The sequence below is a fragment of the Mesorhizobium sp. WSM3864 genome (genome assembly GCF_002294955.1).
GTDB lineage: Bacteria > Pseudomonadota > Alphaproteobacteria > Rhizobiales > Rhizobiaceae > Mesorhizobium.
The window spans coordinates 222,149-446,005 of the sequence record NZ_NSGD01000004.1 but is presented as its reverse complement, the minus strand read 5'-3'; the positions used below and the strand labels follow the sequence as shown (position 1 = coordinate 446,005).

The 223,857-nt window shown below is 64.0% G+C and carries 218 protein-coding genes, 2 tRNA genes, 2 pseudogenes and 2 riboswitches (1 of these 224 running past the window's edge); of the genes and pseudogenes, 106 read left to right on the top strand and 116 right to left on the bottom strand.

Annotated features, from left to right (window positions below):
- Positions 1-139: 139 nt before the first annotated feature.
- Together CK215_RS12540 and CK215_RS12535 are read right to left on the bottom strand one after the other, a co-directional pair.
- Positions 140-1,087: an aldo/keto reductase gene (locus tag CK215_RS12540; RefSeq protein WP_066990266.1), complete on the bottom strand. Its 948-nt coding sequence runs from the start codon at positions 1,085-1,087 to the stop codon at positions 140-142.
- A gap of 118 nt (positions 1,088-1,205) precedes the next feature.
- Entirely contained in the window at positions 1,206-1,736 is a 531-nt protein-coding gene (locus tag CK215_RS12535) for a gamma-glutamylcyclotransferase (protein ID WP_066990269.1), read from the bottom strand.
- A gap of 125 nt (positions 1,737-1,861) precedes the next feature.
- On the opposite strand from CK215_RS12535, the gene CK215_RS12530 reads away from it, so the two are divergent.
- Together CK215_RS12530 and CK215_RS12525 are read left to right on the top strand one after the other, a co-directional pair.
- Positions 1,862-2,860 (top strand): DUF2125 domain-containing protein, encoded by a 999-nt coding sequence (locus CK215_RS12530; protein WP_095831082.1) that lies wholly within the window; start codon positions 1,862-1,864, stop codon positions 2,858-2,860.
- Positions 2,861-2,867: 7 nt separating this feature from the next.
- Positions 2,868-3,815, top strand: a complete 948-nt coding sequence (locus tag CK215_RS12525; RefSeq protein ID WP_095831081.1) for a sugar kinase — start codon at positions 2,868-2,870, stop codon at positions 3,813-3,815.
- Here the strand turns inward: CK215_RS12525 and CK215_RS12520 are convergent.
- A complete protein-coding gene (locus CK215_RS12520; protein ID WP_170950285.1) occupies positions 3,812-4,750 on the bottom strand; it encodes a prephenate/arogenate dehydrogenase family protein in 939 nt (312 codons plus the stop codon). The two genes, CK215_RS12525 and CK215_RS12520, sit on opposite strands and share 4 nt — an antisense overlap.
- A gap of 6 nt (positions 4,751-4,756) precedes the next feature.
- The gene (gene hisC / locus CK215_RS12515; RefSeq protein ID WP_095779341.1) at positions 4,757-5,860 is read right to left on the bottom strand and encodes a histidinol-phosphate transaminase; all 1,104 of its coding nucleotides are present in this window, start codon (positions 5,858-5,860) and stop codon (positions 4,757-4,759) included.
- 135 nt (positions 5,861-5,995) lie between these two features.
- Positions 5,996-6,073, top strand: a riboswitch (SAM riboswitch).
- 90 nt (positions 6,074-6,163) lie between these two features.
- Here hisC and CK215_RS12510 point away from each other — a divergent pair.
- The 5 genes from CK215_RS12510 (at position 6,164) to CK215_RS12490 (ending at position 11,055) form a co-directional block, all read left to right on the top strand.
- Positions 6,164-7,333 carry a homoserine O-acetyltransferase gene (locus CK215_RS12510; RefSeq protein WP_095782441.1) on the top strand — a complete coding sequence of 390 codons (1,170 nt, stop codon included), beginning with the start codon at positions 6,164-6,166 and terminating at the stop codon, positions 7,331-7,333.
- Positions 7,334-7,421: 88 nt separating this feature from the next.
- Entirely contained in the window at positions 7,422-8,036 is a 615-nt protein-coding gene (gene metW, locus CK215_RS12505) for a methionine biosynthesis protein MetW (RefSeq protein ID WP_095831079.1), read from the top strand.
- The gene (locus tag CK215_RS12500) at positions 7,985-8,803 is read left to right on the top strand and encodes a Stf0 family sulfotransferase (protein WP_156752576.1); all 819 of its coding nucleotides are present in this window, start codon (positions 7,985-7,987) and stop codon (positions 8,801-8,803) included. Before metW ends, CK215_RS12500 begins: the two co-directional genes overlap by 52 nt.
- Positions 8,804-8,918: 115 nt before the next feature.
- Positions 8,919-9,908: a glycosyltransferase gene (locus CK215_RS12495; RefSeq protein WP_095831078.1), complete on the top strand. Its 990-nt coding sequence runs from the start codon at positions 8,919-8,921 to the stop codon at positions 9,906-9,908.
- Positions 9,909-10,119: 211 nt separating this feature from the next.
- Entirely contained in the window at positions 10,120-11,055 is a 936-nt protein-coding gene (locus CK215_RS12490; RefSeq protein WP_095831077.1) for a glycosyltransferase family A protein, read from the top strand.
- A gap of 43 nt (positions 11,056-11,098) precedes the next feature.
- Here CK215_RS12490 and CK215_RS12485 read toward each other — a convergent pair whose 3' ends face one another.
- The 3 genes from CK215_RS12485 to CK215_RS12475 form a co-directional block, all read right to left on the bottom strand.
- Positions 11,099-11,896: a DUF1194 domain-containing protein gene (locus CK215_RS12485; RefSeq protein ID WP_245418675.1), complete on the bottom strand. Its 798-nt coding sequence runs from the start codon at positions 11,894-11,896 to the stop codon at positions 11,099-11,101.
- Positions 11,897-11,947: 51 nt separating this feature from the next.
- Positions 11,948-13,759: an ABC transporter ATP-binding protein/permease gene (locus tag CK215_RS12480; RefSeq protein WP_095831076.1), complete on the bottom strand. Its 1,812-nt coding sequence runs from the start codon at positions 13,757-13,759 to the stop codon at positions 11,948-11,950.
- A gap of 118 nt (positions 13,760-13,877) precedes the next feature.
- Positions 13,878-14,648 carry a methyltransferase domain-containing protein gene (locus CK215_RS12475; protein WP_095779335.1) on the bottom strand — a complete coding sequence of 257 codons (771 nt, stop codon included), beginning with the start codon at positions 14,646-14,648 and terminating at the stop codon, positions 13,878-13,880.
- Positions 14,649-14,747: 99 nt separating this feature from the next.
- Between CK215_RS12475 and gloB the strand changes: the two genes are divergently transcribed.
- Together gloB and CK215_RS12465 are read left to right on the top strand one after the other, a co-directional pair.
- The gene (gene gloB, locus CK215_RS12470; protein ID WP_095831132.1) at positions 14,748-15,515 is read left to right on the top strand and encodes a hydroxyacylglutathione hydrolase; all 768 of its coding nucleotides are present in this window, start codon (positions 14,748-14,750) and stop codon (positions 15,513-15,515) included.
- A gap of 10 nt (positions 15,516-15,525) precedes the next feature.
- A complete protein-coding gene (locus CK215_RS12465) occupies positions 15,526-15,957 on the top strand; it encodes a cupin domain-containing protein (protein ID WP_066990307.1) in 432 nt (143 codons plus the stop codon).
- Here CK215_RS12465 and CK215_RS12460 read toward each other — a convergent pair.
- Entirely contained in the window at positions 15,954-16,625 is a 672-nt protein-coding gene (locus CK215_RS12460) for a lysoplasmalogenase (protein ID WP_066990310.1), read from the bottom strand. The two genes, CK215_RS12465 and CK215_RS12460, sit on opposite strands and share 4 nt — an antisense overlap.
- 137 nt (positions 16,626-16,762) lie before the next feature.
- Positions 16,763-17,554 (bottom strand): DUF3108 domain-containing protein, encoded by a 792-nt coding sequence (locus tag CK215_RS12455; RefSeq protein WP_095782781.1) that lies wholly within the window; start codon positions 17,552-17,554, stop codon positions 16,763-16,765.
- A 254-nt stretch (positions 17,555-17,808) separates the two neighbouring features.
- Between CK215_RS12455 and rpmB the strand changes: the two genes are divergently transcribed.
- From rpmB to CK215_RS12440, 3 genes are all read left to right on the top strand, one after another.
- Positions 17,809-18,105, top strand: a complete 297-nt coding sequence (gene rpmB, locus CK215_RS12450; protein ID WP_066990317.1) for a 50S ribosomal protein L28 — start codon at positions 17,809-17,811, stop codon at positions 18,103-18,105.
- Positions 18,106-18,214: 109 nt separating this feature from the next.
- Positions 18,215-18,982, top strand: a complete 768-nt coding sequence (locus CK215_RS12445; RefSeq protein ID WP_245418669.1) for a queuosine precursor transporter — start codon at positions 18,215-18,217, stop codon at positions 18,980-18,982.
- Positions 18,979-20,757 (top strand): polysaccharide biosynthesis protein GtrA, encoded by a 1,779-nt coding sequence (locus tag CK215_RS12440; protein WP_095831075.1) that lies wholly within the window; start codon positions 18,979-18,981, stop codon positions 20,755-20,757. The genes CK215_RS12445 and CK215_RS12440 overlap by 4 nt, the downstream gene beginning before the upstream one ends.
- Positions 20,758-20,822: 65 nt before the next feature.
- Here the strand turns inward: CK215_RS12440 and CK215_RS12435 are convergent, their stop codons facing one another.
- The 4 genes from CK215_RS12435 to CK215_RS12420 form a co-directional block, all read right to left on the bottom strand.
- A complete protein-coding gene (locus tag CK215_RS12435; RefSeq protein WP_095831074.1) occupies positions 20,823-21,845 on the bottom strand; it encodes an esterase-like activity of phytase family protein in 1,023 nt (340 codons plus the stop codon).
- Positions 21,842-23,740, bottom strand: coding sequence for a cobaltochelatase subunit CobT (cobT, locus tag CK215_RS12430; RefSeq protein ID WP_095831073.1), 1,899 nt, complete (start codon positions 23,738-23,740; stop codon positions 21,842-21,844). Before cobT ends, CK215_RS12435 begins: the two co-directional genes overlap by 4 nt.
- 53 nt (positions 23,741-23,793) lie before the next feature.
- Entirely contained in the window at positions 23,794-24,780 is a 987-nt protein-coding gene (cobS, locus tag CK215_RS12425) for a cobaltochelatase subunit CobS (protein ID WP_066990333.1), read from the bottom strand.
- A gap of 122 nt (positions 24,781-24,902) precedes the next feature.
- On the bottom strand, positions 24,903-25,517 hold the full coding sequence (locus CK215_RS12420; RefSeq protein WP_066990335.1) for a J domain-containing protein: 615 nt from the start codon (positions 25,515-25,517) through the stop codon (positions 24,903-24,905).
- Between the two features lie 145 nt (positions 25,518-25,662).
- Between CK215_RS12420 and CK215_RS12415 the strand changes: the two genes are divergently transcribed.
- On the top strand, positions 25,663-25,965 hold the full coding sequence (locus tag CK215_RS12415; protein WP_095782453.1) for a BolA family transcriptional regulator: 303 nt from the start codon (positions 25,663-25,665) through the stop codon (positions 25,963-25,965).
- Positions 25,966-25,986: 21 nt separating this feature from the next.
- On the opposite strand, the gene CK215_RS12410 is transcribed toward CK215_RS12415, so the two are convergent.
- Positions 25,987-27,540, bottom strand: a complete 1,554-nt coding sequence (locus CK215_RS12410) for an acetolactate synthase large subunit (protein WP_095831072.1) — start codon at positions 27,538-27,540, stop codon at positions 25,987-25,989.
- Positions 27,541-28,559: 1,019 nt separating this feature from the next.
- On the opposite strand from CK215_RS12410, the gene CK215_RS12405 reads away from it, so the two are divergent.
- The 3 genes from CK215_RS12405 to CK215_RS12395 are packed head-to-tail and all read left to right on the top strand — an operon-like array spanning position 28,560 to position 33,412.
- On the top strand, positions 28,560-30,509 hold the full coding sequence (locus CK215_RS12405) for a PrkA family serine protein kinase (protein ID WP_066990342.1): 1,950 nt from the start codon (positions 28,560-28,562) through the stop codon (positions 30,507-30,509).
- 20 nt (positions 30,510-30,529) lie between these two features.
- Positions 30,530-31,840: a YeaH/YhbH family protein gene (locus tag CK215_RS12400; RefSeq protein WP_095831071.1), complete on the top strand. Its 1,311-nt coding sequence runs from the start codon at positions 30,530-30,532 to the stop codon at positions 31,838-31,840.
- Between the two features lie 27 nt (positions 31,841-31,867).
- Positions 31,868-33,412: a SpoVR family protein gene (locus CK215_RS12395; RefSeq protein WP_095824001.1), complete on the top strand. Its 1,545-nt coding sequence runs from the start codon at positions 31,868-31,870 to the stop codon at positions 33,410-33,412.
- Between the two features lie 52 nt (positions 33,413-33,464).
- Here CK215_RS12395 and CK215_RS12390 read toward each other — a convergent pair whose 3' ends face one another.
- From CK215_RS12390 to CK215_RS12380, 3 genes are read right to left on the bottom strand one after another with little or no spacing between them, the layout of a single operon-like run.
- Positions 33,465-34,355: a transporter associated domain-containing protein gene (locus CK215_RS12390; RefSeq protein ID WP_066990350.1), complete on the bottom strand. Its 891-nt coding sequence runs from the start codon at positions 34,353-34,355 to the stop codon at positions 33,465-33,467.
- A complete protein-coding gene (gene aroB / locus CK215_RS12385) occupies positions 34,352-35,473 on the bottom strand; it encodes a 3-dehydroquinate synthase (RefSeq protein ID WP_067319186.1) in 1,122 nt (373 codons plus the stop codon). Before aroB ends, CK215_RS12390 begins: the two co-directional genes overlap by 4 nt.
- Entirely contained in the window at positions 35,470-36,084 is a 615-nt protein-coding gene (locus CK215_RS12380) for a shikimate kinase (protein ID WP_095828424.1), read from the bottom strand. The genes aroB and CK215_RS12380 overlap by 4 nt, the downstream gene beginning before the upstream one ends.
- A gap of 206 nt (positions 36,085-36,290) precedes the next feature.
- Here CK215_RS12380 and CK215_RS12375 point away from each other — a divergent pair, with 206 nt between their 5' ends.
- From CK215_RS12375 to CK215_RS12355, 5 genes are all read left to right on the top strand, one after another.
- Positions 36,291-36,443 (top strand): histidine kinase, encoded by a 153-nt coding sequence (locus CK215_RS12375; protein ID WP_066990358.1) that lies wholly within the window; start codon positions 36,291-36,293, stop codon positions 36,441-36,443.
- Between the two features lie 9 nt (positions 36,444-36,452).
- On the top strand, positions 36,453-37,367 hold the full coding sequence (locus CK215_RS12370; RefSeq protein ID WP_095831070.1) for a site-specific tyrosine recombinase XerD: 915 nt from the start codon (positions 36,453-36,455) through the stop codon (positions 37,365-37,367).
- Positions 37,368-37,466: 99 nt separating this feature from the next.
- The gene (locus CK215_RS12365) at positions 37,467-38,417 is read left to right on the top strand and encodes an acetyl-CoA carboxylase carboxyltransferase subunit alpha (protein ID WP_066990365.1); all 951 of its coding nucleotides are present in this window, start codon (positions 37,467-37,469) and stop codon (positions 38,415-38,417) included.
- Positions 38,418-38,717: 300 nt separating this feature from the next.
- Positions 38,718-40,037, top strand: a complete 1,320-nt coding sequence (locus CK215_RS12360) for a murein L,D-transpeptidase family protein (RefSeq protein WP_095831069.1) — start codon at positions 38,718-38,720, stop codon at positions 40,035-40,037.
- Between the two features lie 12 nt (positions 40,038-40,049).
- Entirely contained in the window at positions 40,050-40,289 is a 240-nt protein-coding gene (locus CK215_RS12355) for a sulfurtransferase TusA family protein (protein ID WP_170950284.1), read from the top strand.
- Between the two features lie 19 nt (positions 40,290-40,308).
- Here CK215_RS12355 and CK215_RS12350 read toward each other — a convergent pair whose 3' ends face one another.
- Together CK215_RS12350 and CK215_RS12345 are read right to left on the bottom strand one after the other, a co-directional pair.
- Entirely contained in the window at positions 40,309-41,421 is a 1,113-nt protein-coding gene (locus CK215_RS12350; protein ID WP_095831067.1) for a GTP-binding protein, read from the bottom strand.
- Positions 41,418-42,590 (bottom strand): D-alanyl-D-alanine carboxypeptidase family protein, encoded by a 1,173-nt coding sequence (locus CK215_RS12345; protein WP_095779385.1) that lies wholly within the window; start codon positions 42,588-42,590, stop codon positions 41,418-41,420. The genes CK215_RS12350 and CK215_RS12345 overlap by 4 nt, the downstream gene beginning before the upstream one ends.
- A 215-nt stretch (positions 42,591-42,805) precedes the next feature.
- On the opposite strand from CK215_RS12345, the gene CK215_RS12340 reads away from it, so the two are divergent.
- Both CK215_RS12340 and CK215_RS12335 read left to right on the top strand, forming a co-directional pair.
- Positions 42,806-43,969 (top strand): M20 aminoacylase family protein, encoded by a 1,164-nt coding sequence (locus CK215_RS12340; RefSeq protein ID WP_095779321.1) that lies wholly within the window; start codon positions 42,806-42,808, stop codon positions 43,967-43,969.
- Positions 43,970-44,068: 99 nt separating this feature from the next.
- A tRNA-Arg gene (locus tag CK215_RS12335) sits at positions 44,069-44,145 on the top strand.
- A 135-nt stretch (positions 44,146-44,280) separates the two neighbouring features.
- On the opposite strand, the gene ugpC is transcribed toward CK215_RS12335, so the two are convergent.
- The 9 genes from ugpC to CK215_RS12290 all read right to left on the bottom strand — a co-directional run bounded on the left by ugpC (position 44,281) and on the right by CK215_RS12290 (position 53,360).
- On the bottom strand, positions 44,281-45,339 hold the full coding sequence (gene ugpC, locus CK215_RS12330) for a sn-glycerol-3-phosphate ABC transporter ATP-binding protein UgpC (protein WP_095831066.1): 1,059 nt from the start codon (positions 45,337-45,339) through the stop codon (positions 44,281-44,283).
- Positions 45,340-45,375: 36 nt separating this feature from the next.
- Complete coding sequence (locus CK215_RS12325) at positions 45,376-46,197, bottom strand: carbohydrate ABC transporter permease (RefSeq protein WP_082953638.1); 822 nt, start codon at positions 46,195-46,197, stop codon at positions 45,376-45,378.
- Positions 46,198-47,136: a sugar ABC transporter permease gene (locus tag CK215_RS12320; RefSeq protein ID WP_066990391.1), complete on the bottom strand. Its 939-nt coding sequence runs from the start codon at positions 47,134-47,136 to the stop codon at positions 46,198-46,200.
- Positions 47,136-48,473, bottom strand: coding sequence for a sugar ABC transporter substrate-binding protein (locus CK215_RS12315; protein WP_095782783.1), 1,338 nt, complete (start codon positions 48,471-48,473; stop codon positions 47,136-47,138). Before CK215_RS12315 ends, CK215_RS12320 begins: the two co-directional genes overlap by 1 nt.
- Before the next feature lie 61 nt (positions 48,474-48,534).
- Positions 48,535-49,194, bottom strand: coding sequence for a GntR family transcriptional regulator (locus CK215_RS12310; protein WP_095831065.1), 660 nt, complete (start codon positions 49,192-49,194; stop codon positions 48,535-48,537).
- A gap of 22 nt (positions 49,195-49,216) precedes the next feature.
- Positions 49,217-50,101 carry a dihydrodipicolinate synthase family protein gene (locus tag CK215_RS12305; protein ID WP_095831131.1) on the bottom strand — a complete coding sequence of 295 codons (885 nt, stop codon included), beginning with the start codon at positions 50,099-50,101 and terminating at the stop codon, positions 49,217-49,219.
- A 100-nt stretch (positions 50,102-50,201) separates the two neighbouring features.
- Entirely contained in the window at positions 50,202-51,590 is a 1,389-nt protein-coding gene (gene chrA, locus CK215_RS12300; RefSeq protein WP_095831064.1) for a chromate efflux transporter, read from the bottom strand.
- Complete coding sequence (locus CK215_RS12295) at positions 51,587-52,405, bottom strand: chromate resistance protein ChrB domain-containing protein (protein ID WP_095831063.1); 819 nt, start codon at positions 52,403-52,405, stop codon at positions 51,587-51,589. Before CK215_RS12295 ends, chrA begins: the two co-directional genes overlap by 4 nt.
- Positions 52,406-52,571: 166 nt before the next feature.
- A complete protein-coding gene (locus tag CK215_RS12290) occupies positions 52,572-53,360 on the bottom strand; it encodes a 3-hydroxybutyrate dehydrogenase (RefSeq protein ID WP_095831062.1) in 789 nt (262 codons plus the stop codon).
- A gap of 218 nt (positions 53,361-53,578) precedes the next feature.
- Between CK215_RS12290 and CK215_RS12285 the strand changes: the two genes are divergently transcribed.
- On the top strand, positions 53,579-54,361 hold the full coding sequence (locus CK215_RS12285; protein ID WP_095831061.1) for an acetoacetate decarboxylase: 783 nt from the start codon (positions 53,579-53,581) through the stop codon (positions 54,359-54,361).
- Positions 54,354-55,514, top strand: a complete 1,161-nt coding sequence (locus CK215_RS12280) for a patatin-like phospholipase family protein (protein WP_095831060.1) — start codon at positions 54,354-54,356, stop codon at positions 55,512-55,514. The genes CK215_RS12285 and CK215_RS12280 overlap by 8 nt, the downstream gene beginning before the upstream one ends.
- A 165-nt stretch (positions 55,515-55,679) precedes the next feature.
- Here CK215_RS12280 and CK215_RS12275 read toward each other — a convergent pair whose 3' ends face one another.
- Entirely contained in the window at positions 55,680-56,213 is a 534-nt protein-coding gene (locus tag CK215_RS12275) for a TetR/AcrR family transcriptional regulator (RefSeq protein ID WP_095782469.1), read from the bottom strand.
- A 147-nt stretch (positions 56,214-56,360) separates the two neighbouring features.
- On the opposite strand from CK215_RS12275, the gene CK215_RS12270 reads away from it, so the two are divergent.
- Complete coding sequence (locus CK215_RS12270; RefSeq protein ID WP_095828415.1) at positions 56,361-57,662, top strand: efflux RND transporter periplasmic adaptor subunit; 1,302 nt, start codon at positions 56,361-56,363, stop codon at positions 57,660-57,662.
- Positions 57,659-60,742, top strand: coding sequence for an efflux RND transporter permease subunit (locus CK215_RS12265; RefSeq protein WP_066990424.1), 3,084 nt, complete (start codon positions 57,659-57,661; stop codon positions 60,740-60,742). Before CK215_RS12270 ends, CK215_RS12265 begins: the two co-directional genes overlap by 4 nt.
- A 199-nt stretch (positions 60,743-60,941) precedes the next feature.
- Here CK215_RS12265 and CK215_RS12260 read toward each other — a convergent pair whose 3' ends face one another.
- Positions 60,942-61,394, bottom strand: coding sequence for a L,D-transpeptidase (locus CK215_RS12260; RefSeq protein ID WP_066990426.1), 453 nt, complete (start codon positions 61,392-61,394; stop codon positions 60,942-60,944).
- A gap of 396 nt (positions 61,395-61,790) precedes the next feature.
- Between CK215_RS12260 and CK215_RS12255 the strand changes: the two genes are divergently transcribed.
- Both CK215_RS12255 and CK215_RS12250 read left to right on the top strand, forming a co-directional pair.
- Positions 61,791-62,012, top strand: coding sequence for a hypothetical protein (locus tag CK215_RS12255; protein WP_066990429.1), 222 nt, complete (start codon positions 61,791-61,793; stop codon positions 62,010-62,012).
- Positions 62,013-62,045: 33 nt separating this feature from the next.
- On the top strand, positions 62,046-62,210 hold the full coding sequence (locus tag CK215_RS12250; RefSeq protein ID WP_095810084.1) for a hypothetical protein: 165 nt from the start codon (positions 62,046-62,048) through the stop codon (positions 62,208-62,210).
- An 81-nt stretch (positions 62,211-62,291) separates the two neighbouring features.
- Here CK215_RS12250 and CK215_RS12245 read toward each other — a convergent pair whose 3' ends face one another.
- Entirely contained in the window at positions 62,292-62,993 is a 702-nt protein-coding gene (locus CK215_RS12245; protein WP_066990432.1) for a response regulator transcription factor, read from the bottom strand.
- Between the two features lie 93 nt (positions 62,994-63,086).
- Here CK215_RS12245 and CK215_RS12240 point away from each other — a divergent pair, with 93 nt between their 5' ends.
- Together CK215_RS12240 and CK215_RS12235 are read left to right on the top strand one after the other, a co-directional pair.
- A complete protein-coding gene (locus CK215_RS12240; RefSeq protein ID WP_245418668.1) occupies positions 63,087-63,815 on the top strand; it encodes a response regulator transcription factor in 729 nt (242 codons plus the stop codon).
- Positions 63,816-63,963: 148 nt separating this feature from the next.
- Complete coding sequence (locus tag CK215_RS12235) at positions 63,964-66,063, top strand: sensor histidine kinase (protein WP_170950282.1); 2,100 nt, start codon at positions 63,964-63,966, stop codon at positions 66,061-66,063.
- Positions 66,064-66,175: 112 nt separating this feature from the next.
- Here CK215_RS12235 and CK215_RS12230 read toward each other — a convergent pair whose 3' ends face one another.
- The gene (locus CK215_RS12230) at positions 66,176-66,586 is read right to left on the bottom strand and encodes a hypothetical protein (RefSeq protein ID WP_095831058.1); all 411 of its coding nucleotides are present in this window, start codon (positions 66,584-66,586) and stop codon (positions 66,176-66,178) included.
- A 420-nt stretch (positions 66,587-67,006) separates the two neighbouring features.
- Here CK215_RS12230 and CK215_RS12225 point away from each other — a divergent pair, with 420 nt between their 5' ends.
- Complete coding sequence (locus CK215_RS12225) at positions 67,007-68,209, top strand: aromatic ring-hydroxylating dioxygenase subunit alpha (protein WP_095831057.1); 1,203 nt, start codon at positions 67,007-67,009, stop codon at positions 68,207-68,209.
- 178 nt (positions 68,210-68,387) lie between these two features.
- Here CK215_RS12225 and CK215_RS12220 read toward each other — a convergent pair whose 3' ends face one another.
- Entirely contained in the window at positions 68,388-69,806 is a 1,419-nt protein-coding gene (locus CK215_RS12220; RefSeq protein WP_095831056.1) for an aminotransferase, read from the bottom strand.
- Positions 69,807-70,097: 291 nt separating this feature from the next.
- Between CK215_RS12220 and CK215_RS32400 the strand changes: the two are divergent.
- From CK215_RS32400 to CK215_RS12205, 3 genes and pseudogenes are all read left to right on the top strand, one after another.
- Positions 70,098-71,014 (top strand): annotated as a pseudogene (locus tag CK215_RS32400) (ABC transporter permease).
- Positions 71,011-71,832 carry an ABC transporter permease gene (locus CK215_RS12210; protein WP_095831055.1) on the top strand — a complete coding sequence of 274 codons (822 nt, stop codon included), beginning with the start codon at positions 71,011-71,013 and terminating at the stop codon, positions 71,830-71,832. The pseudogene CK215_RS32400 and the gene CK215_RS12210 overlap by 4 nt, the downstream one beginning before the upstream one ends.
- Positions 71,833-71,869: 37 nt before the next feature.
- The gene (locus CK215_RS12205; RefSeq protein ID WP_095831130.1) at positions 71,870-72,943 is read left to right on the top strand and encodes an ABC transporter ATP-binding protein; all 1,074 of its coding nucleotides are present in this window, start codon (positions 71,870-71,872) and stop codon (positions 72,941-72,943) included.
- Here the strand turns inward: CK215_RS12205 and CK215_RS12200 are convergent.
- From CK215_RS12200 to CK215_RS12185, 4 genes are all read right to left on the bottom strand, one after another.
- Positions 72,907-74,217, bottom strand: coding sequence for a flavin monoamine oxidase family protein (locus CK215_RS12200; RefSeq protein WP_095831054.1), 1,311 nt, complete (start codon positions 74,215-74,217; stop codon positions 72,907-72,909). The two genes, CK215_RS12205 and CK215_RS12200, sit on opposite strands and share 37 nt — an antisense overlap.
- Entirely contained in the window at positions 74,214-75,296 is a 1,083-nt protein-coding gene (locus CK215_RS12195) for an ABC transporter substrate-binding protein (protein ID WP_067001264.1), read from the bottom strand. Before CK215_RS12195 ends, CK215_RS12200 begins: the two co-directional genes overlap by 4 nt.
- 65 nt (positions 75,297-75,361) lie before the next feature.
- Positions 75,362-76,048: a transcriptional regulator BetI gene (gene betI / locus CK215_RS12190; protein ID WP_095831053.1), complete on the bottom strand. Its 687-nt coding sequence runs from the start codon at positions 76,046-76,048 to the stop codon at positions 75,362-75,364.
- Between the two features lie 6 nt (positions 76,049-76,054).
- The gene (locus CK215_RS12185) at positions 76,055-76,849 is read right to left on the bottom strand and encodes a class I SAM-dependent methyltransferase (RefSeq protein WP_095831052.1); all 795 of its coding nucleotides are present in this window, start codon (positions 76,847-76,849) and stop codon (positions 76,055-76,057) included.
- A gap of 211 nt (positions 76,850-77,060) precedes the next feature.
- On the opposite strand from CK215_RS12185, the gene CK215_RS12180 reads away from it, so the two are divergent.
- From CK215_RS12180 to CK215_RS12165, 4 genes are read left to right on the top strand one after another with little or no spacing between them, the layout of a single operon-like run.
- Positions 77,061-78,680, top strand: a complete 1,620-nt coding sequence (locus CK215_RS12180; protein WP_095831051.1) for an NAD(P)/FAD-dependent oxidoreductase — start codon at positions 77,061-77,063, stop codon at positions 78,678-78,680.
- On the top strand, positions 78,667-80,241 hold the full coding sequence (locus CK215_RS12175) for an NAD(P)/FAD-dependent oxidoreductase (RefSeq protein WP_095831050.1): 1,575 nt from the start codon (positions 78,667-78,669) through the stop codon (positions 80,239-80,241). Before CK215_RS12180 ends, CK215_RS12175 begins: the two co-directional genes overlap by 14 nt.
- 43 nt (positions 80,242-80,284) lie before the next feature.
- Entirely contained in the window at positions 80,285-81,514 is a 1,230-nt protein-coding gene (locus CK215_RS12170) for an aminomethyltransferase family protein (RefSeq protein ID WP_095831129.1), read from the top strand.
- A gap of 1 nt (position 81,515) precedes the next feature.
- Positions 81,516-81,773: a hypothetical protein gene (locus tag CK215_RS12165; RefSeq protein ID WP_095831049.1), complete on the top strand. Its 258-nt coding sequence runs from the start codon at positions 81,516-81,518 to the stop codon at positions 81,771-81,773.
- A 97-nt stretch (positions 81,774-81,870) separates the two neighbouring features.
- Here the strand turns inward: CK215_RS12165 and CK215_RS12160 are convergent, their stop codons facing one another.
- From CK215_RS12160 to CK215_RS12145, 4 genes are all read right to left on the bottom strand, one after another.
- On the bottom strand, positions 81,871-82,929 hold the full coding sequence (locus tag CK215_RS12160; RefSeq protein WP_067001270.1) for a dipeptidase: 1,059 nt from the start codon (positions 82,927-82,929) through the stop codon (positions 81,871-81,873).
- A 307-nt stretch (positions 82,930-83,236) separates the two neighbouring features.
- Positions 83,237-83,533, bottom strand: coding sequence for a GNAT family N-acetyltransferase (locus CK215_RS12155; RefSeq protein ID WP_095778179.1), 297 nt, complete (start codon positions 83,531-83,533; stop codon positions 83,237-83,239).
- Positions 83,526-84,164, bottom strand: coding sequence for an alpha/beta hydrolase (locus tag CK215_RS12150; RefSeq protein WP_095831048.1), 639 nt, complete (start codon positions 84,162-84,164; stop codon positions 83,526-83,528). The genes CK215_RS12155 and CK215_RS12150 overlap by 8 nt, the downstream gene beginning before the upstream one ends.
- 4 nt (positions 84,165-84,168) lie before the next feature.
- Positions 84,169-85,101 carry a VOC family protein gene (locus tag CK215_RS12145; RefSeq protein ID WP_095831047.1) on the bottom strand — a complete coding sequence of 311 codons (933 nt, stop codon included), beginning with the start codon at positions 85,099-85,101 and terminating at the stop codon, positions 84,169-84,171.
- A gap of 230 nt (positions 85,102-85,331) precedes the next feature.
- Here CK215_RS12145 and CK215_RS12140 point away from each other — a divergent pair, with 230 nt between their 5' ends.
- Positions 85,332-86,894 (top strand): alkaline phosphatase family protein, encoded by a 1,563-nt coding sequence (locus CK215_RS12140; RefSeq protein WP_245418666.1) that lies wholly within the window; start codon positions 85,332-85,334, stop codon positions 86,892-86,894.
- Between the two features lie 44 nt (positions 86,895-86,938).
- Here CK215_RS12140 and CK215_RS12135 read toward each other — a convergent pair whose 3' ends face one another.
- The gene (locus tag CK215_RS12135) at positions 86,939-88,327 is read right to left on the bottom strand and encodes a PRC-barrel domain-containing protein (RefSeq protein ID WP_095831045.1); all 1,389 of its coding nucleotides are present in this window, start codon (positions 88,325-88,327) and stop codon (positions 86,939-86,941) included.
- 240 nt (positions 88,328-88,567) lie between these two features.
- Here CK215_RS12135 and CK215_RS12130 point away from each other — a divergent pair, with 240 nt between their 5' ends.
- Positions 88,568-89,488, top strand: a complete 921-nt coding sequence (locus tag CK215_RS12130; protein WP_095831044.1) for a diacylglycerol kinase family protein — start codon at positions 88,568-88,570, stop codon at positions 89,486-89,488.
- Positions 89,489-89,508: 20 nt separating this feature from the next.
- Here CK215_RS12130 and CK215_RS12125 read toward each other — a convergent pair whose 3' ends face one another.
- From CK215_RS12125 to CK215_RS12110, 4 genes are all read right to left on the bottom strand, one after another.
- Positions 89,509-89,724, bottom strand: coding sequence for a hypothetical protein (locus CK215_RS12125; protein WP_095831043.1), 216 nt, complete (start codon positions 89,722-89,724; stop codon positions 89,509-89,511).
- Positions 89,725-89,853: 129 nt separating this feature from the next.
- Positions 89,854-90,318, bottom strand: coding sequence for a phage holin family protein (locus CK215_RS12120; protein WP_095831042.1), 465 nt, complete (start codon positions 90,316-90,318; stop codon positions 89,854-89,856).
- A gap of 10 nt (positions 90,319-90,328) precedes the next feature.
- The gene (locus CK215_RS12115; protein ID WP_095778215.1) at positions 90,329-90,655 is read right to left on the bottom strand and encodes a DUF883 family protein; all 327 of its coding nucleotides are present in this window, start codon (positions 90,653-90,655) and stop codon (positions 90,329-90,331) included.
- A gap of 71 nt (positions 90,656-90,726) precedes the next feature.
- Complete coding sequence (locus CK215_RS12110; RefSeq protein WP_095831041.1) at positions 90,727-91,488, bottom strand: Crp/Fnr family transcriptional regulator; 762 nt, start codon at positions 91,486-91,488, stop codon at positions 90,727-90,729.
- 198 nt (positions 91,489-91,686) lie between these two features.
- Here CK215_RS12110 and CK215_RS12105 point away from each other — a divergent pair, with 198 nt between their 5' ends.
- Positions 91,687-92,031: a response regulator gene (locus CK215_RS12105; protein ID WP_348628594.1), complete on the top strand. Its 345-nt coding sequence runs from the start codon at positions 91,687-91,689 to the stop codon at positions 92,029-92,031.
- A gap of 32 nt (positions 92,032-92,063) precedes the next feature.
- Here CK215_RS12105 and CK215_RS12100 read toward each other — a convergent pair whose 3' ends face one another.
- Together CK215_RS12100 and CK215_RS12095 are read right to left on the bottom strand one after the other, a co-directional pair.
- Positions 92,064-92,615 carry an RNA polymerase sigma factor gene (locus CK215_RS12100; protein ID WP_040973662.1) on the bottom strand — a complete coding sequence of 184 codons (552 nt, stop codon included), beginning with the start codon at positions 92,613-92,615 and terminating at the stop codon, positions 92,064-92,066.
- A gap of 3 nt (positions 92,616-92,618) precedes the next feature.
- Positions 92,619-92,822 (bottom strand): NepR family anti-sigma factor, encoded by a 204-nt coding sequence (locus CK215_RS12095; protein WP_067002232.1) that lies wholly within the window; start codon positions 92,820-92,822, stop codon positions 92,619-92,621.
- Positions 92,823-93,044: 222 nt separating this feature from the next.
- On the opposite strand from CK215_RS12095, the gene CK215_RS12090 reads away from it, so the two are divergent.
- The 6 genes from CK215_RS12090 (at position 93,045) to CK215_RS12070 (ending at position 96,549) form a co-directional block, all read left to right on the top strand.
- Positions 93,045-93,839, top strand: a complete 795-nt coding sequence (locus tag CK215_RS12090; RefSeq protein ID WP_067002122.1) for a response regulator — start codon at positions 93,045-93,047, stop codon at positions 93,837-93,839.
- 169 nt (positions 93,840-94,008) lie between these two features.
- Positions 94,009-94,173, top strand: a complete 165-nt coding sequence (locus CK215_RS12085) for a DUF1328 domain-containing protein (RefSeq protein WP_067002119.1) — start codon at positions 94,009-94,011, stop codon at positions 94,171-94,173.
- A 180-nt stretch (positions 94,174-94,353) separates the two neighbouring features.
- A complete protein-coding gene (locus tag CK215_RS12080) occupies positions 94,354-95,385 on the top strand; it encodes a sensor histidine kinase (protein WP_095831039.1) in 1,032 nt (343 codons plus the stop codon).
- 224 nt (positions 95,386-95,609) lie between these two features.
- The gene (locus CK215_RS31295) at positions 95,610-95,780 is read left to right on the top strand and encodes a hypothetical protein (RefSeq protein WP_170950281.1); all 171 of its coding nucleotides are present in this window, start codon (positions 95,610-95,612) and stop codon (positions 95,778-95,780) included.
- Positions 95,781-95,895: 115 nt separating this feature from the next.
- Entirely contained in the window at positions 95,896-96,198 is a 303-nt protein-coding gene (locus CK215_RS12075; RefSeq protein WP_095778170.1) for a hypothetical protein, read from the top strand.
- Positions 96,199-96,303: 105 nt separating this feature from the next.
- On the top strand, positions 96,304-96,549 hold the full coding sequence (locus CK215_RS12070) for a YMGG-like glycine zipper-containing protein (protein WP_067002111.1): 246 nt from the start codon (positions 96,304-96,306) through the stop codon (positions 96,547-96,549).
- A gap of 82 nt (positions 96,550-96,631) precedes the next feature.
- On the opposite strand, the gene CK215_RS12065 is transcribed toward CK215_RS12070, so the two are convergent.
- The 4 genes from CK215_RS12065 to xylF form a co-directional block, all read right to left on the bottom strand.
- Positions 96,632-98,257 (bottom strand): CHASE domain-containing protein, encoded by a 1,626-nt coding sequence (locus CK215_RS12065; RefSeq protein ID WP_095831038.1) that lies wholly within the window; start codon positions 98,255-98,257, stop codon positions 96,632-96,634.
- Between the two features lie 131 nt (positions 98,258-98,388).
- On the bottom strand, positions 98,389-99,189 hold the full coding sequence (locus CK215_RS12060; RefSeq protein WP_095831037.1) for an ATP-binding cassette domain-containing protein: 801 nt from the start codon (positions 99,187-99,189) through the stop codon (positions 98,389-98,391).
- Positions 99,190-99,202: 13 nt separating this feature from the next.
- Positions 99,203-100,567 (bottom strand): sugar ABC transporter permease, encoded by a 1,365-nt coding sequence (locus tag CK215_RS12055; protein ID WP_095831128.1) that lies wholly within the window; start codon positions 100,565-100,567, stop codon positions 99,203-99,205.
- Between the two features lie 236 nt (positions 100,568-100,803).
- On the bottom strand, positions 100,804-101,844 hold the full coding sequence (xylF, locus tag CK215_RS12050; protein WP_095831036.1) for a D-xylose ABC transporter substrate-binding protein: 1,041 nt from the start codon (positions 101,842-101,844) through the stop codon (positions 100,804-100,806).
- Between the two features lie 348 nt (positions 101,845-102,192).
- Between xylF and CK215_RS12045 the strand changes: the two genes are divergently transcribed.
- On the top strand, positions 102,193-103,428 hold the full coding sequence (locus CK215_RS12045) for an ROK family transcriptional regulator (protein ID WP_095831035.1): 1,236 nt from the start codon (positions 102,193-102,195) through the stop codon (positions 103,426-103,428).
- A gap of 316 nt (positions 103,429-103,744) precedes the next feature.
- Here CK215_RS12045 and phoB read toward each other — a convergent pair whose 3' ends face one another.
- The 7 genes from phoB to CK215_RS12010 form a co-directional block, all read right to left on the bottom strand.
- Positions 103,745-104,434 (bottom strand): phosphate regulon transcriptional regulator PhoB, encoded by a 690-nt coding sequence (gene phoB, locus CK215_RS12040; protein ID WP_010911896.1) that lies wholly within the window; start codon positions 104,432-104,434, stop codon positions 103,745-103,747.
- 19 nt (positions 104,435-104,453) lie between these two features.
- Complete coding sequence (phoU, locus tag CK215_RS12035) at positions 104,454-105,158, bottom strand: phosphate signaling complex protein PhoU (protein ID WP_095778163.1); 705 nt, start codon at positions 105,156-105,158, stop codon at positions 104,454-104,456.
- A gap of 20 nt (positions 105,159-105,178) precedes the next feature.
- Positions 105,179-105,982 carry a phosphate ABC transporter ATP-binding protein PstB gene (gene pstB, locus CK215_RS12030; RefSeq protein WP_067002093.1) on the bottom strand — a complete coding sequence of 268 codons (804 nt, stop codon included), beginning with the start codon at positions 105,980-105,982 and terminating at the stop codon, positions 105,179-105,181.
- Complete coding sequence (gene pstA / locus CK215_RS12025; protein ID WP_095831034.1) at positions 105,979-106,830, bottom strand: phosphate ABC transporter permease PstA; 852 nt, start codon at positions 106,828-106,830, stop codon at positions 105,979-105,981. The genes pstB and pstA overlap by 4 nt, the downstream gene beginning before the upstream one ends.
- Positions 106,831-106,833: 3 nt before the next feature.
- Positions 106,834-107,820, bottom strand: coding sequence for a phosphate ABC transporter permease subunit PstC (pstC, locus tag CK215_RS12020; protein WP_067002087.1), 987 nt, complete (start codon positions 107,818-107,820; stop codon positions 106,834-106,836).
- A 64-nt stretch (positions 107,821-107,884) separates the two neighbouring features.
- Positions 107,885-108,943 (bottom strand): phosphate ABC transporter substrate-binding protein PstS, encoded by a 1,059-nt coding sequence (gene pstS, locus CK215_RS12015; RefSeq protein ID WP_067002085.1) that lies wholly within the window; start codon positions 108,941-108,943, stop codon positions 107,885-107,887.
- Between the two features lie 518 nt (positions 108,944-109,461).
- On the bottom strand, positions 109,462-112,839 hold the full coding sequence (locus tag CK215_RS12010) for a response regulator (protein ID WP_245418665.1): 3,378 nt from the start codon (positions 112,837-112,839) through the stop codon (positions 109,462-109,464).
- A 640-nt stretch (positions 112,840-113,479) separates the two neighbouring features.
- Here CK215_RS12010 and CK215_RS12000 point away from each other — a divergent pair.
- Positions 113,480-113,701 (top strand): hypothetical protein, encoded by a 222-nt coding sequence (locus tag CK215_RS12000; RefSeq protein ID WP_067319298.1) that lies wholly within the window; start codon positions 113,480-113,482, stop codon positions 113,699-113,701.
- An 87-nt stretch (positions 113,702-113,788) separates the two neighbouring features.
- On the opposite strand, the gene CK215_RS11995 is transcribed toward CK215_RS12000, so the two are convergent.
- The 3 genes from CK215_RS11995 to CK215_RS11985 all read right to left on the bottom strand — a co-directional run bounded on the left by CK215_RS11995 (position 113,789) and on the right by CK215_RS11985 (position 115,915).
- A complete protein-coding gene (locus CK215_RS11995) occupies positions 113,789-114,178 on the bottom strand; it encodes a hypothetical protein (RefSeq protein ID WP_067002225.1) in 390 nt (129 codons plus the stop codon).
- Between the two features lie 255 nt (positions 114,179-114,433).
- Positions 114,434-115,312: a glutathione S-transferase family protein gene (locus CK215_RS11990; protein ID WP_095831033.1), complete on the bottom strand. Its 879-nt coding sequence runs from the start codon at positions 115,310-115,312 to the stop codon at positions 114,434-114,436.
- Positions 115,313-115,333: 21 nt separating this feature from the next.
- On the bottom strand, positions 115,334-115,915 hold the full coding sequence (locus CK215_RS11985; RefSeq protein WP_095831032.1) for a VOC family protein: 582 nt from the start codon (positions 115,913-115,915) through the stop codon (positions 115,334-115,336).
- Between the two features lie 314 nt (positions 115,916-116,229).
- Between CK215_RS11985 and CK215_RS30710 the strand changes: the two genes are divergently transcribed.
- Complete coding sequence (locus CK215_RS30710; protein ID WP_141245470.1) at positions 116,230-116,505, top strand: hypothetical protein; 276 nt, start codon at positions 116,230-116,232, stop codon at positions 116,503-116,505.
- 177 nt (positions 116,506-116,682) lie between these two features.
- Here CK215_RS30710 and CK215_RS11975 read toward each other — a convergent pair whose 3' ends face one another.
- The 3 genes from CK215_RS11975 to CK215_RS11965 all read right to left on the bottom strand — a co-directional run bounded on the left by CK215_RS11975 (position 116,683) and on the right by CK215_RS11965 (position 118,460).
- Positions 116,683-116,865 (bottom strand): hypothetical protein, encoded by a 183-nt coding sequence (locus CK215_RS11975; protein WP_067002221.1) that lies wholly within the window; start codon positions 116,863-116,865, stop codon positions 116,683-116,685.
- Between the two features lie 213 nt (positions 116,866-117,078).
- Positions 117,079-117,681: a hypothetical protein gene (locus CK215_RS11970; protein WP_095831030.1), complete on the bottom strand. Its 603-nt coding sequence runs from the start codon at positions 117,679-117,681 to the stop codon at positions 117,079-117,081.
- 20 nt (positions 117,682-117,701) lie between these two features.
- A complete protein-coding gene (locus tag CK215_RS11965; protein WP_095831029.1) occupies positions 117,702-118,460 on the bottom strand; it encodes a DUF4142 domain-containing protein in 759 nt (252 codons plus the stop codon).
- A gap of 418 nt (positions 118,461-118,878) precedes the next feature.
- Between CK215_RS11965 and CK215_RS11960 the strand changes: the two genes are divergently transcribed.
- Both CK215_RS11960 and CK215_RS11950 read left to right on the top strand, forming a co-directional pair.
- A complete protein-coding gene (locus tag CK215_RS11960; protein WP_067002068.1) occupies positions 118,879-119,331 on the top strand; it encodes a YidB family protein in 453 nt (150 codons plus the stop codon).
- A 611-nt stretch (positions 119,332-119,942) separates the two neighbouring features.
- Entirely contained in the window at positions 119,943-120,230 is a 288-nt protein-coding gene (locus CK215_RS11950; protein ID WP_245307357.1) for a hypothetical protein, read from the top strand.
- Positions 120,231-120,590: 360 nt separating this feature from the next.
- On the opposite strand, the gene CK215_RS11945 is transcribed toward CK215_RS11950, so the two are convergent.
- The 4 genes and pseudogenes from CK215_RS11945 to CK215_RS11930 all read right to left on the bottom strand — a co-directional run bounded on the left by CK215_RS11945 (position 120,591) and on the right by CK215_RS11930 (position 122,160).
- Positions 120,591-121,073: a pyridoxamine 5'-phosphate oxidase family protein gene (locus CK215_RS11945; protein ID WP_067002065.1), complete on the bottom strand. Its 483-nt coding sequence runs from the start codon at positions 121,071-121,073 to the stop codon at positions 120,591-120,593.
- 132 nt (positions 121,074-121,205) lie between these two features.
- A tRNA-Glu gene (locus tag CK215_RS11940) sits at positions 121,206-121,280 on the bottom strand.
- An 85-nt stretch (positions 121,281-121,365) separates the two neighbouring features.
- Positions 121,366-121,780, bottom strand: a pseudogene (locus tag CK215_RS11935) (VOC family protein).
- Positions 121,777-122,160, bottom strand: coding sequence for a fimbrial protein (locus tag CK215_RS11930; protein ID WP_095831027.1), 384 nt, complete (start codon positions 122,158-122,160; stop codon positions 121,777-121,779). The pseudogene CK215_RS11935 and the gene CK215_RS11930 overlap by 4 nt, the downstream one beginning before the upstream one ends.
- 114 nt (positions 122,161-122,274) lie before the next feature.
- Between CK215_RS11930 and CK215_RS11925 the strand changes: the two genes are divergently transcribed.
- From CK215_RS11925 to CK215_RS11915, 3 genes are all read left to right on the top strand, one after another.
- Positions 122,275-123,267: an RluA family pseudouridine synthase gene (locus CK215_RS11925; RefSeq protein WP_245418664.1), complete on the top strand. Its 993-nt coding sequence runs from the start codon at positions 122,275-122,277 to the stop codon at positions 123,265-123,267.
- Between the two features lie 209 nt (positions 123,268-123,476).
- Positions 123,477-124,388 carry an RNA polymerase sigma factor RpoH gene (gene rpoH, locus CK215_RS11920; protein WP_067002056.1) on the top strand — a complete coding sequence of 304 codons (912 nt, stop codon included), beginning with the start codon at positions 123,477-123,479 and terminating at the stop codon, positions 124,386-124,388.
- 244 nt (positions 124,389-124,632) lie between these two features.
- Positions 124,633-124,950, top strand: a complete 318-nt coding sequence (locus CK215_RS11915) for a hypothetical protein (protein ID WP_197504270.1) — start codon at positions 124,633-124,635, stop codon at positions 124,948-124,950.
- A gap of 300 nt (positions 124,951-125,250) precedes the next feature.
- Here CK215_RS11915 and CK215_RS11910 read toward each other — a convergent pair whose 3' ends face one another.
- From CK215_RS11910 to CK215_RS11900, 3 genes are all read right to left on the bottom strand, one after another.
- On the bottom strand, positions 125,251-125,910 hold the full coding sequence (locus tag CK215_RS11910; RefSeq protein ID WP_095782509.1) for a peroxiredoxin: 660 nt from the start codon (positions 125,908-125,910) through the stop codon (positions 125,251-125,253).
- A gap of 191 nt (positions 125,911-126,101) precedes the next feature.
- Positions 126,102-126,467 carry a cell division protein ZapA gene (locus tag CK215_RS11905; protein WP_067002048.1) on the bottom strand — a complete coding sequence of 122 codons (366 nt, stop codon included), beginning with the start codon at positions 126,465-126,467 and terminating at the stop codon, positions 126,102-126,104.
- A 4-nt stretch (positions 126,468-126,471) separates the two neighbouring features.
- On the bottom strand, positions 126,472-126,744 hold the full coding sequence (locus tag CK215_RS11900; RefSeq protein ID WP_040973690.1) for a DUF4164 domain-containing protein: 273 nt from the start codon (positions 126,742-126,744) through the stop codon (positions 126,472-126,474).
- A gap of 260 nt (positions 126,745-127,004) precedes the next feature.
- Here CK215_RS11900 and tkt point away from each other — a divergent pair, with 260 nt between their 5' ends.
- From tkt to CK215_RS11875, 5 genes are all read left to right on the top strand, one after another.
- The gene (tkt, locus tag CK215_RS11895; RefSeq protein ID WP_095831025.1) at positions 127,005-128,996 is read left to right on the top strand and encodes a transketolase; all 1,992 of its coding nucleotides are present in this window, start codon (positions 127,005-127,007) and stop codon (positions 128,994-128,996) included.
- Between the two features lie 207 nt (positions 128,997-129,203).
- Positions 129,204-130,214, top strand: coding sequence for a type I glyceraldehyde-3-phosphate dehydrogenase (gene gap / locus CK215_RS11890; protein WP_067002042.1), 1,011 nt, complete (start codon positions 129,204-129,206; stop codon positions 130,212-130,214).
- A 167-nt stretch (positions 130,215-130,381) separates the two neighbouring features.
- A complete protein-coding gene (locus CK215_RS11885) occupies positions 130,382-132,271 on the top strand; it encodes a potassium/proton antiporter (protein WP_095831024.1) in 1,890 nt (629 codons plus the stop codon).
- A gap of 102 nt (positions 132,272-132,373) precedes the next feature.
- Positions 132,374-133,570 carry a phosphoglycerate kinase gene (locus CK215_RS11880; RefSeq protein WP_095831023.1) on the top strand — a complete coding sequence of 399 codons (1,197 nt, stop codon included), beginning with the start codon at positions 132,374-132,376 and terminating at the stop codon, positions 133,568-133,570.
- Positions 133,571-133,695: 125 nt separating this feature from the next.
- Positions 133,696-134,721: a class I fructose-bisphosphate aldolase gene (locus CK215_RS11875; protein WP_095831022.1), complete on the top strand. Its 1,026-nt coding sequence runs from the start codon at positions 133,696-133,698 to the stop codon at positions 134,719-134,721.
- Positions 134,722-135,237: 516 nt separating this feature from the next.
- On the opposite strand, the gene CK215_RS11865 is transcribed toward CK215_RS11875, so the two are convergent.
- Positions 135,238-135,417, bottom strand: a complete 180-nt coding sequence (locus CK215_RS11865; RefSeq protein ID WP_067002035.1) for a hypothetical protein — start codon at positions 135,415-135,417, stop codon at positions 135,238-135,240.
- Between the two features lie 184 nt (positions 135,418-135,601).
- Between CK215_RS11865 and CK215_RS11860 the strand changes: the two genes are divergently transcribed.
- Entirely contained in the window at positions 135,602-135,766 is a 165-nt protein-coding gene (locus tag CK215_RS11860) for a hypothetical protein (protein WP_082953649.1), read from the top strand.
- 222 nt (positions 135,767-135,988) lie between these two features.
- Positions 135,989-136,708: a YafY family protein gene (locus CK215_RS11855; protein WP_059189944.1), complete on the top strand. Its 720-nt coding sequence runs from the start codon at positions 135,989-135,991 to the stop codon at positions 136,706-136,708.
- 65 nt (positions 136,709-136,773) lie between these two features.
- Here the strand turns inward: CK215_RS11855 and CK215_RS11850 are convergent, their stop codons facing one another.
- The 3 genes from CK215_RS11850 to CK215_RS11840 all read right to left on the bottom strand — a co-directional run bounded on the left by CK215_RS11850 (position 136,774) and on the right by CK215_RS11840 (position 139,177).
- Positions 136,774-137,475, bottom strand: a complete 702-nt coding sequence (locus CK215_RS11850) for a DUF1013 domain-containing protein (RefSeq protein WP_095778148.1) — start codon at positions 137,473-137,475, stop codon at positions 136,774-136,776.
- Positions 137,476-137,729: 254 nt separating this feature from the next.
- Positions 137,730-137,870 (bottom strand): DUF1127 domain-containing protein, encoded by a 141-nt coding sequence (locus tag CK215_RS11845; protein ID WP_095778147.1) that lies wholly within the window; start codon positions 137,868-137,870, stop codon positions 137,730-137,732.
- 296 nt (positions 137,871-138,166) lie between these two features.
- Positions 138,167-139,177 carry an NAD(P)H-quinone oxidoreductase gene (locus CK215_RS11840; protein WP_095778208.1) on the bottom strand — a complete coding sequence of 337 codons (1,011 nt, stop codon included), beginning with the start codon at positions 139,175-139,177 and terminating at the stop codon, positions 138,167-138,169.
- 109 nt (positions 139,178-139,286) lie between these two features.
- On the opposite strand from CK215_RS11840, the gene CK215_RS11835 reads away from it, so the two are divergent.
- The 3 genes from CK215_RS11835 (at position 139,287) to CK215_RS11825 (ending at position 141,138) form a co-directional block, all read left to right on the top strand.
- A complete protein-coding gene (locus CK215_RS11835; protein ID WP_067002029.1) occupies positions 139,287-139,481 on the top strand; it encodes a DUF1192 domain-containing protein in 195 nt (64 codons plus the stop codon).
- Between the two features lie 102 nt (positions 139,482-139,583).
- Positions 139,584-140,831 carry an MFS transporter gene (locus tag CK215_RS11830; protein WP_067002026.1) on the top strand — a complete coding sequence of 416 codons (1,248 nt, stop codon included), beginning with the start codon at positions 139,584-139,586 and terminating at the stop codon, positions 140,829-140,831.
- 31 nt (positions 140,832-140,862) lie between these two features.
- Positions 140,863-141,138 (top strand): metalloregulator ArsR/SmtB family transcription factor, encoded by a 276-nt coding sequence (locus tag CK215_RS11825; RefSeq protein ID WP_067002023.1) that lies wholly within the window; start codon positions 140,863-140,865, stop codon positions 141,136-141,138.
- 24 nt (positions 141,139-141,162) lie between these two features.
- On the opposite strand, the gene CK215_RS11820 is transcribed toward CK215_RS11825, so the two are convergent.
- The 4 genes from CK215_RS11820 to CK215_RS11805 all read right to left on the bottom strand — a co-directional run bounded on the left by CK215_RS11820 (position 141,163) and on the right by CK215_RS11805 (position 143,553).
- Positions 141,163-141,627 carry an SRPBCC family protein gene (locus CK215_RS11820; RefSeq protein WP_095831021.1) on the bottom strand — a complete coding sequence of 155 codons (465 nt, stop codon included), beginning with the start codon at positions 141,625-141,627 and terminating at the stop codon, positions 141,163-141,165.
- An 11-nt stretch (positions 141,628-141,638) separates the two neighbouring features.
- On the bottom strand, positions 141,639-141,974 hold the full coding sequence (locus CK215_RS11815; protein ID WP_095799820.1) for a metalloregulator ArsR/SmtB family transcription factor: 336 nt from the start codon (positions 141,972-141,974) through the stop codon (positions 141,639-141,641).
- 6 nt (positions 141,975-141,980) lie between these two features.
- Positions 141,981-142,637, bottom strand: a complete 657-nt coding sequence (locus tag CK215_RS11810) for a glutathione S-transferase family protein (protein ID WP_095831020.1) — start codon at positions 142,635-142,637, stop codon at positions 141,981-141,983.
- 91 nt (positions 142,638-142,728) lie between these two features.
- Entirely contained in the window at positions 142,729-143,553 is an 825-nt protein-coding gene (locus tag CK215_RS11805; RefSeq protein WP_095831126.1) for an alpha/beta hydrolase, read from the bottom strand.
- Between the two features lie 97 nt (positions 143,554-143,650).
- Between CK215_RS11805 and CK215_RS11800 the strand changes: the two genes are divergently transcribed.
- The gene (locus tag CK215_RS11800; protein ID WP_095831019.1) at positions 143,651-144,172 is read left to right on the top strand and encodes a helix-turn-helix domain-containing protein; all 522 of its coding nucleotides are present in this window, start codon (positions 143,651-143,653) and stop codon (positions 144,170-144,172) included.
- Between the two features lie 34 nt (positions 144,173-144,206).
- Here CK215_RS11800 and CK215_RS11795 read toward each other — a convergent pair whose 3' ends face one another.
- The 3 genes from CK215_RS11795 to CK215_RS11785 all read right to left on the bottom strand — a co-directional run bounded on the left by CK215_RS11795 (position 144,207) and on the right by CK215_RS11785 (position 145,912).
- Positions 144,207-144,608, bottom strand: coding sequence for a hypothetical protein (locus tag CK215_RS11795; protein WP_067319335.1), 402 nt, complete (start codon positions 144,606-144,608; stop codon positions 144,207-144,209).
- 260 nt (positions 144,609-144,868) lie between these two features.
- The gene (gene rpmF, locus CK215_RS11790) at positions 144,869-145,051 is read right to left on the bottom strand and encodes a 50S ribosomal protein L32 (protein WP_006203806.1); all 183 of its coding nucleotides are present in this window, start codon (positions 145,049-145,051) and stop codon (positions 144,869-144,871) included.
- Positions 145,052-145,204: 153 nt separating this feature from the next.
- On the bottom strand, positions 145,205-145,912 hold the full coding sequence (locus CK215_RS11785; protein WP_067002212.1) for a transglycosylase domain-containing protein: 708 nt from the start codon (positions 145,910-145,912) through the stop codon (positions 145,205-145,207).
- 129 nt (positions 145,913-146,041) lie between these two features.
- Here CK215_RS11785 and CK215_RS11780 point away from each other — a divergent pair, with 129 nt between their 5' ends.
- Entirely contained in the window at positions 146,042-146,959 is a 918-nt protein-coding gene (locus CK215_RS11780; protein ID WP_095831018.1) for a polyprenyl synthetase family protein, read from the top strand.
- Between the two features lie 37 nt (positions 146,960-146,996).
- On the opposite strand, the gene CK215_RS11775 is transcribed toward CK215_RS11780, so the two are convergent.
- Complete coding sequence (locus CK215_RS11775; protein ID WP_095782519.1) at positions 146,997-147,920, bottom strand: SMP-30/gluconolactonase/LRE family protein; 924 nt, start codon at positions 147,918-147,920, stop codon at positions 146,997-146,999.
- A 133-nt stretch (positions 147,921-148,053) separates the two neighbouring features.
- On the opposite strand from CK215_RS11775, the gene CK215_RS11770 reads away from it, so the two are divergent.
- From CK215_RS11770 to CK215_RS11760, 3 genes are read left to right on the top strand one after another with little or no spacing between them, the layout of a single operon-like run.
- The gene (locus CK215_RS11770) at positions 148,054-149,547 is read left to right on the top strand and encodes a sugar ABC transporter ATP-binding protein (RefSeq protein WP_095831017.1); all 1,494 of its coding nucleotides are present in this window, start codon (positions 148,054-148,056) and stop codon (positions 149,545-149,547) included.
- A 9-nt stretch (positions 149,548-149,556) separates the two neighbouring features.
- On the top strand, positions 149,557-150,639 hold the full coding sequence (locus CK215_RS11765; protein WP_095831016.1) for an ABC transporter permease: 1,083 nt from the start codon (positions 149,557-149,559) through the stop codon (positions 150,637-150,639).
- Positions 150,640-150,652: 13 nt separating this feature from the next.
- Complete coding sequence (locus CK215_RS11760; protein ID WP_095831015.1) at positions 150,653-151,750, top strand: substrate-binding domain-containing protein; 1,098 nt, start codon at positions 150,653-150,655, stop codon at positions 151,748-151,750.
- A 67-nt stretch (positions 151,751-151,817) separates the two neighbouring features.
- On the opposite strand, the gene CK215_RS11755 is transcribed toward CK215_RS11760, so the two are convergent.
- The 3 genes from CK215_RS11755 to CK215_RS11745 all read right to left on the bottom strand — a co-directional run bounded on the left by CK215_RS11755 (position 151,818) and on the right by CK215_RS11745 (position 154,929).
- Positions 151,818-152,837: a LacI family DNA-binding transcriptional regulator gene (locus CK215_RS11755; protein ID WP_170950280.1), complete on the bottom strand. Its 1,020-nt coding sequence runs from the start codon at positions 152,835-152,837 to the stop codon at positions 151,818-151,820.
- A 48-nt stretch (positions 152,838-152,885) separates the two neighbouring features.
- The gene (locus tag CK215_RS11750) at positions 152,886-153,920 is read right to left on the bottom strand and encodes an L-idonate 5-dehydrogenase (RefSeq protein ID WP_095831014.1); all 1,035 of its coding nucleotides are present in this window, start codon (positions 153,918-153,920) and stop codon (positions 152,886-152,888) included.
- Positions 153,921-153,981: 61 nt separating this feature from the next.
- Complete coding sequence (locus tag CK215_RS11745) at positions 153,982-154,929, bottom strand: 2-hydroxyacid dehydrogenase (protein ID WP_095831124.1); 948 nt, start codon at positions 154,927-154,929, stop codon at positions 153,982-153,984.
- Positions 154,930-155,007: 78 nt separating this feature from the next.
- Here CK215_RS11745 and CK215_RS11740 point away from each other — a divergent pair, with 78 nt between their 5' ends.
- From CK215_RS11740 to CK215_RS11720, 5 genes are all read left to right on the top strand, one after another.
- The gene (locus tag CK215_RS11740; RefSeq protein ID WP_095831013.1) at positions 155,008-155,763 is read left to right on the top strand and encodes an SDR family oxidoreductase; all 756 of its coding nucleotides are present in this window, start codon (positions 155,008-155,010) and stop codon (positions 155,761-155,763) included.
- Positions 155,732-156,268: a gluconokinase gene (locus tag CK215_RS11735; protein ID WP_095831012.1), complete on the top strand. Its 537-nt coding sequence runs from the start codon at positions 155,732-155,734 to the stop codon at positions 156,266-156,268. Before CK215_RS11740 ends, CK215_RS11735 begins: the two co-directional genes overlap by 32 nt.
- On the top strand, positions 156,265-157,152 hold the full coding sequence (locus CK215_RS11730) for an NAD(P)-dependent oxidoreductase (protein ID WP_095831011.1): 888 nt from the start codon (positions 156,265-156,267) through the stop codon (positions 157,150-157,152). The genes CK215_RS11735 and CK215_RS11730 overlap by 4 nt, the downstream gene beginning before the upstream one ends.
- Positions 157,149-157,490, top strand: a complete 342-nt coding sequence (locus CK215_RS11725; RefSeq protein ID WP_095828374.1) for a hypothetical protein — start codon at positions 157,149-157,151, stop codon at positions 157,488-157,490. The genes CK215_RS11730 and CK215_RS11725 overlap by 4 nt, the downstream gene beginning before the upstream one ends.
- Positions 157,491-157,614: 124 nt before the next feature.
- A complete protein-coding gene (locus CK215_RS11720; RefSeq protein ID WP_095831010.1) occupies positions 157,615-159,945 on the top strand; it encodes a response regulator in 2,331 nt (776 codons plus the stop codon).
- Position 159,946: 1 nt separating this feature from the next.
- Here the strand turns inward: CK215_RS11720 and CK215_RS11715 are convergent, their stop codons facing one another.
- The 3 genes from CK215_RS11715 to CK215_RS11705 form a co-directional block, all read right to left on the bottom strand.
- Positions 159,947-160,807: a lytic transglycosylase domain-containing protein gene (locus tag CK215_RS11715; protein ID WP_095831009.1), complete on the bottom strand. Its 861-nt coding sequence runs from the start codon at positions 160,805-160,807 to the stop codon at positions 159,947-159,949.
- A gap of 3 nt (positions 160,808-160,810) precedes the next feature.
- The gene (ispG, locus tag CK215_RS11710; RefSeq protein ID WP_095831123.1) at positions 160,811-162,061 is read right to left on the bottom strand and encodes a flavodoxin-dependent (E)-4-hydroxy-3-methylbut-2-enyl-diphosphate synthase; all 1,251 of its coding nucleotides are present in this window, start codon (positions 162,059-162,061) and stop codon (positions 160,811-160,813) included.
- A 253-nt stretch (positions 162,062-162,314) separates the two neighbouring features.
- The gene (locus tag CK215_RS11705) at positions 162,315-162,494 is read right to left on the bottom strand and encodes a YdcH family protein (protein ID WP_040998838.1); all 180 of its coding nucleotides are present in this window, start codon (positions 162,492-162,494) and stop codon (positions 162,315-162,317) included.
- 235 nt (positions 162,495-162,729) lie between these two features.
- On the opposite strand from CK215_RS11705, the gene CK215_RS11700 reads away from it, so the two are divergent.
- Complete coding sequence (locus tag CK215_RS11700) at positions 162,730-162,933, top strand: DUF465 domain-containing protein (protein WP_067001951.1); 204 nt, start codon at positions 162,730-162,732, stop codon at positions 162,931-162,933.
- Positions 162,934-162,957: 24 nt separating this feature from the next.
- Here CK215_RS11700 and CK215_RS11695 read toward each other — a convergent pair whose 3' ends face one another.
- Positions 162,958-163,758, bottom strand: coding sequence for an IclR family transcriptional regulator (locus tag CK215_RS11695; RefSeq protein ID WP_095778134.1), 801 nt, complete (start codon positions 163,756-163,758; stop codon positions 162,958-162,960).
- A gap of 163 nt (positions 163,759-163,921) precedes the next feature.
- Here CK215_RS11695 and CK215_RS11690 point away from each other — a divergent pair, with 163 nt between their 5' ends.
- The 8 genes from CK215_RS11690 (at position 163,922) to CK215_RS11655 (ending at position 170,374) form a co-directional block, all read left to right on the top strand.
- Positions 163,922-164,752 (top strand): transporter substrate-binding domain-containing protein, encoded by an 831-nt coding sequence (locus CK215_RS11690; protein WP_197504271.1) that lies wholly within the window; start codon positions 163,922-163,924, stop codon positions 164,750-164,752.
- A 123-nt stretch (positions 164,753-164,875) separates the two neighbouring features.
- The gene (locus tag CK215_RS11685) at positions 164,876-165,541 is read left to right on the top strand and encodes an amino acid ABC transporter permease (RefSeq protein WP_067319366.1); all 666 of its coding nucleotides are present in this window, start codon (positions 164,876-164,878) and stop codon (positions 165,539-165,541) included.
- Positions 165,541-166,191 carry an amino acid ABC transporter permease gene (locus CK215_RS11680; protein ID WP_095778133.1) on the top strand — a complete coding sequence of 217 codons (651 nt, stop codon included), beginning with the start codon at positions 165,541-165,543 and terminating at the stop codon, positions 166,189-166,191. Before CK215_RS11685 ends, CK215_RS11680 begins: the two co-directional genes overlap by 1 nt.
- Before the next feature lie 4 nt (positions 166,192-166,195).
- A complete protein-coding gene (locus CK215_RS11675; protein WP_095778132.1) occupies positions 166,196-166,990 on the top strand; it encodes an amino acid ABC transporter ATP-binding protein in 795 nt (264 codons plus the stop codon).
- A 37-nt stretch (positions 166,991-167,027) separates the two neighbouring features.
- Positions 167,028-167,489, top strand: a complete 462-nt coding sequence (locus CK215_RS11670; protein ID WP_095778203.1) for a RidA family protein — start codon at positions 167,028-167,030, stop codon at positions 167,487-167,489.
- A gap of 17 nt (positions 167,490-167,506) precedes the next feature.
- The gene (locus tag CK215_RS11665) at positions 167,507-168,712 is read left to right on the top strand and encodes an aminotransferase class V-fold PLP-dependent enzyme (RefSeq protein ID WP_095778131.1); all 1,206 of its coding nucleotides are present in this window, start codon (positions 167,507-167,509) and stop codon (positions 168,710-168,712) included.
- Positions 168,713-168,803: 91 nt separating this feature from the next.
- The gene (gene purE, locus CK215_RS11660) at positions 168,804-169,301 is read left to right on the top strand and encodes a 5-(carboxyamino)imidazole ribonucleotide mutase (protein ID WP_095778130.1); all 498 of its coding nucleotides are present in this window, start codon (positions 168,804-168,806) and stop codon (positions 169,299-169,301) included.
- A complete protein-coding gene (locus CK215_RS11655; RefSeq protein ID WP_095831008.1) occupies positions 169,298-170,374 on the top strand; it encodes a 5-(carboxyamino)imidazole ribonucleotide synthase in 1,077 nt (358 codons plus the stop codon). The genes purE and CK215_RS11655 overlap by 4 nt, the downstream gene beginning before the upstream one ends.
- A gap of 6 nt (positions 170,375-170,380) precedes the next feature.
- Here the strand turns inward: CK215_RS11655 and CK215_RS11650 are convergent, their stop codons facing one another.
- The gene (locus tag CK215_RS11650; RefSeq protein WP_095782536.1) at positions 170,381-170,797 is read right to left on the bottom strand and encodes a lysozyme inhibitor LprI family protein; all 417 of its coding nucleotides are present in this window, start codon (positions 170,795-170,797) and stop codon (positions 170,381-170,383) included.
- A 335-nt stretch (positions 170,798-171,132) separates the two neighbouring features.
- Here CK215_RS11650 and ykgO point away from each other — a divergent pair, with 335 nt between their 5' ends.
- The 3 genes from ykgO to CK215_RS11635 all read left to right on the top strand — a co-directional run bounded on the left by ykgO (position 171,133) and on the right by CK215_RS11635 (position 173,299).
- Complete coding sequence (gene ykgO, locus CK215_RS11645; protein ID WP_040974291.1) at positions 171,133-171,258, top strand: type B 50S ribosomal protein L36; 126 nt, start codon at positions 171,133-171,135, stop codon at positions 171,256-171,258.
- A gap of 111 nt (positions 171,259-171,369) precedes the next feature.
- Positions 171,370-171,987 (top strand): hypothetical protein, encoded by a 618-nt coding sequence (locus CK215_RS11640; protein WP_095831007.1) that lies wholly within the window; start codon positions 171,370-171,372, stop codon positions 171,985-171,987.
- A 253-nt stretch (positions 171,988-172,240) separates the two neighbouring features.
- Positions 172,241-173,299, top strand: a complete 1,059-nt coding sequence (locus CK215_RS11635; protein WP_095831006.1) for an alpha/beta hydrolase — start codon at positions 172,241-172,243, stop codon at positions 173,297-173,299.
- Between the two features lie 151 nt (positions 173,300-173,450).
- On the opposite strand, the gene pyk is transcribed toward CK215_RS11635, so the two are convergent.
- Both pyk and CK215_RS11625 read right to left on the bottom strand, forming a co-directional pair.
- A complete protein-coding gene (gene pyk, locus CK215_RS11630; protein ID WP_067001918.1) occupies positions 173,451-174,878 on the bottom strand; it encodes a pyruvate kinase in 1,428 nt (475 codons plus the stop codon).
- Complete coding sequence (locus CK215_RS11625; protein WP_170950279.1) at positions 174,875-175,393, bottom strand: DUF1036 domain-containing protein; 519 nt, start codon at positions 175,391-175,393, stop codon at positions 174,875-174,877. Before CK215_RS11625 ends, pyk begins: the two co-directional genes overlap by 4 nt.
- 214 nt (positions 175,394-175,607) lie before the next feature.
- Between CK215_RS11625 and CK215_RS11620 the strand changes: the two genes are divergently transcribed.
- The 3 genes from CK215_RS11620 to CK215_RS11610 all read left to right on the top strand — a co-directional run bounded on the left by CK215_RS11620 (position 175,608) and on the right by CK215_RS11610 (position 178,153).
- Positions 175,608-176,405, top strand: coding sequence for an N-formylglutamate amidohydrolase (locus tag CK215_RS11620; RefSeq protein ID WP_095778126.1), 798 nt, complete (start codon positions 175,608-175,610; stop codon positions 176,403-176,405).
- 29 nt (positions 176,406-176,434) lie between these two features.
- Positions 176,435-176,743, top strand: a complete 309-nt coding sequence (locus CK215_RS11615; RefSeq protein ID WP_067001913.1) for a DUF1244 domain-containing protein — start codon at positions 176,435-176,437, stop codon at positions 176,741-176,743.
- 228 nt (positions 176,744-176,971) lie between these two features.
- Positions 176,972-178,153: an MFS transporter gene (locus tag CK215_RS11610; RefSeq protein ID WP_067001910.1), complete on the top strand. Its 1,182-nt coding sequence runs from the start codon at positions 176,972-176,974 to the stop codon at positions 178,151-178,153.
- Here CK215_RS11610 and CK215_RS11605 read toward each other — a convergent pair.
- Positions 178,111-179,025 carry a LysR family transcriptional regulator gene (locus CK215_RS11605; protein ID WP_095831005.1) on the bottom strand — a complete coding sequence of 305 codons (915 nt, stop codon included), beginning with the start codon at positions 179,023-179,025 and terminating at the stop codon, positions 178,111-178,113. The genes CK215_RS11610 and CK215_RS11605 overlap by 43 nt on opposite strands.
- Before the next feature lie 96 nt (positions 179,026-179,121).
- Here CK215_RS11605 and CK215_RS11600 point away from each other — a divergent pair, with 96 nt between their 5' ends.
- The gene (locus tag CK215_RS11600) at positions 179,122-180,078 is read left to right on the top strand and encodes an SDR family oxidoreductase (RefSeq protein WP_095831004.1); all 957 of its coding nucleotides are present in this window, start codon (positions 179,122-179,124) and stop codon (positions 180,076-180,078) included.
- A 64-nt stretch (positions 180,079-180,142) separates the two neighbouring features.
- On the opposite strand, the gene CK215_RS11595 is transcribed toward CK215_RS11600, so the two are convergent.
- The 6 genes from CK215_RS11595 to CK215_RS11570 all read right to left on the bottom strand — a co-directional run bounded on the left by CK215_RS11595 (position 180,143) and on the right by CK215_RS11570 (position 189,150).
- Positions 180,143-180,301: a DUF3309 family protein gene (locus CK215_RS11595; protein WP_040991775.1), complete on the bottom strand. Its 159-nt coding sequence runs from the start codon at positions 180,299-180,301 to the stop codon at positions 180,143-180,145.
- A gap of 99 nt (positions 180,302-180,400) precedes the next feature.
- Positions 180,401-183,577, bottom strand: a complete 3,177-nt coding sequence (locus tag CK215_RS11590) for an efflux RND transporter permease subunit (RefSeq protein ID WP_095831003.1) — start codon at positions 183,575-183,577, stop codon at positions 180,401-180,403.
- A 74-nt stretch (positions 183,578-183,651) separates the two neighbouring features.
- Positions 183,652-184,824, bottom strand: a complete 1,173-nt coding sequence (locus CK215_RS11585) for an efflux RND transporter periplasmic adaptor subunit (protein ID WP_095831122.1) — start codon at positions 184,822-184,824, stop codon at positions 183,652-183,654.
- 368 nt (positions 184,825-185,192) lie between these two features.
- On the bottom strand, positions 185,193-186,614 hold the full coding sequence (locus CK215_RS11580) for a coniferyl aldehyde dehydrogenase (RefSeq protein ID WP_067001899.1): 1,422 nt from the start codon (positions 186,612-186,614) through the stop codon (positions 185,193-185,195).
- 118 nt (positions 186,615-186,732) lie between these two features.
- The gene (locus CK215_RS11575) at positions 186,733-187,863 is read right to left on the bottom strand and encodes a patatin-like phospholipase family protein (RefSeq protein ID WP_095778120.1); all 1,131 of its coding nucleotides are present in this window, start codon (positions 187,861-187,863) and stop codon (positions 186,733-186,735) included.
- 201 nt (positions 187,864-188,064) lie between these two features.
- The gene (locus CK215_RS11570) at positions 188,065-189,150 is read right to left on the bottom strand and encodes a citrate synthase/methylcitrate synthase (RefSeq protein WP_095831002.1); all 1,086 of its coding nucleotides are present in this window, start codon (positions 189,148-189,150) and stop codon (positions 188,065-188,067) included.
- Between the two features lie 93 nt (positions 189,151-189,243).
- On the opposite strand from CK215_RS11570, the gene CK215_RS11565 reads away from it, so the two are divergent.
- Positions 189,244-190,395, top strand: a complete 1,152-nt coding sequence (locus CK215_RS11565; RefSeq protein ID WP_095831001.1) for a citrate/2-methylcitrate synthase — start codon at positions 189,244-189,246, stop codon at positions 190,393-190,395.
- Between the two features lie 3 nt (positions 190,396-190,398).
- On the opposite strand, the gene phaR is transcribed toward CK215_RS11565, so the two are convergent.
- On the bottom strand, positions 190,399-190,992 hold the full coding sequence (phaR, locus tag CK215_RS11560) for a polyhydroxyalkanoate synthesis repressor PhaR (RefSeq protein WP_067001892.1): 594 nt from the start codon (positions 190,990-190,992) through the stop codon (positions 190,399-190,401).
- Positions 190,993-191,292: 300 nt separating this feature from the next.
- On the opposite strand from phaR, the gene CK215_RS11555 reads away from it, so the two are divergent.
- The 6 genes from CK215_RS11555 (at position 191,293) to CK215_RS11525 (ending at position 199,321) form a co-directional block, all read left to right on the top strand.
- Positions 191,293-192,480, top strand: a complete 1,188-nt coding sequence (locus CK215_RS11555) for an acetyl-CoA C-acetyltransferase (RefSeq protein WP_067001890.1) — start codon at positions 191,293-191,295, stop codon at positions 192,478-192,480.
- A 133-nt stretch (positions 192,481-192,613) separates the two neighbouring features.
- Positions 192,614-193,336 carry a beta-ketoacyl-ACP reductase gene (locus CK215_RS11550; protein ID WP_095831000.1) on the top strand — a complete coding sequence of 241 codons (723 nt, stop codon included), beginning with the start codon at positions 192,614-192,616 and terminating at the stop codon, positions 193,334-193,336.
- Between the two features lie 723 nt (positions 193,337-194,059).
- Complete coding sequence (locus CK215_RS11540) at positions 194,060-197,473, top strand: helicase-related protein (RefSeq protein ID WP_095830998.1); 3,414 nt, start codon at positions 194,060-194,062, stop codon at positions 197,471-197,473.
- Positions 197,474-197,488: 15 nt separating this feature from the next.
- Entirely contained in the window at positions 197,489-197,875 is a 387-nt protein-coding gene (locus CK215_RS11535) for an RNA-binding S4 domain-containing protein (RefSeq protein WP_095830997.1), read from the top strand.
- Between the two features lie 150 nt (positions 197,876-198,025).
- Positions 198,026-198,364 (top strand): ferredoxin FdxA, encoded by a 339-nt coding sequence (gene fdxA, locus CK215_RS11530; RefSeq protein WP_095830996.1) that lies wholly within the window; start codon positions 198,026-198,028, stop codon positions 198,362-198,364.
- Between the two features lie 375 nt (positions 198,365-198,739).
- Complete coding sequence (locus CK215_RS11525) at positions 198,740-199,321, top strand: CarD family transcriptional regulator (protein WP_040974338.1); 582 nt, start codon at positions 198,740-198,742, stop codon at positions 199,319-199,321.
- A 254-nt stretch (positions 199,322-199,575) separates the two neighbouring features.
- On the opposite strand, the gene CK215_RS11520 is transcribed toward CK215_RS11525, so the two are convergent.
- The 3 genes from CK215_RS11520 to CK215_RS11510 form a co-directional block, all read right to left on the bottom strand.
- A complete protein-coding gene (locus tag CK215_RS11520; protein ID WP_095778115.1) occupies positions 199,576-200,370 on the bottom strand; it encodes an amino acid ABC transporter ATP-binding protein in 795 nt (264 codons plus the stop codon).
- On the bottom strand, positions 200,367-201,047 hold the full coding sequence (locus tag CK215_RS11515) for an ABC transporter permease subunit (protein WP_067001871.1): 681 nt from the start codon (positions 201,045-201,047) through the stop codon (positions 200,367-200,369). The genes CK215_RS11520 and CK215_RS11515 overlap by 4 nt, the downstream gene beginning before the upstream one ends.
- Before the next feature lie 121 nt (positions 201,048-201,168).
- The gene (locus CK215_RS11510) at positions 201,169-201,942 is read right to left on the bottom strand and encodes an amino acid ABC transporter substrate-binding protein (RefSeq protein WP_095778113.1); all 774 of its coding nucleotides are present in this window, start codon (positions 201,940-201,942) and stop codon (positions 201,169-201,171) included.
- 307 nt (positions 201,943-202,249) lie between these two features.
- Between CK215_RS11510 and CK215_RS11505 the strand changes: the two genes are divergently transcribed.
- Both CK215_RS11505 and CK215_RS11500 read left to right on the top strand, forming a co-directional pair.
- On the top strand, positions 202,250-203,113 hold the full coding sequence (locus tag CK215_RS11505; protein WP_067001865.1) for an RNA polymerase factor sigma-32: 864 nt from the start codon (positions 202,250-202,252) through the stop codon (positions 203,111-203,113).
- Positions 203,114-203,354: 241 nt separating this feature from the next.
- Positions 203,355-205,232, top strand: a complete 1,878-nt coding sequence (locus tag CK215_RS11500) for a caspase family protein (RefSeq protein ID WP_245418663.1) — start codon at positions 203,355-203,357, stop codon at positions 205,230-205,232.
- Positions 205,233-205,310: 78 nt separating this feature from the next.
- Here CK215_RS11500 and CK215_RS11495 read toward each other — a convergent pair whose 3' ends face one another.
- From CK215_RS11495 to thiB, 4 genes are all read right to left on the bottom strand, one after another.
- On the bottom strand, positions 205,311-206,753 hold the full coding sequence (locus CK215_RS11495; protein ID WP_095778111.1) for a M48 family metalloprotease: 1,443 nt from the start codon (positions 206,751-206,753) through the stop codon (positions 205,311-205,313).
- Between the two features lie 207 nt (positions 206,754-206,960).
- Positions 206,961-207,722, bottom strand: a complete 762-nt coding sequence (gene thiQ / locus CK215_RS11490; RefSeq protein WP_067001857.1) for a thiamine ABC transporter ATP-binding protein — start codon at positions 207,720-207,722, stop codon at positions 206,961-206,963.
- Positions 207,719-209,341 carry a thiamine/thiamine pyrophosphate ABC transporter permease gene (gene thiP, locus CK215_RS11485; protein ID WP_095830994.1) on the bottom strand — a complete coding sequence of 541 codons (1,623 nt, stop codon included), beginning with the start codon at positions 209,339-209,341 and terminating at the stop codon, positions 207,719-207,721. The genes thiQ and thiP overlap by 4 nt, the downstream gene beginning before the upstream one ends.
- Before the next feature lie 216 nt (positions 209,342-209,557).
- Positions 209,558-210,565: a thiamine ABC transporter substrate binding subunit gene (thiB, locus tag CK215_RS11475; protein WP_095778108.1), complete on the bottom strand. Its 1,008-nt coding sequence runs from the start codon at positions 210,563-210,565 to the stop codon at positions 209,558-209,560.
- A 41-nt stretch (positions 210,566-210,606) separates the two neighbouring features.
- Positions 210,607-210,722, bottom strand: a riboswitch (TPP riboswitch).
- 140 nt (positions 210,723-210,862) lie between these two features.
- Between thiB and CK215_RS11470 the strand changes: the two genes are divergently transcribed.
- Positions 210,863-211,507: a thiamine diphosphokinase gene (locus tag CK215_RS11470; protein WP_095830993.1), complete on the top strand. Its 645-nt coding sequence runs from the start codon at positions 210,863-210,865 to the stop codon at positions 211,505-211,507.
- Position 211,508: 1 nt separating this feature from the next.
- The gene (locus CK215_RS11465; protein WP_095830992.1) at positions 211,509-213,323 is read left to right on the top strand and encodes an ABC-F family ATP-binding cassette domain-containing protein; all 1,815 of its coding nucleotides are present in this window, start codon (positions 211,509-211,511) and stop codon (positions 213,321-213,323) included.
- A gap of 16 nt (positions 213,324-213,339) precedes the next feature.
- Here the strand turns inward: CK215_RS11465 and CK215_RS11460 are convergent, their stop codons facing one another.
- Positions 213,340-214,278 (bottom strand): homocysteine S-methyltransferase family protein, encoded by a 939-nt coding sequence (locus tag CK215_RS11460; RefSeq protein WP_095830991.1) that lies wholly within the window; start codon positions 214,276-214,278, stop codon positions 213,340-213,342.
- Positions 214,279-214,432: 154 nt separating this feature from the next.
- On the opposite strand from CK215_RS11460, the gene CK215_RS11455 reads away from it, so the two are divergent.
- Complete coding sequence (locus CK215_RS11455) at positions 214,433-214,675, top strand: type II toxin-antitoxin system CcdA family antitoxin (RefSeq protein ID WP_067002201.1); 243 nt, start codon at positions 214,433-214,435, stop codon at positions 214,673-214,675.
- Complete coding sequence (locus tag CK215_RS11450; protein ID WP_067001839.1) at positions 214,675-214,977, top strand: CcdB family protein; 303 nt, start codon at positions 214,675-214,677, stop codon at positions 214,975-214,977. Before CK215_RS11455 ends, CK215_RS11450 begins: the two co-directional genes overlap by 1 nt.
- Before the next feature lie 11 nt (positions 214,978-214,988).
- Here the strand turns inward: CK215_RS11450 and CK215_RS11445 are convergent, their stop codons facing one another.
- Both CK215_RS11445 and CK215_RS11440 read right to left on the bottom strand, forming a co-directional pair.
- Positions 214,989-216,833, bottom strand: a complete 1,845-nt coding sequence (locus CK215_RS11445) for a hypothetical protein (protein ID WP_095830990.1) — start codon at positions 216,831-216,833, stop codon at positions 214,989-214,991.
- A gap of 71 nt (positions 216,834-216,904) precedes the next feature.
- The gene (locus CK215_RS11440) at positions 216,905-218,203 is read right to left on the bottom strand and encodes an adenylosuccinate synthase (RefSeq protein WP_095782560.1); all 1,299 of its coding nucleotides are present in this window, start codon (positions 218,201-218,203) and stop codon (positions 216,905-216,907) included.
- Positions 218,204-218,420: 217 nt separating this feature from the next.
- Between CK215_RS11440 and CK215_RS11435 the strand changes: the two genes are divergently transcribed.
- Positions 218,421-219,311: a DMT family transporter gene (locus CK215_RS11435; RefSeq protein WP_095830989.1), complete on the top strand. Its 891-nt coding sequence runs from the start codon at positions 218,421-218,423 to the stop codon at positions 219,309-219,311.
- Between the two features lie 41 nt (positions 219,312-219,352).
- Here CK215_RS11435 and serA read toward each other — a convergent pair whose 3' ends face one another.
- The 4 genes from serA to CK215_RS11415 form a co-directional block, all read right to left on the bottom strand.
- A complete protein-coding gene (serA, locus tag CK215_RS11430; protein ID WP_067001828.1) occupies positions 219,353-220,954 on the bottom strand; it encodes a phosphoglycerate dehydrogenase in 1,602 nt (533 codons plus the stop codon).
- Positions 220,955-221,021: 67 nt separating this feature from the next.
- Positions 221,022-222,197 (bottom strand): phosphoserine transaminase, encoded by a 1,176-nt coding sequence (locus CK215_RS11425; protein WP_095830988.1) that lies wholly within the window; start codon positions 222,195-222,197, stop codon positions 221,022-221,024.
- A 196-nt stretch (positions 222,198-222,393) separates the two neighbouring features.
- Entirely contained in the window at positions 222,394-223,254 is an 861-nt protein-coding gene (locus CK215_RS11420; protein ID WP_067319444.1) for an outer membrane protein, read from the bottom strand.
- A 207-nt stretch (positions 223,255-223,461) separates the two neighbouring features.
- Positions 223,462-223,857, bottom strand: the end of a protein-coding gene (locus tag CK215_RS11415; RefSeq protein WP_067001819.1) for an outer membrane protein. The gene runs 420 nt beyond the window's last position; only the last 396 of its 816 coding nucleotides appear in the window; its start codon lies beyond the right edge, outside the window — the gene reads right to left on this strand; its stop codon occupies positions 223,462-223,464.

Genomic DNA, 223,857 nt, shown 5'->3' with positions numbered 1-223,857 from the left:
GAACCTCAATTCCTGCCGCGATCGGGTAGGAATTATCGCGAGGCTATCTGCAAGGTCTTGAACGATCGTGCGTGGGACCTACTGCACTAACGCATGTTGGATCCGGGTCAGGCCGGCACCCCCTGAATAGCGACACGCCTTAAGCGCTGGCGCGATCGAGCGCTGCGATGTCGTCGGCGGAAAGCTTGAGCGATGCGGCGCGGATCAGGCTTTCCATCTGTGCGGGCGTTGTGGCGCTGGCAATCGGCGCGGTGATGCCCGGCCGCGCCATGATCCAGGCGAGCGCCACTTCGGCCTGCTTGGCCGAATGGCGCCCGGCCGCGGCATCGAGCGCGGAGAGAATGCGCATGCCGCGCTCGTTGAGATACTCGGCCACGTCTTCGCCACGCTCGCTCCGGCCAAGGTCGGCCTTGCTGCGGTATTTGCCGCTGAGAAACCCCTTGGCCAGGCTGAAATAGGTGATGACGCCGAGGCCTTCAGCCTTGCACAGGTCGAGCAGCGGGCCGTCCAGCGAAGAGCGATCGTACAAATTGTATTCGGGCTGCAGAACCTCGTAACGCGGCAGGCCCCGCAGGCTGGCGACATCCAGGGCCGCGCGCAATTGCCCCGCATCGAGATTGGAGCAGCCCGGGTAGCGGATCTTGCCCTTATCGAGCAGGCGCTGATAGGCGCCGAGCGTTTCCTCGTAAGGCGTCGCCGGGTCCGGCCAGTGCGACAGATAGAGGTCGATGACGTCGGTCTGCAGCCGCTTGAGCGATTGGTCGACCGCCTTTTCGATATAGGCTGCGGAGAGGTCCCGCCTGCCCTGTCCCATGTCGGAGCCGACCTTGGTGATGACGACGATGCTGTCCCGGTTGCCGCGGCTCTTCATCCAGTTGCCGATGATGGTTTCGGATTCGCCGCCTTTGTTGCCCGGCGCCCAGCGCGAATAGGCGTCCGCCGTGTCGACTGCGTTGAAGCCGGCCTCGGCAAAGCGGTCGAGCAGGTCGAACGAGGTCTTCTCGTCGGCGGTCCAGCCGAAGACGTTGCCTCCAAGGACCAGCGGCGCGATGGAAAGGTCGGTGCGACCGAGACGGCGTTTCTGCAAGACTGATCTCCGTGATGCTGGGAAGGGCCTGGATGCCCAGAGGATGGATTGCGGCTAAGCTAGGTCGTGCCTTGCCCAGGTCAAAGGCATGGTTTTGCTTTTTGATCGGGCCAGATCTTCACGAAGGCGCGACCTGCCGCCCCACCTCTTCCAGCCAGTGGTCGCGGATGCCGAGCGCCCTCAGATGCTCCACTGTGCTCAGGACATAGTCTTCGTTCCTGCCCGATTGGCCCACGGCGCCGCGCACGACTTTTGCCGCATGGTCGGCGTCGAGCCCGCCGGCATATTGCTCATGCGCGCGGTCGACGATGTAGGCGACCGCTTCGACCGTTCCGCCTTGTCCCGCCCCATCCAGCCGGACATCGAGAGTGCGTTCGAGATAGACGCTGGTCACCAGCTCGCGCTCGCGCAGATAGGAAAGCACTTCGTCACGCAAATCGCCGGGCACGCGGAAGGCGAGCCCGACGCAGGAGCCGCCGCGGTCGAGGCCGAGCACCAGGCCCGGCCGCTCACGCGTACCGCGATGGACGAAGGAATAGACGCAGAGCGACCGGCGGAAGCCGTAAAGACGGGCGCGCCGCGTCTCGACATGTGCGAAACCGGGCCGCCAGATCAGCGACCCGTAGCCAAAAACCCAAAAATCGCCCATATCGCCAAGCCTGATTGCATTCGAGTGACGACACCACACCGGTAAGGTGCTTCTTCTGTCCCCGCTTGTCGTGCGTAAGAACAACCACCCGCTCGCCGCATGAGGCGGTTAACGAGAGCCGCAGCATGACGTCAAGTGACGAGCGATCGCGCAAACCTCGCCGCCGGCTGTTCTGGCTTGCGGCGTTCATCTTGGTGCTGTTCGCGCTCTACAGCGGCGGATGGTTCTATCTCGCCGGCAAAGTCAAGACCGAGGCCGAGCGGGCCGTGGCCGAGCTTGGAGGCAAGGGCATCAAGGCCGACTGCGCCAATCTCACGGTCAGCGGTTATCCACTGGACTTCACGGTCGCCTGCGACAGCCTGGCCTATCAGGACGATGCCAGGAATGTAGCGGCCTCGACCGGCGATATGAACGTCGTCGCTCGCATCACCCAGCCTCTGTCGCCCGTGGCGAACCTGCGCGGGCCGTTGCGGACTGTGGCGCCGGGCATGCCGCCGCTTTGGCTCGACTGGGACAAGCTGCACGCCACGGTCAAGCTGTCATGGCCGCTTCCGCGCCGCATTTCGCTTCAGGCGGAAGGCTTGTCTGGACAGACCGATCCGGCCGACGACACCGATCCCGTGCAGCTGTTCAGCGCCGGCCAGGCGGCCGGCCAGCTGCAGCCGAACGGCCAGGACCTCGTCTATACCGGCAGCTTTGGCGACCTGAAGATCGACGCGGAAGCTGTCGGCGGACGCGTGCTGCCGGAACTCGACGGCGCCGGCGAAGCGACAGTGAAGAACGGCGTCGCGCTGATTAAGGCGCCGCCGAAAAGCCTGCGCGGCCAGTCGGTCGAGATTGCCAGCCTCGACGTGTCATCAGGCACGGCGCGCGTAACCGTATCCGGGCCGATTTCGATCGGCGCCGACGGCCTGATCGATGCAAATCTGTCGATCAAGCTGAAGGACCCAAAGGCCGTAGCGGCGATCCTCGCCGGCGCCATTCCCGAGCACAAGAGCGAGATCGAGCAGGGTTTTGCCGGCATTGCCATGCTCGGCAACCAACCGTCCATGCCGCTCAAGATCGTGAAGGGTAAAGCTTCGCTTGGCTTCATCCCGCTCGGCAAGATCAAGCCGGTCGATTGAGACTGCGATGGCCGGACCGATCAAACTGCTCAGCGTCGGCGCGTTCACCCTCGACACGATCCTGCGTGTCGAGATGCTGCCCGCGCATCAGGGCAAGTTCATCGCCAGCGACGGTGTCCAGATCGCCTCCGGCATGGCGACGAGTGCGGCCTGCGCCGCGCATCGCCTCGGCGCCGATGTGTTGCTTTGGGCGAGCGCGGGAGACGATGCGGTCGGCGACCGGCTGATCGCCGAGATCGAGGCGGAAGGCGTCGATTGCAGCCTGGTCCGCCGCGTCGCCGGCGCGCGCTCGGCGCTGGCCGCGATCCTGGTGGATGCCTATGGCGAGCGCATCATCGTGCCCTTCTATGACAGCAGGGCGCAAGCCGATCCCGACACGCTGCCGCTTGCCGAACTTTCCGCCTTCGACGCCGTGCTGGTGGACGTCCGCTGGCCGGGCGCCGCCGCACTTGCCTTGGCGGCCGCACGGGACGCCGGCCGTCCGGCGATCCTCGACGCCGACACCGCGCCGGTCGACGTGCTCGAGCGGCTTTTGCCGTTGGCCTCGCACATCGTCGCCTCGGAGCCGGCGGCGCGGATCGTCTGCGGCCATGCGCTCGATCCGGAAAGCGCATGCGCCGATCTCGCCTCGCGCACCGACGCCTTCGTCGCGGTGACGGGCGGCGCTGCCGGAACCTGGTGGCATGATCGGGGAACCGGTCGCGTCCGGCATGTCGAGGCGCCGAAGGTCAAGGCGGACGACACGCTCGCCGCCGGCGACGTCTTCCACGGCGCCTTCGCCGTCGGCCTTGCCGAAGCCATGCCGCCCGAGCAGGCGCTGCGCTTTGCCAGCGCCGCCGCCGCGCTTAAATGCCTGCGCTTCGGCGGCCGGCTCGGCGCTCCGGACAGAGCCGAGACAATGGCCATGATGGCGGCGCACTGGTCCCCATCGGGACAGATCGAGCAGAAGGCCTAGGGCTTGGTCCCCGGGTGCTCCACGGCCTGACGGCCGAAATCCGGCACATCGATATCCTGGCCGGCCTCAATGATCGAGCGGCGGATGGCGCGCGTGCGGGTGAACAGGTCGAACAGCTTTTCGCCGTCGCCCCAGCGGATCGCTCGCTGCAACGAGGCCAGATCCTCCGAGAAGCGCGCCAGCATTTCCAGGATCGCGTCCTTGTTGTGCAGGCACACGTCCCGCCACATGGTCGGGTCGGAAGCGGCCAGTCGGGTAAAGTCGCGAAAACCGGAAGCGGAGTATTTGATGACTTCCGTCTTGGTCACCGATTCCAGGTCGTCGGCGGTGCCGACGATGTTGTAGGCGATGATATGCGGCAGATGCGAGACGATGGCCAAGGTCATGTCGTGATGCTGCGGGTCCATCGTGTCGATGTTGGAGCCGCAGCGCCGCCAGAATTCGGAGAGCTTTTCCAGCGCCTCCGGATCCGTACTCGGCAGCGGCGTGAAGATGCACCAGCGGTTGTCGAAGAGATCGGCGAAGCCGGCATCCGGCCCGGACTTTTCCGTGCCCGCCAGCGGGTGCCCGGGGATGAAATGCACACCGACGGGCACATGCGGCTGCATTTGCGCGATCACCGAAGCTTTGGTTGAGCCGACATCGGTGAGGATCGCGCCTTTCTTCAGCGCCGGCGCGATCTCGGCCGCGACCTCGCCGGACGAGCCGACCGGAACCGAGACGATGACGAGATCCGCGTCGCGCACCGCGTCTTCGGCCTCGGTCGTGTAGGAATTGCCGAGACCCAGTTCCTCGGCGCGCTTGAGCGTCGATTGGCTGCGCGTCGCGATAGCGATGTGGCGCGCCAGGCCTTCGCGGCGGATGACGCGGGCGAGCGACGAACCGATCAGGCCGATGCCGACCAGCGCTATTCTTCCGAACATCGGTGCTGTCATGGTGCTTCAGCTTTTCAGAAATGTCTGGAGCGCCTCGACGACGCCGCGATTGGCCTCCTCGATGCCGATGCTCATGCGCAGCGCGTTGGAAAAGCCGTAGCCGGTGACGCGCCGCAGGATGTAGCCACGCGCACTGAGATAGTCGTCCGCGGCCGCTGCCGAATGCTTTTTGTTGTCGGGGAAGTGGATCAGCACGAAATTGCCGACGCTGGGCGTCACGCGCAGCCCGAGCCCGGTCAGTTCCTCGCTGACCCAGGCAAGCCACTTCTCGTTATGCGCCACGCTGCGTTCAATATGGGCGCGGTCGCGGATGGCCGCGATACCGGCCTCGATCGCGGTCGCATTGACGTTGAAGGGCCCGCGCACCCGGTTGATGGCATCGACGATATGCGCCGGTCCGTACATCCAGCCGATGCGTGCGCCGCCGAGGCCGAGCTTGGAGAAGGTGCGGGTCATGACCACGTTCTCCGAGCTCCCGGCCAGCTCGATGCCGGCTTCATAGTCGTTGCGCCGCACATATTCGGCATAGGCCGCGTCGAGCACCAGGAGCACGCTCTTGGGCAGTCCGGCATGCAGCCGGCGCACCTCCTGGAACGGCACATAAGTGCCGGTCGGATTGTTGGGGTTGGCGAGGAACACGATCCGCGTCGCCGGCGTCACCGCGGCGAGGATTGCGTCGATGTCGGCGCGCTCGTCCGTCTCCTTGACCGCCACCGGCTTGGCGCCGGCGGCTTGGATATAGATCTTGTAAACCATGAAGGCGTGTTCGGTGAACACGGCCTCGTCTCCTGGCGCGAGATAGGTCTGCGCCAGCAGCCCCAGGATCTCGTCGGAGCCATTGGAGCAGACGATGTTTGCCGGATTGAGGCCGTGCACATCGGCGATCGCCTCGCGCAGCCGGCGGGCGGAGCCGTCGGGATAAACGTCCAATTTGGCAGCCACCTCCCGGGCGGCCTCGATCGCCTTCGGCGAGGGCCCGAGCGGATTCTCATTGGACGACAGCTTGTAGACCTTCGTCACGCCGGCCGGCGCGGTACTTTTTCCCGGCACATAGGCCTCGATGTCCATGATGCCCGCGCGGGGCGTCGGACGTGGCTGATCCTGCTTCATGTCACAAATCCGTCGAGAGGCCCTGGTTCGAGGCCGCAGCGGAAATACAGGCCGTGGCCCCGAATGTCGAGGGCCGGCGCGCTCGCGCGTAGGCAGACCGTTGACGAAGCGCGGCGCTGGCCCTAGAAGAACAGCCGGATCTCCCGTGGTGATTTGGCCGGTCGGCTTGCAGCCACGTTAAACAATTCGCTAAAGGGCCGTTTGCAACCTGTAACCGGCTTGGCGAAGGCAGGCCGGTTTTTTGTTGTCCGTTGCCGGCCGGACGCCGTATCGCGAGATCGATGCGACTGGATGGGGAATGCAATGGCCGCTCAGCGCGCTCCAAGGACCAACCACGAGGCCGACCAACCGTCGAGCCCGGTGTTGCAGTTCGGTCCCGACAAGCCGCTAAAGCTCGATGCGGGCACCGTGCTGTCGCCGTTCCAGGTCGCTTACCAGACCTACGGCGCCCTCAACGACGCCCGCTCCAACGCGATCCTCGTCTGCCACGCGCTGACCGGCGACCAGCATGTCGCCAGCACCAACCCGGTGACCGGCAAGCCGGGCTGGTGGGAGGTGCTGATCGGCCCCGGCAGGATCATCGACACCAGCCGCTTTTTTGTCATTTGCGCCAACGTCATCGGCGGCTGCCTCGGCTCCACCGGCCCGGCCTCGACCGATCCGGCGACAGGCAGGCCCTATGGGCTCGACCTGCCGATCATCACCATCCGCGACATGGTGCGGGCGCAGCTGATGCTGGTCGATCATTTCGGCATCGAGAAGCTGTTCTGCGTGCTCGGCGGCTCGATGGGCGGCATGCAGGTGCTGCAATGGGCCGCAAGCTACCCGGAACGCGTGTTCTCCGCGTTGCCCATCGCCACCGGCGCCCGCCATTCCTCGCAGAACATCGCCTTCCACGAGGTCGGGCGGCAGGCTGTCATGGCCGATCCGGACTGGCACGGCGGCAAGTATCTCGATTTCGGCAGGCGGCCGGAAAAGGGCCTCGCCGTGGCGCGCATGGCCGCGCACATCACTTACCTCTCGGAAGCAGCGCTGCACCGCAAGTTCGGCCGCAACCTGCAGGATCGCGAGGCGCTGACCTTCGGCTTCGACGCCGATTTCCAGATCGAAAGCTATCTGCGCCATCAGGGCATGACCTTCGTCGACCGCTTCGACGCCAACTCCTACCTCTATCTGACCCGCGCTATGGACTATTTCGACCTCGCCGCCGACCACGGCGGACGGCTGGCCGATGCCTTCGCGGGCACCAAGACACGCTTCTGTCTCGTGTCGTTCACAAGCGACTGGCTGTTCCCGACCGAGGAAAGCCGCTCGATCGTGCATGCGCTGAACGCCGCCGGCGCGTCCGTCTCCTTCGTCGAGATCGAGACCGATCGCGGCCATGACGCTTTCCTGCTCGACGAACCGGAATTGTTCGCGGCCATCAACGGCTTCATAGCCTCGGCCGCGCGCGCAAGGGGGCTCAGCCTATGAGCAGCGCGCGATCTCTGTGTCTTGGCCGCACTTCTGAGGCGCCGAGATTCCCATTGGCCGCAAATGCTCAAAGGCCGGAGGTGTGCCCATGAGCGTTAATCGCGCCCAGCGCGTCGACCTCGAAGTCATCACCGATCTCATCCCGCCGCATTCGCGCGTGCTCGATGTCGGCTCCGGCGATGGCGTGCTTCTGGAGGTTCTGCAGGCGACCAAGCAGGTTGATGGCCGCGGCCTGGAGCTGTCACAGCGCGGCGTCAACGAATGCGTGGCGCGCGGCCTTTCCGTGGTCCAGGGCGATGCCGACAAGGACCTCGAATTCTACCCCGACAAAGGTTTTGATTTCGTCGTCCTGTCGCAAACGCTGCAGGCGACCCGCAACCCGAAACTTGTGCTCGACGAGCTGCTTCGGATCGGCAACCGCGCGATCGTCTCCTTCCCCAATTTCGGCCATTGGCGCGTGCGCTTCTCGCTGCTGATCAAGGGCAGGATGCCGGTAACCAAGGACCTGCCCTATTCCTGGTACGACACGCCGAACATCCACTTCTGCACCATTCGCGACTTCGTCAATCTGTGCGAAGAGCTCGGCGCGACGGTCGAGAAGGCGACCGCGCTCGACGCCAACGGCCAGAAGATCGGCCTGTCGATGCCCTGGTGGTTCTGGAACTTCTTCGGCCAGCAGGCAGTGTTCTTGCTGAAACGATGATCTCGCTCGATCTCTTTCGACGCCGGCCGGCCGTGGTTCAAATCCCGTCGGAAATTCTGTCGGAGATAAGCACTGGGATTCTTGTGTGCACTTCGCCGCGTACCGGCAGCAATCATCTTGCAGGACTGATGGCTTCCGCCGGGCTGGGCAATCCACTGGAGTGGTTTGGCGGGCGCCGGCTGCTCGAACAGCCAGGCTATCCGCGCGATGCCAGAGGGCAGCTTCTGAGGGCGCTGACGGAAGGACGGTCCTCTTGCGGAATCTACGCGATCAAGCTTTTTGCGAGTCAATTCGCTCAAGTTGCCAAGAAGGTGAACCTCCCCGCCAGTCTTCCCAACCTTCACTATGTGCGCCTGACGCGCAGCGATCTGCTGGGTCAGGCGATCTCATGGGCGCGTGCGCGCCAAACCCGCAGATTCCGCTCTACCGAGGTCAGTCGCGCAGCCCCACGCTATGACGGCGAGGCTATCGCCGAATCGCTTGAAAAGATTCTGATGGAAAATCTGGCCTGGGATGGGTGGTTCGCGAAAAACGGGCTGTCCTTCCTTGCGCTAACTTACGAGCAGGTCCAGCAAGACCCGAGAGGAAGCCTCGAGAAAATTGCCCAGTTGGCCGGGGTCGAGCCTGTCTGGAGAATGAATGTCGGGTCAGGTCTCGAAATCCAGCGCGACGCGACCAATGACGAATGGAGAAAACGTTTCCTGTCTGAATATGCCGACCCGTCGAGCTTCCCGCACAGAAAAAAGCGCGGGTTCCTGAAGATCTAGAAAGAATCATGCGATTGAAGCGCAAACTTGCAAATAGAATGGCACCGAGAATCGTTTGACGGCATACCCCGCAGGGCTATAGCGACTGTACCGGCAAAACTGGTGGTGATTATCTATGGCTGAACACCCGATCTATTCGATCGTCATGGAGATGGAGAACGCCAAATCCATCGACTGGAACGAGATCGGCCTGGGGCTGAAGTCACTGGCGCGCGAAATCGCGGCTGTTTCCGCTAAGGGTTTTGCAAGGCCAAAAGTTGTCGTGTCGCATGGCGGGCCCGATTCGGACGGCAGCTTGCTGCAAGCGAGCATTGAAGCTGAAGCGCCTGAATTGATGCAGGTTGCCGACCTGACAATCACAGCTTGCCCCGACGGTCGGTATTACGAACTCAAGAACAACGGCGTGCTTTTGACCGAAGGAGACATCGTCGTTTTCCTGGATTCGGACACGGTCCCTCAGCCAGGTTGGCTTTCAAATCTGCTGCAGCCGTTTCAACAGCCGCAAACCGTCTGCGTGAACGGCCATACCTATCTGTCCTATGACGACTTCTTCTCGAGAACCTTCGCCTTGATCTGGTTCTTCCCGATGGCCCGCGGAGATGAAAGATTCGCCTCGAAGCGGGCGATCAATGCCAACAATGTCGCCTTTCGGCGCCATTGGATCGTCAGCCACCCTTTCCCGGCACATAACGGCTTCAAGGTGTCTTGCACGTTGCTGATGCACCAGCTTCGGCGCGAGGGCCACAAGATCGTCAACGTTGATGCGCGCGTCTACCACTACTCTCCGCGCGGCTGGCGGTTCTTCTATTGGCGCGCGTTGGTGACCGGCAGGGACGCCGACCGCAAGTTCGTCGCGCTTCATGCCCCCAGTCGCAGCCAGCGGATCGTCAAGTCGTTCAGTCGCTGGTGGACCATGTCGTGGCGCACGACGCGACGCGTGCTCAGCCACGCGCCGCAAACGGGTATGCCTCTTTGGCAGATTCCGTTTTCACTGGTGGTAGGCCTGGCCTTTTATACCCTGGCATTTCTTGGTCATTTCAGCCTCGCTGCCGGTCTCGTAAGCGACGAAATCGAAACCGTGCCTGACTATGTCGGGCATAGTTGAAGGATAAACCGCCGCGAATCGCCGCGAAGTGTTGCTTTCGAACCGCATGACTTTGAGGAAACACGCTCTGAACTTGACCCCGACGCGACGCCTCAGGTGACATAGGCGGCTCTTTTCTGTAGCGTTTGCCGAATCCATCCGGGGGCGGACACGGAGGCAGGTGGTGCGAGTTTCTTACGGTCATCGTTTATCTGCCCATAACGAAGGTTAGATGCCGACTGCCTCCGACACAATTCCGCTGATCACCGTGATCACGCCGACGCACAACCGGCGAAGCCAGGTTGTGCGCGCGGTGGAAAGTGTTCTTGCTCAGACACTTACCCGCTTCGAGCACATCGTCGTCGACGACGGTTCCACCGACGGAACGGCCTTGGCGCTGGCCGAGATTCGCGATCCCAGGCTGATCTATGTCGGCGCGAAATGGCGCGGCGCCAATGCCGCGCGCAACGCGGGCATCGAGCGCGCGCGGGCGCCGATCGTGACCTTCCTTGATTCGGACGATGTCTATCTGCCGGACCGCCTGGACCGGACGCTGTCGCACTTCGACAAAAACCCCTCGCTCGAAGTGCTGATCAGTTCCTTCATCTCGGTCAAGGGCGGCCGCAGCACCAAATGCATCAATCGTCAGGCTTTGCTCGACAAAAGCAGGCTGCAGCGCGCCCTGGTCTCGCAGACGATTTTCATCGCCGGCTCGGCGATCACCGCCCGGCACGAATCGCTGCTTGCGATCGGCGGCTTTGACAGCGACATCACGCGCATGCAGGACCGCGAATTGCTGCTGCGTTTTGCCAACCGCAGCGGCGCCTTGCTGTCGGATGATATCGACTGGAAAAAATACAATTCGGAAAATTCGATCTCCGGCCGGCGCGACGGCTATGTCGAGGCCTACGCCAACCTGATCGGCAAACATCCTTATATTGCCGACCGCTATCCCGACGTGCCGCCCTATATGATCGCGCGGCAGATCATCGCCGACATATTGAAGGGCAGGCTGCCACAGGCCTTTTCGGGCTATCTCGCGAATCGGTCGTCAAAGGCGCTCGGCTACTCGCCGACCGAACTGCTGCGCGGCTATGTCGTCGGCCGGCGCTGGCGCCGCGATTGCTATGACGAGTTCCGCGCCAGATACGGCGCCCGGGCGGCCTGAGGCACAGCGCGGCGCTCTGGCCGAAACAGTGCAAATGGGGACTTCACCGATCCAGCTCCGGAAAATAAGGATCGGAAAACCGCTGCCGCAGCCGTTCGCCAAGCAGGCAGTCGGTCGGCGCCTCCGCGTCGACGCGGATGCTGCCGGCGTCGCCGATCCCGCTCACCTCCTGGATCAGCTTGCGGCGGATAGCCGTCGAGAATTCCGACGCCGCATAGATCGGCAGCACGAACGAACCGGGGCCGCCGGTGACGCAATCGGCATAGTAGCGGTCGAGACGAATGACGCTCGGCGACGGACTGATCAGGATCGGCAGGCCGTTGACCACGATGCCCTTGGCCAAAGCCGCATCACGGATCATCGCGACGGGCAGCCCGGCATTGTTGGGCCCGTCCCCCGATATGTCGATGACCCGGCGCGGCGCCGAGTAGCTGTTTTTCTCCAAAACTCCGGCGCCGAATCCGAGAGCGCCTGAAATCGACGTGCCGCGAAAGCTCCGGAATGGACGACCCGCGATCTTGTCGGCGAAGGCGTTGGCGCTGTCCGCGCCGTCGATCACTTGCCAGCCAATCACGCCGTCGTCGCGCACGACGCCCGCCCATTCGAAATAGGCGAGCGCGATGCGGCCCCTCGGGCCCGAGCGCACGGCGCTGATGAAGTCGGGATGGCGCAGCGCCTCGACATAGCCGGCGCGCTGCAGGGCGAACTCTTCTTCGTCCATCGATTGCGAGATGTCGACGGCCAGCACGAGTTCGACATCGACGGCAGTGCCGCCGATTGCAGGCATTGGCGCTGCCTCGGCGCAGGCAAGGCACGCAAGCAGGCTGAACAGCTTGACCACGGCAGGTTCCACCACGCCGGGATTGTTCCCGGCGATCGCGGCGAAATAAAGCTATTTCTTGGCGCGCGCGGCAACAGGCGGGGGCTCGATCGCCCCGGCGCGGAGACGGGCCGGCTTGAGCGCCGATCCGCCGCTGTCCTTTACGATGGTGAGCGCGCGCGGGAAGAACTGGTTGTTGTGCAGACCGCGCCCGATATTGAGGATGGCGGCGTGCGGCAGTCTGGACTGCAGCATCGCCAGCACGCGCCGAAGCGTGGCGCCGTCGAATGTATCCAGCGCTTCGTCGATGATCACCCATTTCGGCTTCCTCAGCGCCAGCCGGGCGAAGGCGAGCAGCCGCTGCTCGTCGTCGGCCAGCTCATGCTCCCAGCGCGCCGAGCGGTCGAGCTGGAACGAGAGGCGCTCGAGGCCGACTTCACCGAGCACGGCGGAAATCTCGGCGTCGTCGATCTTGGCGCCTTCGGCATGGTTGAGCACGTCGCGCAGCGTGCCGAGCGGGAAATAGGGGGTGCGCGGCACGAAGAACGGTGTCTCTCCGGCCGGCATGCCAATGCGGCCCCCGCCCCATGGCCAGAGGCCGGCGATCGCGCGGAAGAACAGCGTCTTGCCGGCGCGCGGATCGCCGGTGATCATGACGCGCTCGCCGGCCTTTATCTCGACCTCCGTCTCCGCAAGCCTGGTGCAGCCGTCGGGCGAGGCGACTTCGAGCTTGTCGAATGTCAGCGTGCCATTTGCGTTTTCGCCGAACGCGATGCGCTTTTGCTTGGCATGCAGGATGTCCGTTTCGCCGAGCGCGATGCGAAAGTCGGCAACGCGCATCAGCGTTGCCCGCCAATCGGCGATGGCGCCGATGTTGTTGATGAACCAGCGCAGCGAGGAATTCACCTGGTTGAAGGCGCCGACGGCCATCATCAAACCGCCGAAGCTGATGTCGCCCGCGAAATAGACCGGTGCGGCGACCAGAATCGGCGCCACCACGGTGATCCAGCCATAGGCGTCGGTAACCCAGGACAGGTTGATCTGGGCGCTGTAGATGCGCCGCATGGCATCGAGCACGCCGCCGAGGTCGAGCTCGAGCTGCCGCCTGGCGTCCGCCTCGCCATGGGTGAGCGCGATGGCGTCGACATTCTCGTTGACGCGGACCACGGAGGAGCGCAGCACGGCCTCGCGCGTGTAGCGATCGCTGTTGAAGCGGATCAGCGGCCGGCCTACCAGCCAGCTCAGCCAGGAGGCGATGCCGGCATAGAGGATCGCCGCCCAGACCATGTAGCCCGGTATTTCCAGCGAATGGCCGCCGACATGGAAGACGAAGCCGGAAGAGAGCTCCCACAGCACGCCGATGAAGGATACAAGCAGGATGAAGGATTGCAGCAGGCCGACGCCGAGATCGGTCGACAGGTCGGAGAGATGCCCCGCATCCTGCTGCATGCGCTGATCGGGATTGACGCCGATCGCACCCGCATGGGTGAGCCGGAACGCACGCGCCGGCCGCATCCATTCATCGATCAGGTCGAGCGTCAGCGCCTCGCGCAACTTCAGCCGGATCGTCTGGTTGAGCCAGGTCTGGCCGACATTGAGCACCAGGAGGCTGCCGGCAATTGCGGCAAATACCATCAGCTGATGCAGGAAGCCCGGCAGGTCGCGCCGCGCCAGGGCATCGTAGAAAGGCTGGTTCCAGCGATTGAGCAGCACTTGCCCGATCGAGGTCGCGACGATGACGCCGACAATGCCGATCGAGGCCCACAGGAGCCGCCTGCGCACTGGGGATACCTTCAGCGCCAGCCTGATCGCCGCCAGCTGGTCTGAGAGGCGGCTCGTCTCGACTGAGAACGCAGCCTGTTCGATACTGGGCGTGTGGTCCATATGCGAGATCCCTGCTGCCAGGAACGGTCATTGGCGGCGATGCCGCACCCCGAACCCGCCTCTGAGATAGGGTGACGATTGCCGTATGACGCAAGGCTTGGCCCCGATCACGAACGCGTCATCCGCCTGCCTGCGGCACCGGGTCGTCGCCCCGACGCCCGAGCGTCGTTGCGCCCTGCGGCGAGAACACCGGCACGAAGACGCGGCGCGACGCGCGCTGCGCGACAGGCACGCCCTGGTAGAGCCGCTTCTGCGCCTCGACGACGATGACCCCGGAAAAGATCGGCCAGAGCCGCCGGCCGGCTCGCTCCAGCACGTTGTGGAACTGCATCATGGAGCGCCGCGGCGATGGCGGGAAGAACAGCGCGTCCGACCATGCGGCCGGCGTGAAATTGGCCTCGCGTAGCAATTCGGTGAGCTGGCCGCGCGAGAACGGCCGGCCGTTGCCGAAGGGCGTGTGCTCGAAACGCGCCCAGACGCCGCGCCGGTTGGGCACGACGATGACGACCCTGCCCGCCGGCGACAGCACGCGCCAGATCTCGTTCAGCGTCTCGCGCGGATTTTCGACATGTTCGAGCGAGTGGACGAGCAGCATGCGGTCGATGCAGGAATCGACCAGCGGCAGCTCCTCGTCGAAGACCAGCGCCGTCGCCGTCGGCCCCGTCGCCGGCCAGACCACCGCCCCTTGCGTCGCCGGCATGAAGGCAAAGACGCGCTCGGCATCGGCGCCGAACCGCTCCAGCCACGGTAGCGTGTAGCCGAGACCGACCAGGCGCTCGTTCGGAACGGGCGCCCATATCGACGACAGCGACATGGTGATCGCGCGCTCGGCGAGGCGCCCGAGCGTGGTCGAATAGAAGGACCGGAGATCGACGATATCGGAATGCATACGCCGGACGGTAGCCGCGATATCCGGCGAGTTCAACAAAGGCGGATGACATCCGCGGCCGGGCGCCCTATGTCTGCGGCCACAACGGAGAGCGACGAGATGCCGGTCGAAATCGAACAGTTCATGTGCCGCACCGACAATTTCGGCGTTCTGGTGCATGACCCCAGAAGCGGGCAGACGGCGATCATCGATGCCCCGGAAGAAGCGCCGATCCTGGCTGCGATCAAGCGCACCGGCTGGTCCCCGACGATGATCCTGACCACGCATCATCATGGCGACCATGTCGAGGCCAACCTGGCCCTGAAGGAGCGCTTCAGGCTCACCATCGTCGGACCGGAAGCGGAACAGGCGAAGATCCCCGGCATCGACGAGACGGTCAGCCAGGGTTCCGTCATCCGCCTCGGCGAAGAAGAGATCGAGGTCATCGAGACGCCCGGCCATACCGCCGGCCATGTCTCTTACCATTTGCCGGCCTCGAAGGTGGCCTTCACCGCCGACACGCTGTTTGCGCTGGGCTGCGGCCGGCTCTTCGAATGCAAGCCGCCGATTATGCACGAATCGCTGAAGAAGCTTGCCGCCCTTCCGGCCGAGACCGTCATCTATTGCGGCCACGAATACACATTGGCCAACGCGCGTTTCGCGCTGACCGTCGACCCCAGCAATTCAGCTTTGAAAGAGCGCGCCGCCAGGATCGAGAAGCTGCGCGCCGACAACAAGCCGACCCTGCCGACGACGATCGGCGAGGAACTGTCGACCAATCCGTTCCTGCGCTGGCACGACCCGGCGATCCGCAGGCATCTCGGCATGGAAAGGGCGAGCGACACGGACGTGTTCGCCGAGATCCGCAAGCGCAAGGATAACTTCTGAGCGTTCCTGCATGACCAGCGCCGCCGAAATCATCGCCGCGCTCGGCCTCGAGCCGCACCCCGAGGGCGGCTGGTATGCCGAGACGTTTCGCGACGCGGAAGGTGGCACGCGCGGCTATTCGACCGCGATCTACTTCCTTTTGGAGGAAGGCCAACGTTCGGCCTGGCACCGGGTCAAGGACGCGGCGGAGGTCTGGCATTTCTATGCCGGCGCGCCGCTGGCGCTCGCCATGCATGAGGAAGGCTCCGGCACCGTCGTCGAACATCTATTGGGCGCGGCACTCGCCGCCGGCGAGCGGCCGCAGATCGTGGTCCCGGCCGGCTGTTGGCAGTCGGCGCGCAGCCTCGGCGAATGGACGCTGGTCGGCTGCACGGTGGCACCGGGCTTCGATTTCGCCGCCTTCGATCTGGCCGAGCCGGGCTGGCAGCCGAAAACAGCCTAAGCCAGCAGGAAACCAAGCGTGATCGCCAACTGGGCCGCATAATAGAGCACCCAGACCGCATAGCGCATCCAAACGCGATGCGGCGAACTCGCGGCCAGCAGGAAGCGCTCTGCCGCCAGCAGCCCGTCCGATATGATGAACAGCACGGCTCCGGCGATAACCCAGGGATGGAAGGTCGTGAGCGCCGAAACACCCATGGCGAGGATCGCCCCGGCATAGACGGCGACCGGAACGCGCAGGGCAGGTCCGACGCGCCGCCAAAGCGCGGCGAGCATCGTGCTAACGAAAACCGCCAGCGCCAGCGCAATGGCGCCGCGCCAGGACTCGGCGGTGAGCAGGCCGATTCCGCCACCGGCGTTCAGGAACAAGGCGACATAGGCGACATGCGCGGCAAGAAAGCTCGCCAGCCCTCCAAGAAAGGCTTTTTCACCGTCTTGGGAGAGGAACGCGTCGCCGGCAGCGCTGAGCGCCAGCGCTGCGACGAGCAGCGGCGGACCGCCCTGCATGACGGCGAGCGCCGCCAGCAAGGCCACGGCCAGCGTCTTGGCGGCGGAACGGGCGAGGCGTGGCGGCAGCTCGAGCGCAAGGACGTAAATCGCGGCGGCGGCGATCGAGAACAAAAGCGTCGCATTGGGATTGGCGTCGATGCCGCCCGGAAACGGCATCATGCGCGCGCTCCGCCGGTCTTGCGCAGCCGCGAGGCTTCGGCGAGCAGTGCAAGCAGCGCCCACATGGCGACCGCCGAGAAACCGATCAGTGTTGCGCGCCCCATGCCTATCCTCGGCGGCGCGCCGTGGCGCCTAACTTATTCGGCTGCTTCGAACCGTCTTGCGCTGATGGTCAGCGGGCCGATCTGGGTCCCGACCGTGGCGCGGATCGGCGCATATACGCCGGATTGGCCGACGGGTGCAAATGTCACCATCATGCGGCTTTTGTTCTTCAGGAAGTCCAGCGCCTTGCGGCCCTTGCGATAGCCCGCCACCGGCTCGAAGCCCATCTTGCAGGTCACGGTGTCGCCCTTGTAGCCCGGCACCGAGATCGAGCCTTTCGAGGCATAGGTCAGCGACAGGTTGGCGCGCATCTCGCCATCGTAGAATTTGACGGTCCGCCCGCAGACCTTGTCCAGGCTGTCGGCATGGACGACGGTCGCGGCCATCGGATCGACCACCGATTTCAGGTCGCCGGAGCCGACCGGCACCCAATTCTTGGGATCGCGCTTGCCGGGCTCCGGAACGACCTTCGTCGAGGAGACGTCGCCATCGGCGAAGCGTATGTCGACCACCGATGCCTTCTTGCCGGAAGTATAGTCGGCCCGGAAGGCCCGCGGCCGCATCTGCTGGCCCGAAATCGTACCCTTCGACGAGATCGTGCCTTTCGTATCGTCGAACAGCTTGGCGATGCCGGCGGCCGAGACGGTGCCATTGATGGCATAGGTGTCGCCGTCGTAACGGCTGGAAAACGTCGCCCTGGCGACCGAAAGGCCCAGGAACGACACGGTGTATTCGCCCTTGAAGGACTGCGGCGAGGCAGCAGCGAAGGCGGTTGAAGGCACAGCGACGGCGAGCAGCGCAGCAAGGGCATGGGATGGGCAAAGCATGGCGGCGGCAGGTCCTTGATACTGGCGGAAACGCAACGGTTTCAGCCTGGCAATCCCTTCGCGCAGGGCTTATACGACGAATTCCGGCCTTTATATGGAGCGAGCTTGGCCGCCGCGTAGGTGCCGGAGCTTGACGTAGTGGCGAAATGCAACTATGGAACGCCAACTTTTTCCAAAGGCCGCCTGACCGAGACCGCGCGCCGCCTGGCGCGGGCAGAATGGTTTGGCAGGGTTAGAACTGAAGGTTAGACAAGATGTCCCGCACCTGCGAGCTCACTGCCAAGGCAGTCCAGACCGGCCACAATGTGAGCCATGCCAACAACAAGACCAAGCGTCGCTTCCTGCCGAACCTGGTCAATGTGACGCTGATTTCTGAAGTGCTGAACCAGAACGTTCGCCTGCGCATTTCGGCCAACGCGCTGCGTTCGGTCGAGCATCGCGGCGGCCTCGACGCGTTCTTGGCCAAGGCCGACGCCAAGGAGCTGTCGCAGCGCGCTCGCCTGCTGAAGAAGCAGATCGCGAAGAAGCTCGCCGAGCAGTCGGCCGCCTAAAGCTCTCTTTTCAGGCGGGGGACGACCGCCTCGAGCACCGGCTCCAACTGGTGCTCGGACCTGAGCGCCGTCATGACGCTCGGCTGGTTCCATTACCCAGGATAAAAAAATGAACTTCCTTTCACGATACCTGCCTTTCGTGGCCGCCATGGCGCTTGTCGTCGTGGCGTCCAATATCCTTGTCCAGTTCCCGATGCAGGGCCAGATCGGCGGCCTGTCGCTGGCCGACCTGCTCACCTGGGGCGCCTTCACCTATCCTTTCTCCTTCCTGGTCACCGATCTTGCCAATCGTCGCTACGGCCCCGCGGTGGCGCGCAAAGTGGTCTTCGTCGGCTTCATGACGGCGGTCGTCTGCTCGATCCTTGTTCCGCCCTTCCTGTTCCGCCACGGTCTGATCGCGTTCGAGACCGCCGCTGACCGGCTGGTGCGAATCGCGGCCGCGTCCGGCGCCGCCTTCCTCGCCGCACAACTGCTCGACGTAACCGTGTTCAATCGTCTGCGCCGCCAAAGCTGGTGGCGCGCGCCGATCGTCGGCACGCTGGTCGGCTCTGTCTTCGACACGGTGGTGTTCTTCGGCGTCGGCTTCTCCGCCGCCTTCGCCTTTGTCGGGCCGAACGACGGCTTCGCGCTGGAGACGGCACCGCTGATGGGCGTGCTGCCTGTCGAAACCATGCGCTGGGTGTCCTGGGCGCTGGGCGATCTCTCGGTCAAGCTGATCATCGCGGTGGTGGCGCTGATCCCCTACCGGCTGCTTGCCGCCCGCTGGAGCCAGCCGGCCATCGCCCGACCCTTGAAGCGGCCCTTCGCGGCTTTACGCTTTGTTACGGCCATTGGTGCAGGATCGCCAAAACGATCCAGGACATTGCCATCAACATGACCATCCAGGGCACCGGTTGGAAACATGACCTTCTGCTTGCGCTCTGCGCGACGCTGCTCGTGCTGGGGATCAATGCGATCTCCGGCTTCCCGACCATCGCGGACCTTGGCGCCGACAATGACAGCATGCTGAGGTTGGTCGAAGTTCGCGACCTCCTGGCTGGACAGGGCTGGTTCGATCTTCATCAATACAGGATGGGCCTGACCGGCGGCTTCGTCATGCACTGGTCGCGGCTGGTCGACACCCCGATCGCGCTGATCATCTTCACCTTCCAGGCCCTGGGCGCCAGCACGGCTGCCGCCGAAAAGGCAGCGCAGATCATCTGGCCGCTTTCCCTATATGGGCTCACCATATTCGTCATCCTGCGCGCTTCCCGGCGTTTCGCCGGTACGGACGTGGCGATGCCTGCGCTGGTGCTGTCCACTGCGGCGCTGTTCTTTATCGGCATTTTCCACCCTGGCACCCTTGACCACCACAACGTCCAGCTCCTGCTCACGGCAGCCAGTCTCTGGCTTATGACGGAGGCTCCCTTCCGGCGGTCAGCCGCTCTTCTGTCCGGCCTGTGTGCAGGCCTCACCCTTGCCGTCGGGATGGAGACGGCGCCTTATGTGGCCACACTTGGCGCCTGCGCCGCCGTGCTCTTCATCTTCGATGAAAGGGAGCGCCAGACCGCGCGCGGCTTCGGCATCGGATTTGCCGCGATAGCCTTGGTGGTTCTTGTTGCCACCATACCGCCGTCGGCCTGGGGCGTGGCCGAGTGCGACGCCTTCTCGGCTTTCCAGTTCGTCATCGCGGCGCTGTCGGGCTTTGGACTGGCGGCGATTGCGGGTCTACCCGGACAGTCGACGGCTAAGAGGCGGTTCCTCTCAATGTCCGCGTTGGCCGTTGCAATTGCGGCCGTTGCGCTCCTGTTCTTTCCGCAATGCCTGGCATCGCCCTATGCCGGCATGGATCAGCGCATTCGCACCTATTGGCTGAACGACGTCGTTGAGGCGCAGCCCTTCCTCAGCGTGGCCGTCAACGAGCCGAAGCTGATGGCGGCGCGTTATGTGACGCCCTTCATCGCAATCCTGTTGATTGGCCTTCAGCTGCGCAGCCGCCGCCTGCGCCGCGAGGAAGCCCTTACCGCCGTGCTGCTGATCGTCGCTTTCGCCGTCAGCCTATGGCAGGTGCGCGGCTCGACCTTCTCGGTTGCCTTCGCGGTGCTGCCGCTCTCGACCTGGATCGCCGGAGTTCGCCTGCAGGCAACCGCCGCGCAATCGTGGCGCGTCTCCACCCGCATCGCGGCGGCATGGCTGGTGTCGCTCAATGCGACCTGGGCCGGCGTCGCCGTCGCCGCGCAGTCCGTGGTCCAAAAGGCACCCACCAAGATCAATTCCGATGCCGATCATGCGCTGACCTGCGGCAAGGCCTCGGACTTCAGCGACCTGGCCGGCATGCCGGCAACGACGGTGCTTGCGTCCTCCAACCTCGGCTCCCCCATCTTGATGTTTACCGGCCATAGGGCGTTGGCCGGCCCCTATCATCGCAATGTCGGCGGCAATCTCGCCATGCTCGACGCCTTCATGGGAAAGCCGGATGCCGCCCGTGCCATCATTGAGCGCGAACATGTCGGGCTGGTCGCCATATGCCGCGGCAATTCGGAAGAGCTTTCGCTCGCAGCCCAAGCTCCCACGGGCCTGGCCGCGCGGCTGCTGAAGCGGGACGTTCCCGATTGGCTGGAACTGGACAGCGCGACGGCGAGCAAGCCGGTCGAGATCTATAAAGTCCGCTGAGGGCCGGCACTTCGGGAAAATGCGTAGCGGTTTTGCGTCCCGAATTGGACAAAATCAAGCACCGCTCAGTCCTGGTGCAGGATGAATTCCAGGTAGAGGTTCCGCTGCAGGATCGATTGATTGTCGTCCGACACCAGCGACACCATCAGCGCGCCGTCGTCGCGGGTCCAGACGTCGAGCCCTTCCATATTGTCGATCTGGTAGCCCATATCGGCGTCGATCAGCACCGGACCGTCGGCGACCGCGCCCTTCTCGATGCTCTCGCCATAGATACGCCTCAGCCGCATCTTCACCCCGCGCGCCATCGAGAAGCTGCGTTCGAGTAGCAGCAGGTCGCCATCGGGCAGGAAGGCGCCGTCGGTGATGTCGAAATTGCCGTTGCGCTTGACGGTGAAGACGCCCTTCCTCGGTCCCTCGATGATGGCGGCATAGATGTTGCCGGCCTTGTCGAGGCTCTTTTCCGACACCACGACCAGGCCACCCTCGTGCTGGCCGTAAGGGTTGGCGTGTGTGACCGTCTCGAAGCCGCGGTTCTGGCGCAGCTCCCGCGCCGGGACCAGATAGTCGAGCGTCTTGAACGGAGCCTTCATATTGTCCGGCTCGACCTTGAACTGGACGACGCGCTGGTCGCGCTCGAAACCGACGGTGGCGATACCGTCCTTGACCGCGAGGCCTTCGGCGTCGACCTCCCATTTCTTCTCGATCGGCTGGCCCGAGGCGTCGACCATCTGCTGCATGCGGAAATTCGACACGCCCGAGGGGCGCTTGTCGGCATCGTGGGTGATGGTGCCGAAGAACCAGAAGCCGGCATCGGTGACGCCAATAAAATCGCTGCCTGATTTGAGGAAGCGGAAAGCCGAAAGTGCGCCGAAATCGCGCGACGGCGAGGTCATCTCCAGCCCGCCGACGAACTCGAGCGACCCGAACTGTTTCCGGTCGCGGCCGATATGGAACTCGGTGATCGGCCGCGCTGAAACTTCGATCGTCTCAACCGCAGCGCCTCCCTCGGCGAAGACCGGAGAGGCGGCCGAACAGACCAGCGCGCAAACAAAAGCCGTCCGCCGGCATCCGCCCCGCGAAAGGATCATCCGGCGCGCCTCAAGCCACCGCGCCGCGTGTCGCGCGCGCTCTCCTCGCCGAACAGCGATGCCAATTGCTCCGTCATGGCGCCGGCCAGCTCTTCGGCATCGACGATGGTGACGGCGCGGCGATAGTAGCGCGTGACATCGTGGCCGATGCCGATGGCTAAAAGCTCCACCGGCGAGCGCGTCTCGATGAGATCGATCACCGCGCGCAAATGGCGCTCCAGATAGTTGCCGGGGTTGACCGAGAGCGTGGAATCGTCGACCGGCGCGCCGTCCGAGATCATCATCAGGATCTTGCGCTGTTCCGGCCGGCCGATCAGCCGGTTGTGCGCCCAAAGCAGCGCCTCACCGTCGATGTTTTCCTTGAGCAGGCCCTCGCGCATCATCAGGCCGAGATTGCGGCGCGCGCGCCGCCACGGATGGTCGGCGGACTTGTAGATGATGTGGCGCAGATCGTTGAGCCGGCCCGGATTCGACGGCTTGCCGTCCTTCAGCCACTTCTCGCGTGCCTGCCCACCTTTCCACGCACGTGTGGTGAAGCCGAGGATTTCCACCGAAACCCCGCAGCGCTCCAGAGTGCGCGCCAGGATGTCGGCGCAAGTCGCGGCAACCGTGATCGGCCGCCCGCGCATCGAGCCCGAATTGTCGAGCACCAGCGACACCACCGTGTCGCGGAACTTGGTGTCGCGCTCCTGCTTGAAGGACAACGGCTGCATCGGATCGATAACGACGCGCACCAGCCTGGATGGATCGAGATAGCCCTCCTCCAGATCGAAATCCCAGGAGCGGTTCTGCTGCGCCATCAGCCGCCGCTGCAGCCGGTTTGCCAGGCGGCCGACGACGCCGGAGAGATTGGCGAGCTGCTTGTCGAGGAAGGCGCGCAGCCGGTCGAGCTCCTCTTCCTCGCAAAGGTCCTCGGCCCCGACCGTCTCGTCGAAGGCGGTGGTGAAGACCTTGTAGTCGATGTCCTTCGGCAGGTTGAGGAAGGGATTTTCGTTGCGGCGCGCCTCGCCCGGCGTCTCGGCGTCGGAATCATCCTCGTCGGAAAGATCGTCCGATGTGGCGTCGGTCGCCTCGGTTTCGGCCGACTCTTCCTCGTCGGCGGAAGCCTCGGCGTCCTCGGACTGCGACTGTTCGGAGCCGGAATCGTCCTCGCCGCCTTCCTCGCTCTGCTCCTCGCCCTGCTGCTCGTTTTCCTCGTTGTCCTCGGAGTCTTCCGTCTCCTGGTCGTCGCCGAGTTCCTCGGCCATCTCCATCGAGACGAGCATGTCGCGCACGATGCGGGCGAAGGCTTGCTGGTCATCGAGCCTGGACGACAGGCCGTCGAGGTCGCTGCTGGCCTTTTCCTCGACCCAGGGCCGCCACAGATCGACCAGTCGCTCGCCGCTCTTCGGCACGGTGCGGCCGGTAAGCTTTTCGCGCACCATCAGCGCCACCGCCTCCTCGAGCGGGGCGTCGGCCTTGTCCTTGACGTCGACCAGGTTTGCCCTGGCGTATTTGTCCTCGAGCATCGAGCCGATATTGTCGGCCACGCCCTGCATGGCGCGGCTGCCGATCGCCTCGACGCGGGCCTGCTCGACGGCATCGAAAATGGCCCGCGCGAGCTTGCCTTCCGGCGCCAGCTTGCTGTGGATGCGCTGATCGTGGCAGGCGCGCTTCAGCGCCATGGAATCGCCGATGCCGCGGGTGATCGCGATGTCGGTGCGGGAAGCCTTCTTCGGCAGCTCGGGCAGCCTGGCGCGGTTGCCGGCCAGCGCCGGCCGGTCCTTGGCGAAGCCGACCTCGAGGTCCTTGTCGCCGGCGACAGCGCGCATGCAGACGGTAACGGCGCGCTTGAAGCTGTCCGCTTCAGACCCGTTCTTCGGCTTGTTGCGCGTGTTGTCGCCCGGACCCGCCATCGATCATTCCCTGCGCGTTTTGGTCCGAAAGGCCAAGCCTTCCGGCACGCGCCTTACCCCAGCACCACGTTGGCGGCGCTCTCCGGCAGATCCTCGCCGAAGGCGCGCTGGTAGAATTCGGCGACCACCGAACGCTCCAGCTCGTCGCATTTGTTGAGGAAGGTGAGCCGGAACGCCATGCCGATATCGCCGAAGATCTCGGCGTTCTCGGCCCAGGTGATGACCGTGCGCGGGCTCATCACCGTCGACAGGTCGCCATTGATGAAGGCCGAGCGCGTCATGTCGGCGACGCGCACCATCTTGTTGACGATCTCTTTGCCCTTGCTGTCGCGATAGTGCTTGGCCTTGGCCAGCACGATCGACACCTCGTTGTCGTGCGGCAGGTAGTTGAGCGTGGTGACGATCGACCAGCGGTCCATCTGCGCCTGATTGATCTGCTGCGTGCCGTGATAGAGGCCGGTGGTGTCGCCGAGACCCACCGTGTTGGCGGTGGCGAACAGCCGGAAAGCCGGATGCGGGCGTATGACGCGGCTCTGGTCGAGCAGCGTCAGCCGGCCCGACGATTCCAGCACGCGCTGGATGACGAACATCACGTCCGGGCGTCCGGCATCGTACTCGTCGAAGCAGAGCGCGACGTTGTGCTGATAGGCCCAGGGCAGGATGCCGTCGCGAAATTCCGTGACCTGCAGGCCTTCCTTGACGACGATGGCGTCCTTGCCGACGAGATCGATGCGGCTGACATGGCTGTCGAGATTGACGCGCACGCAGGGCCAGTTGAGGCGCGCGGCGACCTGCTCGATATGGGTGGACTTGCCGGTGCCGTGATAGCCCGACACCATGACGCGGCGGTTGTAGGCGAAGCCGGCGAGGATCGCCAAAGTCGTTGCCTTGTCGAACAGATAGTCCGGGTCGATGTCGGGCACGTGCTCGGTCGCCGCCGAATAGGCCGGAACCACCATCTTGGAGTCGAAGCCGAATTTCTCCTTCACCGGCACCGTCGTATCGGGCAGGTTGGCGATGTCGCGATCGACCTTGTTCATCTCTATCAACGTCTCCACGGGCGAAACGCCCCGTTTCGCCGGCAATCGATTTGTTCGGGGGCGGTCTTAGAGCCTTTTCCAACCTTATGAAAGTTGGAAAACGACATGGACCGTAGGGTCGCTCAGCACAATCCTGCTTGCTTGAGCACGCGATAGGCCTGCAGCACATCGCGGAACCGGTCTTCCGAACCTCTGTCGCCGCCATTCGCATCCGGATGGTGGCGCTTTACGAGTTCCTTATAGCGTGCCTTGATATCCTTGCCAGTCGCCTTTGTATCAAGGCCAAGCGTTTCCAGCGCCTTGGCCTCAAGCGGCTTTGCCTTGCGCTCGCGCACTTCGCGCGTTCCGCCGCCGAACAGATTGAAGGGATCGCGCATGCGGTTGTAGTAGCCTGCACGCCCGGAGCGCTGCTGCGCGAAGTCTGGTGCCGAACGCATGCCGCCGCCATTGGCGCCCATGCGCCAGGTCGGCCGGTGTCCGGTCAGCGCCTCTTTCTGGAAGCGGGCGATCTCGCTGTCCGACACGCCCGAGAAGTAGTTGAAGCTCTTGTTGTATTCGCGCACATGCTCAAAGCAGAAGCGGAAATACTCGCCCTCCTTCAGGCGCCCGACCGGCGCGCGATGCGTACCGGCCTCGCTGCAACCGTCCCACTGGCAGATCGGCGCGCGCGACTTCAGCTCCGCGTCCTTTTCCGGTCGGATGCGAATCTTCTCGAAATATTTGGGATACGGTTTCATCCTCACCCATTTATGGGCTGTTCGCTACCGCGAAACAAGAATTGACATTTCGCCGATGATCGCCCTAACCGCTGAATCGCGGCCTAAAGCGGTCGAAAGCACAGATTTTGCGGCGGTACCGCAGATGTGGTGAAGGGAAGCCCCGATGTCCATACAGTCGACGATGGAAAACAAGCTGAAGGCGGCATTTTCGCCGGAAAGGCTCACCGTCATCAACGAAAGCCATCTTCACGCCGGCCATCACCACGTCGAGCACGGCCACGAGGCCGTCTTCGACGGCACCGGCGAGACCCATTTCCGCGTCCGTATCGTCTCGCAGGATTTTGCCGGCATGAACCGCATCGAGCGCCACCGCGCCGTCAATCACCTGCTTGCCGACGAACTGAAGGCCGGCGTGCACGCGCTGGCGATCGAGCCTGCAGCACCTGGTGAGAAGACACGCTGGTAAGCTCGGCGGGCCGGGGGCCGCTCAGATCACCGCTTCGATGAGGAACGGCCCCGGACGCGACAGCGCGCTGTCGAGCAGCGCGTCGAAGCGCTCGCATGTGTCGGCGCGGGCTGCTTCCACCCCCATGCCGCTTGCCAGCGAAACCCAGTCCAGAGCCGGCTGATCAAGGTCGAGCATTCGCCTGGCATTCTCGCCGATCGCGTTCACCCCGACATTGCGCATCTCGCCGTGCAGGATGGCGTAGGTCCGGTTGGAAAAGACGATCGTCACCACGTCGAGCTTTTCCCGCGACTGGGTCCATAATCCCTGCACCGTGTACATGCCGCTGCCGTCCGCCTCCAGATTCAGCACCTTGCGGCCAGGACAGGCGATGGCCGCGCCAGTCGCCATTGGAATGCCGCCGCCGATCGATCCGCCTGTGCCCATCATGTAATCGTGCGGGGCGGCAAAGGCCGAGAGCGCAAAATAGCGCCGCGCCGAGGTGACGGCCTCGTCGCAGACGATCGCATTCTCCGGCAGCTTCCGGGCTACCGAAAGTGCAACCCCGTCGTCCGTCAGCTTGCCGCGTGGGGCCGGCTCATCGGGAAAGGCCGTGGCGACGGGCACCGGCTGCGACGGTTTGATGCCCAGTTCGTCGCGAAGCGCAGCGAGTGCCGCCTTCAAATTCTCGCCATGCTCGGCCAACGACATCAGTTCACAGCCTTCGCTCACAAGCCGGCTCGGCTTTCCGGGATAGGCAAAGAACGCCACCGGTTCCTTGGCTCCAACGAGGATCAGGAGATCGATGTCGGCAAGGAGAGTGCGCGCGGCGTCGATCGGATATGGAACGCGGGTAGGCGCAACTCGGCCGCGGCCGCGCTGCATCCGGGCGATCAGAACGTCGCTGAACAGCCGGACATCCGAAACCGCCGATATCTGTCCGGCGATTTCCAAGGCATCCTCACGCGCGGCCGGCCCACGCAGGATCATGCCGACGCGACCGGGCGCGGCGCGAATGGCTCCGGCAATCTTGCGTACGATGGCTGCGTCGACCGAAGGCGGCGCCGCAAGCTCCACCTTGGCCGACAGGAGCGGACTGGCCTCTCCCCACGCCGCGTCCGCCGGCAGGATCAGCGTAGCGATGCCGGGAGGCGTCAGCGAAGCGCGAAAGGCCGCCTGCGCGGCCGGCGCGATGTCGGCCGGACCGGCGATGCGGCGGACCCAGTTCGACATCGGCGCGGCGAGACCTTCAATGTCGCTGGTGAGCGGCGCGTCGAGCGGCAGGTGATAAGAGGCATGGTCGCCGACGATGTTGATCATCGGCACGCGGGCGCGCCGGGCATTGTGGATGTTGGCCAGGCCATTGGCCAATCCGGGGCCGGTGTGGAGCAGCGTCGCGGCCGACCGATCGGTCATCCTGGCGTAGCCGTCGGCGGCACCCGTCACCACACCCTCGGCAAGACTGAGCACGCAGCGCATCTCCGGCTTGCGGTCGAGCGCCGCGACGAAGTGCATTTCCGAGGTACCGGGATTGGCGAAGCAGACATTCACGCCGTTCGCCAGCAGCACATCGCAAAGCACATCGGCGCCATTCATCGCGTTCCCTCTCGTCCGATTGTCCCCGGACAATTGAGCCGACAAGTCTTCATGCCGCAATGTCCGGTCAACGACTTTGAGGTGATCCAGCTTCAGGAGTGCCGGCGGGTTCAGGCGACCGTCGCCTTCAAGAAAGCCATGACAGCGGCAGTCAGCGCATCGCCGTCCTCCCCGAAGCGGTGGTTGAATCGCCCATATGCCAATAGGCGCCGCCGTCGAATAGGGCGACTTTGGTTCCCCGGCCCGTAGCCGGGCCGCGAGGTCGTGGGCCGCGGTTGCATGGGCCGGCGCGCTCCGCCGCCGGGGAAGCACCATGGAACATTTGCCTGATCTGGCGGTTTGATGCAGGCCCGGCCCTGGCCTCGTCCATGCTGGGCGGATTGCTAGTCGGACCGAAGGACCGATGCCCTCGGCCGACGCTTCCGAACGGTGACCACCAATGAGGAAGACGTATCGACCTCCATCCGCGCCGCCCAATCGGCGCACAAGCCGTTCGGAACCTCTGCGCCTGTTTCCGGCAATTGCGCTGGCGGTATTCCTTTCGGCTCCGGCGGCTGCCCATCAGGCGCCCACGGGCTGGCAGTATGACAGCTCATGCTGCTCGGGAATGGACTGCTATCAAGCACCCACGGCCGACGTGAAGAAACGAAATATGGATACCAGCTCTCCACCGGAGAACTCATTCCCTACTCCGATCGTCGGATCAGGCGTTCGCGTGACGAGTTCTTTCACGAGTGTAAGCCCGCAGGCGACGCGAATTCTCAGCATTCCTTCTGCCTCTACGTTCCCGATCACGACATGTGAGTGGAAAACCTAAGATTTTCCTTGAAGCTCTCCCGGCCATCACCACCTAATCATCATGGGTGAGCATTCCGTCCGCATCGGGTGCTGTGAGTCGTCAATGCCCGATTGCAGGCGCTCTCTCTCATATGAGGGAACCACAATGCTTTCCGGCAGTTGAATACGAGACGAGCCGACTGGCCGACTGGCAACCAGAGCGGCTCTGAGGGCAGAATATCATGCGAGAGAACCAATCCGACGTCTTCGATCTGTTTTCGGAGATATATTCCAACGCGGCCCAGGAAGAGATGAGCCTCCAGCAGTATCTGCTTGGCTGCCGCGAAGACAAATCCATGTATGCCTCGGCGCCCGAACGAATGGTCGAGGCCATCGGCGAGCCCAATCTGGTCGACACCAGCAAGGATGAGCGGCTCGGGCGCATCTTCTCGAACCGGACCATCAAGGTGTACCCCTCCTTCTCCGATTTCTACGGAATGGAGGATACGATCGAGCGCATCGCCGGGTATTTCCGTTATGCCTCGCAGGGTCTCGAGGAGCGCAAGCAGATCCTTTACCTGCTCGGGCCGGTCGGCGGCGGCAAGTCCTCGCTTGCCGAACGGCTGAAGAAGCTCATGGAACAGCGCCCGATCTACACGCTGAAGGTCGGCAACCAGATCAGCCCTATATTCGAATCGCCGCTTGGCCTTTTCCACCCCGATCGGATGGGCGATCTGCTGGAAGACAAATACGGGATAGCCCGCCGCCGCCTGAATGGGCTCATCTCGCCTTGGGCGGCCAAACGGCTCGACGAACTGTCCGGCGACATTTCCAAATTCAGCGTGGTCAAGCTGTCGCCATCGCGTCTGCGTCAGATCGCCATCGCCAAGACCGAGCCCGGCGACGAGAACAACCAGGATGTCTCGGCTCTGGTCGGCAAGGTCGACATCAGGCAGTTGGAACATTTCAGCCAATCCGATCCGGATGCCTACTCCTACAGCGGCGGCTTGAACCGGACGACGCAGGGCCTGCTCGAATTCGTCGAGATGTTCAAGGCGCCCATCAAGGTCCTGCACCCGTTGCTGACGGCAACCCAGGAAGGCAGCTACAACGGCACCGAGAATTTCGGCTCCTTCCCCTATCAGGGCATCGTCGTTGCCCATTCCAACGAATCGGAATGGCAGCAATTCAAGAACAACAAGAACAATGAGGCCTTCCTCGACCGCATCCTTGTGGTCAAGGTTCCGTATTGCCTTCGCATCACCGAAGAGAGGCAGATTTACGAGAAACTTCTGCGCGAGAGCGATCTGGCGAACAGTCCCTGCGCGCCCGAAGTGCTGGACATCCTCAGCCGTTTCACCGTCTCGACCCGGCTTGCCGAGCACGAGAACTCGCCGCTCTACACCAAGATGCGCGCCTATGACGGCGAGAACCTCAAGGAGATCGACCCGAAGGCGAAGTCGGTCCAGGAATATCGCGATGCCGCCGGCGTCGACGAAGGCATGACCGGGGTCAGCACGCGCTTCGCCTTCAAGATTCTGTCGCAGACTTTCAACTACGACACCAAGGAGGTCGCAGCCGATCCCGTGCACTTGATGTACATCCTCGAGGAGGCGATCAAACGCGAGCAATTCCCCAAGGAAACCGAAGCCGCGTACCTCGAGTTCATCAAATCGGAACTTGCAGCGCGCTACGCCGAGTTCATCGGCCACGAGATCCAGAAGGCTTACTTGGAATCGTATAGCGAGTACGGCCAGAACCTTTTCGACCGCTACATCGCCTATGCCGATGCCTGGATCGAGGATCAGGACTACAAGGATCCCGATACCGGCCAGATCCTCAATCGCGAGGTCCTGGACAAGGAATTGTCGCAGGTTGAAAAGCCGGCCGGCATCGCCAATCCCAAGGATTTTCGCAACGAGGTGGTCAAGTTCACCTTGCGCGCCCGGGCGCGCAACCATGGCCGCAATCCGTCCTGGACGAGCTATGAAAAGCTTCGCGAGGTGATCGAGAAGCGCATGTTCGGTCAGGTCGAGGATTTGTTGCCGGTGATCAGCTTCGGCTCCAAGCAGGACAGCGTCACCGAGAAGCGGCACAACGAATTCGTGCAGCGGATGGTGGAGCGCGGCTACACTCAGCGGCAGGTGCGCCGGCTGGTCGACTGGTACATGCGCGTGAACAAGGCTGGCTGACCAAAGCCCGAAGGGTTCGCATGCCGATCTTCATCGACCGTCGCCTGAATCCGAAGGACAAGAGCCTGAGCAATCGCCAGCGCTTCCTCAAGCGCGCTCGGGAAGAGCTCAAGCGCAGCATCCGCGACCATGTCCGGACAGGCCGCATCGCCGAGGTCGACCGCGAGCATGCCGTGCCGATGCCCCGCAAAGGCACCAGCGAACCGACCTTCAGCGACGCCAGGGACAGTGGGCAGCGCCAGCACATACTGCCCGGCAACAAATCGTTCAGTCCCGGTGATCTGATACCCAAGCCTGGCGGCGGCGGCACTGGCTCTTCGGCGCCGGGAACCAAGCAATCCGAGGATGACTTTCGCTTCGTGCTGTCGCGCGAGGAAGTGCTCGACCTCTTCTTCGAAGATCTCGAACTGCCCGATCTGGTCAAGCTCAATCTCAAGCAGATACTGAGCTTCAAGCCAAGACGGGCGGGCTTCACGGCAAGCGGGGCGCCGACCAACGTCAATGTCGGACGCACCATGCGAAACAGCCACGGCCGCCGCATCGCGCTCAGGCGTCCCAAGCAGGCGGAGCTGGACGCCATCTCAACGCAGATCGCCGAGTTGGAAGCGAAGCCGCCAACCGAGACAACGCGCGAACGCATCGCTGCTCTGCGCGAGGAAGTTGATCGGCTTGAACGCCGGCGCAGGCGGATCGCCTATGTCGATCCGGTCGACATTCGGTTCAACCGCTTCGACCCCCAGCCGGTGCCGAATGCCAGCGCCGTCATGTTTTGCCTGATGGACGTGTCGGGATCGATGGGCGAGCGCGAGAAGGATCTGGCCAAACGGTTTTTCGTGCTGCTGCATCTGTTCCTGACGCGGCGCTACGAAAGGACGGACATCGTTTTCATCCGCCACACCCATGAGGCCAAGGAGGTGGACGAGCACACCTTCTTCTACCACACCGAGAGCGGCGGTACCGTCGTCTCGACGGCGCTCGAGGAAATGCACCGCATCATAGAGCAGCGCTATCCGGTCGCGGAATGGAATATCTATGCCGCTCAGGCTTCCGACGGCGACAACTTCGCCACCGATTCCGAGCGCTGCATAGAACTCCTCGACCGCAAGCTCATGCGCCTGTGCCAGTATTTCGCTTATGTGGAAATCATCGACGAACGCGAAAGCCACATTTTCGGCTCCACCGAGAACGGAACGTCGCTCTGGCGCGCCTACAACGCGGTCGACGGAAAGTGGCCGAATTTCCAGATGAGGCGCATCGCGGCTCCCGCCGATATCTATCCGGTCTTTCGCGAGCTCTTCGCAAGGCAGCCTAGTCTGCGCAAGAGTGCGTGAGAACGCGGGCGGATGGGACATAGGCCGATGGTCAATCAGGCGCGCAAATCCGAACTGTTATTTTCCGGGTCGGACTGGGATTTTGCGAAACTGTCTCGGGTCTACGACGAGATCGAGGCGATCGGGATCGAAGAGCTTCACCTCGACATCTATCCGGTGCAGATGGAGGTCATTTCCTCCGAGCAGATGCTCGACGCTTATTCCTCGGTCGGCATGCCGCTGATGTATCGGCATTGGTCGTTCGGCAAGCATTTCCTCTACAACGAGCTTCTCTACCGCAAGGGCGCGCGCGGTCTGGCCTATGAACTGGTCATCAACTCCAACCCTTGCATCGTCTACCTCATGGAAGAAAACACCATGGCCTTGCAGGCCCTGGTGACCGCCCATGCCGCGCTTGGCCACAACCATTTCTTCAAAAACAATCATCTCTTCCGGCAATGGACGGACGCCGGAGGCATCCTGAGCTATCTGGACTTCGCCAAGGGCTACATCGCCCGATGCGAGGAACGGCACGGACTGCAGGCCGTCGAGGCGGTGCTCGATGCCGCCCACGCGCTGATGGAGCAAGGCGTGTTCCGATATCACCGGCCGCCGAAGCTGTCGTCGGAACAGCAGCGCGAAGGCCTTCGCGAGCGCCTCGAATATGAGGAGCGTTCCTACAATGATCTGTGGCGCACGCTGCCGACCGCGCAGGACAAGAACAAGCCGGAGGCAGGGGACGAAAGCTTGGCCGAGCGGAAGAAATCGCTCAATCTGCCCGAGGAGAACCTGCTCTACTTCCTCGAGAAGAACAGCCTGGTGCTTGAGCCCTGGCAGCGCGAGATCATCAGGATCGTGCGTGTGATTGCGCAATATTTTTACCCGCAGCGGCAAACCCAGGTGATGAACGAAGGCTGCGCCACCTTTGTGCACTACACGTTGATGAACATGCTTTTCGATCGGGGCCGCATTAGCGAAGGCGCCATGCTCGAGATATTGCGAAACCATTCGAACGTGGTTTTCCAGCCGGCCTATGACGATCCGCGTTATTCCGGGATCAATCCCTATGCGCTGGGCCTCGGCATGATGCAGGACATCCAGCGCATCTCGACCGAGCCGACCGCAGAGGACCGCGATTGGTTTCCGGACATCGCCGGCCGTGGCGACTGGCGCGACACCTTGCTCGATGCCTGGGCCAACCACCGTGACGAATCCTTCATCCGCCAGTATCTGAGCCCCGCTCTGATCCGGAAATGGCGGCTCTTCGTGCTGGCCGACGGCGCCGACGAGCCGCATTACGAGGTCGCCTCGATCCATAATGAGCGCGGCTACAGCAAGATACGGTCCGCGCTGGCCCGAAGCTACGATGTAGGGGCGAGCCGGCCCGACATCCAGGTGGTCGACGTGGATCTTCTGGGAGACCGGCATTTGCGGCTGCAGCACAAGGTCAAGGACGGCATCCAGCTAGAGGACGAAAGCCGCGACGCGACCTTGCGCCACATCCGGAGCCTATGGGGTTATGACGTTAGCCTGGCGGCAATGGATGCCGAAACCGGCGCCGTGCTCAGCGAGCGCTCCACGAAGGAACTTTGACCTCCGAGACGCAGGAAGCCGCCGTCTGCAGGCGGTCTGACCTCGGCACACCCTAACCCTCGCCGGCGGGCCGGATCCTCAACCTTGCTATGCGGTTCTTGTCGCGCTTCATCACCACGAAACGCTTGCCGTGAAAGGTGAAGGCCTGCTTCTCGTCTGGGATCGTCTGCGTCTCGTGAATGACCAGACCGGCGATCGTCGTCGCCTCCTCGTCCGGCAGATCCCAGTCGAGCGCCCGATTGAGGTCGCGAATCGCCACCGTGCCGTCGACGACGACCGAGCCGTCGGCCTCCTGCTTGACGCCTTGCATGTCGACATCGTGCTCGTCCGCGATCTCGCCGACGATCTCCTCGATGATGTCTTCCAGCGTCACCAGCCCTTCCATCTCGCCATACTCGTCGACGACGATGGCGAAATGCGCCTTGCGCCGCAGGAAGGCGTTGAGCTGATCCTGCAAGGTGGTGGTGTCGGGCACGAACCATGGCTTCGACGCGATCTTTGTCACGTCGATCTTGGAAAAGTCGTTGCCGACCTCGTTGAGCGCCCGCAGCAGATCCTTGGCATGCAGCACGCCGACGATGTTGTCGAGCGAGCCTTTCCAGAGCGGCATGCGGGTATGCGGGCTCTGCAGAATCTCGCGCACCACCATTTCCGGCGGATCGTCGGCGTTGACCGAGCGCATGTTGGTGCGGTGGACCATCACGTCCGAAACCTCGAGCTCCTCGAGTTCGAAAAGCGCGCCCAGCCGGTTGCGATCCTCGCGCGCCTGCCCGTTGCGGCGGGTCTCGTCGCCGTTCTCGTCCGGCTCATCCTGCTCGGGCTCCGTCGGTTCGATCGGCCGCAGACTGTAGCCGAGCGCCGCGAAGAGCCGCGTGCGCAAGAGAAACGCCAGCACGATCACGGCGGCAAGGACGGCTGCGGCGATCCAGCCGAAGTCGATCATCCGGGATGGCTCGCCTTGAGGAAGGACAGCACTTCGGAGGGCGGCACGTCCTTGGCGATAAAGGCCTGGCCGACGCCACGCGTCAGGATGAAGGTAAGCGCGCCGCGCGACACCTTCTTGTCCTGGGTGATGAAGCCAAGCAGCGTCTCGGCATCCGGCAGTTGGCCCGCTATGTCGGCCATCCGCCAGGGCAGGCCGACGGCGCGAAGGTGCGCCTCGACGCGCTCCGCGTCGTCCGGGCTCGCTAGATTGAGGCGCGCGGAGAAGCGGTGCGCCAGCGCCATGCCGATCGCGACCCCCTCGCCATGGACGAGACGGGCACCGTCATAATTCGTGGCGGCTTCGAGAGCATGCCCGAATGTGTGGCCGAGATTGAGCAGCGCCCGGTCGCCGGTCTCGAACTCGTCGCGGGCGACCACATCGGCCTTGGCGCGGCAAGCCTCGGCGATGGCTTCGGTCCGCTCCGGGCCGCCGGCGAACACCTTTTGCCAATTCTCCTCCAGCCAAGCGAAGAAGCCGGGACGGTCGATCAGCCCGTATTTGGCGAGCTCGGCATAGCCGGCGCGGAATTCGCGGATCGGCAAAGTGTCGAGCACGCCGGTGTCGGCAAGCACCAGTTTTGGCTGGTTGAAGACCCCGACCAGGTTCTTGCCGCGCGCGCTGTTGATGCCGGTCTTGCCGCCGACGGATGAATCGACCTGCGCCAGCAGCGATGTCGGCACCTGCACGAAGTTCATCCCGCGCCGCACGATGCCGGCGGCGAAGCCGGCAAGATCGCCGATGACGCCCCCGCCAAGTGCCACGACGACATCGCGCCGTTCGAGCTTGGCGGCGAGCACGCCGTCGACGACCTCCTCGAGGTGGGTGAAGCTCTTGGTCTTTTCGCCGGCCGGCAGGGTGATGACGGCGGCCTCGATGCCGCCTTTTTCCAGGCCGGCCTGCAGCGTTTCGAGATGCGCTGCGGCGACGTTCTCGTCGGTGACGATGGCCGCGCGCGTGCCGGGAAGGCGGCCTGCGATTTCGGTTCCTGAGCCGGAAAGCAGGCCGGGCCCGATAAGTATATCATAGGCACGGTCGCCGAGCCCGACCTCGACCTTCACCGGTTCGCTATGGCTCACGGCTCCACCTCGTCGTCGCTGGTGGCGATTGGCGCGATCCCGAGGTAAGCGCAAAGCGCGCATACCACCTCGCTGGCGATGACTTCCTTGCGGTCGTCACGGGTCGAAACCGTGAGGTCGGCGGTGGCATAGACCGGGTAGCGCTCGCCCATCAGCTTCTCCAGAACGCCGCGCGGATCCGGATTCTTCAACAGCGGCCGGTTCTGCTTTTTCGAAACCCGCTCCATCAGGAGATCGAGATCGGCCTTCAGCCAGACCGAGACGCCATGCGCATCGATCGACTCGCGCGTCTGCGCGTTCATGAAGGCGCCGCCGCCGGTGGAAAGCACCTGCGGGCCGTTTTCGAGCAGACGCAAGATCACGCGCTGCTCCAGCGCCCGGAACTCAGGTTCGCCATAACGCTCGAACAGCTCCGGCACGGTCATGCGCGATACGCTCTCGATCTCCTGGTCGCTGTCGATGAAGGGCAGGGAAAGCATCGTCGCCACCTTCCGGCCGATTGCGGTCTTGCCGGCGCCCATCAGGCCGACGAAGACGATCGAGCGGCTGCCGAGCCGCTCGAGCAGCGCGACACGGCCTTCGTCCGGCGGATTTGCTGGCAGCGCGTTCATGCGGAACCCTCTTTGCGCCGTATCGACATCAAAAGCCCGTTTGCGTCAAGCAGGCCGCCGCAGGCGGGCCAGATCGCCCCTCTTCCGTCGAGAAGCTTCCTCGACAAATCCTCTGCCCCAGCCCTTCGTCCTTGAATTGGCCGGAATGGCGTCCCATAAGGGCACAGGGTTTGGAATCGCAGAACAAGAAGACGGGCGAAGACTGAATGCCGACATTGTTTCGCTTTGTCGTGACGCTGGCGGTTCTTGCAGGCGTCGCTTATGGCGCGATGTTCGCGCTGGCGATGTTCGTGGAGCCGAAAAAGGCCGAAATGAGCGTGCGCATTCCCGCGGAAAAGCTCAATCCGAAGAAGAACTGACCCGGCCAAATGAACAGCGCGGCCCGCATCGAAGCCTTTCTGGAGATGATGAGCGCCGAGCGGGGTGCGGCCGAGAACACGCTTTCCTCCTACCGCCGCGACCTCGAAGACGCCTCCGAAGCTATCGGTGGCGGGCTGGCGGGAGCGGCAGCCGCCGACATCCGCGCCTATCTCGACGACATCGCGGCGCGTGGCTTCGCGCCGACCTCGCAGGCGCGCAAATTGTCGGCGATCCGCCAATTCTTCAAATTCCTCTATGCCGAAGGCCTGCGCGGCGACGACCCGACCGGCACGCTGGACAGCCCGAAGAAGCGCCGGCCGCTGCCGAAGACCATGACCGAGGCTGAGACGGGCCGCCTGGTCGACCGCGCGGCCGAGGAGGCGGGCGGGGCCGCGCCCGACGGCGACCGGTTGGCGGCGCTGCGCCTGCACGCGCTGGTCGAGGTGCTCTATGCCACGGGCCTGCGCGTTTCCGAGCTTGTCGGTCTGCCGGTGACGGTGGCGCTGCGCGACGACCGTTTCTTCATGGTGCGCGGCAAGGGCGACAAGGAGCGCATGGTGCCGCTGTCGGCCAAGGCGCGCGCCGCGATGCGGGCGTGGCTTGCCGCCAGGGCGGAGGTGCCGGCCTATGCCGACAGCCCGTTCCTGTTCCCAGCCTCTTCCGACAGCGGTCATCTCTCCCGGCAGGTTTTCGCACGCGATCTCAAAGGCTTGGCGGTGCGAGCCGGCATCGCCGCGACCAAGATCTCGCCGCATGTCCTGCGCCACGCCTTCGCCAGCCATCTCCTGCAGAACGGTGCGGATCTCAGGGCCGTGCAGCAACTGCTTGGCCACGCCGATATCTCCACCACGCAGATCTACACTCATGTGCTGGAGGAGCGGCTGGTGCGGCTGGTCAACGATCATCATCCGCTTGCCGACTAGGCTTCATATCGCTATGTGAGGGCGACGTTCCACCGCCCGGAGCCAGCATTTCCAGGGTTCCGCCAGCCACTGCCTTCCGACGGATCGGTCCGCCCCAGCATGTATAATTACCTCGATTTCGAAAAGCCGGTGCAGGATCTGGAACTCAAGATCCTTGAGCTGAAGAAGCTCGCGGAGAACGGCGAGGCGGTCGATGTCGCCGACGAGATCGGCAGGCTGGAGAAGCGTTCGCGCGATGCGCTGCGCGATCTCTACAAGGCGCTCACCCCTTGGCAGAAGGTCCAGGTGGCCCGCCATCCGGACCGGCCGCACTGCCTCGACTACATCAAGGGCTTGTTCAGCGATTTCACGCCGTTGGCCGGTGACCGCAATTTCGGCGACGACCAGGCGATCGTCGGCGGTTTTGCCCGTTTCCGCGGCGAGCCGGTGGCGGTGATCGGCCAGGAGAAGGGCTCCGACACGGCAAGCCGCATCAAGCACAATTTCGGTTCGGTACGGCCCGAGGGATACCGCAAGGCGGTTCGGCTGATGGAGCTTGCCGACCGCTTCAACATTCCGCTTTTGACGCTGGTCGACACCGCCGGCGCCTATCCCGGCGTCGGCGCCGAGGAGCGCGGCCAGGCCGAGGCCATTGCGCGCTCGACCTCAGCCTGCCTGGCGCTCAAAGTGCCGTCGATCTCGGTGGTCATCGGTGAAGGCGGCTCCGGCGGCGCCATCGCGATCGCCACCGCCAACCGTGTCTACATGCTGGAGCACGCCATCTATTCGGTGATCTCGCCCGAGGGCGCGGCCTCTATTCTTTGGCGCGACACCACCCGTTCCAAGGACGCTGCGACCAACATGAAGATCACCGCCCAGGATCTTCTCGAAATGAAGATCATCGATGCCATCGTTCCCGAGCCGATGGGCGGCGCCCAGCGTGCGCCGGAAACGGTGATTGCCGCCACCGGCGACCTGATCGCCAAGACGATGAAGGACTTTGCCGGCGCCAACACCGATTTCCGCGAGCAGCGCCGCGAGAAATATTTAGCGATGGGCCGCAGCCTTTAATGCATGTCGCGCAAAACTGTGCAGTGGTTTTGCGAAAGCGACATGCATGAAAACAAAGCACGTGAGTCTGCCCCAGCGCCACCCGTTTAATTCGGCCGCGCGCCGCAACTATGGCGGCAGTTAACATTTTCGCCACAAAAATGCCGCCGCATTCGGCTCAATGAAAATATCCGCGAGGGGTTGGCTATTGCTTGCGGTAAGGAATTTTCAAGGTTAACGGGCTTACGGTCCATTGGTGTTGAGCCTGCGGGCCGGCCATGCCGAGGCCGTTGGCCTGAGAGAAAAGACAAAGCCGTATCGATGTTTGCCAAGCTTGCCCGCACCGGAGTCCTTGTCGCCGCGATAGGCATCGCCGGCTGCAATGATTCGTCGATGAAGGATTTTGCGCCGGAGGCCAACAAGCCCCTGCCGGATAAGATCCTCGCCGACATGAAGGCCAAAGGCATGGTGCGCACCTCCTCGGTGATGGCGCGCATCTTCAAGGAAGAAGGCAAGCTGGAGATCTGGAAGGCCAAGACCAACGGCCGCTACGATCTCGTCGCCAGCTACGACATCTGCAAATGGTCGGGCAAGCTCGGCCCCAAATACACCGAGGGCGACCGCCAGGCGCCGGAAGGCTTCTACACGGTGCGTCCGTCGCAGATGAATCCGCGCTCGAACTACCATCTGTCCTTCAACATCGGCTATCCCAACGCCTACGACAGGGCCAACGGCCGCACCGGCTCCAATTTGATGGTGCACGGCGCCTGCTCCTCGTCCGGCTGCTATTCGATGACCGATGCCCAGATCGAGCAGATCTATGCTTTCGGCCGCGATGCCTTCCAGGGCGGCCAGACCGAGTTCCAGATCCAGGCCTTCCCGTTCCGCATGACCGCCGCCAATATGGCGCGCTACCGCAACGACCCGAACTACGAGTTCTGGAAGATGCTGAAGGTCGGCTACGACAATTTCGAAATCACCAAGGTCCCGCCGAAAGTCGACGTCTGCGAGAAGCGCTACGTCTTCAATCAAGTAGCGCCAGAAGGCACCACCTTCGACCCGACAGGCGCCTGCCCGGCAATGACACAGCCTGATTCGTTGAAAACGGCCTACGCCGACTACGAAAAGCGCTACGACGCCGCCTTCAACGCCGCGGTCAAGGGAAGCATACTGCCGCCTAAGCCGGCCATCGCCGGCATCAAGGAAGCCAGCATCGTCTCCGACTGGTCCAAGCGCCGCGCCCGCGGCGAGCGTGTGCCGATCGACCCGCCGTCGATGAATGCCGACGGCTCGGTAACCGAGACGACGCGCATGGGCCGCATCGATTCCCCGCTCGGCCGCAAGATGGCTGCGCTCGACGCGGAGAAGGAGGCCAAGCGCAAGGCCGAGGAGCAGCGGCTTGCGGCGATCGAGGCGGCCAAGGCCGCCAAGGCGCAAGCGCAGGCTGAAAAGGCAGCCGCCAAGGCGCAGGCCCTGGCCGAAAAGGAAGCCGCCAAGCAGGCGGCTCAGCAGCCGGTGGTCACCGCAGGCGTCGAGGCGGCTTCCGCGCAACCGGCGCCGGAAACGCAGCAGGCGGCAAGTGCCGACGAAGGCACGGTCTCGAAGCTGAAGAAGAAACTGCTCGGCATGTTCGGCGGCTGAGATTTCTCGATCTTGGCCGGATCCGCCGCTACCTACGATCTGAAGGGGCTGAACTGCCCGCTGCCGGTGCTCAAGGCGCGCAAGCGCCTGGCCGCGATGCGGCCCGGCAGCCGTCTGTGGCTGGAAACCACCGACCCGCTGGCCGTGATCGACATTCCGGCGTTCTGCGCCGATGCCGGCCACCAGCTGATCGAGACCGCGCCGGTCGACGGCGGCCATCGTTTCCTGGTCGAGCGCGGCGGCGCGGCATAGGCCAATCGGACCTCTGGGGCTACAGCCCGGCGATCGCCAGCGGATTGGCCTCGAGCGCCGCCCGGTCGGGCGTGTCGATCGACGGCTTGTTGGTGAAGGCGGAAAACAGCCGCTGGACATAATCTTCCGGCATGTCGAGCGTGATCAGCACCAGCCGCGTGCCGCGCTGTCCGTCCGGCCACGACGGCAGCCTGGCCGGCGGATGCAGGATCTTCTGCACGCCGTGGATCACCAGCGGCCGTGACGGATCCTCCTGAAGTTCGATGACGCCCTTCATGCGCAGCAGTTTTTCGCCATGCGTCGAGCGCAACAAATCGAGGAACATCTCGATCGCCGAGAACGGCACCGGCCCGTCATGGACGAGCGAGTGGGAGCGCACGCGGCCGTCGTGGCGGTGATCATGATGATGGGGGTTGTGTTCATGACCGTCATCATGGTGGTGATGATCATGCGCCGCCTCCTCTCCGAGCCAGCGCCGCACGTCGGCGCTCTTGGTTTCGGGATTGTAGAGGCCGCAATCGAACAGCGACGCTGCCCCGGTAGCGGGGCCATTGACGTCGAGCAGGACCGCGCTCGGATTTATCTGATGAAGTCGCGTCCGCAGGGCCTCGACGTCGCTTGCCTCGGCGAGATCGGTCTTGGTCAGCACGATGCGGTCGGCGACAGCCGCCTGCTTCACCGCCTCGACATGGTTATCGAGCGTGGCCGCCCCGTTGACGCCGTCGACCAGCGCGATGACGCCGTCGAGCCGGAAAGCCTGTACCAGCGCTGGATGCGCCATGATCGACTGCAGCACCGGTGCAGGATCGGCAAGGCCGGTGGTTTCGACCACGACGCGCGCCAGCCTGGCGATGCGTCCGGTCTGCAGCCGGTCGACGAGGTCGGCCAGCGTATCGACGAGTTCGCCGCGCACCGTGCAGCAAAGGCAGCCGTCGGAAAGCTGGATGATGCCGTCTGAGGCTTGCTCGACGAGCAGATGGTCGATCGCCACCTCGCCGAACTCGTTGATGATGACGGCCGTGTCGGCAAGCGCCGGATCCTTGAGCAGCCGGTTGAGCAGCGTCGTCTTGCCGGCCCCGAGAAAGCCGGTGAGCACCGAGACGGGTATGGGAAAGCCGCTGCGCCCGGTCATGGCGAGTTTGCCGCCTTGGCCGGCTGATCCCCCTGCGCTGCAGCGGCAGCGGTCGCGGCGGGTGTGGCGCCGGCCGGCAGAGGCTTGTCGGGCCGCCAGCTGGGCAGCGGCACATCGGCATAGTTCTGATCGGTCTGGTCGACGAAAGCCTTGGGCGCCGGCCCGGTGGCCCCGCCAAGGCCGACCGCGATCAACGTCGGGTGATCGAGTTTCACCTGATAGGGCGATTTGGCCTTGTCCTTGGCGGCGACGGCAGGCGCCGCCTCCGACTGCTGTTCCTTCGGCTTCTTCTTGCAGATCTCGTCCTGCAGGTCGTTGGGCGACAGCGTGTCGCCATATGGCTTGAGCGCCGCGAGCGTCGTCGACCCGGCCGCCGGCGCGTCAAAACCCTGGTCGAGCAGCTTCGCCGCCGCTTCGGCGCGGCTGATGGCGGATTTTTCGCCGAGCACCACGGCAACCAGTGTGCGGCCATCGCGCGTCGCCGAGCCGATCATGTTGAAGCCCGAGGAGCAGACGAAGCCGGTTTTCATACCGTCGGCGCCGGGATAGCGCCCGATCAGCAGATTGTAGTTCGGGATCGCCTTCTTTCCGACGGCAAGACCCTCGATGGAGAACCACGGCGCATATTGCGGGAAGTCGTTGCGAAGCGCCGTCACCAGGACGGCGAGGTCGCGCGCGGTCGTGTACTGGTCGGGCGAGAACAGCCCATTCGGGTTGACGAAATGCGTTCCGACCATGCCGAGCCTGGCGGCCTCGGCATTCATGCGGTCGGCGAAGGCGGCCTGCGATCCGCCGATGTTCTCGCCGACGGCCATGGCGATGTCGTTGGCCGACTTGACCAGCATCATCTTCAGCGCATTGTCGAGCCGCATGACCGATCCGGGCTTGAAGCCCATCTTGCTCGGCGGCTCGCCGGCCGAATGTTTCGTCACCTTAATCGGCGAATCGAGCGCCACCTCGCCGGCGGCGATCGCCCGGAACGCCACATAGGCCGTCATCAGCTTGCTCAGCGAGGCCGGATACCAGCGCTTGAAGGCGTCCTGATGCTCCAGCACCTTGCCGCTATTCAGGTCGAACAGCACCACCGGATTGGCGCGCGCAGTGCCGGAAAGCATCGGCAGCGCCAGCGCCCCCGCAAGCAATAGGTTGAGGAAATGCCTTTGCCGCATGATCAATTCCGAAATCGCCTCTTGCCGTAGTTGCCGCTGGCTCCGTAAGATTTCGCTGCGCGATGGCCAGCATACTGCGGACCGACCCTCGACTCCGGGCCGCATTATGCGGTGCTATTTACCCTATGTGACGTCAAAATGGCAAAGCGCCAGACGATCACACTTGCCGGGCAGCGGCCCTGAACTGCCTGCCCCAACAAAGAAATGGAACGATTATGCCAATTCTCAACCGTGCCGCGGAAATGCAGGAAGAAGTCGCGGGCTGGCGGCGCCATCTGCACCAGACGCCGGAACTGAACTTCGACGTTTTCCAGACCGCCGCCTTCGTCACCGCCAAGCTGCAGGCTTTCGGTTGCGACGAGGTTGTGACCGGCCTCGGCAAAACCGGCGTCGTCGGCATTATCCGCGGCCGCAAGGGCGAGGGTCCGGCCATCGGCCTGCGCGCCGACATGGACGCTTTGCCGATCAACGAGATCACCGGCAAGCCCTACGCGTCGAGCGTTCCCGGCAAAATGCATGCCTGCGGCCATGACGGCCACACCGCCATGCTGCTCGGCGCAGCCAAATATCTCGCCGAAACGCGCAATTTCGCCGGCTCCGTGGCGGTGATCTTCCAGCCCGCCGAGGAAGGCGGCGGCGGCGGCAACGAAATGGTCAAGGACGGCATGATGGACCGCTTCGGCATCTCGAAGGTGTTCGGCATGCATAACATGCCCGGCCTTCCCGTCGGCGAGTTCGCCATCAAGCCCGGCCCGATCATGGCGGCGACCGCCGAATTCACCATCACCGTCAAGGGGCATGGCGGCCATGCGGCGATGCCGCACGCCACGATCGACCCGATCGTCATTACCAGCCAATTGGTGAGCGCTTTGCAAACCATTGCCTCACGCAGCACCGATCCGGTCGAGGCCGTCGTCGTGTCGGTGACCAAATTCCATGCCGGCGATGCCTACAACGTCATACCGGAAAAAGCCGAGATCGCCGGCACGGTGCGCACGCTGAAAAAGGAAGTGGCCAGGAAAGCGGAAGAGAAAATCCGCGCCATTTGCGCTGGCCTCGCATCAGCCTTCGGCGCGACGATCGAGGTCGACTACGACCCCAACTATCCCGTCACTTTCAACCATCCGGAAGAGACGGCCTTCGCCAGCGATATTGCCGCCGGCGTCGCCGGCGACGCGAATGTCCACCGCGCCATCCAGCCGGTGATGGGCGGTGAGGATTTTTCCTACATGCTGGAAGCGCGCCCCGGCGCCTTCATCTTCATCGGCAACGGCGACACCGCCGGCCTTCACCATCCGGCCTATGACTTCAACGACGAGGTCATCCCGCACGGCATGAGCTATTGGGTGAGGTTGGCGGAGACGGCGCTGGCCGCCTGACCGCTTTGCCCGGAGGCGACCTTCCCGGCCGATTGGCGCCGATCGGCCGGTAACGCCTCTTGGCGAACCGGCCCGAAGCGTTTATGTGTCGGGCCGCGTGGTCCCGTAGCTCAGTAGGATAGAGCGGCAGATTCCTAATCTGTAGGTCACAGGTTCGATTCCTGTCGGGATCACCAACTAAATCAAAGGGTTGGCTGACTTTTGCAATGCTCCCACGTTGCATTTTCTTGTAACTGGGCTCCCGTTGCCTCCCCTTCGCTCGAATCTCAAGCACTCCCTGGCCGCCGCGGTGAGAGCGCGAACAGCGGCAATCAGATGCGCCGGCCCGTCTTGGCGTCGAACAGATGCGCCGAGGCGCGGTCGATCTCGATCCGCACGCTCTCGCCTTGCTTCAGCGCCAGCCGCTCGCGGAAAAGGCAGGAGATCACCTCTCCGCCGCAGTCGACCGTGGCGAAGATTTCCGAGCCGGTCGCCTCCATGAGCGTGACTGTGCCGGAGAGACCCTGGCCGGTCGCCCGGATATGCTCGGGACGAATGCCGTAGACCAGTTCCCTTCCCGCGGCTTCGCTCGGCCGGATGCCTTGCGGTAGCGGCAAAGTCAGCCCACCGGCGCTGCGGAAGATGCCCTCCTCGATGTGGCCGTGGATGAAGTTCATGGCCGGCGAGCCGATGAAGCCGGCAACGAACAGATTGGCCGGCCGGTCGTAGAGATCGAGCGGCGCGCCGACCTGCTCGACCAGACCGTCGTGCAGCACGACGATCTTGTCGGCCATGGTCATCGCCTCGATCTGGTCGTGCGTGACATAGATGGTGGTGGTGCCGAGCCGCTGATGCAGCGCCTTGATCTCGCCGCGCATCTGCACGCGCAATTTGGCGTCGAGATTGGAGAGCGGCTCGTCGAACAGAAACACCTGCGGGTCGCGCACGATGGCGCGGCCCATGGCGACGCGCTGGCGCTGGCCGCCGGAAAGCTGGCGCGGATAGCGGTCGAGCAGCTTCTCGAGGCCGAGAATGCCGGCTGCCCGCTTCACCCGGCTCGCGGTATCGGCCGGATCGGCTTTCTTGATCTTGAGCGCGAAGCCCATATTGTCCGCCACCGTCATGTGCGGGTAGAGCGCGTAGTTCTGGAACACCATTGCGATGTTGCGGTCCCGTGCCCTGAGGTTGTTCACGGTGCGCTCGCCGATTGCGATCTTTCCGGCCGAGATCGTTTCCAGCCCCGCGATCATGCGCAGCAGCGTCGACTTTCCGCAGCCCGACGGTCCGACCAGGATGACGAACTCGCCATCGGCGATATCGACGCTGACATCGTGGATGATCCGAGTGGCTCCGAAAGCCTTCTGCACGTTGTTGATGCTTACCGATGCCATTGCGTATCTCCGAAAGAATGAGGGCGGATCAGGCGCTCAGCCACCCTTGACCGCGCCGGCCGTCAGCCCCGCGACGATCTGCCGTTGCGCGAACATGGTCAGCACCAGCACCGGCAGCGTCACCACGAGCGCTGCGGCGGCGAGCGGCCCCCAGCTCACCTGCTCGTAGGACAGCATGTTGTAGACCGCGACCGGCAACGTCCGCGTCTCGCGGCTGGCGAGCACGACGCCGAAGACGAAGTTGTTCCACGAGAAGATGATCGACAGGATAAAGGCGACGACGATGCCGGGCTTGGCGATCGGCAGCGCGACCAGGCGAAACACCTGCCACGAACTGGCGCCGTCGATGTTGGCGGCCTCCTCCAATTCCATCGGCGTCGTCTCGAAATAGCCGATCATCACCCAGACCACGATCGGCACCGTCACCACCAGATGGATGATGATCTGCGGCCACAGCGTGCCGAGGATGCCCAGCCACTGAAACAGGAGGAACAGCGGGATGAGATAGGAAAGCCCGGGCGTCATGCGGGCGATCATGATGACGATCGCCGAGCGTTCCGCCTTGAGCCTGGCGATGCCATAGCCGGCCGGCACTCCGATCAGCAGCGCCAGCAGCGTCGCCGTGCCGGTCACCAGCACCGAGTTCCACAGATAGAGCAGGAAATTGTTCTCCTCGAACACCTTTGCGTAGTTCGACCAAGCGAAGCGCTCCGGGATCAGGATCGGCGGATAAGCGCCGTTGTCGATCTCGAACTTCAGCGACAGCGAGATCATCCAGAGGAAGAACAGGATCGCCGGCGAGACCAGCACCAGCGCCGCGAAGAACAGGCCTATCTTGTTGAGCAGCCGCGAGCTCACCTATTTGCCCTCCGTGTCGACCCATTGCGAGCGCTGGCGCAGCATCAGGAGGATGAAGGACAGGGCCACGATGACGATGAAGAACACCACCGCCATGGCCGAGCCGTAGCCCATGTCGTAATAGGAGAAGGCGGTGTTGTAGAGATAGATGTTGATTGTTTCCGATGCCGTGCCCGGCCCACCTTGGGTCATCGCGTAGATGATATCGAAGCTCTTGAGCGCATCGATCGTGCGGATGATGACCGCGATCATCAGAAACGGCGCGATCATCGGCAAGGTGAGGTAGCGGAACTGCTGCCAGGCATTGGCGCCGTCGATCTCGGCGCTTTCGAACGGCTCGCGCGGCACGGATGCCAGCCCACCCAGCACGATCAGCATCACCAGCGGCGTCCACTGCCAGGTCTCCACCGCGACCAGCGAAGGAATGACGGTGTTGGCGTTGAAGATCCACTCCTGCGCCGGAATGCCGACCAGCGACAGGAGATAGTTGAGCACGCCGAGCTGCGGATGGAACATCATGGTCCAGACCAATGCCACGGCGACGGGTGTGGCCATCATCGGCATCACGAAGACGCCGCGCAGCAGGCCGCGCAAGGCAAACCTGGCGTCGAAAATGAGCGCGGCGACGGTACCGAAAAACATCGGCGCGACCACCGACAGGAAAGTATAGATCAAGGTATGCCAGAGCGATTCCCAAAACCGCGGATCGCTCGCCAGGCGCATATAATTTTCCATCCCGGCAAAGCTTCGCGATTGGCCGAGCGTCCAGCTGTTGACGCTCATCCACAACGTGAAGGCCCAGGGAAAGACGATCACGGCGCCGACGACGACGAGCGCAGGAATGACGAAAGGCCAGTAGTTTGGAGCCAGCCGGATCGGCTGGCTCTCTTCGACGGCTTGTGTCGTCACCCCTGCGCGTTCCGGGGCGATGGCGGACATCAGCCTTGCTCGCTCCTGTCGAGAACCGGCTGGAACTGTTCGGTGGCCTTCTTCAGTTCGTCGGCGGGATCGGCGCCGGCAATCATGTTGGTCAGCGCCACGCCATAGATGTCGCGGAACTCGGTGACCGGGATGATGACCGGCAGCGCCAGCCGGCTGATATTGCCTGAGCCGACCACGGCATCCAGCCAGCTCGGCGGCATGGTGACGCCTTCGCGCACCTTGGGGTCTTCCAGCACCGACTTGCGGAACGGCACGCCGGCGCCGGCCTGCAGCAGGCGCGCGCCCATGGCGGGTGACACGGCCCACTGGCAGAACAGATAGGCCGCTTCCTTCTTCGCGCTGGCGGACGTCACGCCGATGCCGTCGCCGAAAGTACCCGCGGCATGCGCCTTGGGACCCTTCGGCATGACGCCATAGCCGACCTTGCCGACGACGCGCGATTTTTCCGGATTTTCCATCGGCGGCGCGAAGCCCACGCCATCGAACCACATGCCGATCTTGCCCTGCAGGAAGGCGGATTGCGCCTCGGCCCAGTTGAAGCCGGTGACGCCGGGAGGCGCGGCCTTGGTCATCAGCCGCTGATAGAGGGCGGCAGCCTCGATCGCCTCCGGCGAGGTGGTGCGCAGCTTGCCGTCGCTGCCGAGCGGCGTCATGTCGTAGCCGAGCATCAGCGACGTCCACACCGGCGTGTTGGCGTTCTTGAGACCGCGTGCGACGAAACCGAAGGTGTTGCTTGAGGGATCCGTCAGCGCTTCGGCGGCAGCCACCAGCTGCTCGAAGCTCTCGGGATATTTTATACCTTTGGCGTCGAACAGCTCCTTGTTCCAGTAGAGGATCCAGTAGTCGACCGAGAATGGCAGCGAGCGCAGCACGCCCTGGCCGTCCTTGGCGAACTGGATGCCCGCCTCGGCGAAGTCGCTTTCGGTCAGGCCTGGATCGGTGAGGCCCGGATCGGCAACGAAGCCGGAAATGTCGGCCAGCCAGCCGCCCTTCTCGAACTGGCGCTTCTGCACATGGTAGCTCAGATGCACGACGTCGAAGCTCGGCTTGCCAGAGCTGAGTTCGATCACCGTCTTCTGGCGCTGCTGCTGTTCGGGTGTCGCCTCGGCATTGACCTTGATGCCGGTCAGCTCCTCGAACTCCGCGAGATTCTTCAGGATGGTGTCGCTGCGCGGGCTCTTGACCAGGTTGACGTCGAGCGTTGTGCCGGCAAAGCGCTTCCAGTCGACGCCCGCGGCGAAGCTCGGACGAAGACCGACGAGGCCGGTGGTGGCGAGAGCCGCGGTTCCCTGGAGCAGCTGCCTTCTGGTTGGACTGAATGGATTGGACGACATTTCTTCCTCCCGGTTGTCGTTGTCGATTACGCCACGACGATTGCGGCGCGGTTTTGCTTCCTCAAATCTGCAGCGCCAGCCGGCGCGCATTGTCGATGTGCTGGCTGATCGCCTCGACCGCCATCTGCGGATCGCGTTTCTCCAGGGCCTCGATCACCGCAAGATGCTCGCGCATGACCGGCACGACGCGACCGTCGATGCGGAACCGCTCCTGATGGATGAGCCGGATCTTCACCGAATTTACCAGATAGGCCTTGGCGATGATCTCGTTGCCCAGCGCGCTGATGAAGGTGTCATGCATAGCCCAGTCGATGTTCTGGGCCTTGGCTTCCATTTCGGGGGTCGGGGTCTGCGCCAGCGCTTGGGCGAGCATGTCCTCGTGCTCGCGCCTGAGACCCGCAATCTCGGCGTCGGACGCGTTGACGGCAAACAGCGCGACCGCCTCGCGCTCCATGAACAGGCGGAACTGGAAAGCCTCGCGGATCAGGCTGATGTCGATATGCGCGATCTGCATGCCGCGTTGCGGTATGGTGGTCAGCAGTCCCTCGGCCTCGAGCCGCGGCACGATCTCGCGGATGGCTCCGAGCGGCAGGCCGGTGAAGGCGACCAGCTCGCGCTGCGAAACGAACTGGCCGGGCCTGAGGTCGCGGGCCAGCAGATGCCGCGTGAAGCTGGCATAGGCCTTCTCCCTGAGGGTTGCCGGTTCGCTCGTGTCGTCCATGCCGATCAGCGCCCTCCCCGGTTCAGGCTGCCTGTGTCGCAAACAGCCTGTCGTAAGCGGCGCCAAGCTGCTGCCGTTCCTGCAAGGCTACCGGCACGAGCGGCGGCCGAACCGTCAGCCAGCGTTCGTCGCCGGTTTGGCGCGCCACCATGGCCTTCACCGCCGGGATGACCGGATGCCGGAGCAGTTCGAGGACGAAGCTTTCCACGCGGGAGTCGTCGCGTCCGCTCTCGATCATGGCGCGCAGTTCGCCGGCGGCGAAATTGGCCATGCCGGAAATCGCGCCCTGGCCGCCGATCCGCACCGCCGGCGCCAGATGCCGTTCGTCGCCGATGAGGATGATCAGGTCGCCATGCGTCTTGAGCAGCGCTTCGCTGTAGCCCCAGTCTCCACCGGAATCCTTGACCCCGGCGACCACGCCCGGATACGCCTTGCGAAGCCGGCCGATCAGGTCGAGCGACAGCTGCACCGTCGTGACCGAGGGGATGTTGTAGAGTAGCATGCCGCGGGCTAGCGGACCGAGCGCGGCGAACACGGCGCCGAACCAGCCGAACAACCCATCGTCACGGACATTCTTGAAATAGCTCGGCGGCGCCAGAAGGATGTTGCGGGCGCCGCGCTGCAACGCCTGGCGGCACTGCTCGGCAGCGTCCTCCGCCGCATCGACCAGCACGCCTGCAACGAGTTGGTCGGCGGATATGCCCGCCGCAAGCATGGCATCGATGACCGCCTGCCGCTCCGCCGTACCGACGGAAGCGCCTTCGCCGGTGGTGCCGAACAGCGTTACGCTGCTGCAGCCAGCATCGAGACAGGCCTTAGCATGCTCGGTCATCAGCGGAACGGCGATCCGCCCGGCTGCATCAAAGGGCGTTGTGAGCGCAACCGACAGACCAAAGCGCGAACCCACCTGCAATTCTCCATTCATCAATCTGCGAGCAGGCATAGCATACTGACATGTTAGTTGTAAACAAAGCTCTCGGTCACGCTTGGCTGCGGCTGGAAACAATTCACACTGCCTGTAGAGCCAGTCCCGCCAGCGCGGATGCCGCGAGCGTCGGCAGCATGCCGGCCTTCAGCCTGAGCATGGCGACCATCGCCGCCGCCGACAGCAGCGCCGCGCGCCAGTCGAGCGAGGAAACGACCGGGACCTCGACGCCCCAGCCGACGCTCTCGACTTTGCCGAAGACGACATGCAGCGCGAACCACAGCGCAAGGTTCATCACCACGCCGACGACCGCTGCCGTTATCGCACCGAGCGCCGCCGACAACGCCTTGTTCTGCCGCAGCTGCTCGATGTAGGGCGCTCCGAGGAATATCCAGAAGAAGCAGGGCGCAAAGGTAGCCCAGAGCGTCAGCGCCGCCCCCATCGACCCTGCAAGCAGAGGGCTGAGCGTACCCGCATGGCGATAGGCGGCGGCGAAGCCGACGAATTGCAGCACCAGGATCAGCGGTCCGGGCGTCGTCTCGGCAAGTCCGAGCCCGTCGACCATTTCTCCGGGCGAAAGCCAGCCGAACGAGGTCACCGCGGCTTGCGCGACATAGGCAAGAACCGCATAGGCGCCGCCGAAGGTGACGACCGCCATCAGGCTGAAGAAGCCGCCGATCTGCGCCCATACGCTCCCTGGCCCTGCCAGCACGGCGATCAGGGCCACCGGTCCGAGCCAGATCGGCAGCCAGATGGCGATGGTCCGGGCTGCGTGCCATTTGGTCGGCACGGTGTGGCCGAGCTCGCCGCGCTCGAACATCAGGTCGACCACGCCGCCTCTGTCGGCGGCGGCGTTGCCCTTGCCGTGTGCCGAGCCCGAAAACAGCCCTGGTGCAAAGCGATTGCCGACCCAGCCAATGAGTCCCGCCGCAAGCACGATCAGCGGAAACGGCAGCTTGAGGACATAGATGGCGAGAAAGGCCGCCACCGCGATGGCCACCATGACCCGGTTCTTCAGCGCCCGCTTGCCGATGCGGATCACCGCTTCGACGACGACCGCCAGCACCGCCGCCTTGATGCCGAAGAACAGCGCCTCGATGACCGGCGCGTCGTTATAGAGCATGTAGAAACTGCTCAAGGCAAGCATGACCAGTGCGCCCGGGAGCACGAACAATGTCCCGGCGACGAGGCCGCCGGCCGGCCGGTGCAGCAGCCAGCCGATATAGACGGCAAGCTGCTGCGCCTCGGGACCCGGAAGAAGCATGCAGTAGTTCAGAGCATGCAGGAACCGCTCCTCGCCGATCCAGCGGCGCTCCTCGACCAGTTCCTTGTGCATCAGGGCGATCTGCCCGGCCGGCCCGCCGAAAGAGAGCAGGCCGATCTTGGCCCATAGCCGCGTCGCTTCACTGAAGGTCGGCACAGCCGGGACACCGACCGGCTGCGCGGCGCTGTCCTTGGCAAGCACGGTCATTGTTGCTTACCCCCAGCCGGCCAGTTATGCGTCTCGTCCGTGGCGTCGCGGCACCAGCGGAAGAAAGCGTCATAGAGCAGCATGCCGGCTTCGAGCTGTTCCAGGTCGTCGCGGAACATGCGCGACAGGCCGAGCGACGCGGCGAGAAACCCGGCAGCCTGCGGCACCAGGTCGAGACGCGCTGTATCCGCGCCGCGCACGATCAGCGCCAGACGATCGAGCGCCTCGGTGCGCAGGCCGAACTCCTCGATCATCGTGTCGAAGGTGCAATGATTGCCGCGATGGCTCCAGAACACGCCTTCGATGTCGAAGGGCACCGCGGCGAAGCGGTCCGCGACCAGGGGCACCTCGGCCGGGTCGACGAACAGGAACACGGCGCCAGGATCGACAAATCGCCGGATCAGCCAGGGGCAGGCGATGCGATCGACCTTCGGCCGGGAACGCGTGACCCATACGGTGCGACCCTTACCGTCGCGGGGCGGAATGGCGTCGGCCGCGACCAGCGGCGCCTTGGCGGCGGCCCAGGCCTCGAAACCGCCTTCCAACGATTCCGCCGGAATGCCCTCGTGGCGCAGCCACGCGGCAGCGCCTTGCGAGAGCTTCTCTCCGCGCTGGCAGATGACCACGATCTTGGATCCGGAGAAGTCGGCCGCCCAGGTCGAGACGGTTCTGAAGTCGCGCCGGCAAGAAGCCGGTAGCAGCCGCGGATCGGCTTGAAAGTCGTCGTCGATGCGTACGTCGACGAGACGAGGTGCATCCGGCAAGCCGACCAGTCGGGCAAGCTGCGGCACTGTGATCTGAGTTGTTGACGGCATGGCGTCCACCTCCTGAACGAAGAGAGTTTGGACGCGATCGTTGGGCTGACGCCTCACGGGGTCGTCGCGGGGAACCCCTTAGCCAGGATGCTGGAACGCTCCCCTGCGATTGTCAAGAATTCTTGTCGAGGGAGGCGCGGCCCCGCACCTTCTTTGGAGGCTGCACTTACTGCGCCGTCCAACCGCCATCCATCGGCAGGGTTGTGCCGGTCATCTGCTTGGCCGCATCCGAGCACAGGAACAGCGCCAGCGCCGCCAGTTCCTCAACGCTGACGAACTCCTTGGTCGGCTGCGCGGCAAGCAGCACATCGTGCTTGACCTGTTCCTCGGTCATGCCGCGCGCCTTCATCGTGTCGGGGATCTGCTTCTTGACCAGCGGCGTCCAGACATATCCGGGCGCGATCGCATTGACGGTGATGCCATCCTGCGCGACTTCCAGCGCCACCGTCTTGGTCAGGCCGGCAATGCCGTGCTTGGCCGAGACATAGGCCGACTTGAACGGCGAGGCGACCAGCGCATGGGCCGAGGCCGTGTTGATGATGCGGCCCCATTTGCGGCTCTTCATGCCCGGCAGCACCGCCTTGATGGCATAGAAGGCGGCAAGCAGGTTGATGCGGATGATTGCTTCCCACTTGTCGTCGGGGAACTCGTCGATCGGCGCGACATGCTGGATGCCGGCATTGTTGACCAGGATGTCGAGGCTGCCGAACGCCTCCTCGGCCTCGCGGATCATGGCGGTGACCGCCCCGCCGTCCATCATGTTGGCGCCGGAATAGCGGCACTTGACGCCGAAATCCCTCTCGATGCCGGCGCGCTCCTTTTCGATCGCCGCGGCATCGCCCAGGCCGTTGATGGTTACGTTGGCGCCCTCGGCGGCAAAGGCGCGGGCGATTGCAAGGCCGATGCCGCTGGTCGAGCCAGTGACGAGCGCATTCTTGGAAGACAGGGAACCCATGGCAGATCTCGCACGTGGAGGGAGGGACTGTTGAAGCACATAGTTTGTGCGTCGCAACATAACAATGCCATGCCCATATTTCGGTGCGATTACAATGTTGTGATGCAGTTCGAGCGACAGGAAGCTGGCGGTCCTAGGGCGTACATGGCACTGTCATGGTGCCATGCAACATAATCCCCTGTGCGTGTCGCGTGTGTCATTCCTGAAGGGTGAACAGCTTGGAAATCGCCGAAGTCGTGAAGCGCGCCTATGCGATGCCGCTTACCAACCCTTCCTTTCCGCCAGGCCCCTACCGTTTCTTCGACCGCGAATACATCATCATCACCTACCGCACGACGCGCGAGGCGCTGGAAGCCGTCGTGCCGAAGCCACTCGAGATCGATGAGCCGCTGGTCAAGTATGAGTTCATCCGCATGCCGGATTCGACCGGCTTCGGCGACTATACCGAGACCGGTCAGGTGATCCCCGTGCGCTTCGGCGGACAACATGGCAGCTATGTCCATTCCATGTATCTCGACGACGACGCGCCGATCGCCGGCGGCCGCGAGCTCTGGGGATTCCCGAAGAAGCTGGCCAGCCCCAAGATCGTGCATGAGGGCGAAGTGGTGGTCGGCACCCTCCACTATGGCAGCGTGCTCTGCGCCACCGGCACCATGGGCTACAAGCACCGCGAGGCCGACCACGACCAGGTGCTCGCCTCGCTCGCCGCGCCAAACTTTCTGGTCAAGGTCATCCCGCATGTCGACGGCAGCACGCGCATCTGCGAGCTGGTCCGTTACTACCTCACCGACGTGACGCTGAAGGAAGCCTGGGCGGCGCCGGCCGCGCTCGACCTTCGGCCGCATGTCACGGCCGACGTCGCCAAGCTGCCGGTACTGGAGGTGGTCTCGGCCGTCCACTTCACCGCCGATCTGACGCTCGGACTGGGCGAGGTCGTTCACGACTATCTCGCCGGCCGGTCCGCGACCAGCGCAATCCAGCCGGAGAAGGCTCGTGCTTGAACGCACCCCAAAAACGGCGGCAGCCGCCACCATCGAGGAAATAACGGCGCAATACGACCGCATCGCCCTGGTGTTCCAGGGGGGCGGCGCGCTGGGCGCTTATCAGGCCGGTGTCTATCAGGCGCTGTCCGACGCCGGCTGCGAGCCGACCTGGCTGTCCGGCGTCTCGATCGGCGCGATCAACGCATCGATCATCGCCGGCAACGAGCCGAGCCGGCGCCTGCAGCGGCTGGAGCAGTTCTGGCAGACGGTCTCGGGCCGCAAGATCTGGGCCTATACGCCCGAAGGCGACATCTATCGCGACATCCGCAACCGCACTTCTTCGTGGATGACGATGACTATGGGCCAGCCCGGCTTCTTCAAGCCACGCCATCCCAATCCCTGGTTCCAGCTGCCGGGGGCGGAAGGCGCTACCAGCTTCTACGACACCGCCGAGCTGAAGGACACGCTGGAAAGCCTGATCGACCTCGACATTCTGAACGACGGTAAAAAGCGGCTGAGTGTCGGCGCCGTCAATGTCAGGACCGGCAACTTCGTCTATTTCGACACCGACAAGGTGCGCATCGGACCGGAGCACATCATGGCGAGCGGCGCGCTGCCGCCGGCCTTCCCCTCGATCCGCATCGAGGGCGAGTACTACTGGGACGGCGGCATCGTCTCCAACACGCCGCTGCAATATCTGCTCGACCAAGAGGAGGACCGCACCTCGCTGGTCTTCCAGGTCGATCTGTTCAGCGCTCGCGACGTGCTGCCGCGCGGCATGGCCGACGTGCTGTCGCGTCACAAGGACATCATGTATTCCAGCCGCACGCGCCAGAACACCGACAATTTCCAGCGCATCCATGCGCTGAAGATGAAGCTGCTCGATGCACTGAAGCGCGTTCCGCCGGAATTTCTGATAGAGGGCGAGAAGGAATTGATTGCCGACTATTCCGACGCCGGCGTGGTCAACATCGTCCACCTGATCTACCAGCACAAAGGCTACGAAGGCCACGCCAAGGACTATGAGTTCTCGGGGACCTCGATGCGCGAGCACTGGGAGATGGGCCTCGAGGACACCGAACGGACGCTGCGCCACAAGCAGTGGCTGATGCTGCCGACCAATGTCGAAGGCGTCGCCATCCACGACCTGCATCGCGAAGACCCAACCTGATACCTTTCACTCGGCAAGTATGACCCGCCGTCGGAAAAGTCCGGCGGATCTTTTTGCCTGCCGGTGAGCGCTCGCGCCATGCACTGGATACAAATGAAGACGGCGGCGCGAACGGCGCCGTCTTTGTCTCAGCGTCTTTGCCGCCCCTGATGTGAGGCCTGCGACCTATCCGGCTATCTTGAGCAGCGAGGAAACCAGGAGCTTGTGCTCCTGCTGCGACAGCACGTCTGAATCGAAAAGATTCATGCTGCGTAGCCCCTCGATGGCGAGGAAACAAACCAGCAGCGAGCCGAGGTCGTCCGTTTCCCCCTTCAGCCTTTCGAACAGCTGCCGTTTGAACGCTTTGATCGGCGTCAGGAATTCCGGATCCTCGGCGATCGCGGAGAACATCCAGGAGGCCGAAGGTTTCGGCTTCTCGCAATCATCGGCCGAGAGCCGTATGTAGGCCGCGAGCGCGCTTTCATCGCTTGCCTCGGCCGTGCGTTCTTCGAGCGCCTGCTCGAAAGCACTGAGGTAATTCTCGACCAGCCCCTGCATCAGCTTGGCCTTGGTCGGGAAATTGTAGAGCAGACCGCCCTTCGACACGCCGGCCCGATTGGCGATGGCGTCGAGCGACAGGCTTCCCGGGCCCGCCTCGCGCGCCACGTCGGCTGCCGCTGCAAGTATCCTGTCGCGCGAGTTTGCCCTGCGAGCTTTCATCACGCCTTCCCTTACATTAGGCCTTGTGGAATTGACAAGACCGTCCAGACGGTACAGTAAGGCGCCCGCAATTTGAAATCGGGATTTATCGTCGATATGTGTCCCGGCAATTGACGTTGCCGGTTGCCGGCTCGAGGGGAACTATCCGTGAAGCGCTTCTTCATCATCACCGGAATTCTGCTGCTGCTCGCCGTGGTGTGCGCCGGCATCGTCGGCTTCAACCTGTTTCGCGACAATGCGATCAAGCAGTTTTTCGCCACCATGAAACCGCCGGCGGCGACAGTGTCGACCATCGTGGCGAAGCCTTCGAACTGGACGCCCGGCGTCGAGGCGATCGGCACCGTCAACGCCGTGCGCGGCGTCGACCTGACCGTCGAGACCGCCGGCATCGTCAAGGACATCCTCTTCCACGCCAACCAGAAGGTTGCGGCCGACGCTGTGCTTCTGCAGCTCGACGATGCCGTCGAGAAGGCCGATCTGGTGGCACAGAAGGCTCAGGCAGCATCCGACCAGGCGGCGCTGACCCGCGCGCTGGAATTGCAGCGGCGTGGCGTCGGCACCGACGCTACGCTTGATGCCGCGCGCGCGGCGGCGACCGCATCGGCCGCGCAAGTGAACAAGCTGCAAGCCGTGCTCGACCAAAAGCAACTCGCAGCTCCCTTCACCGGGACGGTCGGCATTCCGAAGATCGACATTGGCCAATATCTGGCGCCCGGCAACTCAGTCGTCACGATCCAGGATCTGGACACGATGCGGGTCGACTTCACCGTGCCCGAACAGCAGCTGCCGCTGCTGAAGATCGGCCAGACGGTGCGGATCGGCAGCAACGCTGCCGACATGTCCTTTGCCGGCTCCATCCGCGGCATCGATCCCAAGATCGACCCGGCAAGCCGGCTGGTGTCGATCCGCGGCGAGGTCGCCAACCCGGAGGGCAAGCTAACCCCGGGCCAGTTCGTGCAAATCCGCGTTGAGTTGCCGGAGGAAAGCAACGTCATCTCGGTGCCGCAGACGGCGGTGACCTCAAGCCTGTACGGCGACTATGTCTTCGTGGTGGTGCCGCCCAAGCCCGCTGAGGCCGGCGCTGCGGCGCCAGCAAAACCGGAAGATCAGAAGTCCGGCGCGGAGAAGCCTGCCGGCGATGCAGCCAAGCCGCAAGCCGATGCCTCGAAGCCGACCTCCGATACGGCAAACGCCGCCGACAGCGCTGCGAAGCCGGCTGAGAACGCTCAAAAGCCGGCCGAAACCGGGCAACAGCCGGCACTCGTTCTGTCGCAGGTCTTCGTCAAGCTCGGCCGCCGCAACAACGGCATGGTCGAGATCGTCGAAGGCCTGAAGGCCGGTGACCAGGTCGTGACCGCCGGTCAGAACCGGCTCTTCAACGGCATGTCGGTTGCGGTCGACAACACCGTTGATCCCAGCAAATCGGCAAACAAGCAGGTTCAGCAATGAGCTTTTCCGATATCTTCATTCGCCGCCCCGTCCTCTCGACGGTGCTGGCCTGCATGATCCTGCTCCTGGGTTTCCAGGCCATCTTCAACCTGTCGATCCGCCAGTATCCGAAGGTTGACGAGACGGCGATCACCATCACCACGGCCTATCCCGGCGCCAGCGCCGACCTGATTCAGGGCTTCATCTCCGCGCCGATCGCGCGCGCCGTCGCCTCGACGGAAAACATCGACTACGTCACCTCGTCGAGCCGCCCGTCTTCGAGCACGGTGACCGTGCAGATGAAGCTCGGCTCCAACCCCGATGTTGCGTTGACCGAGGTGCTGTCCAAGGTTCAAGGCGTGCGCGGCACCTTGCCGGATGCCGCCAAGGATCCGGTGATCGTCAAGGGCACCGGCCAGCAGTTCGCGATGATGTATATTTCGATGCAGAATCCGAACATGACGAAGGAGCAGTTGACCGAGTACATCGAGCGCGTCGTGCGGCCGCGCATCTCGACGGTGGAAGGCGTCGCCGATGTCCAGATCTTCGGCGCCGAGGAATATTCGATGCGGGTCTGGATCGACCCGGTCAGGCTCGCCGCCCGCGGCGCCACGGCCGCCGACGTGCTGACTGCGATCAACAATTCCAATTTCCTGTCCGCGCCCGGCAACACACAGAACGAGTATGTGGTCTCCTCGATCGCGGTTCACTCGACCCTGCAGACGCCGGAAGCCTTCGCGCAGCTCCCCATCCGCTCGACCGACGGCCAGGTGGTGCGGCTGCGCGATGTGGCTCGGGTCGAGCTTGGCGCCGCCAGCACCGACACGAGGGTGAGCTTCAACGGCAAGCCGGGCACCTTCCTGGCCATCTTCCCGACGCCTGCCGCCAATCCGCTGACGACTGCCGAGGCGATCCACAAGATCGTGCCGGTGATCCAGGATACGTTGCCGAAGGGCATGACGATCGAGATCGTCTACGATTCCACCGAGCAGATCAGCGCCTCGATCGAGGAGGTGTTCAAGACCATCGGTGAGGCTGTCGCCATCGTCATTCTCGTCATCCTGCTCTTCCTCGGATCCTTCCGCTCGGTGATGATGCCGATCGTGACGATCCCGCTGTCGCTGATCGGCGTCTGTTTCATTCTGTTTGCGGTAGGCTATTCGATCAACCTTCTGTCGCTGCTTGCCATGGTGCTGGCGATCGGCCTTGTCGTCGACGACGCCATTGTCGTGGTGGAGAACATCCACCGCCATATGGAGGAAGACGGCATGTCGCCGATGCAGGCGGCCTTCAACGGCATGCGCGAGATCTTCTCGGCAATCGTCGCCATGACCATTACGCTGGCCGCCGTGTTTGCGCCGCTTGCCTTCACCGGCGGTCTGACCGGCGCGCTGTTCCGCGAGTTCGCGGTCACGTTGGCCGGCTCCGTGGTGCTGTCCGGCCTGATTGCGGTGACCATCACGCCGATGATGTCGGCTCGCCTCTTGAAGGCCGGCGCGCACGGCCGCTTCCAGCGCATCGTCGACGGCACCTTCAGCCGTGTCGAGCGCGTCTACGAGCGGGCCGTGACCGCTTCGCTCAGAAACAGGCCGGTTACCTTTATTATCGTCGTCGCGCTGGTCGCGCTCACCGGCTTCATGTTCACCAAGACCTCGACCGAACTGGCGCCGGAGGAAGACCAGGGCTTCCTGCTTTCCATCGTAACCGCCCCGCGCTACGCGACCTCGGATTACACCGAGACCTACGTCAACCAGATCCTCGGTCTTGTTAAGGATATTCCGGAAACGCGGGCGCAGTTCTCGGCGGTCGCCTTCGGCGGCGCCACCAACGGCGCCTTTGTCGGCTTTGCCTTCAAGGACTGGGCCGAACGGCAGCGCAGCTCGAAGGAGATCCAGGCCGACATCACCGGTCGCTTGGCCAAGGTCGCCGGCGTCGAGGCTTTCGTCTTCGCGCCGCCGACGCTGCCCGGCTCGGGCGGCGGCCTGCCGATCTCGATGGTGGTTCGCTCGACCGGCGATCCCTCGGAAGTCTTCGACCAGGCCGAGAAGATCAAGAACAAGGCGCAGGCTTCCGGCCGCTTCATCGTCGTGCAGAACTCGATGTCCTATGACGCCCCGCAGGTGACCGTCACCATCGACCGCGAGCGCGCGGCGGCGCTGAACCTGCCCATCGCCGATATCGGCAACACGCTGACGCTGCTGGTCGGCGGCGCCGAAGTGGCGCAGTTCGATCGCGACTCCAACAGCTATGACATCATCCCACAGGTGCCGCAGGAGTTCCGCGACAATCCGGCGAAGCTCGGCGAGTATTTCGTGCGCAGCGTCGACGGCAAGATGGTGCCGCTGTCGGCGGTGGTGCATATCTCGACCAACGCCTCGCCGGCAGCGATCGAGCAGTTCAACCAGCTGAACTCGGCCACCATCTCCGCCCTGCCCTTGCCCGGCGTGACCACCGGCGACGGATTGAAAGTGCTGGAGGATCTGGCCAGGGAAACGCTGCCCGACACCTTCTTCATCGACTATTCCGGCCAATCGCGGCAGGAAAAGGAGCAGGGCAACACCATCCTGATCGCCTTCGCGGCCGCCGTGATCGTGATCTACTTGGTTCTGGCCGCTCAGTTCGAGAGCTTCCGCGATCCGCTGATCATCATGATGGCGGTGCCGCTTTCGATCTTCGGTGCCATCGTGCCGCTCAATATCGGCCTCGGAACGCTCAACATCTACACGCAGGTCGGACTGATCACCCTGATCGGCCTCATCACCAAGCACGGCATCCTTTTGGTGGAATTCGCCAACCAGCAGCGCGAAATCCATGGCATGCGGCGCCGCGATGCCATCATCGCCTCGGCCAAGGTGCGCCTGCGGCCGATCCTGATGACGACGGCCGCGATGGCGCTCGGCGTGGTGCCGCTGATCATCTCCAGCGGCGCCGGCGCCGCGGCGCGCTACTCGATGGGCCTCGTCATCTTCACCGGCATTCTGGTCGGCACGATGTTCACGCTGTTCGTCGTGCCCATGTTCTACACCTTCATCGCCAGCAAGGATCTGCCGCATCTCGCCGAGAAGCCCGATCCGAAGCTGATGCCGGCGCTGCCCACCTGAAGCAATCCAGGACTGCTCCAAAAACAAAAAGAGGCCGGAAAATCCCGGCCTCTTTTTTAGGCGGTCGCCCCACGGCTTCGGCGCCAGAGCAATTCCAGGAAAAGTGTGGAACGGTTGCTCGGCGACTTCGCCGTGGCCTTCCGTCCGGAATTGCGTCGAACCTGGCTTGAAGGCGGCAATCCGCCCGCTACTTGACCCGTTACTTTACGATGAGGATGCTGGTGTTGCCCGGGCCGAAGGCCTCGACGAGCTGATAGAAGTCGGCCGCGGCATCGGGATGCAGGCGCACGCAGCCATGCGAGGCTGGCCGGCCAAGATGCTTGATGGCATAGGTCGCATGCACCGCATAGCCGCCGCTGAAGAAGACCGAATGCGGCATCGGCGCATTGTCGTATTTCTTCGAATACCACATCTCATGCATGCGGGTCGGCTTGAATGACCCTGTCGGCGTGATGTGCCCCCTGTCGCCCGTCGACACTTTCCAGGTGAAGGTCGGCCGGCCGTCGACCGTGACTTCCATGATCTGCTGCGACAGCGAAACCCGGGCGACGAGCTGGTTGGCATGAGCGGCGTTGCTGCCGAAGAGCAAAGCCGCGCCGGTGAGCGCGGCGGCGGTGACGTGGATGAGCTTGGCTGAAATGGCGGTATGCATGACGATCCCTCTCTCTTTTGCCGGTCGGGCCGGCTGCAATTTCGATGGATCGTCTTATCGGGATCGCCTGTTTCAGGCCTATTTCGCTTAATATGCGTTAATGTTTCGAATTCGTTTCTCTTAGTTAACGGCCTAATTCCAGAGAACACGCTCCCTTAGACCGGCTGCCGGCAATACCAAGCAGGCCGAAACCGGCGGACAAAGCGTATATGGCCTTGATATGAAAGCCTTTCTCCTAATCTCGAAACCGAATTGCAACAAAGCGCGACTTGCGCGGCATGATGCGGATACAGGCCCGCGGCAATGTCGAGTTCACGGGAACAGACATCAGCAAACGAAAATGGGCAGGAAATCGAAAGTTCGCACCTGGTTTCTCAGGATCGGCGTCTAGGCGCCATGAATTCCGGCGAGGTTTCGACACTGCACACTGCACTGTTCATCGCCACGGTCTGGATCATCTCCAGCCTGCGCGTCAACCGGCTGAGGGCCCTCTGGCGGGTCGGTCTTCGGCTGATAGGGATGCGCGGCCCCTCCGGCTACTTGCTGCCGAGAGGACCGAAGGCCCGCGCCGCAGCGGGGGGCTCCGTAAGCGGCGCGGGCGCTTCGGGAGTTTCCTGAAGCATCGACGACTATCGAATTGGGGATTGAGTTATGAAGACGAAATTTGCCGCTTCGGTGCTGTCCGCACTGCTTTATGCCCAAGGGCTGCTTGGCTTTGCCGCGCTTGCAACGGTGCTGCTCAAGGAGCGCGCCCACGCCGAGATCGCTGCCAGCGCCGAAATGCCGTCCGGCCCCTCGGTCCTCGTGGTGCGCTAGGCGCCGGCGTCGGATCCAAAAGTGCGAAGCGGTTTTGGAAATCCGATGCAAGATCGAGCAAAAGACCTGGCGGCCCTCGCCTCAGTCGGTGCGCGGCGTCGGCGGATCGAACCGGTAACCGGCACCCCTGATCGTGGTGATGGTCTCCGTATCGAGCTTACGGCGCAGCCTCACGATGCGCGAATCGATCGAGCGGTCGAAAGCGTCGGCATTCTCGGCGGGCGCGGCGGCAATGATGTCGTCGCGCGTCAGCACCTTGCGCGGGCTCGCCAGAAACAATCTCAACAGCGCCACCTGCCCCGGCGACAGCTGATCCTCGGCGCCGGAACGATGCATGACCATGGCCGACCTCAAGTCGACGGTCGCATTCTCCAGCACGATCAGTTCCTGGGGGTTGCGGCCGCGCCGCGTCAGCAGGCGGCCGATGCGCGCCGCCAGCTCGCGCACATTGAGCGGGCTTTCGATCACGTCGGCTGCGCCGAGCTCCAGCGCCAGCACCTTGTCGACGAGATCGGCGGGCCGGCAGATCAGGATGAAGTCGCAGCCACCCTCGCCGCCCCCGCCTTGGCTACTATAGCGCTTGAGCAGTTCGCGCCCCTCCGCCTGGGTCACGTCGTCACCGACGACCACGACGTCGATGCCGCCTGCCGAAAGCAGCGACTCCGCCTCCCAGGGCTGGCGCGCCTGACGCACGTCGTGCCCGCGACGCTCGAGATGGTCGGCCAGGTCGCCGGCCACCACTTCGGCAACGGACACAAGCGCGACGACGGATCGTGCTGCCATTTTCTCCACTCCGCCACGGACAACTCGAGATGAGCGCTGGACATCATGTTTATACCCAATCTACTTTCCGCTGAAAGCGGGAGCGAGACCATTGTGAAGGCGCGCATCATTGTCGTCGAGGACGAGCCGGATCTTAGGGAAGCGGTTGCCGAGTATCTCGGCGCCAGCGGCTATGACGTTGCCACGGCCGAGAATGCCGCGGCGGCGCGCAGCCTGCTCGAGGCGCAACCCTTCCACCTCGCCATCCTCGACATCGCCATGCCCGGCGAGGACGGCCTGTCGCTCGGCCGCTGGCTGCGTTCCAAGACGCAGATCGGCATCATCTACGCCACCGCCGCCGGCACCGCGCTCGACCGCATCGTCGGCCTGGAGCTCGGCGCCGACGACTACATCGTCAAGCCCTATGAGTTGCGCGAAGTGCTGGCGAGGGTCCGCAGTGTGCTGCGCCGCGTGCCGCAGCCGGTTGCCCCGCAGGCCGCCAAGATTGAGGCCGGCACGCGCCGATTCATGAATTTCGGCAGCTTCCAGGCCGATTTCGACGGCAGGCTGGTGACCGGCGCCAATGGCGCGGTCATCGAGATGGCCAAGAGCGAGTTCGACGTGCTGGAAGTTTTCCTCACCCGCGCCAACCGGCTTCTGACGCGGGCGGCGATCTCGGAGGCGATCGGCTTCGTGGAAGACCCGGAATCGTCGCGCGCTGTCGACATCCGCATCATGCGTCTGAGAAAGAAGATCGAGGCGGACCCCGCCAATCCGAAATTCCTGCGCACGGTTCGCGGCGAGGGCTATATCTTCTCGCTGCCGGCTAGCGACGGCAACTGACTCCGGCGCCGCGCACCTTCCGGATACGCAATTGACGCTGTAGCATTCCGGTCCGGCGCATGACCCCAGAAAATTCGTCGTCGATTTTCGGGCTTGTGTGCTGGATTTCATGGTTTACCGATATGGCCCCGGAGATTGACGTTCGACGATGACAGCTGAGGCCGCACGGACAGAGATGCACGGCTCCCGCCAGGGCGCCGCGATGGCGGCCGTCCATGTCGTTCGCCGCTTGCGCGAAGCAGGCGACTGGCAGCGCGAGATGGACAGCATACTGGAGGCACTGTGCCGTTCGTTGGACTGCCAGCGCGGCATTCTCTTCCGTTTGCGCGAGTTGCCGGGCGAGGGCTTCGCCCAGTCCGTGGCCTCCTATTGGATCGACCCTGCTTTTGGCGGCGAGCTCGCATCGCCTACCGTGATCATGCAGTCGATCATCAACTCCGATCCGCTCCTGGAGCAGTTGCAGGAGGATGAGCGCCAGGGCAAGGTCTTCGCCGGCCACACGCGCGACCTCGATGGTTTCCTGCGGGCCGACTTCGAGAAGCAGAACATAAAATCCTTCATTTCGGTGTCGGTCTTCGCCCACGGCCATCTCTGGGGCACTCTGGCGGTCAATGACTGCGCGGCCGAACGCGAATGGACGGATGAAGAGGAGGCGACGCTTCACATCATCGCGCTCGCCATCGGCGACGCCATCGAGCGCTCGCCCTCAGAGGCGCATGCCAGCGAGGTTATCCGCCGCACCATGCTGCAGGCTTCGCTCGACGCCATCATCGTCATCGACGAGGCCGGCTCCATCATCGAATTCAATCCGGCCGCCGAGAAGATGTTCGGCTTCAAGCGCAGCGACATCCTCGGCAAGGATCTGATCGACACGATCGTGCCGCACTATTACCGCAAGGGTTATTCGTCGGGCGCCGAGTACATGGCCGGACGGGGCGCGCCGATGGTAGGCCAGCGGCTGGAGACAGTGACCCAGAACGCGGCCGGCGAGATCTTTCCGATCGAGCTGACCGCGACGGAGATGCGGGTTGCCGACCGCCGGCTCATCTTCGGCTCGATCCGCGACCTGCGCGAGAAGCTGCACGCCGAAGAAGAGATCAACCGCCAGCGCGAGAAGCTGCACCAGAATGAGAAGATGGCGGCAATGGGCTCGCTGCTCGCCGGCGTCTCGCACGAGCTCAACAACCCGCTGGCGGTTGTGGTCGCGCAATCGACGCTGCTGCATGAATTCGCGGCCGACCCGCAGACCAAGGTGCGCGCCGAAAAGGTGCGCGCGGCCGCCGAACGCTGCGGGCGCATCGTCAAGAGCTTCCTGTCGATGGTCCGCCTGCATCCGACCGAGCAGGCCGAAACCGACCTTAACCAGGTGATGCGCTCGGCGCTCGAAGTGACCGCCTATGGTGCGCGCTCCAGCGGCATCATCATCGACACCGACTTCGCCAACGGCCCGCTGCTCGCCATGGCCGACGCCGACCATGTCACGCAGGTCGCGGCCAACTTCCTCATCAACAGCCAACATGCGCTGGCCGGCATCACCGGCGAGCGGCGCATCAAGGTGCGGACGTTTCGCAGCGAGCGCGGCAATCCCGGCTTCTCGGTCGAGGACAACGGACCCGGCATTCCCGATGCGATCCGCTCACGCATCTTCGAATCCTACTTCACCACCAAGCCGGTCGGCGTCGGTACCGGCATCGGCCTGTCGATCTCGAAATCGATCGTCGAGCGTCACAACGGCAACATCTGGTTCGAAGAGGTGCAGCCGCACGGCGCACGCTTCGTCGTCCAGTTGCCGGCGATTGTCGGCAATGCGGCAAAGGCCGGCGAGGGTCCGGCGCGGTCGAGCGGGCTGCGCCATGCGCTGATCATCGACGACGAGCCCGACGTCGCCGGTTCGCTGTCCGACATATTGGAGCTCATGGGGCTCAAGTCGCGTCTCGTGCCAAGCTGGACGTCCGCCGGCGAGGTGCTGAGCGGGCAGATGCCGCCGGACATCGTGTTTTCCGACCTGCGCATGCCGGGCACCAGCGGCATATCGATCTACCGTGAATTGCTGGCCGAACGGCCGGGGCTGGCGCAGCGTTTCGTGCTGGTCACCGGCGACCTCATCGGCGCCAAGGCCGAGATTGAGGCACTGCCGCCGCAGCAGCGGCCGCAGATCCTGGAGAAGCCCTTCTCGACGCTCGACGTCCGCGGCATCCTTGCGACCGTTGCCGATGTCGCGGCGGCCGACAACGGCGCCGACATCTGAAATTGCTCCCTCTGCGGCTTCACCTGGATATCGTCGGATTCGAAAAAAGAGGCTCCCGACCGACTTTGCGGCGGGAGCCTGACTGGAGCGCGGAGGGTGCGCTCAGGGGAGCCTAAAACACGTTCGGGGTGTCGGTCAGCGGCGCGGCATTGGCGATCATACGCACAGCTCGGGCCCGTTGCTGACCGGACTGCTCGGCAATGGCACGCAGGCATTCGGCGTTCTCGGCGCCCCAGCTCTGCCCTTTGCAGGCGAATTCGACTTGCGACTGCGGCAGGCGCGCGGTTTTGAGCGTCGTCGGCGCGCCCTCCACGATATTGGCCGGAGGATTGATCGAGGCGAAAGCGGGACCCGCGGCTGGCGCAAGCACCATGCTGGCGAAGGCGGCAACGCCCAGCAGCATGAACATCGTCATCGGATGGTCGCTGGCGCGCTGGCGCAACGCCAGCTTCGGACGGCGATCATTGCGCTCGGGACCATAAGAGCGGCGGCTGGCATCGGCGATCCGGACTTTAGCAAACATCGGCTGTTCCCTTCGTTATCTTTCTTTTTTCCTTGAAACGAACTTAACCGCACCACGTAACAGCCGAATGATAGGGCGCGATGGCCCATGTAACAGGACTGAAACGGGGATCGTTCTGTTCCTTTTGCTCCTGTCGGATGCGGCGGACTGTAAGCGACCTCACACAGGCGCAGAATTGGCATGGCTGTCGCGATCGTCCGATGCGCGAAGCGCGTCGAAACGGTGCCCTCACAAACTGCGGATCCGAAGCTGGAACCGCCGTGTTGCACTCCTGGTTAAGGCTCGGATTTTCCGCGATTTTCTCGGCTCGGATGACTGCAAGCCGGTCGCCATGATATTTCCATACTTTCACAAGCCATTGCATTTTAATGGAAAATATGCTTTTATTGAATGAGCATTCAACAAAACGAGAGCATTCTTATGAACCCGCACCTGCGTGACGTGGCGATCCCCAACGATTGGGACCGGCGGGGTTTGCCGGCGTGGAGTTACCACTCCAACGCCCTTCTCGAGCTTGAGAAGGAATACGTCTTCCGCAATCACTGGCAGATCGCCGGCCATGTCTCCGACGTGCCAAATCCGGGCGACTATCTGACGATGGACGTCATTGGCGAGCGGGCGCTGATCGTGCGCGGCAAGGACGGCGTCGTGCGTGCCTTCAACAACATGTGCCGTCATCGCGGCAGCCGCGTCGTCGCCGACAGCCAGGGCACCTGCAAGAACGCGCTGATCTGCCCGTTCCACGGCTGGGTCTACAATCTCGACGGCACGCTGCGGGGGGCTGCCCGTCCGCGCTCCTTCCCGGAACTCGACAAGACCGAGTTCGGGCTGATGCCGCTCGATCTCGAAGTCTGGATGGGCTTCATCTTCATCCGCTTCCGCAACGGTGGCCCGCAGCCTTCCGTGGCTGAACTCTTGAAGCCGATCGAGGCGGAGATCGCCCATTACAATGTTGCCGACATGGTGCCGTGCTTGGGCATCTGGACCCAGAAATCACCGGTCAACTGGAAATCGGTGCGCGACGTCGACAATGAGGGCTATCACGTCGCCATGGCGCATCCGGCGCTGCAGGACCTCTACGGCGCGACCTATTTCGACGAACCCTTCGTCAACGGCGTGTCGCGGTCCTTCGCCACCTACAACCCGCATGCCGGGCGGCGCTGGAGCGTCAACCAGTACATCAAAATAGCGCCCGAGCCGACGCACCTGCCGGAGCATCTGCGCAAAGCCTGGATCTACTACGGCATCTTCCCCAACAACGCGCTGTCGATCATGCCGGAATCGGTGCAGTTCTATCAGGAGTTCCCGCTGTCCACCGGCGAGACGCTGCTGCGCGGCGCGATCTATCGCTACAAGGACGAGACGCGGGAGCAGGCGGCGGCGCGCTACCTTGCCTACCGCATCGACCGCGACACCATGAACGAGGATGTCCAGCTCTCCGTCTGGTCGAACGATTCCATGCTCTCCGAGGCGTTCGGGGGCTTCTACCTCTCCGATCTCGAATATGGCGTGCGCACCCACCACGACCATCTGCGCAGGCAGGTGCCGGTGCTGAACTTGGAGACCGCACCGGAGGAAAAGGACATGTGGGGATTGAACGACGCGCTGCGGTCGAAGGGGTGAGCGTCTTCCCTTCTCCCTGTTACACGGGGAGAAGGTGCCCGAAGGGCGGGGCAGTGCAAGCGCCTCACAATTGGCTCTGGCTCCCGAACCTGAGGGAGCGTCTGAACTAAATCTCGCAAGCTGGCGCTGCCCCTCACCCGCCGGCTACACTCCCCGTAGAGCGGGGAGAGGAGCGCTCTCACCCCCGCCAGACGCCTTCCTTCCTCAGATCATCCATCGTGCGCGAGATGCCTTCGCGCAGGATCGCGACCATGTCGTCGATCTGCTCGCGGCTGATAATGAGCGGCGGCGACATCACGCACATGTTGATCAGCGGCCGCACCAAGAGACCGAGCTCATGGCAATGCGCGTCGATACGCTTTCCCACATCCTTGTCGAGCTGCAGCGGATCCTTGCTCTCGCGGTCGGCGACGCATTCGACGCAAGCCATCAGGCCGGCGCCGCGTACCTCGCCGACCAGAGGCAGTTCCTCGAGCGTCTTCAGGCGCGCCTGGAAATAGGGCGCGATCTCGCGCGCATGCTGAAGCACGCCCTCTTCCAAAAGATCGAGGTTCTTCAGCGCGACGGCGCAGCCGATCGGATGGCTGGTGTAGGTGAGGCCATGGCCAAACAGCGCATCGGGATGGTTGGAGCGGCGCAGTTCCTCCAGCAGCCGCTCGGAGATGATCACGCCGCCAAGCGGGAAATAGCCCGAGGTCACCCCCTTGGCGAAGGTGATCATGTCCGGATCGAGGCCGAACACGTCGCCCGAGGCAAAGACATGGCCGAGCCGTCCGAAGCCGGTCACCACCTCGTCCGAGACATAGAGTATCTCGTTCTCGCGGCAGATCTCACGGATGCGCTTCAGGTATCCGTCCGGCGGCACGACGACGCCGCCCGAAGCTTGCACCGGTTCGCCGACAAAGGCGCCAATGCGACCGGCGCCGACGCGCGCGACCGTGTCGCGGAACTGGTCGACGAGGAAATCGGTGAATGCGTCGATGCTCATCTCCTTCGGCCGTCGGAACGGATCGGGCGAGGAGAGCTTGATTACCAGCTCGTCGGCACCATCCATCCAGTGCCGGTCGCGTGGGCGGCCGTTGAGCGAGGCCGACAGGTAGGTCGAGCCGTGATAGGCGCCGCCGCGGCTGATGATCAGCTTCTTCTCCGGCCTGCCGCGCACATTGTTGTAGAACTGCATGAAGCGCAGCGCCGTCTCCACCGCCGACGAGCCGCCGGTGGTGAAGAAGGTGTGACTGAGATCGCCGGGAGCGGCATCGGCGATGCGTCTCGCAAGCTCGGCTGAGGGCGCATTCATCGTATACCAAGGCGTGTTGTAGGACAGCGCCATCGCCTGGTCGTACATCACCCTTGCCAGTTCCTCGCGGCGATGCCCAACATTGATGCACCACATGCCGGCCGGACCGTCGATCAGCCGCTTGCCGGATGCGTCGGTGATGTAGATGCCCTCGCCCTCGCCGATCAGCGCCCGTGCCTCGGCGCCGACCGAACCGGCATAGGGCCAGGGCTGGACCAGATGACGCTTGGCCAGCTCGACCGCATCGTCGTCCCCGGGCTCGACAACTTCCCTCGCCTTGATCTCTCGTGCAGCCGCCATCTTAGCCTCGCATGGTCCGTTGCGGTGATTTCCAGAGACATGAAACGAAGCGGAAAAGCCATGGAAATTCGGCTTTTCGTCACTTCATTTTGAATGTCCATTCAATCAATATTGCAGAAATAGCGCTTGATTTCAATCGGCGGATGCGCTCATGATGAAAGAAAGCCGGCAAGTCTGGAGTGATCGCTCCGGGCACATAAATTGGGACCAGGCAGTCGGCGCCGATCAATGGGAAGGCCGTATGGCGGGACAGTCCGAGCCGGCAACTGCAATCACGCCCGGAGCGCTGCAATGACGGCCGCCGCGGAAGGGTCGCCCCCGCTGCGCATGGCGAGAGCCAGACGAGGTGCCCTTCCGCAATCGGAAGCCGTCCAGGGCATTGCGCTGATCAGCCCGACCTTCCTTTACGCGCTCATCCTTCTCGTCCTGCCGATCCTGGTTGTTATAGCCCATTCCTTCTGGACGCAGGACTACCTGACCATCGACCACACATTCACGCTGGAGAATTATCGGATCGCGCTGACCGAGCCGATCTACCGCGACCTGCTCTGGCGCTCGCTCTACATCTCGCTGACGGTCAGCCTGCTCACCGTGCTGCTCGCCTATCCGATCGCCTATTTCATTTCCTTCCATGGCGGCCGCCAGAAGAGCCTCTGGCTGTTCCTCATCACCATCCCGTTCTGGACCAGCTACCTGCTGCGCGTGATGTCGTGGAAGGTGATCCTCGGCTATAATGGCGTGCTCAATTCCGGCCTGATGGGCCTCGGCTCATCGACGAGCCGTCGACTGCGCTGCTCTACAATTCCAGCGCCGTCATCATCACGCTGACTCACGCCTGGGCGACCTTCGCCATCCTGCCGATCTTCGTTTCGCTGGAGAAGGTCGACCGCACCCTGGTCGAAGCGGCGACCGACCTCGGCGACGGGCCGCTGCGCTCCTTTCTGCGCGTGACCTTGCCGCTGTCGGCGCCAGGCGTCATCTCAGCGGCGCTGATCGTCATGATCCCGACCGTCGGCGACTACGTCACTCCGAAGCTGGTCGGCGGCAAAGACGGCGTCATGATCGCCAACGCCATCCAGGCGCAATTCGGCAAGGCGTCGAACTGGCCGCTCGGCGCAGCACTCTCCGTCACCACCATGGTCATCGTCTCGCTGATGGCCGGCGCCGCGGTGCTGGTCATCCGCGCGCTGCAGAGGCTGGCGCGATGACGGCGATCAGACGTTACCTGCCAAGCTGGCTGTCGAGCTACGCCGCGCTCTACATCCTCTTCCTCTATCTGCCGGTGATCTTCCTGCCGATCTTCTCGATCAACACCGCGGCGACGCCGAAATTCCCGCTCTCAGGCGTCACGCTGCATTGGTACCAGGACCTGCCGCGCACGCCGGCACTGATCGACGCCACCTGGAACAGCTTGGCTGTCGGCGCCTCGGCCGCTATCCTGTCGACCGTGTTCGGCATTCTCGCCGCCCGTTCGATCACCCGCTACCGCTATCCCGGCCGCTGCACCGTCAACGGGCTGATCATGGCCCCGCTGGTGCTGCCCGAGGTCATCGTTGCCATCTCGATGCTCCTGGTGATGCTGCAGCTGGGCTTGAGCCTGTCGCTGTTCACCGTCGTGCTTGGGCATGTGCTGGTCTGCATTCCCTATTCGATGACGGTGCTGACCTCCGGCTTCGAAGGCTTCGACCGCAGCCTCGAGGAAGCCTCCGCCGATCTCGGCGAAAGCGCCTTCGGCACCTTCCGGCGCGTGACGCTGCCGATGGTGGCGCCGGCGATCGTCTCCAGCCTGCTGGTCTGCTTCACCATCTCGCTCGACGAGTTCATCATCGCCTTCTTCCTCACCGGCACCGAGGCGACGCTGCCGATCTACATCTGGGGACAGCTGCGCTTCGCGGCCAAGCTCCCCGGCGTGCTGGCGCTCGGCACCTTGTTGTTGGCGGCGTCTTTCGTGCTGATGACCGTTGCCGAGATCCTGCGCCGTCGCGCGGCGAGACGCACCCAGAACGAGGGAGGCCTCTATGCTTGAGCGGGTCCAATCCGAGCGAACGATGTCCGATCGCGCCATGATCGAGATCCGCGACGTCACGCGCAGCTACGGCGCGTTCAAGGCGTTGGATAATGCATCGCTCGCGATCAGGGAGGGCGAGTTCTTCTCGCTGCTCGGGCCGTCCGGCTGCGGCAAGACCACTCTTTTGCGCATGATCGCCGGCTTCGACACGCCGACCAGCGGCTCGATCGCGGTCGACGGCCAGCCGATGGACGGCATTCCCGCCAACCGGCGTCCGACCAACATGGTCTTCCAGAGCTACGCGATCTTCCCGCATCTCAATGTCGAGCAGAACGTCGCCTACGGGCTGAAGCGGCTGAAACTGCAGGGCGGCGAAGAAAAGCGCCGCGTCGAGGAGGCGCTGGCGCAGGTGTCGCTGACCGGCCTTGGCAAGCGCCGCGCCACCGAACTCTCCGGCGGCCAGCGTCAGCGCGTGGCGCTGGCCCGCGCGCTGGTCATGCGTCCCAAGGTGCTGCTGCTCGACGAGCCGCTATCGGCTCTCGACAAGAAGCTGCGCGAGCAGATGCAGGTCGAGTTGCGCCGGCTGCAGCAGGCGGTCGGCATCACCTTCGTGCTGGTCACGCACGACCAGTACGAGGCTTTGGCCATGTCGGACCGCATCGCCGTGATGTTCGGCGGCTGTATCGCGCAGGTCGCCTCGCCCAAGGAAATCTACCAGCGCCCGGTCAACCGCCAGGTCGCCGACTTCCTCGGCGGCATGAATTTCGTCAAGGCCGAGATCGTCGAGGAGAACGGCGCGTCCTTGGTTGTCGACACGCTTGGCTTCGGGCGTGTGAGGACCGACAAGCCGAAGGCCTTCGTCCGCAACGGCGGCGCGGCGACGCTCGGTATCCGGCCGGAGCGGCTGCGCGTGCTCTGGGACAATGCGACGGCCAAGTTCGAGGTCGCCGGCAAGGTGGTCGAGCGCCACTATTTCGGCGAGATCACGCATCTAATCGTCGAGATCCCGGGGCTGGAAAAGCCGCTCTCGGTGACCGAGACCAATGATTTCGGCGCCGACGACATTCCGGTCGGCGCGCCGATCCGTCTCGCCTACGACCCAGAGGCCCTGGTGGCGATGGCGGACTGAAGCCGCGCCAAAATCTTCCCGGCGGCGATGCGTCCGGCCACGATCGCGCCCTCGACATAGGCGGGGAAGGACGGCGACACTTCCGACGACGCAAAATGGATCGGCGGCGCGCCGGCAAGGATCGTGCGCTCGGCATCTCTTGCCGTCACGTCGACGATGAGATCGCTATAGGCGCCGCCGCTCCAGCGGTCATCCGTCCAGTCGCGCTGGCTGAAATCGAGAATATCGGCCGCGTCCGGACCGAGCGCATCCGCGAGCTTCGCAATGACCTCGGCGCGCAACGCCGCAGCACCCAGCTTGCGGCAGCGCAGCGCCAGCGGTCCACCGATGAAGACGACGAGCGCTGCATGCTCGGCGTCCCTGCTGGCATCGCAGGCAAACAGGCCCGGCATGTCGCGCCACATAACCATTCCGCTCAGATCGCGCTCGCGCCAGAACGGCCTGGCATAGCGGACGAGGATCTTGACCACCGCGCCGCTTTCCCAGACGCCGAGCGCCTTCTTCAAGGCCGTTGACAAGGCAGGCCGAAAGTCGAGCCTGTTGGCCGTCGCAGGCGGCAGGGCGAGCAGGACCTCGCGCGCCTCGACGGCGCCGCTGCCGGCGACGACACGAACGCCGGACGGCCCGCGCTCGACGCGAATGACCGGCTCGTTCAGCCGCAGCCGGTCACCGAGATCGCCCGCCAGGTCCGCGGCCAGCGACTGCATGGTCTCGCGCAGAGAATATTGCAGTTCCGGGACGTCGTTGGTGATGCGGCGATCATTGTCGATCAGGTACCAGAGCGGCACCTTTTCCAGCGCCAGGCACCACAGTCCTTCGATCATCGAGCGGAAGGCGGCTTTGGCATCTACCGGATCGGTCTGGCGTTCGAGCCAGGAGGCGACGGTCAGCCCGGCGATCGCGGGATCGTCAGGCTCGGTCCAGTTCATGCGGTCGCGGATCGCCATCGCGGTCACATAGGTCTGTCCGGCCTGGTCGACCGACATCGGTGGATGGGTGATGAAATCGCCATCGACAAAGGTTTTGACGAAGGTCTTGCCGCGCGCCCTGGCCAGCGCCATCAACTCCGGCATGTCCTCGCACAGGAACTGGCCGCCGCTGTCGATCAGCTCGCCGAGCCCGTTTCGCGCACCTTCCACACGACCGCCGACGCGGCCGCGCGCTTCCAGGACAAGGAAATCGATGCCGGCGCGCTTCAATTCGAGCGCGGCCGACAGGCCGGTGAAGCCGGCGCCGACGATTGCAACGTCGGTGCTTTCGATCTTGCTGTTCAATAGCCGGCCTTGATCTTCTCGAACTCGGCGATCATCTTCAGCTTGAGCTCGGAAGGCAGCGGCTGCTGGAACAGCGTCTTGTCGACCCATTTTTCCACGTTGTCGTAGCCCTTTTCCTTGAGCACCGCCTGGTCGACACCGGCCATGCCCTTGGCGTTGGCTTGGCCGTAGCCCCAGTCCTTGACCAGCACCTTGGCGACTTCCGGATCGTTGACGGCATTGAGATAGTCATAGGCCTTGTCAATGTTGCCGGGCGCGTCCTTGAACAGCACATAGCCGCACACCCAGGTCGAGATGCCCTCGTCGGTATCCTTCTTGGACTTGATCGGCACGCCGGCGGCCTGCGATTGCACCGCCGCGTCGTTCCAGGCCCAGGCCAGATCGACCTCGCCGCCTGAGAGCAGCTGCACGATGTCGGTGGTGTCGGTCCAGTAGGAGCGCACGTTCTTGTGCACCTGGCGCAGGAAATCGGACGCCTGCTTGAACTGCTCGTCCGTCATCTTTGTCCAGTCCTTCAGCCCGATGGCGAGGCTGGCCAGCGCATAGGCGTCGTCGACATTGTCGCCGATCGAGACGCGTCCCTTATACTTGGGATCGGCGAAGGCCTTCAGCGACTGCACGTCCTTCTCGGCGATCTTGTCGGAGTTGAAGGTGAGCTGCGTGTCACCCCAGTCCCAAGGCATGAACCAGGCTTTGCCGTCGGGGGTGGTGGCAAGGTCCTTCATCGCCATGATGCCGGGGTTGAGATCCTTCCAGCCGGCGATCTTGGAGGTGTCGAGCGGCTGCAACAGCCCCGCCTCGCGCCACTTCACCACGCTTTGCGAACACGGATGGCCGAGGTCGGCCTTGAAGCCGGAGCGGATCTTCTCAAATGCCTCGTCCTCATCGCCGAAGAAGGCGAAGGTCGGCGAGTCGCCGTCCTTCTCGACATATTTGCCGTGGAAGCTGGGGTCCTCATAGCCGGACCAGTCGAACACGATGAGGTCCTTGTCGGCGGCAACGGCGAACGCTGCCGCCGAAGATGCCAGCGCGCCAGCGAGCGCCAAAGTAAGTGTCAAGCGTCGGCTGAGTTTCTTCATGCTGTTCCATCCTCTTTTGGTCTTGCCGGTCTTGCTGGCCGGCTGTTGCTAACCCCGGGCCGTCGTTAACCGTAGTGTTTCGGAAAGGCCGCGGCCAGGAACGCGTTGGCGGCCTGCAGCGCGGTCTCGCGCGTGGTGTCCTGGGTGCCCATCATCAACCGCAGCCACAGGCCCTCGAGCATGGCCGATAGCGCCAGCGCCATGACCTGCGGCTCATAGGCATAGCCGCCGCCTTGCTTGAGCGTCGCGCAGAGATCGATGAACACCTGCTGGTAGTAAGCGTCGCGCGAGCTGCTCAGCGCCTGGTAGGTCGGCCGCGATTTGGCCTCGCCCCAGAAGGCGCACCAGGCGGCGAGCTTGCGCTTGTTACAGATCGAGCGATCGAAGTCGGCCCACACCAGCGCCTGCAGCTGCCGCGCCGGATCGTCGCCTGCCTTCTGCAAGGCCGCGCGCCAATGCGCCGAATACTCGTCATACATATATTGCAGCGTGGCGACGAGCAGCTTCTCCTTGCTTTCGAAATGGAAGTTGACGATGCCGCGGGACAGGCCCGCGCCGTCGGCCACATCGGCCATCGTCGTTTCCGCATAGCCGCGCTTGGCCAGTGAATCGATCGTCGCCTCGATCAACTGGAGTTGCCTGACTTCTTTCGAAGCCTTGCGGCCGCGCTTCTCGGCGTCTCCTTTTCGTGCCGGTTCGGGCAAGGCATCCCTGGCCTCTGCATTCTTCATGAGCGTGACGGTCTCCAGCATTGCCGGCTATCCGACCGGCTTCCAACCGCGCAGATGAGTGGGGCGGTGCTCACCACTGTCAAGCACCTTCTGCATCGCCTCCCAGGTCCGGATGTTCTTGTCGACATAGGCCCCGCCGACCGCGGCGGCGAGCGCTTGATAGAGTGGCCCCTTCAGGCGCGCCAGTTCCTCCCGCGCCACCTCGCTGTACCATGCGTTGCGGTCGCGGACGCTGATGTCGCGGAAGCCAGCACGACGCATCGCCTCGGCGTAGCGCGCCGGCGAAGCCATGGCAAAGGACAAGCCTTCCGCCGCGAGATAGGCCTTCATGTCCGCAGACGGCTCGCCGTCGTGCGAGATCATCCAGTTCGACGCGGCGAAGACGCCGCCGGGCTTCAGCACGCGGAAGATCTCGGCGAACAGGGCATCCTTGTCCCGGACATGCAACAGTGCGTCCTTGGAGAAGACGACGTCGAAGGAAGCATCAGTGAAAGGCAGCAGTCCAGGCGGCGCCTGGAGGAAGCTCACGCGGTCCTGGAGACCCTGCGCAGCCGCCTTTCGCTTTGCCGTCTCGATCACCGGCCTCTCGACATCGAAACCGGTCGCATGCGCCGCACCATGGCGCGCGACCAGATCCAGCGTGACGCCGCCGGCGCCGCAGCCGAGATCGAGGATCGTCTTGCCCTTGAGCGAGAGGCCTTCGACCACGCGGTCCACTTCGTCCGGGCCGCCCGGCGACAGGTAGCCATCGCCCCAGAGCGCCTCGAGGAAGCGAACGGCCGCGTCGTCATATTCCGGCTCGGCGTTAGCCGTTTCGATCATCGGACTGAGCCTCAAATGCCGAAGTCACCTTCGCGCTAGTGGACACCAGAAATGCGGGGCAAAGCCTAGCGCATCAACGCAGAAACGCAACACCATTTGTTGAACATTCATTCAAAATGGCTGGACAAAAAACCGTGACCCGTGCCAAATTCGGCTGATCAGGGAACAAATCGCACCCAAAAACGGACGGCCGGAGGGAGGTTGAGCGCACATGAAGGCATGGGACGCGATCGTCATCGGCGGCGGCCACAACGGGCTGGTCAACGCCGGCTATCTGCAGCGCGCCGGGCTCGACGTGCTGGTGGTCGAGAAGAACGACTGGGTCGGCGGTGCGGCCACCAGCCGCGAGCTGACGCCGGGCTTTCTCTACTCCAACTGCTCCTATGTCTGCTCGCTGTTCCGGCCCGAGATCATGCGCGATCTGGAGCTGCCGCGCTTCGGCCTGCAGGTGATCTCCTATGAAGGCGGCGCGGTGTTCACGCGCGACGGCGACTATCTCGCCAACTACCGCGACCACGATGCGCATCGCCGCGAATTCGCCCGCTTCTCCAATCGCGACGCCGAGGCCTACGACCGCTATTCGCGCGACGTCACAAGACAGTGCCGCTTCATCCAGCCGCTGTTGATGCGCACCGCGCCCGATCCCACCAGCTTCAAGCCGCGCGATCTTGGCGAGCTGCTCTATCTCGGCAAGAAATTCGCCGGTCTCACCGCTGAGGAAATGGCGCTGACCTTGCGCTTCTGGACGATGTCGATCTCCGACTTCCTCGACGAGTATTTCGAGACCGACGTCATCAAGGCGAACTTTGCGCTCTCCGGCATCATAGGCACGGCGCTTGGGCCCATGTCGCCCGGCACGGCCTATGTCCTGCTCCACCACTATATGGGTGAGGTCGATGGCTCGGTGGGCGCCTGGGGCTATGCGCGTGGCGGTATGGGTGCCGTGACCAAGGCGCTCGCCGCCTCGTTCAAGGCCTCCGGCGGCACGATCCGCACCGGCGCCGAGGTCGAGCGCGTGCTGATCAGGAACGGCAGGGCCAAGGGCGTCGTACTGGCCGGCGGCGAAGAGGTCTATGCCAAGCTCGTCGTCTCAAACGCCGACGTGAAGCGCACCTTCCTGAAGCTGGTCGAGGAGAAGGAGCTGCCCGACATCTTCCTTCGGCGGGTCAGGAACTTCAAGATCCGCGGCTCGTCCGGCAAGGTCAACATCGCGCTCGATTCGCTTCCCCAATTCCCGGCTCTGCCGAAGGATTCGCCGGTCTATCGCGCCGACATGCACTTCACCGATTCAATCGAGCGCATGGAGCGCGCCTATGACGACTGGAAGGCCGGGCGCTGGTCGGCCGATCCCTTCCTCGACATGGTGATCCCGACCACACTCGACCCGACCATGGCGCCGCCGGGAAAACATTTCATGAGCTGCTTCGTGCAATACGCGCCGCCCAAAATTGGCGGCCGAGACTGGACGGACGCCGACCGCGACGGCTTCGCCGAGAGCGTGGTTGCGCAGATCGCCGAATATTCGCCCGGCTTCCGCGACCGCATCGTCCATATGGAGGTGCGCACGCCGCGCGAGATCGAGGCCGAGGTCGGCCTCACCGAAGGCAACATCTTCCAAGGCGAACTGACCTTCGACCAGCTGTTGTTCAACCGCCCGGTGCCGGGCTACGCGCAATACCGCTCGCCGGTCGGCGGCCTCTATATGTGCGGCTCCTCCACTCATCCGGGCGGCGGCGTCATGGGCGCGCCCGGACGCAACGCCGCCGCCGAAATCCTGCGCGATCTCGCCAAGCCAACCCTGCATATGAGCCCAGCCCATGACGTCATCTGAAGCGAATTGGGACGCGATCGTCATCGGCGGCGGCCACAACGGCCTGGTCGCCGCCGCCACGCTGGCGAAATCGGGACGCAAGGTGCTGCTGCTCGAGGCCGGCAAGGAGGTCGGCGGCGCGGCGCGCACCGAGGAATTCGCACCGGGGTTTCGCGTCTCCTCGGTCGCTCATCTGCTCAACCGCCTGCATCCCGATGTGGTGAAGACGCTGGAGCTCGAGCGCCACGGGCTGAAGATCGAGCGCGGCGATTTCGTGCCCTCGGTCGCATTGTCGAAAGACGACCCGCTGGTGCTGCACGGCGCCTATGGCGAGGCGCTGACGGGCGCCAGCCCCTCGGAGCAATCGGCTTGGCGCGACCTGCGCGCGCAGCTGTTGCGCTATGCCGGCGTTTTGAAACCCTTTCTGTCGCGCCGCCCGCCGGACCTTGCCGGCATGTCGCTCGCCGAAATGACCGGGCTCGGCCAGACGGCGCTGGCGCTGAAGAAGCTCGGCAAGGAGGACATGCGCGACTTCCTGCGCGTGCTCTTGATGAACGTCTACGACCTGCTCGACGAGCAGCTTTCCGACGACAGGCTGAAAGGCCTGCTCGCTTTCGACGCGACACTGGGCAGCCATCTCGGTCCGCGCTCGCCGACATCGCTGCTCGGCCTCTACTATCGGCTCGCTGGCGAGATCGGCGGCCTCGCCGGCGCGCAGATACAGCCCAAGGGTGGCATGGGCGCGGTCGTTGCCGCCATCCGCTCGGCGGCCGAGCAAGCGGGGGTTTCGATCCGTCTGGCTTCGCCGGTCGCCAAGGTCGTCGTCGAGAAGGGCCGCGCCGTCGGTGTCGTCACGCAGGGCGGCGAAGCGCTGCGCGCAAAAGCCGTCGTCTCGGCAATCAATCCCGCAACCACGATCCTCGATCTGGCCGGGCCGCGCGAGGTCGACACCGGTTTCGTGCGCAAGATGAAGAACATCCGCATGAAGGGCGATGCGGCGAAGCTTCATCTCGCGCTCGACCGGCCGCCGCAATTTGCCGGCGTCGACGCCGCTGGCCACAAGGGCCGACTCGTCATCGCGCCTTCGCCGGACCATGTCGAGGGCGCCTTCAACCAGTCGAAATATGGCGAGTTCTCGCCCGAGCCGGTGATGGAGATCACGCTGCCCAGCCTGGTCGATCCTTCGCTGGCACCCTCCGGCGCCTGCGTGCTCTCCGCGGTGGTGCAATACGCACCTTATGCATTGAAACAGGGCTGGACCGCCGGCAAGCCGCAGTTCCTCAAGGCGATCATGGCGCAGCTCGAAGCCTATGCGCCTGGCATCGGCGCCACGGTGCGTGGCGCCGAACTTCTGACTCCGGCCCACATCGAGGCACGCTACGGCATGCCCGGCGGCCACTGGCACCACGGCGAATTGCAGGCCGACCAGATGCTGATGTCGCGGCCGGTCTCCGGCTGGTCGGGCTACGACACGCCGCTCAAAGGGCTGTTCCTTGCGGGCGCCGGTTCGCATCCCGGCGGCGGGATCTCCGGCGCCCCCGGCCTCAACGCCGCACGCCGCATCATCGCGATGAGGGCATGAGATGATTTCGCCATTCACAAACGCAGCGCTCTACGACGCCAACATGAGTCGTCATGTGAAAATCAATTCCGCCCGCACTCTTGCGCAATCCCACTTCCGCACGCTTCGGCTCGGCACACCTTTCCAGCCGCGCATTGACGCGATCGCGCTGACAAACGGCTGGTACAATTGGGCCGGCTACCGCGCGCCGCATTCGCTCTGGGACGAGGAGCTGGAATATTTTGCCATTCGCAGCCAGGCGGCACTCTTCGACATCTCGCCGATGACGAAATACCGGATCGAGGGTCCGGACGCCGAAGCCTATCTCGACCGTGTCACGCTGCGCGACGTGACCAGGCTGAAGCCGGGCCGCGTCCACTACACCGCCTGGTGCGACGACGAGGGTTTCGTCCTCGATGACGGCACGCTGTTCCGGCTGTCGCCGACGCGCTTTCGGCTGTGCTCGCAGGAGCGGCATCTGCCCTGGCTGCTTGACAGCGCCATCGGCTATGAGGTCAGCGTCGAGGAAGAAACCGAGGCGATCGCCGGGCTCGCGCTGCAAGGCCCAACCTCCTTCGCCATCCTGCGCGACGCCGGCTTTGCCGGCATCGAGCGGCTGAGGGTTTTCGACCTCGCCGACTTCGCGCATGACGGCGCTGCCGTCACCATCTCGCGCACCGGCTTCACCGGCGATCTCGGCTACGAGCTGTTCGTGCCGGCGGACAAGGCGTTGAGCCTGTGGGACCGGCTGATGGCGGCGGGCGGGCTGCGCGGCATCCGCGCCATCGGCTACACGGCGCTCAATCGCGCCCGGCTAGAAGCCGGGCTGATCGTCGCCAATGCCGACTTCACCACTGCCGGGCATGCCATCCGTGCCGACCGCCTGCGCATGCCGGACGAGATCGGCCTCGGCTTCATGGTCGATCCGGACAAAGGCCACTTCAACGGCCGCCGCCCCATCTTCGAAGCGCGGGCGAAGAAGCAGCTGCGCCATGTGCTGGTCGGGCTGGAGATCGAAGGCAACATCCCGGCCGAGCACGCCATCGTCTACTGGAAGAAGAGCGGGGAGGTCGGGCTCGTCAGCGCGGCGATGTGGTCGCCCATGGCCAAGCGCAACATCGCCATCGCCTCCTTGCAACGGCCTTACGGCGATACGGTCGTCGACGACCTCTGGGTCGAGATCTACGCCTTGCGCGAGCTGCGATACCAGAAGCTGATGAAGCGGGCGAAAGTGGTGCCGCGGCCGTTCATCAAGCTCGATCGCCGCACCGCCAACCCGCCGGCGGATTTTTGACGTGGAAGGGGATGCGGACAGGCTGGACGCGGAGGCGGAAGCGGCCGAGCAGTGGCAGCTGGTCAACACGCCGCTCGGCGAGATGTGGTCCGGCCGCACCCGCTATGCGGCGGCGATGTTCTTCTTCAAGCGCGGCGAGATGGATGCCGAGACGCTGGAGGTCTACCGCATCTGCGCCCGGCTCGACCATGAAGACCCCTTGCCGATCATCCGCGACCGCGGTGTCGGCAAGGAATGGCTGAAGCGCATGGGTGCGTAAGCCCGCAGCGCGACGGAGCTGCGCTCCTGCTTCGCCCTATGATGGCGACGTTTGGGGGAGCGTTCTGGCCCAATTCCGAACGTCCAAGATTGTCACTTTATCCGATCGTCTTTTCAAGGACACGCAGCCAGTTCCGAAAAGCGATCTTGTCGATCAGCGCGCGCCCGAAGCCGCGAGCGGCGAGCGCGTCGAGGAGCTTCGGCAGGCCTGCCACGTCGCCGATCACCGCCGGGATCATGGCACCGTCGAAATCGGATCCGAGGCCGACGCCGTCCTCGCCCAGCGCCTGCAACAGCGACTCGATGTGGCGCAGCATGATGTCGAGGCTGGTGTCGGCATTCATGCGGCCGTCTTCGCGCAGGAAGCCGGTGGCGAAGTTCAGGCCCACCATGCCGCCCGTTTCGCGGATCGCGCCGAGCTGCCAGTCGGTGAGGTTGCGCGAATGGCCGCAGATCGCATGCACGTTGGAGTGGGTCGCGACCAGCGGCGCGTCGCTGAGCGCGGCGACATCGCGAAAGCCCCTCTCGTTGAGATGCGAGAGGTCGATCATGATCCTGAGCTTGTTGCATGCCTTGACCAGCGCCTTGCCGGCGTCGGTCAGGCCCGGCCCGGTATCGGGCGACGAGGGAAAGCGGAACGGGACGCCGTTGCCGAAGGCGTTCGGCCGGCTCCAGACGATCCCCAGCGAGCGGAGCCCGGCGGCGTGGAGCACGTCGAGCATGGCAAGCTCGGGATCGATCGCCTCGACGCCTTCGATATGGAACACCGCGGCGATCGAGCCATTCGCCATCGCCTCGCGCACATCACCGGCGCTGCGGCAGACGGTGAGCGCGCCGGCGCGCTCGAGCCTGAACAGGATCGAGGCCATGCCGATGGTCGAAGTGACCGCCTCGGCGCGCGGCAGTTCCGGCGGCAGTGGCTCGTTGTCGCTCGGCGCCGGCGGCACGGCGCTGCGTTTGGTCTTTTCGATCGGCGGCGGAAAGATCGCGAACATGCCGCCGGCAAAACCGCCCTTTTTGGCGCGCGGCATGTCGATGTGACCGCCCGGCGTGCCCTCGATGAACAGCTTTTCGACATCGGCTTCGTTCGACTGGTAGAGCCTGAGCAGCGTGTCGTTGTGGCCGTCGAAAACGGGAATGAGGTCGGATTCGGTCATCAGGCCATTCGCTTTTTTGAGGTGGCGGATCAGGGCGGGAGAATCCCAGGTGATCTGTCTAATTAGGCAAGATGGCCGAACTGCGCAAATGCCAGACGCGTGTTCGCATTTATGGCTGGGCGGCTCTCTTCCTTCTCCCCTTGCGGGCTCCGAAGGACGGGGCCCCCGGGCGGTGGATCGGCGCGCAGCGCCAAGACGGTTTAGGGTGCTGCAGCGGAGTGAGACGTCGGTTTTCCGTGGAGCTCCCCTCATCCGGCCGCTTCGCGGCCCCCTTCTCCCCCGGGGGAGAAGGGGAAGACAAGTGCTACTATTTCAGCACGTCGGCCCATTCCGGATGGCGGCGGAACTGGGCGTTGGCGAAGGGGCAGAGCGGGATTATCTTCTTGCCCGCCGCGCGCGCGTCCTCGACGGCGCGGGCTACCAGGCGAAGCCCGGCGCCCTGGCCGCGAAAGACATCCGGCACCTCGGTGTGATCGATGATGAGCTGGTGCTCGCCGACCTTGGTGAAGGTCATTTCGGCCTCGGCGCCGCCTGGTCCGCGCAGCAGGTAGCGACCCTTGGAGCCGCGATCTTCCAGTTCGATCTCAGGCAGCTGGTCAGCCATTTTTCTTGCCTCCTGCGCCGACGAGCGAGAGGGCAAAGAGCCGCCGCGCCGCTTCGATTTCATTCGGCCGCACCTCGTGCCCGCCGTCGTGCCATTCCACTGTGACATCGGCCCCGTCGGCGCGCAAATAGGCCTCCAGCCGCGTTGTCAGGTTCGGCGGGCAGATCGGGTCGCGCCTGCCGGCCGTGATCAGGATGCGGCGCCCGGCAAGGCTGCCCTGCACCTGCGGCTCGAACGGGATCAGCGGATGCATCAGCGCCGCGGCATCGAACAGTCCTGGCTCGGCGAACACCACCGAGGCCAGGATGTTGGCACCGTTGGAATAGCCGAGGCCGAACACCGCCGAGGGCTTTGCCGCTTCGACATGCGCCTTGACGAAGCCGGCCATCTTGGCCGTCGCCCGCGCGAGGTCGTCCATGTCGTAGACGCCTTCGCCGGTGCGGCGGAAGAAACGGGCGGCACCTTGCTCCGACACATCGCCGCGCGGCGAGACTAACGTCGCCGAAGGCGCGAGTTCGCGACCGAAGGACAGAAGCTGGTTCTCGTCGGCTCCGGTGCCGTGGAAGACGAACAGCAGCGGGCCGCCCGGCGAACCGGGCAGCACTTTGTAGATGTAGGCGTCCTTGCTCATGGCGTCAGTCTTCCAGCTTCTGCAGATGCTGTTCGAGATAGGGTCTCAGATGCTGATGCTGCGTCGGCAGCTTCAACGCCTCGCCGAGATGCGCGGTGTCCTCGTCGCGGTCGAAGCCCGGCTCGTTGGTCGACACCTCGAACAGCACGCCGCCCGGCGTGCGGAAATAGATCGCCCAGAAATAGTCGCGATCGATGACCGGCGTCACGCCGTAACCCGTGTCGACAAGCGCCTTGCGCACTTCGAGCTGCCTAGCGCGATCCTCGACCGCGAAGGCGACATGGTGCACAGAGCCGGCGCCGAGATTGGCAAAGCCTGCGCCCGGCAGCGATTCGATGTCGACGACGTCGGCGCCGTTGCCGTTCTTGATCGCCATCCGGCGGATGTTGCCGGACTTGTCGACCTCTTCATAGCCCATGAACTTCAGCAGCTCCTCGGTGGCGCCGCCGTCCTTCAGTCTCAGCGCGACCGAGTGGAAGCCGCGGATCGCCTCATTGGCGGGGACGCCGCCCTTCACCCAGGGCGCTCTGCCGTCGGCCTTGTCTTCGACCAGCGCAAAACTGTCGCCGTCGGGGCCGGTGAAGGCAAGCCGCTTCTCGCCAAAGCTTTCGCTGCGGCCAACACCGCTGACGCCCTCGTCGGCGAAGCGCTTTTCCCAATAGCCGAGCGTGCCTTCCGGCACTGAGAAGACGGTGGTGCCGACCTCACCCACCCCATGCCGGCCCTTGCCGATGTCCGGGAACGGGAAATAGGTCATCACCGAGCCCGGCGTGCCGAACTCGTCGGCATAGTAGAGGTGATAGACATCCGGCGCGTCGAAATTGACGGTCTTCTTCACCCGGCGCAGGCCGAGCTTCTTGGTAAAGAACTCATTGTTGCGGCGCGCATCGCTTGCCATCGAGGTAACGTGATGCAGGCCCTTGATCTGATTGAGCATGGTCTTGCTCCTTCCCTATCCTTGCTGCGGCCCTTGCCGCTGTCCACCGCAATATGAGGATAGCGCCTGGCCCGGCAAAGCGACCAAACTCAGAATGGACTGTATCACAAAAGTGAACGGCCATAAGACCGATGTTCACCAATTGATGAAGCTGCCTCCTTGCGCCGATCGGGAAATTTCGGCTCCATGAGCGGGCGCACCGTCTTGAGGAGAAGAGTTTGGACAACCGAGTGAGCCGCCCGAATGTTCTTCTCATCACCTGCGACCAGTGGCGCGGCGATTGTCTGTCGGCGGCGGGACATCCGGTGGTGAAAACGCCGAATGCGGATGCGCTCGCGGCCGAGGGCGTGCTGTTCCGGCGCCACTACGGTGGAGCGGCGCCCTGCTCGCCGGCGCGCGCCTGCCTCTACACCGGCCTCTATCAGATGAACAACCGGGTCTGCCGCAACGGCTCGCCGCTCGACGCCCGCCACGCTAACATCGCGCTTTCCGCACGCGCGGTGGGTTATGACCCCACGCTGTTCGGTTATACCGATGTTGCGCCGGATCCGCGCCGGCTTGCGGCCGGCGATCCGCGGCTGAGGAGTTATGAAGGCGTGCTGCCCGGCTTCAGCGTCCGGCAGTTGCTGCCCGAACATCAGAAGCAGTGGCTGTCCTGGCTGCGGACGCAAGGCGTCGACACGAGCGCCGGGGCACCGGGCATCCATCGTCCGGCTGGCAAGCAGGGCAAGGTCGGCGATGATGTAAGCAACGCGCCGCCGGTCTATTCGAAGGACCAGACGCCGGCGGCCTTCCTGGCCGGCGAATTCATCCGCTGGCTTGGCGAACAGGAGCAGGCGGCGCCGTGGTTCGCGCACATCTCCTTCATCAGCCCGCACCCGCCTTTCATCGTGCCGCAGCCCTACAACACCATGTACGACCCGGCCGACGGCCCCGCTTTCCGGCGCGCGACGAACTGGCAAGCCGAGGCGCAAAGCCACCCCTACCTCGCATACGATCTTGGCCTGCAGAAGCGGACGAAGTTCGTTCCCGGCGTCGAGGGCAAGGTGCGGGATTGGAGCGAGGAGAATTTCCGCCGAATCCGTGCACTTTACTACGGCATGATCTCCGAGCTCGACGCGCAGCTCGGCCGCATCTGGGAAGCGCTGAAGGCGGCCGCCAGGTGGGATCATACTGTGGTTGTGCTCACCTCCGACCATGCCGAGATGATGGGCGACCACTTCATGCTTGGCAAAGGCGGCTTCTTCGACGCCAGCTACCACATTCCGCTGATCGTGCGCGATCCGCGCCGGACAAATGCGGCCGGCGCATCCATCGATCGTTTCACCGAGGCGGTGGACGTCTTCCCGACCTTGCTCGACCTGATCGGCGCAGCACCCGAACCGCACCTCGACGGCAGGTCGCTGGCGTCCTGGCTCGACGGCGAGGAGCCGGCCGACTGGCGCGACGCGGCGCACTGGGAATTCGATTTCCGCTCGGTCGCCGACGGCGAAGCCGAGCGGCATTTCGGCATCGGCTCACGCGACTGCAACCTTGCCGTCCTTCGCACCGAGGCTTTCAAATATGTCCATTTCGGCGGCGGCCTGCCGCCGCTTCTCTTCGACCTGTCTAAGGATCCGGACGAGTTGAGCAACGTCGCGCACGACCCCGCCTATCTGACGGTGCGCGTGGAACTCGCCGAGAAGATGCTCACCTGGCGCGCCAACCATCTCGACCAATCACTCGCGCTGGCGGAGCTGACAAAGGACGGAGTGGTCGGCCATGTGAGAAAGACAGCAGGCAGCAGGGAATAGCGAAACGCGCATTCCCTGCTGCCCGCTGCCCGCTGCCTGGTCCCTTACTGCAGGACCATCCTCTGCTTGTCGCGGTTTGCGGCATAGGAGCTCTTGTCGTAGGCTGCCTGCGCCTCCAACTGCTCCTTGGTGAAGTTGGTGTAGAGATACTTGTTGCCGTCCTTGTCGGTCATGAACTTCAGCTTATCCATGCCGAGGGCGACTTCCTTCTCGCCGATGCCGAGGAAACCGCCGACATCGATAACCACCGCATCCGGCTTGTTGTCGGGCGTCAGCACGACGTCGCCAATCTCGCCGATCTCGACATCGTTGGCGCCGTATACCGTGGTGCCCTTCAGGTCGTCGACTCTGATGTTGCCCATCGGCATTTCGTTCAACGTCGATTTGTCGATCGAGGCTGTCTTGGTCGTGTCGGTGGCGGCTGTGCCGGCATCGGCCGGCTTGTTCTCAGCCGTCGTATTCGCAGCCGGCGCCGCGGGCTTGGTCTCAGCCGTCGTCTGGGCCGGCTGAGCCGGTTTGGCCTCCTTGTCGGCCGTGGTGTCGGACGAGGTCACGGCAGGGGTGGTCGTTGCCGGAGCAGTGTTCGAAGCCGTGGTGGCTGCGGCCGGCGCCGGATCATAAGCCTTGCGGTTGAAGTCCGGCTGAGCCTCCAGCTCTTCCTTCGTCGTCTCGGCGATCAACCAGCGATCGCCATTCTTCTCCGCCCATTTGGCCTTGGTGAAGTCGAAGGTAACGTTCTTCTCGCCAATGCCCAGGAAGCCGCCGACGCCGATCACGAGGGATTCGGCCTTGCCGTCCTTGGCAAGAACGATGTCGTTGACGTCGCCGATCTTTTGGGCGTCGTCGGCGGTGCCGTTATAGACCGACTCGCCCATGATGTTGGTGGCGAGATTGCCTTCAGCCTTCTCTACCGGCTGGGCCGGCTGCGCGGGCGCTTGCGCCGTTCCGGTGTCGGTGGTCGCAGGCTGCGTGGCATCGGTCGTTTGCGCCGGGGCCGGATCATAGGCCTTGCGATCGAAGGCCGCCTGTGCGTTCAGCTCGTCTTTGGTCGTCTTCGCTACGAGCCAGCGGTCGCCGTTCTTCTCGGCCCATTCCAGCTTGTTGTAATCGAACGCGACATCCTTGGTGCCGACGCCGAGAAATCCGCCGACGCCGATGATGACGGATTTTACGTTGCCGCTTGCATCGAAAACGACGTCGTCGACCTTGCCGATGTCTTCGGCATCGTCGCCGGTCCCATTATAGACGGACTCACCGATGATATTGGTCATCAGCGCCCCGTCTGCACGTACTACTGGAGCTTGGGTCTCGGCGGCGGGCGCGGGGGTTTCCGTTGCGGGTGCCTGCGCCGGTGCAGGCGTTGTGTTCTGCGCAATGGCCCCGGTTGCTAGGAGGGTTGCAAGCGCGGTCGTTGCAAAAAGAGTGCGGATCATGATCGTCTCTCCTCGTGCCTGATTTTCCTACGCGCCGCGTTCGCGGCCTCGCACAAGGCAAGGGCGAGCGCGGCAATATTCCACGATTTCACAACGTCGTGAGGGGAGCCTTGTTCCAAACGGCGCCCGTCCACGGCGCTTGCCTTGCGCGCTGGCGCGGAACCTTCGGCGGCCCTTTTCCGTTTCAGCCTGCGGCTGAGAGCTCGTTTTTGGCCTAACAATAGCAGGACGGAGAGGGGCATGCGGTTTGCTGCGGTGCTGAACAAGGACGGGGGCACCCTGCGCACGACCGATGTTCCAGCCTTTGCCGGCCGGGTCCGCGAGCTTCTGGAAGGGGCCGGCCATTCGGTTCAGATCGACATCGTTGCGGGCGGCGAAATCGCCTCGGCGTTGGAAAAGGCCATAGCCATGCGCAACGTCGATGTCGTGCTGGCCGGAGGCGGCGACGGAACGGTGTCCACCGCCGCCTCGCTTCTGATGAACAAGAAGAAGGCGTTGGCCATATTGCCGGCCGGTACGATGAACCTTTTCGCGCGCAGCCTTGGCATCCCCCAGACACTGGAAGCCGCCTTGAAGGCCTTTACCGACGGCGAGGTCAAGGCGGTCGATATGGCGACCGCGAATGGCCGTCCCTTCGTGCATCAATTTTCAATCGGCATGCATGCCAGAATGGTCCAGCTCCGCGAGAAGATGGATTTTGGCTCGCGGCTGGGAAAGATGCGGGCGTCGGTTCGCGCCGCATGGGCAACGATCAAGAACCCGCGCACCCTCAAGGTGACCTTGACCATCGGCAAGACCGACATCGTCACCCGCGCGACCGGAATTGGCATCAGCAACAATCTGTTCGGCGAGGGTCATCTGCCTTATGCGGACAATCCGGCCGGCGGCGTGCTTGGCATCTATGTCAGCGTTGCGCGCCGGCGCCGTGACTTGGTAAAATTGCTGCTTGCCATGCTGCGCGGCCGATGGCGCCAAAGCGAACATGTCGAAATGCACCAGGCTGACAAAGCCGTGCTGAAAATTCATTCCTCGCCGACAAAGTTCAAGGCGGTGATGGACGGAGAGTTGGTCAAGCTGGAACGCGAAACCACGGTCGAAATCCATCCAGCGACCCTTAACGTGCTGGTCCCTAGAAGCAGCGCGCAGGCAAAGGCAGCCTGAATGGAGCCAAGACCTCAAAACTACTGCGGTTGACCGCTGGGAGCAGGCGCCTGCTCGGTCCCTGGAGGTTGTGGGACGTGCTGCTGCTCGGTGCTCGGCTCTTTGATCAGCACTCCATAAATCTCGGCTACGCCCCAGGCGATGAATACCAGCAGCAGCCCGGCGACGAGAATCCTGAGCGCATGCCAGCCCCAATGCCCCTGGCGGGCTTCGTTTTCAGGAACGGTCTTGGGCATGGTCGGTCTCCAGGTGTGGGGGCGGGCACGCCGAGCACGGCATGGTCGGGTAACGGACCCTTTCCGCGAAAGTTCCCAATCCGACAGCTATATCCGGCACGGTCGGCCGCCCCGACCGGCTTGCCGCGCCTATGGCGTTTCGCTGCGATCCTTTTCTCGAGGCCCAGCCTTCACGTTCTCGCGGTAGATGGCGTAGGCGGCGAGCGCGATCGCGGGCGCGAGAAGCGTCCCCAGGCCGCCCTTGCTTTTCGCGAGCGCCGGGAGCAGAGCGAGCGCCGCGGTAACGCCAACCGCCGTCATGTCGGCCTTTCGCCTTCGCGCGCGCCGCCGCGCCCGCATGCTGGTTGTGAGCTTGTGGATCACGACAATCAGCCCGGCGATCACCAGGAAGCCGATGCCGAAGCCGAGGCTGGTCGCTAACGGCCCGTAGCGCTCCGCCAGCCAGATAAAGGCCGCGCCGATGAGGAAACCGACGCCGCACAGGGCAAAAACACCGGCAAGCCCGTAGAGGATTGCGGTCAGCCGCGCTCTTTGCAAGGCCGCCACCGCCTCGCCGGAAGCAAGGCCGGAAATAAGCGAAACCAGCGTCCCCATATGAGGGCTGCTAGCGGCGCGACAGCAGCGCGAACAGGAAGCCTACTCCCGCCGCAATCGCCAGCGACGTCACCGGCTTTTCGCGAACGCTGGCTATCAACTGCGCTTCCAAATCCTGAGCACTTCCGCGCATGCTTTCGAACGCTGCCTCGCCGTGCGCGCGCAGCTGCTCGACGCCTTCGGCGGCCGCGCGGCGCGCTGCCCCGTAACTGTCGTCCCGGGTCTTGGCCAATTGCCTGGTGAGCTCTTCGATATCGGCCTTCAACTGCCGGATGTCGGCTTCGAGGTCGGCGCTGGGGGGAGTATCTGTTGCGGATCTGCCTGCGGCGGTCGCCATTGCGTAACTCCTTAAGTTTGCTTCCATTTCAACGCTTGGCCGAGACCGGGGTTCCGTTCTGCCGGTCGTCGTCAGATGAGCGGTCTGCGCTCCTCACCCAAACCTTGCCAGCCGGCCAACTCCGTCAGCCCCTCATGGCTGATAACCTCGCAACCACCGTCACGCCAAATGAGCAGCTTACGGTCCATCAGCTTGCGGATCGTCTTGTTGGTATGCACCAGCGACAGGCCGAGCGTATCGGCGATATGCTGCTGCGTGATCGGGATCTGCACCGGCCGCTTGCCGTTAAGGCCTGCGCCCCGGGCACGGCTGGAGATGAAGGCGACAAGATAGGCGGTGCGCTCCAGCGCGGAACGGCGACCGATGCTCAGCAGGTTTTCATCGAGCATGCGCTCCTCGCGCGACGCCATCCAGGTGATGTCATAGGCCAGGCCCGGGTAGTTACGGTAAAGCTCGTGCAATTGGTCGCGCTCGAAGACACACAGCAGCATCGGCGACAAGGCCTCGACGGAATGCTGCATCTCGCCCATTAGGCTGCCTTGCAGGCCGATGAGATCGCCGGGCATGGAATAGTTGAGGATTTGCCGCCGCCCGTCGGGCAACAGCTTGTAGCGGAATGCCCAGCCTGAAAGTATGGTGTAGAGATGCGCGCTGTGGCTGCCTTCGACCAGCACGGCCGCCCCCTTGTCGACCGCAAGCTCTCCTTTCTTGAACCCGCTGACGAACAACAGCTCCTGGCTCTCGAATTCGCGAAAGACTGGCAACGGCCGCAACGGGCATTTGCCGCAAGGATATTGGCGGTTGACAAGGGAATATGCGCTCTGGCTGGACATTTCGACCCCTCTTCGAAACCCCTGCCCCGATAGGGCGAATACAAACGCTTCACCCGGACCGAGGTTCCGCCGCTCACGCAATACATCGCCGGTCATGTCTTTTTTAAATGACAGAGCGCCAAATACCGCGCATGACTGCAGCCTTATAGGAGTCGCCGCCACGTGCCCCCATTGCTAGACGGATTGCGCATCCTGGTCTTGGAAGACGAATTCCTGATAGCGATGGATGTCGAGCAACTATGCCGCGACCAAGGGGCAGCCGAGGTCACGATTGTTGGCGACTTGGCTGAAATCGACCTGCGGGATGGGTTTTCCTGGTTCGACGCCGCTATCGTCGACCTGATGCTCGGCGGCACCTCGACACTCGACTTCGCAGAGCGGCTGCGCAGCGGCGGCATTCCATTCGTCTTCGCGTCGGGCTACTCCGACGCCGAGGATCTCGAGGGCTCTTTTCCCGAGATTAAGCTGGTCACCAAGCCCTACTCGGGCGACGATCTGATCCAGGCCCTGGCGCGCGCCTGCAGGCGTGCGAAAGCGGCGTGACGACGTAGCGTCGAAAAAGCCGGAGGTCGGTGTCAGGCGGCGTTGGATCCTGTTACCTGCGCCGAGATCGCATCGGGGCCGTATTCGTCCTCGCCAGAAATCTTCAGGATGTCCTGCAGCCGGGCGCGCGCGCGGCTGACCCGGCTCTTGATCGTGCCCACCGCGCAGCCGCAGATCTCCGCCGCCTCTTCGTAGGAAAAGCCGGACGCGCCGATCAGGATAATGGCTTCGCGCTGATCCTCCGGCAGCTGCTCCAGCGCGCCGCGGAAATCCTTGAGGTCGAGCTGGCCATGCTGGGCCGGGTGGACGGCGAGCCTGGCGGTCATGATGCCGTCGCTGTCCTGCACCTCGCGGCCGCGCTTGCGCATCTGCGAATAGAATTCGTTGCGCAGGATGGTGAACAGCCAGGCCTTGAGGTTGGTGCCCGGCTGGAAACTCTCATGTTTGTCCCACGCCTTGACCAGGGTTTCCTGGACGAGGTCGTCCGCCTTGTCGGCATTCTGCGTCAGCGACACCGCAAAGGCGCGCAGGCTTGGGATCGCGCCGAGCAGCTCGGTCTTGAAGCTCTGGGAGACCGCCGCCATGTCTCAGTCCTTTTTCTCGGCGGGTTCGGCCTTTTCCAGCTGGCTGAGCAACTGAGCGAATCGATCCGGCACCTGATCGGAGACCAGCTCGTCGTAATATTGCTTGAGTTTGCGGGCGATTTCGGAGTTCGGTCCGAGCGGACTGCTACCCCCGTTCCGGTGCCTGCTCGGGGCGCCAGTTATTGAATTCTTTGACATTTCTTTCATGTTTGCCCTAAGTCCCAGCACCTGAAACCGCTTTAAAACCATAGATCACGACGCAAGCGGCACCCTTGTCTGGTTGCCCATCCCAAAGCCGGAAACGCCCGCTTCCTAATTTAGTTCCCTGCCCGGCGGAACTTTTTCAGAAAGCCGACGTTGGTTTTGCCGGGACTTCCAGTGAGTCTAGCCTTTGCAATGCAACAACGTCATCTGAGGGAGACGTCAAATATGAGCCTGTCCGCAACCATCGCTCCTCACCTGCCTTTCCTCCGCCGTTTCTCACGCGCCGTGTCGGGATCGCAGGAAAGCGGTGACGCCCTGGTTGCTGCGATGCTGGAGGCCATCATCGCCGACACCGAAGTTTTCCCCAAGGCATCGAGCGATCGCATTGCGCTGTACAAGGTCTTTGCCAGACTTTTCACTTCGATTGCGATCCGCGTGCCGCAAGAGCATGCGCAGACAGCTTGGGAGCAGCGGGCGGCCGCCAATCTGAACGCAATCGCGCCGCGGCCGAGGCAGGCTTTCCTGCTGGTCGCCGTAGAGGGTTTCAGCGAGGATGAAGCCGCGGAAATCCTCGATGCCGACGAACAGGAGTTCTCCGAATTGCTTGCCCAGGCAAGCAGCGAGATTTCTCGCCAGGTCGCGACCGACGTGCTGATCATCGAGGACGAGCCGCTGATCGCCATGGACATCGAGGAGATGGTCGAAAGCCTCGGCCATCGCGTTGTCGGCACCGCCCGCACGCACGCCGAGGCGGTCGCCGTTTTCGGCAAGACGCGTCCGAAAATGGTGCTGGCCGACATCCAGCTCGCCGATGGCAGTTCGGGCATAGAGGCGGTCAACGAGATCTTGTCCTCGACGCCGGTGCCGGTGATCTTCATCACCGCTTTCCCTGAGCGCCTGTTGACCGGCGAGCGTCCCGAACCGGCGTTTCTGGTGACCAAGCCCTTCAATCCAGACATGGTGAAGGCCCTGATCAGTCAGGCGCTGTTCTTCGACCGCCAGGCGAAAGCCGCGGCCTGACCGCAGCAACGTCCGATCATTGAGCTCTCGTGAGAGGCGCCAGCGCCTCGCACGATGCGGCGCGGAGTCCCATCCGTGAAGCGTTTTCAGGGGATCGTCTTTTTCCGCAAATGGTGGAACAAACGCCATCCAGCCACGTTTTTTCCAGGACGTTAGAAGGAGAGATATCATGCTGTACTGGGCGCTCGTTTTTCTTGTGGTCGCGATCATCGCCGGCGCGCTTGGGTTCGGCGGCATCGCCGGCACGTCGGCTGGCATCGCGCAGATATTGTTCTTCGTCTTCCTTGCTTTCCTGGTGATCTCACTCATCGCCGGCCTCGTCAGGAGAACCTGACCAGGGGAGTGCCGAACACTGGAAGCCGCACCCCTCAAACGGTTTCCAGCCACCGCCGGGCGATGTCCCCCAAAAGGATGTCGTCCGGCGGACCGCTTTTGGGCAGCATAAGCGTCAGCAGGTCAAGACCGGGGCAGCAATCCTCGTAAGCCGTTCGCGCCTGGATGCGGGAAATATCGAATGCGTTCCAAGGCCTCAGAGAAGGACTATACGCAAGAGCGCAGCGACGAAGTGATCGCGATGCATCCGGCGGAAAGCGGGATGCAGGTGGGGCGCGCGCTGCTCCACGCGCTCCACAATGCTGGAATTTCGGTCCTCTACCAGGATCGTGAAATGAAGACCGTCTGGGCGCGCAACATGCGCGCCCCGTGGGCCTGCGAGACGGCCGAGGGCAAGGGTGGGCTTTCCCCCGCGCAGTCCGAGCGCATAGGCGCAGCCAAGCGCAAGGTGATTGAAACCGGCAACCCGGATCGCCTCGAGCTCGGCATTTCCGACAGTGACGGCGTGCGCTGGTTCCATGTCTGGATCGATGCCGATCGCAGCGACTCCGGCGAGGTTCAGGGCGTCGTCACCACCATGGTCGAGACGACGGAGCAGAAGCGCCGCGAGCAGACGCTGAAGACGCTGCTGCGGGAGGTCAGCCATCGCTCGAAGAATCTTCTGGCCATCATCCAGAGCATAGCCACCCAGACCGGACGCTACTCGGAGACGCTCGGCGATTTCCTGACGCACTTTCGCGGCCGCATCCAGTCGCTCGCCTCGTCTCAGGATCTGGTGACATCCTCCAACTGGCGGGGAGCGGCGCTTCGTGAGCTCGTGTCCGGCCAGGTCGGCCGCTATAGCGCCGATCCAAGTCGCAGCCTGCGTTTCGATGGGGAGAACCCTTACCTCAATCCGAACGCTGCCCTTCATATCGGACTGGCCATGCACGAGCTGGCCGTGAATTCGGCAAGTTACGGCGCCCTGTCGCAGCCTGACGGACGGATCAGGGTAAGCGCCAGGATCGCGGCCGGCAGCGAGTCTTCGCCTGGCCTTTTGCTGATTTGGACAGAAAGGATCGGCGCCGGTCGGCGAACCGAAAATCGTTTTGGCAGCGTCGCCCTCGAACGCGTCGTGCCGACGTCGCTGAACGGCTCCGCCAGTCTCGATATCGACGACGATCGTCTCGAATATCGCCTGACCATCCCGCGCGGCAATTTCGAGATAGAATGACAACCACGTCCCGGGGCAACGGTCAGCCGCCGGAGAGGCGTTTAACCTGCTGTTCACCATAAAATCCGATTGTGTTCCCCGGCAGAAGCAACTCCAGGATAGCGCGCAATGCCCTTCCGAGTTGCGTAAACCTTGGAGTGGATCGGCGATCCCGTGAGGAGCTGAACCGCTCGCGACGCATCAAACCCAGCCGCGCAATCACACCGCGATTTGGGAGGAACCGAATGATGATTGCCGATATGAACAGGCTGGAGCGGGCCGCCCGCGTCTCGATGGGCGGCTTCCAGGACGCCGAAGCACCGCCCTCGCCCCGTTCCTCCCATCCATCGCTTCGCCTCGGCGCCGTCGCGCTTGTTGCTGCTCTCGTGCTGGCGATGGCCTGGCAACTGGCCTGATCTTTCCAATCGAGCAGCCGGCCGGCGCCAAGGCACGCGCCATTGCGCGCCGACTCCGCCGAGCAGGAACTTTTGAGCGGCAACAATCGTTCTTTGCGGCGGGAGGATTCGACCCGTGGAACACATCGCCGCCTTGCTCCTCGTCATTGGCTGCTCGGACACCATGACCGATTGCCGCGAACTGTCGGTGCCGGTCAGCGTCTTCGAGACTTTCGAGGCTTGCATCGCCGAACGGCCGTTTGCGCTGGGCGACCTGCAGGGGCGCACGCCGCGTGTCAAGGGCGAGTGCCTTGCCGTCGATCCGGCACTTGAAGACGACTATGATCAACTGCTGTGGACCGTGCGTCCCGACGGCAGGCTCGTCGCGTCGCTGGAAACTTCCGGCGCGCTTGTCGCGTCAAACGGCGCACGCCCGTAAGACACTCTCTTCAGCAATAACAAGATCGGGCAGGCAAAGCCCGTTTTTTCGTGCTAAACGGCGGTTGGCACTGCCAAAAGTGAGGACAAAATTAAGGAGCAATTTATGCGGAAAATGATCATTGCCATGGTTGCCGTGGTCGCCGTCAGCGGCTGCACCACGACCGAGCAGGATGTCGTCGGGGGCGGCTTGATCGGCGCCGGCGTCGGCGGCCTGGTCGGCGGCGGCAGGGGCGCGCTGATCGGCGCGGCTGTGGGCGCCGGGTCCGGCCTGTTGGTTCGCAACCTGCGCAATGGCTATTGCATATATCGCCACGCTGACGGCACGAGATATAAGGCCCGCTGCAACTGATTTTCCGCGAGACACAGTCATCTACCCGGGGGCCGACCAGCGGTCCCGGGTAGATCGTTGTTAGACCCTGACTGACAGGCGCTCAGCCTGGCAGGGGTATTCGGATTTCCACCTTAAGCCCGTCGGCCCGGTAGTCGCGCTTGATCGTACCGCGCAATTCTCGCGTGACATTGAGATCGATCAGCTTGGTGCCGAAACCGGTCTTTGCCGGCGGCTCCAGTTTCTTTTGCCCGGCCTCGCGCCAATCGAGCACCAGCGTCCGCTCCGGGCCACGTCCTTCGACCCGCCAATCGACCTTCAGGGCGCCCACCGAGTTGCCGGCCTCGCCATATTTCAGCGCGTTGGTGGCAAGCTCGTGAAAGGTCAAGCCAAGCGCCTGCGTCGTCGTCTCGTCAAGCAGCACTTCCGGCCCCGACAATATGCCTTCGGAAAGCTCTTTGCCGAACACCTGCCCAAGCTCGGTGCGCAGCAGGTCGCCGAGGTCCGCCTTCTGCCAGCGCGAGCGTGTCAGCATATCCTGCGAGGCAGCCATCGCCTGCAGCCGCGCCGAGAATGATGCCGAGAACTCCTTCACGTCCGTGGCCTGCGAAGCAGTCTGCCGCGCGATCGCCAGCACCCTGGTGATCGAGTTCTTGATGCGGTGCTTCATCTCCTGCAGGATCAGCTCCTTTTCCAGCAGGCTCTTCTCCGTCGCCTCATGCAGCAGCGACTTCGCCTCGTAGGCGCGCTCCTGATAGCGGGCCACCAAGGCGATCGCCCCGGCGAGCAGCAGGCCGAACAGACCGAGCATCACGGGAATAGCGCGCGAGGAAGGCAGCGCGAAAGCGCTCGTCGGCCGAAACAGGACAGTCCAGGGTCGGCCGGCCACGACGATATCCCGGCGCGCCAGCAGCTTTCCGCCGAGCGATTCGGCCGGCGGCGCCTCCGACCGGAACAGGAGATTGCCGGCACCCGGCTGGCCGTCGAAGATTTCGACGTTGACCGGCAGCAGCGGAGCCTTGCTGAGCGCCACCTGGAACAAATCGCGTGCGCGGAAGGAGGCGTAGAGGAAGCCGGCGGTCGAGGAGCGGCTGGCATTGATGACGTCCGGGGCCGTTTCCACGTTCAGCCGCACGAAGACCAGGAATCCGGGGAAGGTCTGCTCCAGCCCCTGTCCCTGGCCAAGTTGAACGAGCCCACTGGCGTGCTGCCGGTCGTCGGCCATGGCCTTCTCGATTGCCGTCCGCCGTGCCGGGTCGCTGAACATGTCGAAGCCGATGATCGACTGGTTGGAGGTATCGAGCGGCTCGAAAAGCACGATGGGCGTGCGCCATTGCTGCTGCGTGATGGCCGGATAGACCGGGTGGGCCGAACCGCGAGCGCGCAGGATGTCGCGCTCGAGCTTGGCCTCGTCGCCGGTCTTGGCCAGCCTCAGGAAGCCGATGCCGCGCAGTCCGGCGAAGTTGTCGTCGATGTCGAGCGCGGTGAGGAAGGCCTTGAACTCGCCGCGCGTGATATCGCCGTTACGAGCATCGAACAGCGCCTGGGTCGAGCGCAGCAGCGACAGATGCAGGTCGATGCGGCTCTCGATGCGGTTGAGCGCATCGTCGGCGGTTCCCTCGAACTTGATGCGTGCCGCCTCCTGGGTCGCGAAATAGGCGAACCCCGCCATCGTCAGGCTGATCAGCGCGACGGCGATGAAGGCGACGATCGGGAAAAGCTTTTTCAATGCAGGGTGCGGCCCATGGATGGTTGGCCACCTTTATGGGCAAGTCTCCGCGCCAATACAATGGCAAGGCCAACCCAACGCCGCGATTGGCTCATCAAACAAGTCGCAAATTAGCCAACCAATTTATGGTCTTAGGCCGCGATTTTCAGCGCTCCCGGGCCTGGCATGGCGCCCGGCGGGCACTTGCCCAGAATGATCATGCCGAGCACCTCGTCCTGAGTCACGTCGCTGGTGCGCGCCGTACCGACGACCTGGCCGTTCTTCATGACGCAGACCCTGTCCGCCAGCTCGAACACGTCATGGATGTCGTGGCTGATCAGGAAGATGCCGATGCCGTCGGCCTTGAGTTGCCGCACCAGTTCGCCGACCTGGGCCGTCTCCTGGGGGCCGAGCGCTGCCGTCGGCTCGTCCATGATCAGGATTCGCGCGTTGAACAGGATCGCGCGCGCGATCGCCACCGACTGCCTCTGTCCGCCGGACAGCTTGATCACCGGCTCCTTGAAGCGCTGGAAGCGCGGATTGAGCCGGCCCATCACCTTGCGTGCTTCGGCCTCCATGGCGACGTCGTCGAGGGTGCCCCAGGCGGTCATCAACTCGCGGCCGAGGAACAGATTGGCGGCGGCGTCGACATTGTCGGCAAGCGCCAGCGTCTGATAGATCGTCTCGATGCCGTATTTCTTGGCGTCGCGCGGGTTGGAGATTGCTGCCTCCTCGCCATTGACGAAGATCTGACCGGCATCGCGCTTGTAGGCACCGGACAGTATCTTGATCAGCGTCGACTTGCCGGCGCCGTTATGGCCGAGCAGCGCCACCACTTCGCCGGGGAAGAGATCGATGGAGGCGTCGTCGACGGCGCGAATGCCGCCGAAGGCGATCGAGATGTTGCGCATGTCGACCAGCGCGGCGCCGGCGGGAGCGTTCTCGTCTGCCATGATGCTGCCTCCTTCACACCCGCTTGCGGTAGATGGTGTCGAGCCAGACCGCGATGACCAGCACGGCGCCGACGACGATGCTTTGCAGCGGCGAATCGACGCCGAGAAGCACCATGCCGGACTGCAGCGACTGCATCAGCAGCGCCCCGAGCATAGCGCCGAGCACGGTTCCCGAGCCGCCGGCGAGCGAGGTGCCGCCGATGACCGCCGCGGCGATGACCAGGAGCTCGTCCAGCGTGCCGAGCGCATTGGTCGACGAATTCTGCCGCGCCGACGAGATCGCCGCGGCGATCGTCGCCAGCACACCCATGATCATGAACACCTTCATGGTGATCCAGCGCGTGTTGATGCCGGCAAGGTTGGCCGCTTCCGGATTGCCGCCGATGGCAAAGACATAGCGGCCGAAGCGAGTGCGCTTGGTGATGAAGGTCATGACGAGGCCGACGGCGATCGCCATCAGCACCGGAATGGCGATGCCGTGGGCGATGAACAGGCCGCCTTCGGGGACCGTGAGGTTGTTGGCGGCGGCGTAGCGGTTCACGATGCCGACCGGCCAGGGATAGGAATTGGCCAGCCACACCGCGCCCATGACGACCGCGCAGGTGACCGCGCCGAGCAGCGTCTCGGCCCAGATCGGACGCAGCGGGAAACGGAAGCGCTTGCGCTGCACCCTGCCGTTGAACAGCGCAAACACCACGGCAACACAGGCGACGGCGCCGACGATCCAGCTCCATTTGGCGCCGATCGAGCCGGCTGGTCCGCCGCCCATCAGCTGGAAGGTGGCGTCGAGCGGCGCCACCGTCTGGCCGCTGGTGACCCACCAGGCAGCACCGCGCCAGACCAGCAGCCCGCCAAGCGTCACGATGAAGGCCGGCACTTCGAGATAGGCGATGACGAAGCCCTGGAAGGCGCCGATCAGCAGGCCGAGCGCCAGGCCGATCAACAGTGCCAGCACCCAGATCCAGGGATTGCCAAGCTCGAGCCCAACCATTCGCACCAGGAAATGCACTTGGGCAAAGCCCATGACCATGCCGATCAAACCCTCGGCGGATCCGACGGAGAGATCGATGTTGCGCATGACGATGACCAGCACCATGCCGGAAGCCATGATGGCCACGGCCGAGGTCTGCACCGACAGGTTCCACAGGTTGCGCGGCGTCAGGAACGTTCGGCTGTCGAAATCGAGTGGATTGACGCCGAGCCGCAGGCTCGAGATGACATGCAGGCCGATCCAGATGATCAGCAGCGCGCCGACCATGCCGAGCATGCGTGTGTCGAGCTCAGTCGCCGTGAGGAAGCGCCCGACGGTGCTCAGTTCGGAAGCCCGCGCGCGATCCGCCGCCGGGTTGGCCGGCGTATCAGAGGTCGTATCGGTCATGATCTCCTCCCACCGGCTTGCCGTCTGGCGCGGATGCCGGACCACGATGCTAGAGCAATTCCAGGAAAAGTGCGTAGCCGCCTGGAATTACGCACAAACAAACGGCTGGAGCAGTTCGGCGATCCTGCCGGACAGTGAACTGCCCCAATGGTCTCCGGCTTCAGTACGCCCGAAAGCCTTTGGAGAAACGCCGCGGCCCAACGGCCGCGGCGCTGCGTTTGAACCTGACGGCCAGCTTAGTTGCAGACCGCGACGCTGCCGGCGGCAACGCCCGCGCAGACTTCATCCTTCTTTATCCAACCCGCGTCGATGACGAGGTTGAGATTATCCTTGGTGATTGCGACCGGGGTCAGGAACAGCGACTTGACGGTGTTGCCGCCAGGCGTCGTGAAGTCCTTGGCGCCCGCGATGTCGGTCATCTTCTTGCCGTCGGCGAGCTGCGAGGCGATCTCGGCGGCGTGCTTGCCGAGCTCGCGCGCGTCCTTCCACACCGACACCGTCTGGGTGCCGAGCGCGATGCGGTTCAGCGCGGCATGGTCGCCGTCCTGGCCCGAGACCGGAACGGTGCCGGCCAGCCCTTGCGCCGTCAGCGCCGCGACGACGCCGCCGGCGGTGCCGTCATTGGCCGCCACCACCGCGTCGACCTTGTTGTCGTTGGCGGTCAGGAACTGCTCCATGTTCTTCTGCGCATTGGCGGGAAGCCAGCCATCGGTATAGGCCTCGCCGACATTCTTGATCTTGCCGCTGTCCATGGCTTCTTTCAGCACTTCCATCGAGCCGGAGAACAGGAAATCGGCGTTCGGGTCGGCGCCCGAGCCCTTGATGAAGACGTAATTGCCCTCGGGCTTGGCCTTGAACACCTCGCGGGCCTGCATGCGGCCGACTTCCTTGTTGTCGAAGGTCAGATAGAACACGTCCTTGTTCTCGATCAGGCGGTCGTAGCCGACGACCGGAATGCCTTCGTCGAGTGCCTTCTGCACCGCCGGTCCGATCGCCGAGGCGTCCTGCGCCAGGATGATCAGCGCATTGGCGCCCTGCGAGATCAGGCTTTCGACGTCGGTCAGCTGCTTGCCTGGATTGGACTGTGCGTCGGCGGATATATACTTGTCGCCCGCGGCCTCGATCGCCTTCTTCATCGCCGCTTCGTCGGTCTTCCAGCGCTCTTCCTGGAAATTGGACCACGAAACGCCGATCACCTTGTCCTTCGCCTCGGCGACCGACGCCAACGTCAACGACATGGCGACGCCCGCCAGCATGGCGGCTGCGAATCTCTTCATGATATCCTCCCTGCGCCCCTCGCGGCGCGACCCAGATTGGCCCGAAGACCATGCAAAGGCTTTTTTTCGAGCCTCGAAAAAATACTGATCCAAGGCTAGGGCGCTGTCAACTGCAATTCTGACGGTTTTTGACGTGTCGCGTACTTTTTTTCGAGACCCGTAATAAATAATGACAGTGCCGACCGCTTCTGCCACTATCGGGGAACAGTTCGGAGGAGGCGCAGCCCGCGTCCACCGAAACTTGTAAAAACCCGGACGGTTCGGGTGCCGGCGTCCGGGTGAATCGATCTGGCGCGTCGCCGGGTCCTGTGCATGATCGAGAGGCCGCGCTGACTGGGAGGAGAAAAAATGTCGGTCGGAATCCGCCACGACGATCTGCGCCGGCGCAACCGCGCCATGGTGCTCTCGGCCTTGCGCCGGGCCGGCCAGCCGTCGCGCACGGAAATCGCCGCGACCACCGGGCTCAGCCATTCGACCATTTCGGCGATCTCTTCCGACCTGATCCAGGAAGGCATCCTGGCCGAGAGCAAGCCGAGCGAGACCGCGTCTCTGAAGCGCGGCCGGCCACAGGTGGGCCTCGCGCTCAAGCCTGAGGCGGCAGCGGTGGTAACGGTGGTGCTGTCGCTCAATTTCCTCTCGGTCGCCGTTATCGATTATGCGGGCCAGGTCATCGCCGAGGAGCAGCGCCGCCTCGATACGCTCACCATGCCGCGCGACGAGCTGATCGGCGAATGCTTGGCGATCGTGCGGCGCCGGCTGGACGATCCGGACCTCGACGTCGGCAGCGTCGCCCGCATCGCCATGGGCATCCAGGGCATCACCGATTCCCATGCCCGCGCCATGCTATGGTCGCCGATCACGCCGCTGACCGACATTCCCTTCGCCGACATCCTGGAAAAGGAATTCGGCATTCCGGCCACCATGGAAAACGACTGTAACATGATGGCGGTGGCGCTGCAGTGGCGCGATCCCGACCGCTATCGCGACAATTTCATCGCCATCCTGCTCTCGCACGGCATCGGCATGGGCCTGGTGCTGAAGGGCGAGCTGTTCACCGGCACGCATTCTTCCGGCGGCGAGTTCGGCCACATGATCCATCGTCCGGGCGGCGCGCTTTGCCGTTGCGGACGCCGCGGCTGCGTCGAAGCCTATGCCGGCAACTACGCCATCTGGCGCAGCGCCATGAAGATGAGCGAGAACGCCGAGCCGGTCGATGTCGGCGACGCCGACATGCGGGCGCTCGCGGCCAAGGCGCGCGAGACGGATGGCCCGGAGCGCGAGGCCTATCGCCGGGCCGGGGAGGCGCTGGGCTTCGGCCTCGGCAGCCTGTTCGCGCTGATCGACCCAGCGCCGGTCGCCATGGTCGGCGTCAGCGCCGCCGCCTTCGACCTGATCGAGCCGGCGCTGCGCGAGGCGATCGGCCAGACTGCCGGTGGCCAGCATTCAAATTCGATCTCCTTCGATACTGAGCCGAACGAATTGCCGCTGATCCGCGAGGGCTGCGCCATGCGCGCGCTGACCTTCGTCGACCAGGAGATTTTCGCCCCGGGCGTGCAGGCAAGAGCGGGCAAGAACGTGGCCTGAGCAGCTTCGATAGCGATCGTTGGCTTCTGTGGGTCCTGCAGACGCCGGAGATTAGCGAAGGCCCCGCAGCTTCGTCATTCCAGGGCGGAGCAGGAGCGAAGCTCCGTCGCGGAGACCCTGGAATCCATGCCATTACCTCAATCGTCGGATGAGCGGAGCAGAATTTCTGCACCGCCGCGGCGCGTGGAAGTCGCGTGGATCGTCGGGTCTGCGCCGCGTCGCGACGCTTCGTGCTCCGCCCGTGGACGGCGAAGCACCAGCGTCTCGATAACCCGCCAGCGCAGATAGAACCCGTCAGACCTTCGGTGCCCTGGATCTAGTCTTCCCTGATCGCGTAGCCCGCCCCGCGAATGGTGCGGATCACATCGGGCATCCGGCCGTTGTTGACCGCCTTGCGCAGGCGTCCGACATGCACGTCCACGGTGCGCTCGTCGATATAGATCGTCTCGCCCCAGACATTGTCGAGCAGCTGGCTGCGCGAGAACACCCGGCCGGGATGCCGCATCATGAATTCCAGCAGCCTGAACTCGGTCGGGCCGAGCCGGATCTCGCTCTTCTTGCGGTAGACGCGATGCGATTCGCGATCGAGCACGATGTCGCCGACCTTGAGCACGCTGGACAGCACCTCCGGCTTGGCGCGGCGCAGCAGCGCCTTGACCCTGGCCATGAATTCCGGCGTCGAGAACGGCTTGACCAGATAGTCGTCGGCGCCGGTCGAGAGGCCGCGCACCCTGTCGCTTTCCTCGCCGCGCGCGGTCAGCATGATGATCGGCAGGCGTTCGGTCTCGGGCCGCATCCTGAGGCGCCGGCAAAGCTCGATGCCGGACACCGCCGGCACCATCCAGTCGAGCACCAGAAGGTCGGGCACATTCTCCTGCAGGCGGATCTCGGCCTCGTCGCCGCGCGTCACCACCTCGACCTGATAGCCCTCGGATTCGAGGTTGTAGCGGAGCAGCACCCCCAGCGGTTCCTCGTCCTCCACCACCATGATGCGTGGCGCGATCATTTAGCAGGCACCTTCGCTGTCAGGCCGCCGGCGCCGACATCGCCGTCTCGTCCTGCTTAGGACGATTCGCAGGCAATTGCGTGCCGGTCAGCACATAGTAGGCGTTCTCGGCGATGTTGGTGACGTGGTCGCCTATGCGCTCCAGATTCTTGGCGCAGAACAACAGATGCGTGCAAGCCGTGATGTTGCGCGGATCCTCCATCATGTAGGTCAGGAGCTCGCGGAAGACGGAGGTGTATTTGACGTCGATGCGCTCGTCGTCGTTGCGGAGCTTGGCGAGCGCCGTGGCGTCGCCGGCCGTGTATTCCTCGATCACGCCCTGCACTTGGATCAGCACCAGCTGCGCCATCGAATCGATGGAGTGCGAAAGGTCGCGCGGCGCGGCGCTGATGCCGACCGAGCCGACGCGCTTAGCGATGTTCTTGGCAAGGTCGCCGATGCGCTCGAGATCGCCGGCCATCCGGATGGCGCCAACGACGCTGCGCAGGTCGTCGGCCATCGGCTGGCGTTTGGCGATCAGCGTGATGGCGCGATCGTCGAGCTCGCGCTGGCGCGCGTCCATGATGGCATCGTCGGAGACCACGCGCTGCGCCAGCGCGTTGTCGGAATTCAGCAGAGCCTTGGTCGACGCGCCGACCATCGAGCCGGCAAGATCGCCCATGTCGCGGATGAGCTGGCTGATCTGCCTCAGATCCTCGTCGAAGGAAGCGACCGTATGGGCCATGGTTATGTCCTCGTATGAACTCAGCCGAAGCGGCCGGTGATGTAGTCCTGCGTGCGCTTCTCGCGGGGCGAGGTGAAAATCTTTTCGGTCCGGTCGAATTCGATCAGCTCGCCGAGATACATGAACGCCGTCTGCCGCGAGACGCGCGCCGCCTGCTGCATGTTGTGGGTGACGATCACGATCGTGTAGTCGGCCTGCAGCTCGTCGATCAGCTCCTCGATCTTGGCGGTCGAGAGCGGATCGAGCGCCGATGCCGGCTCGTCCAGCAGGATGACCTCCGGCTTCACCGCCACCGTGCGGGCGATGCAGAGCCGCTGCTGCTGGCCGCCCGAAAGGCTCTGGCCGCTGGCGTTGAGCTTGTCCTTGACCTCGTTCCACAGCGCGGCGCGCTTCAGCGCCTGTTCGACGCGATTGTCCATCTCGGCCTTGCTTATCTTCTCATACAGCCTGACGCCGAAGGCGATGTTCTCGTAGATCGACATCGGGAACGGCGTCGGCTTCTGGAACACCATGCCGATCTTGGTCCTGAGCAGGTTGAGGTCCTGCGAGCGGTCGAGGATGTTCTTGCCGTCGAGCAGCACCTGGCCTTCGGCGCTCTGCTTCGGGTAGAGCTCGTAGATGCGGTTGAGCACGCGCAGCAGCGTCGACTTTCCGCAGCCCGAAGGTCCGATGAAGGCGGTGACGCTGCGCTCGGGCAGCGACAGGTTGATGTCCTTCAGCGCCTTCGACTGGCCATAGTAGAAGTTGAGGTTCTTGACTTCGATCTTGGCCTTCTCGGCGGTCGTCTCGGCTACGTTCAGGTCGGTGGACAACATCGGTTTCATCTGTCCTCTCTGCGTCCGGTAAGGCTGCGGGCGAAGATGCTCAGCCCGAGAACCGTCAGGGTGATTATCAGTGCGCCCGTCCAGGCCAGTTGCTGCCATTCCTCATAAGGGCTCAGCGCAAACTGGAAGATGGTCACCGGCAGGCTGGCCATCGGCGCGTTGAGATTGCTCGACCAGAACTGGTTGTTGAGCGCTGTGAAGAGCAGCGGCGCCGTCTCGCCCGAAATGCGGGCGATCGCCAGCAATATGCCGGTGACGATGCCGGACAATGCGGCGCGATAGGCGACCGAGCGGATCACCACCCAGCGCGGCGCGCCGATGGCGGTGCCAGCCTCGCGCAGCGCGTTGGGCACAAGGTTCAGCATGTCCTCGGTGGTGCGCACTACCACGGGGATCACCAGGATCGACAGCGCCACCGCGCCGGCGATCGCCGAGAAATGACCCATCGGCCGCACCATCAGCTCGTAGACGAACAGGCCGACGATGATCGACGGCGCCGACAACAGGATGTCGTTGATGAAGCGCACCACCGTGGTGAGGCGCGAGAAGCGCCCGTACTCGGCCATATAGGTTCCGGCGAGCACGCCGATCGGCGTGCCGACGACGATGCCGATGACGGTCATCACGATGCTGCCGTAGATGGCGTTGAGCAGGCCGCCGGCGTCGCCGGGCGGCGGTGTCATTTGCGTGAACACCGAAAGCGAGAGCCCCGAGAGTCCCTTATAGAGAAGGGCGCCGAGGATCAGCGCCAGCCAGACGAGGCCAATGCCCGCCGCTATGGTGCAGAGCGCCATCATCACGGCGTTCTTGCGCTTGCGGCTTCGGTGGAGCGATGCGACTGTCGACATCGGTCAGGCTCCCGTGCGGCTATCGATGCGCAACAGCATGTAGCGTGCGAGCGCGAGGATGATGAAGGTGATGATGAACAGGATCAGTCCGAGCGCCACCAGTGAGGACGTGTAAAGCTCGCCGTCGGCTTCGGTGAATTCGTTGGCGATGGTCGCCGAGATCGTCGTGCCGGGCGCAAACAGCGAGGCGCTGATGCGGTGCGCGTTGCCGATGACGAAGGTGACGGCCATCGTCTCGCCGAGCGCGCGGCCAAGACCGAGCATGACGCCGCCCATGATGCCGACCCGCGTATAGGGGATGACCACACGCCGGGTCACTTCCCAGGTCGTGCAGCCGATGCCGTAGGCCGATTCCTTCAGCACCGCTGGCACCGTGTCGAACACGTCCTTGGTGATCGAGGTGATGAAGGGCAGCACCATGATGGCCAGGATCAGCGACGACGTCAGCAGGCCGATGCCGTAGGGCGGACCGGCAAACAGGCTGGCGAGACCCGGTATGCCGTGGAAAAGATTGATGATGAACGGCTGTACCGTCGTCTGCAGGAATGGCGCGAAGACGAACAGGCCCCAGATGCCGTAGATGATCGAGGGAATGCCGGCGAGCAGCTCGACCGCGATGCCGATCGGGCGCCTGAGCGGGCGCGGGCAGAGCTCGGTCAGGAAGACGGCGATGCCGATGCCGATCGGCACGGCAATGAGGATGGCGATGGCTGAGGTGACGACGGTGCCGTAGATGGGCGCGAGCGCGCCGAAATTCTCGGTCACCGGATTCCAGGATTCAGTGGTCAGGAAGGAGAAGCCGAACTTCGACAGCGCCTCCCACGAGCCGGCGATCAGCGAGACCGCGACGCCGCCCAGAAGAACCAGCACGAGTATGGCGGAGAGACGCGTGACCGTTCGGAAGATCGTGTCGGTCAGGGCGAAGCGGCGCACCGTCGCTTCCCTGGTCCGTATGGCGGACGATGTCACGGCTTCGGAAACGGCTGTCATTTCGCCCCTCGCATTTCGAAAGAGACAGGAGGGCGCTGGAGGCGCCCTCCTTATTCCGTAGGAATTACATGCCGGAGTAGAGCGGCTTGCCGTTGCTGTCGACGATGTCCTTGCTCCACATTTCCTCGACGCTCTTCACGACCGCGTCGGGCATCGGAACATAGTCCAGCTCGGCGGCCATGTCGTCGCCCTTGGCGTAGGACCAGGCGAAGAACTTGAGCGCTTCGGTGGTGGCCGCAGCATCGTCGGGCTTCTGGTAGACGAGGATCCAGGTCGCGGAGGTCATCGGCCAGCTTTCAGCACCAGCCTGGTTGGCCAGAATGACGCCGTAGCCAGGCTTGGAGCTCCAGTCGGCATTGGCTGCAGCGGCCGAGAACGCGGCAGCGGTCGGCTCTACCTTCTTGCCGTCCTTATTGATCAGGTCGGTATAGGTGAGCTTGTTCTGCTTGGCATAGGCATACTCGACATAGCCGATCGCGCCACCGGTCTGCGCGACGTTGTTGGCGACGCCTTCGTTGCCCTTGGCGCCGATGCCCACCGGCCACTCGAGCGCGGTATTGACGCCGACCTTCGACTTCCAGTCGGCGCTGACTTCGGCCAGATAGTAGCTGAAGTTGAACGTGGTGCCCGAGCCGTCCGAACGGTGCACGACCGCGATCGCCTGGTCGGGCAGCTTGACGTCGGGGTTGAGCTTCTTGATCGCCTCGTCGTTCCAGTTGGTGATCTTGCCGACGAAGATGTCGGCCAGCGTCGGGCCGTCGAGCACCAGTTCGCCCGGCTTGACACCTTCGAGGTTGACGACCGGAACGATGCCGCCCATCACCATCGGGAACTGCGCGAGCCCGGTCGACTTGAGATCCTCGCCCTTGAGCGGCGCGTCCGAGGCGCCGAAGGTCACGGTCTTGGCCTTGATCTGCTTGATGCCGCCGCCGGAGCCGATCGACTGATAGTTGAGACCGATGCCGGTCTCCTTCTTGTAGGCGTCGGCCCACTTGGCATAGATCGGATAGGGGAAGGTAGCGCCGGCACCGGAGATGTCGGCCGCCATAGCGGCGGAGAGGGAAAGCGTGGATGCCGCAGCCATTGCAATCGCAACGGCCGCCGAGCGGATGAAATGTCTCATGTGGCCTGCTCCTGTTCGGAATATGGTCTTTCGGCAACCCTTGTCTATCGGCGCCTGGTGAGCGCAATAGACTTCGATTATTACAGTCGCATGACAGTTTCGTGTCAGCCCGGTAACGCCTGAACACGATGCCTGGGGGGGCCTGCGGCCGCCATTTGCGGACCGAGCCGAAGTTTGCCGCGGGAATCAGCAGCTTGTCCGACTTTTGAATCAAAAATTATCCCGGCGGCCGGATCTCCGGCCGCCGGGAAATAAAATCCGGACGAGAGCGCGTTGCCTGTGCGCCAGAGCGGATCATGGCATGGCCATCGCCGAAAACAGGTCCGTTGGGGTAGAGTCGACGCTGTTCCTTGGCCGGCGGTCGCTGCTCCCGCCCGTAACCGAAGGGCGGAATCGACAGCAGCCATTGTCCTGACCTGGCCTTCGTTTTGTATGGTGCGATCACACCATATGTCTGCGTTGGACGACCGCCGACGGACCTCGTCGACGACGCCGTGAACGGCCGCGCAGAAAGGCTGTTATCCGGCGCTGCGGCGGACTTCCGCGTCCGACCCGAGCCATCTTTCAAGCTTCTCGAGCAGCGCCTTCGGGCTGATCGGCTTCGGCAGGTAATCATCCATGCCGGCTTCCAGGCAGCGCTCGCGGTCACCCTTCAACGCATGCGCGGTGACGCCGACGATTGGCACATGCGTGCCCATCTCGGTTTCGAGCCGGCGGATGGCCGCGGTCGCCTCCAGGCCGCTCATCTCGGGCATCGACACATCCATCAGGATCATGCGCGGGGTAAGCCTGCCGAACGCGTCCAGCGCCTTGCGGCCGTTGCCGACGATTTCGAACTGGTATCCGGTCTCGCCCAGGATTTGCGTGAACACCATCTGGTTCACCTCGTTGTCCTCGGCGACGAGAATGTCGAGCCCGCGCTCCGCGCCGGCCAGGCGTGGACGGGCACGCGCCGGCGGCGGCTGCAGCAGGACGCGATCCGCCGCCGTCGCCTGCGCCGTGGACGCCTGCGGCGCGCCGGCCCCGGTCTCGACGCCGCCGGTCAAGGCCGGATGGATGGCCGCCGTGCTGTGGCGATGACGCTGGATGGTGGCGACCAGCGTCTCCAGCAAGATCGAGGAACGCGCCGGCTTGATCAGCTGCGCATCGATGCCGAGATCGCGGTAGGCGGCGCTGGCGAGCGACTGGTCGACCGAGGTCAGCATGATGATCGGCGTGTGCGCGAGGCCGGCGGTGTTGCGCACGATGCGCGCCATTTCGGCGCCGGTCATGCCCGGCATCTGGTAGTCGAGCACGACGCAGTCGACAGGCACGCCGTAGGCGGCAGCCGCAATCAGCACCTTCAGTCCCTCGGCGCCGCTTTCGGCCGCGCAGGAATCGAAGGTCCACGAAGCCATCTGCTCGCTGAGGATCGCGCGGTTGACGGCATTGTCGTCGACGATCAGCACGCGCGCGCCGGTCACGTCGACCGGCATGATCCGCTGGCCGCCTCGCTCGGCCCGCGGCAGCGTGACGGTGAACCAGAAGGTCGAGCCCTTGCTCTCGGCGCTGTCGACGCCGATCTCGCCGCCCATCAGCTCGACCAGCCGCGAGGTGATGGCAAGGCCGAGCCCGGTGCCCTCGTGCCGTCTTGTCGAGGAGGTGTCGACCTGGCTGAATTTCTCGAACACCAGCTTCAGCTTGTCTTCGGGAATGCCGATGCCGGTATCGGTGACCGAGATGGCGAGCTTCGTCCCCGACGGAACGCGCTCGCCGGTCACCTCGACCAGCACATGGCCCTTGTCGGTGAACTTCACCGCATTGCCGAGCAGGTTGGTGACGATCTGTCGGATCCGGCCGACGTCGCCGACGAACTGCCCGTCGAGCCCGGGCTGGACGCGAACGATGAGCTCGAGGTCCTTTTCCTTGGCGCGGGTCGACACCAGCGTCGCCACATCCTCGATCGCCTCGGCAAGGTTGAAGGGCGCCGGGTCGAGCACGAGCTGGCCGGCGTCGATCTTGGAGAAGTCGAGGATGTCGTTGATGATGGTGAGCAACGCGTTGCCCGATTTGACGATGATGTCGGTGAACGTCCTCTGCTTTGGGTCGAGGTCCGACTTTGCGAGCAACTCGGCCATGCCGAGCACGCCGTTCATCGGCGTACGGATCTCGTGGCTCATATTGGCGAGGAACTCCGACTTGGCGCGGTCGGCAAGCACGGCACGCCGGCGCGCCTCGCTGAGCTCGGCCTCGCGCTGTTTCAGTTCCGTAATGTCCGTGGTCGACCCGATCAGATAGAGCGAACCGTCGGACGCGATCATCGCGCCCTTGCGCGCGAACTGGTGACGCACGCTGCCGTCCGGCAGCGTCACCTGTTCTTCGATCTCCTGCGTCTCGCCGGTGCGCAGCACCGCCAGGTCGCCGGCGACGAAAGCTTCGCCGTCCGCGCCGAAGATCTCGACGTCGGTCTTGCCGATCGCCTCTTCCTTGCTGAAGCCGGTGAGATCGCACCAGCCCTTGTTGACGTAGAATTGCCTTAGATCCGAACGCTTCGCGTAGATCGACACCGGCACGTTGTCGATCAGGTTGCGGAACACCTCGTTCTCGCTCATGCTTTCCTTGAGCGCCCGCTCGCGCGCCTTGACCTCGGTGATGTCGGTGCTGGAACCGACCAGATGCACCGATCCGTCGGTCGCGACGAGGCGGCTCTTGCGCGTCATCAGCTGCCGCACCGTGCCGTCGCGATGGCTGACAGGCTCCTCGACTTCGCGCCCCTTGCCGGTCGCGATGACCTCGGCATCGTCATGGCTGTAGCTTTCGGCGTCCTCGGCGCCGAAAAGCTGCCGGTCCGTCTTGCCGATGACGTCTTCCTTGGCAACGCCGGTCAGCGCGCACCAGGCCTTGTTGACGAACTCGATTGTAAGATCCTCGGCCTTGATGAACGCCGCCACCGGCAATTCGTCCATGACATGCCGGTAAAGGTCGATCTGCCGCATCGAGTCGCGCAGCGCCTTCTCGCGGGCCTTGATGTCGGAAATGTCGACGCGCACCCCTATGAACGTGCCGTCGTCCGCTCTCATGTCGTAGACCTGGAACCAACGACCGTCGGGATTGAGCCGTTCATAGGACGAATTGGGCAGGTGGTAACGCTTCAGCATGGCGTCGAGCCAGCGTTCTTTGTCGACACCATAGAGATTGTCGATCTCGACGTCGCCGCTCGACCGGAAATAGCCGGCGGAATGACCGAGAGCGAGCGCCTCGCGTAAGGTGCGGCCCGGCTGCCAGGCCGGCTTCAGCGCCGGCAAACTGTCATGCAGCTTGCGGTTGGCGAAGACGAATTCATCGTGGCGGTCATAGATGATGACGCCGGCCGGCAGCGACTCCAGCACCGTGGCGAGATTCTTGCGCGCATCCTCTGCCTCGGTCTCGCGATGCTTCATGTCGGTGATGTCGACATAGGAGATCAGACGCTTGCCGCCGGCAAGCGGTGCCAGCGAGGCGATCAGCACGCGGCCGTCATTGCGCGGCAACTGCCTGGAACCGGCAACGCCTGCCCGGATTTCGGCCTCGCGCTCGGCGATGTGGCGTTGCCAGCCCACCTCGTCGGCACCATAGGGGTCGGCGTCGCGGCTGGCCTCCATCAGCTCGCGGAAGCCGCAGCCGGCAGTGGCGCGAAGCGGATCGATCTTCCAGAAGTCGTAGAAGGCGCGGTTGATGATCTCCGCCCTGAGGTCGGCATCGAGGACAATGACGCCGATCGGCATCGAATCGACCATCAGGCGAAGATTGGCAAGCGCTTCCGAGGTCGCGGCCGCATGCTGATCGGGGGCGCGGGGGACCGCCGCCTCGCCGCGCTCGACCGCGCCTTCGAAAGAACGGGCGGCGCCCATCTCGAAAGTACCGTCCCTATCCGCCATCCCTACCCCCAGGCCGAACCCTCCCGGTTCGTCGGCGGAATGTGCCCGACAAGCATTAACGATCGGCTAACCTTAACGATTCGCAACCGAACACGCCCGATGCCGTTAACGGGTTTTAGGCGGACGCCGGTCCGACCTCGCTGCGGTAATCCGTCCGTTGGCGAACCCACCGCTGCCGGGCTATAAAATCGGTGGGGGTATAGCTGATGCTTGGTCGAATGCTGACTTTTGTTCTCTGTCCGGCGCTGCTCGCGGCGAGCGGCTGCACGCGCAGCGACGACGGAACCGTCATCATTCCAAGCCGGATGGACGTCAGGCGCATTTGGGACAAGGCCCCGCCAGGAACAACAGCTTCGCGGCAGATCGCGACGGACGTATTTCCTCAGCAGCCGAGCGCCCCGGTGAGTTCCCCCAGTCGAAGACGTGTTTCGACGGCCCCTTCCTTTCAGCCGGATTTGGCTGATGCGTCCTCCCAGCCACAGAAGGCGCTCGCCTGCCGGAATGTGAGCGAACCCGGTAAGCGCTATCGCGTCGTCTGCGAGTAGCCTCGCAGCTACGATAAGATCGCGTGTTTCCTCACTGCGCGTGAAACCTTTGTGTGGTGTCTGGCGTTATCGGCGCAGCACGAAGGGGAGCGAAGATGTCTGTTCATTTCACCGTCTCAGGCCTGACGAGAAACCTGATCCATTCGCTTGGACTGGATCACGAGCGGGCCCCGAGGCGTCTGACACCCGAGCAAAATCTATTGTTGGAATGCTATCTGGCCGGCCAAATTCCGGAATCGGCCTGGAGCGACTACGTCTTCGAAATGCCGCAACTGGAAAAACACGCCAATGCCCGCCGCAGGCGCAATCCGGCGTAGCGCTGTCCAGCAACAAAGCGCCACCTAGAAAGCATAGCCGTTTTCTGTTGGAAATCGGCGAAGGCGAAACTGAGCAACTTGGCAGTTCTACTGCTGAATTGCTTTGGCGTTGTCCTTCGGCGAATTGAATTGAAGCGTAAAGATCTTCCCTGGAATTCCTTTTGCGAGGTCCGGCGAAAAGCTGAGCGGCAGGCAATTTCGCAGGGCGGCGGTCGCCGCGTCGACATAGGCCTGACGCGCCTTGTCATCCCCGTTGACCTTGATGGCCGTTGGCTTCGGCGGGCCGATCAGCGTGCCGTCGCGCTTGAAGCTGAAGCTCAAGGTGACCGAGGCAGTTCCGGCTTCGGCCGGCGGCGTCCAGCACGCCTGCAGCGCGGCGCCGACCTCGTTCATCGTGTTGAGCGATGCAGCATCTGCCGGAAAAGGCATCGCCAGCAGCGCGCCTGCGATCGCTGAAAGTCTAGCCGTGCTTCTCATGGCTCTGTCCTCGCCGCTTTCGCCCGTTCGCATGGTACGATCAACGACGCGGATGACAATAGAATTTCAACCGCGCCGGCAAACCGACAAAATCATGGTGTCGTGACGCTGGCGCGCCGGCGCAAAAGCAAAAGGCCGGCGTTGAGCCGACCTTTCCTTCTCCTCGGCAATCGCGCCAGTACATCCGTGGTCGCAGCGAGGACCGAGACACTAGACAAGGGTTTGGTTAACGAAACCCTAAACCTCGCGCATTTCTTAAGCCGTGGCCTGAGCCTTCACATGGGCGATGTAGCCGCGTACGTCGCCGGCCGGCTCAACATAGGCCTTGCCGAGCTTCTTCTCGATCGCAGCCATATAGTCCTTCGCCCAGTTGGGCAGCGCATAGTCGATGACCGCCAGAAACTCCAGTGTCGCCGCCAGACGGATGTCGGCGATCGACGGGTTGTTGCCGCCGATGAAAGGCTTGCCGTCCCTGAAGAAGCTATGAAAGACCTCCAGCGGCTCGGCGATTGCGGCGATGGCAGCCTTTTGCGCCTCCGATTTCTTGTCGGGATGGGCATCGCTGTGGCCGACCTCGCCGGCATATTGCGGAAAGCCAAGTGCCGGATAAGTGGCCCTGGCCACATAGGGATAGAGCGTTCCGACCAGGTAGAACATGGCGCTGTCGACCATCGCCCGCTTGGCCGGCGCCTTCGGATAGAACTTGTCCAGCCCGTGCTTGTTGGCGAGGTACTGCATGATTGCGCAGCTTTCCCAAAGCACGCCTCTGGGAAGTCCTTTGTCCTCGATCATCGGAGTCAGATGCGCCGGGTTCCGCGCCAGGAATTCCGGCGTGCGCGTCAGGCCCCAGGCGTCGGTCTCGGCATGGTCGAGCCCGGCCGCTCGCGTGAACACCCGGACCGTCATGTTGTTGACGCTGGGCCTTAGCATGCTGAGCTTGACCGCGGGCTTCTTCGCCGGCTGCGCCTTGGCTTTAAGCGCTGCCTTTGCCGTTGCTTTAGGCGCGGCTTTTGCGGCCGGCTTGACTGCTTTGGCCGACATCTTGGCGGCAGTCACCTTTGCCGCCGGCTTTGCCATCTTCGCTGCCGGCTTGGCGGCGGCCTTCTTCGTTCCCTTCGTTGCAGCCTTTGCCATCTGGTCCTCCCTCTGAGCTGTTCAGTATGGATTTTTCGCCGCCCGGTTCTCGGACAATGTTTCGCGCGATCGCTCGACCAGCGCCTGGATGGCGTCGGCAAGGTGCGCCTCGGCGATATTGTAGTCGCCGCGCGCAACGCGGATCTTGTGCGCCGCCATCAGAACGTCGGCATGGCTGAAGCCCGCGGGTGGCTCGAACCGGTAGGAGGCAAGCTCGATCACCAGCCCAAGCGGATCCTCGAAATAGATCGAATCCATGAAGCCGCGGTCTTTGACGCCGCTGTGCTTGATGGCGCGTTCGTCGAGCCGGCCGACTGCCTGCAGGAACGTCACGCGCGACACCGAGAACGCGATGTGGTGGACACAGCCGGTATCGGTCGGCGTGCGCCGCTTGACCGGGCTGCGGCTCTCGTCGGTGAAGACGGTGATCAGCCGGCCATCGCCCGGGTCGAAATAGAGGTGGCTTTCGCTCGCCTTGTCGAGATTGGGCTGCTCGAAGATGAATGGCATGCCGAGCACGCCTTCCCAGAAATCGATGGAGGTCTGGCGATCGGCGCCGACCAGCGTGATGTGATGGACGCCTTGCGACTGCAGTTTTTGCATTGGCTCCTCCCGGCCCGCCGCGCCTGCCGCCGGACGATGGGGCCAGGCAGCCTTAAATCGGCGCCCGGCAGGCACCGCCGCACGGCTCCGCTCGCTGGGTTCCGCATTTTCGCGTCCTGCTGGATCGCGGCCGAAACTTTGATTATCGGATGCTAATTCAATCCGAGGCGTTGCGCCAGAAGCGGCGCGCAGCATCGCACCAGCACGTCATCGCCGGCCGCAAGGAGGATGCGCAAGGCTCTGCTGCACCATGCTCGAGGGCCGGCCGGGTCAGCGGAACCGCCTGCCCGACACCGCCGTTTACAACCATGGCCTTGGCCGACGACATCCAAATGGCGGAACGCCATGTTCTGCAGGCCGAGCAGCACATCAAGCGCCAGCGCGCGCGCATCGCTGCGCTAAAGCGCCGCCGGTTGCCGCGAGGCAAGGCGTCCAGCTTTTTGCAGTTGCTTGAAGACGCCCAATCGATGCACCTGCATCAGCTGTCGCTGTTGTTGGAGAGAGCGTCTCGTGAACGGACCCGAGCCGGCATTAGACTTTTGGTTCAGCGTCGGCAGCCGACGGAAGCCTTATTTGTAGACCGTCCTTGAAGACGCCCGAACTGGCGACACCGCTACGCTTTCATGTCGCCGATCAGCGAAGCTTCTCAGCGATAGCGGCGACACTCACGCCGTCCTCGCGCCGCATGGCTCTTCATGGTAGCCCGCTCTCGGGTGTTACTACCCGCAGCGCTGACACTCTCTCAATCTACCTTCGAAGAAGAAGCACTACTCCGACTTCGCCGGGGTTTCTTTCTTGATTTCCGTCGATGTTGACGTGTCGGACTTGTCAACACTCGCCGTCTGCTGCGCGTCGACTGAGGCTTGATCCTTCGCGTGTGCCGGGCAATTGGCTGATGCTGCAGAGACGGACAGGCCCAGCGCTAAGATCGTTCCGAGGAAGGCTTTCATCATCATCCTCCTTTTGGCAAGTGACATAGCGTAACCCGCGCGTTGCGCGCCGCAAAATCACTTTTCACTCCCCGCATCACAGCTGGCTCGCGCGTCGAGGCCGCAGAGAACTTTATTGAGCGGATGGACCGAGCTGCGTTGCTCCGGGCATGGAGGCGCTGTCTACGCGCCAGAGCGTGAAGCCCCCAAGCCCTTCGCCTGGGGGCGATATGGTCAAACGCGATTTGCGTAGCGCGCCCGATCGCGTTCGATCTCGTCGGCGGTGTAGTTTTCGGCGCCAGCGTCAAAGCTCGTCCAACCGTCGGCTTCGTAGGCACTGCGGCGATCTTCCAAGTTCACCGATCTTGATTGACCGAGGATGCTCTCGGCTTCGCCGGCCAACGCGTCGCTAACCTTGGCCGTGACCAACGTCCCGCCGCGGCGCACACCTTCGGCGTAGACATGAGCATCCCTTTCCGGGACCCCGGAGTCGGTAAGGGCTCCGACGATGCCACCGGCAGCCCCGCCGACAACTGCGCCTCCCAATGCGCCTGCAGCGGTAGCGGCGAGCCACCCTGCGGCGACAACAGGGCCCACGCCTGGGATAGCCATGATCCCTAGCCCCGTCAGCAACCCGCCGGCGCCGCCAATGAGGGCACCCACACCGGCACCGCCAGCCGCATCTTCGGCGGCATTCGAGCGATCATCTTGGTACCAGCCGGTCGAATTATTGGCGACGATGCTGATGCCGGAATGCGGAACGCCGATTGCTTCGAGTTCACCGACGGCATCGGAAGCGTCGTCATAATTGTCAAATAGTCCGGTCACGGTTCTCATGGTTGAACTCCAATCCGTTCTCAGTTGCTGCCGGCAACGACGTTGCCTTGATAATCGAGCGCCACAGTTGTCTTCTTTCCGTCCTTGGTGGCCTGACCGCGCCAGATGCCTTGATCGTCCTTGGTTAGCGCTGAGACATCCGAGAAGCCGGCATCCTGGATCCGGCTCTTGGCCTGGTCTTCCGTGAAGCTATTGGCGCCTGGCACCGGAGCAGCCGGATTTTTGGTGTCGGTCGTCGTGACGGCGGGAGTTGTCGAACTCGTCGTCGTGCCGGTTTCATCGTCCATGGCGGAAGCGATCTTCTCGATCATTTCCTTATGCATTTTGAGTGTGGGCAAGGTCTCCGAAGCGAACGCCTTGAGCTGGGGATTGTCGCCATCCTTGGCGTAGTTCTCGAACAGCTCCACGGCATCCGCGTGCGCATCACGCTGCATCTGCACATAGGTCTTTTCGACCGGATCCTTGCCGTTCTGAAGGGCGTCGAGGTCGCTCTTGTGCTTGGCATCCGTCTCGGCGGGCACTTTGAGCTTCTGCTCGCCGGCAATCGTTTCGAGTTTTGCATTGGCCGCCCCATGCTCGTCGATCATCTTTTGGGCGAAGTCTTTGACCGCCTGATCCTGGGCTTTGCCTTGGGCGATCTTGCTCGACTCGACCTCGAACATCCCCCCGTTGGCAGCCTTGTCGACGAACCCCTGGGCGTCGTCGGCGGCAAAGGCAGGCACTGCGAATGTGATGGCGGCGGCTGTGGTCAGCGCAACCAGTAGATGGCGATTTTTCATGGAGAGGTTCCTGGTTAGGCACAGATCGTGCTGCAAACCCAACAAGCGTCCGACACCTTTGTTCCGAGCGCGGTTTGATTTAGCGAGGAGTACCGGCATTCTTTTCACTAGGACCCGGCTGCCGGTTTTCGGTCCCGCCACGCTCCTGAACAAAAGCCAATAGGTATCGCGGCCAGCAGGATTCTTTCAGTATGGCTTGTCGCCGGTGGCAAGCAGGTTGAAGGGGGTGCCACCGGAGATTATTGCGGCTTTCCGAGCGGCCTTCGTCCAGGACTTTATGCGTCTAAATCAAGCGGCTCGTGATCCAGCCTGTTGATTGCAAGATGACCTCGCTTGCTGGCCTCTCGGCAAACTTTTCACGTTACACGGAACCTTTGTGATCACGGGCTCTTCCGTTGTAATTGCTGGGAGGAAATCAATGGCAAACCTGGGAAGACTGGCTGTCGCCATATTGGGCATTCTCGCCTACCAAAATCGCGACAAGATCGGAGAGCTGCTCCGCGGCGCGGGAAATCGCGATCCAAATAGTCTGCAGGGAGGGATCTTGGATCAGCTGTCCAAAGGCGTATCGGGGACGGCGCTTGGGGATATTGTCGACCGCTTCAGAAATGCGGGAGCCGGTTCCAAGGTGGATTCTTGGGTTAGTAGCGGACCCAACCAGCCGATCGAGCCGAAAGATGTCGAGGCGGCAATAGACGACGAAACACTGGCTTCTCTTTCAATGCAGACCGGCTTGTCCCGCGATGAGCTGATAGCCAGGATAACCAGGGACTTGCCCGAGGCGGTCAACAAGCTGACGCCCAATGGCGAACTGCCACCCGCGGGGCCCGACGATGTCACCCTGCTCGATCCGGTGCCACCACAGCGTTGATGGCGCGGCAAGGTCACACTCCAAGTCCGTCAGCGTTTGCGAAAAGCCTGTCTTGAGAAGCGCGAGGACTTGCAACGGTCATGGCGCAACTCATCCCGCTTTCGCAGGTGAGCGGTTTGCCGCTTCCGTTTGGGAGCGTGCTGACTATGAGCGGTCAATCCCATCAGGGGTGTAGCCGCAGAGGCAGCCAAAGGTCCCTCGCTTGCGCTCATTAATCGCGACGGAGTTTATTAGCTACGCCTAAAGTTCTGATGTCAGCCGTCGAAAGGTGGCGCATAGTACAGACTTGCCCCTTGCCCACATGGGGTAAAAGGCCCGGCCTGTCTGCCCTAGGTCCCCCGATATGCCACAGGCCGGGCGCCCCCATCTTTAGGCTGCACTGTTCCGCGCCGCCTTTTTCAGCAAGCGCGATAGATGCACGACGTGAAGCTCCTGAACGCTTTGAAGAAGTTCGGAATTCAAGCGCCTTGGTGGTGGGCAATTCGAGGCGTTGTGGTTCGGCTGGGAAACAAAGAAGCGTTAGCCTGCATGGTGGAGGCCACTGAACAGGCGGGGGCTAATCCGTCTTTGCGCCTACGGCAGATAGATGAGCCGCTTCTCCAATCGATACGATGAATCCCATCATTGCCCGATGCTACTTTGAGGAGGCAACCGGTTTTGCAGCCCTGGCAGCTAGTAGGCTTGAGGGGTTGGATATGAGCAGAACGACTCTCGTTGCGATTGCTTTCCTCGTCATCAGCATCGGCCCGACCGAAGCCAATGGCCATAAGGTTTTGCCGGTTTGCACCGCGTCGAGCTCACTGTCCGAGGTCTTGCATGGCAAGTGTTTTCTCGTCAAAGGCTCGATGATATATGGCGACATCGCCGATCTTTCCCAGATAATCCAATTGGGATGGTAGCCAAGGCCGAATCGGTGCCTAGACGCTATCGCATGACTGAGCCACGCCGTTTCTTACCGGGAAATAGCGCAGCGCCTTCCTCTCATGGGACAGCGGGGAAACAGGGGCTTCAAAGCCCAGGGGCAAAAAAGCGCCGCTCCGATAACGTCGAGTATAACGCCAGGCGCGCGCCAGTGGCGGATTCGTGCGCCTATCTTCCATCCCGGTGCGTAACGCATTGCCGCCGCAAACTGGCGCGGTTCATTCTGGTCGCGAGCCCATAGAGTGGATGCGTGGTTGCATTCCAGGCTGGAGGCCTTTGCCGCATCAACCGAGAATCAAGCAGAAATTACGCGGTCGACAGCCTGTCGCGACCGGCCCCTAAAGGTCGACCTTGGCGACATTATCCTTGTATTCCTGCTTCGGGTCATATCCGAGCAGCATCTTGATGCCCGAAACCACGCTCGACGCATCGAGCCAGATTTCGGCTCGGTCCGGATCGAAGCGCAACAGCGTGAGTTTCGGATCGTCTTTGCCGCCCTCGAACCATGCTTCGACATAGGGGTTCCAGAGCCGATCGATCACAGCCCGATCATTGTCGACGCGAAGCTTGCCCTGCACCGTTGCGAAGAGGTCATGTCCCTTGGAGACGAACGTGGCCGTTGCCTGGTCGCCGCCGGAAAGGCCCATCGGAAGCTCCGTGTCTTTCGCCGTGAAAAACCAGATCGGACCGGTATCGTCCTTCTCCAGTTGTGCCGTCATGGGCCGAGGGATGATGTTGGAGCCGTCGAGGCCGATCATCATCGTCATGTCAGATTTCAGTGCTTTCCAGAATTTCGCTTCGAGCTCAGCGGGTGTCGGCATGTCTCATCCTTTCACTGAAAGAAAGGCAAACGGCCGACGGTGCTGTGTGTTCCTTCGCGCATTGCCTGGCTAAGGCTTCTCGATCGCTATTCGACGCGTCGTCGTTCAAAGCAGCTAAATTATTGGAATCCATGGTACGCCCAAGGGGAATCGAACCCCTGTTCCCGCCGTGAGAGGGCGGTGTCCTGACCGCTAGACGATGGGCGCGCTCAAGAACCGGCTACATAGGATGAAGGCCGGAAAAAAGCAACTGGGGTTTCGGACTGTTCGCGGACTTTGCGGACTGCCCTCGTCAACCCTGCCGTTTCGGCTCGATCAGATCCCAGAGATTGCCGTAGAGATCGGCAAACACCGCCACCGTGCCATAGGGCTCGAAGCGCGGCGCCTCGCGGAATTCGACGCCCCTGCCAAGCATCGCCTGATGGTCGCGGGCGAAGTCGTCGGTTTCGAGAAAAAGAAACACCCGGCCGCCGGTCTGGTTCACCGATGCGGCTTGCCTGCCTCTCGCCGGAGGCTGCCGCCAAGAGCAGCCGCGCGCCCTGCCTGTTTGCCGGCGTGACCGTCACCCAGCGCTTGCCGCCGCCGAGGTCGACATCCTCGCTCAGCACGAAGCCAAGCCGCTCGACATACCAGGCTATCGCCTCGTCATAGTTTTCGACGACGAGCGCCACGGTCGCAATGCTGCGGTTATCGGCAAAGCCGCTCATTTGTTGCGAATCGCGAACTGGCCGATGACGCGGCGCTCGGCAATGTCGTAGAGAAAGATGGAACGGCTGCCGTCGGCGAGCTCGGCATCGATCGACAGGCGGTTGCCGGACAGTGCCTGGCTGACCACCTTGGCGCCGACCGGCAGCACGATATCGCCGGAGAGGGGCGCGCCGGCCCGAGCCTGGACATCGTCGGCATGCACCGATCCGGCGCCGGGCGCATTGCGGGCTTTGTAGACAAGGGCTCCGATCACCACCATAAGGGCGAGGAACAGAAGACCGAGATTGACGATCATGAAGCGGATGAGCTTCCGGCGCACTTTTTCGGCCGCAGGGTCGAGCGGCTTCTCCTCATCTTCTTCGGCGATCGGCCGGGCCATGACTAAACAATCCGCAACGGTTTCGATGAGCGCTCATAGCGAAGAGACCTCGATTTTGATAGGGCCCCGATTTTGAGACAGGATGAATTGCCGGGCGATGAGTTGGATGGAGCGGTGGAGCTGGCAGCCGGCGCCGATGCCGCAGGCAAGCGCCTCGACCAGTGGCTCACCGCCCAGCTCGGCCCGGAGATCTCACGCAGCCGCGTGCAGGCCCTCATCAAGCAGGGTGCGGTTACGATCGCCGGCAAGCCGGTCGAGGAGGCAAAGCGCAAGATGGCGCCGGGCGAGCGTGTCGCGGTCATCATGCCGCAGCCGGAGCCTGCCGAGCCACAAGGCGAGGCCATTCCTCTCGACATCCTTTACGAGGACGACGAGCTGATCGTCGTCAACAAGCCGGCGGGGCTGGTTGTGCATCCCGGCGCCGGCAACTGGACCGGCACACTGGTCAACGCGCTGATCCATCATTGCGGCGACAGTCTTTCCGGCATCGGCGGCGTCAGGCGACCGGGCATCGTCCACCGGCTGGACAAGGAAACCAGCGGCGTCATGGTGGTGGCCAAGACCGACCGCGCCCACAAGGCACTGTCTGAGGCCTTCGCCGATCATGGCCGGACGGGCGACCTCGAACGCGCCTATCTGGCGCTGGTCTGGGGCATTCCGCAGCGGCCGACCGGCACCGTCGAGGCCGCGCTCGGCCGCGCCGCCGATCGGGTACGGCGCGCGGTGGTTCCCGAAGGCCGGGACGACGCCCGGCATGCCGTCACCCATTTCACCGTCGTCGAGCGTTTCGGCGGGCGGCAGAAGGAATTCACCACCGCAAGTCTGATCGAATGCCGCCTCGAGACCGGCCGCACGCACCAGATCAGGGTACATATGGCGCATATCGGTCATCCGTTGGTCGGCGATCCGGAGTACGGCCAGGCCTTCCGCACCAAGGCCAACCGGCTGCCGGAACCGCTGAAAGGCGAGGTCAAGGCATTTTCCAGACAGGCGCTCCATGCCTGGCTCCTTGAATTCCGACACCCGACCACCCATCTACCGATGCGGTTCGAGGCGCCGATGCCGAGGGACATGGAGGAACTTGTCGGCGGCTTTCGAATGCTCTGAACCGCCATCAAGACGCTTCAAACCAGCCATCAAAAAACCTGACTGGCGTTGTTCACTTCAGCGTGACACACTGTTTCGTGTTGAACAAATGCCTGTCCTTTCTGGTTTTGTTCCTATATACAGCAGTTGCGCGAGTGAGCCGATTGGCATTCGCGTCACATGCCCGCCGCGTTACGGGGGCATCACTCCAATAGAGAGGGGGCGCTATCATGGCCCAGTCACTACCCAGTATCGTTTCCGGTGAAGGCGGTCTCGCCCGCTACCTGGAAGAAATCCGTCGCTTTCCGATGCTTCAGCCCCAGGAAGAGTACATGCTCGCCAAGCGTTATGCCGAGCATCAGGACACTTCCGCCGCGCACAAGCTCGTCACCAGCCATTTGCGGCTCGTCGCCAAGATTGCCATGGGCTATCGCGGCTACGGCCTGCCGATCGGCGAGGTGATCTCGGAAGGCAATGTCGGCCTCATGCAGGCTGTCAAGAAATTCGAACCGGAGCGCGGCTTCCGGCTCGCCACCTACGCTATGTGGTGGATCAAGGCCTCGATCCAGGAATACATCCTGCGCTCGTGGAGCCTGGTCAAGATGGGCACCACCGCCAACCAGAAGCGCCTGTTCTTCAACCTGCGCAAGGTGAAGGGCCGGATCCAGGCGCTCGACGACGGCGACCTCAAGCCCGACCAGATCGCCGAGATCGCCACGCGTCTCAACGTTTCCGAGGCCGAAGTGGTATCGATGAACCGTCGCCTGTCGGGCGACGCTTCGCTCAATGCCCCCATCAGGGCGAGCGAAGGTGAGTCCGGCGAATGGCAGGACTGGCTGGTCGACGACCACGAAAGCCAGGAGGAGATGCTGATCGAGCAGGACGAGCTGGAAAACCGGCGCTCGATGCTGTCGGGCGCACTGTCCGTGCTCAACGACCGCGAGCGGCGCATCTTCGAGGCGCGTCGTCTGGCCGAAGAGCCGCTGACGCTGGAAGAGCTGTCGGCCGAGTTCGACATCAGCCGCGAGCGCGTGCGCCAGATCGAGGTGCGCGCCTTCGAGAAGGTGCAGGACGCGGTCAAGGCCGCGGCCAAGCGTCAAAATCAGGCGCTGCGCACCATCGAAGCGCAGCCGGCGGCGTAAAAGCTCGAGGCATTACGCAAAGACAAAACGGCGGCGCCAGCGTCTGGCGCCGCCGTTTTTTAACGTTGCAACACCTGCGATTTGGCAAGCTTCGCAAAGGCAGATGCAAATGTCTTCCCGCCAAGACAAGAAGAGAATTTGGCACGTTTGCGAGTTGCACCGCCAAAGCCTTGGCAAATGTTGCTATCCGTATTACGACAGGTATCGGCGTAGGAAATTTAGCGCTCTGAACGAGCAGACACATGTGCAGAGCGATGCGTCAATGAAAAATGTTCAGTTAATCGATGGCGCCGACAACACCGCGTACAATATCTATGCAGTTTCAGATGAAGATTTTGAGTTAATTTTTCCGAATGGTCAGGATATTGAGTTCATTGAGGATTTCTTTAAGCGCGTTGGGAGCAAAAGGGCGAAGCAGGTTCAAGAAAGTTTAAGTAGAGGTTTACAAAGAAAAACCGAAGTTAATGGTATACACGGAACACTGTTCTATCAGCTAAAACGGCAGAAGAAGCGCTATTACCCAAACAAAAAGTTTTCAGACGACCCTTCATCGACGCGTTGATCGTACGCGAGCAGTCAGAATTGGTATATTAACTCGTCGACCTCCGGCTTCGCACTTTTGCGGTCCGACCATACGTTCCAACGTCTGCGATTGGCGAAGGCGGCGAAACAAGCCCTTTCTCCCCGTCACGATACGGGGAGAAATGTCCGGCAGGACAATGAGGGGCAGCGCCGACGCTGCAAGGTTGATTGCTCAGCAAAAATCTCCGAGCAGCTTGGCGCTCATCTATCGATCGCCGCGCCGCCCCTCATCCGCCCTTCGGGCACCTTCTCCCCGTTGAACGGGGAGAAGGTAAAAAGCTCACGCCGAGGGCTGCTTGGTCTTCCTCAGATACGGCAGCACCGTCTCGTAGGCGCCGAAGCGCTTGATCGCGTCCTCGTTGGAGACGGCGGCGGTGATGATCACGTCCTCGCCCTGCTTCCAGTTTGCCGGCGTCGCGACCTGGTGCTTGGCCGTCAGTTGGATGGAATCGATGACGCGCAGGATCTCATCGAAGTTGCGGCCGGTGGTCATCGGATAGGTCAGCACCAGCTTGATCTTCTTGTCCGGGCCGATGACGTAGACCGAGCGCACCGTGGCGTTGTCGGCCGGCGTGCGGCCTTCAGAGCTCTCGCCGGCGCCCGCCGGCAGCATCTCGTAAAGCTTGGCGACGGCGAGGTCCCTGTCGCCGATCAGCGGATAGTTCACCGTCTGGCCGGTAGCTGTCTTGATGTCGGCCTGCCATTTGTCGTGGCTCGACACCGGATCGACGGAAATGCCGATGATCTTGACGTTTCGCTTTTTGAATTCGCCCTCGAGCCCGGCCATCGTGCCGAGCTCGGTCGTGCAAACCGGCGTGAAGTTCTTCGGATGGCTGAAGAGCACTGCCCAGCCGTCACCGATCCATTGATGGAAATTGATCGTCCCTTGCGTGGTCTCGGCCGTGAAATCCGGCGCGATATCGTTGATACGAAGGCTCATCGCGGGCTCCCTACCCTGTAACATGGCGCCGGCATGGGCCAACCCCAGCGGCGCGCGTCAGCTTCTATACCGCCGGAAGGAACGGTTCAAAAGGCTTGTGTCTGCAAGCGTGATCGGAACGACGGAAAAATTTCTGCTTTTCCTGGAAAAGACAGCAGAATTTCCATAGTGGACGCAGGGGATTGGCGGGCTTAAGCCTTCTTCACCGCCAGCGTCGTCGCAAGGTCTTCCATGCGCTGCGCAAGTGCCGCGAGCGCGGTCGTCAGCACGCTGTCGCTCTTGTCGGCCTTGGTCAGCGCCTCGTCGCGCGTCTTGCGCAGCGTCAGCACCTCGCTCTCCATGCCCTTGACCCGCTTGTTGAGCTCCGAAAGCTCATCCATCACCATGATGCCGGCCATGACTGTCAGCCGCTGGTCGCCGATCTCGCCGAACGAATCCTTCAAATGCATGACATACCGGTCGAAGCGCTCGGCGAGGTCGATCAGATGCTCTTCCTGGCCCTCGTCGCAAGCCATCCTGTACTGCTTGCCGTCGATGGAAACGGTGACCTGTGCCATTGGCTTACCTGTCCAGTACCGCGCGAATGGTTTCCATGGCGGTCACCAGCCGGCGCGACACTTCCTTGTTGGCGTCTTCCAGCCGTTCGGCGCGCGCCTCGGAATTGTCGAGCTCCTGCGCCAGCCGCGAGCGGTCGGCGTTCATGCGCTGCACCTCGGCCTCGGCTTCGGAATAGTCGCGCTCATGCTCGAGCCGCGCCGCCACGGCGTTTTCCAGTCCCTCCATGGCTTTGCCTAGCCTGGCGATGACTTCCTTGAGGGTCGTTTCCCCGGTCATGGCCTTCGTCCTATGCCCTGCCCGTCACCGAATCGCTCGCGTTCAGAACGCGTTATCTCGGAAAGATTAGGCGCCGGGTGAAGCGCGCGTCAATAAAGCTCTCGCGACTGTCCCCCGCTAACGCTAATGTAGCGTCGCCGGCGCCTTCACAAGGCCGGCAAAAAAGCACCGATTTGTTGACTCGAAGGCCGCGCCTGCTATGTGTCGCGCACCCTTTCCACGGGCTCTCCCAAGGCTCCAACCCCTATTCCGGAGGAAGCATGACCTCGCGTGAACAACATGATCGGATGGCCAATGCGATCCGTTTTCTTTCCATGGACGCCGTCGAGAAGGCCAATTCCGGCCACCCCGGCCTGCCCATGGGCTGCGCCGACATCGCTACGGTGCTGTTCACCCGCTTCCTGAAATTCGACGCCAGGGCCCCGCACTGGGCCGATCGCGACCGTTTCATCCTGTCGGCCGGTCACGGCTCGATGCTGCTCTATTCGCTCCTGTACCTCACCGGCTATGAGGACATGACGATCGACCAGATCAAGAACTTCCGCCAACTAGGATCGAAGACCGCCGGCCATCCCGAATACGGCCATGCCGCCGGCATCGAGACCACCACCGGTCCGCTCGGCCAGGGCCTCGCCAACTCGGTCGGCTTCGCGCTCGGCGAGCGCATCATGAACGCCGCCTTCGGCGACGACCTGGTCGACCACTACACCTATGTGCTGGCCGGTGACGGCTGCTTGATGGAAGGCGTCTCCCAGGAAGCCATCGCGCTCGCGGGCCATCTCAAGCTCAACAAGCTGATCGTCTTCTGGGACAACAACAACATCTCGATCGACGGCCCGGTCTCGCTCGCCGACAACACCGACCAGGTCGCCCGCTTCCAGGCCAGCGGCTGGAACGCCAGCCACATCGACGGCACCGATCCGGAAGCCATCGCCTACGCCATCGAAGCCGCCCGCCATTCCGACAAGCCGACGATGATCGCCTGCAAGACGACCATCGGCTTCGGCGCCCCAACCAAGGCCGGCACCAACAAGGCGCATGGCTCGCCGCTCGGCGCCGACGAAATCGCCGGCGCCCGCAAATTCTTCAACTGGGAATCGCCGCCCTTCGAGATTCCGGCCGACATCCTCGACGCCTGGCGCGGCGTCGGCACCGCCGGCGCCAAGGCGCGCGCCGATTGGGAAGGCCGCCTTGCCAAGGCCGACGCCAAGCTGAAGGGCGAATTCGAGCGCCGCCTCGCCGGCAAGCTGCCGGACAATTTCGACGCCGTCATCGCCGAGTACAAGAAGAAGCTTTCGGCCGACAAGCCGAAGGTGGCCACCCGCAAGTCCTCGGAAATGGCGCTGGAAGTGATCAACGGCGCTGTTCCCGAAACCATCGGCGGCTCGGCCGACCTCACCGGCTCCAACAACACCAAGACCAGCCAGACCAAGAACATCACTCCGGACGACTACGGCCAGCGCTATGTTCATTACGGCATCCGCGAGCACGGCATGGCGGCGGCCATCAACGGGTTGACGCTGCATGGCGGCCTGATCGCCTATGGCGGCACCTTCTTGTGTTTTTCGGACTATGCCCGCCCGTCGATGCGCCTTGCCTCGCTGATGGGCATCCGCTCGATCTTCGTCATGACCCATGACTCGATCGGCCTCGGCGAGGACGGCCCGACCCACCAGCCGGTCGAGCATCTGGCCGCACTACGCGCCATTCCGAACCACAACGTCTTCCGCCCGGCCGACGCGGTCGAGACGGCGGAATGTTGGCAGCTGGCGCTGGAGTCCGAAAAGACGCCTTCGACGCTCGCGCTGACCCGCCAGAACCTGCCGACCGTGCGCAGCGAACACAGCGAGAAGAACCTCAGCGCCTCGGGCGCCTATGAGCTTGCCGCGGCAAACGGCGAGGCGGCCGTGACGATCTTCGCCACGGGCTCGGAGGTCGAGGTCGCCCTTGGCGCCCGCGAGTTGCTCGAAAAACACGGCCATCCGACCCGCGTCGTATCGGTGCCCTGCTTCGAGCTGTTCGACCAGCAGGAGGAGGACTATCGCAGGAAGACCATCGGCAACGCCAAGGTGAAGGTCGCTATCGAGGCCGGCATCCGCCAGGGCTGGGACCACCTGATCGGTATCGACGGCATCTTCGTCGGCATGACCGGCTTCGGCGCCTCCGGCTCGATCGAGCAGCTCTATCCGCATTTCGGCATCACCGCCGAGGCCGCCGCGAAGGCCGTGGAGGCGCGCCTGCACGGTAATTGATCCATCGCATGTCGCTCAAAGCGCGCAGCGATCTCGAGCGGCATGCATAAAAAGCAACGCCCCGTCCGGCGAAGCCCATTCAAAGGAAGTCGCCGGACTGGACCAACCTAATCGATTTAAATTCCGGCTTCTGCGGCTGGATTCTTTGCACGCCCGCCGCTATGAAGCAGCGGACCCATCCACTTTCCAGCCCCCAGGGAGAGAAACATGACCGTCAGAGTTGCCATCAACGGATTTGGCCGCATCGGCCGCAACATCCTGCGCGCCATTCATGAATCCGGCCGCAAGGACATCGACGTCGTTGCCGTCAACGACCTCGGGCCGGTCGAGACCAACGCGCATCTGCTCCGCTACGACAGCGTGCATGGCCGCTTCCCGCATGAAGTGACGGTCGACGGCGACCAGATCTCCGTCGGCAAGGAAAAGTTCAAGGTCACCGCCATCAAGGATCCGACCCAGCTGCCCTGGAAGGATCTCGGCATCGACATCGCGCTCGAATGCACCGGTATCTTCACTGCGCGCGACAAGGCTGCCGCGCATCTGACAGCCGGCGCCAAGCGCGTCATCGTCTCGGCCCCGGCCGAAGGCGCCGATCTCACGGTCGTCTACGGCATCAACCACGACAAGCTGACCAAGGACCACGTCGTCATCTCCAACGCGTCCTGCACCACCAACTGCCTGGCCCCGCTTGCCGCCGTGCTGCACGAGACCGTCGGCATCGAGAAGGGCATGATGACGACGATCCACTCCTACACCGGCGACCAGCCGACGCTGGACACCATGCACAAGGACCTTTACCGGGCCCGCGCCGCGGCGCTGTCGCAGATCCCGACCTCGACCGGTGCCGCCAAGGCGATCGGTCTGGTGCTGCCCGACCTCAAGGGCAAGCTCGACGGCATCTCCATCCGCGTGCCGACCCCGAACGTCTCGGTCGTCGATTTCAAATTCATCGCCAAGCGCTCGACCACCGCGCAGGAGATCAACGAAGCGCTGATCGCCGCCTCCAAGGGCAAGCTGAAGGGCGTGCTCTCGGTCACCCATCACCCGAACGTCTCGATCGATTTCAACCACGATCCGCACTCCTCGATCGCGGCGCTCGACCAGACCAAGGTCATGGACGGCAACTTCGTCTCGGTGCTCTCCTGGTACGACAACGAATGGGGCTTCTCGAACCGCATGGGCGACACGGCTGTCGCCTTCGGCAAGACCATCGCCTGACCTCAGGCTTCCTTTTTGATCGTGTGAAACGCCCGGCTTCGGCCGGGCGTTTTCGTTCGACGCAGCGGCATGGGGCAAAAAAGCCACGCTGCCGCCTTGCACTGGTCATGTCTTCGCCCCACTCTGCCGTAAAGCGGGAGGGACGCGGATTTGAGGGGCAATTCCGGATGGAGCATGCGATCTATCTCGTGACGCTGGTCGGCACAGCGCTTGTTGTCGCCGCCGCCTTTTCGAGCCTGATCGCCTTCCGCTTCGGCGCACCCCTGCTGCTCCTCTTCCTCTGCATAGGCCTTGCCACCGGCGTCGACGGCCTTGGCATCGAATTCGACAATGCGCGGCTGGCTTACTTCGCCGGCTCGTTGGCTTTGGCCATTATCCTGTTCGATTCCGGTTTCGGCACGCCGCTCAACGCCTTGCGCCAGGCGGCCGGGCCGGCGCTGTCGCTGGCCACCGTCGGCGTCCTCCTGACCACCGGCATTTTCGGGGTCGCCGCCTACTACCTCCTCAATCTCAGCTGGCTGGAATCCTCGCTGCTCGGCGCCGCCGTCGCCTCGACCGACGCAGCGGCGGTGTTCTTCCTGCTGCGCGCCGGGGAGATCCATTTGCGCGAGCGCGTCCGTTCGACGCTTGAGGTTGAATCCGGCACCAATGATCCGATCGCCATCTTCCTCACCATCACTTTGGTCGAGATCATCGCCGCGCATGCCAACCCGGAGGCAAACGTTCTCGCCACCAGTTTGGTGATCGGCTTCTTCATCAACATGGGACTCGGCGCCGTCATAGGCGTGCTCGGCGGCTTGGCGATCGTGCGCCTCGTCGAGCGGCTGAACCTCGACCACGGCCTGCTGCCGATCTTCGTGCTGACGCTGTCGCTGATGGTGTTCGCCGCGGCCGGCGCCGTCGGCGGCTCGGGCTTCCTTGCGGTCTATCTCGCCGGCCTCGTCGCCGGCAATTCCGACATTCGCGCCGTCACCATCCTGAAGCGTTTCCAGGACGGCATGTCGTGGCTGGCGCAGATAATCATGTTTTTGATCCTCGGCCTGTTTGCCACGCCCTCGCAATTCCCTGCGATCCTGCTGCCGGCGATCCTGCTCGGGCTGTTCCTGATCTTCGTGGCGCGGCCCTTGGCCGTCTGGCTCTGCCTGATCCCGTTCCGCCTGCCGCGTCCGGAGGTCGCCTTCGTCTCCTGGGTCGGGTTGCGCGGCGCCGTTTCGATCCTGCTTGCCATCACGCCACTGCTCGGCGGCCTCGCCAACGGTCGCCTCATCTTCAATGTCGCCTTCATCATCGTGCTGGTCTCGCTGGTGGTGCAGGGTTGGACCGTCGGTCCGCTGGCGCGCCGCCTCGGCCTCATCGTGCCGGCACGGCTTGGACCGCTCGACAAGGTCGAGCTCGAGCTGCCGGGCTCGGCCCACCACGAGCTGCTCGCCTATCGTGTCGCTCCCGGTAGTCCGGTGGCGCGCGGCGAGCGCATCCCGCGCTGGGCAAGGCCTTCGCTGGTGCTGCGCGACGGCCGCTCCATGCGGTTCCAGGACATGGGCCGGCTCGCCGCCGGCGATCAGGTCTACATCTTCGTGCCGGACCGCTATCCGCGCCTGCTCGACAAGCTCTTCGCCAGCCGCGCCGTCGTCGACCCCGAGGATGCCGACTTCTTTGGCGCCTTTGCCGTCGATCCGGCCCGCTCCGCCGCCGAGCTCGAAGCCGCCTATGGGCCCGGCCTCACCGAGGCCGAACAGAAGCTCACCGTCGCGGCGCTGGTCACCGAGCGGCTCGGCGGCCAGGCCGAATATGCCGACCGTGTGATGATCGGCCCGATCGAGCTGATCGTACGCGATGTCGACGAGAAGGGCCGGATCACCGGGCTTGGCCTGTCCTTCGAGCCGACCGCGCCGGTGGCGCGCGTGCCGGTTTTCCTGAGCGCCGGCGAGATCGCCGACCGCATCGCCGCCTTTATCCGCGGCTGGCGCAAACCAGCGCCAAGCAAGGTTCCTCAAAGCGAGCCGGACGAAATGACGACGTCCAAGCCCAGAGCGCCAAAATCAGCCAGCGAGAGCTGACGTCACACAACGACATCATTTTTGCACGCGCTGTGCGGCCCAGGCCTTGCATCGTGCCCGGTGGCGGGTAAGGTCGCCGCGTTTTTGGCGGAAAGGACGACCATGGCCGGCTTCAAGACACTCGACGATATCGGCGCCGTTGGCGGCAAGCGCGTCCTGGTGCGCGTCGACCTCAACGTTCCCGTCGCCGACGGCAAGGTGACGGACGCCACCCGCATCGAGCGCATCGCACCGACCATTTCCGAGCTCTCCGGCAAAGGCGCCAGGGTGATACTGCTCGCGCATTTCGGTCGTCCGAAGGACGGCCCGTCGGCCGAATTCTCGCTGGAGCCGATCGCTCGCGCCACGGCGGAAGTGCTCGGCCGCCCGGTCGGCTTCGCCTCCGACTGCATCGGCGACAAGGCCGCCGACGCGGTTGCCGCCATGAAGGATGGCGACGTCCTGCTTTTGGAAAACACCCGCTTCCACAAGGCCGAGGAGAAGAACGATCAGGCCTTCACCGAAAAGCTCGCCGCCAATGGCGACATCTACATCAACGACGCCTTTTCCGCCGCGCACCGCGCGCATGCGTCGACCGAAGGCCTGGCGCACCGCCTGCCGGCCTATGCCGGCCGCACCATGCAGGCCGAGCTCGACGCGTTGGAACAAGGTCTCGGCAATCCGGTGCGGCCCGTCGTGGCCATCGTCGGCGGCGCCAAGGTCTCGACCAAGATCGATCTTTTGATGAACCTGGTGAAGAAGGTCGACGCGCTGGTCATCGGCGGCGGCATGGCCAACACCTTTCTCGCCGCGCGGGGTACCGATGTCGGCAAATCGCTCTGCGAGCATGACCTGGCCTCCACCGCCAAGCAGATCATGATCGAGGCGGCCGAAGCCGGCTGCGCCATCATTCTGCCCGCCGACGGCGTCGTGGCGAAGGAATTCAAGGCGGGTGCCGCCAGCCAAACCGTCGCCATCTCCGACGTGCCCGCAGACGGCATGATCCTCGATGTCGGCGAGAAAACCGTGAAGAGCGTCACCGATTGGATCGACCGCGCTGCCACGCTGGTCTGGAACGGCCCGCTCGGTGCATTCGAGATCGAACCCTTCGACCGCGCCACGGTGGCTGCGGCAAAGCATGCGGCAGCCCGCACAAAGGAAGGCAAGCTGGTCTCGGTCGCCGGCGGCGGCGACACGGTAGCCGCGCTCAACCATGCCGGCGTCGCCGACGACTTCACCTATGTCTCCACCGCCGGCGGCGCCTTCCTCGAATGGATGGAAGGCAAGCCTCTGCCGGGCGTCGAGGTGCTGAAGCGCTGAGTCATTCAACACTTTCCGAGCGGACGCAGCTATCGAGACTTTCAATCGATTCGAGCTTTTCGGCGTCATTCCTTTGGCGGTAGTGTTCTGCTAGCGCGGAATGAAACGCACCTTAGGAGAGCACCATGAGCGAACGTCTCGAAGACATTGCCGCCGCGATCGTGGCGGATGGCAAGGGCCTTTTGGCCGCCGATGAGAGCTCCGGCACCATCAAGAAGCGCTTCGACGTGATCGGCGTCGAATCGACCACCGACAATCGGCGCGACTATCGCGAGATGATGTTCCGCGCCAAGGAGGCGATGACCAAGTATATTTCCGGCGTCATCCTCTATGACGAGACCATTCGCCAGAAGGCTGCCGACGGCACGCCGCTGGTCGACATCATCAAGGCCGCCGGCGCCATTCCGGGCATCAAGGTCGATGTCGGCGCCAAGCCTCTCGCCGGCTTTCCCGGCGACACCATCACCGAGGGTCTCGATGGCCTGCGCGAGCGGCTGGCGGACTACTATAAGCTCGGCGCCCGGTTCGCCAAATGGCGCGCGGTGATCGACATCGACACCGCCAAGGGCGTGCCGTCAGCCACCTCGATCGCCTCCAACGCGCATGCGCTGGCACGCTACGCCGCGCTCTGCCAGGAGGCAGGCATCGTGCCGATCGTCGAGCCGGAAGTGCTGATGGACGGCGCCCACTCGATCGACACCTGCTACGAGGTGAGCAAGGCGACCCTGCTGAAGCTCTATGGCGAGCTTTATGCCGCACGCGTGGTGCTCGAAGGCACTATCCTCAAGCCGAACATGGTCATCTCCGGCAAGAAATCGGGCAAGAAGGACAGTCCCGAAGCGGTCGCCCAGAAGACGATCAAGCTGTTTCGCGAAACCGTGCCCGTGGCGGTGCCCGGCATTGCCTTCCTGTCGGGCGGCCAGGACGACGAGGAAGCGACGGCCAACCTTAACGCCATCAATGTCATCGGCCCGCATCCGTGGAAGCTCTCCTTCTCCTACGGCCGCGCCCTGCAGGCGGCCGCGCAGAAGGCCTGGAGCGGCAAGGCGTCGAACGTCGCCGCCGGCCAGGCTGCCTTCATCCATCGCGCCCACATGAATCATCTGGCGGCGCTCGGACAATGGCAGCCGGCGCTGGAAAAGGCCGCCTGATAGCAATGCATGTCGCCAGAAGTGTGCAGCGGTTCTGGGGCAACGACATGCATCAACAACGGCTTGAAGCGCGTCGACGCGCTTTGAGCTTTCCCTAAGGCGCTGAAACCCGGTCCAAGGCCCGGCCAGGCCAAGGCCCGGGTTTTGTTTCTGCCGGCCGCACTCTTGGCTGGGCATGGAAACAGCGACGGCCCTGTCGGGTCGCGCCGATGTCGAACGTCCGTGCCAGGAAAGGACTTGAGATGGCCATGCAGCGCGACGAAACCGGCGACATCTTCCTCACCTTCATCTCGCGCGCCCGCGGCGGCGATGGCTGATCGGCGCCTGTCACTAGCTCGACCTGACGCCGAAGGGCCGCAACGAGACCGGCCTCTTTCACGGCTTGACCGACTGGGGTGCGGCTCCACGACGAATACCAGGTCAAGGCAGGGACCGCTCAGACTGCTGCGAGTGACTGGCCTCGTTCGCCGGAAGCGCCGCCCTTCGCAGGCCGTCCCCACCTGATATCGACGTGCCTCAAGCCCAATGACCAAGCACGGCCGCCAGCGAGATTGCGGCCATTGCAAGCAGCGCCAGCTTCCAGAAATCGCTGCGGCGCTTCAGCCCCGGCCAGCCGAGCGGCTTGATGATTTGGATGAGCATGATGCCGATGATGACAAGGGCGAGCAGTTTCGTCATGCCGCCTTTGACCAGCATCTTCGGCGGCTGTCAAAGCGGTTCTTGGCGCTTTCGCCACCGCATCGCTCCTGACAAACAAAGGGGCGCCCTGGGACCGCGCTGATCGTTCTGGCGCCGGCTTCGGCTACCTCACACCCCTGCTGACAGACTGCTGTCAGCAGGGGTGTGAGATACTCCTCTTGTCAAAAAGAGGAGCTCGGTCATGAACGGTTTTACCATCCTGCGTAGCGTGCAGCACTATGTCGGCAAGATCCGCACCGTGCGGAACGAGATCCGGACCCAGCGTTTCCTGAACACTTTGCCGGCGGACATTCGCAAGGACATCGGTTGGCCGGACCTTTATAACGGCCGCGTGCGTGAGAACTGAAATTTTTCGGCGCATGACTTGGATAGCGGCCATGCCGCGCCCAGATGTAATGTCGGTTGAAACGCTGGGTTTCAGGAAAGACGCCGTTGTCCGGTGGTGGAGTGGCTGCAGCCTCCTGACACTATGTTGTCAGGAGGCTTGCGTTATTGAAGCAGCCTCGAACCTGCGGGAACCGGTTTTGGGACCGCGGCATGCGTAGAACCGAAGCCAAGGGGTCAAACGATGCGCCGCGCCGACAGGCTTTTCCAGATCGTGCAGCATCTGCGCGGAGGCAGACTGGTCACCGCACAGAAGCTCGGGACGTGGCTCGAGGTGTCCGAGCGGACCATCTACCGCGATATAGCCGACTTGCAGTCGACCGGGGTGCCGATCGACGGCGAGGCGGGTGTCGGCTACATGATGAGGGAGGGTTTCGACCTTCCGCCGCTGATGTTCACGCGTGACGAGATCGTGGCGCTGGTTGCCGGCGCCCGCATGGTGCGCGCCTTTGGCGGCGCGGCGATGGCAAGGGCCGCCGACGAGGCGCTGGTCAAGATCGGTGCGGTGCTGCCCGACACGGAAAAGGACCGCATCGCCCGCACCGAGATCCACACGCCGATGTGGGTGGTGAGCGATGCCGCGCGCGAGGCGATCGACCTCATCGAGCGCGCCATCGAGAAGCGACAGGTGCTCACCATCGACTACTCGGACGAAGCCGGGCGCGGCACGGCGCGCGACATTCGGCCGCTGGGCCTCTGGTTCTGGGGCAAGGTCTGGACCCTGGTGGCCTGGTGCGAGATGCGCGACGATTTTCGCGCCTTCCGCATCGACCGCATCGCTTCGGTGGTGATTGCCGGGCGTATCTACAAGCCGGAGCGCGGCAAGCAGCTCGCCGACTTCTATCGCGCCGTGGAACGCAGCGAGGATTACGGCATGGCGCCCGACCGAGCGGCGCGGACCTGACCTCCCCAGGCACCGCCGACAAAAAAGCCCGCGCGAAGCGGGCTTTTTTGTCGGGCTGGGAGACCTTACTCCTCTTCCCCGTCTTCTTTCTTGTCCTTCGACTTCAGCGCCGAAAGCTTGGCGAACACGGCATTGGCGTCGAGCTCCTGATCCTCGTCCTTCGGCTTCTCCGGAGCCGGCGTCAGCCTTTCGGTCAGCGCCGCCGGCAGCAGCGTGTCGCCGGCGACCGGCTGTGCCTGCTCGCGGCCTCGCGAGGCGCGGTTGACTTCCATGTCGAGGTCGATCTGCGAGGTCAGGCCCAGCGTCACCGGATCCATCGGCTGCAGATTGGCCGAGTTCCAATGCCGGCGCTCCCGAATCTGCTCGATCGTCGACTTGGTCGTGCCGACCAGCCGCGCGATCTGCGCGTCCTTGAGCTCGGGATGATTGCGTACCAGCCAGAGGATGGCGTTCGGCCGGTCCTGGCGCTTCGACAGCGGCGTGTAGCGCGGGCCCTTGCGCTTCGATTCCGGCACCCGCACCTTGGGGTCCGAGAGTTTCAGCCGACGGTTCGGATCCTTCTCGCCGCGCGCGATCTCGTCGCGGGTGAGCTGGCCGGTCATGATCGGGTCCATGCCCTTGATGCCCTGCGCCGACTCGCCGTCCGCGATCGCCTTGACCTCCAGCGGATGCAGCCCGCAGAACTGCGCGATCTGCTCGAAGGAGAGCGCGGTGTTGTCGACCAGCCAGACGGCGGTGGCCTTGGGCATCAGCAGCGTATTGGCCATATCAAAAATCCTTCTCGTTCGCCCGCGTTCCCGCGCGGGCGGTGGTTTTAGAGCCACCAAAATGGGAAATTCGCGGCCTGTATAAACGCTCCGTCACGATTTCGCAATGTTTTTGGGAAGGGAGCAGCCGGGACCCAAAAAGACAAAACCCGCTGGACGGAGTCCAGCGGGTTCGGAACCGGAGACGAGCAAGCGTCTGCGACGGCTCTGGCTTCGAGACTGCGGCCCGGCCTTGCGGCCGGTCGCGCTTCAAATCAAAGAGCCTGGCGGGCGATACGCTCGATATCGGCGCGGTTGATGCCGAGGTCGTTCAGCTGGCGGGCGTTCAGCTTGTTCAGCTCACGCACGGTCTCATTGTAGAGGCGCCAGTTGCGGAAAGCGCGGATCGGGTTCATTTCAGTCCTCCATTCATGGGATCAGTTGTTCGATGCCGCGTAAATAGGCACCCTTGCCTACGAATTGAACGGACTCTTTTGCATGGCGGCAATGCATTTTGTGCATTGCAGCATTAGGCCTTTGTTCAGTCTCTCGCCAGGGATCCGAGCGCCCAGGATGCGTCGAGGATTCAGGTCAGGCCAAGCCCAAAACGGTTGGTCCGCAAACCGGAGCGGAACGTACTTAAAGTACGTGAGCAGCGGAAGCGCAGGACACAAATTGCTTGCAGGCCGGCCTCACCTATATCGGGCGCATCCTAGCCGACGTCGAGGACGATCTTGCCGATATGCTCGCCCTCCTCCATCCGCTCATGCGCCCGCCAGGCCTCCGTCAGCGGGAAGATCATGTCCATGACCGGAGCGACCTTGCGGGTGCCGAGCAGCGGCCAGACCTGAGCCTCGAGCGCCGCCGCGATGGCTGCCTTGAATTCGACAGTGCGCGGCCGAAGCGTCGAGCCGGTATGGACAAGGCGTTTGACCATGAGCTTTGCGAAGTCGGTGCTGGCGACCGCACCGGCCTGTACGGCGATCTGGACGATGCGTCCTTCGACCGCCGCCGCATCGTAGTTGCGCGCCACATAGTCGCCGCCCACCATGTCGAGGATGACGTCGGCGCCCCGGCCGCCGGTTGCGTCCTTGACCTCGGCAACGAAGTCCTGCTGGCGATAATTGATCGCCCGGTCGGCGCCGAGCCTAAGACAGGCCTCGCACTTCTCCTTGCTGCCGGCGGTGGTGATGACATAGGCACCAAATGCCGAGGCGAGCTGTATGGCCGTCGTGCCGATGCCGGACGAGCCGCCATGGACAAGCACCGTCTCGCCTTTCTTCAGCCCGCCGCGCTCGAACACGTTGTGCCAGACGGTGAAGTAGTTCTCCGGCACGGCCGCGGCCTCGGAATAGGTAAAGCCCGCCGGGATCGGCAGCACGCTGCCGGCGTGGACCTTGACATATTCGGCATAGCCGCCGCCCGGCGTCAGCGCGCAGACCCGGTCGCCGGTGCGCCAGCGCGATATCTCGTCACCGAGCGCCGCGATCTCACCGGCCGCCTCGAGCCCGGGCAGGTCCGAGGCGCCGGGCGGCGGCGGGTAGGCGCCTTTGCGCTGCTGCACGTCGGGCCTGTTCACGCCGGCCGCGTGCACGCGGATGAGGACCTCGCCGGGGCCGGGCGTGGGCACGTCGCGCGTCTCCGGCTTCAGCACCCTGGGACCGCCAGGCTGCGAGATTGCGATCGCCGTCATCTTTGCCGGAATATGCTGTCCGCTTGCCATGAATTGTCCCGTTTCCTCATGCCGCTGGCCGGCTGTTTGCATCGGCATCCCTGCCCTATGTATGCTCATTACCAAATCAGGCAAATGGTGAAATCAGGGAGAAGCGACGATGGCGATCTTCGACGACGAACCCAGGAAGAAGCCCCGCCCACACGAGATCGGACAGGATCTGTCGCTGCTGTCTGTCGATGATTTGTCCGAGCGCATTGACCTGCTGCGCGAAGAGATCGCGAGGCTGGAAGCTGAGCGGGCCGCCAGGGGCGCCACCAAATCCGCCGCCGAGGCACTGTTTCGCCGCGGATAATCCTGGCTGCATGGCCAGCCGCCCCGGAAAAGCCTGAAAGCGACTGCCAGAGCTGCACCCTCAAACAGACCTGCGCTTCGAAATTACCAGCCGGATCAGCCTATGTTCGCAACCTACCGACCGATCCTCTCGCTGCTGCGCGGCACCGCGTTCCTGCTGGCGGCCTCCGGCCTGCATGGCCTGCTTTTGCCGCTGCGCGGCCAGCTTGAGGGGTTCTCGACCGCCTCGCTCGGCCTGATGGGCACGGCATGGGCCGGCGGCTTCGTCACTGGCTGTTTCTTCGCGCCGCGGCTGGTGCGCCGTGCTGGCCATGTCAGGGCGTTCGGCGCCTTCGCCGCCTCCGGCGCAATCATTGCGCTCCTCACCGGCCTCATCATCGACGAGTATTTCTGGATCCTGCTGCGCGCCTTCACCGGCTTCACCATGGCCGGCGCCTTCATGGTCATCGAAAGCTGGCTCAATGAGAAGGCCACCAACGAGAATCGCGGCACCGTCTTCGGCCTCTATATGATGGTGACCTATGCTTCGATCATGGGCGGCCAGATGATCGTCGCCGGCGGCGATGTGAAATCGGCCTCGCTGTTCATGATCACCGGCATCCTGTTCTGCCTGTCGCTCCTTCCGACTGCGGTATCGACCCAGTCGCATCCGAAGCCGCTGCAGGATGTCAAGCTCGACGTCAAAGGCCTCTACGCCAATTCGCCGGTGTCGGCGGTTGCCTGCCTCCTGATCGGCATAGCCAATGGTGCCTGGGGCACGCTCGGCGCCGTCTATGGCGCCCGCATCGGCATCTCTACCGCCGAGATCGCGCTGATGATGAGCCTGGTGGTCATCGCCGGCGCGGCCATGCAGCTCCCCGCGGGCCGGCTATCCGACACCACGGACCGCCGTTTCGTGCTGGCGGGCGCAGCCTTCGGCGCGGCACTGTTTGCCGTGCTGGTCTTTCTGGTCGAGCCGCGTTCCGGCGTTTTCGTCATCTTGCTGACGGCCGCCTACGGCGCCTTCGCCTACACGCTCTATTCGATCGCCGTCGCGCATGCCAACGACCACGCGCGGGCGGAGGATTTCGTCAAGGTTTCCGGCGGCCTGCTGTTGCTCTATGGCTTCGGCACCATGATCGGACCGCTGCTGGCCGCCGCTTTGATGGGCTGGCTGCGCCCCGAAGCGCTCTTCCTTGCGACCGCGCTCGCGCATCTCTGCCTTGCCGGTTACACCCTGCTCCGCATCCGCGCCCGCGCGCCGGTTCCGATCGAAAACCGCGATGCCTTCAAGACGCAGCCGGCCGACCGCGCCGTCACGCCGGAAGCCTTGCGGCTCGACCCGCGCACAAAGGTTGAAACCGATGGTTGAGATTTGGGGAACTTTGCCCCACAAATGAGGCATGATGTTTTCCGACGCTTTCGTGGCGATAGCCGATCCCAACCGGCGCTATCTCTTGGAAGAGCTCCGGCGCGGTCCCAAGACGGTGAATGAGTTGGCCGCCGGTTTGCCGGTTTCGCGCCCGGCCGTTTCCCAGCATCTGAAAGTCCTGCTCGACGCCGGTCTGGTCAATGCCAGGGCCGAGGGCACCAGACGCGTCTACGCCGTCAGCACCGCCGGCTTCCTCAGGCTGAATGTCTGGCTGGATCAGTTCTGGGAACTCTCCCCTGGAGAGTGACCGCTGGCCACCAGCCAGAGGCCCTCAGTTCGCTCCCTGCAGCGCCGCGCCAAGCGCGTCGAGCAGTTCGCCGGTGCCATGCTCGCGCGTGGCCGGCGAGTCGATGCCGTCGAAGAAGGCCCCTTGCTCCGTCAGGATCAGTCGCGTTCCCCTGCCTTCCGCGATGAGCTCGATCGTCGCCAGCGAAACCGAAACTCGGGTTTCGCCGAACAGCAGCTCATAGCTGTAGACGATGCGTTTGTTCGGCACGATGTCCTGGTAGACGGCGTTGAAGAAATGCGTCTGCCCGTCGCTCGGGCAGCCGGCATTCACCTCCTTGCCGCCGATGCGAAAGTCCATTTCATGCCGGCTCGGCATCGGGTTGTCGGGATCGAAAAACCAGCGCTTCTTGGCCGCCGGATCGCTGAGCGCGAAATAGACCCTTTCGGGCGGCGCCGGATAGAGGCGTTCGATGACGAAGGTGGAATGGACGACGGATCGTTCGGTCATGACGGGCCCCTTCAGGTTTGGTCGGTGATGTCCGTGAGAAAATCGCCGAGCCGGTCGAGCCGGCGTTCCCAGGCCAGTCGCCGCTCGTTGATCCAATGCTCGGCTGCCCGCAATGCGTTTGGCTCGATCCGGCAGGTTCGCACCCGGCCAAGCTTCTCGGTGCTCACCAACCCGCTCGTCTCAAGAACGGCGAGATGCTGGACGACGGCCGACAGCGACATCGCCAGCGGCTCGGCGAGCTGACTGACCGATGCCGGTCCGCGCGACAGACGTTCCACCATCTGGCGCCGGGCGGGATCGGCAAGCGCCTGGAACATCAGATCGAGCTGGGCGGGATCATGCAGCATCGAGGCTTAGCCATTGTTGTAGGGGAAGAACTTGAAATAGGGCTGCGCCTCCTCGATCACGCGGGCGAAGCTCGGCCGTTCGAGCAGACGGTCGTGATAGCGTTTCATGGCGGGGAATTTGTCGCCGAACGGCTCGACCTTGTTGGCGTAAAACAGCGCAGGCGAGGCGGCGCAGTCGGCCAAAGTGAAGCGGTCGCCGACTGACCACGTTTTTGACTGCATCTCCCGTTCGATGATGGCGTAGGAATTGCGCAGCTGCTCGCGCGCCTGCTCGACTCCGAACGGATCGGTCTTGTCTTGCGGCCGCAGCCGGTCGCCGACGATCTTCTGCATCGGCTCCTGCACGTAGAAGTCGTAGAAGCGGTCTGCCTGGCGCACCTTGATGGCGAGGTCGACGTCGGCGGGAATGAGCTCGACCGGCCCGGGATAATAGGCGGTGAGATATTCGATTACGATGGTCGATTCCAGCACCGTGCGGCCCCGCGCGTCATCGCGCAGGGCCGGCATCTTGCCCGTCGGCGAAACCTTCAGGAAAGCCGCGCGTGACTGCGCATCGCCGAGATCGACGATCTGAGGCGCAAACGGCGTGTTGTTTTCGTAGAACGCGATCAGCGGCTTCCAGCAGAAGGAAGCGAGCGGATGGAAATACAGCGTCAGGGACATTTTTTCTCCTGTCGGCGGAGATCGAGGCAATACTGAAGTGATCACTTAACTATTTTCGCAGACCGCTGGTGTCAATCCTAATCCCGCTGGGCTAGCCAAATGCGGCGATGGCTTCGAGGATTTGCGGCCAATCGTTGCGGTGCAGTTCGTGGCCGCCGCCTTCGATCCGCACCAGCCTGCCGCCGGCAACCGCGCCGGCGAGCGCCTCGCCGTGCTCGATCGGGAAGAGCGGATCGGTAGTGCCGTGGATGACGAGCAGCGGCACGGTCAAATCCCTTATTCGCCGCTCCGGGCCGCCGCTCTTCAGCAGGAAGTGGTTGGTGGCGCTGGCGAGACCGCCGGACCGATCGTAGTCCTCCTCGATCATCGCACATGTCCGTTCGCTGTCGAACGAATGCAGGGGGCTGGCGATTGCGCGAGCGTCCCTGACCATGAAGTCGATGACCTGTTGCCGGTTCGACCAATCGACATCGGCACCTTCGGCGGAATGCTCTCGGTAGGCCTCGCTCGTCCCCGGCAAACCGGACGTATCGACACCGAGCGGTGAGCTGGAGATCACGGTGAGCGCGCTGACCCGTTCGGGATATTTCAGCGCTACGATCTGCGCGATCATGCCGCCCATCGACATGCCGACGACCTGCGCCTTGGCGATATTGTGATCGTCGAGCACACGGACGGCATCATCGACCATGTCCTCGAACCCGTAGGGCGGCGCGCCCGGCGTGTACTTGGTCGAGAGACCAGTGTCGCGATTGTCGTAGCGGATGACGAAACGGCCGCGCTCGGCAAGCGCCCGGCAAAAGGCTTCCGGCCACCAGAGCATCGAGGCCATGGCGCCCATGATCAGAAGGATCGCCGGGTCGGCCGGGTCGCCGAAGCTTTCCGAATGGATCTCAGGGCGAGGCAAGACGGTCATCCTTCTCTCCTCCATCTCTCAATCTGCTTGCATATTGCAATCAGTTGTACGATAAGCAGGCTGATATCATAGTGCAACCGGTTTTTTGGAGACTGGCATGAACACCGAGCACCGCTCCGGCTGCCCGATCAATCTGTCGCTGGAAGTTTTCGGCGACCGCTGGAGCCTGATCATCCTGCGCGACATTATCTTCGGCGGCAGGCGTCATTTTCGGGAATTGCTCAACGGCTCGATCGAAGGCATTGCCTCCAACATCCTGGCCGATCGCCTGAAGCGGCTGATGGAGCTCGGCCTCCTGACCAAGGCGGACGATCCCAGCCACAAGCAGAAGGCGATCTACAGCCTGACCGAGATGGCAATCACCCTTGTGCCGATCATGGCGCATCTCGGCGCCTGGGGCCGCGTCTGGCTGCCGGTCAGCGAGGAGCTGTCGATCCGAGCCGAACTGCTCGAAAAAGGCGGCCCGCCGTTGTGGGATCGGTTCATGGACGAATTGCGCCACGAACATCTTGGAGCGCCGGTGAAGACGCCGCCCGGCACGCCGACCGTGCGCCGGCAGTTGCAGACCGCCTATGAGGCGGTTGTCGCCCGTAAGCCTCAGGCCGCCGCCGCGGGTTGACGGCGTTTTGGACCGCGGGTCGCCGGGTGCAATCCTAGTTTAAGTTGATATCCCGGCTTGCCGACCGCATCGACACGGAGAAGCCGGCCAGCACATCGAACAGCGCGATGATCATCAACGTGAAGAACACCGAATGCGCGGCGCCCTTCACCAGCAGGAACTCGACCAGGAAGGCGATGAAGACCAGCGTCGACAACAGATGATCGAGGATCGACGCATTGGTGGTGCGCACCGATTTCGATATCTCGACGAAGAGGAAGATCAGCCCGATTAGCACCATCAGGTCGCCGAGCGTCATCGAGAAGACGCCGCCTGACATCATCCGGAACGAGAACATTTCGATCGTCCACGGATCGTCGCCGCCGCCGAACAGGCCGAGCAGTCCGAGGTTGTAGAGGACGAAGGGCACGATCAGCAGCGGGATGGCACCGAACATCTGGGCGTCTCCAATGAGGCACCCTTTTGTAAAAGGCGCGGCGGGCACGCCGTCAAGGCTTTTCGGCGATGGCGCCGAACACGCTCTAAATCCTAATGAAATAACGATGTCAGCCGTTTTTCCGCTGCCTTTTCGGCGGCTCGTGCCCAGCCAGCGCGAGGACCTTCATCCGGTCGCCAGAATCAAAAAGACCGGCCAGCGGCCGGTCCTCTGAAAACGTCACAACCATGGAAGCTTCTCAGCTTTCCCGTGCAAGCTTCTCAGCTTTCCTTCGGCTCCAGCACCTGGCGGCCGCGATACATGCCGGTCTTCAGGTCGATGTGGTGCGGCCGGCGCATTTCGCCGGAATTCTTGTCCTCGACATAGGTCGGGGCCTTGAGGGCGTCGGCCGAGCGGCGCATGCCGCGCTTCGACGGAGAGGTTTTTCTTTTTGGAACGGCCATGGATATGCTCCACTACATGGTCAAAATGCCCCGGCAACCCTCGCGAAAGGGCCGCATCGAGGCCATAATCTGAGAAAGTCGGGTGCCTATACACGCCTTGCGCCGTTTTGGCCAGCACTGGCGCGAATTTTTTTGAGCCGGCGCCGCTTCGCCTTAATCGAGGCAACCGACATAGGCGCCCGAACGCCCGGCGCGCCGCTCGATCAGATTGGCGAGACGCCTCAACCCCGGGCCTGGCCTGGCCGGATTGCGCGCGATCGGGTTGGGCAGGCTGACGGCAAGCAGCGCTGCCTGCCGGCGCGACAATTGCCTGGCCGAGACGCCGAAATGATGCTGCGCGGCCGCCTCGATGCCGTATATGCCTGGCCCCCATTCCGCGATGTTGAGATAGATCTCCATGATGCGGCGCTTCGACATCACCGCATCGAAATAGACGGCCAGTGGCAACTCGACCACCTTGCGCACGCTGCCCAGCGGCCGCGACCACAAAAACAGGTTCTTCACCGTCTGCATGGTGATGGTGGAGGCGCCGCGCGTCGCCTCGCCGGCAAGCGCATCGTCGACCACGCCGCGCAATTCGCCGAGGTCGACGCCGCGATGGAAGCAGAACTGGCCGTCTTCCGACATGATCACCGAATGCATGAGCACCGGGGCCACATCGTCGATCGATACCCAGCGCCGGTCGTAGCCGGAGAAGGTGACAAGATCCTTCAGCATCAGCGTCGAAACCGGATGCACAAAGGGCGGCAGATAGAGAAAGGTGAGCGCGACCGGCATCGCGGCCAGCACGATCGCCGCGACCAGGCAGCGCCGGCCAAGGCGCTTGAGACCGGCGCGGTTCAGGCGCCGCGGCCGTGCCATGTCCAGCCCTTCGCTTTCATGTTCGACGATCGGTTCCGTCAAGCCGCCCCACCCGTGCCACCCGCTACTTCGGCATAATGGCGCGAGGCTGCTTGCGCAACGTCTGAGTGTCGGCTACCGGTCCCGGCCATGTTGAAAGACGACCAGGTGGCCTTCGAATCCGCGCTTTTTACGCGCGCCGCAGCAGTCGAGGTCCTGCTGCGGCAGGTCTTCGATGCGCCTCTGCTCTCCGGCGAGATCGCCCGGCCGGAACGCCTGATGGCGGCGATGCGCCATGGCGTGCTCAACGGCGGCAAGCGGCTCCGCCCTTTTCTGGTGATGGAAAGCGCGGCGCTGTTTTCGGCAAATGACGAGGCGGCGCTGCGCGTCGCCGCCGCGCTCGAATGCGTGCATTGCTATTCGCTGATCCATGACGATCTTCCTGCCATGGACGACGACGATCTGCGCCGCGGCCAGCCGACGGTGCACAAAGCTTTCGACGAGGCAACCGCGATCCTTGCCGGCGACGCGCTGTTGACTTTGGCGTTCGACATCATCGCCGACGAGGCGACGGCGTTGCCGGCCGAGCGACGGGCGGCGCTGGTGCTGGCACTCGCCCGCGCCGCCGGAGCCGGCGGCATGGTCGGCGGCCAGACGCTCGACCTCGAGGCCGAGCGCAAGCGGCCGGACGAGGCCGGCATCATCCGTCTGCAGGCGATGAAGACAGGCGCGCTGATCCGTTTCGCCTGCGAAGCAGGCGCCATCATCGCCGGCGCATCCGCCGTCGACCGTGAAAGGCTGGCGGAGTTCGGCTCGGCGATCGGTCTTGCCTTCCAGCTAGCCGACGACCTGCTCGATCTCACCGCCGACGCAAAGCAGATGGGCAAGGCGACCAAGAAGGACGCCGCCGCCGGCAAGGCGACACTTGCCGCGCTGCACGGCGCCGATTGGGCGCGCGAGCAACTGCACGGCCTCATCGACCAGGCGCATGCGCTGCTGGAGCCCTATGGCGAGCAGGCGGATTTGCTGAAGGCGGCGGCAACGTTTGTCGCCACGCGGAGCAGCTGAGACAGCAGCCGACGCCGCGGACCTCAGGTCGCGGTTTTCACCCCCGCCCCGCCGCGTTCGCCACCACGAAAGCCGCGTAAAGCGACTGCCGCGCCGTGATGAACAAGCGATTGCGCTTGGGACCGCCGAAAGTCAGGTTGGCTACCGTCTCCGGGATGCGGATCTTGCCGATCAGCGTGCCGTCTGGATCGAAGCAATGGACGCCGTCGCCGGCCCCTGCCCAGACGCGGCCGGTCGTGTCCACCCTGAACCCGTCGAACAGACCGGCCGTGCAGGTGGTGAAAACGCCGAGTTCGCGCAGATTGTTGCCTTCGACAGCGAACTTGCGGATGTGCCTTGGCCCGTCCTTCTGATGCGTGACGCCTGTGTCGCCGACATAGAGGATCGTCTCGTCCGGGGAGAAGGCGAGGCCGTTGGGTTTTGCCATCGTGGAGACAACTCGCGTTACCTCACCGGTTCCAGGATCCGCGCGATAGACATGACATCCCTCGATCTCTTGCTCGCCGCGGTCGCCCTCGTAGTCGGTGGCGATGCCGTAGGGCGGGTCGGAAAACCACACAGTGCCATCCGAGCGCACCACCACATCGTTGGGCGAGTTCAAGCGCCTGCCTTCGAAGCGGTCGGCGATCACCGTGATCGAGCCGTCATGCTCGGTGCGGGTGACGCGCCGCGCGCGATGCTCGCAGGTGACCAGCCGCCCTTGGAAATCGACCGTGTTGCCGTTGGCGTTGTTGGACGGCGAGCGGAAGACCGAGACCGCGCCGCTGGTGTCGTCGTAGCGCATGATGCGGTCATTCGGGATGTCGGAGAAAAGGAGATACCGGCCGGCGGCAAACCACGCCGGGCCCTCGAGCCAGCGCCCGCCGGTCCACAGCCGCTCGACCGCAACGTGACCGACGAAACACCGCTCGAACCGCTCGTCGAGAACTTCGAACCCAGCGCCTTCAATGTCTCCGAACATGGTACTTCTCCGCGAAAACCGCCTCATCGATAGCCGGCGCGTTGATCCATTTTCAAGACTTGACCTTCATAAATGTTAGCGATAACATCGGTCGCAATTCAGTCATTTGCTTGGCTTGGGAGGAGGCCAAAAAATGCGGCCCAAGCTCATCGAATTCATCGACATCTCCAAGCGCTTTGGCGGCACCCTGGCTTTGAAGTCGGTCTCGCTCGACATCCATGAGGGCGAGATCGTCGCGCTGCTCGGCGAGAACGGCGCCGGCAAATCCACGCTGATCAAGACGCTCGCCGGCATCCACAAGCGCGACCAGGGCACGATCCGCTTTCGCGGCGAGGATTATCACCATCGCCCGCCCCGCCCCAATCAGCCGCAGAAGGTCGCCTTTATCCATCAGGACCTCGGCTTGATCGAATGGATGACCGTGGCCGAGAATGTCGGCATGGCGCAGGGCTTTTCGCGCCGCATCAGCCTGATCGACTGGCAAGACACCGAGCGCCGCGCCGAGCGCGCGCTGGCGCTCGTCGGCTGTGCCTTCGATCCGGCGACGCGAGTGCAGGACCTCTCGCGCACCGAAAAGTCTCTGGTGGCGATTGCCCGGGCTTTGGCCACCGAGGCCGACGTCTTGGTTCTCGACGAGCCGACGGCGAGCCTGCCGGCGGACGAGGTCGAGCGCCTGTTCGAGGCGCTGCGGCCGCTGCGCGAGCGCGGCGTCGGCATGATCTATGTCTCGCACCGGCTGGACGAGGTGTTCCGCATCGCCGACCGCGTCGCCGTCATGCGCGACGGCCGCATGGTCGCCGTCAAGCCGGTGGCCGAGACCACGCCGCAGGAACTGGTCGATCTCATCGTCGGCCGGCCGGCGCACCAGATGTTTGCCAAGTCGCATTGGCAGGACGGGCCGGAGCGGCTCAGGGTGGAAAACCTCACCTGCGGCAGTGTCGGTCCGGTTCGCTTCGAGGCACGGTCCGGCGAGTTGCTTGGCCTGGTCGGCCTGCGGGGCGCCGGGCAGGAAGCTGTCGGCCGCGCGCTGTTTGGGGCCGAAGCTTTCGACGGCTTGGCCTGGCTCGACGGCAAGCGCCTCGACCTGTCCTCGGTCGGCGCCGCTCTTGCCGCCGGCGTCGGACTGATTGCGCGCGACCGCACCGAGGAATCCGTGGCGCTGTCGCTCTCGGTGCGCGAGAACATGTATCTCAACCCCTCGGCCGTCGGCCGCGGGCTCTTCTCCTTTATGAAGCCGGCCCGGGAAAGCGAGCTGACGCGGGAGCTCGGCGCGCGGCTGGGGCTGCGGCCCAATGACCCGCACCTGCCGATCGAGGCGCTCTCCGGCGGCAACCAGCAGAAGGTGGTCGTCGGCCGCTGGCTGGCGACGGGCCGTAAGCTTCTGATCGCCGAGGATCCGACGGCGGGCGTCGATGTCGGCGCCAAGGCCGAGATCTATCGGCTGATCGCCGCCGCGGTCGAAGCCGGGCTGGCAGTGATCGTCGTCTCCACCGATTTCGAGGAAGTCGCCCATATCTGTCACCGCGCGCTCGTCTTCTCGCACAATCGCATTGTGCGCGAGCTCGCCGGCGATGCCTTGACGACGGCGGCGCTCATCAGCGCCGCTTCCGTGTCCGAAGCCGCCTGAGGAGGATCCATGAACTCGATCAAATCGACGGCGCTTGAGCCGACCCGTTCGGAGCTCGCCGGACTGAGCTACGGCCAGAAGGCGACGCGCTATCTGCCGGTCTACGGCCTGCCGATCCTGACGCTGCTCCTGATCCTGCTCTTCTCGCTGCTCCTGCCGCGGACGTTCCCGACGCTGCTCAATTTGCGTTCGATCGTTTCCGACAAGGCGATCATCGCGCTCTTGTCGCTGGCGGCGATGATTCCGATGGCTTCGGGCCGCATCGACCTCACCGTCGGCTACGGCATCGTGCTCTGGCACATCCTCGCCATCAGCCTGCAAACCGCCTTCGGCGTGCCCTGGCCGCTCGCCGTGCTCATCGTCATCCTGCTCGGCGTGCTCACCGGCTTCATCAACGGCCTGCTGGTCGAGGTGGCGCGCATCGATTCCTTCATCGCCACACTCGGCACCGGCACGGTGCTCTACGCTTTGGCAATGTGGTACACGGGCGGCCGCCAGGTCGTCGGCGTGCTTCCCGACGGTTTCCTTTCCCTCAACGGCACCATGCTGTTCGGCCTGCCGATCACCGGCTACTACGTGGTCGTGCTGGCGCTGGTGATGTGGCTGGTGCTCGAATATATGCCGCTTGGCCGCTACCTCTACGCCATCGGCGCCAATCCGAAGGCGGCCGCGCTCAACGGCATTCCGGTGCAGAAATTCGTCATGGGGGCCTTCGTCGCCTCCGGCGCGCTCACTGCCTTGGGCGGCGTGCTGCTGGCCTCGAAGCTCAGGATCGGCCAGGCCAGTGTTGGCCTCGAATACCTGCTGCCGGCCTTGGTCGGCGCATTCCTCGGATCGACCACCATCAAGCCGGGCCGCGTCAATGTCTGGGGCACGATCGTCGGCGTCGTCATCCTCGCCGTAGGCATTTCCGGCATCCAGCAGTTCGGGGGGTCGTTCTGGGTAGAGCCGCTGTTCAACGGCGTCACCCTGCTCGTCGCCATCGGCATTGCCGGCTACGCGCAGCGGCGCCGCGGCGCGGTGGTGCCGGCATCCGCGCCCACCAGCCGACCAGCCACGAGCCAATCAACAAATACAACCGACAATGCTTAATGGGAGAAACGATATGCAGCGCAGAACAGTCCTACAGCTCGGAATTGCCTGCCTGGCGCTTGGCATCGCCTCGCCGGCGCTGGCCGACCCGATGGCCGACGCCAAAGCGGTGGTCGAAAAATATGCCAGCAAGGTCGAGAAGTGGGACGGACCGACCACGGGACCGAAAGGGGCTGCCGGCAAGACCATCGTCGTGCTCGGCGCCGACATGAAGAACGGCGGCATCCTCGGCGTCACCAAGGGTGTCGAGGAAGCCGCTGCCGCCCTGGGCTGGACGGTCAAGACGCTTGACGGCGCCGGCTCCATCGGCGGCCGCACCGCTGCCTTCGGCCAGGCGCTGGCGCTCAATCCCGATGGCATCATCATCAACGGCTTCGACGCCGTCGAGCAGAAGCCGGCGATGGAGCAGGCCAAGGCGGCCAAGATCCCGATGGCGGCATGGCATGCAGGGCCGACGGTCGGCCCGATCGACGATCTCGGCATCGTCGCCAACGTCTCGACCGACCCGATGGAAGTGTCGAAGGCGGCCGCCGACTGGGCCTTCGTCGATGCCAAGGGCAAGCCCGGCGTCATCATCTTCACCGATTCCACCTACCAGATCGCCATCGCCAAGGCGGACCGGATGAAGAAGGAGATCGAGGATCTCGGCGGCAAGGTGCTCGAATATGTCGACACGCCGATCGCCGAGACCTCGCAGCGCATGCCGCAGCTCACCACCTCGCTGCTGCAGAAATACGGCGACGCCTGGACCCATTCGCTGGCGATCAACGATCTCTATTTCGACTTCATGGGCCCGTCGCTGGCGGCGGCCGGTAAGTCCGGTACCGACGCGCCGATCAACGTCGCGGCGGGCGACGGTTCGGAATCGGCCTACCAGCGCATCCGCTCCGGCCAGTTCCAGAAGGTGACGGTGGCCGAGCCGCTGAACCTGCAGGGCTGGCAGCTTGTCGACGAGCTCAACCGCGCCATGGCCGGCGAGAAATGGTCGGGCTACATCTCGCCGCTGCATGTGGTGACTTCCGACAATGTCGAGTTCGACGGCGGCCCGGACAACCGTTTCGACCCGGGCAACGGCTACCGCGACCAATACAAGAAGATCTGGGGCAAATAGACGCCATCCAGAACGATCAGCGAGCGGTCGGCGATCATCCCGCCGGCCGTTCGTTTTTTCCGACGCTTCAGGCCGTGTGTCGCACAACAACCTTGGGCGTCATGCCGACTACGACGCGGTCATCGAGCGCTCGCCGCCCGTTGAGCAGGTCGAGCACCAGCTCGGCGACGCGGATGCCGATCTCATGCGCGCCGACGTCGATCGTGGTGATCGAAGGCACCGACTGCTCGGCGAGATCATAGGCGCCGAAGCCGGCAATCGCCACGTCGTCCGGCACGCGGATGCCGCGTCGAACGCATTCCATCAGGGCGCCGAAGGCGGAGAGGTCGGACACGCACATCACCGCTTGTGTATCCGGCCAGCGCGAGATCATCTCGACCATGGCGGTCGCGCCCTCGCGCATCGAGATCGGCGGCACGCCGGAGGCAATCACGCGCGAAGCGTCGAGGCCGCGGTCCTCCAGCGCCGCGACGAAGCCGCGCCGGCGGTCCAGGCCGCGGGTGTCCCGCGAGGTGTCGCCACCGATAAAGCCCAGCCTCGAATAGCCGCGCTGGAGGAAATGATCGACCATCAGCCGCCCGGCATCGGCATTGGAAAAGCCGACGACGTGGCCGATGGGATCGGCTGGCAAATCCCAGGTCTCCACCACCGGAACGCCGGCATTTGCCAGCAGCTTGCGGCAGCGCGGCGTGTGCCGGCCGCCGGTGACGATGATCGCCTCCGGGCGACGCTGCAGCAATTGCCCGACCAGGCGTTCCTCCTCCTCGACATTATAGTCGGTGAAGCCGAGCAGGATCTCCAGCCCGCTGTCGCGCAGGCCCTCGGTCATGCCGCGCACCGTGTCGGCGAAGTTGGCGTTGTTGATCGAGGGGATCGTCGCGGCGACGAAGCCGGAGCGCCGCGACGACAGGTTGGCGGCGATGCTGTCGAAGACATAGCCGAGCTCTTCAGCCGCCTTGAGGATGCGGTCGCGCGTATCGGCGCTGACCGAAGCGTCGCGCTTGAAAGCGCGCGACACGGTCATCGTCGAGACGTTGGCGCGATGCGCGACATCGGCCATGGTCGGCCGTTTGGGCGAAGATTGCATGGCCGTACGTTATCGATATCACGGCGGAATGCAACGCGCCGTTGCGGCTCACGCAAACGCGATCTGGACCTTCATCGCCTGGCTGCGGTCGTTGGCGAGCTCGAAGCCGGAAAGCGCCTCGTCGACCGGCACCGAGTGGGTGATCAGCGGCTTCACGTCGATCAGCCCCTTGCGCATCAGCTCGACGCCGACGGCGAATTCGGGATGGAAGCGGAACGAGCCGTTGATCGACAGTTCCTTGGCGGTCACCGTCGACATCGGCAGTGCCATCTCGGCGCCGCCGAGGCCGAGCTGGACGATGGTGCCGCGCGGACGCAGCGCAGCGATGCCTTGCGCCAGCGCCGACGCCGCGCCCGAACATTCGTAGAGGATGTCGAAGGTCCCCTTGGCGGCAAGGTAGGGCGCCAAACCTTCCGGCTCGCTTCGGGTGTTGATGGTCTTGTCGGCGCCGGCGCGCATGGCCATCGACAGCGTGAAATCGGCGATGTCGACGGCGACGATCTCGGCCGCACCCGCGCGGCGCGCGCTGATGATCGACAGCAGGCCGATCGGCCCGCAGCCTGTGACCAGCACGCGCTTGCCCAGCATCTCTCCGGCCCGGCGCGTCGCGTGCAGACAGACGGCCAGCGGTTCGGCCATCGCCGCCTCGCCGGCGGTCAGGCCGTCGGCCGGGACGCACTGAATCGCGTCCGCCACCAGCATTTCACGAAACGCGCCCTGGATATGCGGGAACGGCATGGCGCTGCCGTAGAAGCGCATGTTGAGGCACTGGTTGTGCATGCCCTCGCGGCAATAGCGGCAGCTGTAGCAGGGCCGCGACGGAGACACGGCGACAAGCTGTCCCGTCTGCAGTCCACTCACTCCCGGCCCGAGGCTCTCGATCACGCCGGAGACTTCGTGGCCGAGGATCATCGGCTCCTTCAGGCGCACCGTTCCGAAGCCGCCGTGATTGTAGTAGTGCAGGTCGCTGCCGCAGATGCCGCCGGCGGCGAGACGCAACAGCACCTGGCCCGGCCCCGGTTCCTCGACCGGACGGTCCTCGATGCGCAGGTCTTTGGCGGCGTGGATGACGATCGACTTCATGGCAGGCGAACTCCTCGGATTGTGCAGGCAGGCTTTGCGTGAAAACTTGCGTAAAACAATTTCACAGCACTGGCGTCAGCAACGGCTGGCCAGCAAAATGGGCGGCAAGGTTGTCGCGTACCAGCTTGCCCATCGCCTTGCGTGTCTCGATGGTGCCCGACGCATGGTGCGGCTGCAAAAGGACGTTGTCGAGCGCCAGGAACCGCGGATTGAGTTTCGGCTCGCCCTCGAAAACGTCGAGCGCGGCAGACCCGAGCGCCTTCTTCTCGAGCGCATCGAGCAGCGCATCCTCGTCGATATTGGAGGCGCGCGAAATGTTGATCAGCATGCCGTCCTCGCCCAGCGCCGCGATCACCTCGCCATTGACGATGTGGCGCGTCGCGGCCGACGCCGCGAGCGTCACGAACAGGAAATCCGAACGGCCGGCCAGGTCGACGGGATCGGCGACGAACTCCCAGTCCGCGGCGAAATCCTTGGGCGCGACGTCGCTGTAGGCGATATCCATGCCGAAGCCGGCCAGACGCTTGGCCACCTCATAGCCGATGCGGCCGAGGCCGAGCACGCCAGCCCGCCGGCCCCAGACTCGGCGCTTCAGCGGGTAAAGGCCCTTAGAGGCCCAACTGCCATCGCGCACCCAGCGCTCGGCGCCGATCATGCCGCGCGACAGGCACAGCATCATGGCGATGCCGAGATCGGCGACGTCGTTGGTCAACACATCAGGCGTATTGGTGACCCGCACGCCGCGCTCTCGGCACGCCGACAGATCGACCGCGTCGAAGCCGACGCCGTAGACCGAGACGACCTCGAGTGCCGGGCACGCCTCGATCATGGCGCGGTTCGCGCCGAGTTCGCCGCGGGTGGCGATGGCGCGGACCTGCGGCCCGACGTCGGCGAGGAAGGACGGCTTGTCCTCGGCCGCGAAATAACGATGCACCACGAAGGCTTCGTTGAGCGGCACCTCGTCCCACGCGGGATAAGGTCCAACCTGAAGGATATGGGGCCGCTGCATCGGTTTTCGCTCCACTTGACTTGACAGCTGATGTTATCGATAACATAAAACGGACAGCGACGAGAGGCAATCGAGAAAATGTCGTCCACCTTGTTCGATCTCACCGGGCGCACCGCGCTCGTCACCGGCTCCTCGCAAGGCATCGGATTTGCCTTGGCAAAGGGGCTCGCCGGCGCCGGGGCCAAAGTGGTCCTCAACGGCCGCGACGAGGCAAAACTCGCCGTTGCGGCCGCGCAAATCCCCGGCGCTGCGACGCTCGCCTTCGATGCGACCGACCATGATGCCGTACGCGCCGCCATCGATGCGTTCGAGCAGGCTCACGGAGCGATCGACATCCTCGTCAACAATGCCGGCATGCAGTTCCGCACGCCGCTCGAGGACTTTCCCGCCGACGCGTTCGAGCGCCTGCTGCAGACCAACGTCGCCAGCGTCTTCCATGTCGGCCAGGCTGTGGCGCGCCACATGATCCGGCGCGGCCGCGGCAAGATCATCAACATCGCCAGCGTGCAGACCGCGCTCGCGCGGCCGGGTATCGCACCCTACACGGCGACCAAGGGCGCGGTCGGCAATCTCACCAAGGGCATGGCGACCGACTGGGCCAGGCACGGCCTGCAGTGCAACGCCATCGCGCCCGGCTATTTCGACACGCCGCTCAATGCGGCCCTTGTCGCCGACCCGGCCTTCAGCGCCTGGCTTGAAAAGCGCACGCCGGCTGGCCGCTGGGGCAAGGTCGAAGAACTGGTCGGCGCCTGCGTCTTCCTGGCGTCCGACGCCTCTTCCTTTGTCAACGGACATGTCCTCTATGTCGATGGCGGCATCACAGCTTCGATCTGACCTGCCGCCGCGCATGGTCGTCATGGGCGTCACCGGTTCGGGCAAGACGACGGTGGGCGAGGCGCTGGCCCGTGCGATCCAGGCGACGTATGTGGATGGCGACAAGCTGCACCCCGAGGCCAACATCGCCAAGATGAGCGCAGGCATTCCGCTTGACGACGCCGACAGGTGGCCGTGGCTGGCGAAAGTCGGCGAAACGCTGAGGCAGACCAGCATGCCGATCATCGTCGCCTGCTCGGCGCTGAAGCGCGCCTATCGCGATTTCATCACCGAGCAGGCCCGCGCGCCGGTGCTGTTCATCTATCTCGATGGTTCGCGTGAACTGATTTCCCGGCGCATGAGCGAGCGCACCGGCCATTTCATGCCGACCAGCCTGCTCGACAGCCAGTTCGCGACGCTGGAAGTGCCGGGCAAAGACGAGAATGCCATCGCGGTGGCGATCGACGCACCGCTCGAAAAGATTGTCGCGGACATAACGTCCAGATTTGAGGAGCGACCGTCATGACCAACATAGTCGCGCTAATCGGTGCCGGTGCCATGGGCGGAGCGATCGGCGATCGCCTGCTCGCTACCGGCAACCGGCTCTTCGTGTTTGATCTCGACACGGCCAAGGTGGAAACGCTGGTTGCGAAGGGCGCCAGCGCCGCGGCCAGCGCGGCCGCGGCCGCCGCAGCGGCCGACTTCGTCATCCTCAGCCTCAATTCCGCGGCGATCGTGCGCCGCGCCGTGTTCGGCGATGGCGGCGTCGCCGCTGGCGCGAAGCCCGGCACGCTGATCATCGACATGTCGTCTATCGACCCCGACGCGACGCGCCAGCTGGCGGCGGACGCCGGCGAAAGGAGTCTGCGCTGGGTCGACTCTCCGCTCTCGGGCGGCGCGCCGAAGGCATTGGTCGGCGAATTGACGCTGATGGCGGGCGGCGCGGCACAGGATGTCGCCGACGCCCATAAGCTGCTGCGCGACGTCGCCACCAACTATACCCATATGGGTCCGGCTGGCGCGGGCCAGACGACCAAGCTGATCAACCAGGTGCTCTGCGCCCTGAATTTCATGGCTGTGGCGGAAGCGACCCGGCTGGCGCTCGATGCCGGCGTCGACGCGCTCAAGGTCCCGCAGGCGCTGAAAGGCGGCCGCGCCGACAGCGCCATTCTGCAGGAATACCTGCCGCGTTTTGCGACCCTCGACTACCGGCGCACCGGCCGCATCGACAACATGGTCAAGGACCTCAACGCTGCGCAGGACCTGGCGCGGCGCACGCACACCGCAATGCCGCTGACGGCCGTCTGCGCCGAAGTGCACCGGCTGTTGACGGCCGCCGGACTGGGTGGCGAGGACCAGGCCGCTTTGATGGAATTTTTCCGACGCAAGGATGAGGAGCCCGCAGCATGATCACACGCTATGCGCTGTTTGAAGGCAAGGTGAAGGACGGCCAGACCGAAGCCTTCCGCGAGGATGTGATCAGAACCGTCCTGCCGAAGTGGAAGGCTTTCCCGGGCGCGCTAGACGTCCGCGTCAGCTTTGCCGAGAAGCGCGACGACGGCGCGCCGGAATTCCCGATGATCCTGGCAATCAACTATCGCGACATGGCCGCGGTCGAGGCCGCGCTCGCGAGCCCCGCCCGCGCGGAATCTCGCGCCGCAACTGAGGCGGTGTTGGCCAAGTATTTCGAGGGACGCATTCACCACCACGTCACCATCGCCAACGAGTTTTCCCTGTCGACGGATTGACGAGCTTAAATCTGCCCTGAGCCCTAAATGCGCAGGCAAGACAGGCAGCCGCACCAACGAAATCTTAATGTAAATCAAGCGTAATCCCGACCGTTAAAATTGTGCGTTTGGGTTGGGGTTGCGCATGCCGGAGTATTCCTCCTTCATCCGGTCGATCCGGGTCCGCTATATTTCGGGATTGCTCGTCTTTGCGCTGGCCTCGGCGGCCGTCATGTTCGCGCTCAACCGCGTGAACTCATACCGCCACGAAGTCGATGCCTTGAGCGCCAATTTCGTCATCTTCTCGCGCGACCTGCGCAACGCCACCAATTTCGCCGAGACGACCGGAACCGTGTGGCGGGCCGAGACCCGCGATGGGCTGACCGCAGCCGCGCGCGGCCATTCCGAACGGCTGATGGGCGAGATCGAAATCCTGAACGCGCAGCTCGCGGCGATCAGGCCGCGGCTGTCGAAGAATACGCTCAATGCGCTCGAATCCGCTTCGGTGAACGACGATCTGTTCTGGTCGGCGCGCGACATGGTGCGCAATTTCAACCTGATGTCGGTGGCCCAGACAGTCGACGAATGGAGCTACCGCGAGATCCGCAACCAGAACGATCTTTTCGCCCAGCCGATGCTGGTGCGCGTGCGCACCGCGCTCGATGACGAGCGGCGCCTCGCCGATGCCGCCAGCGACCGGCTGCTCTTATGGGCGAGCGGCCTGCTGATCGCCGTCATCGCCATCGCCGCGGTTCTGATCTTCCGGCCAATGGAGAACGCGATCCGCCGCGCCTTCGCCGAAACCGCAGCATCGTTGTTCAAGGCCGAGGCGGCCGACCGGGCCAAGTCGGAATTCCTCGCCAATATGAGCCATGAGATCCGCACGCCGATGAACGGCGTGCTCGGCATGGCCGAGCTTCTCGCCAAGACCGAGCTGACGCCGCGCCAGAAGACCTTCACCGACGTCATCGTCAAATCCGGCAACGCGCTGCTCACCATCATCAACGACATTCTCGATTTCTCGAAGATCAATGCCGGCCAGCTGACGCTCGACCCCGCCCCGTTCCGCCTGGCCGAAGCGGTCGAGGACGTGGCCACCCTGGTCTCGGCCCGCGTTGCCGAAAAGAACCTCGAGCTCATCGTGCGCGTCGACCCGCGCCTACCTGGCTTCGTCGTCGGCGACGCCGGCCGTTTCCGCCAGATCGTTACCAACCTGCTCGGCAATGCGGTGAAGTTCACCGAGAAGGGGCATGTGCTGATCGATGTCGGCGGCGATGTGATCGACGGAACCGTCCAGCTCAAGGTCCGCGTCGAGGACACCGGCATCGGCATCCCCGCCGAGAAGCTGCAGAGCGTGTTCGAGAAATTCGCCCAGGTCGACGGCTCGTCCACCCGTCGTCACGAAGGCACCGGGCTCGGCCTTGCCATCTCCGCCCGCCTCGTCGACCTGATGGGCGGCAAGATCGGCGTTGAAAGCGAGATCGGCCGCGGCTCGGTCTTCTGGTTCGCCGTACCGCTGCCGGCACACAATCAGCAAGCGCGCGACGAGATCGTGCCGGTCGACGTCACCGGCGCCCGCGTCCTGGTCATCGACGACAACCCGGTCAATCGCGAGATCCTGCTCGAGCAGCTGCGCAGCTGGAGCTTCGACTGCGCCGCGGCCGAAAGCGGCGCCGTCGGCCTCGCCTTTCTCGACCGCGCCTGCCAGCTCGGCGCTTCGGTCGACTGCATCATCCTTGACTACCAGATGCCCGGCATGAACGGCGCCGATGTCGCCAAGGCGATCGCCGCCGACAGCCGCCTGTCTTCCATTCCGGTCGTGCTGCTCACTTCGGTCGACCAGGTCGATTTCGGCCGACTGGTGATCGATTTCGGCATCGTCGCGCATCTCACCAAGCCGGCGCGTTCGGCGGTGCTGCTCGGCACCGTGATCTCCGCCATCCAGAAGGCGCGCACGCAAGGCGGCAAGGCGCATTTCGTGCGCGAGCCGGTCGTCGTCCAGTCGGCTCCGCCGCCCTTCACCGTCATCCGTGGTCCAGCCGTTCCGGTCCTCTCGCCCGAAACGGCGGCGGCGCCGGGCGGTCCGATCGATATCCTGATCGCCGAGGACAATGACGTGAACCAATTGGTCTTCGGCCAGATCCTCAATGGCCTCGGCCTCAGCTATCGCATTGCCGGCAATGGCCGCACCGCGGTTGAGATGTACCGCTCGCTGCGCCCGAGGCTGGTGCTGATGGACGTCTCCATGCCTGAGATGAACGGTTACGAGGCGACGCGCGCCATCCGCGCCATCGAAGGGCAGAGCGGCAGCCATACGCCGATCATAGGCGTCACCGCGCATGCGCTGAAGGGCGACCGCGAAAAATGCATGGAAGCCGGCATGGACGACTACCTGCCGAAGCCGGTCTCTCCCGACCGCCTCGGCGCGAAGATCGGCACCTGGCTCAGCGAGACGGTGGCGGCGAAGACGGCTTGAGCTACCGGTTTCGCATAACCAGGCACGCCCCGCCGACGCTTTGCAGCTTATTGCAGATGCCGTTGGCCTCGGCGCGCGAGTCGGCACCGATCCTGACCGCATAGATGCCGCGCCGGCCGATCGGCGTGCGCACGCGGCTTACCACAGGATCATGGCTGCCAAGCAGGGAAGGGAATCGGCCGCGAACCCGCAACCACTGGCTGATTGCGGCGGAGCGGCGGAAATTGCCGGCCACCTGGACGCCCCACGGCTTGACGTTGATCGAGGCCATGGCGACGGTCCGCGACATGATCACCGGCAGCGTGCGGCAGGCGACCGCGAAGCTCATCTTCGGATCGAGCGGCCGGATCGTGCCGGCATAGGCGGTGTCCGAGAACTTGTCGACCGGCTCGCCCATGATGTCGAAGACATAGCTTTCGGTCTCCATCGGCAGGAAGCCGCCGGAGGAGAGCCAGCGCGACACGCGGTTCTCGCCCGCATTGTAGGCGGCAGCCGCGAGGCCGAGATTGCCGTAGCCCGCCTTCATCTCGGCAAGATACTTGGCCGAGGCGGGGATCGCCTGCCCGATGTCGAAGGGATCGGCAAGCCCGCGCAGCTTGGCCGTGCCCGGCATGAACTGCGCGATGCCTTCGGCGCCCACGGGGCTCACCGCATTGGGATCGAAGCGGCTCTCCTTCCAGATCAGCCGGGCGAAGAAATCCTTGGGCAGGCCATTTTGCTCGGCCTGAGTTTCGATCAGGTCACAGACGCGATTGATCAGCCGTTTTTCGGCCGATCGCGACTGCGGCGGATCGGCCAATGCCTGACCGGCAGGGATCAGCGCGCAAATCAGGATCAGTGCCGTCCTGAGCAAGCGCTGCATGGCTCATTCCGCGGCGGCTTTGCCGTGTCCGTACCGCTGCTCGATATAGTCGGCGACCATCTTTTCGAAATCCTGCGCGATCGAGGGGCCACGCAGCGTCGCCGCCTTCTTGCCGTCGATGAACACCGGCGCTGTCGGCGTCTCGCCGGTTCCGGGCAAAGATATGCCGATATCGGCATGCTTGGATTCGCCGGGGCCGTTGACGATGCAGCCCATCACCGCGACCTTCAGGTTCTCGACGCCCGGATATTTCTCGCGCCACACCGGCATGTTCTTGCGGATGTCGGCCTGGATGCTCTGGGCCAGCTCCTGGAAGACGGTGGAGGTCGTGCGGCCGCAGCCGGGGCAGGCCGCGACGATCGGCACGAACTGCCGGAAGCCCATCGTCTGCAAAAGTTCCTGCGACACCTGCACCTCGCGCGTGCGATCGCCGTTCGGCTCCGGCGTCAGCGAGATGCGGATCGTGTCGCCGATGCCCTGCTGCAGAAGGATACCCATGGCAGCTGAGGAAGCGACGATGCCCTTGGTGCCCATGCCGGCCTCGGTCAGCCCGAGATGCAGCGCATGGTTGGAGCGGGTCGCAAGCTCGGTATAGACGGCGATCAGATCCTGGACGCCGCTGACCTTGGCCGACAGGATGATCTTGTCGCGGCCGAGCCCGATCTCTTCCGCCATCTCCGCCGACAGGATCGCCGACTGCACGATCGCCTCGCGGGTGACTTCCTGGGCGGTGAGCGGCGAGCCCTGGGCCTGGTTATCATCCATCAGCCGGGTCAAGAGCTCCTGGTCGAGCGAGCCCCAGTTGACGCCGATCCGCACCGGCTTGTCGTATCTGATCGCCATCTCGACGATCGCTGCGAACTGGCGGTCCTTCTTTTCCTTGAAGCCGACATTACCGGGGTTGATGCGGTATTTCGCCAGCGCCTCGGCGCAGGCCGGGTGATCGGCGAGCAGCTTGTGGCCGATATAGTGGAAGTCGCCGACCAGCGGCACGTTGACGCCGAGCCGTGCCAGCCGATCACGGATGCGCGGCACGGCGGCGGCGCTCTCGTCGCGGTCGACGGTGATGCGCACCATCTCCGAGCCGGTGCGATGCAGCGCCGCCACCTGGGCAACGGTCTGATCGATGTCGGCGGTATCGGTGTTGGTCATCGACTGCACGACGACCGGCGCGCCGCCGCCGACCATCACGCCGCCGACATCGACGCCGACCGATGCGCGGCGCGGGAAAGGAGAAGAAAAATATCCGGTCATGCCGGCCGCCTTCATCTGGAAGTTCCGGGCATGAGGTGGCGGAGCAAAGATGGCTTGTCAATGGCCGGTGACAGCCACGGTCCGCAAATCGGCTGCGCTTGGTTGGCGGCCGTGCGGTTCAGCAGCCCACATCGGGCTGCGGTTGCATTCCAGGAAGAGTCAGGAAATTCAGCGTAAACTCGCCAGACCGGCGGCATTCTTGCCACCGGTTGGGTTGCACCCGACGGGTGCGGTTATGTTGCCTAGAGGAGTTTCAGTGTGCCGTCGGTTTCGCCTTCAGCTTTTCAATCTCGTCCTTGATTGCCAGCTTGCGCCGCTTGAGAGTGGCGATCTCGAGGTCGTCTACCGAAGGATGATTCATCGCGTCGATAAGCTCGCGCTCGATGTCGCCGTGCTTCCGCTGCAGCTCATCAAGATGGGATGCAAGAGACATGATTGGTTCTCCCTTTCATGGATTCCTCGATTGCAGCCGTCTCAGGCACGTCCACCGCAGGTCGCAACTGTGACGGCACGATGACAGTTTGCCACCAACCAATCTCGATGTCGAATGCCGCGTGGTAGCATTCCACGACAATGTGAAATGTGATATCAGCGGCGCGCCGGTCACAAACCCCACCGGCCCCGCCCAAAGGCCCATCCCTGGGCGACGCATACGCAGACGGTAGATAATGTCCGAACAGGAACAGGCTGAGATACGCCTCGAATATTCCCGGCTCAAACAGGAACACGCCGATTTCGACGCCGCCATCAATGCGATGATCGCCATGGGTTGCGACCCGCTGCAGATCCAGCGCATGAAGAAGAAGAAGCTGATGCTGAAGGACCGGCTGATGGCGCTGGAAGACCGCATCATCCCCGACATCATCGCCTGACCGGCAGCTTCTTACGCTCGACGGCTAAGAGATCGAAAGCCGCGCGGCGCGGTCACGCAGCAGCGCGACCAGCTCGCCTGTCCGATCTTCCGACGTGTCGATCGGAACCACCAGGCACATCGTCGCCTCGATCTTCCCGGGCGCTGAAAAGACCGGCGCCGCCAAGCATTTGGTATAGGCGTCGACAAGGCCCGACGTCACGCAATAGCCGGTGACGCGGGCTTTTGCGATGTCGTCGATGAAATCGTCGAGCTCGATCTTGCGGCCATCCGGCAGCACGAGGTCGTCCTGGGAGATCATCGCCTCGATCCGGCTGCGTTCCAGGCCGGCGAGCAGCAGCCGGCCCGACGCGGTCCAAGGCAGCGGGATCTGCAGGCCGGTGGCCGAGCTGATGCGGAACGGCCTGGTGCCCGGGCTCGAATGGACGATCGTGTAGCGGCCGCTCTGCAGCATGCACAGCTCCGAGGTCTCGCCGGTCTCGCGCGACAGCGTGTCGACCTCCTGCCGTCCGCGCCTAAGCAGGTCGTTGCCGCGCATATAGGCCATTCCGTAGAGGTAAAGCTTCTTGCCGAAATAGACGCGGTTGCCGTCGCCGGCCATCTCCAGGAGACCGGCACCGACCAGCTCGCGAACCAGCGTGTAAGTCGTCGAGCGGGGGGCGTTGAGCCCCTTGGCCAGCTCGCCGATGCCGATCGCGCGCTGCGTGGCATGCAGGAACTCCAGAATGTGCAGCGCGCGGTTGAGACCCTTCTCGCGAGAGTTCGCGGGCCTCTCTTCGTCCGAACTTCCGGCCTGCCACTCGGTCAGTGTTTCGCCATCTTGCATTGTCGCTTCCCGGTGTTAGTATCTGTCTTGTACAGGATACATACGTCTCTTGTAAGAGACAATCGTATATCGATTGCTGACGCGTGTATTCATGGGGAACACACCACCAAAGGAGGTCGCCGTGAACGACACATCCGGAAGACGTGATTTTCTGAAATTGGGAATGGCCGGACTTGCCACCGCCGGCGCGCTCACCGCGGTCAGCGCCGAGAAGGCCGCCGCGCAAGCCGCGTCCGACAGCGTGCTGCGCACCGCGCTCGATCGCGGCAAGCTGATCGTCGGCACCGGCAGCACCAACGCGCCGTGGCATTTCGAGAACGATGCCGGCGAGCTGGTCGGCATGGACATCACCATGGGGCGCATCCTCGCCAAGGGCCTTTTCGATGACCCGACCAAGGTCGAATTCGTCATGCAGGATCCGGCGCAGCGCATTCCGAACGTGACCACCAACAAGGTCGACATCACCATTCAGTTCATGACCATGACGGCGCAGCGCTCGCAGCTGATCCACTTCTCGCGCCCCTACTATGTCGAAGGCGTCGCGCTGCTGACGCTGCCCGGCTCCGAGAACAAGACTTTCGACAAGCTGCTGGCGAACGGCTCCGCCACGCGCATCTCGATCCTGCAGAATGTCGATGCCGAAAACTCGGTGCACTTTGCCCTGCCGCAGGCGCAGGTGATGCAGATCGACACCCAGGCCAACGTGCTGCAGGCGCTGGAATCCAAGCGCGTCGACGCCGCCGCGGTCGACCTCTCCACCGTGCGCTGGCTCGCCTCGCGCAACCCGGACAAATATTTCGACGCCGGCAAGAGCTGGTATTCGATGCTTTACGGCGCGGCCATCAGGCAGGGCGACCTCGACTGGCTGACCTACGTCAACCAGACCTTCACCATCGCCATGTTCGGGCACGAGACGGCGCTCTACGACGCTGCCTTCAAGGAATATTTCGGCCAGGAACCGCCGCCGCGCCATCCGGGCTTCCCGGTCATCTGACGAGGCCTGTCTGACTTTAGCCGGCGGAGGGCCGCAGCAAGCGCCCTTCCGCCTGTTCTCCTCGACACGGGTTCCTGCAGTGACGAATTCTTTATCGTCACAACAGGCCATTGAGACGGACGCATGGGCTATACGCTCAATTTCAACCTGATCTGGCGCCACTTCGACAAGCTCTGGGGCGGACTGCTGCTCAGCCTCGAGCTTGCGGTGATCTCGATCGCCATCGGCATTGTCATCGGGCTGGTACTGGCCGTCTGGTATGTCTCGGCCGGGCGCGTCGTGCGCGGCATTATCGCGTCTTACGTCGAATTCATCCGCAACGTGCCGCTGATCCTCTTGGTCTATCTGGTCTTCTACGGCCTGCCGACCGTCATCGACCTGGCCTACAGCGCGCAGACGTCCTTCGTCGCCACGCTTGCCGTCTACAGCGGCGCCTATCTCGTCGAGGTGTTCCGATCCGGCCTGGAAGCCGTGCCGCGCGGCCAGATCGATGCCGGCAAGGCGATCGGCCTTACGCCATGGCAGCGGCTTGTCCATGTGCGGCTGCCGACGATGATGCGCATCACCCTGCCGGCGCTTTCCAACACCTTCATCTCGCTGTTCAAGGACACATCCGTCGCTTCCGTTATCTCGGTGCCCGAGCTGACCTACGGCGCGCAATGGATCAACTTCAACACCTTCCGCATCGTCGAGGTCTATCTGGTGGTGACGGCGATGTATCTGGTGACGGGTTACGCCCTGCTCTTCGCGCTCCGGCTGGTCGAGCGCTGGTATAGGACGGCGCGCTGATGCTTGGCCAGATCGCCTACGCCCTGCCGTTCCTCGCCGAAGGCTTCGCGCTGACGCTTTGGGTGTCGCTGCTCGTCGTGGTGCTGTCGCTGATCGCCGGCGTTGTCTTCGGCGTCGGCCTCGTCTACGGGCCCGCACCCTTGCGCTGGGCGGTGCGGATCTTCAGCGACACCGTCCGCGGCATCCCGATCCTGGTGCTGATCTTCTTCGTCTATTACGGCCTGCCGGCCGTCGGCGTGCATCTCCAGTCCTTCTGGGCGGCGGTGCTGGCGTTGACCTTGTTCAAGACTGCGCAGGTCGTCGAATATCTGCGCGGTGCCGTCGCCTCGATCCCGAAAGGCCAATCGGAAGCGGCGATGGCGATTGGCCTGACCTTTCGCCAGCGCCTTACCTACGTGATTTTCCCGCAGGCCTTCCGCCGCTTCCTGCCGCCTTGGATCAACGGCGTCACCGACGCGGTCAAGGGCAGCGCGCTGGTCTCGCTGCTCGGCATCACCGATCTGATGCAGGCCATCAACCAGGTCATTGGCCGCACCTATGAGGCGATGCCGCTCTATATCCTCGGCGCCCTTCTCTATTTCGGCGTCAACTACGCGCTTTCGCTTGCCAGCCGACGGCTGGAGCAGCGCTTTGCCTTCATCCGGGAATAGCACGATGGCCACCACTTCCGATAACAGCCCTGCGCTTCTCGATATCGCCGAGGTCTCGAAATCCTTTGGCTCGGTCGAGGTGCTGCGCTCGGTCAGCCTCAAGGTGGCGAAGGGCGAGGTGGTCGCCATCATCGGACCGTCCGGCAGCGGCAAGACCACGCTGCTGCGCTGCGTCAACTTCCTCGAAAGCTACGACAGCGGCTCGATCCGCATCGACGGCAAGGAGGTCGGTTTTCGCGACGGCGGTGCGCGCCAGCGCCGCAGCGAGCGCGACTTGGCCGCCATGCGCGCCGAGACGGGCATGGTGTTCCAGGGCTTCAACCTGTTCCCGCATCTGACGGCGGCCGGCAACATCATGCTCGGCCTCACCAAGGTACGCGGCAAGAGCAGCGGCGAGGCGCGCTCGATCGCCGACCACTGGCTGGGTCGTGTCGGTCTCGCCCACAAGGCCGACAGCCTGCCCGCCGAGCTTTCCGGCGGGCAGCAGCAGCGTGTCGGCATCGCCCGCGCCGTCGCCATGGAGCCGAAGATCCTGCTGCTCGACGAGATCACCTCGGCCCTCGATCCGGAACTCGTCGGCGAGGTTCTGGCCGTGGTGAAAAGCCTCGCCGAGGACGGCATGACCATGGTGATGGTGACGCATGAGATGGCCTTCGCCCGCGACGCCTCAAGCCGCATCGTCTTCATGGCCGACGGCGGCGTCAGTGCTGTCGGGCCGCCGAAGGAGGTGCTTGCCGCGGAGACTACGAACGAGCGCCTGCGGACTTTTTTGGCGCGCTTCCGCGCCTCGCAATTCTGACATCGGATGGCAAATGCCATCCAAGGAGCATTCTTCCATGACGCCTTACACCCGGCTCGCCGAACTCGGCCTGAAGCTGCCCGAGCCGCCGACGCCCATCGCCAACTTCGTCACCCATGCCGAGAGCGGCCGGCTGATCTTCCTTTCGGGCCAGGGGCCGCTGCGCGCCGACGGCACGCTTTGCACCGGCAAGGTCGGCGAGGACGTCACCGTCGAACAGGCCTATGAACATGCCCGGCTCACCGGCCTCAACCTGCTTGCCGTCATGCACGCGGCGGCGGGCGACCTCGGGCGCATCGTACGCGTCGTCAAGCTGCTCGGCTTCGTCAATGCGACGCCGACCTTCAGCGATCACCCGAAGGTGGTCAATGGCTGCTCCGATCTCTTCGCCGATGTCTTCGACAAGATCGGCGGCCACGCGCGTTCGGCGATCGGTGTCGGCTCGCTGCCTGGAAACATCACCGTCGAAATCGAAGCGGTCGTCGAGATCGCCGCCTGACACTGGGATCTGCTGCCATGAAAACCTATTCCGAGAACGGCTCCAACACCACGATCCGCGAGCGGCTGGGACTCCGTCCGATCATCAACGTCTCGGGCACGATGACGACGCTCGGCGCTTCCATCATCGTCCCGGAAGCGATCAGCGCCATGGCCGAGATCGCCTCGCAATGGGTGGAGATGGACGATTTGCAGCGCGCCGCGAGCGCAGTCGTCGCCCGTCTCACCGGCGGCGAGGCCGGCTTCATCACCGCCTGCTGCGCCTCAGGCATCACCATGGCGATCGCCGGCGCGATGACCGGCACGAACCTGCTGGCCATCGAACGGCTGCCCGACGACACCGAAGGGCTGAAATCGGAGGTCGTCATCCAGCTCGGCCATATCGTCAATTACGGCGCGCCGATCGATCAGTCGATCCGCGTGGCCGGCGCCAAGGTCATTCCGGCGGGCACCGTCAGCGTCACGCAGGATTACCACGTGCGCGAGGCGATCAACGAGCGCACCGCGGCCGCGCTTTACGTCGTCGCCCACCACACGGTGCAATACGGCATGCTTTCGCTGGAGGAGTTCTGCGAGATCTGCCACGCCAAGAATGTGCCGGTGATCGTCGATGCCGCTTCGGAATACGATCTGCGGACCTTCCTCGCGCAGGGCGCCGACATCGTCGTCTACAGCGGCCACAAATTCCTGAGTGGCCCGACCAGCGGCATCGTCACCGGCCGCAAGGATCTGGTGCGCGCCGCCTATCTGCAGAATCGCGGCGTCGCCCGGGCCATGAAGGTCGGCAAGGAAAGCATCGCCGGCACCATGGCGGCGCTCGACGCCTGGGAAAAGCGCGACCATACCGGCATCCGCCGGCGCGAAGAGGCAGCGCTCGATCTGTGGAAGGATGCGCTGCAAGGCATTCCGGGCATTGGCGCTGAGATCGTGCCCGACCCAACCGCCAACCCGCTCGACCGCCTGCAGGTGTTCGTGCGGTCGGAAAGTCGCTTCACCGCCGCGGGCCTAGCCTCGGCCTTGGCCGCCGGCTCACCGCCGGTCATCGTGCGCAACCATGAGGTCGAGCGCGGACACTTCTTCCTCGACCCCTGCAATCTCCATCCCCGCGAGGCCGAGATCGTCGCCGAGCGGCTGCGCGCGGTTCTGACCGCGAAGGAGCGTCCCGCGGATGCGATGAAAGCGGCGCGCAAGGATTCATCCGGGGCGCTGCGCTGGCCGGACTAGACCTCGCCACCGTTGGCCCACAGCCGCGACAATCCTTGCGGCTGCCGGCGAATTCCGCTAAGGCGCGCCTTTGCCGCCGGGAGCGAAAACCTTGACCGATCAGCGTGCCGACGTCGCCATCATCATGGGCAGCCAGTCCGACTGGGCGACGATGCGCCAGGCGGCGGAAACGCTGGATGCGCTGGGCATCCCGCACAAAAAACTGATCGTCTCGGCACACCGCACGCCGGACCGCCTCTATGAATTCGCCAAGGGCGCCAAGGCGGCCGGCTACAAGGTGATTATCGCCGGCGCCGGCGGCGCGGCGCACCTGCCCGGCATGACGGCGGCGATGACGCCGCTGCCCGTCTTCGGCGTGCCGGTGGAATCCAAGGCGTTGTCCGGCCAGGATTCGCTGCTCTCCATCGTGCAGATGCCGGCCGGCATTCCGGTCGGCACTTTGGCCATCGGCAAGGCCGGTGCTGCCAACGCGGCCCTTCTCGCCGCGGCCGTCCTGGCGCTGAGCGATGAAAAACTCGCCGCCCGCCTCGATGCCTGGCGCACCGCACAGACCGCCAAGGTCGCCACCGAACCGGCGGATACCCCGTGAGCCTAGCCCCGGGATCGACCATCGGCATCATCGGCGGCGGCCAGCTTGGCCGCATGCTGGCTATGGCAGCCGCTCGCCTTGGCTACCGCACGGTCGTGCTGGAGCCGGAGGCCGATTGCCCGGCGGCGCAGGTCGCCAACCGGCAGATCGTCGCCGCCTATGACGATCCCGCGGCCCTTGCCGAACTGGCCGGCGCCAGCGCTGTCGTCACCTACGAATTCGAGAATGTCCCGGTTCAAGCGGCGCAGACACTCGCGGCGCACGTTCCCGTCTATCCGCCGGCGCGCGCCCTCGAAGTCGCGCAGGACCGTCTGACCGAGAAGAATTTCCTGAACGGCATCGGCGTTCTCACAGCCGAATTCTGCCCGGTCGATACTGACGACCATCTGTCGGCCGCGCTGAAGAAATTCAGCGGCAGCGGCGTGCTAAAGACGCGCCGCATGGGCTATGACGGCAAAGGCCAGCGCGTCTTCCGCAACATGGAGACTGGCGGCTTTGCCGGTATCTGCGAGGCGATGGGCAATGTGCCGCTGATCCTCGAATCGCTGGTCGCTTTCGAGCGCGAGATTTCGGTGATCGCCGCGCGCGGGCAGGACGGCTCGGTTGCCGCCTACGATCCGGCCGAGAATATCCATCGCGAAGGCATATTGCGAACGTCGACATTGCCGGCCGCCATCGCTCCGGACACCGCATCGGCGGCGAAGCAAGCGGCAGCAAAAATCCTTGCGGCGCTCGACTATGTCGGCGTCATCGGCGTCGAGTTCTTCGTGCTTGCCGACGGTTCGCTTTTGGCTAACGAGCTGGCGCCGCGTGTCCACAATTCCGGCCACTGGACGGAAGCCGCCTGCATCGTTTCGCAGTTCGAACAGCATATCCGCGCCATCGCCGGCCTGCCGCTGGGCTCGCCTGCACGGCATTCCGACTGTGTCATGGAAAACCTGATCGGCGATGACATGCTGAAGGTTCCGGCGCTGCTCGCCGAGCCCGGCGTGATGCTGCATCTCTACGGCAAGGCCGAGTCGCGGCCCGGCCGCAAGATGGGCCATTTCACGCGCATTGAGCGTCGGCGCTAACGCCGACTACTGCACGTCTTCGTCCTCGTCCGGGCTGGCGCAGCTCGGATCGCCTTCCTGGCAGTTGGGGCCGGAGGTGAGTTGCTTGGTGCGCTCGGTGGTCAGCTCCGTCAGGCATTGCGAAACCTCCATCGGGTGGATGGAACCGCCCTCGCTGTCGGCGGTCGAATAGGCGCATTCGGCGTCGCGGAAGGCGATCCAGGCGCGCTGTGCGGTCTGCAGCAACTTGTTGGCCTTCTCGTCGTTGCGGCCGACAATATCCTTGTAGGCGGCGTTGAGCTTGGCATCGGCCGCCTGATAATCGGCATTGGCGCAGATATTCATCATCGACTGGCTGTCGTCGCTGCGATCGCAGTCCTCGGCCCATGCAGCCGGAACCGTCGCGATGAGGACAAGGCATGCGGGCAGAAAGAGACGGCGCATGATAAGACTCCGTTTCGCTGAGAGCATCTGCAACCTAGAGGAATCGCTTGGCGTCGCAGAAATGCGGCTAAACAAATAGACATAACCGGAGGGGACCTATGTCCCGCTCTGGCGTGGCCCGCAACATTCCAGCCGCCTCTGAGTCGCGCAATGCCGCGCGTTACCTATGGCGAATATTTGATCAGCGCACCATTTGCGGCATAAGAGCCGCCCGCTTGCGGTTGACACGGGCAAGGCTCCTCGTTTATGAGCCACGCAAGTTCAAGGCGCGCTTTTTTCGGGCGCGCCTTTAAAATTCGGCCCGGGACCGGGCCCCCGACCGAACAGGCAAGACCATGAAGATCAAGAACTCGCTCAAGGCGCTCAAGGCGCGTCACCGCGACAACCGGCTGGTTCGCCGCAAGGGACGCATCTACATCATCAACAAGACCGCTCCGCGCTACAAGGCGCGCCAGGGCTGAGACTTGCGCGCGGCGCTAAGCGCCGCGCCCGCTGATGTCGACTGCCGGTTCGCCGGCCCTCTCACGCTAAAATCATTTTGACGATCCGCCGTCCGGGACTAGATTCCGGACATGCGGATTCTTTTTGCATTCTTCATTGCCCTCGTCCTTTCCGGAACGACCTTGCCCGCTTCGGCGCAGGATGAGGCCACGCCGCCCGCCGCTTCGCCGCCGCCCTCCATCACGCCGCCGCCGGTCGCCTCGACCAGGCAGGGACGGCTCGACCAGCTCTTTGCCGATCTCAGACGCGAGCGCAACGAGAAGGCCGCCGAACGCATCGCCGGCCGCATCTGGAATGAGTGGAACCAGTCCGGCAGCGCCTCGATCGACCTGATGATGCGATGGGCGCAAAGGGCGGCGGAAGACCAGAAATTCGACGTCGCGCTCGATTTCCTCGATCAGGTGGTGACCTTGCAGCCCGATTATGCCGAAGGCTGGAACCGCCGCGCTACCGTGCATTTCCTGATGAAGAACTATGGAAAGTCGATGTCGGACATCGACCACACGCTGCGGCTCGAACCGCGCCATTTCGGCGCGCTGTCCGGTCTCGCGCAGATCATGGCCGAGACCGGCCACAAGCAATCGGCGCTGGAAGCCTGGCAGAAGGTGCTCACCATCTATCCGATGATGCGCAGCGCCCAGGGCCAGGTCTCGACGCTGTCGGAAGACCTGGCCGGCGAGGGCATTTGAGGGGCAGCTTTTCGTCATCCTCGGGCTTCAGCCAACGACCCATGCCGTGACTTTTCCGCGCCGCGACGGTGGTGCAGAACTCTGCTCCCCTGCAGCCGTCGCGCAAGGTGACGACGACCTTGACAAGCCCGGCCAAGCCGAACGTTTGCGATACTCCACCGAAGCGGGCAATAATTGGGGCTGGCAGCAGGCCGCCAGCTCGCCAAACTCACCGTGCTCCTAAACTAAATCCACTCGCCCTCGTACTTTCCGCATGTACCTCATCTGCGTCGCGCTCCTCCTCCTCGTTGCCTTCCTCATCGCCCTTGCCGGCATTACCCGCGCCGGCGTCTGGCTGATCGAGCGTCGCAATCCGCCGATCGGCGCATTCGCCGACATCGATGGTGCCCGCATCCACTATATCCACGTCCCCGCCGCCGGCGCCGGTCTGCCGCCTGTCGTCTTCATCCATGGCGCCAGTGCCAATCTCACGGACCAGATGCTGCCGCTGAGGCCCCTGCTCGAGGGCCGCGCCGAGCTGCTGTTCCTCGACCGACCGGGCTTCGGCTGGTCCGAGCGCGGCGACAACGAAACGCTGGCGGCGCAGGCCGACACTGTCGCTGCGCTGATGGATCGGCTCGGCATCGCAAGGGCGATCATCGTCGGCCATTCCTTCGGCGGCGCGGTCACCACCGCCTTCGCGCGCCAGCATCCGCAAAAGACGCTCGGCCTCGTCTTCCTGGCGCCCGTCAGCCATCCGTGGCCGGGCGGCGCGACCGCCTGGTATTACAAATTGACGGCTGTTCCGGTGGTCGGCTGGCTGTTTTCCGAGACCATTGCTTCCGCCGCTGGCATGCTGCGGATCGGCAATGCCACGGCCTGCGTGTTTTCACCGAACAATGTGCCGAAGGGCTATATCGGCAAGGCTTCCATTCCGCTTGTGCTGAGGCCGCCCGCCTTCCGCGCCAACGCCCGCGATGTGGCCCGACTTTACGACTATGTGCGCGCGGCCTCGCCTGGCTACCGTGAGATCAAGGCGCCGACCTTGGTCATCTCCGGCGATCGCGACAAGGTGGTCTATGCCACGGTCCATTCCGTCGGCCTCGAACGCGACATTCCCGGCGCCGAGCTGGTCTGGGTCGCGAATCTCGGCCACAAGCCCGACTGGATCGCCCCCGACCTCGTCGTCGGCGCCATCGAAAGGGCGGCCGGCGCGCCGGTCGACCTGCAGTCGATGGCGAGCGTTGTGGAAAGCCGCATCGCCGGCGACGCGCAAGGCGCTGACAGGTACCCGGAACTGAAGGTGCCGGACGCCGAGCTAGCGCCGGGCTAAGCTCGGGACCGGAAGGGTGTCGAGATTCAAATTAGGCCGAGCCGAGCAGAGCGGATTCCCAGAACCGGAGCGGACCGACTTAACCACATGAGCCCCGGAAGCGCAGGGAGGCGCGCTTCACAGGCCGGTCCCACCTGAATACGGGCATAGCTTAGTGCGTCTCTGATCCGACATAGGCGATGCGCAGCATGTTGGTCGAGCCGGGCGTCCTCAGCGGCACGCCCGCCGTGATGATGACGCGGTCGCCCGGCTTGCCAAAGCCTTCTTCGAGGGCAATGCGGCAGGCGCGGTCGACCATATCGTCGAGGTCGATAGCATCCTCCGAGACCACGCAATGCGTACCCCACAGAAGCGAGAGCCGGCGCGCCGTGTTGACGATCGGCGACAGCGCCACGATCGGCACTTGCGGCCGTTCGCGCGCGGCGCGCAGACCAGTTGTTCCAGAGGCGGTGTAGGAAATGATCGCCGACAGTTTCAGCGTCTCCGCGATCTCGCGCGCAGCGAGCGAAATGGCGTCGGCCCCGGTCGCTTCCGGTTCCGAGCGCTGGGCGTTGATGATGCCGGCATAAGTCGGGTCGGCTTCGACCTTGGTGGCGATGCGGTTCATCATCGCGACCGCCTCGACCGGGTAGGCGCCGGCGGCGGATTCGGCCGAAAGCATGATCGCGTCCGCGCCTTCGAAGACGGCGATCGACACATCCGAGACCTCCGCGCGGGTCGGCACGGGTGCGGTGATCATCGATTCCAGCATCTGGGTCGCGATCACCACCGGCTTGCCGGCGCGGCGGGCGGCGCGCGTGATCTGCTTCTGGATGCCGGGCACGGCCTCGAGCGGCATCTCGACGCCGAGATCGCCGCGCGCGACCATCAGCGCGTCGGAGAGTTCGATGATCTCGGCCAGGCGCGCCACCGCCTGCGGTTTTTCGATCTTGGCCATGATGAGGGCCCGGCCGCGCGCGATCTTGCGCGCTTCGGCCAGATCCTCCGGCCGCTGCACGAAGGACAGCGCCACCCAGTCGACGCTTGCCGCCAGCACCGCGTCGAGATCGGCGCGATCCTTTTCGGTCAGCGCGCCGACCGGCAGATCGGTGTCGGGCAGGCTGACGCCCTTCTTGTCGGAGATGCCGGTGCCGGCGACCACCGTGCAGGTGATCGACTTGCCGTCGCTCTTGACCGCCTTGAGCTCCAGCTTGCCGTCATCGATCAAAAGACGGTGACCGGCCTCGACCGAGTTCAGGATTTCCGGATGCGGCAGGTAGACGCGCTTCGACGTGCCGGGTTCCGGACTGTCATCCAGCGTGAAGGTCTGGCCGACGGTCAGCGCTTCCCTGCCATTGGCGAACTTGCCGACCCTGAGCTTTGGCCCCTGAAGATCGGCGAGAATGCCGATCGGCCGCCCAACCGCCGCCTCGACGGCCCGGATGCGGCCGACAAGCGTGCGCATCAGCTCATGGTCGGTATGGCTCATATTGATGCGGAAGACGTCGGCGCCTGCCTCGAAGAGCTTTCGCAGCATCTCCTCGGAGGAGGAAGCCGGACCGATGGTGGCGAGGATCTTGACCTTGCGGTTACGTCTCATTGATTGTTCGTTCCCGGAGCGGGGGCCGCTGGCGCGCCGCCCGTTGCGGGCTCGTCAGTCAGCTGGACCATCCAGCTTGCCTGCTCGCCCGTGTCATATTCCTGAAATCCGGCGCGCTGAAAGCCCCGGGCGACGCAATCATTCACGCCGGCAATCTTGAACTCTTTTTCGGCGACGCACATGTTGATCGGGCCGTCCCAACGCCCGCCGCGCTCGGCGTCTTCTGCATAAAGATAGTAAAACCTTGATGACAGCGGCCCCTCGATCAGCGTCTTGCAGGTCGATCCCTCGATGTGCCACCAGCCCTCGGTGATCCAACCGGCCTTCGCCCGATAGCCGATGCCGACGCCGACCAGGTTCTGCGTCGCGTTGCAGACGCGGAAGTCGGCGCGCGCCGGCGAGGTCGCGGCGAGCGCGCACAGGCCCGCGCCAAAGATCAGGAGCGGCAGGCTCAGGCGCTTGCGCAACCTGCCGGCGCAACCCAATCCAAAACCCTTGGCGAACCACATCTGCATCGTCGAAGCACCTTTTCAGCAAACTCCGGGCGCATGTCAACGCGCCGTTTTATTCAATTCCAATCGATTTAGAAGGGTCCGGTGGACGATTTGGCGTCCCATCCGGGATTCTTTGCAGAAACCGTGGCCAAACAACGGCATTGCGCCTCAGTCCTCTTCGTGGAATGACGATACCACCCCGCCCGGACGCCAGCGAACAGACCGTTTTCAGCCGATGACCCGATCCACAGCTTTCGCGCCCTTCGACATCGTCGAGGGCGACCGCAAGAAGGGCATCGTGCTTCTGGCCGATCACGCCCGCCGCGACCTGCCGGAAGAATATGGCAGCCTCGGCCTGCCGGCTGCCGAGTTCGATCGCCACATCGCCTATGATATCGGCGTCGAGACGGTGACGCGCGAGTTGGCGGCCGCGCTCGATGCGCCGGCCGTGCTGGCCGGCTTCTCCCGCCTTCTGATCGACCCCAACCGGGGCGAGGACGACCCGACGCTGATCCGCCAGCTCTATGACGGCACCGTCGTGCCGGGAAACTATCCCATGGCCGCCGAGGAGCGGGAGAGACGGCTCGACCGCTTCTACCGTCCCTATCACGACGCCGTCGGGGCGATGATTTCCTCGGTGGCGCAGGCCTCCGGCAAAGCGCCGTTCATCTTCTCGGTGCACTCCTTCACCCCTCGCATGCAAGGCTTCATCCGCCCCTGGCATGTCGGCATCTTGTGGGACCGCGACGACCGCGTTGCGCGGCCGCTGATCGACATGCTGGCCGAAGACAAGGCGCTCATCGTCGGCGACAACGAGCCCTATGACGGCGCGCTGCGCGGCGACACCATGTTCCGCCATGCCATTGTCAACGGCTATGCCCATGCCCTGCTCGAGATCCGTCAGGACTTGATCGCCGACCGCGCTGGCGCTGTTCAATGGGCGGAGCGATTGGCTCCGATCGTTGACGCCGTCGACCGCCGTGCCGATATACACGAGGTGAAGATGTTCGGCTCGCGCACCGGGCCGGCCTAAAAAACGGCCGAGAGGCCGGGGACCACGAAATGACCGAACTCAGCGAAGAACGGAAACGCGATTTCGAGGCCGCCGCCTTCCGCCGGCTGGTCGAGCATCTGCGCGCACGCGGTGACGTCCAGAACATCGACCTGATGAACCTGGCCGGCTTCTGCCGCAACTGCCTGTCGAACTGGTATCGCGAGGCGGCCGAGGCCGACGGCATTGCGCTGACAAAGGACGAATCGCGCGAGATCATCTATGGCATGCCCTATGCCCAATGGCAGGCGCTCAACCAGACCGAAGCCTCCGAGGCCAAGAAGGCTGAGTTCGAGGCCAGGCGGCCGAAGGATCATTGAACGGTCCTATTTGGCTCGCCCCTGCTGCTTTGTCATCCCAGGGTCTGCGCGCGTCGCTTCGCTCCTGCTCGCCCATGGATGGCGAAGGAGGCGTTTCGGCCAAATCTCCAAAGTAGGGCCCATTCCTCACAGGTCCGCGCCTCTTGGTCCAACGCTTCTGCCATAGCGCTTCTTGACTACAAATTGAATCGATCTAATTTGCCGCGCAAAGCATTCGGACTTCAAACCATGAGCGTGCAAACCACAAGGCAAGCCGCGACGCGCGGCCGCTGGGCCGTTGCCGGCATTTTCCTGGCCAATGGCTTTCTCACCGGCAGCTGGGCGCCGCAGATCCCGGTGTTTCTGACCCGGCTGGACATCTCGAAATTCACGCTCGGCCTGCTGATCCTGTTGTTTGGTGTCGGCGCGGTGATGGCGATGACCTGGTGCGGCCATCTCATTTCCAGGCACGGCTCGCGCCCCGTGCTGCGCTGGTTCGGCATCTGCGGCAGTTTCGGCCTGCTGGTCGTGGCACTTGCGCCCAACGTGCCGCTCGCGGCCCTCGCGATGCTCGTCTTCGGCGGCTCGATCGGCGGCATGGACGTCGCCATGAATTCCAACGCGGTGATCGTCGAACGACGGCTCTCCCGCGCCATCATGTCGTCCTCGCATGGCTTCTGGAGCCTCGGCGGCTTCGCCGGCGGCGCGCTTGGTGGCTATTCCATTCAGAACTACGGCTATCTCGCGCATGCGATTGCGGTGACGGCGCTCGCCTTTTTGGTCATCGCCTTTGCTGTTGGCTACCTCATCGCCGACGACAGGCCGCAGGCCGCCGGGCATCAGAAATTTACGCTGCCGCGGCACACAATTGTCTATCTGGTCGGGTTGATGGCGCTGCTCACCATGGTCTCAGAGGGCGCCGTGCTCGACTGGGCCGCGCTCTACCTCCAGCAGGAGCTCGGCGCCGACCTTGCGATTGCCGGCCTCGCCTATGCTGCCTTCTCCGGCGTCATGGCGCTCATGCGCTTTCTCGGCGACGGCGTGCGCAACCGCTTCGGCGCGGTGGCGACGCTGCGCGGCTCGGCGCTTGTCGCTGCCGCCGGCCTGTTCGTGGCCGGCCTCTCCCCCTCGCCTTATCTTGCCATTGCCGCTTTCGCCTTCTGCGGTTTCGGCATCGCCAATATGGTGCCGATCCTGTTTTCGGCCGGCGGCAACCAGGAAGGCTTGTCTTCCGGCACCGGCATGAGCGTCGTGACCACCATGGGGTATTCAGGAATCCTGGTGGCGCCGTCGGCGATCGGCTTCGTCGCCGAGCATTCGAGCTTCGGCCCGATCTTCGTCGCGCTTTCCGGCCTGCTGGTCGTCGTGCTGTTGATGGCAAACCTGGCTCACCGCGCCGAATTCGCCGCCGAGCCTGCGCCGGCGGAGTAGCGCTTCAGCTCTTCATGCAGAAAATCCGCGACGCGGCGGATGCGCATGCTGGTGCGCACGTCACGGTGCATTGCAAGCCACACCGGCAGCTCGGGCAAGGGAACCTCCGGCAACAGCTTCTCCAGTCGAGGATCGCGGCTAGCGAGCGGCTCCTGGCCGATGCCGATGCCATTGCCGGCCCGCACCGCCTCCCACAGCACGATCTGGTTGTCGGTCCTGAAGCGGAAGTTGCTGCGGCTGACCGGGATGCCAAACGCGGTGAGGCCGCGAACGATCTCATCGCTGCGGTCGAAACCGACCAAAGGATGGTCGACGAGATCGCTCGGCTTCTGCGGGCGTCCATGTCGGTCGAGATAGGATTTCGCAGCACATATGCAGAGCGCGATATCGGTGACCTTGCGCGCCATCAGCTCGTTCTGCGCCGGCCTGACCATGCGGATGGCGATGTCGGCGTCGCGCCGCAGCAGGTTCTCGACCTGGTTGGAAGCGACGATCTCGACCTCGATGCCCGGCTCTTCCTCGCCAAGGCGCGCCGTGATCTGCGGCAGCACGCAGGCCGCAACCACCTCCGAGGCAGCGATGCGCACCGTACCCTCGATCGCCTCGACCGAGCCCAGCGCAAGCAATGAGAATGCATTGGCCTGCTCGCTGACTGCCTTTCCGCGCCCGTAGAGTGCGCTGCCTGCCTCCGTCAGTTCGTAGCCGCGCCGCCCGCGCCGGAACAGCGTGACGCCGAGCGCCTGCTCCAGCTCGGCGATGTGGCGGCCGAGCGTCGGCTGGCTTGATGCGAGCTTGCGCGCGGCGGCCGAAAGGCTGCCGGTCTCGGCCACCGCGACGAAGCTCTTGATCAGATTCCAGTCGAATTCATTCATTCGTTTTTGAATAACAGAGTGCCAATCTTAGTCAATTTCCATTCGGGTTTGAAGACGTCAGATTAAGCGAGCAAACGCAAACAACGGAGACGAACAATGACCAAGATCGCAATTCTGGGCGCCAATGGCCGGCTCGGACGCGTGGTTGCCAAGGCCTTCATCGACGCCGGTTTCGACGTCCGCACCGTCACCCGCACCGGCAAGGTGCCGGCCGAGCTCAAGGGTGCTATTGCCGTCGCCGGCGACGCTCTGGACCGCCAGTCGCTGATCCGCGCCACGCGAGACGTCGACATCATCTTCAATGGCTTGAACCCGATCTATACCGACTGGGACAAATGCCTGCCGATGGCCGAGAACGTCATGGCAGCCTGTCGGGCGAACGGCGCGCTGCATCTCTTCCCTGGCACTGTCTATAATTACGGCTCGCCGATGCCGCAGGTGATCACCGAGGAAACGCCTTTCCATCCTACCACCGAGAAGGGCCGCATCCGCGTCGCCATGGAGGAGCTTTTCCGTCGCGAAGCCGATGCGGGCCGCGTGCGCACCATTCTGCTTAGGGCCGGCGACTTCTTCGGCGGCACCGGCAGCGGCGGCTGGTTCGATCTCGTCGTCGCCGCCAAGATGGAAAAGGGGGTCTACACCGCCGCCGGCCCGGCCAAGCTCGTGCACGAATGGGCCTATCTGCCCGACTTCGCGGTGGCCTTTGTCGCACTGGCGCGCAATCTCGATAAGCTCGGCTTTTACGAGGCCATCAATTTCCCCGGCCACGCCGTCACCGATCTCGACATCAAGGCCGCCGCCGAAAAGGCGCTCGGCCGCAAGCTGAAACTCACCTTCATGCCCTGGTGGGTGCTGCGCGCCGGCAGCCCGTTCGTAACCATGTGGCGCGAGATCGTCTCGATGTCCTACCTGCGCTTCGAGCCGCACCAGCTGGCGTCAGCGCGCCTGGAAAAGGTCATCGGCGAAATCCCGCACACCCCGCTCGCCCGAGCAGTGGCGGAAGCCATGCAAGACATCGGCATAGCCGTCGCGCCCATGCGTCAGGCCGCCTGAGCAAAGAACAACCTCAAGATGAAAACGGCCGGACTTCAAGGCCCGGCCGCAAATCGTCGTCGGTTCAGATCCTGCCCATCAAAAGCAGGATCAGCAACACTACCAGAATGACTCCCACAATCCCCGAAGGCCCATAGCCCCAAGACCGCGAGTGCGGCCATGCCGGCACGGCGCCGATCAGGATCAGGATCAGGATTATTACGAGAATTGTACCGATCGTCATTGAAAACCCTCGCCGTCTGGTTGAACTTCGAGGGAACAATGCAAAAAGCCGCCCGGTAGTTCCCGAGCGGCTTCCATGTACCTGAGTTGCGAAGTCGCCCTACTCGGCGGCTTTCGGGAAGGCGACCGCCGGCTCGGCATTGGCTTCCGCTACCGGCTCGCCTGTCGAGAGCTCGCCCTTGCCGCGGCGGAACAGGCGGCCGAACCAGCCACGCCGGGCGCCGGGCTTCACCTTGGCGCGGGTGAACACCATCAGCATCGAGGGCGTCACCACCAGCGTCAGCAAGGTGGCGAAGGACAGGCCGAAGACGATCGCCGATGACAGCGAAATCCACCATTGCGTCGATGGCGCGTTGATCGTCGTCTCGTGATGGAAGATTTCGAGACCGAGGCCGAAGGCGATCGGCAGCACGCCGAGGATCGCCGAGACCGCCGTCAACACCACGGGCCTGGCGCGTTCGCGGCAGGTCTGCAGCACGGCATCCATCTTGTCCCAGCCTTCCTCGCGCAGCCGGTCATAGGTGTCGATGAGCACGATGTTGTTGTTCACCACCACGCCGGCAAGCGCAATGACGCCGATGCCCGACATGACGATGCCGAAGGCCTCCCCTGTCAGAAGCAGCCCGAGGAACACGCCGATCGTCGCCATCACGACGCAGGAGAGAACAAGCCACACGCTGGTGAACTTGTTGAACTGCGCGAGCAGCACCAGGAAGATCAGGAAGATCGCGGCGCCGAAAGCCTTGCTGAGGAAAGCGCTCGCTTCCGCGCTGTCCTCGTTGGAGCCAGCGAGCTTCCAGCGTATGCCGCTGCCGAGATCCATGTCGGCCACGGCCTTGGTGACTTCCGCCTGCACCGCTGCCACTTGCGCGCCGGCGCTGACATTGGCTTGCACCACCACGGTGCGCGCGCCATCGATGCGGTTGAGGACGCCGACTGTCGGCTCGGGCTTCCTGACCACGAAGTTCGAGATCGGCACCGAGCCTTGCGAGGTCTGCACCCTGAGCTCGTCGAGCGTCGAGAGCGTGCGCCGGTCTTCCGGCAGACGCAGGCGAATGTCGACGGCGTCGTCGGCGCCGGCCGGCCGGTACTCCGACAGCTTGAGACCGTTCGTCACCAGCTGCACCACCGTGCCCACCGAGGTCGGGCTGATGCCGTATTGCGCCGCCTTGGCGCGATCGACCTCAAGCGCCCAGTCGACGCCGGGCGGCGGCAGGCCGTCGGAAACATCGATCACGTTGGGGATCTTGGCGATGCGCGCGGCGACGGCGCGCGCCTTGTCGTCGAGCCCGGCCGGGTCGGCGGCCGAAAGCCTGATCTGGATCGGCTTGCCGGTCGGCGGGCCGGCCTCGGGCACGCGCACTTCGACATCGACCCCGGGAATGCCGGCCATGACGCCACGCAAATCGTCGAGGATCTGGTTGGCGGATTTGCGCTCGCGCCAGTCGACGAATTCGTACTGGATCACCCCGACCACGTCTTCCGGGATGTCCTGGCCGCCGCCTTGCGTCTTGCCGACGCGCGTGTAGACCGATTTCACGCCCGGCCAGCCGAGCAGGCGGCTTTCCGCCGTCTTGGTTGCGGCGTCCATTTCGGCCAGCGAAAGGTTGCCGCGGGCATGCACATAGAGCAGGCCGTAATCCGGCTCGACGCTGGGGAAGAACTCGACGCCGGCGCCGTATTTCGAATAGGCGAAACCGACGCCGACCAGCAGGCCGACGGTGAGCAGGATGACGGTGATCGGGAAACGCACCGCCTGTTTGACCAGAGCCATATACCAGCCGTCGCGATCGCTGTCCTCGTGATGCGCCGGCGCCTTGGCGAAGATGGCGCCGAGCGTCGGCGCGAAGACCAGCGCATAGAGCATCGAGGCCGACAGCGTCACGATCAGCGTGATCGGCATGTACTTCATGAAGTCGCCGATGATGCCGGGCCAGAAGAGCAGCGGCGAGAAGGCGGCGATGCGCGTCATCGTCGCTGCGATGACCGGGCCGGCCATGCGCTTGGCGGCTAGCGCGAAGGCATCGGCCTTCGGCATGCCCTCGCTCATGCGCCGCTCGGCGAATTCAGTGACGATGATGGCATCGTCGACCAGCATCCCGACCGCCAGGATGAGGCTGAACAGCACGATCATGTTGATCGTGTAGCCCATCATCGCAAGCAGCAGGATGCCGATCAGGAAGGACGACGGAATGGCAAGGCCGATGAGCAGCGAGGCGCGCCCCGACAGCGCGTAGAGGATGACGATGAACACCAGGATGACCGCGATCATCACATGGTTCTGCAGGTCGCCCAAAAGCTGGTTGACGAAGACCGACTTGTCCTGCGTGTAGGTGACGTGCATGCCTTCCGGCATCGTCTTGATGAAGGTGTCGGACACTTCCCGAACATGGTTCAGCGTGTCGATCAGGTTGGCGCCGATGCGCTTCTTCACCTCGATGGCGATCGCCGGCTTGCCGTCGAGGCGGGTCACCGTCTCGGCGTCCTTGAAGGTGGAGCGGATGGTGGCGACGTCCTTGGCCTGCACCACGGCATTGGGCGTGGCGACGACCGGCAGCTTGGCGACGTCCTCGGGCGTCTCGATCAGCGACGGCACCTTGACCGCGTACTTGCCCTCGGAGCCTTCGAGATTGCCGGCCGCGACCAGGCTGTTGGAGGCGCCGACGCCCTGGATGACCTGATCGAGCTGGAGTCCGTAGGAGGAGAGCTTCACGGGATCGATGACGACTTCAACCAGATCGTCGCGCGCGCCCTGCAGCGAGCCTTCGAGCACGCCCGGCACCTCCTCGATGCGATCACGCAATTCGCGCGCCGCCGACGTCAGCACGCGCTCCGGCACGTCGCCGGAAAGCGTGACGACGAGAACGGGGAATTCCGATACGTTGACTTCAGTGACGGTCGGCTCCTCCGCCGCCTGCGGCAGGTCGGCCTTGGCGTCCTGCACCTTGCTGCGCGTGTCCTGCAGCGCGGTGGCCAGGTTGGTCTGCGGCTGGAACTCGACCAGCACGTAGCCGCCGCCCTGGAAGGCGGCCGAGCGCATCTCCTTGAGCCCCTTCAGGCTCTTGAGCTTGCTTTCCATCGGCCTGAGCAGCAGCCGTTCTGAGTCCTCCGGCGAAATGCCCTGGTAGATCAGGCTGACATACATCATCGGAATTGGAACGTCCGGCTCCGCTTCCTTCGGCGTCGACTGATAGGCGACCCAGCCCGCGACGAGCAGGAACATCAGCGCCGATATTGTGAGGCGGGCGTTGTGAATGGCGAGTCTGACGATGTCCATGACTTATGCCTGCTGTTTCCCTGGAAGCCGCGACATTGGCCAGCGGCGCCGGCCGAGCCGGCGCTGCGGCCGCGCTATTGCGTGCCGGCGGAGGCTTCGCTGATCAGCTTGTTGATGGTTGCCTGGTCGGCCTCGACCGGCTTCACCAGATCGCCTTCCTTCACCAGTTCCTGGCCGGCGACGATGATGCGCGCGTCCTGCGGGATGCCGCCGAGCACCAAGCCCTTCGGCGTGTCGTCGACGAGGTCGATCGGGAAGAACGCCACCTTGTCGTCCTTGCCGACGGCGCGGATGCCGAGGTCGCCCTTGTCGCCCAGCGTCACCACCGAGCGCGGCAGCATGACCGCATCGGTCGGCTGGGCGCTGAGCGTGATCTCGGCCGTCATGCCGGCGGGGATGGAGCCGTCGGCATTGGGGATGGCCACCTCGACACGGAAGGTGCGGGTCTGCGAGGAGGCGTCACGGCTGATGTAACGGACCGTGCCGGTGACTTTCAGGTCGTTGACAAGGCGCACGTTGGCCTGGTCGCCGATCTTGATGTAGCGCAGGTCGCGCTCGCTGATCTCGCCGCGCGCGATCACCGGGTCGAGCTTGAGGATGGTGGCCACCTCGCCGCCCTGCATCACCGAGCTGCCGAGCTCGACCGGCACGCGGTCGATGACGCCGTCGAAAGGCGCCTTCACTTCGTTGCGGTCGAGTTCGGCCTGCGCGGTCTCCAGCATGGACTGCGCCGCCGTCAGGTTCGACCGAGCAGTGTCGAGCTGCAGCTTGGGCAGGTTGCCGGTCTTGGCCAGCCGCTCGGCTGCGTCGAGCTCGGCCTTGCGCTGCGCCAGCAGCTGCCTGGCATTGTCGACATTCGAGAGCTTCTCCTCGGCGGCAAGCATCAGCACGAGGTCGCCGGTCTTGACGTGATCGCCCTGCTTGACCGGGAGCTTGTCGATGACACCGGCGACGCGGACAGCAAGCACAGCGCGCTTGTCGGCTTCGGTCAGGCCCGAGATCCGTATCGCCCGCGCGAAGGTTTTGCGCGGCGGCGTCACCACCGCGACGGTGCGCAATGCTGCCTTCGGCTCGGCCTCCGCCGTCTTCGGCTTTTCGGCGCCGGACTGCGCGGCTTTGCCTGCTTCTCCCTCCTTCTGGTGATCGGCGGCGCTGCCCACGGACGAGAACTCGCCCGTTGCCATCCAGGCAGCGGATCCGATCAGCACAGCAATGGCTGCAAGCTTGTGAAACCTGATTTTCGGCATCGTCATTTTTTCCGTTGCAGGCTTGGGCGAGGTCGACGGTTTCGATCCCCGGGCGCGCGGCCGATATGGGGGCGCGCGGAGCCATCTTCAATTTGCCGTGATCGGCGAAGCGCGCTTCTACCGCAAAGCCGTTGCGCAAAACAGTCAGAAACTTTGATGGATTATTGCGCCGCCGAGCTTGGGGCGCTGGTTTTTTCCGCGTTTTACATGCTGGACTGCTTGGCTTTTCTCAATCGGGGCCGGTTTTTCAGCCGATCGGACACTCAATGGCAGCAGGCGTCAGTATGATGAAGAATTTTTTTGCGAAATGACATGTCGCATTGGCATGCGGCAATCAGAGGACGCGCCCAATCCGAAAATAAATCCGATCAGGTGATCAGGTTGAGCAAGCGGAACAGCCGCTCGAATGTGCGGCCATAAGGCGGCCTGAGCAGGGCCCCGGCACTCAGCCTGGATTGGACGAAGATCGGCTTTTCCTTGCTGAAGGTGCGGAAACCCCATTCGCCGTGATAGGCGCCCATGCCGCTCTCGCCGACGCCGCCGAATGGCTGCCGTTCCTGCACCAGATGCATCATGCTGTCGTTGATCGTCACGCCGCCGGCAACGGTTTCTCGCATGATCCTTTGGCGATTGGCGCTGTTCTTGCCGAACCAATAGAGGGCGAGCGGACGCTCGCCGCGGTTCACGTGATCGATTGCCTCATCTACCGCGCCGTATTCAACGATCGGCAGCACCGGCCCGAAGATTTCCTCGCGCATCAGCCGCAAACTCTCGCCGGCGTTCCTGACCAGGACCGGCGCCATCTTGCGGTCGCTCCAGCCGAGCCTTTCATTTGCCGGGTTGACCTCGGTGACATCGGCGCCGCTTTCGCGCGCCTCGGCGATCATGTCGCTCAGGCGCCGCTGGTGCCGTTCGCTGATGATCGCCGTGTAGTCGGGATTGTCGCCCAGGCGCGGATAGAGCTGCGTCATCGCGCCGGCAAGTTTTGCGGCGATCGCCGCGCCTTGCCCTTGCGGGACCATCAGATAGTCGGGTGCGATGCAGGTCTGGCCCGCATTCAAGAGCTTGCCGTAGGCGACGCTCGCAACCGCAGCGTCGAGATCGCACGACGCATCGAAGATCGCCGGCGACTTGCCGCCAAGTTCGAGCGTCACCGGCGTCAGATTGGCGGCCGCGGCTAGCGCCACCTGCCGGCCCACCGCGGTGGAGCCGGTGAACAGGAGATGATCGAAAGGCATGGACACGAATGTCTTGCCGACTTCGGCATCGCCGACCACAACGCTCATCTCGTCGGAAGAAAAATGCTCTTCGACCAACCGGGCGAGCAGGTCCGAAAAGTTCGGCGTCAGCTCGGACGGCTTGAGCAGCACCCGGTTGCCGGCGGCTAGAGCGGCAGTTGCCGGCGCGATGGCAAGCTGGAACGGATAGTTCCAGGGCGAGACGATGCCGACGACCCCGAGCGGCTGCGGCAGAAGGCGGTTGCGCCCCGGCAGGAACGGCAGGCTGGTGGCGACGCGGCGCTCGCGCATCCAGCCGCGCAGATGCCGGATGGCGTGCTTGATGCCGGCGCGAACGACGAACAGTTCCGCAAGCCGCGTTTCCTGCGCCGCCCGTCCAGTGAAATCGCTGTCGATCGCCGTGCAGATCTCGGCTTCATGCTTTTCGGTCAGCGCCAGCAGCCGCTTCAGCCGATCCTTGCGCACTGCGAGGCCAGGAAAGGGGTCCTTCTCGAAGGCCCTGCACTGCGCCTCAAACTTGACCCCGAGAGAGTTCTGTCTGGTCTGCAGCATCGCTGCCTCCCGTTTACGTCGAGGTAAACTACTCGCGCGACGGAGGTGAATCCAGCATATCGCCGGTTCCGCAAGGGAAACCTCAGCGCCTGCTGAAACGTGCGACAGGGTTGGGCAACTAGGCTCGCCGGCGCGCTGACTCTGGCTTGATGCGCGCGGCGAGGAATTCCTTGACCCGCCGGCCCGGGGCCGGGCCGCGCATCGGCTTGAAGCCGTCGTCGAGCTCGCCCGAGAGGTCGAGCGTCGGTCGGCTGCCGACCGCGTCGTAGTTTTCCTCCAGCCAGTCGCTGGCCGCACTGCGGCCAAGGTCCCGCAGATAGGCGAGGAAGGCCCATTCGGCGTTGACCTTGGACGAGGCCGACAGATCCTTGAAAGCCTCGTCGGCATCGATGCGGTGCATGCGGATGTCGCGGTATTCGCCATGCGGCAGGCGTCCCGCCGCGATCAGTTCCTTGACGAAGGCGATCGAGCGGAATTCGCGCAGCAGCCCGGCATTGAAGGTGATCTCGTCGATGCGGTTCTGGATCTCGTTGGCACTCTTCGGCGTGCCTTCGCGCACCACCGGATTGATCTGCACGAGCAGCACGTCCTCGGTCGCCGCAGTCTTGAAGAAGGGATAGAGCGCCGGATTGCCGCCATAGCCGCCATCCCAATAGGGCACGCCCTTGATCTCGACGGCGCGGAACAATTGCGGCAGGCAGGCCGACGCCATCACCGTGTCGAGGTCGATCTCGCCATCCGAGAAGACGCGCAGCTGCCCGGTCTCGACATTGGTCGCCGAAATGAAGAGCTCCATCGACTTGCAGGCGTGCACGTTGCCGAAGTCGATCTCCTTCTCGACCACATCGCGCAGCGGGTTGAGGCCGAGCGGATTGGCGACGTAAGGCGAGAAGACCCGCGACATGGTGTCGAAGAAGAAATAGCCGGGCGTGTTCTCGATCGACCAGTTCCCCCAGACCACGTCCCACGGCATGCGTTGCACCGGGCTGAACCGCCCCTTCGAGGCCACAGCACGCCAGAAATCATCGAGCTTTGTGCGCGCGCCCTCGACGCCGCCGCGCACGAAGCCGTCGGCCAGCGCCACCGCATTCATCGCGCCGGCGCTGGTGCCGGACACGGCAGCGATCTCAAGCCGCCCGTCTTCGAGCAAACGATCGAGCACGCCCCAGGAGAAGGCGCCGTGCGAACCGCCGCCCTGAAGCGCGATGTTGATCTTCTTCTTGTCCCCCGCCTTGCCGTTCTTCGCCATGGCGTTCCTTGTCTCGATGTGCCGGCCTGCCCCTGCGTCATTGGAGCGGGACCGCTGCCGTCAGCCTATGTTGCAGCGCAGCATATAAGGACGGACCAAGGCAAGAACACGAGCACACAAGCGTGATCGGGTGAAATTTCGCTCATGAAAAAACTGTCCGCTGCCGGACGCGGAGTATTGCATTAGGGTTTGCTCGCGGCGTCAGGCGACGAGATCGGGCACCGGCCCGACATAGCGCGACTGCGGCCGGATCAGGCGTCCGGTCGCCTGCTGCTCGCGCGCATGCGCAATCCAGCCGGCGACGCGGCCGGCGGCAAAGACGTTGGAGAACGCCTCCTTCGGGAAGCCCGCGGCTTCGAGCAGGAGCGCGGTATAGAATTCGACGTTGGTCTGGATCGAGCGTTGCGGCTTGGCGACCTTGAGCACGTCGAGTGCCGCCTGCTCCACCGTCTCGGCGAAGGCCAGCCGGCGGCCGGACTCATTTCGTGTGCCCAGCCGCCGCACGACGGCTTTCAGCACGTCGGCACGCGGGTCGCGTACGCGGTAGATGCGATGGCCGAAGCCCATGATGCGCTCGCCGCGCGCTATCTCGTTTCGCAGCCAGGCGGCCGCGTCGCCGCTCGCCTCGATCGCGTCGAGCATCTCGATCACCGGCCCCGGCGCGCCGCCATGCAGCGGGCCTTTGAGCGCGCCGAGCCCGGCCAGGATCGCCGAGGTCAAGCCCGCCTGCGTCGACGCCACCACCCGCGTTGCGAAGGTCGAGGCATTGAGCCCATGGTCGCAGACTGTCACCAGATACGTATCGAGCGCCTTGGCAAGGGCCGGCGACGGCGTGCCGGAGAGCATTCGGAGCATGTCGTTGGCATGATCGGCGCGTGCGTCCGGAGTCAGAGGCTTCTCGCCGCGTCCGAGCCGCAGCAGGGCCGGAGTTAGCACCGCCGGCGCCGCGATCAGCCGGAGCGCGTCGGCGAGCGACTCGCCGTCGGGCAGAAGGGCGATGCCGGCGCGCATACCGCTGTAGACGTCGAGCGCTGGAAGTTCAGCGAGCATCGGCTGCAGCCGTTCGAACATCTCGACACGCGCATTGCCGATCGCCTTCTCCAGCTCGTCGTCGCCGGGAAGCTCGTCAAAGAACCCGTCGAACAAGAGGCGGACCACCTGGCCGTAGCGCCAGTGCCCGGCGAGTTCCGCCAACGAATGGCCTCGGATGGTGAGATGGCCGCCCGCGCCGTCGACATCGGAAAGAACCGTCTCCGCCGCCACAACATCATCGAGCCCATTTGCCATGACTGTCTCCTTGGCCCTTTGTGCACTGCAGTTAATGCTCTACAATCAACGCATCAATCTTGATCAACTGAATCAATATGAGGCGGTGCGGACTTGTCCGAATGGCTGACGCGGGAGGAAGCGCTGGCGCGGCTCAAGGTCCGGCCACAGACGCTTTACGCCTATGTCAGCCGCGGCCGCATCGGCATGCGGCCCGACGGGGCCGATCCGCGCCGCAGCCAGTATCGAGCCGACGACATAGCCGCGCTCGCCACCCGCCGGGCGCGCGGGCGCAGCCCCCAGGCGATCGCCGAAAGCGCCATCGCCTGGGGCGAGCCAGCGATCACCACTGCCATCTCGACCGTGCTGCACGGCCGCCTCGTTTATCGCGGCAAGGATGCCGTTGCGCTTGCCGCGACAGCGACGCTGGAGGAGGCAGCAAGCCTGCTTTGGGCATCCGGCGCCGCGATATCCTTCGCATCGCTGACGCCTTCGATCGTTCGCGAGAGCGGCACCCCGACGGCCTTTGCAAGATTGTCGGCGCTTGCCGCGGCTGGCCGGCCTTCGCTCGCCCGCAGGCCGGGCATGCTGCAGCAGGATGGCGCCAGCGCCACCAGCGTGCTCGCGACGTCACTCGGTGCAAGCCCGGGGGCGGAGCCGGTGCATGAAAGGCTGGCGCGCGGCTGGTCGGTCGACGCTGCCGGTGCCGATCTCATCCGCAAGGCGCTGGTGCTTTTGGCCGATCACGAGCTCAACGCCTCGACCTTCGCCGCACGCGTCGCCGCTTCGACCGGCGCGCCGATCGTGGCCTGCCTGCTTGCCGGGCTCGCTGCCCTTACCGGCCCGCGTCATGGCGGCGCCGGCGCCGCGGCCATCGCCCTGGTCGAGGATGCCGAGCGGCTCGGGCCGGACGAGACGATCGCGCGCTGGCTGGCCCACGACCGGCCGCTGCCCGGCTTCGGCCATCAGCTTTACCCCGAAGGCGATCCGCGCGCCGAGGCTCTGCTGCCCGACCTCGATATCGCTGACGGTCTGCTGCATCTGCGCGACGCCGTCCTTGCCGCGACAGGCATGCGCCCGAATGTCGACTTCGCGCTGGCCGCGCTGACGCGCAGCCTCAATCTCCCCGCCGACGCGCCCTTTCGCCTGTTCGCGCTCGGTCGCAGCATCGGCTGGACGGCGCATGCCATCGAGCAGGTGACGAGCAACAGGCCGATCAGGCCGCGAGCCCGCTATGACGGCCCTGCAGGAACACCTGACGGCTAGCCATCACGACATGGTGTCGAGCTTGCGCTGCATGGCGGCGATCTGCGCCTTCAATTCCTGCAGGTCGTCGGATTTCTCGTCCTTCTTCGACGGCTCGGCGGGCGCCGCGGAATTGGGGCCGGCTGACGGGAACGGCGTGAACATGCGCATCGCGTTCTGGAACATCTCGACGTTGCGCCGCGTCTGTTCCTCCAGCGCCTTCATCGGCGTCTTCATCATGTCGATCGGCGTCTTGCCGAAGGCGCCCTTCAGCTGCTCGCGGAAACGCTCCTGCTCCTTGGAGAAGGCGATCATCGACTGTTCGAGGAAGCTCGGCACGATCATCTGCATCTGGTCGCCGTAGAAGGAGATCAGCTGGCGCAGAAACGGGATCGGCAGCATGTTCTGCCCGTCCTTGTTCTCCAGCTCGAAGATGATCTGGGTCAGCACCGGATGCGTGATGTCGTCGCCGGTCTTGGCGTCCTGCACGGTGAATTCTTCGCCCTTCTTGACCATCTCGGCCAGATCTTCGAGCGTGACATAGGTGCTGGTGCCGGTGTTGTAGAGCCGGCGGTTGGCGTATTTCTTGATGACGATCGGGTCGTCTTTTGCGGCCATCCGTATCCTCCCCAGGATACCGGCGCGTTCACAGTAAGCGGCCGGTAACGATTGCGCCATTTGTCGAGGATATGCGCAAAAGCGTCACAATTCCAAGCGGTTTGTGCAGTGCGGCATCAATTAATGCCGAAAGGGCGGGCCAAATTGTGCTGCAGCGCGATGGCCACGCCGTCACGATAAGCGCTCGACTTGCTTGCCGCGCATGGCGGCCATGCCGATTTCCGGTTTGACTCAGGTGCTTGAACGGGCAAGAAAGTCTCCAAGGATAGCCTAACGACACCTCGAAGCCTGGAGAAGAAAATGTCCGCTTCCAATTCAATCGTCGTCGCCAGCGCAGCCCGCACAGCAGTCGGCTCCTTCAACGGCAGTTTCGCCGCCACGCCCGCGCACGAGCTCGGCGCGGTCGTCATCAAGGAATTGCTCGCGCGGGCCAAGGTCGACCCGGCGGAGGTGGACGAAGTCATCCTGGGTCAGGTGCTGACCGCCGCTCAGGGCCAGAACCCGGCCCGCCAGGCTTCCATCAATGCCGGTCTGCCCAAGGAGACGACTGCTTGGGGCCTCAACCAGGTTTGCGGCTCGGGCTTGAGGGCCATTGCGCTCGGCATGCAGCAGATCGCCACCGGCGACGCCAAGGTGATCGTCGCCGGCGGCCAGGAATCGATGTCGCTGTCGCCGCACGCCCAGCACCTGCGCGCCGGCGTCAAGATGGGCGACTACAAGATGATCGATACCATGATCAAGGACGGCCTATGGGATGCCTTCAACGGCTACCATATGGGCAACACCGCCGAGAACGTCGCTCGTCAGTTCCAGATCACCCGCGAAGTCCAGGACGAGTTCGCGCTGGCCTCGCAGAACAAGGCCGAGGCGGCGCAGAAGGCCGGTAAGTTCAAGGACGAGATCGTCGCCGTCACCATCAAGGGCAAGAAGGGCGACACCATCGTCGACCAGGACGAATACATCCGCCACGGCGCTACGCTGGATGCCATGACCAAGCTGAAGCCGGCCTTCGACAAGGACGGCACCGTCACCGCCGCCAATGCTTCGGGCATCAATGACGGCGCCGCCGGCGCGCTGCTGATGACCGAGGCCGAGGCTGCCAGGCGCGGCATCACCCCACTGGTCCGCATCGCCTCCTGGGCGACCGCCGGCGTCGATCCGGCGATCATGGGCACCGGCCCGATCCCGGCCTCGAAGCGGGCGCTGGAGAAGGCCGGCTGGTCGGCCAAGGACCTCGATCTTGTCGAGGCCAACGAGGCCTTCGCCGCGCAGGCCTGCGCCGTCAACAAGGGCATGGGCTGGGATCCCTCGATCGTCAACGTCAATGGCGGCGCCATCGCCATCGGCCATCCGATCGGCGCCTCGGGCGCCCGCGTGTTCAACACGCTGGTCTACGAGATGCGCCGCCGCGGCGCAAAGAAAGGCCTCGCGACGCTTTGCATCGGCGGCGGCATGGGCGTTGCGATGTGTGTGGAAGCCTTGAACTGAGCGAATGGCGAACTGAGCGAATAGCGAATGGGGAGTAGCGAATAGGGGAAATGGCGTTGCGCCACGGGACATAGGATCTCTACTCGCTATTCGCCACTCCCTATTCGCTCTTCCGACCAAAGGGAGGAAATGCATGAGCAAGGTAGCAATCGTCACGGGCGGATCGCGCGGCATCGGTGCGGCGATATCGGTGGCCCTGAAGAATGCCGGCCATTCGGTCGCCGCGAACTATGCCGGCAATGACGAGGCGGCCCAGAAATTCAAGGCCGAGACCGGCATCCCCGTCTACAAATGGTCGGTCGCCGATTATGACGCTTGCGCCGCCGGCATCGCCCAAGTCGAGGCTGATCTCGGCCCGGTCTCGGTGCTGGTCAACAATGCCGGCATCACCCGCGACACCATGTTCCACAAGATGACTCGCGAGCAGTGGAAGGAGGTCATCGACACCAACCTTTCCGGCGTCTTCAACATGACGCATCCGCTATGGAACGGCATGCGCGATAGGAAGTTCGGCCGCGTCATCACCATCTCCTCGATCAACGGCCAGAAAGGCCAGATGGGCCAGGTCAATTATTCGGCCTCGAAAGCCGGCGATATCGGCTTCACCAAGGCGCTTGCCCAGGAAGGCGCCCGCGCCGGCATCACCGTCAACGTTGTTTGCCCCGGCTACATCGCCACCGACATGGTCATGGCCGTGCCGGAAAAAGTGCGGGAATCGATCATCGCTCAGATCCCGGTCGGCCGTCTCGGCGAGCCGGAGGAGATTGCGCGCTGCGTCGTCTTCCTCGCCTCGGAAGACGCAGGCTTCATCACCGGCTCGACGATAAGCGCCAATGGCGGCCAGTATTTCGCCTGAGATCTTACTGGCCTGAACTCTTCTGACACCGATGGCAGACGGCCCGCCGCAAACGGGCCGCCTGTTTTTGTCTGCGCAGCGGCGGCACCGGGTGGGCATGCCTCAATTTGGCACGCAAAAGTTAACGGCCTCCCCGCGCCCTGTGGGAAACCCGGTTCACAAGCTGTGGATTTTCGGTGCACAAGCTTTGGACAACACCATATCTAGGGGTGAACAAAACAGGAAGTTTTGCAGATCGCTGATTCGTCGCCGATTCGTTCCGGCTTTGGCCGAAAAGTTAACACGCCACGCCGCAAATAGCCCGAAAAAGATTAACGCCGGTTAGGAAAGATCAACCATTTCATAATGTTGGCGGCCGCGCTCGAGTCCGTCGCGGTCGCTCTCCCGCAAAGGTTAACGACGCTCCAGAACCAGCGCGAGCTAAGCACGAAACGGGCCAGTTCACAGATTCAGCATGTGGTGAGACTCATGGTCAAAAAATCCACATATAGCCGTGAACAAAACCTGAATCAGAGCGAGTCAGTGATTCGTCGCCGATTCGTTCCAGACTCGTTCCAACGGTTAATCGGCCGCGGATTTTGACCTTGCCTGTCGTCGCGCCATCTCTTGATGGGAACATTCCGCTTTCGCTTCGCGTCTGAAATCCCTATGTGTGCCCTGTCACACGCGGCGGCACCGCCGCGTCCCCGACAACAAGCGGCAGAAAGCCTCATTTCCGAGCCGATGAATATCCAGCCGAAACCCTCCCAGCCGCTGATCCTTTCCGGCCGCGACGTGACGGCCGTGCTCGGCCCCACCAACACCGGCAAGACCCATCTCGCCATCGAGCGCATGGTGGCGCACGACACCGGCATCATCGGTCTGCCGCTGAGGCTCCTTGCCCGCGAGGTCTATACGCGCGTCTGCGAGAAGGTCGGCGCCAGCAAGGTGGCGCTGGTCACCGGCGAAGAGAAGATCGTGCCGGCGAGCGCGAGATATTCCGTCTGCACCGTGGAGGCGATGCCGCGAGAGACCGATGCCGCCTTCGTCGCCATCGACGAGGTGCAGCTCGCCGGCGACCTCGAACGCGGCCACATCTTCACCGACCGCATCCTGCATCTGCGCGGCCGCCAGGAGACGCTGCTTCTGGGCGCCGCCACCATGCACGGCATCCTGCAACGCCTGCTGAAGGGCGTCTCGGTGGTGACGCGGCCGCGGCTGTCGCATCTTGCCTACGCCGGCTCGAAGAAGCTCACCCGCCTGCCGCGGCGCACGGCGATCGTCGCCTTCTCCGCCGACGAGGTCTATGCCATCGCCGAATTGATCCGCCGCCAGCAGGGCGGTGCTGCCGTCGTTCTCGGCGCACTCAGTCCCCGCACCCGCAATGCCCAGGTGGAGATCTTCCAGTCGGGCGACGTCGACTATCTGGTCGCCACCGATGCCATCGGCATAGGCCTGAACCTCGACCTCGAGCACGTCGCCTTCGCCCAGAACCGCAAGTTCGACGGCTACCAATACCGCAACCTGACCGCCGCCGAGCTAGGCCAGATCGCGGGGCGTGCCGGCCGACACCTGCGCGACGGCACCTTCGGCGTTACCGGCCAGGTCGATCCGTTCGACGAGGATCTGGTCAAGAAGATCGAGGCGCACGATTTCGACCCGGTGAAGGTGCTGCAGTGGCGCACCGCCGATTTCGATTTTGCCAGCCTCGATGCCCTGAAACGCTCGATCGAGACCAACGCGCCGGTCGAAGGGCTGACCCGGGCACTGCCGGCGGTCGACGCTCAGGCGCTGGAACATTTGTCGCGCGACGCCGACATCAGGACGCTTGCCACCGGCAGGGAGCGCGTGGCGCTGCTGTGGGAAGCCTGCGCGCTGCCGGACTACCGCAAGATCGCGCCCGCCCAGCATGCCGACCTCATCGCCTCGATCTACATGGACCTTGCACGCCATGGCCATGTCGATGAGAATTACATGGCCGAACAGGTGCGGCGGGCCGACACCACGGATGGTGATATCGACACGCTGTCGCACCGGATCGCCCAGATCCGCACCTGGACCTTCGTCTCCAACCGACCGGGCTGGCTGGCCGATCAGCTACACTGGCAGGAAAAGACGCGCGAAATCGAAGACAGATTGTCGGATGCGCTGCATGAGCGGTTGACGAAACGCTTCGTAGACCGCAGGACTTCCGTCCTCATGCGGCGCCTTAGAGAAAATACCATGCCTGAAGCTGAAATCAGCCCAACCGGAACCGTGCTCGTCGAGGGCCATCACGTCGGCGAGCTGCAGGGATTCCGCTTCACCGCCGACCAGAGCGCCGGCGGCGAGGACGCCAAGGCGGTGCGCACCGCTGCCCAGAAGGCGCTCGCGGCTGAGTTCGAGGCGCGCGCCGAGCGCTTCGCCGCCTGCGCCAATGGCGATCTGGCATTGGGTTCGGACGGTGTCCTGCGCTGGATCGGCGCGCCGATCGGCACCCTGGTTGCCGGCGACGAGGCCTTGAAGCCGCGCCTTGTGCTGCTTGCCGACGAACAGCTCACCGGCCCTGCCCGCGACAAGGTCGCGGCGCGCGCCGAGCGTTTCGTCAATTTCCAGATCGAGTCGCTCTTGAAGCCGCTGGTCGATTTGAAGAACGCCGAGCAGCTCACCGGCATCGCGCGCGGTATCGCCTTCCAGCTCGTCGAGCATTTCGGCCTCATCAACCGCCGCGACATCGCCGAGGAAATGAAGTCGCTCGACCAGGAAGGCCGGGCGGCCCTGCGGCGCCTTGGCGTGCGCTTCGGTGCCTACCACGTCTTCGTGCCGGCGCTGATCAAGCCGGCGCCGGCCGGGCTGGTGACGCTGCTCTGGGCGCTTAAGAGCGACGGCAAGGACAAGCCAGGCTTCGGCGACGTGGTGCATGCGCTGGCATCGGGCCGCACCTCGGTGGTCATCGATCCTGCTTTCGACAAGACGTTCTACAAGCTCGCCGGCTATCGCAATCTCGGCCGCCGCGCCGTGCGCGTCGATATCCTAGAGCGGCTGGCCGATCTCATTCGCCCCGCGACCAACTGGAAGCCCGGTCTCGGCCAGCGACCGGACGGCGCCTATGACGGCCACGCCTTCATGGTGACGCCGCCGATGATGTCGATCCTCGGCGCCACCGCCGACGACATGGAAGAGATCCTCAAAGGCCTTGGCTATCGCGCCGAACCGAAGCCGGCGGCGGAGGTGAAGGCCAAGCTCGACGCGCTGGACAATGCCGCCCGCGAGGCCTCCGCTGCGAAGCTTGCGGCGGAAGAGGCCGCGCGTGCTGCACAGGCGGCAGAGACGGACGCCGTGGCAACCGACAGGGTTGCAGAGGCAACGATCGAGGGATCCGAGCCGGCTGCCGCTGTAGTTCCTGCCGACGCCATCGCGGAAGCCGCGAGGGAGCCTGACGCGAAAGACCCGGCGGAAGCGTCGGCTGCGGTCGCGGAAGAGGCTCCGCCTGTGGAGGCCGCCGCAGCGGTGGACGCTGCAGCAGCGTTTGGGTCGGCTGAAAGCGCCGACGCCTCCACCTCGATGGGGGAGGTCGCGGCGGGAAGCGACGCGGGTGGGGCTGACGGCGCCGACGATGCAGACGGCACCAACACCGCCGACGCCGGCGCTCTCCACGAGGGCGAAAGCGGTGAAGGCGCAGAGCCCCCCGCCGAGCCGGAAGAGCCGAAGCCGATCCTGCTGTGGCGGCAGGCGCGCTTCGACCATTCGCGCCCGCGCCACCGCCATGACAATCGCCGCGACAATCGTCCGCGCAACGGCCAGGCGACAGGCGATGGCCAGGCGGGTGCCACGGGTGGCCAGGCCGGCGATCGGCCAGCCCGTGAGGGCCGCCGCGACCAGCGCGACGGGGCCGGCAAGCCGCGCTTCGACCGCTCGAAGTTCAAGCCGAGACCGGAACGCGAAGGCGGCGAACGGCGCGAAGGCAGGCCGCAGGGCGAACGTGCCGATCGCCACGAGGGGGGCCGCCGCGAGGGCCGGCCGGACTGGAAAGGCAACAGGCAGGACGGCAAAGGCAATGCCGCGGGCGGCAGCAAGCCGACCTTCCAGAGCAAGCCGCGCGAGGAGCGTCCGCAGCGCTTCGATCCGGATTCACCCTTTGCCAAGCTCGCCGCCTTGCGCGACCAGCTGAAGAAATAGCCTCGGCCGGTCGCGATGGTTGGAGAAGGCCGCCAGCGCATCGACAAATGGCTGTTCTTCTCGCGTGCGGTGAAATCCCGGTCGTTGGCGGCGAAGCTCGTCGTTGCCGGGCGCGTCCGCATCAATCGCGACAAAGCAGCGCAGGCCTCCGATCTGGTCAAGGCCGGCGATGTGCTGACCATCACGCTCGACCGCCGAATCCTTGTCTGGAAGGTGCTTGGGCCTGGCGCCCGGCGTGGTCCTGCCGACGAGGTGCGGCTGCTTTACGAGGATATGTCGCCGCCGCCGACGCCCAAGGGCGAGGCGGTTCCTGACGCCATTCCGGCGCTGCGCGAGGCCGGCACCGGCCGTCCGACCAAGCGGCAGCGGCGGCAGACGGACCGGCTGCTCGGCGAGGACTAGAAGATACGACGGAACCTCGTCGCGGCAGGCGCGCGGAATTCCTTTCCGCGATGCCGGCTCAGGCGGGAAGTCCTGCCCTTGCAAGCGGCGGGCAAAGGCGTTACCTCACCAAAAAAGCCCAGCAAATACGGGAACGTCCCGGAGCCTGCGATGACCTATGTCGTGACCGACAATTGCATAAAATGCAAATACATGGACTGCATCGAGGTCTGTCCGGTCGACTGTTTCTACGAAGGCGAGAACATGCTCGTCATCCATCCTGACGAGTGCATCGACTGCGGCGTGTGCGAGCCGGAATGCCCGGCCGACGCGATCAAGCCGGACACCGAGTCCGGGCTCGACAAATGGTTGCAGGTCAATTCCGAATACGCGGAGAAATGGCCCAACATCACTGCCAAGAAAGAGCCGCCGGCCGACGCCAAGAACTTCGACGGCGAGACCGGGAAGTTCGAGAAGTATTTCTCGCCGGAGCCCGGCGAAGGCGACTGACGGCCGGGCCGGGCAAGCCGGCATGACGCCACGTAAGAGAGCCGATACAATTGCTGTCTTGACAGCCAGCGATGGCGCGTGGCGTTAGCGAATGCAGCAAAACCTTGATTCTTCCGACTTTTTGTGTTATATCCGCGAAACATGCCGGTGACACAACGTCGATTTATGGCGCTAACGCCCCAAATCACTGAAAGGTGAACTTTTCAAATCCGGACCAGAGCGATCTGGGGCAGGCAATCGCATTCGTGCGGTTTGTCGGTCCCGGCTTATTCCGGTGGGTTCACTTGTTGTGCGGCTAAAGATCGGCTTCCGCCGATCGTCTGAGTTCAGCCGGCGCCGCCATGCCGGCGCTACAACTAAGGAGTTCAGGGCGTAATGGCAACGATCACCCCGCAGAAGAAGTCCACCGCGGCCCGTCACGGGTTCAAGACCGGTGAGTTTATCGTTTATCCGGCGCATGGCGTCGGCCAGATCGTGGCCATCGACGAGCAGGAAGTCGCGGGTCACAAGCTGGAGCTGTTCGTCATCGATTTCCAGAAGGACAAGATGCGGCTTAAGGTGCCGGTCGCCAAGGCGACCTCTATCGGCATGCGCAAGCTCTCGGAAGAGGATTATGTCGATCGCGCGCTGAAGGTCGTGCAGGGCCGCGCCCGCATCAAGCGCACGATGTGGTCGCGTCGCGCGCAGGAGTATGATGCCAAGATCAATTCCGGCGACCTGATCTCGATCTCGGAAGTGGTGCGCGACCTCTATCGCGCCGACAACCAGCCGGAGCAGTCCTATTCCGAGCGCCAGCTTTACGAAGCCGCGCTCGACCGCATGGCTCGCGAGATCGCCGCCGTCAACCGCATGTCGGAGACCGAGGCGGTTCGCCTCATCGAGGTCAACCTCAACAAGGGTCCGAAGCGCGGCGCCAAGGCCGACAACGAGGAAGCCGAGCAGGAAGAAGCTGCCTGAGCTTTCGCCTGCCGAAGAACGAAGAACCCGGCCTGGCGCCGGGTTTTTTGTTGCGCGCAATATCGGAAGGTCGACGCTGCCCTCATCCGCCTGCCGGCACCTTCTCCCCGTAGTGAACGGGGAGAAGGAAGATGACGGCGTCGTTGGCGCCCATTCTTGAAACGTTGGCGATTGGCGAATGATGAAAGCGTCCTTTCTTCCCCACCACTATACGGGGAGAAATGCCCGGCAGGGCAACGAGGGGCAGCGCCAACTTATGAAGAAATCGTACCTGATCCCCCGTCGCCGGCTTCCTTCCGCGCTTCCTCCTGCCGCAGCGAGGCGATGAAGCGCTTAGTCCGCTCGCGCTCGGGATTGTCGAACACGATCGAAGCCGGGCCCTTCTCGACGATCGAGCCGGCATCGAGGAACACGACCTCCTGCGCGATCTTGGAGGCAAGTCTCAGATCATGCGTGGCCATCACCATGGTGGTGCCCTCGCGGGCCAGCTGACCCAGCACGTCGACCACTTCCTGCGCCAGCTCCGGATCGAGCGCCGAGGTCGGTTCGTCGCAAAGCAGCACGCGCGGCGACGGCGCCAGCGCCCGGGCGATCGCAACGCGCTGCTGCTGGCCACCTGACAGAGTCGCCGGCCAAGCATCGGCCTTATGCGCCATGCCGACCTTCTCGAGCAGCGCCATCGCCCGCTCGCGCGCCCGCGCCTGCGGCCATTTCAGCACCGTCACCAGCCCTTCCATGACGTTCTCGATCGCGGTGCGATGCGGAAAGAGCTGAAAGTTCTGAAACACCATGCCGGTCTGCAGCCGCACGCGCTGAATGTCCGCCGCCGGTACCTTGGCGCCCGGCCGAAATTCCAGCGTCTCGTCGCCGATGCGCAAAGTGCCCGAGGTCGGAATTTCCAAGAGGTTGATGCAGCGCAAGAGCGTGCTTTTTCCGCCGCCCGAAGGCCCGACCAGCGCCGTGACACTGCCTTCGTCGATGCTGACGGTGACACCTTTCAGGACAAGATTGTCGCCGAAGCGCTTCTCGATGTTGGTAAGGCCGATCATGCATTGGCCTCCAGGAAGCCGCCATAGCGGTTGAGCCGCACCTCCAGCCGCGCCTGCAGAGCCGACAGCACCGAGCTCATCGCCAGATAGAGCGCCGCCGCCTCGACATAGAGGATCAGCGGCTCGTAGGTGGTGGCGACGATGCGCTGCGCAGCCTGGAACATTTCGGGCACCGTTATTGCCGCCGCGAGCGAGGTGTCCTTGACCAGCGATATGAACGTATTGGAGAGCGGCGGCACCGCGACGCGGCCCGCTTGCGGAAGGATCGTGCGCCGCATCGCCTGGCTCCAGGTCATGCCGATCGAATAGGAGGCCTCCCACTGCCCTTTCGGCACCGAGCCGATGACGGCGCGGATGATCTCCGACGTGTAGGCGCCGATATTGAGCGTGAAGCCGATCAACGCTGCGGGAAAGGCATCGAGCAGGATGCCCACCGACGGCAGGCCGTAGAAGATCAGGAAGAGCTGCACCAGGAGCGGCGTGCCGCGAAAGATCCAGACATAGAAGCGCACAAGCGCGACCAGCGGTTTCGGGCCGAACAGCCTGATCAGCGCCGTCACCAATCCGGCCATAAGCCCCAAGGCGAAGGACAGCAGCGTCAGCGGCACGGTGAAGATCAGTGCCGCCCATAGCAGCGTCGGCAGCGACTCCAGCATCAATTGCAACCAGTGCGGCACGGAGCCCTTCTCCTTTCCGGACGCTGCGACCCTCTGGCCGCATGCCGAGCGACTATCAGGTAAAAATCGGCGGGCCGTCAAAGACGGCCCGCCGGAACTCAAGCAAAAGGGATGATTGGGCTTACTGCGAGACGTCCTGGCCGAAATATGTGTCGGCAATCTTCTTGTAGGTGCCGTCGGCCTTGATGTCGGCCAGCGCCTTATTGATCGCCGCCACCAGTTCCGGATCGCCCTTGCGCACGATGACACCGGAATAATCGGCATTCTCTTCCTGCGCGGCGATCTTCACATTGGCGTCGGGCTTGTGCTTCTTGAAATCGAGGAAGGACAGGCTGTCGTTGATGGTGGCGTCGGCGCGACCGGTGAGCAGCAGCTGGATCGACTGGTCGAAGCCGTCGGTGCCGACCAATTCGGCGCCGTTCTTCTCGGCGAGCTTGCCGAAATTCGAGGTCAGCGACTGCGCCGCCTTCTTGCCCTTGAGATCCGCGAATGTCTTGATGTCGCTGTTGTCGCCGCGCACGATCAGCACCGCCTTGGAGGCGATGTAGGGATCGGAGAAATCATACTTGGCCTTGCGTGCGTCGGTGATGCCGACCTCGTTGATGACGGCGTCGTAGCGGTTGGCGTCGAGCCCCGCGATCAGGCCATCCCACTTGCCCTCGAGAAACTGCACCTTGACGCCGAGCTTCTCGGCAATCGCCTTGGCGATCTCTACGTCGAAGCCGACCAGGGCGCCGGATTCGTCATGATAGGTGAAAGGCGCGTAGGTGCCCTCCGTGCCGACCTTGATCACGCCCGCCTGCTTGATCTGGTCGAGATTGGCGCCGGCATGACCGGCTGTGACTGCCAGAACCTGCAGCGTTCCGGCGACGAGAAGCGATTTGAGCCATTTCATTTTTCTGTGATCCCGTTTTGACCGGTGCCCCGGCGCATGGTGAGAGCCGCAAACTGGCAGATGGAAGCTCGAGAAATAAGGAACCAGATTTCAAAAATCGACCGTTCCAGAAATCCAGTTCTCAAAACCAGCGAAAAATCCGCCAAGCCAAGCCTCACGGATCGATAACAGAAACGTTTTCGGCAGGCATATGCATCCTCCGGCACTACGGAACCATTCGCGCTTCTGGCACGTTGCTGGCTGTTGTAGGGCGCTGCGACGTCATTTCAACCGTCATCCAGTGCAACGACCGCCAAAAGGAGCCGGCATGATCGAGGATGTGGCAGGACGGACACTGGTCCGGGCGGCAATGAAGGCTCCCTATCTCGAGCGCGACGAGGAGCATCTCCTGGCCATACGCTGGAGGGAAAAAAAGGATCAGGACGCGCTGCATCTGATCACCGTCGCCCATATGCGGCTGGTGATTTCGATGGCTTCCAAATTCCGCCACTACGGTTTGCCGCTCGGCGACCTCATTCAGGAAGGCCATGTCGGCCTGCTGGAGGCGGCTGCCCGCTTCGAGCCCGCCCGAGAAGTGCGTTTCTCCACCTATGCCACCTGGTGGATCCGCGCCTCGATGCAGGACTATATCCTGCGCAACTGGTCGATCGTGCGCGGCGGCACCAGCTCCGCGCAGAAGGCCCTGTTCTTCAATCTGAGGCGGCTGCGCGCGCGGCTTGCCAACGGCGCCGAGCCGCTCTCCAATGCCTCGCTGTACCGTGAGGTTTCGGCCGCGCTCGGCGTGCCGGAAGCCGACGTGGCGATGATGGATTCGCGTCTTTCGGCCCCCGACAGCTCGCTCAACACCCCGCTTGCCGACGAGAACGGCGCCGCCGAGCGGATGGATTTCCTGGTCTCGGAGGATCCGCTCCCCGACGAGGTCGTCGGCGAAACGATCGACGTCGAGCGCCGCGCTGTCTGGCTGAAGAGCGCGCTCGGCGCGCTCAATGCGCGCGAGCTGCGCATCATCGAGGAGCGCCGGCTGAGCGACGACGGCGCCACCCTGGAATCGCTCGGCGAGGCGCTCGGCATCTCCAAGGAACGCGTCCGCCAGATCGAAGCCCGCGCCATGGAAAAGCTGCGGGCGGCGCTGGTGAAGCAGAACCCCGAATTCCTGGCGGAAGCCGCCTGAAAGCCGAGGCAGCGACTCGAATTCGTCAGGAGGCCATCAGTCAGCCATCCCGGCGGCTTTTCTGCATCCATAGCCATGGATTGTGAATTCTTTAACAGACCCTCGCGGCGTAAACTGTCTTCCTGACTGCACCAACTTTAGCGGATGGGGGTTTGCCATGCTGCGATGCTGCGCGTTCCTTGCAGCCTTGGTTCTCGTGTGCTTCACCGCGTTCGAGGCTCACGCCGATCGAAGGGTTGCCTTGGTCATCGGCAATGCCGAATACCGAAATATTCCGGCTCTCAAAAACCCGGACAAAGATGCTCAGGACGTCGCGAACACGTTCCGGCTGGCCGGCTTCGACGTGCTCGTGGCCAAGGACTTGACCAAGCTTCAGTTCGAGGAGCGGTTCCGCAACTATCTCGCCGCGGCGGACGGTGCGGATCTGGCCGTCGTCTACTATTCCGGCCATGGTTTTCAGATCGGGGGCGAGAATTTCCTGATCCCCGTCGATGCGTCGCTGAAGGATGCCGCCGACATCGAGGTCCAGGCGATCAAGCTCGACGACGTGCTGGAGCAATTGCGCTCGAAAGCGAAGATCCAGGTGATCATCCTCGACGCCTGCCGCAACAATCCGTTCCCTCGCCAGGATTACTGGCTGAGGGACCAGCTGATCGTGGCGGGCGACGCCGGCCTTGCGCAGGTGAAGAGCTCGCTGAACACGCTGATTGCCTTCGCCACCGAGCCGGGCGCGGTCGCCTATGACGGGCGCGGTGCCCTCAGCCCGTTCTCATCTGCCTTTTCGCGCCACGCGCTGGCGCCCAACCAGGAAATCCGCACGGTGATGGCGGCCGTTCGCCGCGACGTGGTCAAAGCCACCAATGGCAAGCAGGTTCCGTGGGAGAATTCCTCGCTGGTCGACGAGGTGGTGCTGATGCGCCACGATGACGCCGAGGGTCAGGAGGTCACGGCCAAGCAGGAGCAGCCGGATCCGGAGAGCGGCATCCACCTCACCGGCGCCGCCGAGGCGATCGGAAATCGCGATATCAGCATCCCGGTTGGCGTCGGTCCGGTTTCGCTGAAGCTCGATTTCCCGAGCAACGACCCCGCGGTGAGCCTGAAGCTTGCAAGCTATCCGGCAACGGGAACGCTGTCGCTGCCGGACAGGACCCTGTCTCCGGATTCCAGCCTGAGGGCCGGTGAAATCGATAATTTGCGTTACGAGCCGCAGATCGGCTCAGCTGCTCCGGTCGAGATTGGCTTCCAAATCCGCGGCGGCAACGCGTCCAAGGCAGCGACGATGAAGCTGTCGCCGAGCGTCGACCCCTGCGACCAAGCGGCGGGCGCACCGCTCGACCTGCAGGGCGTCGCGCCCGGCCGTTTGCAGAACGAGATCGCCGGCGAGGCCGCGGAGGCCTGCGAGGCGGCGGTGAAGGCCTACCCCGATGTCGCCCGGTTTCGCTACGAGCTTGGGAGGGCGCTGCTGGCGTCCGGCAAGGTCGACGAGGCCAGGAAAGCTATCCAGGAAGCTGCCGACAGGGGGCACGTCCGCGCCACGTTCGAGCTCGGCCATATCGCTTCGTCCGGAATAGGACCGGCCGCGGACTCCGCGAAAGCGATCAGCTTTTATTCAGAAGCATCCGACAAGGGAGACCCTTATGCGATGGCCGCTTGGGGGCGAGCCTTGTTCAATGGTGTCGATGTCGAGCGGAATACCGGCAAGGGATTGGACCTGCTGCTCAAGGCGGCGGCCATGGGGCACGTCAACGCGATGAACGATCTCGCCGTGATCTTCAAGGATGGCCGCAACGGCGTGCCCGCCGACGAGGCCCGCGCCTTGGCTTTCCTCAAAGCCGGCATCGCGCGGCAAGAGGCATATTCGATGAGCATTCTCGGCCTTCCCGCGCGCAGCGCCTTAACGGTCGCAGTATGCAAGCCCAAGGTCGTGACGAAAATAGTCACCAAGGTAAAGGTTGTCCGCACACCCGCGCCGAAGACGCCGACGGTGACAGTCCCGACAGTGGTCAAACCACTGCCGACCGATACCGGACCGGCGCCCTGGCGCGGCAGTGGCGGCGATCATTCCGGGCCCAGCGGCGGCGGCCAAAGTGGTGAGGGCGGCAGCAGTGGCGGGCTCTGATTGCTGCGGCAGCCGCGCGCCCGCCGAATAGAAGCGCGCGGCTGATTCGTTGCGGAAGCACTTGCGCGGATGCCGACCCTACTTGTCGGTGACGATCTTGACCTTGTCGCCGGCCGACACGCTCGCGCCCGGCGACATTGCGTTGAGCACCCGGAACAGGTCGAGCTTTCGGTCGACGCCGACCATCTGAGCGGCAAGCGTGCCCATGTTCTGGCCGGGCTGCACAGTGACCACCCGGATATGCAGCGGCTTCAGCGCCGCCTTCTCGGCCGCGCTCAACGTGCGGAAGGAGCCGCTGACGGAGCGCGCGACAGGCTCCAGCGCGGTGCTGGCCGAGGGTGCCGCAGTCAGCAGCCGGTAGACCTGTCCGCCGGCCCGGATGACCGCGATGTCGAACTGCCACCCTTGCGCGCTGGCATGCGCCATCGCCGCCTCGTTGCCGTTGACCGTTTCCTGGCGCACGCTGGCATCGTCCAGTCCGGCGACCCAGCCGCTGCGGATATAGTCGGTGAGCGACACCGACTTGTCGATCGCCACGCCATCGAAGCGGATGGCGATATCGCCCGGACCGGTCGCGGTCACCGCGGCCGCCGAATTGTCGATGACGAAACCCTCAGGCACTGAGAACGACACGCCAAGGCCGGGATGCAGGAAGGTCTGGCCGCGCACATAGCCCTCTTCCGGCGTGTCGCCGTAGAGCAGCCCGTCTATGCCGGCGAGAAAGGCATCGCGGTCGCGCGTGCCGACGCCGGGCGGTCCGAAGTTGCGGGCGAGTCGCTGCGCCAGCTCGATGCGCTGCGGCGTGTTGGGATGCGTGGCCAGGAAGTCGAGGCTGGCATCCGTGGCGCCGCTGACCGAGCGGAAATCGGTATAGGCCGACATCGACTGCAGGAAGCGGCCGGCCGCATAGGGGTCATAGCCCGCTTCGCCGATCGACTTGATGCCGATCGCGTCGGCCTGCAGTTCCTGGTTGCGCGAAAACTGCGCAAGCCTCAGCTTGCCGCGGATGAGAGCGGCCTTGGCGGTCGGGCTGTCGCCGAGCACATCGGAGACGACCTTGGTCGCCAAGCCTTCCTCGGCCTCGAGCTGCTGCCGCTGCAACCCGTGATTGGCGGTGACGTGGCCCATCTCATGCGCGATGACGGCCGCAAGCTCGGAGGAGTCATTTGCCAGCGCCAAAAGTCCGCGCGTGACATAGAGATAGCCGCCCGGCAGCGCGAAGGCGTTGACGTTGGGCGAGTTGAGGATGGTGATGCGATAGGTCTGGGTCGGATTGGCCGAGACCACCGTCAGATTGCCGACGACCTTGGCCACCATGCGCTCGAGCTTCGGATCGGAATATTCGCCGCCATAGGTGGCGAGAATCCGCGGATGCTGCGCTTTGGCCATTTCGGCCAGCCTGGCGTTGGCGACGACATTGTCGACGGTGATCGGCTTGTCGGAGGGCTGGAAGCCGGACTCCTGCACGTCCGGCGGCGTGAACATCTGGCAGCTCGCCAGCGCCACGGCAAAGCCGGCCATCGCGAAAAATCGCGCCAGCGGCTTAGTCCATACTCTCTCGATGCCGGCCGTCAGATCGGCTTCCTTTCGTAATCTTTCGGCAAATCACGGCCCACTCGGACCAGCATGGCCGGACCTAGCCACACTCCCCCGGACAAGGCAAGCAAACGCCTGATCACCCGCGACCGGTTTGGCCGTAAATTATGTCCGCTTCCGGGCAATGTGTTGTCATCCGGCAACGCTGCCGCCTCGATCGCCGATATAGCGCCGGAAGGCCTCCGGTCCAGCACCGTCGAAGAAATCGGCGGCCGACCCTCTTGCCGCGACCCTGCCCTCGTCGACGAACGCGATCCGCTGGCCGATGCGGCGCGCGTCCTGCGGCTGGTGCGTGACGAAAAGCACGGTCATCTGTCGCTCGGCGTGGATGCCGGCCATGAGATCGAGCATGTCTTCGCGCAGCGCCGGGCCGAGCGAGGCGAAAGGCTCGTCGAGCAGAAGCACCGGACGGTCCCGTATGAGCACCCGCGCCAGCGCGACGCGCTGCCGCTCGCCGCCGGAAAGCTCGCGCGGCAGCCGCTTTTCCTTGCCGGCGAGACCGACACGCCCCAGCGCTTCCGCGACCGCGCGGTGGTCGTCGGCCGTGAGCTTGAGCGATGGCGAGCGGCCAAGCCCGACATTGCCCTCGACCGAAAGATGGGCGAACAGGTTGTTTTCCTGGAACACCATCGACACCGGCCGCGCCGAGGGCGGCGCATTGTCGACATCGATCCCGCCGATCAGCACCTTGCCAGCATTGGGTGATTCGAAGCCGGCCACCAGATTGAGCAGCGTCGACTTGCCTGAACCGCTCGGCCCCATGATGGCGGTGATCCTGCCGGCGGCGAATTCGACATCGAACCGGAAGGATGCCTCGCCATAGCTGAAGGATACGCCGTCCAACGTGACGGCCAGGCCCTTTGTGGCCGCGATGCCATTATTATCCCTCGTCATGCCTTTGCCTCCCGTCCCAGCCAGTCGGCGGCGACAACCAGCATCAGGCAGACGAGGCCGAGCAGCAAGGCCAGCCCCGCGGCGTCGGCGGTCCGGTAGCTGCCCATGCGCGCGAGTAGAAGATAGGGCAAGGTCTGGACCGAATCGCTGCCGAACAGCGCGATCACGCCGAGATCGCCGAGCGACAGCGCCATGGCGAACGCAAAGCCGGTGGCCAAGGGCCGCCGCAGCGACGGCCAGTCGACCAGCCGCAGCCGGTTCCAGCCGGAAATGCCGAGCGCCAGGCAGAGTCGCTCGTGGCGCTCGCTCGCCGCGTCATAGGCAGGGCGGACGGCGCGAATGGCAAATGGCATCGCCATCACCGCATTGACCGCGACGACCATGACAGGTGCGATGGCGAACACATCGGTGATGTTGCGCAGAGCCAGGAACCAGCCGGCGCCGATCACGATCGGCGGCACGACCAGCACGAAACCGGCGCCGGTGTCGGCGGCGTGTTCGAGCAGCGACATGGCGCCGCCCGCGCGGCGCCGCAGGGCCAGTGCGCGTCGGGCGGCAATCAGCGACAGCGACAGCATCACGCAAAGCAGCGCCGAGAGAAAGGAGAGCCCGGCGCTGGTGAGCGTCGCCCGACGCACGGCGTCCTCGCCGGCCAGCCGCCCAAGATCCGCCTCCAGCCCGGCGAGCACGGTCGCCGCCATCGGTCCGGCGACGAACAGCAGCGCAAGCACGATCAGGCCGGCATTCAACACGGCCTCGGTGGTGCTGGCCGCAAGGTAGCGGCGTGGCGCTACCGGCAGATTCGTATCGCCGGCCGTGTTGGCGCCGAGTCGCGTCAGCATGGCGACCACGACGAAGGTCAGCACGATCTGCAGAAACGTTAGTGTCACGGCCCGCGCGGGATCGAAATCGAAGCGCAGCGCCTGGTAGATCGCGACCTCCAGCGTCGTCGCCGCCGGCCCGCCGCCCAGCGTCAGCACGATGGTGAAGGAGGTGATGCACAGCATGAAGACCAGCCCGGCGACCCCAGGCAGCGCCGTGCGCAGCGCCGGCCATTCGATCAGCCGGAAGGCCGACCGAGCGTCCATACCGAGCTGGCTCGCCAGCCGCCACTGGTCGGCCGGCACGGTGCCGAGCGCCTCGAGGAACAGCCGCGTGGCCAATGGCAGGTTGAAGAAGACATGCGCGACCAGGATGCCGGAAAGGCCGTAAATGCCCGGCCATTCCCCACCGCCGAACGTGCCGAGGATGCCGGCAAAATAACCGGCACGGCCGTAGAGCGCCAACACGCCGAGCGCGGCGACGATGGCCGGCAGCGCCAGCGGCACCGTGAACAACTGCAGGATCAGGCGACGTCCGGGAAAGTTCGTTTGCCTGGACAGGGCGCGGCCGACGAACACTGCCGGCAAGACCGAAAGCAATGTCGACAGCAGCGCCTGCCAAAGCGTGAAGCGGGCGACGCGGAGCAGATAGCTGTCGAAGGCCGCGGCAGCGCTGGACGGACCGCTCGCGCCTTCGAGGATCAGGCCGGCGAAGGCGCCGCCGATGAGCAAAGTGATGGCGACAAGGGCGATGATGCCGGCGGTGATGCGAGGGTCAGGGCGCGGCGTGGATTGCACGCTGCACCACGTTGGCTCGAGCTAGCGAACGCCACGTTCCGTCGCACCCCCCTCTGTCCTGCCGGACATCTCCCTCTCTAGGAGGGAGATTGGCAGCTTTGCCGCTCTTCCTACACCGTCGGCGGCTAGCGAAATCACCGATGACCGCGAATTTCCCCCTTTGCGGGGGAGATGGCCGGCCGGACAGAGGGGGGTGCTCAAGCGCCATCCTGCGTCCTACTTGCTCATCGCCGCCAGCCATTCATCCACCCAGGCCTTGCGGTTGGCCGCCACCTCGTCCGGGCTGAACAGCAGGGTTTTGGTCGGCTTCACCAGCTTTTCGAAGGCCGGGTTGAGCGGCTTGTCGGTCTTGCCGGCCGGGAACATCCAGTTGGTCTCCGGGATGACGTTCTGGAACTTGGGACCGGTCATGAAGGCTATGAATTTTTCCGCCAGCGGGTTCTTCGCGCCGGTTTTGGTGATGCCGGCGACCTCGATCTGCAGATATTCGCCCTCATCGAAGGACGCCGCCTGATAGCGCTCGGTGTTCTCGGCCACCATGTGATAGGCCGGCGAGGTGGTATAGGAGAGAACCATCGGCGCCTCGCCCTTGGTGAACAGACCATAGGCCTCGCTCCAGCCCGGCGTCACGGTCAGCACCTTCGGCTTCAGCTTGGCCCAGGCTTCCGGGGCCTTGTCGCCATAGACCGACTTGACCCACAGAAGCAGGCCGAGGCCGGGCGTCGAGGTGCGCGGATCCTGGATGATGATCTTGTCGGGGCCGGCGCCCTCGACCAGTTCCTTCAAGCTCTTCGGCGGCCTCTTCAGCTTTTCGGTGTCGTAGACGACGGCGAAATAGCCGTAGTCGAAAGGCACGAAGGTGTCGTCTTTCCAACCGCCGGGGACATTCACATCGGCCACCGCGCCATGCGGCGCGAACAAGCCGCTCGCCTTGGCCTCGGCGGTGAGATTGGTGTCGAGGCCGAGCACGATATCGGCCTTGGTGCCGGCGCCTTCGAGCTTGACGCGGTTGAGCAGCGCCACGCCGTCGGCGACGGAGACGAAGTCGAGATCGCAGCCGCATTCGGCCTCGAACTCCTTCTTCACCGCAGGTCCGGGACCCCACTCGGCAGTGAAGCTTTCGTAGGTGTAGACGGTAAGCTTGTCTTTCGCCTCGGCAGGTCCGCCTGCCAAAAGCGAAACAAGGCCGGCTGCAAGAACAAGGTTGGACAATAGCGAGCGCATCGGCGCCTCCTTCGTTCGGTTAAAGGAATTGAGGCGTCGGATGGTCCGAAACGTCTAATCCCTCCGCCGGTACAAACCGGATCAGGTTCAGCGGGTTGGCTTTCGTTGCCTCTCAGCCGGTTCGCAAAATCAGCGTCCGGCACCCCGTTAGAGCGTTTCGAGACATAGGCCCGGCCGATGCGGCGCGCAAGCGGAAGTTTCCTGGGCATCATCATGGTTCACCACGGTAACGAAGCGCGATTCCGTTTGGACGCGCCCGCTTCCGTTTCGTGGGCCGGGCTGGTAAGGGCGACGGCCATGGGCACATTCACCATCCTGCTTGGCGGCGATCTCGTCCGCACGCCTCGGCTCGATCGCCAGATCGAAGGCTCCCGCATCATCGCCGCCGATGCCGGTATCGGCCATGCCGATATGCTTGGCCTCCTGCCGGAGCTCTGGGTCGGAGATTTCGACTCGGTACCGCCAAACCTGCCGGAGAATCTGGCCGCCGTGCCGCGCAAGATTTTCCCGACCGAGAAGGACATGACCGACGGCGAGCTCGCCATTGCCGAGGCGCTGGCGCGCGGCGCCACCAGCCTGGTGCTGGCCGGCGCCTTCGGCGGCAAGCGCGCCGATCATGCATTTCTGCATTTGGCTCTAAGCGTGCGGCTGGCCGAGGCGGGCACGACCGTGCTGCTGACCAGCGGCGCCCAGGAGAGCGTGCCCATCCTGCCGGGCAAAGCCGGCTTCGACTACGCCGAGGGCACGCTGTTCTCGGTGCTCGGCTTCTCCGACCTCGCCGGCCTGACGGTCTCAGGCGCCAAATGGCCGCTGGACGGTGTCGAGGTGGCGTTCGGCTCCTCGCTTACCATATCAAATGAGGTTAAGGGCCGGCTCCATATCGCGCTCGAGCGTGGCCGGGCGCTGCTGCTCGCCCACCCCTATCCTCTTCCCGAAAGCTGACATGGCCCCGCCTCTTCTCAATCTGGATGGCATAAAACTGACGTTTGGCGGCACGCCGCTGCTCGACGGCGCGGTACTGAGCGCCTCCGCCGGCGAGAAGATCGCGCTTGTCGGCCGCAACGGTTCGGGCAAGTCGACGCTGCTCAAGATCGTCGCGGGGCTGATCGAACCGCAGGACGGCGAAGTATTCCGCCAGCCCTCGGCAACGGTGCGCTACCTGCCGCAAATGCCCGATATGGATGGCTTCGCCAGCGTGCGCGCCTATGTCGAAGCCGGCCTCGGGCCGGCCGACGACCCGCATCGCGCCACTTATCTGATGGAGCATCTCGGCCTGACCGGCGAGGAGCGGCCGAACGACCTTTCCGGCGGCGAGGCGCGCCGCGCAGCACTCGCTCGCGTCATGGCGCCGGAGCCCGATATCCTGCTCCTCGACGAGCCGACCAACCATCTCGACCTGTCGGTCATCGAATGGCTGGAAGAAGAGCTTGCCCGCACCTCGTCGGCCGTGATCCTGATCTCGCACGACCGCCGCTTTCTCGAGCGCGTCTCGCGCGCCACCGTCTGGCTCGACCGCGGCCAGACGCGCCGGCTGGACAAGGGGTTCGCGCACTTTGAGGAATGGCGCGACCAGGTGCTTGAAGAGGAAGAGCGCGAACAGCACAAGCTCGGCCGCCAGATCGTGCGCGAGGAGCATTGGCTGCGCTATGGCGTGACCGCCAGGCGCAAGCGCAACATGCGCCGGCTCGGCGAGCTGCAGGCCATGCGCCAGCGTTTTCGCAGCCATCGCGGCGCCGAGGGTTCGGCGACGATGGTGGCAAGCGACGCCGCTGAATCCGGCAAGCTGGTGATCGAAGCCAAAGGCATCGAGAAGAGTTTTGGCGACCTCACCGTGGTCAAGGGCTTTTCGACCCGTATCCAGCGCGGCGACCGTGTCGGCCTTGTCGGGCCGAACGGCGTCGGCAAGACGACGCTTCTCAAGATGCTGACCGGCGAGCTGGCGCCGGATGCCGGCACTGTGCGGCTTGGCGTCAATCTGGAAATCGCAACGCTCGACCAGAAGCGCGAGGCCGTCGACCCGCAGGAGACGCTGGCGAATTACCTGACCGACGGGCGCGGCGAGAACCTTGTGGTCAATGGCGAGCAGCGCCACGTCGTCTCCTATATGAAGGATTTTCTTTTCAAGCCGGAGCAGGCGCGTACGCCGGTGCGCGAGCTTTCGGGCGGCGAGCGGGCGCGGCTGCTGCTGGCCCGGGTGCTGGCGCGGCCGGCGAACCTTTTGGTGCTCGACGAGCCGACCAACGACCTCGACATGGAGACGCTGGAGCTGCTGCAGGAACTGGTCGCCGGCTTTGCCGGAACGGTCGTCCTGGTCAGCCACGATCGCGATTTCCTCGACCGCACAGTCACCAGCGTGATCGCGCCCGACGGCGCCGGACGCTGGATCGAATACGCCGGCGGCTATTCCGACATGCTGGCGCAACGCGGCGGCTCGAAGCTGGAGGAGCGCAAGGCAAGGCCGAAGGCTGAAGCGAACGAAGCGACGGACAGGGCCGAACAGACCAGCGCTAAAAGCCCGGCCAAGAAGCTCTCCTTCAAGCAGAAGTTCGCGCTGGAATCCCTGCCGAAGAAGATCGAGGCGGTGAGCGCGTCCATCTCAAGGCTGGAGAACAATATCGCCGACCCGTCCTTCTACGAGCGCGATCCCGCATCGTTCCAGAAGACCATCGCCGCGCTCGACAAGGAGCGCACCACGCTGGCCTCACTTGAGGAAGAGTGGCTGGAGTTGGAGATGCTGCGCGAGGAGATGGAAGGCTAGCCGCTATCGGCAAGTCTCACAGGCAGGCCTCGCAGATCGCAGCGATATGGCGTCTGTCGGTGCCGCAGCAGCCGCCGAGCACGGCTATCTGGCCGAAGCGGTCGCGCATGGCGCGGTAGCGCCGGCCGAGGTCGACAGGATCGCCTGGATCGAGTTCGGTCGCCGCATCCAGCTCGGCATGGCTTTTGGCGGAGGCGTTGGCCCGCACGCCGCGAATGCGCCTGATCCAGCGTCCGTCGCCGGCAGGGACGGCGTCGAAATGGCTCGGATGTGCGCAGTTGATCATGAAATATGCGGGAGCGCCGTCCGTTTCGCCGTCAACGGTCTCGATGGCGTCTCTCAGGCTCTCCCCCGAAGGCAGGCGTCCATCCGTCTCGACGGTAAACGAAATCACCGACGGGAGCCCCACCGCCATCGCGGCACAGGCTATTCCGGCAGCCTCCTGCGCATAGGTCATCGTAATGGCGCTGACCATATCGGCGCTGGCATCGCGGAATGCCTTGACCTGATCGCCGTGATAGGTCTCGGCCTCGGCGGGCGACATGACTGTGTCAACGCGGTAGCCGTCGCCACGGGGCCCGACCACCCCATTGACCAGCACGGTCATGCCACGCGCAACATAGGGCGCAGCCAGCGCCCGCGCCCATGACACTGCCTGCATGTCTATGCCCGACAATGCGACTTTCGAATAGCCGAGCTTTTCGCCCCAGTCCGGATTGGCGCGCCACGTCGGGGTATCGAGCACGAAGCCGACGCCGTGTTTGTCGGCGATGTCGAGATACTGGCGGAAATAGCGGGCCAACGTCGTCCGCCCCTCCTCCTCGCCAAGAAGCGGAAAGGCGGCGAAGGAGGGCAGATCGAGGCCTTCCAGAAAAACAAGCGAGGTCTCGAGGCCGCCATCGGTCAGGAAAACGGCTTCACCCAGCTCACGAACGTCGATCTTCGCACTGGTCATCGCCGTCTCCGGTCAGACCTGCCGCTTGCGCGACTATAGCATTTGAGGGCGAATTTGCCATGCCGGTCCGGTCGCGAAGGTCGCGCTGGTCCAAGCTATCCATTGCAGCACTCGCGTGATGCGCATATTCTATACGCATGTTGCGGAGGCTATCATGCGCAAGATTGCCGCAAATGCGGTCCGCCAGCCGGCAAATCTATCGATCGATTCACAGCTCATGAAGGAAGCCAAGGGGCTCAACGTGAATGTATCTCGTGCCGCCGAAGCCGGGATCGCAGAAGCCGTGGCAGCCGAGAAAACGCGGCTGTGGAAGCTCGAAAACCGCGCCACCATGGATGCCTGGAACGAGTATGTCGACACGTACGGCGTTCCGCTCAAGGAGCATCGGCAGTTCTGATGGCGCGCTATGACGCCTTTGCCGCCAGCGGCATCGAAGGCGGCTACCTCCTCGAGGTTCAATCCGACCTGCTCGACAATTTCAAGACGCGCGTCGTCGTTCCGCTTTTGCCCCTCGCGTCGGCGCCGCCGCCAATGCGGAAGCTGCATCCGGTCTTCGAAATCAATGGACGCAAGCTGGTCATGGCCACCCATCTGATCGCTACGGTGGCTGCGACGGAACTCGGGGAAAACCGTTTCAACCTCGCGAAGCATCACGACGAGATCGTTGCAGCGCTCGACATGCTGTTTCAGGGCTTCTGAGCCGCTCGGCCTCAACCGGACGTCTTCGTCGCCCAGGCCTTCAGCGCCTCATCAAACACCTTCTCGCCCGGAATGCCCTTTTCCATGGTGAGCAGGGCACGGCGTCCGGTCTTGTAGACCACCGGCACGTCGATCCAGGCCTGCCCCCTGAGCAGCGTCAGGTTGGCGTCCTCGTCGGCCTTGGTGTCGTTGAGGGCGACGAGGAAGAAGCCATCGGCGATCTTGGCCGGGATGCCGATCAGCGGGCTGCCGGCGTCCTGTTCCGAGCTCTTCATGGCGATGCGCAGGATGTTGTCGACACCGCCGCCGTCAAACCCTTCCGGCGTCAGGAAGATCATCTCGATGATGTGGCTGGCCGGCAGCGTCTGGTCGGTATTGCGCCGGATGGTCATGCGCAGCTGGATGTCCTTGCCGGGTATCGTCGCCTCGGCGCGGATCGCCGGCTCCGGCGGCAGGTCGCCGCCCGGCGATTCCTGCACCAGCGACCAGACGATGCTGCCGGGCTCGGCGGTTCCCTGCTGGGTGCTGGTGCGCTCCTCATAGAAGATTGCTTTCTGGCCGACCGGCACGGTCGCTTGGGCCGTCGCAGGCGCAGTCCCGGACGCGGGTGGCGGAGTCGTGCCAGCGGCAGGCGGAGTGGCCGCCGCGGCCGGAGGCGTGGTCCCGGCGGCCGGCGCGGGCGGATTGGCGGCGGCACCGGCGGGCGCCGACGGCGTGGTCCCGGCAGGCGGGCTCGCGGGCGGCGTTTGCGCAGCCTGCGGAGTGTCGGCGGCGGGCGGGGTCGCGGCCGGAGTTGGCGCGGCGGGCGGCGTGCCGGCGGCGGGCGCCGGCGTCATCCCAGGCGCGGCTGGCGGCGGCGTGGTCAGCGCGGCGACGGATTCGCCCTCGCCGATGGTGCTCTGGCCGCCGGCCGGACCAGGATCTACTTCCTTGCCCTCGGGCGTCAGCCGCTGGGTGAATTTCGCTGTTTCGGCCGGTTCATTGGCTGCAGCCGCGTTATTGCCCGCAGCCGGCGGCGCGGCCGCCGTCTCGGCGGTCGGCTTTGTCGGGGCGGCAGGCTTGACCAGAGGCTCGGTCGAGACGGTCTGGCTGCTGCCGCCCTTCAAGCCGAGCATGGAGCTGAACGCATCCTTGTTCAGCCAAACGCCGTACCCGCCGCCGGCCAGCACCAGCAATGCGACAACGGCAGCAATCAACCCGCCATAGCTGCGCTTGCGCGGCGCAGGCCGCAGCCGCTGGAAAGTATCGGCCGGCTGCTCGTCATTGGCAAAGACATCGCTGTCCTCGTCCGGTTCGGCGGCGTTCATCCCGGGCAGGCCGACATCGTCCTCGCGCGGCGAGGGCATGGGCGGCGGTGCCGCGGGCACCTTGTGCCAGCCGCCGGGCTCAGTCTTCGTTGCCCCTTGCCAGCTTGGTTCCGTCTTTGCTGCGCCTTGCCAGCTCGGTTCCGCCTTCACCGGCGCCGGTGCGGGCGCCGTCTTGAAGGGCTCCGGCTTGAAGGACTCCGGCTTGGCAGGTTCGGGCTTCGCCACCGACGGCTGCCGGACGTGGCTCGGCTGGTTCTTGTTGCGGTCGATCGAGGAAAAAATATGTTCCAGCTCCGCCAGGGGATCTTCCGCTGGAGCCGGCTTGGGCGCCGGAGCAGGCTTGGCATACTCGCGCTCGACGCTGGCGACGGCATCTTCGAGCGAACGTTTCTGCTTGCTGATGACCTCGGCCGACAACGGCGGAGAATAGTTCGCGAGTTTCTTCGCCAGCATCTCACGAGCATTCTCGTAAATCCGCTTGCGCAACTCGGGCGAGGGCTCGCTGTGCTTCGCAAGCTGTTTTTTCAGAACACCAACGAAATCTGCCATGCGTCAGTCGACCTGCAATTCTTTCCCGGGCCGGCCGCAAATCAGCCGTAGCGCCTGGAAGCGCTGTGAAACTAGTCTTGAAACGGATCGGTCACAAGTATCGTGTCGTCCCGCTCCGGGCTGGTGGAAAGCAGTGCAACCGGGGCGCCGATCAGCTCCTCGATGTGGCGGACATATTTGACGGCTTGCGCCGGCAGATCGTTCCAGCTCCTGGCGCCGGCCGTCGTTCCCTTCCAGCCTTCGAGCGTCTCATAGACCGGCTCGACGCGCGACTGGGCGCCCTGGCTGGCCGGCAGATAGTCGATCAACTCGCCATCGAGGCGATAGCCGGTGCAGACCTTGATCTCGTCCAGCCCGTCGAGCACGTCGAGCTTGGTGAGCGCGATGCCCTTGATGCCGTTGACGGCCACCGCCTGGCGCACCAGCACGGCGTCGAACCAGCCGCAGCGGCGCTTGCGGCCGGTGACGACGCCGAATTCGTGGCCGCGCGTGCCGAGGAACTCGCCGACCTCATTCTTCTGCTCGGTCGGGAACGGCCCTTCGCCGACGCGCGTCGTATAGGCCTTGGTGATGCCGAGCACATAGCCGATCGCGCCGGGGCCGGTGCCGGAGCCTGCGGCCGCTTGCCCTGCCACGGTGTTGGATGAGGTGACGAAGGGATAGGTGCCGTGGTCGATATCGAGCAGAGTGCCTTGCGCGCCCTCGAACAGGATGCGCGCACCCGCGCGGCGCTTGTCGTCGAGCACCTTCCAGACGCGGTCCATGTAAGGCAGGATCTCGCCGGCCACCGAGGTCAGCTCCTGCATGATCGCCTCCTGGGTCGCTTCCGGATGGCCGAGCCCGCGGCGCAGCGCATTATGATGCGTGAGCAGCCTGTCGACCTTCAGGGGAAGCGTTTCCAAATCCGCCAGATCCATCACCCGCACCGCGCGCCGGCCCACCTTGTCCTCATATGCGGGGCCGATGCCGCGGCGGGTCGTGCCAATCTTGGTTCCGGAATTCGAGGCGGCGTCTTCGCGGAACCCGTCCAACTCCCGGTGCAGCGACAGGATAAGCGCGGTGTTTTCGGCGATTTTCAGGCGTTCGGGCGTCACCTCCACGCCCTGCTCCTTGAGCTTCTTGACTTCCGCGACGAAGGCGTGCGGATCGAAGACCACCCCGTTGCCGATGATCGACAGCTTGCCCTCTCTGACCACGCCGGACGGCAGGAGCGAAAGCTTGTAGACCTTGCCGTCGACGACCAGGGTATGACCTGCATTGTGGCCGCCCTGGAAGCGCACGACCACGTCGGCGCGCTCCGACAGCCAGTCGACGATCTTGCCCTTGCCTTCGTCGCCCCACTGCGAGCCGACGACCACCACATTGGCCATGTTCTTTTCCCTTGAGATGCCGCCTTGGCGGCTTGAAACGACAGGCCTCTATAGCCTCATGTGCAGGCCGATGCGACCCCTTCTTTGTCCCCGAAACCACCCAGGGCACAACAAAGCAGGCACAACAAATTCCGGCTTTCGCATCATTTACTTGGCCTCGCCATCGCAATAGGCCGGCATCCTTCTTCCACCGCGCCTGCCGGTCCAGGATTAAGCAATGCATCGAGCCGCCTATCTGTTCCTGCTCTCCACCATGCTGCTGTGGGGCGGCAATTCCGTGGCCGGCAAGCTTGCCGTCGGCCATGTGTCGCCGATGACGTTGGTTTTCCTGCGCTGGGTGCTGGCGGTGCTGATCATGCTGCCCGTCGGCTGGCGGACGTTTCGCGAGGACTGGCCTGAACTGCGCCGGCATTGGCTGCTGGTCGCCGGGCTCGGCGCCTGCGGCTTCACGATCTTCAACGTCATCTTCTACACGGCGCTGAACTACACGACCGCCATCAATGTCTCGATCGAGCAGGCCGCCATACCGATCGTCATCATCCTTGCCAACTTCGTGCTGTTTAGGCTGCACGTGCAGCGCCTGCAGATCGTCGGCGTCGCGCTCACCATCCTCGGCGTCGCCCTGACCGCTAGCCATGGCGACCTCGGTCAGATGCTGAAGCTCGAGCTCAATTTCGGCGACGCCATCATGCTGGTCGCGGTCCTCTGCTACAGCCTCTATTCGGTGGGGCTGCGCCTGAAGCCGGCCGTCCGCTGGCAAAGCTTCATGCTGGCTCTGTCGCTCGCCGCGCTTTTGACCTCGGTGCCGTTCTTTGTCTGGGAAGTGGCGGCGGGCCGCGTCATCGTCCCGGACGCGCGAGGATGGGCGGTCGCGTTCTACACCGCGCTCGGCGCGTCCGTCGTCTCGCAGATCTTCTACATCAAGGGCAACGAGCTGATCGGCGCCAATCGCGCCGGACTGTTCATCAATCTGGTGCCAATCTTCGGCACCCTGCTTTCGGTGCTGATCGTCGGCGAGCAGTTCCAATTCTATCAGGGTCTTGCGCTTGTGCTCGTGCTCGGAGGCATCGCGCTGGCCGAATACAGCGGCAGCAGAGCCGTTCTGTAGGGGAAATGCCCCGCATGCCGAAGCATGCGGAACATGATCTTTCAGGCGGCGCCGACATCGAAGTGCAGCGGTTTGGCCGAATCGATCGATTGGTGCGCCCGCAGCTGATCGAGCACCCTTTCCGGGAAGGGGGCGTCGAGATAGAGCAGCGCGATCGCATCGCCGCCCGGCCGGTTGCGGCCGAGCTGGAAGTTGGCGATGTTGACGCCGTTCTCGCCGCAGACGGTGCCGAGCAGGCCGATGATGCCGGGCGCGTCGGCATTGGTCGTGTAGAGCATGTGCTGGCCGACCTCGGCATCGAGGTTGATGCCCTTGATCTGGATGAAGCGCGGCTTGCCGTCCGAGAAGCAGGTCCCGGCGATCGAGCGGGTCATGTGCTCGGTCTTGACGGTGAGCTTGATATAGCCGTCGAAGACGCCAGATTTGTCGCGCTTGACCTCGGCGACGATGATGCCGCGCTCCTTCACCATGATCGGCGCCGAGACCATGTTGACGTCGGAGACCTGCGGCCGGATCAGGCCGGCAAGAGTGGCGCTGACCAGCGCACGCGTGTTCATCGTCGCGGTCGAGCCGTCGAACAGGATCTCCACCTCCTTGATCGGATCTTCAGTGACCTGGCCGACAAAGGCGCCGAGCACCTCGGCCAGTTTGACGAAGGGTTTCAGTCGCGGCGCTTCCTCGGCGGTGATCGAGGGCATGTTGATGGCGTTGGAAACGGCGCCCTTGATCAGGTAATCGGCCATCTGCTCGGCCACTTGCAGCGCAACGTTCTCCTGCGCCTCGGTGGTCGAGGCGCCGAGATGCGGGGTTGCCACGACATTCTGCATGCCGAACAGCGGATTGTTCTCCGCCGGCTCGGCCTCGAAAACATCGACGCCGGCGCCGGCCACCTTGCCGCTCTTCAGTGCCGCGACCAGGTCGGCCTCGACGACCAGCCCGCCGCGCGCGCAATTGATGATGCGCACGCCGTCCTTCATCTTGGCGATCGCGGCCGCATCGATGATGTTGCGCGTCTTGTCGGTCAGCGGCGTGTGCAAGGTTATGAAGTCGGCGCGCGCGAAAAGCTCGTCGAGCTCGACCTTCTCGACGCCGAGCTCTTCAGCGCGGCTGTCCGACAGGAACGGATCGAAAGCCACGACATGCATCTTCAGGCCGACGCCGCGCGTCGCGACGATCGAGCCGATATTGCCGCAGCCGATCACGCCCAGCGTCTTGCCGGTGATCTCGACGCCCATGAAGCGGTTCTTCTCCCATTTTCCCGCATGCGTCGAGGCGTTGGCCTCCGGGATTTGGCGCGCCAGCGCGAAGATCATCGCAACGGCATGCTCGGCGGTGGTGATCGAATTGCCGAAGGGCGTGTTCATCACGATGATGCCCTTGCGGCTCGCCGCCGGAATGTCGACATTGTCGACGCCGATGCCGGCGCGGCCGACGACCTTGAGCCTGGTGGCGGCATTGATCAGCTTCTCGGTGACCTTGGTTGCCGAGCGGATGGCGAGGCCGTCATACTGGCCGATCACTTCGAGAAGCTTTTCCTTGTCCTTGCCGAGATCGGGCAGGTAGTCGACCTCGATGCCGCGGTCCTTGAAGATCTGCACGGCGGTGGTTGAAAGTTTATCCGAGACGAGAACGCGGGGCGCCATGGCGGCCTCCTTGAAGAATGGGATTGATCCGTTTGGGATCGGCGGCCCGAAGGCCGCCGCGAATGACTCAGGCGGCCGCTTTCAGCGACGCCTTCTGCATGGCGAAGGCCCAGTCGAGCCAGGGCAGCAGTGCTTCGAGATCGGAGGTCTCGACGGTCGCGCCGCACCAGATGCGCAGGCCGGGGGGCGCATCGCGGTAGGAGCCGATGTCGTAGGCGACACCTTCCCGGTCGAGCGTCGAGACGATACCCTTGGCGAAAGCCGCCTGACCGTCGGCATCGAGCGCCGCCACGTCCGGATCGGTGAAGGACAGGCACACGGAAGTGTTCGAGCGTGTCGCCGGATCGACGGCCAGATGGCCGAGCCACGACGACCTGTCTGCGAACCGGTCCAGCACCGCGGCGTTGGCGTCGGCGCGGGCGATCAGCGCTTCCAGGCCGCCGATCGACTTCGCCCATTGAAGCGCATCGAGATAGTCCTCGACGCACAGCATCGACGGCGTGTTGATGGTCTCGCCCTTGAAGATGCCCTCGATCAGCTTGCCGCCGGAGGTCAGGCGGAAAATCTTCGGCAGCGGCCAGGCGGGCTTGTAGGTCTCCAGCCGCTCGACGGCGCGCGGGCTGAGGATCAGCATGCCGTGCGCGCCCTCGCCGCCCAGCACCTTCTGCCAGGAGAAGGTGACGACGTCGAGTTTGTCGAAGTCGAGCCGCTGCGCGAACGCCGCCGAGGTGGCGTCGCAGATGGTGAGACCCTTGCGGTCGGCCGGAATGAAATCGCCGTTCGGCACGCGCACGCCGGAGGTCGTGCCGTTCCAGGTGAAGACCACGTCGCGGTCGAAATCGATCTGCGTCAGATCCGGCAACACGCCGTAGCCGGCCTCGAACTTGCGCACATCGGCGAGCTTGAGCTGCTTGACGACATCGGTCACCCAACCGGAACCGAAACTTTCCCAGGCGGCCAGGTCGACACCGCGCTCGCCAAGCAGTGACCACAGTGCCATCTCGACCGCGCCGGTATCGGATGCCGGCACGATGCCGATCCGGTAGCCGGCCGGGACCTTGAGGATTTCGCGCGTCAGCTCGATCGCCTGCTCGAGCTTGCCCTTGCCGATTTTGGCGCGGTGGGAGCGTCCGAGCGCAGCAGCTTTCAGCGCCTCGACCGACCAGCCGGGGCGTTTTGCACAGGGACCTGAGGAGAAATTGGGATTTGCCGGACGGAGTCCGGGCTTGGTAAGCGTCGTCATCGTGGTCTATCCTTCCAGATAGTGGCCCCTCGTTGGGGAGGGGTGGCCCACGGACGGCGATATGCTTTCAGGCTTTCGGCGTCAAGAGCAAAGTTTTTGTCGCTGCCGGGATATTTGTCTCACGGCACCACGCGCTGGAAACGAAAAGAACGGCGGACCGCTCGATCCGCCGGCGGCAATTTCCGAGTTCCCTCGCTCACCAAAGATCGTAGCGCAGCCCGAGCTTGACCGTCTGATAGTCAATGCCCTTGCGGATATTGAAAGCGCCACCATCATAGGCGACGTATTTCGCCGCTGGGACGGAAAAGTATTCGTAGCCGAGATCGACCGAAACGTTCTTCGTGACCTGGTAAGAGAGCCCTGCGCCGATGGAATAGGCCAGATTGAACTTTGCCGCAGTATCGGTCTGCCCTTCATAGCCGGCCGGATCGTCGCAGAAAAATCCGCCGGTGCCGGCGCTGTTCGTAGGAACCTCCACGCAGTCGCGCGCGCCGATGCTTCTGTAGTATTTGTTGTAGGCGAGCCCGATGCCGCCGCCGATATAGGGCGTGAGCCCGACATAGGTGCCCAGGTCTACATAGCCATTGGCCATGATGCTGTAGCCCTTGTTGGAAGCGTTGTCGGAAAGGTCGCAGGCCTGGCTGGTCGCAACGGAATTGATCGTTCCGAAACCGTCGTCCACAAGCGTGTGCCCGTCGCAGGTGGCTCCCAGTCTGTCATGGGCGGCGAATTTGTCGGTCGGCAGGATTCCACCGTTCAACTCGACCCGGAGGTAGTCGTTGACGTGATAGCCCATGCCGATGCTGCCGCTGAACAAGCTGGACTCATCGCTGAAGCTGTTGAGCGGTCCCGACGAGGTTTCCTCATGCTTGAACGGGTGGCTGAAAGCGTAGCCGACGTCGCCGCGGAGGTACCAGCCGGAGCCTACCTCGACCGGCTGATAGTCCGGCGCCTGATCGACATAGATCGGCGGATCGTAGTCGGCCGACACCGCCTGTGTCGCCGGCATCAGCACGATTGCGGCGAGCGCCAGTGCGATACGCGATTTTGATGTCATGGTCCCCGGCTCCTGAGATTGGCACCAGTCGCGAACGCGAGCACAGCTGCCGTTTCAGGAGCATTGTTAACCATAGTGGTTAAGTGCCGGTTAAGGATAACAGGGGGTTACCGAATTGATTTCGATGCTGTTTTACCGGCCACCCACAAAAGAAAATCGCCCGGCTGACGCCGGGCGATCGGTAAAATTCCAGGATCTTCGAAGCGACTACTTGGTGTAGATCGGCTCCGGCTCCGGCTGGTAGGCCACCGGTGTAGTGCACCCATTGTTGCCGCCGAATTGGTAGCGCAGACCGCCGCGCACCTCATGCGTGTTGATGCCGTGGTCGAACCCCGGCCCGGAACTCGTCGAATCGAACTCGAACATGCGCCCGCCCTGGATGTGAGTGAAGCGGTAGCCTGCGTCGAGGATCACCCTGTCGGTCAGGCAGTAGGAAGCGCCGGCCATGAGCGCATAGGCGAAGCGCCAGTTAGACGAACCCGGGTTGGTTTCGGTGGTATTCGGATCGTGGACCGTGTCCCACTTGACGTGCGCGCCGCCGATGCCGGCGCCGACGTAAGGCGTGATGCCGTGATAGGTGCCGATGTCGACATAGGCATTGGC

Excerpts from the sequence above, each read along its gene's own strand:
- CK215_RS12390 (WP_066990350.1), bottom strand. The coding sequence starts at position 34,355 with ATGATCGACTTCGGCTGGATCGCCGCAGCCGTCCTTGCCGCCGTGATC.
- CK215_RS12415 (WP_095782453.1), top strand. The coding sequence starts at position 25,663 with ATGTCCATACAGTCGACGATGGAAAACAAGCTGAAGGCGGCATTTTCG.
- CK215_RS11595 (WP_040991775.1), bottom strand. The coding sequence starts at position 180,301 with ATGACGATCGGTACAATTCTCGTAATAATCCTGATCCTGATCCTGATC.
- CK215_RS11795 (WP_067319335.1), bottom strand. The coding sequence starts at position 144,608 with ATGTTCGGTGCCATCCCGCTGCTGATCGTGCCCTTCGTCCTCTACAAC.
- CK215_RS12420 (WP_066990335.1), bottom strand. The coding sequence starts at position 25,517 with ATGAAACCGTATCCCAAATATTTCGAGAAGATTCGCATCCGACCGGAA.
- CK215_RS11470 (WP_095830993.1), top strand. The coding sequence starts at position 210,863 with ATGGGCACATTCACCATCCTGCTTGGCGGCGATCTCGTCCGCACGCCT.
- CK215_RS12435 (WP_095831074.1), bottom strand. The coding sequence starts at position 21,845 with ATGATCCTTTCGCGGGGCGGATGCCGGCGGACGGCTTTTGTTTGCGCG.
- CK215_RS11540 (WP_095830998.1), top strand. The coding sequence starts at position 194,060 with ATGAATATCCAGCCGAAACCCTCCCAGCCGCTGATCCTTTCCGGCCGC.
- CK215_RS12160 (WP_067001270.1), bottom strand. The coding sequence starts at position 82,929 with ATGACCGAATCCGACCTCATTCCCGTTTTCGACGGCCACAACGACACG.
- CK215_RS12465 (WP_066990307.1), top strand. The coding sequence starts at position 15,526 with ATGACCAGCGCCGCCGAAATCATCGCCGCGCTCGGCCTCGAGCCGCAC.
- CK215_RS11815 (WP_095799820.1), bottom strand. The coding sequence starts at position 141,974 with ATGCTGCATGATCCCGCCCAGCTCGATCTGATGTTCCAGGCGCTTGCC.
- phoB (WP_010911896.1), bottom strand. The coding sequence starts at position 104,434 with ATGATCGCGCCACGCATCATGGTGGTGGAGGACGAGGAACCGCTGGGG.
- CK215_RS12060 (WP_095831037.1), bottom strand. The coding sequence starts at position 99,189 with ATGGCAGACGAGAACGCTCCCGCCGGCGCCGCGCTGGTCGACATGCGC.
- CK215_RS12440 (WP_095831075.1), top strand. The coding sequence starts at position 18,979 with ATGACCATCCAGGGCACCGGTTGGAAACATGACCTTCTGCTTGCGCTC.
- CK215_RS11905 (WP_067002048.1), bottom strand. The coding sequence starts at position 126,467 with ATGGCACAGGTCACCGTTTCCATCGACGGCAAGCAGTACAGGATGGCT.
- metW (WP_095831079.1), top strand. The coding sequence starts at position 7,422 with ATGAGCGTTAATCGCGCCCAGCGCGTCGACCTCGAAGTCATCACCGAT.
- CK215_RS11965 (WP_095831029.1), bottom strand. The coding sequence starts at position 118,460 with ATGAAAAATCGCCATCTACTGGTTGCGCTGACCACAGCCGCCGCCATC.
- CK215_RS11750 (WP_095831014.1), bottom strand. The coding sequence starts at position 153,920 with ATGAAGTCGATCGTCATCCACGCCGCCAAAGACCTGCGCATCGAGGAC.
- CK215_RS11755 (WP_170950280.1), bottom strand. The coding sequence starts at position 152,837 with ATGCAATCTTCGCCCAAACGGCCGACCATGGCCGATGTCGCGCATCGC.
- serA (WP_067001828.1), bottom strand. The coding sequence starts at position 220,954 with ATGGCGCCCCGCGTTCTCGTCTCGGATAAACTTTCAACCACCGCCGTG.
- CK215_RS11665 (WP_095778131.1), top strand. The coding sequence starts at position 167,507 with ATGAAAACCTATTCCGAGAACGGCTCCAACACCACGATCCGCGAGCGG.
- CK215_RS12135 (WP_095831045.1), bottom strand. The coding sequence starts at position 88,327 with ATGATCCGCACTCTTTTTGCAACGACCGCGCTTGCAACCCTCCTAGCA.
- CK215_RS11455 (WP_067002201.1), top strand. The coding sequence starts at position 214,433 with ATGCGCAAGATTGCCGCAAATGCGGTCCGCCAGCCGGCAAATCTATCG.
- CK215_RS11445 (WP_095830990.1), bottom strand. The coding sequence starts at position 216,833 with ATGGCAGATTTCGTTGGTGTTCTGAAAAAACAGCTTGCGAAGCACAGC.
- CK215_RS12365 (WP_066990365.1), top strand. The coding sequence starts at position 37,467 with ATGTATAATTACCTCGATTTCGAAAAGCCGGTGCAGGATCTGGAACTC.
- CK215_RS12125 (WP_095831043.1), bottom strand. The coding sequence starts at position 89,724 with ATGCCCAAGACCGTTCCTGAAAACGAAGCCCGCCAGGGGCATTGGGGC.
- CK215_RS12480 (WP_095831076.1), bottom strand. The coding sequence starts at position 13,759 with ATGGACCACACGCCCAGTATCGAACAGGCTGCGTTCTCAGTCGAGACG.
- CK215_RS11945 (WP_067002065.1), bottom strand. The coding sequence starts at position 121,073 with ATGCCGACACCCGCTGAGCTCGAAGCGAAATTCTGGAAAGCACTGAAA.
- CK215_RS11435 (WP_095830989.1), top strand. The coding sequence starts at position 218,421 with ATGCATCGAGCCGCCTATCTGTTCCTGCTCTCCACCATGCTGCTGTGG.
- CK215_RS12345 (WP_095779385.1), bottom strand. The coding sequence starts at position 42,590 with ATGCGGCAAAGGCATTTCCTCAACCTATTGCTTGCGGGGGCGCTGGCG.
- thiB (WP_095778108.1), bottom strand. The coding sequence starts at position 210,565 with ATGCGCTCGCTATTGTCCAACCTTGTTCTTGCAGCCGGCCTTGTTTCG.
- CK215_RS12115 (WP_095778215.1), bottom strand. The coding sequence starts at position 90,655 with ATGGCGACCGCCGCAGGCAGATCCGCAACAGATACTCCCCCCAGCGCC.
- ugpC (WP_095831066.1), bottom strand. The coding sequence starts at position 45,339 with ATGGCATCGGTAAGCATCAACAACGTGCAGAAGGCTTTCGGAGCCACT.
- CK215_RS11995 (WP_067002225.1), bottom strand. The coding sequence starts at position 114,178 with ATGAGAAGCACGGCTAGACTTTCAGCGATCGCAGGCGCGCTGCTGGCG.
- CK215_RS11650 (WP_095782536.1), bottom strand. The coding sequence starts at position 170,797 with ATGCGCCGTCTCTTTCTGCCCGCATGCCTTGTCCTCATCGCGACGGTT.
- CK215_RS11600 (WP_095831004.1), top strand. The coding sequence starts at position 179,122 with ATGACCAAGATCGCAATTCTGGGCGCCAATGGCCGGCTCGGACGCGTG.
- CK215_RS12495 (WP_095831078.1), top strand. The coding sequence starts at position 8,919 with ATGGCTGAACACCCGATCTATTCGATCGTCATGGAGATGGAGAACGCC.
- CK215_RS12375 (WP_066990358.1), top strand. The coding sequence starts at position 36,291 with ATGCCGACATTGTTTCGCTTTGTCGTGACGCTGGCGGTTCTTGCAGGC.
- CK215_RS12250 (WP_095810084.1), top strand. The coding sequence starts at position 62,046 with ATGAAGACGAAATTTGCCGCTTCGGTGCTGTCCGCACTGCTTTATGCC.
- CK215_RS11440 (WP_095782560.1), bottom strand. The coding sequence starts at position 218,203 with ATGGCCAATGTGGTGGTCGTCGGCTCGCAGTGGGGCGACGAAGGCAAG.
- phoU (WP_095778163.1), bottom strand. The coding sequence starts at position 105,158 with ATGGCCCATACGGTCGCTTCCTTCGACGAGGATCTGAGGCAGATCAGC.
- CK215_RS12045 (WP_095831035.1), top strand. The coding sequence starts at position 102,193 with ATGTCGGTCGGAATCCGCCACGACGATCTGCGCCGGCGCAACCGCGCC.
- CK215_RS11855 (WP_059189944.1), top strand. The coding sequence starts at position 135,989 with ATGCGCCGCGCCGACAGGCTTTTCCAGATCGTGCAGCATCTGCGCGGA.
- CK215_RS11550 (WP_095831000.1), top strand. The coding sequence starts at position 192,614 with ATGAGCAAGGTAGCAATCGTCACGGGCGGATCGCGCGGCATCGGTGCG.
- CK215_RS11930 (WP_095831027.1), bottom strand. The coding sequence starts at position 122,160 with ATGGCCCGGCCGATCGCCGAAGAAGATGAGGAGAAGCCGCTCGACCCT.
- CK215_RS12455 (WP_095782781.1), bottom strand. The coding sequence starts at position 17,554 with ATGCTTTGCCCATCCCATGCCCTTGCTGCGCTGCTCGCCGTCGCTGTG.
- CK215_RS11670 (WP_095778203.1), top strand. The coding sequence starts at position 167,028 with ATGACGCCTTACACCCGGCTCGCCGAACTCGGCCTGAAGCTGCCCGAG.
- CK215_RS11585 (WP_095831122.1), bottom strand. The coding sequence starts at position 184,824 with ATGCCGAAAATCAGGTTTCACAAGCTTGCAGCCATTGCTGTGCTGATC.
- CK215_RS11420 (WP_067319444.1), bottom strand. The coding sequence starts at position 223,254 with ATGACATCAAAATCGCGTATCGCACTGGCGCTCGCCGCAATCGTGCTG.
- CK215_RS11675 (WP_095778132.1), top strand. The coding sequence starts at position 166,196 with ATGGCCACCACTTCCGATAACAGCCCTGCGCTTCTCGATATCGCCGAG.
- cobS (WP_066990333.1), bottom strand. The coding sequence starts at position 24,780 with ATGAACAAGGTCGATCGCGACATCGCCAACCTGCCCGATACGACGGTG.
- CK215_RS11865 (WP_067002035.1), bottom strand. The coding sequence starts at position 135,417 with ATGCTGGTCAAAGGCGGCATGACGAAACTGCTCGCCCTTGTCATCATC.
- tkt (WP_095831025.1), top strand. The coding sequence starts at position 127,005 with ATGACCTCGCGTGAACAACATGATCGGATGGCCAATGCGATCCGTTTT.
- CK215_RS11575 (WP_095778120.1), bottom strand. The coding sequence starts at position 187,863 with ATGGCGAAGAACGGCAAGGCGGGGGACAAGAAGAAGATCAACATCGCG.
- CK215_RS11900 (WP_040973690.1), bottom strand. The coding sequence starts at position 126,744 with ATGACCGGGGAAACGACCCTCAAGGAAGTCATCGCCAGGCTAGGCAAA.
- CK215_RS11495 (WP_095778111.1), bottom strand. The coding sequence starts at position 206,753 with ATGGCCGGCTTTGCCGTGGCGCTGGCGAGCTGCCAGATGTTCACGCCG.
- CK215_RS11875 (WP_095831022.1), top strand. The coding sequence starts at position 133,696 with ATGAGCGAACGTCTCGAAGACATTGCCGCCGCGATCGTGGCGGATGGC.
- CK215_RS11680 (WP_095778133.1), top strand. The coding sequence starts at position 165,541 with ATGCTTGGCCAGATCGCCTACGCCCTGCCGTTCCTCGCCGAAGGCTTC.
- CK215_RS11450 (WP_067001839.1), top strand. The coding sequence starts at position 214,675 with ATGGCGCGCTATGACGCCTTTGCCGCCAGCGGCATCGAAGGCGGCTAC.
- CK215_RS11505 (WP_067001865.1), top strand. The coding sequence starts at position 202,250 with ATGATCGAGGATGTGGCAGGACGGACACTGGTCCGGGCGGCAATGAAG.
- CK215_RS12110 (WP_095831041.1), bottom strand. The coding sequence starts at position 91,488 with ATGTCCAGCCAGAGCGCATATTCCCTTGTCAACCGCCAATATCCTTGC.
- CK215_RS11845 (WP_095778147.1), bottom strand. The coding sequence starts at position 137,870 with ATGAACCCGATCCGCGCTTTCCGCAACTGGCGCCTCTACAATGAGACC.
- pstS (WP_067002085.1), bottom strand. The coding sequence starts at position 108,943 with ATGAGACATTTCATCCGCTCGGCGGCCGTTGCGATTGCAATGGCTGCG.
- CK215_RS12130 (WP_095831044.1), top strand. The coding sequence starts at position 88,568 with ATGCGGTTTGCTGCGGTGCTGAACAAGGACGGGGGCACCCTGCGCACG.
- CK215_RS11685 (WP_067319366.1), top strand. The coding sequence starts at position 164,876 with ATGGGCTATACGCTCAATTTCAACCTGATCTGGCGCCACTTCGACAAG.
- CK215_RS11605 (WP_095831005.1), bottom strand. The coding sequence starts at position 179,025 with ATGAATGAATTCGACTGGAATCTGATCAAGAGCTTCGTCGCGGTGGCC.
- CK215_RS11765 (WP_095831016.1), top strand. The coding sequence starts at position 149,557 with ATGAACTCGATCAAATCGACGGCGCTTGAGCCGACCCGTTCGGAGCTC.
- CK215_RS11880 (WP_095831023.1), top strand. The coding sequence starts at position 132,374 with ATGGCCGGCTTCAAGACACTCGACGATATCGGCGCCGTTGGCGGCAAG.
- CK215_RS12535 (WP_066990269.1), bottom strand. The coding sequence starts at position 1,736 with ATGGGCGATTTTTGGGTTTTTGGCTACGGGTCGCTGATCTGGCGGCCC.
- CK215_RS11700 (WP_067001951.1), top strand. The coding sequence starts at position 162,730 with ATGTCCGAACAGGAACAGGCTGAGATACGCCTCGAATATTCCCGGCTC.
- CK215_RS12070 (WP_067002111.1), top strand. The coding sequence starts at position 96,304 with ATGCGGAAAATGATCATTGCCATGGTTGCCGTGGTCGCCGTCAGCGGC.
- CK215_RS11805 (WP_095831126.1), bottom strand. The coding sequence starts at position 143,553 with ATGACCGTCTTGCCTCGCCCTGAGATCCATTCGGAAAGCTTCGGCGAC.
- CK215_RS12320 (WP_066990391.1), bottom strand. The coding sequence starts at position 47,136 with ATGTCCGCCATCGCCCCGGAACGCGCAGGGGTGACGACACAAGCCGTC.
- rpmB (WP_066990317.1), top strand. The coding sequence starts at position 17,809 with ATGTCCCGCACCTGCGAGCTCACTGCCAAGGCAGTCCAGACCGGCCAC.
- CK215_RS11950 (WP_245307357.1), top strand. The coding sequence starts at position 119,943 with ATGAATCCCATCATTGCCCGATGCTACTTTGAGGAGGCAACCGGTTTT.
- CK215_RS12315 (WP_095782783.1), bottom strand. The coding sequence starts at position 48,473 with ATGTCGTCCAATCCATTCAGTCCAACCAGAAGGCAGCTGCTCCAGGGA.
- CK215_RS11525 (WP_040974338.1), top strand. The coding sequence starts at position 198,740 with ATGGCAACGATCACCCCGCAGAAGAAGTCCACCGCGGCCCGTCACGGG.
- CK215_RS12265 (WP_066990424.1), top strand. The coding sequence starts at position 57,659 with ATGAGCTTTTCCGATATCTTCATTCGCCGCCCCGTCCTCTCGACGGTG.
- CK215_RS12230 (WP_095831058.1), bottom strand. The coding sequence starts at position 66,586 with ATGTTTGCTAAAGTCCGGATCGCCGATGCCAGCCGCCGCTCTTATGGT.
- CK215_RS11775 (WP_095782519.1), bottom strand. The coding sequence starts at position 147,920 with ATGTTCGGAGACATTGAAGGCGCTGGGTTCGAAGTTCTCGACGAGCGG.
- CK215_RS12180 (WP_095831051.1), top strand. The coding sequence starts at position 77,061 with ATGAAGGCATGGGACGCGATCGTCATCGGCGGCGGCCACAACGGGCTG.
- CK215_RS11725 (WP_095828374.1), top strand. The coding sequence starts at position 157,149 with ATGATCACACGCTATGCGCTGTTTGAAGGCAAGGTGAAGGACGGCCAG.
- CK215_RS11690 (WP_197504271.1), top strand. The coding sequence starts at position 163,922 with ATGGCCGGACTTGCCACCGCCGGCGCGCTCACCGCGGTCAGCGCCGAG.
- CK215_RS12380 (WP_095828424.1), bottom strand. The coding sequence starts at position 36,084 with ATGAACGCGCTGCCAGCAAATCCGCCGGACGAAGGCCGTGTCGCGCTG.
- CK215_RS11535 (WP_095830997.1), top strand. The coding sequence starts at position 197,489 with ATGGTTGGAGAAGGCCGCCAGCGCATCGACAAATGGCTGTTCTTCTCG.
- CK215_RS11640 (WP_095831007.1), top strand. The coding sequence starts at position 171,370 with ATGCGGATTCTTTTTGCATTCTTCATTGCCCTCGTCCTTTCCGGAACG.
- CK215_RS12260 (WP_066990426.1), bottom strand. The coding sequence starts at position 61,394 with ATGCATACCGCCATTTCAGCCAAGCTCATCCACGTCACCGCCGCCGCG.
- CK215_RS12350 (WP_095831067.1), bottom strand. The coding sequence starts at position 41,421 with ATGACCGGGCGCAGCGGCTTTCCCATACCCGTCTCGGTGCTCACCGGC.
- CK215_RS11460 (WP_095830991.1), bottom strand. The coding sequence starts at position 214,278 with ATGACCAGTGCGAAGATCGACGTTCGTGAGCTGGGTGAAGCCGTTTTC.
- CK215_RS12235 (WP_170950282.1), top strand. The coding sequence starts at position 63,964 with ATGACAGCTGAGGCCGCACGGACAGAGATGCACGGCTCCCGCCAGGGC.
- chrA (WP_095831064.1), bottom strand. The coding sequence starts at position 51,590 with ATGACCGTGCTTGCCAAGGACAGCGCCGCGCAGCCGGTCGGTGTCCCG.
- gap (WP_067002042.1), top strand. The coding sequence starts at position 129,204 with ATGACCGTCAGAGTTGCCATCAACGGATTTGGCCGCATCGGCCGCAAC.
- CK215_RS11860 (WP_082953649.1), top strand. The coding sequence starts at position 135,602 with ATGAACGGTTTTACCATCCTGCGTAGCGTGCAGCACTATGTCGGCAAG.
- ykgO (WP_040974291.1), top strand. The coding sequence starts at position 171,133 with ATGAAGATCAAGAACTCGCTCAAGGCGCTCAAGGCGCGTCACCGCGAC.
- CK215_RS11745 (WP_095831124.1), bottom strand. The coding sequence starts at position 154,929 with ATGCAGCGGCCCCATATCCTTCAGGTTGGACCTTATCCCGCGTGGGAC.
- pstC (WP_067002087.1), bottom strand. The coding sequence starts at position 107,820 with ATGACAGCCGTTTCCGAAGCCGTGACATCGTCCGCCATACGGACCAGG.
- CK215_RS12100 (WP_040973662.1), bottom strand. The coding sequence starts at position 92,615 with ATGGCGGCGGTCTCCCAGAGCTTCAAGACCGAGCTGCTCGGCGCGATC.
- cobT (WP_095831073.1), bottom strand. The coding sequence starts at position 23,740 with ATGGCGGGTCCGGGCGACAACACGCGCAACAAGCCGAAGAACGGGTCT.
- CK215_RS12150 (WP_095831048.1), bottom strand. The coding sequence starts at position 84,164 with ATGAGCAAGGACGCCTACATCTACAAAGTGCTGCCCGGTTCGCCGGGC.
- CK215_RS11425 (WP_095830988.1), bottom strand. The coding sequence starts at position 222,197 with ATGACGACGCTTACCAAGCCCGGACTCCGTCCGGCAAATCCCAATTTC.
- CK215_RS12510 (WP_095782441.1), top strand. The coding sequence starts at position 6,164 with ATGGCCGCTCAGCGCGCTCCAAGGACCAACCACGAGGCCGACCAACCG.
- ispG (WP_095831123.1), bottom strand. The coding sequence starts at position 162,061 with ATGACCGGATATTTTTCTTCTCCTTTCCCGCGCCGCGCATCGGTCGGC.
- CK215_RS11610 (WP_067001910.1), top strand. The coding sequence starts at position 176,972 with ATGAGCGTGCAAACCACAAGGCAAGCCGCGACGCGCGGCCGCTGGGCC.
- CK215_RS12205 (WP_095831130.1), top strand. The coding sequence starts at position 71,870 with ATGATCGAGATCCGCGACGTCACGCGCAGCTACGGCGCGTTCAAGGCG.
- pstA (WP_095831034.1), bottom strand. The coding sequence starts at position 106,830 with ATGTCGACAGTCGCATCGCTCCACCGAAGCCGCAAGCGCAAGAACGCC.
- CK215_RS11625 (WP_170950279.1), bottom strand. The coding sequence starts at position 175,393 with ATGCAGATGTGGTTCGCCAAGGGTTTTGGATTGGGTTGCGCCGGCAGG.
- CK215_RS11820 (WP_095831021.1), bottom strand. The coding sequence starts at position 141,627 with ATGACCGAACGATCCGTCGTCCATTCCACCTTCGTCATCGAACGCCTC.
- CK215_RS12405 (WP_066990342.1), top strand. The coding sequence starts at position 28,560 with ATGCGAGAGAACCAATCCGACGTCTTCGATCTGTTTTCGGAGATATAT.
- CK215_RS11740 (WP_095831013.1), top strand. The coding sequence starts at position 155,008 with ATGTCGTCCACCTTGTTCGATCTCACCGGGCGCACCGCGCTCGTCACC.
- CK215_RS12525 (WP_095831081.1), top strand. The coding sequence starts at position 2,868 with ATGGCCGGACCGATCAAACTGCTCAGCGTCGGCGCGTTCACCCTCGAC.
- CK215_RS12275 (WP_095782469.1), bottom strand. The coding sequence starts at position 56,213 with ATGAAAGCTCGCAGGGCAAACTCGCGCGACAGGATACTTGCAGCGGCA.
- CK215_RS12085 (WP_067002119.1), top strand. The coding sequence starts at position 94,009 with ATGCTGTACTGGGCGCTCGTTTTTCTTGTGGTCGCGATCATCGCCGGC.
- CK215_RS11635 (WP_095831006.1), top strand. The coding sequence starts at position 172,241 with ATGTACCTCATCTGCGTCGCGCTCCTCCTCCTCGTTGCCTTCCTCATC.
- CK215_RS12145 (WP_095831047.1), bottom strand. The coding sequence starts at position 85,101 with ATGCTCAATCAGATCAAGGGCCTGCATCACGTTACCTCGATGGCAAGC.
- CK215_RS12220 (WP_095831056.1), bottom strand. The coding sequence starts at position 69,806 with ATGGCGGCTGCACGAGAGATCAAGGCGAGGGAAGTTGTCGAGCCCGGG.
- CK215_RS11730 (WP_095831011.1), top strand. The coding sequence starts at position 156,265 with ATGACCAACATAGTCGCGCTAATCGGTGCCGGTGCCATGGGCGGAGCG.
- CK215_RS11510 (WP_095778113.1), bottom strand. The coding sequence starts at position 201,942 with ATGAAATGGCTCAAATCGCTTCTCGTCGCCGGAACGCTGCAGGTTCTG.
- CK215_RS11830 (WP_067002026.1), top strand. The coding sequence starts at position 139,584 with ATGTTCGCAACCTACCGACCGATCCTCTCGCTGCTGCGCGGCACCGCG.
- CK215_RS12370 (WP_095831070.1), top strand. The coding sequence starts at position 36,453 with ATGAACAGCGCGGCCCGCATCGAAGCCTTTCTGGAGATGATGAGCGCC.
- CK215_RS11825 (WP_067002023.1), top strand. The coding sequence starts at position 140,863 with ATGATGTTTTCCGACGCTTTCGTGGCGATAGCCGATCCCAACCGGCGC.
- CK215_RS12010 (WP_245418665.1), bottom strand. The coding sequence starts at position 112,839 with ATGGCGGATAGGGACGGTACTTTCGAGATGGGCGCCGCCCGTTCTTTC.
- CK215_RS11785 (WP_067002212.1), bottom strand. The coding sequence starts at position 145,912 with ATGGCACGGCCGCGGCGCCTGAACCGCGCCGGTCTCAAGCGCCTTGGC.
- CK215_RS12295 (WP_095831063.1), bottom strand. The coding sequence starts at position 52,405 with ATGCCGTCAACAACTCAGATCACAGTGCCGCAGCTTGCCCGACTGGTC.
- xylF (WP_095831036.1), bottom strand. The coding sequence starts at position 101,844 with ATGAAGAGATTCGCAGCCGCCATGCTGGCGGGCGTCGCCATGTCGTTG.
- CK215_RS11970 (WP_095831030.1), bottom strand. The coding sequence starts at position 117,681 with ATGAGAACCGTGACCGGACTATTTGACAATTATGACGACGCTTCCGAT.
- betI (WP_095831053.1), bottom strand. The coding sequence starts at position 76,048 with ATGCTGGAGACCGTCACGCTCATGAAGAATGCAGAGGCCAGGGATGCC.
- hisC (WP_095779341.1), bottom strand. The coding sequence starts at position 5,860 with ATGAAGCAGGATCAGCCACGTCCGACGCCCCGCGCGGGCATCATGGAC.
- CK215_RS11780 (WP_095831018.1), top strand. The coding sequence starts at position 146,042 with ATGTTGAAAGACGACCAGGTGGCCTTCGAATCCGCGCTTTTTACGCGC.
- thiQ (WP_067001857.1), bottom strand. The coding sequence starts at position 207,722 with ATGACGAGGGATAATAATGGCATCGCGGCCACAAAGGGCCTGGCCGTC.
- pyk (WP_067001918.1), bottom strand. The coding sequence starts at position 174,878 with ATGAGACGTAACCGCAAGGTCAAGATCCTCGCCACCATCGGTCCGGCT.
- CK215_RS12530 (WP_095831082.1), top strand. The coding sequence starts at position 1,862 with ATGACGTCAAGTGACGAGCGATCGCGCAAACCTCGCCGCCGGCTGTTC.
- fdxA (WP_095830996.1), top strand. The coding sequence starts at position 198,026 with ATGACCTATGTCGTGACCGACAATTGCATAAAATGCAAATACATGGAC.
- CK215_RS12490 (WP_095831077.1), top strand. The coding sequence starts at position 10,120 with ATGCCGACTGCCTCCGACACAATTCCGCTGATCACCGTGATCACGCCG.
- CK215_RS12255 (WP_066990429.1), top strand. The coding sequence starts at position 61,791 with ATGAATTCCGGCGAGGTTTCGACACTGCACACTGCACTGTTCATCGCC.
- CK215_RS31295 (WP_170950281.1), top strand. The coding sequence starts at position 95,610 with ATGATGATTGCCGATATGAACAGGCTGGAGCGGGCCGCCCGCGTCTCG.
- CK215_RS11555 (WP_067001890.1), top strand. The coding sequence starts at position 191,293 with ATGTCCGCTTCCAATTCAATCGTCGTCGCCAGCGCAGCCCGCACAGCA.
- CK215_RS12245 (WP_066990432.1), bottom strand. The coding sequence starts at position 62,993 with ATGGCAGCACGATCCGTCGTCGCGCTTGTGTCCGTTGCCGAAGTGGTG.
- CK215_RS11840 (WP_095778208.1), bottom strand. The coding sequence starts at position 139,177 with ATGGCAAGCGGACAGCATATTCCGGCAAAGATGACGGCGATCGCAATC.
- CK215_RS12095 (WP_067002232.1), bottom strand. The coding sequence starts at position 92,822 with ATGAAAGAAATGTCAAAGAATTCAATAACTGGCGCCCCGAGCAGGCAC.
- CK215_RS11760 (WP_095831015.1), top strand. The coding sequence starts at position 150,653 with ATGCAGCGCAGAACAGTCCTACAGCTCGGAATTGCCTGCCTGGCGCTT.
- CK215_RS12360 (WP_095831069.1), top strand. The coding sequence starts at position 38,718 with ATGTTTGCCAAGCTTGCCCGCACCGGAGTCCTTGTCGCCGCGATAGGC.
- CK215_RS11465 (WP_095830992.1), top strand. The coding sequence starts at position 211,509 with ATGGCCCCGCCTCTTCTCAATCTGGATGGCATAAAACTGACGTTTGGC.
- pstB (WP_067002093.1), bottom strand. The coding sequence starts at position 105,982 with ATGAAACCGATGTTGTCCACCGACCTGAACGTAGCCGAGACGACCGCC.
- CK215_RS11850 (WP_095778148.1), bottom strand. The coding sequence starts at position 137,475 with ATGGCCAATACGCTGCTGATGCCCAAGGCCACCGCCGTCTGGCTGGTC.
- CK215_RS11620 (WP_095778126.1), top strand. The coding sequence starts at position 175,608 with ATGACCCGATCCACAGCTTTCGCGCCCTTCGACATCGTCGAGGGCGAC.
- CK215_RS12460 (WP_066990310.1), bottom strand. The coding sequence starts at position 16,625 with ATGATGCCGTTTCCGGGCGGCATCGACGCCAATCCCAATGCGACGCTT.
- CK215_RS11570 (WP_095831002.1), bottom strand. The coding sequence starts at position 189,150 with ATGGCAAATGGGCTCGATGATGTTGTGGCGGCGGAGACGGTTCTTTCC.
- CK215_RS12400 (WP_095831071.1), top strand. The coding sequence starts at position 30,530 with ATGCCGATCTTCATCGACCGTCGCCTGAATCCGAAGGACAAGAGCCTG.
- CK215_RS12290 (WP_095831062.1), bottom strand. The coding sequence starts at position 53,360 with ATGGGTTCCCTGTCTTCCAAGAATGCGCTCGTCACTGGCTCGACCAGC.
- CK215_RS11910 (WP_095782509.1), bottom strand. The coding sequence starts at position 125,910 with ATGAGCCTTCGTATCAACGATATCGCGCCGGATTTCACGGCCGAGACC.
- CK215_RS11885 (WP_095831024.1), top strand. The coding sequence starts at position 130,382 with ATGGAGCATGCGATCTATCTCGTGACGCTGGTCGGCACAGCGCTTGTT.
- CK215_RS11590 (WP_095831003.1), bottom strand. The coding sequence starts at position 183,577 with ATGGACATCGTCAGACTCGCCATTCACAACGCCCGCCTCACAATATCG.
- CK215_RS11695 (WP_095778134.1), bottom strand. The coding sequence starts at position 163,758 with ATGCAAGATGGCGAAACACTGACCGAGTGGCAGGCCGGAAGTTCGGAC.
- CK215_RS12155 (WP_095778179.1), bottom strand. The coding sequence starts at position 83,533 with ATGGCTGACCAGCTGCCTGAGATCGAACTGGAAGATCGCGGCTCCAAG.
- CK215_RS11810 (WP_095831020.1), bottom strand. The coding sequence starts at position 142,637 with ATGTCCCTGACGCTGTATTTCCATCCGCTCGCTTCCTTCTGCTGGAAG.
- phaR (WP_067001892.1), bottom strand. The coding sequence starts at position 190,992 with ATGGCCGCAAAAGACGACCCGATCGTCATCAAGAAATACGCCAACCGC.
- CK215_RS12175 (WP_095831050.1), top strand. The coding sequence starts at position 78,667 with ATGACGTCATCTGAAGCGAATTGGGACGCGATCGTCATCGGCGGCGGC.
- CK215_RS11800 (WP_095831019.1), top strand. The coding sequence starts at position 143,651 with ATGAACACCGAGCACCGCTCCGGCTGCCCGATCAATCTGTCGCTGGAA.
- CK215_RS12185 (WP_095831052.1), bottom strand. The coding sequence starts at position 76,849 with ATGATCGAAACGGCTAACGCCGAGCCGGAATATGACGACGCGGCCGTT.
- CK215_RS12090 (WP_067002122.1), top strand. The coding sequence starts at position 93,045 with ATGAGCCTGTCCGCAACCATCGCTCCTCACCTGCCTTTCCTCCGCCGT.
- CK215_RS12195 (WP_067001264.1), bottom strand. The coding sequence starts at position 75,296 with ATGAAGAAACTCAGCCGACGCTTGACACTTACTTTGGCGCTCGCTGGC.
- CK215_RS12520 (WP_170950285.1), bottom strand. The coding sequence starts at position 4,750 with ATGACAGCACCGATGTTCGGAAGAATAGCGCTGGTCGGCATCGGCCTG.
- CK215_RS11705 (WP_040998838.1), bottom strand. The coding sequence starts at position 162,494 with ATGTCTCTTGCATCCCATCTTGATGAGCTGCAGCGGAAGCACGGCGAC.
- rpoH (WP_067002056.1), top strand. The coding sequence starts at position 123,477 with ATGGCCCAGTCACTACCCAGTATCGTTTCCGGTGAAGGCGGTCTCGCC.
- CK215_RS12080 (WP_095831039.1), top strand. The coding sequence starts at position 94,354 with ATGCGTTCCAAGGCCTCAGAGAAGGACTATACGCAAGAGCGCAGCGAC.
- rpmF (WP_006203806.1), bottom strand. The coding sequence starts at position 145,051 with ATGGCCGTTCCAAAAAGAAAAACCTCTCCGTCGAAGCGCGGCATGCGC.
- CK215_RS11770 (WP_095831017.1), top strand. The coding sequence starts at position 148,054 with ATGCGGCCCAAGCTCATCGAATTCATCGACATCTCCAAGCGCTTTGGC.
- CK215_RS12445 (WP_245418669.1), top strand. The coding sequence starts at position 18,215 with ATGAACTTCCTTTCACGATACCTGCCTTTCGTGGCCGCCATGGCGCTT.
- CK215_RS12410 (WP_095831072.1), bottom strand. The coding sequence starts at position 27,540 with ATGAATGGCGCCGATGTGCTTTGCGATGTGCTGCTGGCGAACGGCGTG.
- CK215_RS12475 (WP_095779335.1), bottom strand. The coding sequence starts at position 14,648 with ATGCATTCCGATATCGTCGATCTCCGGTCCTTCTATTCGACCACGCTC.
- CK215_RS11520 (WP_095778115.1), bottom strand. The coding sequence starts at position 200,370 with ATGATCGGCCTTACCAACATCGAGAAGCGCTTCGGCGACAATCTTGTC.
- CK215_RS11715 (WP_095831009.1), bottom strand. The coding sequence starts at position 160,807 with ATGCAGCGCTTGCTCAGGACGGCACTGATCCTGATTTGCGCGCTGATC.
- CK215_RS11985 (WP_095831032.1), bottom strand. The coding sequence starts at position 115,915 with ATGCAAAAACTGCAGTCGCAAGGCGTCCATCACATCACGCTGGTCGGC.
- CK215_RS11580 (WP_067001899.1), bottom strand. The coding sequence starts at position 186,614 with ATGCTGCAGACCAGACAGAACTCTCTCGGGGTCAAGTTTGAGGCGCAG.
- CK215_RS11835 (WP_067002029.1), top strand. The coding sequence starts at position 139,287 with ATGGCGATCTTCGACGACGAACCCAGGAAGAAGCCCCGCCCACACGAG.
- CK215_RS11720 (WP_095831010.1), top strand. The coding sequence starts at position 157,615 with ATGCCGGAGTATTCCTCCTTCATCCGGTCGATCCGGGTCCGCTATATT.
- CK215_RS12210 (WP_095831055.1), top strand. The coding sequence starts at position 71,011 with ATGACGGCGATCAGACGTTACCTGCCAAGCTGGCTGTCGAGCTACGCC.
- CK215_RS12225 (WP_095831057.1), top strand. The coding sequence starts at position 67,007 with ATGAACCCGCACCTGCGTGACGTGGCGATCCCCAACGATTGGGACCGG.
- CK215_RS12170 (WP_095831129.1), top strand. The coding sequence starts at position 80,285 with ATGAGTCGTCATGTGAAAATCAATTCCGCCCGCACTCTTGCGCAATCC.
- CK215_RS12000 (WP_067319298.1), top strand. The coding sequence starts at position 113,480 with ATGTCTGTTCATTTCACCGTCTCAGGCCTGACGAGAAACCTGATCCAT.
- CK215_RS11960 (WP_067002068.1), top strand. The coding sequence starts at position 118,879 with ATGGCAAACCTGGGAAGACTGGCTGTCGCCATATTGGGCATTCTCGCC.
- CK215_RS12310 (WP_095831065.1), bottom strand. The coding sequence starts at position 49,194 with ATGGACGACACGAGCGAACCGGCAACCCTCAGGGAGAAGGCCTATGCC.
- CK215_RS12055 (WP_095831128.1), bottom strand. The coding sequence starts at position 100,567 with ATGACCGATACGACCTCTGATACGCCGGCCAACCCGGCGGCGGATCGC.
- CK215_RS11990 (WP_095831033.1), bottom strand. The coding sequence starts at position 115,312 with ATGGCAAAGGCTGCAACGAAGGGAACGAAGAAGGCCGCCGCCAAGCCG.
- CK215_RS11735 (WP_095831012.1), top strand. The coding sequence starts at position 155,732 with ATGTCGATGGCGGCATCACAGCTTCGATCTGACCTGCCGCCGCGCATG.
- CK215_RS12120 (WP_095831042.1), bottom strand. The coding sequence starts at position 90,318 with ATGGGGACGCTGGTTTCGCTTATTTCCGGCCTTGCTTCCGGCGAGGCG.
- CK215_RS11615 (WP_067001913.1), top strand. The coding sequence starts at position 176,435 with ATGACCGAACTCAGCGAAGAACGGAAACGCGATTTCGAGGCCGCCGCC.
- gloB (WP_095831132.1), top strand. The coding sequence starts at position 14,748 with ATGCCGGTCGAAATCGAACAGTTCATGTGCCGCACCGACAATTTCGGC.
- CK215_RS12340 (WP_095779321.1), top strand. The coding sequence starts at position 42,806 with ATGCCAATTCTCAACCGTGCCGCGGAAATGCAGGAAGAAGTCGCGGGC.
- CK215_RS11975 (WP_067002221.1), bottom strand. The coding sequence starts at position 116,865 with ATGAAAGCCTTCCTCGGAACGATCTTAGCGCTGGGCCTGTCCGTCTCT.
- CK215_RS12395 (WP_095824001.1), top strand. The coding sequence starts at position 31,868 with ATGGTCAATCAGGCGCGCAAATCCGAACTGTTATTTTCCGGGTCGGAC.